Source organism: Cupriavidus basilensis (genome assembly GCF_008801925.2).
Taxonomy (GTDB): domain Bacteria; phylum Pseudomonadota; class Gammaproteobacteria; order Burkholderiales; family Burkholderiaceae; genus Cupriavidus; species Cupriavidus basilensis.
In genome coordinates this window covers 4,129,904-4,360,589 of record NZ_CP062803.1, presented here as the reverse complement: position 1 = coordinate 4,360,589, position 230,686 = coordinate 4,129,904, and the positions used below count along the sequence as shown (strand labels likewise).

At 64.5% G+C, this 230,686-nt stretch carries 193 protein-coding genes, 7 tRNA genes, 3 rRNA genes, 3 pseudogenes and 2 riboswitches (1 of these 208 only partly in view); of the genes and pseudogenes, 126 read left to right on the top strand and 80 right to left on the bottom strand.

All coding sequences use genetic code 11. The annotated features are described in order from the left end of the window. Positions 1-675 carry the 5' portion of a LysR substrate-binding domain-containing protein gene (locus tag F7R26_RS20070; RefSeq protein ID WP_150987524.1) on the bottom strand. The gene continues 270 nt to the left of window position 1, outside the view, so the window shows 675 of its 945 coding nt (coding positions 1-675); its start codon is at positions 673-675; its stop codon lies beyond the left edge, outside the window. 127 nt (positions 676-802) lie between these two features. On the opposite strand from F7R26_RS20070, the gene F7R26_RS20065 reads away from it, so the two are divergent. From F7R26_RS20065 to F7R26_RS19960, 22 genes are all read left to right on the top strand, one after another. Next, entirely contained in the window at positions 803-1,798 is a 996-nt protein-coding gene (locus tag F7R26_RS20065; RefSeq protein ID WP_150987522.1) for a tripartite tricarboxylate transporter substrate binding protein BugE, read from the top strand. 5 nt (positions 1,799-1,803) lie between these two features. After that, positions 1,804-2,664, top strand: coding sequence for an N-formylglutamate amidohydrolase (locus tag F7R26_RS20060; RefSeq protein ID WP_150987520.1), 861 nt, complete (start codon positions 1,804-1,806; stop codon positions 2,662-2,664). A 195-nt stretch (positions 2,665-2,859) separates the two neighbouring features. Further along, positions 2,860-4,800: a tRNA uridine-5-carboxymethylaminomethyl(34) synthesis enzyme MnmG gene (gene mnmG, locus F7R26_RS20055; RefSeq protein ID WP_150987518.1), complete on the top strand. Its 1,941-nt coding sequence runs from the start codon at positions 2,860-2,862 to the stop codon at positions 4,798-4,800. Beyond that, complete coding sequence (rsmG, locus tag F7R26_RS20050) at positions 4,801-5,508, top strand: 16S rRNA (guanine(527)-N(7))-methyltransferase RsmG (RefSeq protein WP_150987516.1); 708 nt, start codon at positions 4,801-4,803, stop codon at positions 5,506-5,508. Positions 5,509-5,576: 68 nt separating this feature from the next. Next, a complete protein-coding gene (locus tag F7R26_RS20045; RefSeq protein WP_150987514.1) occupies positions 5,577-6,350 on the top strand; it encodes a ParA family protein in 774 nt (257 codons plus the stop codon). Positions 6,351-6,402: 52 nt separating this feature from the next. Then, entirely contained in the window at positions 6,403-7,305 is a 903-nt protein-coding gene (locus tag F7R26_RS20040; protein ID WP_043350783.1) for a ParB/RepB/Spo0J family partition protein, read from the top strand. 377 nt (positions 7,306-7,682) lie between these two features. Beyond that, a complete protein-coding gene (locus tag F7R26_RS20035) occupies positions 7,683-8,183 on the top strand; it encodes an ATP synthase subunit I (RefSeq protein ID WP_043350778.1) in 501 nt (166 codons plus the stop codon). A gap of 248 nt (positions 8,184-8,431) precedes the next feature. After that, positions 8,432-9,295: a F0F1 ATP synthase subunit A gene (gene atpB / locus F7R26_RS20030; protein ID WP_150987512.1), complete on the top strand. Its 864-nt coding sequence runs from the start codon at positions 8,432-8,434 to the stop codon at positions 9,293-9,295. Positions 9,296-9,357: 62 nt separating this feature from the next. After that, positions 9,358-9,624, top strand: coding sequence for a F0F1 ATP synthase subunit C (gene atpE, locus F7R26_RS20025; protein ID WP_006157246.1), 267 nt, complete (start codon positions 9,358-9,360; stop codon positions 9,622-9,624). A gap of 99 nt (positions 9,625-9,723) precedes the next feature. Further along, positions 9,724-10,194, top strand: a complete 471-nt coding sequence (locus F7R26_RS20020; RefSeq protein ID WP_043350775.1) for a F0F1 ATP synthase subunit B — start codon at positions 9,724-9,726, stop codon at positions 10,192-10,194. 2 nt (positions 10,195-10,196) lie between these two features. Next, positions 10,197-10,736, top strand: coding sequence for a F0F1 ATP synthase subunit delta (locus F7R26_RS20015; protein WP_006157248.1), 540 nt, complete (start codon positions 10,197-10,199; stop codon positions 10,734-10,736). Between the two features lie 49 nt (positions 10,737-10,785). Continuing rightward, entirely contained in the window at positions 10,786-12,327 is a 1,542-nt protein-coding gene (gene atpA, locus F7R26_RS20010) for a F0F1 ATP synthase subunit alpha (RefSeq protein ID WP_150987510.1), read from the top strand. Between the two features lie 74 nt (positions 12,328-12,401). Then, positions 12,402-13,277 carry a F0F1 ATP synthase subunit gamma gene (gene atpG, locus F7R26_RS20005; protein ID WP_043350766.1) on the top strand — a complete coding sequence of 292 codons (876 nt, stop codon included), beginning with the start codon at positions 12,402-12,404 and terminating at the stop codon, positions 13,275-13,277. A gap of 33 nt (positions 13,278-13,310) precedes the next feature. Continuing rightward, positions 13,311-14,714: a F0F1 ATP synthase subunit beta gene (gene atpD / locus F7R26_RS20000; protein WP_150987508.1), complete on the top strand. Its 1,404-nt coding sequence runs from the start codon at positions 13,311-13,313 to the stop codon at positions 14,712-14,714. 141 nt (positions 14,715-14,855) lie between these two features. Further along, positions 14,856-15,272 carry a F0F1 ATP synthase subunit epsilon gene (locus F7R26_RS19995; RefSeq protein WP_043350759.1) on the top strand — a complete coding sequence of 139 codons (417 nt, stop codon included), beginning with the start codon at positions 14,856-14,858 and terminating at the stop codon, positions 15,270-15,272. A gap of 777 nt (positions 15,273-16,049) precedes the next feature. Next, positions 16,050-17,054, top strand: a complete 1,005-nt coding sequence (locus F7R26_RS19990) for an RsiV family protein (protein WP_241754375.1) — start codon at positions 16,050-16,052, stop codon at positions 17,052-17,054. A gap of 5 nt (positions 17,055-17,059) precedes the next feature. Beyond that, positions 17,060-17,482, top strand: coding sequence for a CoA-binding protein (locus tag F7R26_RS19985; protein WP_150987615.1), 423 nt, complete (start codon positions 17,060-17,062; stop codon positions 17,480-17,482). A 70-nt stretch (positions 17,483-17,552) separates the two neighbouring features. Next, positions 17,553-18,509 (top strand): alpha/beta hydrolase, encoded by a 957-nt coding sequence (locus tag F7R26_RS19980; RefSeq protein ID WP_150987504.1) that lies wholly within the window; start codon positions 17,553-17,555, stop codon positions 18,507-18,509. Between the two features lie 47 nt (positions 18,510-18,556). Next, positions 18,557-19,654 (top strand): uroporphyrinogen decarboxylase, encoded by a 1,098-nt coding sequence (hemE, locus tag F7R26_RS19975; protein ID WP_150987502.1) that lies wholly within the window; start codon positions 18,557-18,559, stop codon positions 19,652-19,654. Between the two features lie 586 nt (positions 19,655-20,240). Continuing rightward, positions 20,241-22,532, top strand: a complete 2,292-nt coding sequence (locus F7R26_RS19970) for a primosomal protein N' (RefSeq protein WP_150987613.1) — start codon at positions 20,241-20,243, stop codon at positions 22,530-22,532. 192 nt (positions 22,533-22,724) lie between these two features. Further along, a complete protein-coding gene (putA, locus tag F7R26_RS19965) occupies positions 22,725-26,726 on the top strand; it encodes a trifunctional transcriptional regulator/proline dehydrogenase/L-glutamate gamma-semialdehyde dehydrogenase (RefSeq protein WP_150987501.1) in 4,002 nt (1,333 codons plus the stop codon). A 145-nt stretch (positions 26,727-26,871) separates the two neighbouring features. Then, a complete protein-coding gene (locus F7R26_RS19960) occupies positions 26,872-28,023 on the top strand; it encodes a branched-chain amino acid ABC transporter substrate-binding protein (RefSeq protein ID WP_043350739.1) in 1,152 nt (383 codons plus the stop codon). Positions 28,024-28,157: 134 nt separating this feature from the next. Here F7R26_RS19960 and F7R26_RS19955 read toward each other — a convergent pair whose 3' ends face one another. After that, positions 28,158-28,580: a hypothetical protein gene (locus tag F7R26_RS19955; protein WP_150987499.1), complete on the bottom strand. Its 423-nt coding sequence runs from the start codon at positions 28,578-28,580 to the stop codon at positions 28,158-28,160. Positions 28,581-29,779: 1,199 nt separating this feature from the next. Between F7R26_RS19955 and F7R26_RS19950 the strand changes: the two genes are divergently transcribed. The 3 genes from F7R26_RS19950 to F7R26_RS19940 all read left to right on the top strand — a co-directional run bounded on the left by F7R26_RS19950 (position 29,780) and on the right by F7R26_RS19940 (position 34,188). Next, positions 29,780-31,693, top strand: coding sequence for a tetratricopeptide repeat protein (locus F7R26_RS19950; protein ID WP_150987497.1), 1,914 nt, complete (start codon positions 29,780-29,782; stop codon positions 31,691-31,693). Between the two features lie 165 nt (positions 31,694-31,858). Further along, on the top strand, positions 31,859-33,073 hold the full coding sequence (locus tag F7R26_RS19945) for a cation:proton antiporter (protein ID WP_150987495.1): 1,215 nt from the start codon (positions 31,859-31,861) through the stop codon (positions 33,071-33,073). Next, positions 33,073-34,188: a YbdK family carboxylate-amine ligase gene (locus tag F7R26_RS19940; RefSeq protein ID WP_150987493.1), complete on the top strand. Its 1,116-nt coding sequence runs from the start codon at positions 33,073-33,075 to the stop codon at positions 34,186-34,188. The genes F7R26_RS19945 and F7R26_RS19940 overlap by 1 nt, the downstream gene beginning before the upstream one ends. Here the strand turns inward: F7R26_RS19940 and F7R26_RS19935 are convergent, their stop codons facing one another. From F7R26_RS19935 to gcvT, 8 genes are all read right to left on the bottom strand, one after another. Then, complete coding sequence (locus F7R26_RS19935) at positions 34,189-34,668, bottom strand: OsmC family protein (RefSeq protein ID WP_150987491.1); 480 nt, start codon at positions 34,666-34,668, stop codon at positions 34,189-34,191. A 91-nt stretch (positions 34,669-34,759) separates the two neighbouring features. Continuing rightward, entirely contained in the window at positions 34,760-35,497 is a 738-nt protein-coding gene (locus F7R26_RS19930) for an MBL fold metallo-hydrolase (RefSeq protein ID WP_043352461.1), read from the bottom strand. 54 nt (positions 35,498-35,551) lie between these two features. Continuing rightward, positions 35,552-35,875, bottom strand: coding sequence for an EthD family reductase (locus tag F7R26_RS19925; protein WP_150987489.1), 324 nt, complete (start codon positions 35,873-35,875; stop codon positions 35,552-35,554). A gap of 95 nt (positions 35,876-35,970) precedes the next feature. Continuing rightward, the gene (locus F7R26_RS19920; protein WP_150987487.1) at positions 35,971-37,347 is read right to left on the bottom strand and encodes an L-serine ammonia-lyase; all 1,377 of its coding nucleotides are present in this window, start codon (positions 37,345-37,347) and stop codon (positions 35,971-35,973) included. 31 nt (positions 37,348-37,378) lie between these two features. Next, a complete protein-coding gene (locus F7R26_RS19915; RefSeq protein WP_150987485.1) occupies positions 37,379-37,921 on the bottom strand; it encodes a DUF421 domain-containing protein in 543 nt (180 codons plus the stop codon). Between the two features lie 113 nt (positions 37,922-38,034). Next, positions 38,035-40,956: an aminomethyl-transferring glycine dehydrogenase gene (gene gcvP, locus F7R26_RS19910; protein ID WP_150987483.1), complete on the bottom strand. Its 2,922-nt coding sequence runs from the start codon at positions 40,954-40,956 to the stop codon at positions 38,035-38,037. Between the two features lie 101 nt (positions 40,957-41,057). After that, positions 41,058-41,438: a glycine cleavage system protein GcvH gene (gene gcvH / locus F7R26_RS19905; RefSeq protein ID WP_150987481.1), complete on the bottom strand. Its 381-nt coding sequence runs from the start codon at positions 41,436-41,438 to the stop codon at positions 41,058-41,060. A gap of 100 nt (positions 41,439-41,538) precedes the next feature. Continuing rightward, the gene (gcvT, locus tag F7R26_RS19900; protein WP_150987479.1) at positions 41,539-42,678 is read right to left on the bottom strand and encodes a glycine cleavage system aminomethyltransferase GcvT; all 1,140 of its coding nucleotides are present in this window, start codon (positions 42,676-42,678) and stop codon (positions 41,539-41,541) included. 98 nt (positions 42,679-42,776) lie between these two features. Next, a riboswitch (glycine riboswitch) is annotated at positions 42,777-42,933 on the bottom strand. A gap of 21 nt (positions 42,934-42,954) precedes the next feature. Further along, positions 42,955-43,042, bottom strand: a riboswitch (glycine riboswitch). Between the two features lie 244 nt (positions 43,043-43,286). Here gcvT and F7R26_RS19895 point away from each other — a divergent pair. Continuing rightward, on the top strand, positions 43,287-45,383 hold the full coding sequence (locus F7R26_RS19895; RefSeq protein WP_150987477.1) for a UvrD-helicase domain-containing protein: 2,097 nt from the start codon (positions 43,287-43,289) through the stop codon (positions 45,381-45,383). 348 nt (positions 45,384-45,731) lie between these two features. Here F7R26_RS19895 and F7R26_RS19890 read toward each other — a convergent pair whose 3' ends face one another. Continuing rightward, on the bottom strand, positions 45,732-46,364 hold the full coding sequence (locus F7R26_RS19890; protein WP_150987475.1) for a hypothetical protein: 633 nt from the start codon (positions 46,362-46,364) through the stop codon (positions 45,732-45,734). A gap of 433 nt (positions 46,365-46,797) precedes the next feature. On the opposite strand from F7R26_RS19890, the gene F7R26_RS19885 reads away from it, so the two are divergent. Together F7R26_RS19885 and F7R26_RS19880 are read left to right on the top strand one after the other, a co-directional pair. Then, positions 46,798-47,529, top strand: coding sequence for a response regulator (locus F7R26_RS19885; RefSeq protein WP_150987473.1), 732 nt, complete (start codon positions 46,798-46,800; stop codon positions 47,527-47,529). Then, positions 47,501-48,640: an ATP-binding protein gene (locus tag F7R26_RS19880; RefSeq protein ID WP_150987471.1), complete on the top strand. Its 1,140-nt coding sequence runs from the start codon at positions 47,501-47,503 to the stop codon at positions 48,638-48,640. Before F7R26_RS19885 ends, F7R26_RS19880 begins: the two co-directional genes overlap by 29 nt. Before the next feature lie 37 nt (positions 48,641-48,677). Here F7R26_RS19880 and F7R26_RS19875 read toward each other — a convergent pair whose 3' ends face one another. Next, on the bottom strand, positions 48,678-49,820 hold the full coding sequence (locus F7R26_RS19875) for an ABC transporter substrate-binding protein (RefSeq protein WP_193692101.1): 1,143 nt from the start codon (positions 49,818-49,820) through the stop codon (positions 48,678-48,680). A gap of 405 nt (positions 49,821-50,225) precedes the next feature. Here F7R26_RS19875 and hemN point away from each other — a divergent pair, with 405 nt between their 5' ends. Continuing rightward, positions 50,226-51,647 (top strand): oxygen-independent coproporphyrinogen III oxidase, encoded by a 1,422-nt coding sequence (gene hemN, locus F7R26_RS19870; protein ID WP_241754551.1) that lies wholly within the window; start codon positions 50,226-50,228, stop codon positions 51,645-51,647. Between the two features lie 64 nt (positions 51,648-51,711). Here hemN and F7R26_RS19865 read toward each other — a convergent pair whose 3' ends face one another. Then, on the bottom strand, positions 51,712-52,569 hold the full coding sequence (locus F7R26_RS19865; RefSeq protein WP_150993240.1) for a c-type cytochrome: 858 nt from the start codon (positions 52,567-52,569) through the stop codon (positions 51,712-51,714). Positions 52,570-52,957: 388 nt separating this feature from the next. On the opposite strand from F7R26_RS19865, the gene F7R26_RS19860 reads away from it, so the two are divergent. Further along, positions 52,958-53,033, top strand: a tRNA-Arg gene (locus tag F7R26_RS19860). A 513-nt stretch (positions 53,034-53,546) separates the two neighbouring features. Here the strand turns inward: F7R26_RS19860 and F7R26_RS41800 are convergent. Continuing rightward, positions 53,547-54,617, bottom strand: a pseudogene (locus tag F7R26_RS41800) (recombinase family protein); the annotation flags it as partial. Between the two features lie 1,064 nt (positions 54,618-55,681). After that, positions 55,682-56,137, bottom strand: a complete 456-nt coding sequence (locus tag F7R26_RS41795; RefSeq protein WP_170302030.1) for a helix-turn-helix domain-containing protein — start codon at positions 56,135-56,137, stop codon at positions 55,682-55,684. A 383-nt stretch (positions 56,138-56,520) separates the two neighbouring features. Between F7R26_RS41795 and F7R26_RS19835 the strand changes: the two genes are divergently transcribed. The 5 genes from F7R26_RS19835 (at position 56,521) to F7R26_RS19815 (ending at position 59,846) form a co-directional block, all read left to right on the top strand. Then, a complete protein-coding gene (locus F7R26_RS19835; RefSeq protein WP_150993238.1) occupies positions 56,521-56,958 on the top strand; it encodes a hypothetical protein in 438 nt (145 codons plus the stop codon). 409 nt (positions 56,959-57,367) lie between these two features. Further along, positions 57,368-57,886 (top strand): HAD domain-containing protein, encoded by a 519-nt coding sequence (locus tag F7R26_RS19830; RefSeq protein ID WP_241754374.1) that lies wholly within the window; start codon positions 57,368-57,370, stop codon positions 57,884-57,886. A 265-nt stretch (positions 57,887-58,151) separates the two neighbouring features. Continuing rightward, positions 58,152-58,631 carry an HAD domain-containing protein gene (locus F7R26_RS19825; RefSeq protein WP_150993234.1) on the top strand — a complete coding sequence of 160 codons (480 nt, stop codon included), beginning with the start codon at positions 58,152-58,154 and terminating at the stop codon, positions 58,629-58,631. 273 nt (positions 58,632-58,904) lie between these two features. Further along, a complete protein-coding gene (locus tag F7R26_RS19820) occupies positions 58,905-59,366 on the top strand; it encodes an HAD domain-containing protein (protein WP_150993232.1) in 462 nt (153 codons plus the stop codon). Between the two features lie 141 nt (positions 59,367-59,507). Then, complete coding sequence (locus tag F7R26_RS19815; protein ID WP_150993230.1) at positions 59,508-59,846, top strand: hypothetical protein; 339 nt, start codon at positions 59,508-59,510, stop codon at positions 59,844-59,846. A 796-nt stretch (positions 59,847-60,642) separates the two neighbouring features. Here F7R26_RS19815 and F7R26_RS19810 read toward each other — a convergent pair. Then, positions 60,643-60,891 carry a hypothetical protein gene (locus tag F7R26_RS19810; RefSeq protein WP_193692100.1) on the bottom strand — a complete coding sequence of 83 codons (249 nt, stop codon included), beginning with the start codon at positions 60,889-60,891 and terminating at the stop codon, positions 60,643-60,645. 392 nt (positions 60,892-61,283) lie between these two features. Between F7R26_RS19810 and F7R26_RS19805 the strand changes: the two genes are divergently transcribed. Further along, a complete protein-coding gene (locus tag F7R26_RS19805; protein WP_150993646.1) occupies positions 61,284-62,726 on the top strand; it encodes an IS5 family transposase in 1,443 nt (480 codons plus the stop codon). A 60-nt stretch (positions 62,727-62,786) separates the two neighbouring features. Here F7R26_RS19805 and F7R26_RS19800 read toward each other — a convergent pair whose 3' ends face one another. Further along, on the bottom strand, positions 62,787-63,272 hold the full coding sequence (locus F7R26_RS19800) for a hypothetical protein (RefSeq protein ID WP_193692099.1): 486 nt from the start codon (positions 63,270-63,272) through the stop codon (positions 62,787-62,789). Between the two features lie 205 nt (positions 63,273-63,477). On the opposite strand from F7R26_RS19800, the gene F7R26_RS19795 reads away from it, so the two are divergent. From F7R26_RS19795 to F7R26_RS19785, 3 genes are all read left to right on the top strand, one after another. After that, positions 63,478-64,647 carry a Shedu anti-phage system protein SduA domain-containing protein gene (locus tag F7R26_RS19795; protein ID WP_150993573.1) on the top strand — a complete coding sequence of 390 codons (1,170 nt, stop codon included), beginning with the start codon at positions 63,478-63,480 and terminating at the stop codon, positions 64,645-64,647. A gap of 232 nt (positions 64,648-64,879) precedes the next feature. Continuing rightward, on the top strand, positions 64,880-65,692 hold the full coding sequence (locus tag F7R26_RS19790) for a DUF1837 domain-containing protein (protein ID WP_150993575.1): 813 nt from the start codon (positions 64,880-64,882) through the stop codon (positions 65,690-65,692). Between the two features lie 46 nt (positions 65,693-65,738). Next, positions 65,739-68,834 carry a DEAD/DEAH box helicase gene (locus F7R26_RS19785; protein ID WP_170302042.1) on the top strand — a complete coding sequence of 1,032 codons (3,096 nt, stop codon included), beginning with the start codon at positions 65,739-65,741 and terminating at the stop codon, positions 68,832-68,834. 631 nt (positions 68,835-69,465) lie between these two features. Here the strand turns inward: F7R26_RS19785 and F7R26_RS19780 are convergent. Further along, positions 69,466-70,907, bottom strand: a pseudogene (locus F7R26_RS19780) (IS5 family transposase). Between the two features lie 298 nt (positions 70,908-71,205). Between F7R26_RS19780 and F7R26_RS19775 the strand changes: the two are divergent. Then, entirely contained in the window at positions 71,206-71,802 is a 597-nt protein-coding gene (locus F7R26_RS19775; protein ID WP_150992837.1) for a DUF4365 domain-containing protein, read from the top strand. A 256-nt stretch (positions 71,803-72,058) separates the two neighbouring features. Further along, entirely contained in the window at positions 72,059-73,234 is a 1,176-nt protein-coding gene (locus F7R26_RS19770; RefSeq protein ID WP_170302020.1) for a hypothetical protein, read from the top strand. Between the two features lie 83 nt (positions 73,235-73,317). On the opposite strand, the gene F7R26_RS19765 is transcribed toward F7R26_RS19770, so the two are convergent. The 7 genes from F7R26_RS19765 to F7R26_RS19735 all read right to left on the bottom strand — a co-directional run bounded on the left by F7R26_RS19765 (position 73,318) and on the right by F7R26_RS19735 (position 85,680). After that, positions 73,318-76,431 (bottom strand): type I restriction endonuclease subunit R, encoded by a 3,114-nt coding sequence (locus F7R26_RS19765; RefSeq protein WP_150992841.1) that lies wholly within the window; start codon positions 76,429-76,431, stop codon positions 73,318-73,320. Between the two features lie 55 nt (positions 76,432-76,486). Beyond that, positions 76,487-77,419 (bottom strand): DUF5655 domain-containing protein, encoded by a 933-nt coding sequence (locus tag F7R26_RS19760; RefSeq protein WP_150992843.1) that lies wholly within the window; start codon positions 77,417-77,419, stop codon positions 76,487-76,489. Then, positions 77,416-78,624, bottom strand: coding sequence for a restriction endonuclease subunit S (locus tag F7R26_RS19755; RefSeq protein ID WP_241754373.1), 1,209 nt, complete (start codon positions 78,622-78,624; stop codon positions 77,416-77,418). Before F7R26_RS19755 ends, F7R26_RS19760 begins: the two co-directional genes overlap by 4 nt. 125 nt (positions 78,625-78,749) lie before the next feature. Beyond that, entirely contained in the window at positions 78,750-80,588 is a 1,839-nt protein-coding gene (locus tag F7R26_RS19750; RefSeq protein ID WP_150992847.1) for a type I restriction-modification system subunit M, read from the bottom strand. Positions 80,589-80,818: 230 nt separating this feature from the next. Beyond that, positions 80,819-81,934: a hypothetical protein gene (locus F7R26_RS19745; protein WP_150992849.1), complete on the bottom strand. Its 1,116-nt coding sequence runs from the start codon at positions 81,932-81,934 to the stop codon at positions 80,819-80,821. A 124-nt stretch (positions 81,935-82,058) separates the two neighbouring features. Then, positions 82,059-84,452 (bottom strand): S8 family peptidase, encoded by a 2,394-nt coding sequence (locus F7R26_RS19740; RefSeq protein ID WP_241754372.1) that lies wholly within the window; start codon positions 84,450-84,452, stop codon positions 82,059-82,061. Between the two features lie 220 nt (positions 84,453-84,672). Further along, complete coding sequence (locus tag F7R26_RS19735; RefSeq protein WP_150992853.1) at positions 84,673-85,680, bottom strand: AAA family ATPase; 1,008 nt, start codon at positions 85,678-85,680, stop codon at positions 84,673-84,675. 96 nt (positions 85,681-85,776) lie between these two features. Here F7R26_RS19735 and F7R26_RS19730 point away from each other — a divergent pair, with 96 nt between their 5' ends. From F7R26_RS19730 to F7R26_RS19720, 3 genes are all read left to right on the top strand, one after another. Then, positions 85,777-86,055: a helix-turn-helix domain-containing protein gene (locus tag F7R26_RS19730; protein ID WP_150992855.1), complete on the top strand. Its 279-nt coding sequence runs from the start codon at positions 85,777-85,779 to the stop codon at positions 86,053-86,055. 411 nt (positions 86,056-86,466) lie between these two features. After that, on the top strand, positions 86,467-87,351 hold the full coding sequence (locus F7R26_RS19725; protein ID WP_150992857.1) for a hypothetical protein: 885 nt from the start codon (positions 86,467-86,469) through the stop codon (positions 87,349-87,351). Between the two features lie 33 nt (positions 87,352-87,384). After that, positions 87,385-88,149, top strand: coding sequence for a DUF6602 domain-containing protein (locus tag F7R26_RS19720; RefSeq protein ID WP_150992859.1), 765 nt, complete (start codon positions 87,385-87,387; stop codon positions 88,147-88,149). Positions 88,150-88,555: 406 nt separating this feature from the next. Here the strand turns inward: F7R26_RS19720 and F7R26_RS19715 are convergent, their stop codons facing one another. Beyond that, positions 88,556-89,014, bottom strand: a complete 459-nt coding sequence (locus tag F7R26_RS19715; RefSeq protein WP_150992861.1) for a GNAT family N-acetyltransferase — start codon at positions 89,012-89,014, stop codon at positions 88,556-88,558. 79 nt (positions 89,015-89,093) lie between these two features. Here F7R26_RS19715 and F7R26_RS19710 point away from each other — a divergent pair, with 79 nt between their 5' ends. From F7R26_RS19710 to arfB, 6 genes are all read left to right on the top strand, one after another. Further along, positions 89,094-89,909 (top strand): AraC family transcriptional regulator, encoded by an 816-nt coding sequence (locus F7R26_RS19710; RefSeq protein WP_150992863.1) that lies wholly within the window; start codon positions 89,094-89,096, stop codon positions 89,907-89,909. Between the two features lie 71 nt (positions 89,910-89,980). Beyond that, positions 89,981-90,889, top strand: a complete 909-nt coding sequence (locus F7R26_RS19705; protein WP_150992865.1) for a DMT family transporter — start codon at positions 89,981-89,983, stop codon at positions 90,887-90,889. A 429-nt stretch (positions 90,890-91,318) separates the two neighbouring features. Next, a complete protein-coding gene (locus tag F7R26_RS19700; RefSeq protein ID WP_150992871.1) occupies positions 91,319-91,684 on the top strand; it encodes a hypothetical protein in 366 nt (121 codons plus the stop codon). A 46-nt stretch (positions 91,685-91,730) separates the two neighbouring features. After that, on the top strand, positions 91,731-92,138 hold the full coding sequence (locus F7R26_RS19695) for a hypothetical protein (RefSeq protein ID WP_193692098.1): 408 nt from the start codon (positions 91,731-91,733) through the stop codon (positions 92,136-92,138). 55 nt (positions 92,139-92,193) lie between these two features. Beyond that, complete coding sequence (locus F7R26_RS19690) at positions 92,194-92,619, top strand: lytic transglycosylase domain-containing protein (protein WP_241754550.1); 426 nt, start codon at positions 92,194-92,196, stop codon at positions 92,617-92,619. Between the two features lie 65 nt (positions 92,620-92,684). After that, a complete protein-coding gene (gene arfB / locus F7R26_RS19685; RefSeq protein WP_150992873.1) occupies positions 92,685-93,089 on the top strand; it encodes an alternative ribosome rescue aminoacyl-tRNA hydrolase ArfB in 405 nt (134 codons plus the stop codon). Between the two features lie 11 nt (positions 93,090-93,100). Here the strand turns inward: arfB and F7R26_RS19680 are convergent, their stop codons facing one another. Next, positions 93,101-93,772, bottom strand: a complete 672-nt coding sequence (locus F7R26_RS19680; RefSeq protein ID WP_150992869.1) for a TetR family transcriptional regulator — start codon at positions 93,770-93,772, stop codon at positions 93,101-93,103. 275 nt (positions 93,773-94,047) lie between these two features. Between F7R26_RS19680 and F7R26_RS19675 the strand changes: the two genes are divergently transcribed. The 3 genes from F7R26_RS19675 (at position 94,048) to F7R26_RS19665 (ending at position 99,786) form a co-directional block, all read left to right on the top strand. After that, the gene (locus F7R26_RS19675) at positions 94,048-97,344 is read left to right on the top strand and encodes a bifunctional cytochrome P450/NADPH--P450 reductase (protein WP_193692097.1); all 3,297 of its coding nucleotides are present in this window, start codon (positions 94,048-94,050) and stop codon (positions 97,342-97,344) included. Between the two features lie 109 nt (positions 97,345-97,453). After that, positions 97,454-98,668, top strand: a complete 1,215-nt coding sequence (locus F7R26_RS19670; protein ID WP_150993371.1) for an MFS transporter — start codon at positions 97,454-97,456, stop codon at positions 98,666-98,668. Positions 98,669-98,745: 77 nt separating this feature from the next. Beyond that, a complete protein-coding gene (locus tag F7R26_RS19665; protein ID WP_150993369.1) occupies positions 98,746-99,786 on the top strand; it encodes a GlxA family transcriptional regulator in 1,041 nt (346 codons plus the stop codon). Here F7R26_RS19665 and htpX read toward each other — a convergent pair. The 4 genes from htpX to F7R26_RS19645 all read right to left on the bottom strand — a co-directional run bounded on the left by htpX (position 99,776) and on the right by F7R26_RS19645 (position 104,553). Beyond that, positions 99,776-100,654 carry a protease HtpX gene (htpX, locus tag F7R26_RS19660; RefSeq protein WP_150993367.1) on the bottom strand — a complete coding sequence of 293 codons (879 nt, stop codon included), beginning with the start codon at positions 100,652-100,654 and terminating at the stop codon, positions 99,776-99,778. The two genes, F7R26_RS19665 and htpX, sit on opposite strands and share 11 nt — an antisense overlap. Positions 100,655-100,817: 163 nt before the next feature. Next, entirely contained in the window at positions 100,818-101,183 is a 366-nt protein-coding gene (locus F7R26_RS19655; RefSeq protein ID WP_241754371.1) for a hypothetical protein, read from the bottom strand. A gap of 112 nt (positions 101,184-101,295) precedes the next feature. After that, positions 101,296-103,014, bottom strand: coding sequence for an FAD-dependent oxidoreductase (locus tag F7R26_RS19650; RefSeq protein WP_150993366.1), 1,719 nt, complete (start codon positions 103,012-103,014; stop codon positions 101,296-101,298). A gap of 27 nt (positions 103,015-103,041) precedes the next feature. Continuing rightward, entirely contained in the window at positions 103,042-104,553 is a 1,512-nt protein-coding gene (locus F7R26_RS19645) for a polyamine aminopropyltransferase (protein WP_150993365.1), read from the bottom strand. A gap of 253 nt (positions 104,554-104,806) precedes the next feature. On the opposite strand from F7R26_RS19645, the gene F7R26_RS19640 reads away from it, so the two are divergent. The 8 genes from F7R26_RS19640 to F7R26_RS19605 all read left to right on the top strand — a co-directional run bounded on the left by F7R26_RS19640 (position 104,807) and on the right by F7R26_RS19605 (position 110,670). Continuing rightward, positions 104,807-105,193, top strand: a complete 387-nt coding sequence (locus tag F7R26_RS19640) for a DUF350 domain-containing protein (protein ID WP_043350632.1) — start codon at positions 104,807-104,809, stop codon at positions 105,191-105,193. A gap of 44 nt (positions 105,194-105,237) precedes the next feature. Continuing rightward, a complete protein-coding gene (locus tag F7R26_RS19635) occupies positions 105,238-106,272 on the top strand; it encodes an SPFH domain-containing protein (protein WP_193692096.1) in 1,035 nt (344 codons plus the stop codon). Positions 106,273-106,292: 20 nt separating this feature from the next. Continuing rightward, complete coding sequence (locus tag F7R26_RS19630; RefSeq protein WP_150992585.1) at positions 106,293-107,813, top strand: DUF4178 domain-containing protein; 1,521 nt, start codon at positions 106,293-106,295, stop codon at positions 107,811-107,813. 6 nt (positions 107,814-107,819) lie between these two features. Next, positions 107,820-107,987, top strand: a complete 168-nt coding sequence (locus tag F7R26_RS19625) for a hypothetical protein (RefSeq protein WP_170302012.1) — start codon at positions 107,820-107,822, stop codon at positions 107,985-107,987. Positions 107,988-107,997: 10 nt separating this feature from the next. After that, positions 107,998-108,375, top strand: coding sequence for an adenosylmethionine decarboxylase (gene speD, locus F7R26_RS19620; protein WP_150992583.1), 378 nt, complete (start codon positions 107,998-108,000; stop codon positions 108,373-108,375). A gap of 100 nt (positions 108,376-108,475) precedes the next feature. Then, positions 108,476-108,916 carry a Cd(II)/Pb(II)-responsive transcriptional regulator gene (locus F7R26_RS19615; protein ID WP_043350620.1) on the top strand — a complete coding sequence of 147 codons (441 nt, stop codon included), beginning with the start codon at positions 108,476-108,478 and terminating at the stop codon, positions 108,914-108,916. Positions 108,917-109,449: 533 nt separating this feature from the next. Next, positions 109,450-109,869 (top strand): nucleoside diphosphate kinase regulator, encoded by a 420-nt coding sequence (gene rnk, locus F7R26_RS19610; protein WP_043350617.1) that lies wholly within the window; start codon positions 109,450-109,452, stop codon positions 109,867-109,869. Between the two features lie 447 nt (positions 109,870-110,316). Then, positions 110,317-110,670 carry a hypothetical protein gene (locus F7R26_RS19605; RefSeq protein ID WP_150992581.1) on the top strand — a complete coding sequence of 118 codons (354 nt, stop codon included), beginning with the start codon at positions 110,317-110,319 and terminating at the stop codon, positions 110,668-110,670. A gap of 240 nt (positions 110,671-110,910) precedes the next feature. Here the strand turns inward: F7R26_RS19605 and F7R26_RS19600 are convergent, their stop codons facing one another. From F7R26_RS19600 to gcl, 8 genes are all read right to left on the bottom strand, one after another. Next, positions 110,911-114,009 carry a multidrug efflux RND transporter permease subunit gene (locus F7R26_RS19600; protein ID WP_150992579.1) on the bottom strand — a complete coding sequence of 1,033 codons (3,099 nt, stop codon included), beginning with the start codon at positions 114,007-114,009 and terminating at the stop codon, positions 110,911-110,913. A gap of 154 nt (positions 114,010-114,163) precedes the next feature. Next, positions 114,164-114,892, bottom strand: a complete 729-nt coding sequence (locus F7R26_RS19595) for a TetR/AcrR family transcriptional regulator (RefSeq protein WP_150992577.1) — start codon at positions 114,890-114,892, stop codon at positions 114,164-114,166. 132 nt (positions 114,893-115,024) lie between these two features. Further along, positions 115,025-115,918: a KPN_02809 family neutral zinc metallopeptidase gene (ypfJ, locus tag F7R26_RS19590; protein ID WP_150992575.1), complete on the bottom strand. Its 894-nt coding sequence runs from the start codon at positions 115,916-115,918 to the stop codon at positions 115,025-115,027. Positions 115,919-116,019: 101 nt separating this feature from the next. After that, on the bottom strand, positions 116,020-117,498 hold the full coding sequence (pyk, locus tag F7R26_RS19585) for a pyruvate kinase (protein ID WP_150992573.1): 1,479 nt from the start codon (positions 117,496-117,498) through the stop codon (positions 116,020-116,022). 65 nt (positions 117,499-117,563) lie between these two features. Then, positions 117,564-118,877 carry a glycerate kinase type-2 family protein gene (locus F7R26_RS19580; RefSeq protein WP_150992571.1) on the bottom strand — a complete coding sequence of 438 codons (1,314 nt, stop codon included), beginning with the start codon at positions 118,875-118,877 and terminating at the stop codon, positions 117,564-117,566. A gap of 88 nt (positions 118,878-118,965) precedes the next feature. After that, positions 118,966-119,913, bottom strand: a complete 948-nt coding sequence (gene glxR, locus F7R26_RS19575) for a 2-hydroxy-3-oxopropionate reductase (RefSeq protein WP_241754549.1) — start codon at positions 119,911-119,913, stop codon at positions 118,966-118,968. A 32-nt stretch (positions 119,914-119,945) separates the two neighbouring features. Further along, complete coding sequence (hyi, locus tag F7R26_RS19570; protein ID WP_150992567.1) at positions 119,946-120,728, bottom strand: hydroxypyruvate isomerase; 783 nt, start codon at positions 120,726-120,728, stop codon at positions 119,946-119,948. Positions 120,729-120,848: 120 nt separating this feature from the next. Further along, a complete protein-coding gene (gene gcl / locus F7R26_RS19565) occupies positions 120,849-122,624 on the bottom strand; it encodes a glyoxylate carboligase (protein ID WP_043350593.1) in 1,776 nt (591 codons plus the stop codon). 364 nt (positions 122,625-122,988) lie between these two features. Here gcl and F7R26_RS19560 point away from each other — a divergent pair, with 364 nt between their 5' ends. Next, entirely contained in the window at positions 122,989-123,936 is a 948-nt protein-coding gene (locus F7R26_RS19560; RefSeq protein WP_150992591.1) for a hypothetical protein, read from the top strand. Here the strand turns inward: F7R26_RS19560 and F7R26_RS19555 are convergent. Both F7R26_RS19555 and F7R26_RS19550 read right to left on the bottom strand, forming a co-directional pair. Next, entirely contained in the window at positions 123,921-125,132 is a 1,212-nt protein-coding gene (locus F7R26_RS19555; RefSeq protein ID WP_150992565.1) for a M20 aminoacylase family protein, read from the bottom strand. The two genes, F7R26_RS19560 and F7R26_RS19555, sit on opposite strands and share 16 nt — an antisense overlap. Positions 125,133-125,196: 64 nt before the next feature. Next, positions 125,197-126,507 carry an MFS transporter gene (locus F7R26_RS19550; protein ID WP_150992563.1) on the bottom strand — a complete coding sequence of 437 codons (1,311 nt, stop codon included), beginning with the start codon at positions 126,505-126,507 and terminating at the stop codon, positions 125,197-125,199. 350 nt (positions 126,508-126,857) lie between these two features. On the opposite strand from F7R26_RS19550, the gene F7R26_RS19545 reads away from it, so the two are divergent. The 3 genes from F7R26_RS19545 (at position 126,858) to F7R26_RS19535 (ending at position 129,228) form a co-directional block, all read left to right on the top strand. Continuing rightward, positions 126,858-127,796: a LysR family transcriptional regulator gene (locus tag F7R26_RS19545; RefSeq protein ID WP_150992561.1), complete on the top strand. Its 939-nt coding sequence runs from the start codon at positions 126,858-126,860 to the stop codon at positions 127,794-127,796. Between the two features lie 134 nt (positions 127,797-127,930). Continuing rightward, a complete protein-coding gene (locus F7R26_RS19540) occupies positions 127,931-128,848 on the top strand; it encodes a LysR family transcriptional regulator (RefSeq protein ID WP_006157327.1) in 918 nt (305 codons plus the stop codon). After that, positions 128,845-129,228: a DUF2784 domain-containing protein gene (locus tag F7R26_RS19535; protein ID WP_150992559.1), complete on the top strand. Its 384-nt coding sequence runs from the start codon at positions 128,845-128,847 to the stop codon at positions 129,226-129,228. The genes F7R26_RS19540 and F7R26_RS19535 overlap by 4 nt, the downstream gene beginning before the upstream one ends. A 63-nt stretch (positions 129,229-129,291) precedes the next feature. Here F7R26_RS19535 and F7R26_RS19530 read toward each other — a convergent pair whose 3' ends face one another. From F7R26_RS19530 to F7R26_RS19505, 7 genes are all read right to left on the bottom strand, one after another. Next, the gene (locus tag F7R26_RS19530; protein WP_150992557.1) at positions 129,292-130,110 is read right to left on the bottom strand and encodes a crotonase/enoyl-CoA hydratase family protein; all 819 of its coding nucleotides are present in this window, start codon (positions 130,108-130,110) and stop codon (positions 129,292-129,294) included. Further along, a complete protein-coding gene (locus F7R26_RS19525) occupies positions 130,107-131,804 on the bottom strand; it encodes a long-chain-fatty-acid--CoA ligase (RefSeq protein WP_150992555.1) in 1,698 nt (565 codons plus the stop codon). Before F7R26_RS19525 ends, F7R26_RS19530 begins: the two co-directional genes overlap by 4 nt. 63 nt (positions 131,805-131,867) lie before the next feature. Further along, positions 131,868-132,644 carry an enoyl-CoA hydratase-related protein gene (locus F7R26_RS19520; RefSeq protein WP_150992553.1) on the bottom strand — a complete coding sequence of 259 codons (777 nt, stop codon included), beginning with the start codon at positions 132,642-132,644 and terminating at the stop codon, positions 131,868-131,870. Between the two features lie 88 nt (positions 132,645-132,732). Further along, a complete protein-coding gene (locus F7R26_RS19515; protein WP_150992551.1) occupies positions 132,733-133,554 on the bottom strand; it encodes an SDR family oxidoreductase in 822 nt (273 codons plus the stop codon). 70 nt (positions 133,555-133,624) lie between these two features. Then, positions 133,625-133,753, bottom strand: coding sequence for a hypothetical protein (locus tag F7R26_RS41480; protein WP_277820350.1), 129 nt, complete (start codon positions 133,751-133,753; stop codon positions 133,625-133,627). A 301-nt stretch (positions 133,754-134,054) separates the two neighbouring features. Beyond that, positions 134,055-134,744 carry a GntR family transcriptional regulator gene (locus F7R26_RS19510; RefSeq protein ID WP_043350559.1) on the bottom strand — a complete coding sequence of 230 codons (690 nt, stop codon included), beginning with the start codon at positions 134,742-134,744 and terminating at the stop codon, positions 134,055-134,057. A 45-nt stretch (positions 134,745-134,789) separates the two neighbouring features. Beyond that, on the bottom strand, positions 134,790-136,202 hold the full coding sequence (locus F7R26_RS19505) for a C4-dicarboxylate transporter DctA (RefSeq protein WP_150992549.1): 1,413 nt from the start codon (positions 136,200-136,202) through the stop codon (positions 134,790-134,792). A gap of 422 nt (positions 136,203-136,624) precedes the next feature. On the opposite strand from F7R26_RS19505, the gene F7R26_RS19500 reads away from it, so the two are divergent. Next, positions 136,625-137,890 carry an allantoate amidohydrolase gene (locus F7R26_RS19500; RefSeq protein ID WP_150992547.1) on the top strand — a complete coding sequence of 422 codons (1,266 nt, stop codon included), beginning with the start codon at positions 136,625-136,627 and terminating at the stop codon, positions 137,888-137,890. A 44-nt stretch (positions 137,891-137,934) separates the two neighbouring features. Continuing rightward, complete coding sequence (locus F7R26_RS19495) at positions 137,935-139,203, top strand: M20/M25/M40 family metallo-hydrolase (protein WP_150992545.1); 1,269 nt, start codon at positions 137,935-137,937, stop codon at positions 139,201-139,203. A gap of 195 nt (positions 139,204-139,398) precedes the next feature. Here F7R26_RS19495 and F7R26_RS19490 read toward each other — a convergent pair whose 3' ends face one another. Beyond that, a complete protein-coding gene (locus F7R26_RS19490) occupies positions 139,399-139,989 on the bottom strand; it encodes a GNAT family N-acetyltransferase (protein ID WP_150992589.1) in 591 nt (196 codons plus the stop codon). Positions 139,990-140,237: 248 nt separating this feature from the next. Between F7R26_RS19490 and F7R26_RS19485 the strand changes: the two genes are divergently transcribed. Together F7R26_RS19485 and arsC are read left to right on the top strand one after the other, a co-directional pair. After that, positions 140,238-141,143 carry a LysR family transcriptional regulator gene (locus F7R26_RS19485; protein WP_193692095.1) on the top strand — a complete coding sequence of 302 codons (906 nt, stop codon included), beginning with the start codon at positions 140,238-140,240 and terminating at the stop codon, positions 141,141-141,143. Positions 141,144-141,246: 103 nt separating this feature from the next. After that, positions 141,247-141,606 (top strand): arsenate reductase (glutaredoxin), encoded by a 360-nt coding sequence (arsC, locus tag F7R26_RS19480; RefSeq protein WP_150993568.1) that lies wholly within the window; start codon positions 141,247-141,249, stop codon positions 141,604-141,606. 97 nt (positions 141,607-141,703) lie between these two features. On the opposite strand, the gene F7R26_RS19475 is transcribed toward arsC, so the two are convergent. The 3 genes from F7R26_RS19475 to F7R26_RS19465 form a co-directional block, all read right to left on the bottom strand. Further along, positions 141,704-141,931, bottom strand: a complete 228-nt coding sequence (locus F7R26_RS19475) for a hypothetical protein (RefSeq protein WP_150993566.1) — start codon at positions 141,929-141,931, stop codon at positions 141,704-141,706. A gap of 175 nt (positions 141,932-142,106) precedes the next feature. Then, positions 142,107-142,754, bottom strand: coding sequence for a 3'-5' exonuclease family protein (locus F7R26_RS19470; RefSeq protein ID WP_150993564.1), 648 nt, complete (start codon positions 142,752-142,754; stop codon positions 142,107-142,109). Between the two features lie 50 nt (positions 142,755-142,804). Further along, positions 142,805-143,455 carry an MBL fold metallo-hydrolase gene (locus tag F7R26_RS19465; RefSeq protein WP_150993562.1) on the bottom strand — a complete coding sequence of 217 codons (651 nt, stop codon included), beginning with the start codon at positions 143,453-143,455 and terminating at the stop codon, positions 142,805-142,807. 326 nt (positions 143,456-143,781) lie between these two features. Between F7R26_RS19465 and F7R26_RS19460 the strand changes: the two genes are divergently transcribed. Next, positions 143,782-144,606 carry a septal ring lytic transglycosylase RlpA family protein gene (locus F7R26_RS19460; RefSeq protein WP_150993560.1) on the top strand — a complete coding sequence of 275 codons (825 nt, stop codon included), beginning with the start codon at positions 143,782-143,784 and terminating at the stop codon, positions 144,604-144,606. Positions 144,607-144,678: 72 nt separating this feature from the next. Here F7R26_RS19460 and rsmI read toward each other — a convergent pair whose 3' ends face one another. Next, complete coding sequence (gene rsmI, locus F7R26_RS19455) at positions 144,679-145,602, bottom strand: 16S rRNA (cytidine(1402)-2'-O)-methyltransferase (protein ID WP_150993558.1); 924 nt, start codon at positions 145,600-145,602, stop codon at positions 144,679-144,681. A 39-nt stretch (positions 145,603-145,641) separates the two neighbouring features. On the opposite strand from rsmI, the gene F7R26_RS19450 reads away from it, so the two are divergent. The 17 genes from F7R26_RS19450 (at position 145,642) to F7R26_RS19370 (ending at position 158,759) form a co-directional block, all read left to right on the top strand. Continuing rightward, the gene (locus F7R26_RS19450) at positions 145,642-146,010 is read left to right on the top strand and encodes a YraN family protein (protein WP_150993570.1); all 369 of its coding nucleotides are present in this window, start codon (positions 145,642-145,644) and stop codon (positions 146,008-146,010) included. Positions 146,011-146,109: 99 nt separating this feature from the next. Further along, complete coding sequence (locus tag F7R26_RS19445; protein ID WP_150993556.1) at positions 146,110-146,697, top strand: phosphoheptose isomerase; 588 nt, start codon at positions 146,110-146,112, stop codon at positions 146,695-146,697. 87 nt (positions 146,698-146,784) lie between these two features. Continuing rightward, the gene (locus tag F7R26_RS19440; protein ID WP_150993554.1) at positions 146,785-147,624 is read left to right on the top strand and encodes a BON domain-containing protein; all 840 of its coding nucleotides are present in this window, start codon (positions 146,785-146,787) and stop codon (positions 147,622-147,624) included. 196 nt (positions 147,625-147,820) lie between these two features. Further along, the gene (locus F7R26_RS19435; RefSeq protein ID WP_193692094.1) at positions 147,821-148,159 is read left to right on the top strand and encodes a c-type cytochrome; all 339 of its coding nucleotides are present in this window, start codon (positions 147,821-147,823) and stop codon (positions 148,157-148,159) included. A gap of 28 nt (positions 148,160-148,187) precedes the next feature. After that, positions 148,188-149,450: an NAD(P)/FAD-dependent oxidoreductase gene (locus F7R26_RS19430; protein ID WP_150991221.1), complete on the top strand. Its 1,263-nt coding sequence runs from the start codon at positions 148,188-148,190 to the stop codon at positions 149,448-149,450. Positions 149,451-149,645: 195 nt separating this feature from the next. Then, a complete protein-coding gene (locus F7R26_RS19425) occupies positions 149,646-150,068 on the top strand; it encodes an ArsR/SmtB family transcription factor (RefSeq protein ID WP_150991219.1) in 423 nt (140 codons plus the stop codon). Positions 150,069-150,158: 90 nt separating this feature from the next. Continuing rightward, the gene (soxC, locus tag F7R26_RS19420) at positions 150,159-151,523 is read left to right on the top strand and encodes a sulfite dehydrogenase (RefSeq protein WP_150991217.1); all 1,365 of its coding nucleotides are present in this window, start codon (positions 150,159-150,161) and stop codon (positions 151,521-151,523) included. 64 nt (positions 151,524-151,587) lie between these two features. Next, the gene (locus tag F7R26_RS19415; protein ID WP_416351339.1) at positions 151,588-152,571 is read left to right on the top strand and encodes a c-type cytochrome; all 984 of its coding nucleotides are present in this window, start codon (positions 151,588-151,590) and stop codon (positions 152,569-152,571) included. A gap of 127 nt (positions 152,572-152,698) precedes the next feature. Beyond that, entirely contained in the window at positions 152,699-153,028 is a 330-nt protein-coding gene (locus F7R26_RS19410) for a c-type cytochrome (protein ID WP_150991213.1), read from the top strand. Positions 153,029-153,198: 170 nt separating this feature from the next. Continuing rightward, positions 153,199-153,654 (top strand): thiosulfate oxidation carrier protein SoxY, encoded by a 456-nt coding sequence (gene soxY, locus F7R26_RS19405; protein WP_043350495.1) that lies wholly within the window; start codon positions 153,199-153,201, stop codon positions 153,652-153,654. A 63-nt stretch (positions 153,655-153,717) separates the two neighbouring features. Next, positions 153,718-154,029, top strand: a complete 312-nt coding sequence (gene soxZ, locus F7R26_RS19400; protein WP_150991211.1) for a thiosulfate oxidation carrier complex protein SoxZ — start codon at positions 153,718-153,720, stop codon at positions 154,027-154,029. Between the two features lie 130 nt (positions 154,030-154,159). Then, positions 154,160-154,615 (top strand): DsrE family protein, encoded by a 456-nt coding sequence (locus F7R26_RS19395; protein WP_150991209.1) that lies wholly within the window; start codon positions 154,160-154,162, stop codon positions 154,613-154,615. Positions 154,616-154,750: 135 nt separating this feature from the next. Next, on the top strand, positions 154,751-155,575 hold the full coding sequence (gene soxA, locus F7R26_RS19390; protein ID WP_150991207.1) for a sulfur oxidation c-type cytochrome SoxA: 825 nt from the start codon (positions 154,751-154,753) through the stop codon (positions 155,573-155,575). Between the two features lie 65 nt (positions 155,576-155,640). Then, positions 155,641-156,285: a sulfur oxidation c-type cytochrome SoxX gene (gene soxX, locus F7R26_RS19385; RefSeq protein ID WP_150991233.1), complete on the top strand. Its 645-nt coding sequence runs from the start codon at positions 155,641-155,643 to the stop codon at positions 156,283-156,285. A 24-nt stretch (positions 156,286-156,309) separates the two neighbouring features. Further along, positions 156,310-156,816 carry a TlpA family protein disulfide reductase gene (locus tag F7R26_RS19380; RefSeq protein ID WP_416351289.1) on the top strand — a complete coding sequence of 169 codons (507 nt, stop codon included), beginning with the start codon at positions 156,310-156,312 and terminating at the stop codon, positions 156,814-156,816. Positions 156,817-156,921: 105 nt separating this feature from the next. Further along, the gene (gene soxB / locus F7R26_RS19375) at positions 156,922-158,643 is read left to right on the top strand and encodes a thiosulfohydrolase SoxB (protein ID WP_150991203.1); all 1,722 of its coding nucleotides are present in this window, start codon (positions 156,922-156,924) and stop codon (positions 158,641-158,643) included. A gap of 40 nt (positions 158,644-158,683) precedes the next feature. After that, a tRNA-Ala gene (locus F7R26_RS19370) sits at positions 158,684-158,759 on the top strand. A 161-nt stretch (positions 158,760-158,920) separates the two neighbouring features. Here F7R26_RS19370 and F7R26_RS41050 read toward each other — a convergent pair. Continuing rightward, positions 158,921-159,298 carry a hypothetical protein gene (locus tag F7R26_RS41050; RefSeq protein WP_241754370.1) on the bottom strand — a complete coding sequence of 126 codons (378 nt, stop codon included), beginning with the start codon at positions 159,296-159,298 and terminating at the stop codon, positions 158,921-158,923. A 656-nt stretch (positions 159,299-159,954) separates the two neighbouring features. Continuing rightward, the gene (locus F7R26_RS19360; protein ID WP_241754369.1) at positions 159,955-160,647 is read right to left on the bottom strand and encodes a DNA-3-methyladenine glycosylase I; all 693 of its coding nucleotides are present in this window, start codon (positions 160,645-160,647) and stop codon (positions 159,955-159,957) included. A 123-nt stretch (positions 160,648-160,770) separates the two neighbouring features. Between F7R26_RS19360 and F7R26_RS19355 the strand changes: the two genes are divergently transcribed. Then, positions 160,771-161,124: a DUF2314 domain-containing protein gene (locus F7R26_RS19355; RefSeq protein WP_150991201.1), complete on the top strand. Its 354-nt coding sequence runs from the start codon at positions 160,771-160,773 to the stop codon at positions 161,122-161,124. A gap of 150 nt (positions 161,125-161,274) precedes the next feature. After that, a complete protein-coding gene (locus F7R26_RS41045; RefSeq protein ID WP_241754368.1) occupies positions 161,275-161,406 on the top strand; it encodes a DUF3999 domain-containing protein in 132 nt (43 codons plus the stop codon). Positions 161,407-161,469: 63 nt separating this feature from the next. Here F7R26_RS41045 and F7R26_RS19350 read toward each other — a convergent pair whose 3' ends face one another. Both F7R26_RS19350 and F7R26_RS19345 read right to left on the bottom strand, forming a co-directional pair. Next, complete coding sequence (locus F7R26_RS19350; RefSeq protein WP_144409859.1) at positions 161,470-162,786, bottom strand: MFS transporter; 1,317 nt, start codon at positions 162,784-162,786, stop codon at positions 161,470-161,472. 218 nt (positions 162,787-163,004) lie between these two features. Then, positions 163,005-163,358 carry a hypothetical protein gene (locus F7R26_RS19345; RefSeq protein WP_150991199.1) on the bottom strand — a complete coding sequence of 118 codons (354 nt, stop codon included), beginning with the start codon at positions 163,356-163,358 and terminating at the stop codon, positions 163,005-163,007. A 311-nt stretch (positions 163,359-163,669) separates the two neighbouring features. Between F7R26_RS19345 and F7R26_RS19340 the strand changes: the two genes are divergently transcribed. Next, positions 163,670-164,563 (top strand): DODA-type extradiol aromatic ring-opening family dioxygenase, encoded by an 894-nt coding sequence (locus tag F7R26_RS19340; protein ID WP_150991197.1) that lies wholly within the window; start codon positions 163,670-163,672, stop codon positions 164,561-164,563. 15 nt (positions 164,564-164,578) lie between these two features. On the opposite strand, the gene F7R26_RS19335 is transcribed toward F7R26_RS19340, so the two are convergent. From F7R26_RS19335 to F7R26_RS19320, 4 genes are all read right to left on the bottom strand, one after another. Then, a complete protein-coding gene (locus F7R26_RS19335; protein ID WP_150991229.1) occupies positions 164,579-165,700 on the bottom strand; it encodes an MFS transporter in 1,122 nt (373 codons plus the stop codon). A gap of 237 nt (positions 165,701-165,937) precedes the next feature. Then, entirely contained in the window at positions 165,938-167,185 is a 1,248-nt protein-coding gene (locus tag F7R26_RS19330) for an MFS transporter (protein ID WP_150991195.1), read from the bottom strand. Between the two features lie 140 nt (positions 167,186-167,325). Next, a complete protein-coding gene (locus F7R26_RS19325) occupies positions 167,326-167,739 on the bottom strand; it encodes a VOC family protein (RefSeq protein WP_150991193.1) in 414 nt (137 codons plus the stop codon). Positions 167,740-167,766: 27 nt separating this feature from the next. Beyond that, positions 167,767-168,186 (bottom strand): GNAT family acetyltransferase, encoded by a 420-nt coding sequence (locus F7R26_RS19320; RefSeq protein ID WP_150991191.1) that lies wholly within the window; start codon positions 168,184-168,186, stop codon positions 167,767-167,769. Positions 168,187-168,336: 150 nt separating this feature from the next. On the opposite strand from F7R26_RS19320, the gene F7R26_RS19315 reads away from it, so the two are divergent. The 8 genes from F7R26_RS19315 (at position 168,337) to F7R26_RS41790 (ending at position 174,131) form a co-directional block, all read left to right on the top strand. Beyond that, on the top strand, positions 168,337-168,951 hold the full coding sequence (locus tag F7R26_RS19315) for an HD domain-containing protein (RefSeq protein ID WP_043350459.1): 615 nt from the start codon (positions 168,337-168,339) through the stop codon (positions 168,949-168,951). Between the two features lie 78 nt (positions 168,952-169,029). After that, positions 169,030-169,578 (top strand): GbsR/MarR family transcriptional regulator, encoded by a 549-nt coding sequence (locus F7R26_RS19310; protein ID WP_150991189.1) that lies wholly within the window; start codon positions 169,030-169,032, stop codon positions 169,576-169,578. Between the two features lie 93 nt (positions 169,579-169,671). Next, entirely contained in the window at positions 169,672-171,183 is a 1,512-nt protein-coding gene (locus F7R26_RS19305) for a TIGR01777 family oxidoreductase (protein WP_150991187.1), read from the top strand. Beyond that, complete coding sequence (locus F7R26_RS19300; RefSeq protein ID WP_150991185.1) at positions 171,180-171,791, top strand: DUF4166 domain-containing protein; 612 nt, start codon at positions 171,180-171,182, stop codon at positions 171,789-171,791. Before F7R26_RS19305 ends, F7R26_RS19300 begins: the two co-directional genes overlap by 4 nt. Continuing rightward, positions 171,788-172,222: a hypothetical protein gene (locus F7R26_RS19295; RefSeq protein WP_206702496.1), complete on the top strand. Its 435-nt coding sequence runs from the start codon at positions 171,788-171,790 to the stop codon at positions 172,220-172,222. The genes F7R26_RS19300 and F7R26_RS19295 overlap by 4 nt, the downstream gene beginning before the upstream one ends. 138 nt (positions 172,223-172,360) lie before the next feature. Next, positions 172,361-173,059, top strand: coding sequence for a hypothetical protein (locus tag F7R26_RS19290; protein WP_150991183.1), 699 nt, complete (start codon positions 172,361-172,363; stop codon positions 173,057-173,059). Between the two features lie 116 nt (positions 173,060-173,175). Further along, positions 173,176-173,943, top strand: coding sequence for a hypothetical protein (locus F7R26_RS19285; RefSeq protein WP_150991181.1), 768 nt, complete (start codon positions 173,176-173,178; stop codon positions 173,941-173,943). Beyond that, positions 173,886-174,131 carry a M35 family metallo-endopeptidase gene (locus F7R26_RS41790; protein ID WP_150991179.1) on the top strand — a complete coding sequence of 82 codons (246 nt, stop codon included), beginning with the start codon at positions 173,886-173,888 and terminating at the stop codon, positions 174,129-174,131. Before F7R26_RS19285 ends, F7R26_RS41790 begins: the two co-directional genes overlap by 58 nt. 612 nt (positions 174,132-174,743) lie before the next feature. Here F7R26_RS41790 and F7R26_RS19275 read toward each other — a convergent pair. After that, complete coding sequence (locus F7R26_RS19275) at positions 174,744-178,337, bottom strand: indolepyruvate ferredoxin oxidoreductase family protein (RefSeq protein ID WP_150991177.1); 3,594 nt, start codon at positions 178,335-178,337, stop codon at positions 174,744-174,746. 327 nt (positions 178,338-178,664) lie between these two features. Here F7R26_RS19275 and F7R26_RS41785 point away from each other — a divergent pair. Next, positions 178,665-179,435: pseudogene (locus F7R26_RS41785) on the top strand (NYN domain-containing protein); the annotation flags it as partial. A 1,209-nt stretch (positions 179,436-180,644) separates the two neighbouring features. Here the strand turns inward: F7R26_RS41785 and gspF are convergent. From gspF to gspG, 11 genes are all read right to left on the bottom strand, one after another. Beyond that, positions 180,645-181,862: a type II secretion system inner membrane protein GspF gene (gene gspF, locus F7R26_RS19265; RefSeq protein ID WP_150991173.1), complete on the bottom strand. Its 1,218-nt coding sequence runs from the start codon at positions 181,860-181,862 to the stop codon at positions 180,645-180,647. Positions 181,863-181,878: 16 nt separating this feature from the next. After that, entirely contained in the window at positions 181,879-183,417 is a 1,539-nt protein-coding gene (gene gspE, locus F7R26_RS19260) for a type II secretion system ATPase GspE (RefSeq protein WP_150991172.1), read from the bottom strand. Positions 183,418-183,425: 8 nt separating this feature from the next. Further along, positions 183,426-185,855 carry a type II secretion system secretin GspD gene (gspD, locus tag F7R26_RS19255; RefSeq protein ID WP_150991170.1) on the bottom strand — a complete coding sequence of 810 codons (2,430 nt, stop codon included), beginning with the start codon at positions 185,853-185,855 and terminating at the stop codon, positions 183,426-183,428. Between the two features lie 53 nt (positions 185,856-185,908). After that, complete coding sequence (locus F7R26_RS19250) at positions 185,909-186,730, bottom strand: type II secretion system protein N (protein ID WP_150991168.1); 822 nt, start codon at positions 186,728-186,730, stop codon at positions 185,909-185,911. After that, positions 186,730-187,347, bottom strand: a complete 618-nt coding sequence (locus F7R26_RS19245; protein WP_150991166.1) for a type II secretion system protein M — start codon at positions 187,345-187,347, stop codon at positions 186,730-186,732. Before F7R26_RS19245 ends, F7R26_RS19250 begins: the two co-directional genes overlap by 1 nt. 23 nt (positions 187,348-187,370) lie before the next feature. Further along, positions 187,371-188,780 (bottom strand): type II secretion system protein GspL, encoded by a 1,410-nt coding sequence (gspL, locus tag F7R26_RS19240; protein ID WP_150991164.1) that lies wholly within the window; start codon positions 188,778-188,780, stop codon positions 187,371-187,373. A gap of 391 nt (positions 188,781-189,171) precedes the next feature. Further along, entirely contained in the window at positions 189,172-190,191 is a 1,020-nt protein-coding gene (gene gspK, locus F7R26_RS19235) for a type II secretion system minor pseudopilin GspK (protein ID WP_150991162.1), read from the bottom strand. Then, a complete protein-coding gene (locus tag F7R26_RS19230) occupies positions 190,188-190,859 on the bottom strand; it encodes a PulJ/GspJ family protein (RefSeq protein ID WP_150991160.1) in 672 nt (223 codons plus the stop codon). Before F7R26_RS19230 ends, gspK begins: the two co-directional genes overlap by 4 nt. Positions 190,860-190,917: 58 nt before the next feature. Beyond that, positions 190,918-191,346: a type II secretion system minor pseudopilin GspI gene (gene gspI, locus F7R26_RS19225; protein ID WP_150991158.1), complete on the bottom strand. Its 429-nt coding sequence runs from the start codon at positions 191,344-191,346 to the stop codon at positions 190,918-190,920. After that, positions 191,343-191,837 (bottom strand): GspH/FimT family pseudopilin, encoded by a 495-nt coding sequence (locus tag F7R26_RS19220; RefSeq protein ID WP_150991156.1) that lies wholly within the window; start codon positions 191,835-191,837, stop codon positions 191,343-191,345. Before F7R26_RS19220 ends, gspI begins: the two co-directional genes overlap by 4 nt. A 36-nt stretch (positions 191,838-191,873) precedes the next feature. Next, positions 191,874-192,341, bottom strand: a complete 468-nt coding sequence (gene gspG, locus F7R26_RS19215) for a type II secretion system major pseudopilin GspG (protein WP_043352406.1) — start codon at positions 192,339-192,341, stop codon at positions 191,874-191,876. 273 nt (positions 192,342-192,614) lie between these two features. On the opposite strand from gspG, the gene F7R26_RS19210 reads away from it, so the two are divergent. From F7R26_RS19210 to F7R26_RS19200, 3 genes are all read left to right on the top strand, one after another. Continuing rightward, positions 192,615-193,226 (top strand): type II secretion system protein N, encoded by a 612-nt coding sequence (locus F7R26_RS19210; RefSeq protein WP_236701937.1) that lies wholly within the window; start codon positions 192,615-192,617, stop codon positions 193,224-193,226. Positions 193,227-193,388: 162 nt separating this feature from the next. Further along, positions 193,389-193,961 (top strand): EF-hand domain-containing protein, encoded by a 573-nt coding sequence (locus F7R26_RS19205; protein WP_150991154.1) that lies wholly within the window; start codon positions 193,389-193,391, stop codon positions 193,959-193,961. A gap of 412 nt (positions 193,962-194,373) precedes the next feature. After that, positions 194,374-194,865 (top strand): Lrp/AsnC family transcriptional regulator, encoded by a 492-nt coding sequence (locus F7R26_RS19200; RefSeq protein WP_043352404.1) that lies wholly within the window; start codon positions 194,374-194,376, stop codon positions 194,863-194,865. An 81-nt stretch (positions 194,866-194,946) separates the two neighbouring features. On the opposite strand, the gene F7R26_RS19195 is transcribed toward F7R26_RS19200, so the two are convergent. Next, the gene (locus F7R26_RS19195) at positions 194,947-195,645 is read right to left on the bottom strand and encodes a GNAT family N-acetyltransferase (RefSeq protein WP_150991152.1); all 699 of its coding nucleotides are present in this window, start codon (positions 195,643-195,645) and stop codon (positions 194,947-194,949) included. A 417-nt stretch (positions 195,646-196,062) separates the two neighbouring features. On the opposite strand from F7R26_RS19195, the gene kefF reads away from it, so the two are divergent. Further along, positions 196,063-196,644 carry a glutathione-regulated potassium-efflux system oxidoreductase KefF gene (gene kefF, locus F7R26_RS19190; RefSeq protein WP_150991150.1) on the top strand — a complete coding sequence of 194 codons (582 nt, stop codon included), beginning with the start codon at positions 196,063-196,065 and terminating at the stop codon, positions 196,642-196,644. Positions 196,645-196,654: 10 nt separating this feature from the next. Further along, positions 196,655-198,469, top strand: a complete 1,815-nt coding sequence (gene kefC / locus F7R26_RS19185) for a glutathione-regulated potassium-efflux system protein KefC (RefSeq protein ID WP_150991148.1) — start codon at positions 196,655-196,657, stop codon at positions 198,467-198,469. Positions 198,470-198,517: 48 nt separating this feature from the next. Here the strand turns inward: kefC and F7R26_RS19180 are convergent, their stop codons facing one another. Together F7R26_RS19180 and F7R26_RS19175 are read right to left on the bottom strand one after the other, a co-directional pair. After that, positions 198,518-199,156: a TetR/AcrR family transcriptional regulator gene (locus F7R26_RS19180; RefSeq protein ID WP_150991146.1), complete on the bottom strand. Its 639-nt coding sequence runs from the start codon at positions 199,154-199,156 to the stop codon at positions 198,518-198,520. Positions 199,157-199,178: 22 nt separating this feature from the next. Then, on the bottom strand, positions 199,179-199,973 hold the full coding sequence (locus F7R26_RS19175; protein WP_043350404.1) for a DUF1835 domain-containing protein: 795 nt from the start codon (positions 199,971-199,973) through the stop codon (positions 199,179-199,181). Between the two features lie 284 nt (positions 199,974-200,257). On the opposite strand from F7R26_RS19175, the gene F7R26_RS19170 reads away from it, so the two are divergent. Both F7R26_RS19170 and F7R26_RS19165 read left to right on the top strand, forming a co-directional pair. Then, positions 200,258-201,100 (top strand): L,D-transpeptidase, encoded by an 843-nt coding sequence (locus F7R26_RS19170; RefSeq protein ID WP_241754366.1) that lies wholly within the window; start codon positions 200,258-200,260, stop codon positions 201,098-201,100. A 66-nt stretch (positions 201,101-201,166) separates the two neighbouring features. After that, entirely contained in the window at positions 201,167-201,637 is a 471-nt protein-coding gene (locus F7R26_RS19165) for a universal stress protein (protein ID WP_150991144.1), read from the top strand. A gap of 4 nt (positions 201,638-201,641) precedes the next feature. Here F7R26_RS19165 and F7R26_RS19160 read toward each other — a convergent pair whose 3' ends face one another. The 3 genes from F7R26_RS19160 to F7R26_RS19150 all read right to left on the bottom strand — a co-directional run bounded on the left by F7R26_RS19160 (position 201,642) and on the right by F7R26_RS19150 (position 205,892). Beyond that, complete coding sequence (locus F7R26_RS19160; protein WP_150991142.1) at positions 201,642-201,920, bottom strand: DUF1488 family protein; 279 nt, start codon at positions 201,918-201,920, stop codon at positions 201,642-201,644. Positions 201,921-202,012: 92 nt separating this feature from the next. Further along, complete coding sequence (locus tag F7R26_RS19155; protein WP_241754365.1) at positions 202,013-204,091, bottom strand: FUSC family protein; 2,079 nt, start codon at positions 204,089-204,091, stop codon at positions 202,013-202,015. A 553-nt stretch (positions 204,092-204,644) separates the two neighbouring features. Next, positions 204,645-205,892: a nucleoside recognition domain-containing protein gene (locus tag F7R26_RS19150; RefSeq protein ID WP_150991138.1), complete on the bottom strand. Its 1,248-nt coding sequence runs from the start codon at positions 205,890-205,892 to the stop codon at positions 204,645-204,647. A 305-nt stretch (positions 205,893-206,197) separates the two neighbouring features. On the opposite strand from F7R26_RS19150, the gene F7R26_RS19145 reads away from it, so the two are divergent. Further along, on the top strand, positions 206,198-206,914 hold the full coding sequence (locus F7R26_RS19145) for a GntR family transcriptional regulator (protein WP_150991136.1): 717 nt from the start codon (positions 206,198-206,200) through the stop codon (positions 206,912-206,914). 220 nt (positions 206,915-207,134) lie between these two features. Further along, a complete protein-coding gene (locus tag F7R26_RS19140; RefSeq protein ID WP_170301980.1) occupies positions 207,135-207,305 on the top strand; it encodes a hypothetical protein in 171 nt (56 codons plus the stop codon). 9 nt (positions 207,306-207,314) lie between these two features. Here the strand turns inward: F7R26_RS19140 and F7R26_RS19135 are convergent, their stop codons facing one another. Then, positions 207,315-207,710, bottom strand: a complete 396-nt coding sequence (locus F7R26_RS19135) for a DUF488 domain-containing protein (protein WP_150991134.1) — start codon at positions 207,708-207,710, stop codon at positions 207,315-207,317. A gap of 645 nt (positions 207,711-208,355) precedes the next feature. On the opposite strand from F7R26_RS19135, the gene F7R26_RS19130 reads away from it, so the two are divergent. From F7R26_RS19130 to recQ, 18 genes are all read left to right on the top strand, one after another. Then, a 16S ribosomal RNA gene (locus tag F7R26_RS19130) occupies positions 208,356-209,886 on the top strand. Between the two features lie 61 nt (positions 209,887-209,947). Then, positions 209,948-210,024 (top strand) — tRNA-Ile (locus tag F7R26_RS19125). 437 nt (positions 210,025-210,461) lie between these two features. Then, positions 210,462-213,339: ribosomal RNA gene (locus F7R26_RS19120) — 23S ribosomal RNA — on the top strand. A gap of 136 nt (positions 213,340-213,475) precedes the next feature. After that, a 5S ribosomal RNA gene (rrf, locus tag F7R26_RS19115) occupies positions 213,476-213,588 on the top strand. Together the 16S, 23S and 5S rRNA genes with 4 tRNA genes alongside form the textbook arrangement of a ribosomal RNA operon. Positions 213,589-213,925: 337 nt before the next feature. Next, positions 213,926-214,011, top strand: a tRNA-Tyr gene (locus tag F7R26_RS19110). Between the two features lie 63 nt (positions 214,012-214,074). Then, a tRNA-Gly gene (locus tag F7R26_RS19105) sits at positions 214,075-214,148 on the top strand. 46 nt (positions 214,149-214,194) lie between these two features. Further along, positions 214,195-214,269 (top strand) — tRNA-Thr (locus tag F7R26_RS19100). A gap of 43 nt (positions 214,270-214,312) precedes the next feature. Continuing rightward, complete coding sequence (tuf, locus tag F7R26_RS19095; RefSeq protein WP_006164373.1) at positions 214,313-215,503, top strand: elongation factor Tu; 1,191 nt, start codon at positions 214,313-214,315, stop codon at positions 215,501-215,503. A gap of 84 nt (positions 215,504-215,587) precedes the next feature. After that, a tRNA-Trp gene (locus F7R26_RS19090) sits at positions 215,588-215,663 on the top strand. Positions 215,664-215,724: 61 nt separating this feature from the next. Continuing rightward, positions 215,725-216,105 (top strand): preprotein translocase subunit SecE, encoded by a 381-nt coding sequence (gene secE, locus F7R26_RS19085; RefSeq protein ID WP_006162342.1) that lies wholly within the window; start codon positions 215,725-215,727, stop codon positions 216,103-216,105. A gap of 10 nt (positions 216,106-216,115) precedes the next feature. Beyond that, positions 216,116-216,697 (top strand): transcription termination/antitermination protein NusG, encoded by a 582-nt coding sequence (gene nusG, locus F7R26_RS19080; protein WP_006162340.1) that lies wholly within the window; start codon positions 216,116-216,118, stop codon positions 216,695-216,697. A gap of 198 nt (positions 216,698-216,895) precedes the next feature. Beyond that, a complete protein-coding gene (gene rplK / locus F7R26_RS19075; RefSeq protein ID WP_006162338.1) occupies positions 216,896-217,327 on the top strand; it encodes a 50S ribosomal protein L11 in 432 nt (143 codons plus the stop codon). Then, complete coding sequence (gene rplA / locus F7R26_RS19070) at positions 217,328-218,023, top strand: 50S ribosomal protein L1 (RefSeq protein WP_006162337.1); 696 nt, start codon at positions 217,328-217,330, stop codon at positions 218,021-218,023. A 429-nt stretch (positions 218,024-218,452) separates the two neighbouring features. Then, complete coding sequence (gene rplJ / locus F7R26_RS19065) at positions 218,453-219,001, top strand: 50S ribosomal protein L10 (RefSeq protein WP_017224513.1); 549 nt, start codon at positions 218,453-218,455, stop codon at positions 218,999-219,001. Positions 219,002-219,077: 76 nt separating this feature from the next. Further along, entirely contained in the window at positions 219,078-219,449 is a 372-nt protein-coding gene (gene rplL, locus F7R26_RS19060) for a 50S ribosomal protein L7/L12 (protein ID WP_043350387.1), read from the top strand. Positions 219,450-219,860: 411 nt separating this feature from the next. Beyond that, positions 219,861-223,967 (top strand): DNA-directed RNA polymerase subunit beta, encoded by a 4,107-nt coding sequence (gene rpoB, locus F7R26_RS19055; protein WP_150985752.1) that lies wholly within the window; start codon positions 219,861-219,863, stop codon positions 223,965-223,967. 133 nt (positions 223,968-224,100) lie between these two features. Then, positions 224,101-228,345 carry a DNA-directed RNA polymerase subunit beta' gene (gene rpoC, locus F7R26_RS19050; RefSeq protein ID WP_150985751.1) on the top strand — a complete coding sequence of 1,415 codons (4,245 nt, stop codon included), beginning with the start codon at positions 224,101-224,103 and terminating at the stop codon, positions 228,343-228,345. A 283-nt stretch (positions 228,346-228,628) separates the two neighbouring features. Next, entirely contained in the window at positions 228,629-230,494 is a 1,866-nt protein-coding gene (gene recQ, locus F7R26_RS19045) for a DNA helicase RecQ (protein ID WP_150985750.1), read from the top strand. The last annotated feature ends 192 nt before the right edge of the window (positions 230,495-230,686 follow it).

Here is a 230,686-nt window from a genome sequence, read left to right as displayed (position 1 = left end):
GAAGCCCGTGGCAAGCGCCGGCGCAGCACTGGGTACGCCTGCCGCGGACAGCCAGTGCTGCCAGTTGGCGGGGGCGGTGGTGTGGTAGAGCAAGGGTTCCTCGAGCAGTTCTGCCGGTCCGGACCATCGTCCAGACTTATGGCGGGCGCTGGCCCGGTCGGGATGGCAGATGGGCACCATCTCGCGGCCGATCACGTAGTCGCATTGCAGGCCTGGCCAGCGGTCCGAGGTGCCGGCGAGGATTGCGGCATCCGGTGCCGGGCCTGAAAAGTCCTCGTTGCGCCGGTAGGGCACGAAGTCCAGGCGGATCTCGGGGTAGCGGCGGTGGAAATCCGGCAGCCTCGGTATCAGCCATACGCTGGCGAGCGTGGGCACGGCGGACAGCGTGAGGTGATGCTGACGGTCGCGAGAGAGCAGGGCGGCGCTGGCGTTCTCGATGACTGCCAGCGGGCCGGCCACCGAGTCGAGCAGCTGACGGCCGGCATCGGTTAGCGTCAGCCGATGCGCGTTGCGCTGGAGCAGGGGTTGGCCAAAGTGGGATTCCAGCCGGGCAATCGCGCGGCTGATCGCGCCCTGGGTCACGCACAGGTCTTCGGCCGCGCGCGTGAAGCTGCCCAGCCGCGCGGCGGCGGCAAAGGCATGGAGTTCGGACATCGAGGGCGAGCGTAGCCGCATGCGGTGGGGGCGGGTGTGCCGAGAATGATCTTTGGTAATGCAACCGTGCAATATAGTCGTTTGTGCGGACTCGGTAAACTCCCGACACTTGGCGAGCCAACTCATAGAAATCCAAGGAGAAGTCCGCATGATCCGAGCCCAACTTCCGCGCCGGCATTTTGTCCTGTCTTGCCTGGCGGCATGTGCCAGCCTGGCCGCAGCCGGTGGCGCGCAAGCGCAGGCCAACTATCCGAACAAGCCGATTCGCCTGATCGTGCCCTTCGCCGCGGGCGGCTCGACCGACCTGTCGGCACGCCTGGTGGCGGAGTTCGGCGGGCGCGAACTGGGCCAGGCCATCGTGGTGGAGAACAAGGGTGGCGCGGGTGGCTCGCTGGGCATGGAGCAGGTTGCCCGCGCGGCGCCGGACGGCTACACCATCGGCATGGCGACGGTCAGCACGCACGGCTCGAACCCGGCTGTCTATCCCAAGCTGAACTACGATCCGATCAAGGATTTCGCGCCAGTCACCAACGTGGTGGCTATCCCGAGCGTGTTCGCTGTGCACCCCAGCGTGCCGGCCAAGACCATGCAGGAGTTCGTCGCGCTTGTCCGTGCCAACCCCGGCAAGTACAGCTTCGCCTCGCCCGGCGCCGGCTCGCTCGGCCATGTGAACATCGAGAACTTCATGATGTTGGCGAAGATCGACATGCTGCACGTGCCGTACAAGGGCGCGGGCCTGGCACTCAACGATGCGGTGGCAGGGCAGGTCAACGCCATTACCGACAACCTTTCGTCCACACTGCCCCACGTGAAATCGGGCCGGCTGCGAGCGCTCGCTGTGCTGGGTTCCGCCCGTTCGCCGCAGCTGCCCAACGTTCCGACCTATGCCGAACTGGGCTATAAGGAGATGGGCGATGGCGGCTGGTTCGGCATCGTCGCACCTGCCGGCACGCCGCCGGCCATCGTCGCCAAGCTCAACGACGCCATCCACAAGGCGATGCTGAATCCGGAGTTCAAGCGCAAGGTGGAGGAGTCCGGCGGCACACTGGTGCCGACCACACCGGACGGCTTCAAGGTGCAGATCCAACAAGCGATGGCGCGCTATGCGCGCGTGGCCAAGGCCGCCAATATCAAGCTGGACTGACGGCGATGAGCGACAACTTCGAGCCTTTCGTCCGCTTCGCGCCCTTGGCCCAGGTGTTGCCACTGGTGTGCGACTCGCCGCATAGCGGCACCCATTACCCGCAGGACTTTCGGGCGGCCATCCCCACGCAGCGATTGCGTGCCGGCGAGGACACGCACATCGACGCGCTTTGGGAATCCGTGCCGCGCGTCGGCGGTACGCTGATCGCGGCTAATTTTCCGCGTGTCTACATCGATCCAAATCGCACGCTCGATGATCTGGACCCCGACCTGCTGGACGGCACGTGGCCCGAGCCGTTGGCGCCAGGCGAGAAGACTCGCCTTGGCTACGGGCTGATCTGGCGCAACATGGATGCGGCCACCCCGATCTACGACCGCAAGCTCTCGCTGCAAGAGGTACGCGACCGGATCGATCGTTACTATCGGCCCTACCATCACGCGCTGTCGGAAGCGGTGGAGGACACCTATCGGCGCTTCGGGGCGGTCTGGCATCTGAACCTGCACTCGATGCCGAACAACGCGTACGAGCGCCTCAAGATTCAGAGTCCGCACCCGCTGGCGGATTTTGTGCTGGGCGACCGCGATGGCACCACCTGCGAGGCTGGCTTTGTCGGGCTGGTGGCGTCTGAACTGCGCGCGCTGGGATATACCGTGGCGCGCAACGACCCGTACAAGGGCGTGCAACTGATCGCACAGATCGGCCGCCCGGCTGAGCGGCGCAACAGCTTGCAGATCGAGATTCGCCGGCCGCTGTACATGGATGAAGTGACGCGCGAGCGGAACGGCGGCTTTGACGAACTCCGGGCAAATCTTGGTCGACTTGTCGAGCGCATCGGCGCTTATCTGGGCGAGCAACGCCGACCGTAAGTGCCTCGGCCTTCCGCTGTGCACAGAAAGCCGGGCCATTGCGCCCGGCTTTTTTGTTTCACGTGGAACACACCCAAGTTCTTCATGGCGCATGTTTCACGTGAAACATGCTGCGGCGCAGGGATGCCAAGGAGATTGCCGCTATAATTCGGCATCCCGATTTATTCCCGCTAGCCTCCCGGAGGAGGTGCCTCCATGCTTTACCCAAAAGAATTCGATGTCATTGTTGTCGGTGGTGGCCACGCCGGCACGGAAGCTGCACTCGCCGCGGCGCGTATGGGTTGCCAGACGCTGCTGCTGAGCCACAATATCGAGACCCTTGGTCAGATGAGCTGCAATCCGTCCATCGGCGGCATCGGCAAGGGCCATCTCGTCAAGGAGGTGGATGCGATGGGCGGCGCCATGGCGGCAGCCACGGATGAGTCGGGCATCCAATTCCGCATCCTGAATTCCAGCAAGGGCCCGGCCGTACGTGCCACGCGCGCTCAGGCGGACCGTGTGCTGTATCGCAAGGCGATTCGCGCGCGGCTGGAGAATCAGCCCAACCTGATGCTGTTCCAGCAGGCCGTGGATGACCTGGTGGTGGAGGGTGATCGTGTTGTCGGCGCCGTTACGCAGGTCGGCATCACCTTCCGCGCACGCGCCGTGGTGCTGACCGCCGGCACCTTCCTCGACGGGAAGATTCACGTGGGGCTGGATAACTACACAGGCGGTCGCGCGGGCGACCCGGCCTCGGTCTCGCTTTCCGCGCGCCTGAAAGAGCTCAAGCTGCCGCAGGGCCGCCTGAAGACCGGTACGCCGCCACGTATCGACGGACGCACCATCGATTTCTCCGTGATGGACGAGCAACCCGGCGATCTCGATCCGGTGCCGGTGTTCTCCTTCCTGGGTCGTGCCGAGCAGCACCCGCAGCAACTACCGTGCTGGATCACGCATACCAACAGCCGGACCCACGACATCATCCGTGGTGGCCTGGATCGCTCGCCGATGTACACCGGCGTGATCGAAGGGGTGGGGCCGCGGTACTGTCCCAGCATCGAGGACAAGATCCACCGCTTTGCCAGCAAGGACAGCCACCAGATCTTCCTGGAACCGGAAGGGCTGACGACCAACGAGTTCTACCCCAACGGTATCTCCACCAGCCTGCCGTTCGACGTGCAACTTGCCCTGGTGCACTCGATCCGCGGCATGGAGAACGCGCACATCCTGCGCCCGGGCTACGCCATCGAGTACGATTACTTCGATCCGCGCGCCCTCAAGGCCTCGCTGGAGTCCAAGGCCATCAGCGGCTTGTTCTTTGCCGGGCAAATCAACGGCACCACCGGCTACGAAGAAGCGGCTGCCCAGGGCCTGCTGGCCGGGATCAATGCCGGCTGCTTCGTACGGGAGCGCGATGCCTGGACTCCCCGTCGGGACCAAGCCTATCTTGGGGTTCTGGTCGACGATCTGATCACCCGTGGGGTCTCAGAACCGTACCGAATGTTCACCAGCCGCGCCGAGTTCCGTTTGAGCCTGCGGGAAGATAATGCCGATATGCGATTGACCGAGGCCGGTCGGGAACTGGGTGTGGTCGATGATGTGCGCTGGGATGCATTTAACCGGAAACGCGATGCTGTTTCACGTGAAACAGAGCGGCTGAAGGGTACTTGGGTCAATCCGGGCATCCTGCCGGAAGCCGATGCCGTTCCGCTGCTGGGCAAAGCGATCGAGCGCGAGTACAACCTCGCCGATCTGCTGCGCCGTCCCGCTGTCACGTACGAAGCGCTGATGGCGTTGCAGAAGGGCAAGTTCGCACCTGCCCAGGCGCTCGATGCCGACCCGTTGCTGGTCGCGCAGATTCGCGAGCAGATCGAGATCGGCATCAAGTATCACGGCTACATCGCCCGGCAAGCCGCAGAGGTGGACAAGCTCGAAGCCAACGAATCCACCCGCCTGCCTGAAGATTTCGATTACACGGAAGTGCGCGGCCTTGGCATCGAGGTGGGCCAGAAGCTGAATCAGCACCGGCCCGAGACCCTCGGCCAGGCATCGCGTATTTCTGGCGTGACGCCGGCCGCGATTTCGCTGCTGCTGGTCCATCTGAAAAAGAAGGGCATGGGGCGTACCAAGTCCGACTCCAGCCAAGAGGCCGCCTGAGTGAGGAACCAACGTTACGCGGCCGTGGATGACGCCGACCAGCGCCGCCGCCTGGAGGCAGGCTTGTCCGCCATCGGCCTGGCGCTCTCTGCGAGCCAGATCGATCAGTTGTTTGCCTATCTGGCACTGCTGCGCAAATGGAACGCCATCTATAACCTGACCGCCATCCGTCATCCCGACGAGATGTTGACCCATCACATGCTCGACTCGCTGGCTGCCGTGCCGGCGCTGGCGCAAGCGGCTCGCGCCGCGGCGGTGGAGGAGGGGGCGCGTGGCCGGGTGCTGGACGTGGGTTCGGGCGGCGGCATGCCTGGTCTGCCGCTGGCCATCACGTGTCCCGACCTGTCGGTGCTGATGGTCGACGTCGTGCAAAAGAAAACCGCCTTCCTGACGCAGTGCCGGGCACAGCTCGGCCTGTCCAACGCGGCTGCCCATTGGGGCCCGGTGGAAAAGCTGGAAGACGGCAAGGGATACGCAGTCATCACGTCTCGCGCGTTTGCCGAGTTGAGCGATTTCGCATCGCTCGCCGGCCACCTGCTGGCGCCGGGCGGCAAGCTGATTGCCATGAAGGGCGTTTATCCTCAGCCCGAACTCGATCGCATGGAAGCGGCCGGCCTGATGGCCGAGTGGCAGGTTGAGGCAATACCACGCCTGACCGTGCCGGAACTGGACGCAGAACGTCACCTGGTGGTGCTGTCGCGCCGCTGACCCGGCCGGTGGTTGTCGCCGGCGCCCACCCCCGGCAGGTAGAAATCAAGCAGGAGCAGCAGGAACATATGGCCAAGGTATTCGTGATCGCAAACCAGAAGGGCGGCGTCGGCAAGACCACCACCACGGTGAACCTTGCCGCCGGCTTGGCGGCACAGGACCAGCGTGTGTTGCTGATCGACCTGGATCCCCAGGGCAATGCCTCGATGGGTTCCGGCATCGACAAGCAGTCGCTCGAGCACAGCGTCTACCAAGTGCTGGTTGGCTTGTCGACGGTGAGCCAGGCGCGCCAGCATTCCGAATCCGGCAAGTACGACGTGCTGCCCGCCAACCGCGAACTGGCCGGCGCGGAAGTGGAACTGGTCGAACTGGACCAGCGCGAGAAACGCCTCAAGAACGCCATTGCCGAGGTCGATGCCGAATACGATTTCGTCTTGATCGACTGCCCGCCGTCGCTGTCGCTGCTGACCCTCAACGGGCTGTGCGCGGCCAACGGCGTGATCGTGCCGATGCAGTGCGAGTACTTCGCGCTGGAAGGGTTGTCCGACCTCGTCAATACCATCAAGCAGGTGCACGCCAACCTCAATCGCGACCTGAAAGTGATTGGCTTGCTTCGTGTGATGTTTGATCCACGTGTCACCTTGCAACAACAAGTGTCGGCCCAGCTTGAGTCGCATTTTGGCGACAAGGTGTTCAAGACCGTCATCCCGCGCAATGTGCGGCTGGCGGAAGCACCATCCTATGGCGTGCCCGGCGTGGCGTTCGATCCGTCGTCCAAGGGGGCCAAGGCCTACCTCGATTTCGGCGCCGAGATGATCGCGCGCGTCAAGCAACTCGACTGAACGCCGGGTTGAGAGTCACCGGGTTGAGAGTCACCGAATACAGGATACCGAGATGAGCACCGCGAAGAAGAAGGGCCTGGGCCGCGGACTGGAAGCCCTGCTGGGTGGGCCAGCCGAGATCGTCGATGCCGTGAAGCAGGAGGGCGCCCCCTCTGTGCTCCGCCTGGACCAGCTCCAGCCCGGCAAGTACCAGCCGCGCACGCGCATGGATGAAGGCGCGCTGCAGGAGCTGGCCGCGAGCATCCGTGCCCAAGGTCTGATGCAGCCGATCCTGGTGCGCCGCGTTGCAGAGCCGGATCGCTACGAGATCATTGCCGGTGAGCGCCGCTTCCGCGCCTCCAGGATCGCCGGGCTTGAAGAGGTGCCGGTGCTGGTCAAGGACGTGGCCGACGAAGCCGCGGCCGCGATGGCGCTCATCGAGAATATCCAGCGTGAAGACCTCAACCCGCTGGAAGAAGCGCAGGGCATCATGCGCCTGGTGCGCGAATTCAATTTCACCCACGAGCAGGCAGCGGAATCGGTAGGGCGCTCGCGCAGCGCGGTGTCCAACCTGCTGCGTCTGCTGAACCTGGCCCAGCCGGTGCAGACCATGCTGATGGCGGGCGACCTCGACATGGGCCACGCCCGTGCGCTGCTCTCCGCCGACGGCGCCAACCAGATCACGCTCGCCAATCAGATCGTTAACAAACGTTTATCGGTGCGCGAGACCGAAAAGCTGGTAGCCTCCACCCTCAAGCCCTTTGACCTCAGGTTGCAGAAGCCGAACAACGGCGCGCCGGCGCGCGACGTGGCCCGCCTTGAGGAAGAACTATCCGACGTGCTTGGCCTGCCGGTACAGATCAAGCTGGGCGTGCGGGGCAAAGGCCAGCTCACCATTCACTTCACCAGCAATGATGCGCTCGACGGTGTGCTGACACGCTTGCGCGAGCCCGGCGAAAGCCAGTCACCCGCCTGAGCGGGATTTCCCAAAAATAGTGCGCGATTAACGGTCGGCGCGGCCGTGCCGCGGCTTGGTGCAATCGGATGCCGGCCGGTTCTGGCTCGGCGCGCGCACCCCTGTGTAAGGTCTGTGCAAGGCCGATAAACGACCATGGTGCGCCGCCAGCCTTGGGCGGCTCAATTACCTGGCGCGTTATTGTTGGGCGTCGGCCGCGCACGCACTATGGGTTCGTGGCGATTGCAAGTGAAATGCGGACTGTTGCAAGGCGTCTGTAAGCAGATTGACTCGCATGGTGCATTCCTCGTAAAATCGTGCGGTTTGAATTCCGGCCGGTCCAGAAAAGTTCCGGGGCGGATTAAACAACTAGCAGCAACGAGCAAAGGCAATAGCAGGTGGTTTCAGATCGTCAGGATGCTGGTCGGAAAACCGACTGGCAGACGCGTGATGCCTGGGAAGACGAGGCAGAACGCGAAGAAGAGGCGGTCGATCCGCTGTCGCGCGTCGAGGCGGAAACGCTGTTCGGCGAGCGCGCGCTGCGCCCTTCGCGCATGACGCCCGGCAGGGTCGTGCTGGCGCAGGTTGCGGTTACTTTGTTGTCGGCCATTGCCTGGCGACTTTTTGCTGGCGGTAACGCCGGCGCGGCGGGTTGGTCGGCACTGTTCGGTGGCACGGTGTGTTTCGTGCCCAGCGGTTTCTTCGCGCTGCGACTCTGGATGGCGCGCGAACGTCCCTCGATCAGCGGACTGGTGGTTGGCGAGGCGATCAAGGTGTTTGCCACCGCCGGGTTGTTCGTCCTGGTAGTGGTGCTGTACAGCGAGTTGCGCTGGGTACCGATGCTGGTCACGTTCCTGCTTGTGCTCAAGACCTATTGGGTCGCGCTGGCGATTCGCTGAGGTTGCGCCCCAGGCTGGTAGGCCGGCCAGGCGCGGTAGGTCGGATAAGTGTGCTTCTCGTCGAAGTGGGGCACGAAAACAGAATATCAAGATGTTTTTGCGTGGCGCGTCACAACAGTGAAGCGCGGCGTGGATAAGGTTCAAACGAGCTTGCCCGCGGTGACCAGCAAAGTGTGCTGAAGGCGGTGCAAGAAGCGTACCGGCAAATTGCCGGCAACTGGTTTCGCAATATTACGGTTCGTTTCGACATGTCAGCTGCTCAAGGCGCCGAACAGGCCCTCACCCCCTCCGGCTATATCGCCGAACACTTGCAGAACCTCAACACGGTTGGCGGCAAGCAAGCCTCCGTCGTTGACTTCAGCGTCCTCAACTACGACACCGTGTTCTGGTCGGTGCTGTGCGGCGCCATCGCCGTGATTTTCCTGTATGCGGCCGCGCGCCGCGCGACCGCTGGTGTGCCGGGCCGCTTCCAGGCTTTCGTGGAAATGATCGTCGAGATGGTCGACGACCAGGCCAAGGGCATCATCCATGGCGATCGTTCCTTCATCGCTCCGCTGGCGCTGATGGTGTTCTGCTGGATCACGGTGATGAATGCCATCGACTTGATTCCGGTCGACTGGGTTACCGGCCTGAACGGCCTGCTGGGCATTTTCCACATCCATCTGCCGCACCACCGCGCGGTTGCCACGGCCGACCTGAACGGTACGCTGGGCATGTCGTGCGCAGTGCTGGTGCTGATGATCTATTACAGCTTCAAGATCAAGGGCGTGGGCGGCTTTGCCCATGAACTGCTGTCGGCCCCGTTCGGCGCCAAGTGGTACCTGGCCCCGTTCAACCTGATCCTGAACCTGATTGAATTCCTGGCCAAGGCGGTTTCGCTGGGCATGCGGTTGTTCGGCAACATGTACGCCGGCGAACTGGTGTTCCTGCTGATCGCGCTGCTGGGTTCCATCTGGACGTTCGGTGCGGACCTCTCCGCGCTGGGCTTCGTCGGTCATGTGCTGGCCGGTACGGTATGGGCGATCTTCCACATCCTGATCGTTCTGCTCCAGGCTTTCATTTTCATGATGCTGACGCTGGTGTACATCGGCCAGGCACACGATCACCACTGATTTAAGTTTTTCGGTTTTTCGGTTTTTTGGTTCTAAGTCTCTTCTCAATTAAAGGAGTAGTCATGCAAGCATATCTCGCCAACATCCAGGGTCTGACCGCCATCGGTATCGGCATCATCATCGGTCTGGGCGCAATCGGCGCCTGCCTGGGTATCGCCCTGATGGGTGGCAAGTACATCGAAGCGTGCGCACGTCAGCCTGAACTGATGAACCCGCTGCAAACCAAGATGTTCCTGCTGGCTGGCCTGATCGACGCGGCATTCCTGATCGGCGTGGGCGTTGCAATGCTGTTCGCATTCGCCAACCCGCTGCTGGCTGTCATCAAGTAATTCTTTTCGGTCTGCATGATGCTGACGGGCGGCGCGGGCCACTTAGCCTGGCCGCCCTTGCGCATTTATCTGTAGTTTGATTACCGAAAGGAACACACCATGAATCTGAACGCAACGTTTTTTGCGCAGATGGTCGTGTTCTTCATCCTGTGGTGGGTAGTTGCCAAATTCATTTGGCCGCCGCTGGTGAAGGCGCTCGACGAACGCGCAAAGAAGATCGCCGATGGCCTCGCCGCCGCTGAAAAAGGCAAGGCTGAGCTCGAACTCGCCAACAAGCGTGTGGACCAGGCCCTGGCCGAAGCCCGCACCGAAGGCGCTCAACGCGTCGCTGACGCCGAGAAGCGCGCTCAGCTGACCGCTGACGAGATCAAGCAAAACGCCCAGGCAGAAGCCGCACGCATCATTGCCCAGGCCAAGGCCGAAGCCGAACAGCAAGTTACCCGCGCGCGCGAGCAATTGCGCGACCAGGTCGCCGTGCTGGCCGTCAAGGGTGCCGAGCAGATCCTCAAGCGCGAAGTGAACGCGCAGGTCCACGCGGATCTGCTCAATCAACTCAAGGCTGAGCTCTAATCATGGCTGAAACCGCAACCATTGCCCGTCCCTACGCCGAGGCGCTGTTCCGCGTCGCGACCGAATCGAGCGGCAATCTGGATGCATGGTCCGAGCTGGTGTCGGAAATGGGGCAAGTTGCCGCCAATCCCGACATGAAGGCGGTGGCTGGCGATCCGAACGTGCACGGCGACAAGCTGAGCGCACTGTTCCTGTCGGCCCTGAAGTCTCCGGTCAACGACGAAGCCAAGCGCTTCGTCAGCCTGCTGGTGGATAACCACCGCCTGTCGGTATTGCCGGAAATCGCCGAGCAGTTCCATGCGCTCAAGAACGACCGTGAAGGGTCGGCTGATGTCGAGATCACGAGTGCCTTCCCCCTTGAGGGCGCAAGCCTGACCGACCTCGTCGCCGCGCTCGAACGCAAGTTCGGCCGCAAGCTGCAGCCCTCGGTTGCGGTGGACCCGTCGCTGATTGGCGGCGTGCGCGTCAAGGTCGGCGACGAAGTGCTCGACACCTCCGTGCGTGCGCGCCTGGCAGCAATGCAAGTGGCGCTGACCGCATGATGCGCGAGAAGCGCACCAGCCGACGGATTGAAGAATTAGGAGCATTGTGATGCAACTGAACCCCTCAGAAATCAGCGAGCTGATCAAGTCCCGCATCTCGGGTCTTGGCGCCGACGCTGAAGTGCGCAACACCGGCACGGTGATTTCCGTGACCGATGGTATCTGCCGCGTGCACGGCCTGTCTGGCGTGATGCAGGGCGAGATGCTGGAATTCCCCGGTAACACGTTCGGTCTGGCACTGAACCTCGAGCGCGACTCTGTCGGCGCCGTGGTGCTGGGCGACTACGAACACATTTCCGAAGGCGACCCGGTCAAGTGCACCGGCCGCATTCTGGAAGTGCCGGTTGGCAAGGAACTGCTGGGCCGCGTGGTCAACACGCTGGGTCAGCCGATCGATGGCAAAGGCCCGATCAACGCCAAAGAAACCGATGTGATCGAAAAGGTTGCCCCTGGCGTGATCGCACGTCAGTCGGTCAGCCAGCCGGTGCAGACCGGCCTGAAGTCGATCGACGCGATGGTGCCGATTGGCCGTGGCCAGCGCGAGCTGATCATTGGCGACCGCCAGACCGGCAAGACCGCCGTTGCTGTCGACGCGATCATCAACCAGAAGGGCAAGGGCGTTTTCTGCGTCTACGTCGCAATCGGTCAGAAGGCTTCGACCGTGAACAACGTGGTGCGCAAGCTCGAAGAACTGGGCGCGATGGAATACACCATCGTCGTTGCTGCTACGGCTTCGGACTCCGCCGCCATGCAGTACCTGGCTGCCTACGCTGGTTGCACGATGGGCGAGTACTTCCGCGACCGCGGCGAAGACGCGCTGATCGTTTATGACGACCTGACCAAGCAAGCCTGGGCCTACCGCCAGGTGTCGCTGCTGCTGCGCCGCCCGCCGGGCCGCGAAGCTTACCCTGGCGACGTGTTCTACCTGCACTCGCGTCTGCTCGAGCGCGCAGCCCGCGTGAACGCCGACTACGTCGAGAAGTTCACCAAGGGCGCAGTGACCGGCAAGACCGGCTCGCTGACCGCGCTGCCCGTGATCGAAACGCAAGCTGGCGACGTGTCCGCTTTCGTGCCGACCAACGTGATCTCGATCACCGACGGCCAGATCTTCCTGGAAACCGACCTGTTCAACGCAGGTGTGCGCCCCGCAATCAACGCCGGTATCTCGGTGTCGCGCGTTGGTGGTGCCGCCCAGACCAAGGTCGTCAAGAAGCTGTCCGGCGGTATCCGTACCGACCTGGCCCAGTACCGTGAACTGGCTGCGTTCGCGCAGTTCGCTTCCGACCTGGACGATGCCACCCGCAAGCAGCTGGAGCGCGGCCGCCGCGTGACGGAACTGCTCAAGCAGGCTCAATACCTGCCGCTGCAGGTGTGGCAGCTGGCCGCGTCGCTGTACGCAGCCAACAACGGCTTCCTCGACAACGTGGAAGTGAAGGACATTCTCCCGTTCGAGAAGGGCCTGCACGACCATCTGAAGACCAAGTACGCCGACCTCGTCAACCGCATCGAAGATTCCAAGGATCTGTCGAAGGAAGACGAAGCCACCCTGCGTGCCGCGATCGAGGATTTCAAGAAGTCCGCCGCGTTCTAACCGCGCAATTCCACGAAACTGCGCCGGCACCGTTGCCATGACGGTGCCGGTGCGGCACGAATGGAGAGGAAGATATGGCCGGAACGAAAGAAATTCGAACCAAGATCAAGAGCGTGCAAAACACGCGCAAGATCACCAAGGCGATGGAGATGGTCGCCGCGTCCAAGATGCGCAAGGCGCAGGAACGGATGCGCAACGCCCGTCCCTATGCTGAGAAAGTGCGCAATATCGCGGCGCACCTGGCTGCGGCCAACCCCGAGTTCAAGCACCCCTTCATGGTGGCACGCGACATCAAGCGCGCCGGCATGATCGTGGTAACGACGGACAAGGGGCTGTGCGGCGGCATGAACACGAACGTGCTGCGTGCGGTAACCAATGAGCTGCGTGAGCTGCAAAGCCGCGGCGTGGAGGTGCAGAGCACCGCCATTGGTTCCAAGGGCTTGCAGTTCATGGGCCGCATCGGCGCCAAGGTGCTCTCGCACGTGGTGCACCTCGGTGACACCCCGCATCTGGAAAAACTGATCGGTGCCATCAAGGTCCAGCTCGACGCCTTCACCAATGGTGAAATCGATGCTGTGTACCTGGCTTACACCAAGTTCATCAATACGATGAAGCAGGAGCCGATGGTGGAGCAGCTGCTGCCGCTCCCCGCCGACAAGTTTGCCCAGACCGAAGATGAAAAGCGCGCCTACTCGTGGGATTACATCTACGAGCCCGACGCACAGACCGTAGTGGAAGAACTGTTGGTCCGCTACGTCGAAGCGCTGGTGTACCAGGCCGTGGCCGAAAACATGGCGTCCGAGCAATCGGCGCGCATGGTGGCCATGAAGGCGGCATCCGACAATGCCAAGAACGTGATCGGCGAACTGCAACTGGTCTACAACAAGACCCGTCAGGCAGCGATTACCAAGGAACTGTCGGAAATCGTCAGCGGTGCCGCAGCCGTCTAAGGCGTCAAGTATTCAAGCTATCGGAGATACGAAATGAGTATCGGAAATATTGTGCAGTGTATTGGCGCCGTGGTGGACATCGAGTTCCCCCGCGACGCGCTGCCTAAGGTCTACGAAGCGCTCGTGCTGGAAGACAGCAACGAAGCCTCGTTCGCCGAGAAGGGCCTGACCTTCGAAGTGCAGCAACAGCTGGGTGACGGCGTGGTGCGTACCATTGCCCTCGGCTCGTCGGACGGCCTGCGCCGCGGCATGGCAGTGAAGGGCACTGGCGCCCCGATCTCGGTGCCCGTTGGTCACGGCACGCTGGGCCGCATCATGGACGTGCTGGGTCGTCCCATCGACGAAGCCGGCCCGATCGCCTCGGACGAGCTGCGCTCGATCCACCAGAAGGCCCCGAAGTTCGACGAACTGTCGCCTTCGGTTGACCTGCTCGAAACTGGCATCAAGGTGATCGACCTGGTGTGCCCGTTCGCAAAGGGCGGCAAGGTGGGTCTGTTCGGTGGCGCCGGCGTCGGCAAGACCGTGAACATGATGGAGCTCATCAACAACATCGCCAAGCAGCACAGCGGTTTGTCGGTGTTCGCCGGCGTGGGCGAGCGTACCCGTGAAGGGAACGACTTCTACCACGAAATGAAGGACTCGAACGTTCTCGACAAGGTGGCCATGGTGTTCGGCCAGATGAACGAGCCGCCGGGCAACCGTCTGCGCGTGGCACTGTCCGGCCTGACCATGGCCGAGAAGTTCCGCGACGAAGGCCGTGACATCCTGTTCTTCGTCGACAACATCTACCGCTACACGCTGGCCGGTACCGAAGTGTCCGCACTGCTGGGCCGTATGCCTTCCGCAGTGGGTTACCAGCCGACGCTGGCCGAGGAAATGGGCAAGCTGCAAGAGCGCATCACCTCGACCAAGACTGGCTCGATCACATCGATCCAGGCCGTGTATGTGCCTGCGGATGACTTGACCGACCCGTCGCCTGCTACCACCTTCCTGCACTTGGACTCGACCGTCGTGCTGTCGCGTGACATCGCCGCGCTGGGTATCTACCCGGCAGTCGATCCGCTCGACTCGACCTCGCGTCAGCTGGACCCGCAAGTCGTGGGTCAAGAGCACTATGACGTGGCCCGTCGCGTGCAGCAAACGCTGCAACGCTACAAGGAACTGCGTGACATTATCGCGATTCTGGGCATGGACGAACTGTCGCCGGAAGACAAGCAGTCGGTGTCGCGCGCTCGTAAGATCCAGCGTTTCCTGTCGCAGCCCTTCCACGTTGCGGAAGTGTTCACGGGTTCGCCGGGCAAGTACGTCACGCTGAAGGAAACCATCCGCGGCTTCAAGATGCTGGTCGACGGCGAGTGCGATCACCTGCCCGAGCAAGCGTTCTACATGGTCGGCTCGATCGACGAAGCCTTCGAGAAGGCCAAGAAGCTCCAGTAAGCGGCGTCTTTCGCTGCCAGCGCCGTAGTGGCGGCCTAGCCACGGACAGCAATGTCCGGGGCGGCCGCGCTCTGCCCGGCAGCGAAATACTTGCTTCCTGGCAACGGGAAGCCGAAGCTTTCAGGGACTAAAGGAATTCACATGGCAACCATTCTTGTAGACGTCGTCAGCGCCGAATCGTCGATCTTCTCCGGTCAGGCGAAGTTCGTGGCACTGCCGGGCGAGTCGGGCGAGTTGGGTATCCTGCCGGGCCATACGCCGCTGATTACGCGTATCCAGCCGGGCGCGGTGCGCATCGAGAAGGAAGACGGTAGCGAAGAGTTCGTGTTCGTGGCCGGCGGGATTCTCGAAGTCCAGCCCAAGCACGTCACCGTGCTGGCAGACACCGCTATCCGCGGCAGCGATCTCGACGAAGCCAAGGCGCAGGAAGCCAAGCGCGCCGCCGAGGAGCTGATGCAGAACCAGAGCAGCGATCTCGACCTGGCACGTGCCCAGAGCGAGCTTGCCGTGGCAGCAGCACAGCTGGCTGCCATCGCGCGCCTGCGCCGGAAACGGTAAGAAAAGCAGGGCCGCCGCAGCTGTTGTTTTTTTGGCGGCGGTGAAAAAAAAGGCAGCTGCGAGGCTGCCTTTTTTTCATGCCAACGACTATTCTGTCGGCTCAGGACAAAAAAAAGCGCGCGGGCCGGGGAGGCTCCGCGCGGACGGGAAAATCCCTTCGAGGGGTCAATTCGAAGGAACGGGTAAGGTCCAGGTCAACCAACAGGCGCCAACCACAATCTTGGTGGTCCAGCACTCGGTCAGGCGGTATTGATCGCATTCAGACGATCCAACCAGCCGGAACCGGCAAGCGCCAACATCATCTCAACCTGGTACACCGATCACAGGCATCGCCTGCGATCCGGTCAATCTGGGTGGGAATGCTTCCTTAGGCTTTCTTCCATGACGCCCTCCCTTTCTGTTTGGGGGAGGGACCGCCTTTCACAAAAACTGATTGTGTTGAAGCATTGTGGGGGAAACTTTTGGGGATGGCAGTAACAAAATGTATCGGTTTGCAAGAAGTTGAAAGCGCGGTAACCAAATAAGCGTCTAAATAGGCATAAATGGGCATGCTAGACCACGTGCCATCGCACTCGCTGTCAGGCGGCGGGAACATCACCACGCGGCGCGGGTCCGATAGCTTTCGCTGATCCTGCCATCCGCCATGCGGTCCGGCGCTCCACTGCCATGCCGCTTTCCTTCTCCTTTTCCCCTTTTTACAGCCTTGCCCAGGCCCCCGCAAATATCGCGAGAGGCCTTGTCCAGCATAGGCTGGCGGCGTTGCTGACCGCGTCTTTCATGGCGGTTGGACACGCTGGCGCGGCTGAGCCGCAAGCCCCCGCCGGTGCGCTCTGGCAAGGCGAGCTCGACGGCCGCATACAGGTATCGCTGACGATATTTCCGCGTGCGGGCACGGGCGGGATCGATGGCACGGCCCGTTACGATTCAATGCTTGCCAGCGCGCCGCGTCAACTCGATGGCCAATTGACATCCGACGGACGGCTGAGCGTGCGCGAGCGCGCCACCGGCCAGGCGCCTGTTGAGTATCCCGAAGCCCGCGATGGTGCACGTTTCGAGGGCACCGTCTCCTCCGATGGGTTGAGTGTCAGTGGGGAATGGATGAATACCGACGGTACCCGCCGCCAGGCATTGACCCTCACGCGCAAGGCAATCTATCGCGAGCGCACCGTGAATGTGGCTGGCGCACGTCTCACCGAACGCTATCCCGAAACCGGCCGCCCGAACGTGGATGCCCTCATTACGTCACTGCGTACCAGCGCCTGCGGCCAAGGCGAACAGGAGTGCCGCAGCGCGATCGAGGTAATGCGGCTGGATGCCGGCAACGTCGGCCTGCTGCGCACCACCTGGCGCTACAGCGGTGGCGCGCATGGCAGCCTCGACTTCGTGAGTGGCACGTGGCGGCGTCATGGCCCGGCGGGTGCGGTGGCATCCGCGCCAACTGCCCAGCCGGTCTATCGCCGGGTCGGGCTGGCCGATCTCTTGCAGCCCGGCGAGGCTTGCCTGCAAAAACTCAATGACGAGCTACAAGCGGCACTGAAGCGGCAGGGCGCAGCCGAGCCCGCACGTGGCTTGCTTGACGCACAAGCGCTGCAGGAATCGCGCGTCCCGTTTACCCTGTACCGCGGTGGCGTGGTGTTGCACTATGCCCCCTACGCGGTCGGCCCATTTGCGCAGGGCGCCTACCAGGTAGCGGTGCCGTTCGCGCGGCTGGGCAGTTGTGCCCGCCCGGTTGGTACTGGCCGCGACAAGTCCCCGGAACCCTTTGAGAAGGAATCGACGTGAGCGAGATGCAGACAGCCATTCGCGGCATGCTGGCGATGAAGACGGTAGCCGTGGCCGGCCTGTCCGGACACCCGGACCGGCCTAGCCATGAAGTGGCCGCCTACCTGCAGCGCCATGGCTATTGCATTGTTCCCGTCAATCCGCGCCATGCGGGCGAGCGCATCCTGGGCGAGACCTGCTACGCCAGCCTGGCCGATGCCGCCGCGGCCTTGGCCAAGTCCGGGCAGCACATTGACTGGGTCGATATCTTCCGGCGCGCCGCCGATGTGCCGCCAGTGGTCGAGGATGCCATCGCGATCGGCGCCCGCGGCGTCTGGCTGCAGCTCGGCATCGTCAATGATGAGGCGTTTGCCCGGGCCACCGCCGCCGGGTTGCTGGCGGTGCAGGACCGCTGCAGCAAGATCGAGCTGATGCGCCAGGCAGCCTGATCCCGCTAAACTAGCCACGCTAGCTCCGAATCCCGTCCTCAATCCCGCCTCAATTCAGTCCCAAGCAGCCATGGCCATCGATCCCCAGCTTCTCGACTACTACCGCCGGCTCTCCGAACGCTACGCCGGGCAGCCCGAGCCGGCCGGTGCCGCCGGCCGTCGCGCGCGCTTCGCCGAGATCGCGGCGACCTCGGTCGTGCCCGACCCGGAAGGCATCAAGTCCACCGACATGGAGCTGGCGCTACCCGGCCGCACGCTGGCGGCGCGATTGTTCCGCCCGGAAGGCGTGGCCGAGCCGCGCCTGATCGTCTATTTCCATGGCGGCGGCTGGGTGGTGGGATCGCATGACACGCATCACAGCGTGGCGGCGCTGCTCGCCGCCGACACCGGCTGCGCGGTGGCCAGCGTCGACTACCGGCTGGCACCGGAGCATCCGTTCCCCGCACCGTGCGACGATGCGCTGCAGGCGGTGCTGTGGTTCGCCGAGCAACGCGCCCGCTTGCGCCTGGACACGGGCTTCCTGGCCGTGGCGGGCGACAGTGCGGGCGGGCACCTGGCCGCGCAGGCCGCGCGCTGGGCCAATGCGCACGGGCGCCCCGGCCTGGTCGACGCTCAGTTGCTGATCTATCCCGTGGCAGCGCCGGTCCTGGCCAGCGAAAGCTATCGCGCCTTTGCGGATGGCCCCGGCCTGACCCGCGACGAAATGGCCTGGTTCTGGACGGAATTCATCGGCGCCGAGCGCCTTGCCGCCGGCGCCGCCATCGAAGACACGCGCATCCACCTGATGGGCGCCGCGCCACAGCACCTGCCCCCGGCCAGCGTGGTGATGGTTGCCGCCCACGACGTGCTGCGCGACGACGGCCTGGCCTACGCCGACTACCTGGTGCGCTACGGCGCGCCGGTGATCACGCTGGAGGCAAGCGGGATGACGCACGGCTTTGCCCGCCTGCAGCCCGATGCCCCGCGCGCGCGCGAATGGATGCGCCGCGCCGCGCAGGCCTTCAAGGAACTGGCGGAGGATATCTAAGCTGCCGGCAGCGGCCGGCCATCCCGTAAAATGGCGGTCTTACGAGGATGACCATGACCGCATTGCAGAACGATACCTTCCTGCGCGCGCTGCGCCGGCAACCGACCGAGTACACCCCGCTGTGGCTGATGCGTCAGGCGGGGCGGTACCTGCCCGAATACAACGCCACGCGTGCTCGCGCCGGCAGCTTCCTCGGCCTGGCCAAGAACCCGGCCTACGCCACGGAAGTTACGCTGCAGCCCCTCGAGCGCTATCCGCTCGACGCGGCCATTCTCTTCTCCGACATCCTGACCGTGCCCGATGCCATGGGCCTCGGGCTGTCGTTTGCGCAAGGCGAGGGTCCGCGCTTTGCCCACCCGTTGCGCACCGAAGGCGACGTCAAGAAGCTGGCGGTGCCGGACATGGCCTCGCTGTCCTACGTGTTCGACGCGGTCAGCGAGATCCGCCGGGCACTGGTGCAGGACGGCCGCCAGCGCGTGCCGCTGATCGGCTTCTCGGGCAGCCCCTGGACGCTGGCCTGCTACATGGTCGAGGGTGCGGGTTCCTCCGATTTCCGCACGGTCAAGGCCATGATGTACAGCCGCCCCGACCTGATGCACCGCATCCTGGAGATCAACGCGCAGGCCGTGTCGGCCTACCTGAATGCGCAGATCGAGGCAGGCGCACAAGCCGTGATGCTGTTCGACACCTGGGGCGGCACGCTGGCCGACGGCATGTACCAGACGTTCTCCCTGGCCTATATGCGCAAGGTGCTGGCCGGATTGAAGCGCGAGCACAACGGCGAGCAGGTGCCGGCCATCGTGTTCACCAAGGGCGGCGGATTGTGGCTGGAGGCGCTCACCGAGATCGGTGCCGATGCGCTCGGCCTGGATTGGACTGTCAACTTGACGCAGGCGCGCCGCCGCACCGGCGGCAAGGTGGCGCTGCAGGGCAATATCGACCCCAATGTGCTGTTTGCGCCGGAAGCCGCGATTCGCGAGCAGGTGCGTGGCGTGCTCGACAGTTATGCGGCCGGCGGCGGCTGCGACGGACACGTCTTCAACCTTGGCCACGGCATTTCCCAGTTCACCCCGCCCGAGAATGTGACGGTGCTGGTGGACGAGGTGCATCGCTACAGCCGGCAGCTGCGTACCGTGGCAAGGTGACAGCTGGTGCACGTCTTCCCTCCCACCCGGGGGTGCCGCCTGTGCGGCGCAGCGAGATGGCCTCGCGCGCCGCAGCCGGGCGGGCGGGTGCCGGGGGAGGCTTGCCCGAAGCGCTGTCAAGTAAACTATTTTGCAATATTTCGCCCTTTCGGTGCTGGTTCGCGCTTGTCAAGGCTTGACTTATGCACATCAATGGGTTTTCCGCAGTGCAAGAGCGGGTTAGTCCCTAACTCATCTGAGGGATATCGCCAAGTCCTTGATTTACAAGGCATTGCATCTGGCCACGCACAAGCTGGAATGCCCGTGGGAGCCTTGTTTTACGGGGCTTGCCGGGAACTCCGGACGAGTTTTCAACAAAGTTATCCACAGGCGCTGCCCGGGGCCGGGAAAACCAGCCATCTATCATCGACTTAGGGGCACATTTGAAGCGTTACTTTAAGTTGATGTTGCAGCGCACACTGAGTTTGTCTGGAAAGCGGCTCAGCCTCGGTCTGCACATGCATTGGGCTTGCTCGCCCCAATCTGGACCGTACCCACCGCTGCGCTGGGCGATCGGCCCGGGAGGCACGGTGTGACGTCACCGGCGATCCCCGAGCAAGCCGCGCTGGCTGCGGAACCGACCGACGGCGCACCGCTTGCCGTCGTGCGGGTGGCACTTGATACGCCGGCTGACGATGTCTTCGATTACCTCGCTGGCCCGGAAGTCCAGCCCGGCGAACTGGTCACGGTGCCGTTCGGCCGCCGTACGCTGGTTGGCGTAGCGGTATCGCGTTGCGCGCACTCCGATGTACCCGCGGACAAGCTGCGTTCTGTCGCACAGCGCCTGGACTGGCTGCCACCGCTTGGCGCCCACTGGATTGCGCTGGCGGGCTTTGCCGCACGCTATTACCACCGCTGCCTTGGCGAAGTCATGCTGCCCGCGCTGCCTCCGGCCCTGCGCGAGGCCGACGGCTGGGCGCGGCTGGCACTGCGTGCCCGCAGCGAACACTACCGCGTGGCCCCGGGGCAGGGCGAGGCGCTGTTGGCGGCGGTGCCGCCGCGCGCCCGCACCGTGCTGGCGCTGGCTCAGGCGCTGGTGGCAGCCGCCGGGGAAGGGCGGGCGGTATCCGCCGCCGAGGCGCGTGTGCTATGCAGCGCGGCGCCCTCGCGCCTGGCGGAGTGGGCCGAGGCCGGCTGGGTGATCTCCGAGCCGACCGACCAGCCCTTGCTGGGCGCGCCCTCGGCTGCCGAGCCGTCCATCGCGCCACCGCTGCACGAAGAGCAGCGTGTGGCCGTGGAAGCCATCGGGCAGGCCAAGGGATTCGCGCCGTTCCTGCTCCACGGCGTCACCGGCAGCGGCAAGACCGAAGTCTACCTGCACGCCATGGCCGAGGTGCTGGCGCGCGATGCGCAGGCGCAGGTGCTGATGCTGGTGCCTGAAATCAATCTCACGCCCCAGCTGCAGGGCCGCATTGCGTCGCGCTTTCCGCATCTGCCGCTGGCGGTGCTGCATAGCGGCCTGGCCGACCAGGAGCGCACGCTGCAATGGCTGGCCGCGCACCGCGGCGAGGCCCGCATCGTGCTGGGCACGCGGCTGGCGGTGCTGGCCTCGCTGCCGCACCTGGCGCTGATCGTGGTCGACGAGGAACACGACACATCCTACAAGCAGCAGGAAGGCCTGCGCTACTCCGCGCGCGACCTGGCCGTATGGCGGGCCAAGCAACTCGGCGCGGCCGTGGTGCTGGGCTCCGCCACGCCGTCCATGGAGTCCTGGTGGCGTGCTGAGCAGGGCACCTACCGCAAGCTGGTGCTGCGTGAGCGGGCCCAGACCGATGCCACGCTGCCCACCGTGCGGCTGATCGACATCAACCAGGAACGCCAGCGCCAGCGAGCCCTCTATGAGGGGCTGTCGGTGCCGTTGCTCAACGCCATCGAGGCCCGCCTGCAGCGCGGCGAGCAGAGCCTGCTGTTCCTGAACCGGCGCGGCTACGCCCCGGTGCTGGCCTGCGATAGCTGCGGCTGGCTCTCCGGATGCCCGCGCTGCTCGGCCTATATGGTGCTACACCGGCCGGAGCGCCGCCTGCGCTGCCACCATTGCGGGCTGGAATCCCCGGTGCCGCACCATTGCCCGGATTGTGGCAACGTGGATGTTGCACCGCTTGGTCGAGGCACCCAGCGCATCGAGGAGGCCTTGGCGGCACGCTTCCCGCAAGCGCGCATCGCCCGCATCGATGCCGACTCCACGCGCCGCAAGGGCAGCGCGCAGGCCATGTTCGATGAGGTCCACGCGGGCGAGGTCGACATCCTGGTGGGCACGCAGATGGTGGCCAAGGGGCACGACTTCCAGCGCGTGACCCTCGTCGGCATCGTCCATCCGGACGCCGCCATGTTCAGCCACGATTTTCGCGCGGCCGAGCATTTGTTTGCCTCCCTGATGCAGGTGGCCGGACGGGCCGGTCGGGCCGGGCTGGCGGGCGAGGTGCTGATCCAGACCCGCTATCCCGATGCATCGGCATTGCAGGCATTGGTACGCCATGACTATGATGGATTCGCGGCTACCCAGTTGCGCGAGCGCCGCCAGGCCGGGTTGCCCCCGTTTGCCTACCAGGTGCTTGTCACGGCCGACCATGCCGAACTGGAGCGTGCGTTGGCCTTCCTCCAGAGCGCGCGGAATCGGGCCGATGCGTGCCGGATGGCGCCGGAGGTGCAACTCCATGACCCGGTGCCGATGTCGATGGTGCGGGTGGCTAACCGGGAGCGTGCGCAAATGCTGGTGGAAAGTACCTCGCGCATTGCACTGCAAAGGTTTATCAGCGAGTGGGTGCAAACTTTTGGCGAGGCGCTAGGGGATGCCAAGGGCGTGCGCTGGCAGTTGGAGATCGATCCCTTGCGCATCTGAGTGGAACCTGAGTGGGGTCCGGTTGCGCCAGGGGCAGTGCAGCACAAGGTACGGTGCAACCACTTTTCCTGATGTATCTGAGTGGTTGTACCTAGTTGCACCTTTGGTTTGCCCGAGAGTATGATCGCGCCAATCTGCCGGTTTCCCCGCAGCCGGGAAACGGGCGTCCGCGTCTTACGGAGAATCAAGCGCATGGCCACCACCACCCTCGGCGTCAAACTCGACGACGCCTCCCGCGAGCGCCTCAAGCGTGTTGCGCAGTCGATCGACCGCACACCGCACTGGCTGATCAAGCAGGCGATCTTCACGTACCTGGAGCAGGTCGAACGGGGCAACATCCCGCATGAGACCAGCGCCGCCGGTACAGGGGGCGAGGGTGCGGCGGATGGTGCCGACGCCTTTGACGGCGCGGCTGGTGACGGCGCGATACAGCCTTTCCTCGAGTTTGCGCAGAGCGTGCAGCCGCAATCGGTGCTGCGCGCGGCCATCACCGCCGGCTATCGCCGCCCGGAGCCCGAGTGTGTGCCGGTGCTGCTTGAGCAGGCTCGCCTGCCACATCAGCAGGCCGAAGCCGCTCTCGCCATGGCCCGAACCCTGGCCACGCGGTTGCGCGAGCGCAAGGTCGGCACCGGACGCGAAGGGCTGGTGCAGGGCCTGATCCAGGAGTTCTCGTTGTCTTCGCAGGAAGGTGTGGCGCTGATGTGCCTGGCCGAGGCACTGCTGCGCATTCCCGACAAGGCCACCCGCGACGCGCTGATCCGCGACAAGATCAGCGGCGCCAACTGGCAGTCGCACCTGGGCCAGAGTCCGTCGGTGTTCGTCAACGCCGCCACCTGGGGCCTGCTGTTCACCGGCAAGCTGGTGGCCACCCATACCGAGGCCGGCCTGTCCAAGGCGCTGACCCGCATCATCGGCAAGGGCGGCGAGCCGCTGATCCGCAAGGGCGTGGACATGGCGATGCGCCTGATGGGCGAGCAGTTCGTCACCGGCGAGACCATTTCCGAGGCGCTGGCCAACGCACGCAAGTACGAGGCCGAGGGCTTCCGCTACTCCTACGACATGCTGGGCGAAGCGGCCATGACCGAGGCCGACGCGCAACGCTACCTGGCCTCCTACGTGCAGGCCATCAACGCCATCGGCCAGGCTTCGCGCGGGCGCGGCATCTATGAAGGCCCCGGCATCTCGATCAAGCTCTCGGCGCTGCATCCGCGCTATAGCCGCGCGCAGCATGAGCGCGTCATCAGCGAGCTGTACGGCCGCCTCAAGTCGCTGACCTTGCTGGCCCGCCAGTACGACATCGGCATCAATATCGACGCCGAGGAAGCCGACCGCCTGGAAATCTCGCTCGACCTGCTGGAGCGCCTGTGCTTCGAGCCCGAGCTGGCCGGCTGGAACGGCATCGGCTTCGTGGTGCAGGGCTACCAGAAGCGCTGCCCGTTCGTGATCGACTACCTGATCGACCTGGCCCGCCGCAGCCGTCACCGCCTGATGATCCGCCTTGTCAAGGGCGCGTACTGGGACAGCGAGATCAAGCGCGCCCAGGTGGACGGGCTGGAGGGCTATCCGGTCTACACGCGCAAGGTCTATACCGACGTGTCCTACGTGGCCTGCGCGCGCAAGTTGCTGTCGGTGCCGGACGTAATCTACCCGCAGTTCGCTACCCACAACGCCCACACGCTGGCGGCCATCTACCAGATCGCTGGCCACAACTACTACCCCGGCCAGTACGAGTTCCAGTGCCTGCACGGCATGGGCGAGCCGCTGTACGACCAGGTGGTCGGCCCGCTGGCTGATGGCAAGTTCAACCGCCCTTGCCGGATCTACGCGCCGGTCGGCACGCATGAGACGCTGCTGGCTTACCTCGTGCGCCGCCTGCTGGAAAACGGAGCCAACACATCTTTCGTCAACCGGATCGCTGACGACACCATCTCGCTGGACGAACTGGTGGCCGACCCGGTGGCCGTGGTCGAGCAGATGCATGCCGATGAGGGCGCGCTTGGCCTGCCGCATCCGCGTATTCCGCAGCCACGCACGCTGTATGGCGAGTCGCGCGCCAATTCTGCCGGCATCGACCTCTCTAACGAGCATCGCCTGGCCTCGCTGTCGTCCGCGCTACTGGCCGGCACGAGCGAGGCGGTCAGCGCCGTGCCGCTGCTAGGCACGGAAACCGCCGGTGGCGACGACGCCAATCGGCCGGCACCCGTGCGCAACCCGTCCGACCTGCGCGACGTGGTCGGCCATGTCACCGAAGCCAGCATGGCCGAGGTGGAAGCCGCGCTGCAGGCCGCAGTGAACGCCGCGCCGATCTGGCAGGCGACCCCGGCCGATGTGCGCGCCGCCGCGCTGGAGCGCGCCGCGGAACTGATGGAAGCGCAGATGCAGTCCCTGATGGGCATCATCGTGCGCGAGGCCGGCAAGACCTTCTCCAATGCCATCGCCGAAGTGCGCGAGGCCGTGGACTTCCTGCGCTATTACGCCGCGCAAGTGCGTGAGACCTTCTCCAACGATACCCATCGTCCGCTCGGGCCGGTGGTCTGCATCAGCCCGTGGAATTTCCCGCTGGCCATCTTCACCGGCCAGGTCGCGGCCGCGCTGGCCGCCGGCAACACCGTGCTGGCCAAGCCCGCCGAGCAGACCCCGCTGATTGCCGCCCAGGCCGTGCGCTTGCTGCGTGAGGCTGGCGTGCCGGCTGGCGCCGTGCAGCTGTTGCCGGGCCGCGGCGAAACCGTGGGTGCCGCGCTGGTAGGCGACGCTCGCGTCAAGGGCGTGATGTTCACCGGCTCCACCGAAGTGGCGCGCCTGCTGCAACGCAGCGTGGCCGGCCGGCTGGACGCGGCTGGCCGCCCGGTGCCGCTGATCGCCGAGACTGGCGGCCAGAATGCGATGATCGTGGACTCCTCCGCGCTGGCCGAGCAGGTGGTTGGCGATGTGGTCAACTCCGCCTTCGACTCGGCCGGCCAGCGCTGTTCCGCGCTGCGCGTGCTGTGCCTGCAGGAAGAAGTGGCCGACCGCGTGCTGGAAATGCTCAAGGGCGCCATGGATGAGCTCACCATGGGCAACCCGGACCGCTTGTCCACCGACGTCGGCCCGGTCATCGACGAAGAGGCGCGCGGCAACATCGTGCGCCATATCGACGCCATGCGCGCCAAGGGCCGCCGCGTCCACCAGGCCGACCCGAACGGCGCGGCCAGCGCGGCCTGCCGCAATGGCACGTTTGTATCGCCAACGCTGATCGAGCTCGACAGCATCGAAGAGCTGCAGCGCGAAGTCTTTGGCCCCGTGCTGCACGTGGTGCGCTACCCGCGAGCCGGCCTCGACACGCTGCTAGCGCAGATCAACGGCACCGGCTATGGCCTGACCATGGGCATTCACACCCGCATCGACGAAACCATCGAGCACATCGTCGAACGCGCGGAAGTGGGCAATCTCTACGTCAACCGCAATATCGTGGGCGCGGTGGTGGGCGTGCAGCCCTTCGGCGGCGAAGGCCTGTCCGGCACTGGCCCCAAGGCGGGCGGCCCACTGTACCTGCACCGCCTGTTGTCGGTCTGCCCGCAGGACGCCGTGGCCCGCGTGGTGCGCGCCTCAGACACCCTCGGCGGCGCCGACGAGACCAGCCCGGTGCGCCGCACGCTGACCGAGGCACTGGCTACGCTCAAGGAATGGGCACAGCACGAGAGCGCGGCGCTGCCCGGGCTGGCGGCGGCGTGCGAGCGTTTTGCCGCGGCCTCGGCGGCCGGCCTGTCGGTCACGCTGCCCGGCCCCACCGGCGAGCGCAACACCTACACGCTGCTGCCACGTGCCGCCGTGCTGTGCCTGGCCCAGCAAGAGACCGACCTGGCCGTGCAACTGGCGGCGGTACTGGCGGCTGGCAGCCAGGCCGTGTGGGTTGAAAGCCCCATGGCCCGGGCCCTGTTTGCGCGCCTGCCCAAGGCAGTACAATCGCGCGTCAGCCTGGTGGCCGACTGGTCGGCCGGCGACACCAGCTTCGACGCCGTTCTTCACCATGGCGACTCGGACCAGCTGCGCGCTGTGTGCGAACAGCTGGCCACGCGCCCCGGCCCGATCATTTCGGTGCAAGGCCTGGCACATGGTGAACCAAATATCGCCATCGAGCGTTTGTTGATCGAGCGTTCGCTGTCCGTCAATACGGCGGCAGCGGGTGGCAATGCGAGTTTGATGACGATCGGCTAACCGCCGGGCGTCGATCGAAGCGACGCGAGGCAGCGGTGATCCCGCAAACCTCGCGTATTTGAAAATCGGGGAGCGTTTCGCGCCACACCCGGACGCGTCCAAAAACGCAGCAAAGGCTATCGAGAATAGCTACCAAGGAGAACAGATGAACTCGACTTTCCACAAGACGGCCCTCACCGTCGCCCTGTCCGTCGCTGGCCTGTGCGCCACCTCGGCCGCCTTCGCCCAGGCGCAGGAAATCAAGCTGGGCTTTGCCGCGCCGATGACCGGCGGCCAGGCGCAATATGGCAAGGACATGCAGAACGGCGTTGTCCTCGCCATCGAGGAAATGAACGCGACCAAGCCCAAGATCGGCGGCAAGGACGTCAAGTTCGTACTGCTCTCTGAAGACGACGCGGCCGACCCCAAGACCGGCTCGGTGGTCGCGCAAAAGCTGGTCGATAACGGCATCCAGGGCATGCTGGGCCACTTCAACTCGGGCACCAGCATCCCGGCGTCGATGGTCTACAACCGCGCGGGCATTCCCCAGATCGCCATGGCAACGGCACCTGAGTACACCCGCCAGGGCTTCAAGACCACCTTCCGCATGATGACTTCCGACACCCAGCAGGGCTCGGTGATCGGTGCCTTCGTGGTGAAGAAGCTGGGTGCCAAGAACATCGCCATCGTCGACGACCGCACGGCCTACGGCCAAGGCCTGGCCGACGAGTTCGAGAAGGCCGCCAAGGCCGCCGGCGGCAAGATCGTGCGCCGCGAGTTCACCAACGACAAGGCGGTGGACTTCAAGGCCGTGCTGACCAACATCAAGCGCAGCAACCCGGACGTGATCTTCTTTGGCGGCGCCGAGACGCAATCCGCGCCGATGGCCAAGCAGGTCAAGGAACTCGGCATGAAGTCGCCGGTGGTGTCAGGCGAAATGTCGAAGACCGACAACTTCCTCAAGCTGGCCGGCCCTGCCGCCGAGGGCACGGTCGTCTCGCTGGCCGGCCTGCCGCTGGAGCAGATGCCCGGTGGCACCGCCTACGAGAAGAAGTACGAGAAGCGCTTCGGCAGCAAGGTACAGACCTACTCGCCGTACGCCTATGACGGCGCCACCGCCTTGATGACCGCCATGATCAAGGCGGGCTCGGCCGATCCGGCGCGCTACCTGCCGGTGCTGGCGGCCACCAACATGCAAGGCGTGACCACCAAGACCCTGGCCTACGACGCGCGCGGCGACCTGAAGGACGGCGGCATCACCGTCTACAAGGTGGTTGGCGGCAAGTGGACCGTGCTGGAGACGGTTGGCGGCAAGTAAGCTATTGCGCCCGCCAAGGCACCATTAGCGTCCTGCATCTGACGCCATCCCAGTGGGATGGCGTTTTTTGTTTTGCGGCAGGCGAATTCGCCATGCGCCGTCAGGCGGCAAGACGTGGGCGACCTGGCGCCAAGTCACGGTCGTCCTTGTGCGATGCGGTTTCGAGCCTCTTCGATCATGCGGAGTGCGGTGATGTCATTGGGCACACCCTGTGCCAGGCCGGCGAGCCGTTGTTGAGCGGCCTCCATCTGTCCGCGCTGTGCCAGGATACGGATCACCTGTTCCGCCAAAGGGGAAGCGACAATCGCGATAAGTCCACGCGGATCTGCATCCTCTCGCATGACAAGCGTGGCAATGTGATCCGCCGCCCCTCCGCCTGAAAGCCTTGCGTCGATCGCGGCGGTGGCGGATAGCCAGTCGTTGTAGCGAGCTAAATCGAGAAAATCAATCGAGCCGGAGTCGTTGGCGAAAGTCGGCTGGCCTTGCGTGAGGAGTTCCTGGAGCGGGCGCAGGGTCTCCAGGTGGAGCGACGAAAGCGCATGCGGCAACAGGACCATAGCGGCAAGATCCTCAGCCAGGAGCCCACTGGGTACACCTGCATGCCCAATGGCCTGCAGTGCCTGACGCGCTGAGCCTTGGGTTCCTGGATCAAGGGCAGGAGGAAACCCAGTTCCTTCGCGTACTCGGCTCGGCTTATGGTGCCGCCTGACAGAGCGGCGTTCAAGATGGGGATGCTATCGGGGAACAAGCCTAGTCGCGCATATTGCATGACCGCCTGATGTGCAATTTCAGTGTCAGATGAGCGGGCCGCCTTTGCGAGCATGGCTGCGACCTGAGGATTAGCCCCGAGGCGAGATTGCTCGGCGGCAGACAAGGCCAGGTCGGTTTCATATTGCGATGCCATCAAGTTGACCAGAGCGCGTTTGACCTGCTCGGCGTGGACGGTCCCGTACAGACTGGCTTCAATCCGCAACGCCGTTCTGGCACTGGGCGGAAGTGGCAACAATCTGATCGTATCCAACAAGTACTGGGCACTTGTCGGGCTAAGATGAGTGGCCTCGAAGTCACGCCAAAGCCAATCGAATTTTTGCTCCGGTGTGAGGCTTGCATCCGAGACAATGCGTTGCGTATAGCGCTGAAGGCTTTCAAGATCGGCCTTCTCGCCAAGGGCGGCCTGATTCGACACCGGCTTCGCGACAGCCATTTGCCGTGGGGGCGTGGCAGGTGCACCCAGCACCGATTGCCGTTCCGTCAAGGTCTGAGTGTTGGGTTGTTCGGACGAGTCTTCAGCGGACAACGCGCGTATTCCGACTAACACCACAATGACGGCAAGTCCGCCCACGGTGAGTCGTATTAATATATTTTTCTGCATTTCCTACTTCTTCTTTAGCTCAACGCCTCTCTGGTGCGGCGGGATCGGTGCCATGCGCACAAAGTAGATGAGTTGCCCGGGTTACCTCAATCGGCACTTTCTGAAATTGGGGCAGGAAATTTCTGCTTGGTGCAGGTGCGGCTTCCAGGCGGCGTGAGGTCGGGTGCCGGCTGGTCTACCTGGTCCGCGACAACGAAAACCCGACAGATATCCTCGTTCTGGCGGCTGGCCGGAAGGTGGCGTTGCCGTTTCTGCATACATTGGGGCAAAGCCGTTGTCCAGCGTTGCGGCTGGGATGGGAATCGCCCCTTTTTCTCACGAGCAGGAGGGGGCCACGATGGCGCATAATCCCGCACTCGCACATCCACCCCGAAGGAGCAGTCCGTGTCCGTGCAGGAAGTCAGCTACGACCACGCCATCGAGCTAGCCAACGCAGAGCGCTACGATGAAGCGCTGGTCATTCTCGACCAGCTTTCGCAGGCGCAGCCTCAAGTGGTGGATTTCGACTGCCTGCGGGCACGCCTGCATTTTGACCGCGGCGACGCGCAGGCCGCCTTTGCCGTGCTCGATGCGGCGCTGGCCAAGCTGCCCGGGCTGCCGCTGCACCCGGCGCACCGCTGGTCCTCGCGCGGCGTGATCGCGCATCGCTACGGCATGCTGCTGATGGGGATGGAGCGCTTGCAGGAGGCGCTGCCCTGGCTGGAAGAGGCCGCGCTGCGCAACGGCTTGTCCTCCGGCGAGTGGAGCGCCCGCCTGCATGCCGGGCTGGTGCATTACCGGCTGGGCAATTTCGCCGCGGCCGGCGCTTATTGGTATGACCTGCTTTATCGCGCGCCGGATCTTGGCGCCGAAGACATCCTGGGCCAGGCGCTGGCCCACGTGAAGGCCGCCGGCGACGAGGCCGAGCCGATGCTGCGCCTGTGCCTGGCGCGGATCGGCCTGGACAACCCTGACCTGCTGGAGCTCGACGAGGCTGCGGGCGATGCGCTGGCCGCCGAGCAGGCCGCCATCGTGCTGGCCAGCCAGCCAGACCACCCGCATGCCCGCCGCATCCGCGCGCCGCTGCGCTACCGCGCGGGCGAGCTCGATGGTGCCTGGGACGATTTCGCCACCTACCAGCGCAAGGCGCCGGACCCCAAGGCGCAGGTGCGCGAGCTCGAATGGCGCCACCAGTCCGGCGAGGCCGAGCCTTGGCTGCGCTTTGCCTTTGTCGAGGGCGCGACGGATGCGACCGGCTACTACAACGCGGGCGTGGCGCTGGCTGAGTTCATGGACGCGGTGCCGGCCGCCGAGGCGGCGTTGATGCCGCACCTGATCAAGGCCTATCGCCTGGGCCTGGCGCGCTTCGAAGCCTACTTCGCCACCGGCGAGGGCGGCTACGACGACGCCGATCCCCATATCTACTCGTTGCTGTGCCACAACCTGGCCACCCGGCTGGAAGGCGAGGGCAACCGCGCGGAGCGCATCGCGCTGCACGAGAAGGGCATCGCGGTCAGCGAATTCATCGAGCACTGGATCGACCTGCTCGAGTGCCTCGAGGCGGCCGGCCAGCACGGCAAAGCCGTGGAAGTCGCGGGCGACGTGCTCAACCGCTATCCGCTGGAGCGCGATCCGGCCAACGTGGGCTGGATCTTCAGCCGGCTGATGAGCACCTGGAAGGCCATTGGCGGCACGGAAGTGACGTCAGCGGCCCGTGATGCGCTGGCGCACATGGATGCGCGCGCCGACGCCTTGCCGGTGGAGGAACGCAGCCAGACCGCGCACGCGCTGGCCCACGCCCGCGCGCACTTCGCGGGGCTGCTGCGCAACGCCATGGACAGCATGGACCAGCACGACCGCACCGACGCGCAGGCCGAGATCGAGGCACTGCAGCGCCGTGCGCTGCTGATCGAGGACGCATGGCTGTGCAACCAGTTCGGCATGGTCTGGCGTGGCCTGGGCGCGCCGGAGCGCGCGCTGCCACTGTTCGAGCAAGCCATCGCGCTGACCGCCGACGATCCTGCGGACCAGGCCTTCCCGCGCCTGCAGCGTGCGCTGATCCGCAACGGCGAGAAGCAATACGCCGAAGCGCTGACGGACTTCGAGGCCGCCTTTGCCGCGCGCAAAGGCTGGGATGGCGAGGCGTATCTTGGCGCCGTCGAGGCCGCGCTGGGCCTGGAGCAGCGCGAGACCGCGCTGGGCTACTTCGACAAGGCCCGCGCGAGCGGCGCCGCGCAGGGCAAGACGCGCTCACTCTATGCCCGCATGGAAACCGGCCTGCGGGCGACGCGTCCGGGGTGGAAGTTCTGGGGCGTGTAGCCGGCGGGGGCCAGCGGCATCACCGGCCCGGTTACGATAAAAAACGCCATCCCTGTAAGATGGCGTTTTTTTACGTGTGAACGCGTCACGTTGACAGCAAATTCCGTGCCTCTGTCGGACAAACTCCGACATGGAATGTCATGTGGCTCCGTTACCATATAGCCCATGAATGGACTGAGCCAATTGTTTCCAAGCCTGCCGCTGGCACCGGGCGGGCTTTTCTGGGTCGGGCTGGCGCTGGTGGGCGCCGGCCTGGCGGGCGAGGTATGCCGCATGTACCTGCGGCTGCCCCGCATCGTCGGTTACGCGGCCACGGGCCTCGCCGCTGGCATGCTCGGCCGCGGCATCGTGGACGAGGACATGATCGCGCAGACCCGCATCCTGATCGACATGGCGCTGGCGCTCGCCCTGTTCGAGCTCGGGCACCGGCTCTCGCTCACCTGGCTGCGGGCCAATCGCTGGCTGCTCTTCACCAGCGCCTTTGAAAGCCTGCTGACCTGGGGCCTGGTCGCCGCCGTGCTGCAATGGATCGGCGTGAGCCCGGCGGTTGCCATCCTGGCCGGCGGCATTGCCGTGAGCACCTCGCCCACCATCGTGCTGCAGCTCAAGAACGAGCTGCGCGCCGAAGGGCAGGTGACCGAGCGGCTGCTCGCCATGGCCGCGCTGAACAGCATCTACGCCGCCGCCATCGTCCAGGTCGCCACCGGCTGGCTGCATTCCGAATACGGCAACCTGGGTGCGGCGCTGCTGCATCCGCTCTATCTGCTGGTGGGTTCCTGCCTGCTGGCCTGGGGCGTTGGCAAGCTGGGCCACGCGATCTATGCGCGCATGGAAACGGACGATCACTACAGCTTCCTGGTGCTGGTGGGGCTGGTGCTGTTCACGCTGGCGCTCACGCGCGTGCTCAAGCTGTCGATGCCACTTACGCTGATGCTGGCCGGTGTGGTGTTCAAGCACCAGGACAGCCAGCCGCGCGTATGGCCGGCGCACTTCGGCAGCGCGGGCAGCTTGCTGATCATCGTGATGGTGGTCTCGCTTGGCCTGCCGCTGACGGCGCACGACTGGGCCATCGGTGGTGGCGCCGCCTGTGTGCTGGTACTGCTGCGTCACATTGCCAAGCTGGCAGGTGTCGTCTCGCTGGGTTCGTTCTCGGGCCTGAGCATGAAGCAGTGCGTGGCCCTCGGGCTTGCGCTGGCACCCATGTCGGGGCTCGCGTACTTGCTGATGAGCGATATCGCGCTGCTGTATCCCGCCACGGGTGAGCCGCTGGCAGCCATCATCCTGTGCACGCTGGCGATGGAGCAGTTGCTTGGGCCTACGCTGGCGGGCTGGGCACTTCGCTATGCGGGCGAGGTCAGACGCAATGGAGGAGGGCGCTGATGTCACTCGAACCGTTCAAGCATTCCGAGGCGCTGACGTTTGGCGTGGAACTGGAACTGCAGCTCGTCAACCGGCATGACTACGACCTCGCGCCGTTCGCGCCGGATTTGCTGCGTGCGCTGAAAGGCGCGCAGCACGCCGGCGACATCAAGCCCGAGATCAGCCCTTCGATGATCGAGATCAGTACCGGCATCTGCAAAAGTTATGCACAGGCGCTGGACGAGCTGGGCACCATGCGCGACCTGATGGTCGACGCCTCGCGCTCGCTCAACCTCGGCATCTGCGGCGGCGGCACGCACCCGTTCCAGCAATGGGCCGACCGCACCATCTCGGATTCGCCGCGCTACCAGTATATTTCCGAGCTCTATGGCTATTTGGCCAAGCAGTTCACGGTGTTCGGCCAGCACGTGCACATCGGCTGCCCAAGCGCCGACGAATCGCTGTTCCTGCTGCACGCTATCGGCCGCTACGTGCCACATTTCATCGCGCTGGCCGCCTCCTCTCCCTATGTGCAAGGGGTGGACACCGGCTTCGCCTCGGCACGCCTGAATTCCGTTGCCGCCTTCCCCATGAGCGGGCGCGCGCCGTACCTGCTCACCTGGGACGCCTTCACCGCGTACTTCAACAAGATGCGCAACACGGGCGTGATCGAGAGCATGAAGGACTTCTACTGGGATATCCGTCCCAAGCCGGAGTTCGGCACCATCGAAGTCCGCGTGATGGACACGCCGCTGACCGTCGGGCGCGCCTGCGATATCGCCGCTTACATCCAGGCGCTCGCGCGCTACCTGCTGCTGTCGCGCCCCTTCATGCCGCAGGAAGACGACTACCTGGTCTACACCTTCAACCGCTTCCAGGCTTGCCGTTTCGGGCTGGAAGGCGAGTACGTGCACCCCAATGAGCTAACCCGGATGCCCATCGCCGACCACATCATCTCGATCTGCGACGCGCTGGTGCCGCATGCCGAAGCGCTGGGCTCGCTCGATGCGCTGGCCAACATCCGCGCGCTGGCGCAAAGCCGGAACGGTGACGCGGAGCGCGTGCGCCAGATCGAAAGCACCACGCGCAGCCTGCGCGAAACGGTACGCCAGACCTGCGACAGCTGGGCTGGCTGACTACGCCTGCGCGCCCACGTACACCGGCTCGCAGCGCAGCTCCGACTTCACCGAGTTGGCAATGAAGCAGGCTTCGTGCGCCGTGTGATGCAGGTGTGCCAGTTCCTCCCGGGTCGGCTGGCGCTCGCCGCTGAAGGTGACCTCCGGCCTGAGCGTGACCACCGTCATGGCCATCCGGCCTTCCGCGTTCTTCGCCATGGTGCCGACCGCGGCATCGAAGTAGCGGTCCACGCAGAACCTGTGCTTGGCGGCGATGGAAAGGAACCACAGCATGTGGCAACTGGAGAGCGAGGCAACGAAGGCTTCTTCGGGATCCACGGCGGCGGCGTCCGACATGGGCAGGGGCACGACATGGGGCGATGAGGATCCGGGTACTTCCACGCCGCCGTCGAAGCGCAGCAGGTGCTTGCGGCTATAGCGATTGCCGAGGAAATCCTGCTCGCCACGTTGCCAGAGGATCTCTGCGGTGTACTGGGCCATGTCTTCTCTCTCCATTCAATTGCCTGCCAAGGCCGGATACCGGTTACCGAAGACCAGATACCGATTGCCTGTCGCTTCTCGCACGCGTGCGTCACGCCCCGTGCGGCACGCTTTCGCCATCCCGCAGCCCGAGCCGCTGGTTGGCGGGGACCGCCACATCGATCAGCTTCGGCTTGGGCAGGTTCAGTTGCCCCATCATCTCGATGAACTGGGTACGCGTGCGCCCGGCCACGCGGCTGTTGTTGGCGCGCTCGAAGCCGATGGTGGATGCGGTGCGGCCCTTGTAGTCGTGCGCGGGGTAGACCACGGTGTCGTCAGGCAGGGCGAAGAGTTTCTGCGTGAGGCTGTCGTACAGCGTGCCGGCGTCGCCGGACTGGAAGTCGGTGCGGCCGCAACCGTCGATCAGCAGCGCGTCGCCGGTGAAGACGCGGCGCACCGGGCCGGCGGGCGTGGGCTCTTCCCACAGGTAGCTCATGCTGCCGGCGGTGTGCCCCGGCGTATGGATGGCGCGCAGCGTCTGCGTGCCAAACTGCAGCGTGTCTGCGTCGATCAGCTGCTTTTGCGCGGGTTGGATGTCGCAGCCCGAGGGGGCTGCGGTACGTGCACCGGTTTGCAGTGCAACATGGCCGGCCGAGGTGATGTGGTCCGCATGGGCATGGGTTTCGACCACCCACGCCAGCGTGGCGCCACAGGCCTGCAGCAGCGCCATGTCGCGTTCCAGCTGGTGGTCCACCGGATCGATCAGCAGCGCCTGGCGCGTGGCGGCATCGATCAGCAAGTAGGTGTAGGTGGACGAGGTTTCGTCAAACAGCTGATGGAAGGTCTGCATGGCCATGCCCGCTAGTGGGGAAACGCTACATGATAGCGCCGCCAGCGTGCGCAATCAGCCGATCGTCAGCACTTCGCTGATCTGCATCACGGGAACCGCATCGGTGTAATTGGGGATGTCGAGCTGCAGCTCGTTGCCGGCTGCCTTGGCGGCAGCCACGAAGTCAGGCACGGACTCGAACAGGAAATGGCACATCACCGTGAAGGCCGGATCGGAACCCGGCGCGCCCGCGCCCAGACCGCGTTCCACCGCCACGCCGCGATAGCCCGGGTGCGCGCCAAACAGCGCGATGGCGCGGGGCATGTGGCGCTGCAGGTAGTAATCCATGTCGAACTTGCCGCCCTTGCTGTGCGGATAGAGAAAGCTGATCTTGATCATGCCGGACTCCAGTTGGATCGGATTGGATTGGATTGGGGTGAATGCCCGGCAAGCGTAGCAGAAAGCGCGCATTCGCTTGCGCTGGCGGGCCGGCCTCAGCACTCCACTATGTTCACCGCCAAGCCGCCACGCGCCGTTTCCTTGTACTTGGTCTTCATGTCGGCGCCGGTCTCGCGCATGGTCTTGATCACGGAGTCGAGCGACACATAGTGCATGCCGTCGCCGCGCAACGCCATGCGCGCCGCGTTCACGGCCTTCACCGAGGCCATGGCGTTGCGCTCGATGCAAGGAATCTGCACCAGCCCGCCGACCGGGTCGCAGGTCAGCCCGAGGTTGTGCTCCATGCCGATCTCGGCCGCGTTTTCCACCTGCTCCGGTGTGCCGCCCATCACGGCGGCCAGCGCGCCGGCGGCCATCGAGCAGGCCACGCCGACCTCGCCCTGGCAGCCGACCTCGGCGCCGGATATCGAGGCGTTGAGCTTGTAGAGCATGCCGATGGCGCCGGCAGTCAGCAGGAAGTCGATCACGCCCTGCGGGTTGGCGCCGGGCACGAAGCGGTCGTAGTAATGCAGCACGGCCGGGATGATGCCGGCGGCGCCGTTGGTGGGTGCGGTGACCACGCGGCCGCCGGCGGCGTTTTCCTCATTGACGGCGATCGCATACAGGTTGACCCAGTCGATCACCGAAAGCGGATCGGCCAACGCGCGCTCGGCGTGCTCGGTGAGGTTGCGGAACAGGTCGTGGGCGCGGCGCTTGACCTTGAACGGCCCGGGCAGCTCGCCGTCGGTGCGGCAGCCGCGCGCCACGCAGGCTTGCATCACGGCCCAGATCTGCAGCAGGCCGGCGTTGACCTCGGCCTCGCTGCGCCACACGCATTCGTTTTCCATCATCAGCCGCGCAATGCTCTTCTTGCTGGCGGCTGCCATCTCCAGCATCGCGCGCCCGCTGCGAAACGGATGCGGCAACTGCTGGTCAGCCTCCAGGATATGCGTATTGGCTGCGCCGGCCGTGATGATGAAGCCGCCGCCCACCGACAGGTAGCGCCCCTCGCGGATGCGCTCGCCGCCAGCATTGAAGGCGTGGAACTTCATGCCGTTGGGATGCTCGGCCATGGCCTCGCGGCGGTAGAAGACGATGTGCTCCTTCTCCACGAAGGGCACGGGATGGGTGCCCAGCAGCGAGAGCGTGCGGCTGGCGCGCAGCGCGGCCAGCCGCAAGTCGATGGTGTCGGGGTCGATGGTGTCGGGCGCTTCGCCCAGCAAGCCGAGGATCACGCCCTTGTCGGTTCCGTGGCCGCGGCCGGTGGCGCCAAGCGAGCCGTACAGTTCCACGCGCACGCTGGCCACCTGCGGCAACAGGCCATCGCGCGCCAGGCCCTGGACGAACATCAGCGCGGCGCGCATCGGACCAACGGTGTGCGAGCTTGATGGGCCGATGCCCACCTTGAACAGATCGAAGACGCTGACAGCCACGGTAGGCTCCTGGGGTTGGCTCGCGCCGGGATCAGACCGGCGCGTCCGTGTCCTGATTGATGGGGGCGCGCCACAGCGAACCCGCCGCATTGGGCGGCGTGGGTGGCGCGTCTTTCTTGACCAGCACGCTGATGGTGCCGTCGTTCTCGAGGATCGCGAAATGCACATCGGCGACACGCTCGCACCCTGCATGGCGCAGTGCCTTGCGCAGGTCGTCGCGGGTCACGAAAGCGCGCTTCATCACGTCACCGAAGACCATGCCGTCGTGGATCAATACCTGCGGGCGCCCCTCGACGACGTTCTCGAAGCGCCGGCTGCGCCAGCTCAGCCACGCCAGTACAAGGTTGGCGCCGACCAGCGTCACCGCCAGAATCAACCCGGCCGTGACCGAGTTGTCCCCGGCGTTCATGGAGTTCTGCACGGCGTTGGACAGTACCAGCAGCAGTACCAGGTCGAGCGAGGTAAGCTGCCCGATCTGGCGCTTGCCAGACAGTCGCAGCAGCACCAGCAGGCTGCCGTAGACGATCAGTCCGCGCAGGACGAATTCCCACCATGGGGCGCTGAGATTCCACATGCGTGCTCCGTGTTCCGGGCACGGCCGGGTGGCCGCGCATCCACACAGAGCATAGCGCGAGGGCGATGCGCCGGGGCCGCCGCAACGCGCAGCCGCCCCGGCCTCATGCCAGCTTACTCTTGCGCGTACTCGCTCATCGGCACGCAGGCGCAGAACAGGTTGCGGTCGCCGTACACGTTGTCCGCACGGCCAACGGGCGGCCAGTACTTCTGCGTGCGCAGCGCGGCCACCGGGTAGGCGGCTTCCTGGCGCGTGTACTTGTGTTCCCACACGTCGGCGGTGATCACCGCGGCGGTGTGCGGTGCATTCTTCAGCGGGTTGTCCTCGCGGTCGAAGGTGCCGTCTTCCACGCGGGCGATCTCGGCGCGGATGGCGATCATCGCGTCGATAAAGCGGTCCAGCTCATGCAGGGCCTCGCTCTCGGTCGGCTCGATCATCAGCGTGCCCGGCACCGGGAAGCTCATGGTGGGGGCGTGGAAGCCGTAGTCCATCAGGCGCTTGGCCACGTCCTCGTTGGAGATGCCGGTGGTCTTCTGCAGCGCGCGTACGTCCAGGATGCACTCGTGCGCCACCAGGCCGTGCTGGCCGGTGTAGAGCACGGGGAAGTGCGGCGACAGGCGGCGCGCCACATAGTTGGCGGCCAGGATGGCGTTCTCGGTGGCGGCGGTCAGGCCGGCCGAGCCCATCATGGCGATGTACATCCACGAGATCGGCAGGATGCTGGCCGAGCCGAACGGCGCGGCGGACACGCCGCCGATGCCCTGGTCGTCGCGGCGATAGCCCACGCTGTCCTGGTTGGGCAGGAAGTCTGCCAGATGCGCGCCGACCGCCACCGGGCCAACGCCCGGGCCGCCACCGCCGTGGGGGATGCAGAAGGTCTTGTGCAGGTTCAGGTGGGACACGTCGCCACCGAACTGGCCCGGCGCGGCGGTGCCGACCATGGCGTTCATGTTGGCTCCGTCCACGTAGACCTGGCCACCGTGCTTGTGCACGATGTCGCAGATCTGCTGCACGCCCTGCTCGAATACGCCGTGCGTGGACGGGTAGGTGATCATGATCGCGGCGAGGTTCTTGCTGTGCTGCTCGGCCTTCTTCGCCAGGTCTTCCAGGTCGACGTTGCCGTTCTCGTCACAGGCCACCACCACCACCTTCATGCCAGCCATCTGTGCCGACGCCGGGTTGGTGCCGTGCGCGGAGGACGGGATCAGGCAGATGTCGCGGTGGCTTTCGCCACGGCTGGCGTGGTACGCATGGATGATCAGCAGGCCGGCGTACTCGCCTTGCGAGCCGGCATTGGGCTGCAGGCTGACCGCGGCGTAGCCGGTGGCGGCGCACAGCATGGCTTCGAGCTGGTCGATCATCTCGCGGTAGCCGACCGTCTGGTCCAGCGGCGCGAACGGGTGGATCTTGCTGAATTCGGGCCACGTCACCGGGATCATTTCGCTGGTGGCGTTGAGCTTCATGGTGCACGAGCCCAGCGGGATCATGGTGCGGTCCAGCGCCAGGTCCTTGTCGGCCAGCATGCGCAGGTAGCGCAGCATTTCGTGCTCGGCGTGGTGCGTGTTGAACACCGGGTGCGTCAGGTAGGCGCTCTGGCGCGCCAGGCCGGCCGGGAACGCGTCTTGCGCGGCGGCTTCGAGTGCATCGAAGCTGGGCACCGGCTTGCCGTGGGCGAAGATTTCCAGCAGGGCGACGACGTCCTCGCGCGAGGCGGTCTCGTCCAGCGAGATGCCGATGCGGGTGGCACCGGCGTGGCGCAGGTTGATGCCCCGCGCGGTGGCCGAAGCGTGCAGGGCTTCGGTGTTGAAGCCGGTTTCCAGCGTCAGCGTATCGAAGAAGGTGGCGTTGGTGCGCGCGTAGCCCAGTTGTTCCAGGCCGCCGGCCAGCGTGGCCGTCAGGCGGTGCACGCGCTGGGCGATGCGCTTGAGGCCTTGCGGGCCGTGGTACACGGCGTACATAGAGGCCATCACGGCCAGCAGCACCTGTGCCGTGCAGATGTTCGACGTCGCTTTCTCGCGGCGGATATGCTGCTCACGCGTTTGCAGGGCGAGGCGATACGCCTTGTTGCCTTGCGCGTCGATGGTCACGCCCACCAGGCGGCCGGGCATGGAGCGCTTGAAGGCATCCTTGACCGCCATGTAGCCGGCGTGCGGGCCGCCAAAGCCGAGCGGCACGCCAAAGCGTTGCGAGTTGCCCACCGCCACGTCGGCGCCCCACTCTCCGGGCGCGGCGATCAGGGTCAGCGCCAGCAGGTCGGCGGCAGCCACCACCAGGCCGCCGGCAGCGTGCACCGCGTCGGCGATGGCGCGGTAGTCGGCCACATCGCCGTTCACGCCGGGGTACTGCAGCAGCACGCCGAAGGCATGGGCGCCGGCCGCTTCGGCGGCGGGGCCAACCTTGACTTCGATGCCCAGCGGCAGCGCGCGGGTGCGTACCACTTCCAGCGTTTGCGGCAGCACGTCGTCCGCGACATAGAAGGTGGTGGAGGCGTGCTTGTTGACGCGCTGCAGCAGCGTCATGGCTTCGGCCGCCGCCGTGCCTTCATCCAGCATCGACGCATTGGCGATGTCCAGGCCGGTCAGGTCGGTCACCATCTGCTGGAAGTTCAGCATGGCTTCCAGGCGGCCCTGGGAGATCTCGGGCTGGTAGGGCGTGTAGGCGGTGTACCAGGCCGGGTTCTCGAAGATATTGCGCAGCACCACGCCCGGTGTCAGCGTGTTGTAGTAGCCCTGGCCGATAAAGCTCTTGAGCACGCGGTTCTTGCTGGCCAGCCCACGCAGCTTGGCCAGCGCGGCTTCCTCGGTCAGCGGCGCGGTGAACTCGCCCAGCGGCATGCCGTCGCGGCGGCGGATGGCAGCGGGGATGACGGCGTCGATCAGCGCGGCGCGGTTGTCATAGCCGAGCACCTTGAGCATGTGCTGTTGCTCGGCGGCATCGGGGCCGATATGGCGGGAGGCGAAGGCGTCGCGCGCCTCCAGTTCGGCCAGCGTGGGCCGGGCAACTTGGGCGGCAGTCATGGGCAGGGGGGCGTTCATGGCAAGAATCTCGTGGAAGCGGTGCGGCGGGTGGTCGGCCCGGTCCGCGTCGCGGCAGTCTTTATCCGTCATTCCCGTGGCGCGGGAATGACGATCTGGCATCAGGCGCCGACGTTGGCCTTATAGGCGTCGGCCGACATCAGGCCGTTCACGTCGTCGCTGTTGGCCGGCTTGAGCTTGAACAGCCAGGCGTCGAAGGCGTCGGCATTGACGCTTTCCGGCGAGGCGGCGGCGGCGTCGTTGATGGCGATCACTTCGCCTGCCACCGGAGCGTAGATGTCGGATGCGGCCTTGACCGACTCCACCACGGCCAGCGCGTCGCCGGCGCCGACCGACTTGCCCACTTCCGGCAGTTCCAGGAAGACGATGTCGCCCAGCGCGTCCTGCGCGTGGTCGGTGATGCCGATGGTCAGCGTGCCGTCGGCTTCGACGCGCACCCACTCATGGGACTCGGTGTATTTCAGGTCGGCGGGGAAATTCATGGGATTGCTCCAGATTCAATTTGTTATTCAGCGCCCGCCGGGGGGTGTCGATGTTCGACGGGGTAACCGCCGGCGGGCGCGCTGTGACCGGTGCGAGCGTTCAGCTCACGAGTGCCTTGCCATTGCGCACAAACGGCAGTTTAACCACAGTCGCGGCGAGTTTGCGGTCGCGGATCTCGACCTGCACCTCGGCGCCGAGCGCAACGTCGAGCGGCAGGCGGGCAAAAGCGATGGATTGGGACAGCGAGGGGCTGAAGGTGCCGCTGGTGATTTCGCCTTCGCCAGCAGGGGTGATGACCTTCTGGTGGGCGCGCAGCACGCCGCCCGCTTTTCCGTTGGCCGGGCGCAGGATCAGCCCGACGAACTGCTGGGTCTTGCCGCCGGCGACCAGGGCCGCCTTGCCGGTGAAGTCGCGTTCGCTTTGCAGGTCCACGGTCCAGCCCAGGCCGGCGTTGAGCGGCGAGGTGTGGATATCCATGTCCTGGCCGTACAGGTTCATGCCGGCCTCCAGGCGCAGCGTGTCGCGCGCGCCCAGGCCCGCCGGGCGCACGCCCTCGGCGATCAGCTTTTCCCACAGGCCGGCCACGTTCTCGGCTGGCACCACCAGCTCGAACCCGTCTTCGCCGGTGTAGCCGGTGCGTGCCACCATGACTTCGCCAAGGGCGGGGTCCTGCACCACGACGGCGTTGAACGGCTTCAGGGCTTCGCTGGGTTGCGTCGAGGGGAAGGCGCTCCACACCTTGGCGCGGGCATTCGGGCCCTGCACCGCAACGATGGCCAGCGGGTCCACGCCGTCGGGCGCATTGTCGTGGCGGCGCGGCGTGATGCGCACGCCGCTATTGGTGGCGGCGTTGCGCGCGGCGATCCATTCGATATCGTTGTTGGCGGTGCCGGCGTTCACCACCAGGCGGAAGTAGTCCTCGGCGAAGAAATAGACGATCAGGTCGTCGATGACGCCACCCTTCTCATCCAGCATGCAGGAGTACAGCGCCTTGCCCGGCGTTTGCAGCTTGTCGACGTTGTTGGCCAGAAGGCCGCGCAGGAAGGGGCGCACATTGGCGCCCTTGAGGTCGACCACGCACATGTGCGAGACGTCGAACATGCCGGCATCGCTGCGCACGGCATGGTGTTCCTCGATCTGGGAGCCGTAGTTGACCGGCATGTCCCAGCCGCCAAAGTCGACCATGCGGGCGCCGAGTGCGCGGTGGATGGCGTTGAGGGGCGTGGCCTGGAGCGTCATGGAATCCTCGGGGGAAGGCAAATCTCGGTTCGAAAACGAAAAAGGGCCATCCGCCGCAGGATTCGGCGCGCCATGGCGCTGCCAGATCCGCTGCGGCGGATGACCCCTCTGTCCTCGATACCTGAGAGATTACAAGGCGGGATTCCAATTGAACTGCCGGAAATCCAAACCTTGCGCGCCCCTTCGGTGGGCACGCTCACCAAGGCTGTCGACGGAATCGATCAGTGGCGGGTGCCGCTCTCCAGAGTACGGCGTGCATCGTGTGCATGTTGCAAGCCGATCCAACCAGTCCATGGTGCCTGAGAGTTTTCGGGTGATACCCCTTCGGCGGCGCAAGATCTGCGCGCTCTCCCGGTCGGATGGCGCGACTCTACAGCCAGCCTCGGGGGCTTGTCAACGCGCTCGCGCGCCAGCCCGGGGGCAGCCGCGGGCCGGCTGGCCGGCGTGTTAACATCTGCGGCTCCGATGGCTTTTGCTGTGCCACAGGCTTCACCCGTGGCCTTGGCCGCGCCCGTGCATGTGCTGCCTTTGCCATGCGCAAAAGCCCGCGCCCGCCTTGCCGGCCATCCCGCCACCCAGCACCACCACCAGCCCTCACCAGCCCTCGCATGACCCACGGACTCAACCCTGCCCAATCCGAAGCCGTTCGCTACCTCGACGGCCCCTGCCTGGTGCTCGCCGGCGCCGGCTCGGGCAAGACTCGGGTGATCACGCAGAAAATCGCCCACCTGATCGAGGACAAGGGCTTCCAGCCCAAGCACATCGCCGCGGTGACCTTCACCAACAAGGCCGCCAAGGAGATGCAGGAGCGGATCGCCAAGCTGATGGAAGGCAAGACCACGCGCGAGGGCAAGCGCATTCCCATCAAGCAGATCACGGTGAGCACCTTCCACTCGCTGGGCGTGCAGATCCTGCGCGCCGAGGCCGAGCACGTGGGCCTGAAGCCGCGCTTTTCCATCATGGACTCGGACGATTGCTTTGGCATGGTGCAGGAGCAACTCGCCTCCACTGACAAGAAGCTGATCCGCAGCGTGCAGAGCACCATCTCGCTGTGGAAGAACGGCATGGTCGATCCCGAGACCGCCATCGCCCAGGCCGACAACCCCGACGATCACCAGGCGGCGCTGATCTACCGCAACTACGTGGCGACGCTGCATGCCTACCAGGCAGTGGACTTCGACGACCTGATCCGCCTGCCGGCGGAGCTGTTCGCGCGCAACGAAGAGGTGCGCCTGCGCTGGCAGAACCGGCTGCGCTACTTCCTGGTGGACGAGTACCAGGACACCAACGCCTGCCAGTACCAGTTGCTCAAGCAGCTCGCCGGTGGCTCGCACCTGCGCGCGCCGGCTTTCACCGCGGTGGGTGACGACGACCAGGCCATCTATGGCTGGCGCGGCGCCACGCTGGACAACCTCAAGCTGCTGCAGACCGATTTCCCTGACCTCAAGGTGGTCAAGCTGGAGCAGAACTACCGCTCCACCGTGCGCATCCTGGAGGCGGCCAACGCGGTCATCTCCAACAATCCCAAGCTGTTCGACAAGAAGCTGTGGAGCGAGCACGGCATGGGCGACCCCATTGCCGTCAACCCGATGAACGATGAGGAGCACGAGGCGGAGTCGGTCGTGTTCCGCCTGTCGGCCCACAAGTTCGAGCGGCGCGCGCAGTTCCGCGACTACGCCATCCTGTACCGCGGCAACCACCAGGCGCGGCTGTTCGAGCAGATCCTGCGCCGCGAGCGCATTCCCTATGTGCTCTCGGGCGGGCAGAGCTTCTTTGACAAGGCCGAGATCAAGGACATCTGCGCCTACCTGCGCCTGATCGCCAACCCGGACGACGATCCCGCCTTCATCCGCGCCATCACCACGCCCAAGCGCGGCGTGGGCAACACCACGCTGGAAGTGCTTGGCACCTTCGCCGGCCAGGCCAAGGTGTCGTTGTTCGAGGCGGCCATGATGGGCGGCATCGAAGGCAAGCTCCAGCCGCGCCAGCTGGAGCCGCTGCGGGTGTTTTGCGAAGCCATGGTGCGCCTGGCCGGGCGCGCGGCCAGCGATCCCGCCACCCAGGTGCTCGACGACATGATGGAAGGCATTCATTACGAGGCCTACCTGTACGACACCTTCGACGAGCGCCAGGCCCAGTCGCGCTGGACCAACACGCTGGAATTCCTCGACTGGCTCAAGCGCAAGGGCACCAAGCCCGAGGCCACGGGCGAGGGCGAGGAGGCCACCGGCTTCGACACTGCCGATGGCTTTGGCGACGAGGGCAAGAACCTGCTGGAGCTGACCCAGACGGTGGCGCTGATGAGCATGCTCGAAGGCCGCGAGGAGGATCCCGACGCGGTGCGCCTGTCGACGCTGCACGCCTCCAAGGGGCTGGAGTACCCGCACGTGTTCCTGGTCGGGGTGGAAGAGGGCATCCTGCCCCACTGCCGCGAAGACGAAGACATGAGCGACGAGAAGATCGAGGAAGAGCGCCGCCTGATGTATGTCGGCATCACACGCGCGCAGCGCAGCCTGCACCTGAGCTGGTGCAAGAAGCGCAAGCGCGCCCGCGACACCTACTCTTGCGAGCCCTCGCGCTTTATCGGCGAGATGAAGCTCGAAGAGGCCCCCGCGATCAAGGACGAAACGCCCACCATGAGCCCCAAGGACCGCCTGGCCGGCCTCAAGGCCTTGCTGGGAACGCCAGGCAAGACCTCGGCATGACCGGCCCCGGCGGGTGTTGCGTGCCCCATCCCGGTGCCAATCGTACAAAGTCGATACATTAGCCTACAAGCGGGACATGACCCCCGCCCGATGTCTGACTAACATCGCCGGTGCCTGGCCCGAGGTTTGGACCAGGCGCCGCGCTGTTCCGTCCCTTCGGATTGGCGTGGCCGGGCAGCACGCCCGACTTCTTCCCTGTTCTGCGCCTCCGCACTTGGGTCCGGGGGCGTTTTTTTTAGGGAATCCGCCAGATCCCGTGGCCGTCAGGCGCGCGCGATGCCCAGTACACCGCCGCGGAAGCGGCAGCGGCCGCCGTTAGCAGTTATCGAGCTCGCGTGGTCGAGGGGCTTACCAGGCATCTGGCGTTCCTTGTTGGTGAGGCCCCGCAGCGCCGGGTACGCCGAATGGGCCGTTCGCGCCGAAGGCGCATGGCATGGGCGCTGGTCCGCGGCCGGGCATCGGGCCTGCCATGCCGCCGGGGAAGGGGTGGGGGCCGGGGCCGAATGCACCCCACGGCGAACCCGCCAATCGGCCCTCCGGCATGTCGCGCAGGCGCTTGCGCTGGCCAGCATCCAGGCTTTCTTCAAATGTGATCCAGCGATCGCGCACGGCGCGGCGATCCTTATCGAGCGCATCGCGCAGGCGGTCTTCCCGCTCCGCGTGGGCGCGCAGCGACGACCCGGGACCCTCCGGCTGACCAGGGCCGCCGCCCTCGCGGATAAAGCGCGCCTGCAGTTCCAGCGCGTGCGCATGCGCTTCCCGCGCCGCGTCCACGGCGGTTTGCCAGAGGGTGGCCTGGGCAGGCGTAAGCGCCAGCGCGTCGCGCAGCGACGTGGGCGCCGCCGGCCGGCCGGGGCCGGCATCCGCCAGCGGGCTGGTCTGCAGCGCGTGCGCCGGCAGCGTCAAGGCGCAGGCGCCGCACAGCACGGCAAGGGACAGCAAGGCGCGGAGGCGGGGCAGCAAGGCTTGGGGCTGGGTCACAAGGATTCTCCATGGAGGTCATGCGGGGAGAGGCCCGGGCTTGCTAACGTGATGCCGATGGCTTCGAGCATAGCGGGGGCGCCGGGCTGCCGTGGCCCGCCGGTCAGGAACTGGCAGGCACAAAAGCGGCGAAATAACGACATGACATCTTAGAAAGGCCGGCCCACTATTGCTTGAGCGCTTGGTCAGCGTGCGGAAGCAATGCCGTACAAAGCGGGCCGCCCGGCGAGCCGCTTTGTATCAAGCCCGGTACAAAGCGGCCACACCCTGCCTATCAGGCGGCCGCGCCGGGCTGGTAGAGTGAATCCCTGGCGGCGGCGGCTTGCCGGGGCCGCCCTGATCCGCCCCACCAATCCGCTGCAATAACGGCCTGCCGGCGCACCAACCTGCCGCGCACGACGCGGCGAACCGCTGCAAAGCACGACGAAACCCGATGGACCATTCTCCCGCCTCGCCCCTTCATTTGCTGATCGTCGACGACGATCCGCAGATCCGCGCCATGCTGGCCGAGTACCTATCCACCTTTGGCATCGAAGCCGACGGCGCCGAGGGCGGCGCCGCCATGCGCGCCGCCATGGCCACGCGCGAGTACGACCTGGTGGTGCTCGACCTCTCTTTGCGCGGCGAAAACGGCCTGACGCTGTGCCGCGAGATCCGCGAGCGCAGCGACCTGCCGGTAATCATGCTCACCGCGCGCACTGAACTGGCCGACCGCGTGGTCGGGCTGGAGGTGGGCGCCGACGACTATGTCACCAAGCCCTTCGAGATGCGCGAGCTGGTGGCGCGCATCCACACCGTGCTGCGCCGTGTCCGGGGCGGCGGCGCGAAACGCCCGGCGGCGGCGGGCGGCCATGAACTGCGCTTCGGCAACTGGCGCCTGAACACCACGCTGCGCCAGCTGGTGGATGGCGAGGAAACCGTGGTGCCGTTGTCCAATGCGGAATTCCGGCTGCTGCTGGCGTTTATCGAGCACCCGAACCGCGTGCTGGATCGCGAGCTGCTGATCAACCAGGCGCGCGGCCGCGATCTCGATGTCTTCGATCGCAGCATCGACCTGCTGGTCTCGCGCCTGCGCCAGAAGCTGCGCGACGATCCGCGCGACCCGACGCTGATCCGTACCGTCCGAGGCGAGGGCTATGTCTTCACCGGTGCCGTCGAAGCCTGAGCGCGCGGGCTGGGTAGCCCGCCACGACTCCATGTTCATCCGGCTGTTCCTGGTGATGGCCGCGATCATGCTGGCCGTGCATCTGCTCGGCGTCACGGTCATCGAGAGCGTGTTCCCGCGCCCGGGGCATACCGGCTTCACCTTCGTCCCCGGCGACGAGATGCCGCCGCCGCCCCCGGATGCCGAGGCGCGCGCGGACAACGGCCAAGGCGGGGCCGGGGCCCCAGTGCCGCCACGCCGCCCGCGCCGCACCCACGGTCTTGGGCCGCCGCGCCTGGGCCAGCTGTTCCAGCTCGCCGCCATTGTGGCCGCGTCCTGGGTGGGCGCACGATTGCTGGCCAGGCCGGTCCAGCGCCTGGCCAGCAGCGCCGGCAGGCTGGCCCAGGACGTGCATGCCCCGCCGCTGGACGAAGACAGCGGCCCGGCCGAGGCCCGCGCCGCAGCCAAGGCCTTCAACCACATGCAGCAGCGCATCCGCACCCAGCTGGCACAGCAATCGCGTTTCCTGGCCGCCGTGTCCCACGACCTGCGCACCCCGCTCACCCGCATGAGCCTGCGCATCGAAGGCGTCGACGACAACCAGGTCCGCTATCGCCTGCGCCAGGACCTGGCGGAGATGAACGGTCTGATCGATGCCACCCTGTATTACCTGCGCGAGCGCGACGGCGCTGCCGCGCCGCGCCAGCGGGTGGACGTGCATGCCTTGCTGCAAGCCGTGGTGGACGATGCCACGGAAGTCGGCCAGGACGTCACCTTGTCTGGCGACGCCGAGCCGCTGCTGGCCTATCCGGCCGAACTGCGCCGGGCCGTGGTCAACCTGGTCGAGAACGCGCACCGCTACGGCGGCAGCGCGTGCATTGAACTGGTGGACAGCCCCGAGCGGGTGGTGATCGATGTGTGCGACAACGGCCCCGGCATTCCGCCGGAGGAAATGGCGCGCGTGCTGGAGCCGTTCTACCGGCTCGAATCCTCGCGCAACCGTGCCACCGGCGGGGTCGGCATGGGCCTGTCGATCGCCGCGGATATCGTCTCGCGCCACGGCGGCGAGCTCAGCCTGGCCAACCGGGCGGAAGGCGGCCTGCGGGTGCGCATCGTGCTGCCGCGCGCCTGAGCCCCGGGCGGCCCGGTGCCAACGCTACCGTTACCGCTCACCGCGCGGTGCCGCCACCCATCGCCGCAAGCTGCACATACTGCGAGCCGCGCGAGCCGCGCGTGAAATCCAGCACGAAATCGCCCACGTCGACGCGGGCCTGCAGCGCGCGCCGCAGGTCCGCCGGGCCGGCCCCGCGCGGCGCGGCCAGCGCCGTGCGCACCAGCCAGGCCGCGCCGATATAGCCGGCCAGCGTGGCCGGCGAGGCGGGTTCGTCCAGGAACTGCTTCATCCGGCCCACGTGCTCCTTGACCACGCGCAGGGTCAGGTCCTGCGGTCCCGGGGCGATCTGCGTCAGCACGATGCCGCCGACGTAGCCGGCGCCAAGAATTTCGCGTGCCGCCAGCGAATTGACCGCCGACAAGCCCACCAGGAAGCCGTACCAGCCGCGCGCCGCCAGCGCGCGGCCGAGATTGCCATAAGCCAGCGTATCGCCCGCCACGATCACCGCGGCCGGGCGCGCGGCGGCGATGCGTTGCGCCACCGCGCCGGTGTCGCCGCCCTTGCCCGTATCCAGCGTGAGTGCCTGCAGTCCCGGTTCCTGCTCGGCCTGGCGCCGCCACGGCGTGCCGCTAGCCAGGCTGCCGGCCGCAAAATCCGGCGCCACGGCCAGCACCAGTTGCTTGAGGCCATAGCTGCGCAACTGCCGGATGGCCGCATCCAGCTCGCTGCGGTAGTCGGCCCGCGTGTACCAGACGTGATCCGCCGCGAGCGACAGCCCCGACAGCGGCGCCACGATCTGCACGCCGCGCCGGGCTAGCTCGGGCGAGGCGGCCAACACCGGCAGCAGCGCATCGCTGGGGCCGAACAGCAATTCCGCCCGCTCCCCGTCGACCAGCGACAGCGCCTGCGCGGTGGCCGCGCGCGGATCGGCGTCGACCTCGCGCACCACATGCACCACGCGCGGCTCGCGCGCGCCGGCGTTGGCCGCATCGAACATCACTTTGGCCCCCGCCAGGTAGTCGCGCGCCAGGTCGGCCTGGGCGCCGCCCCGGTCCACCAGGTGGCCGATCACCAGCGGGCGGCGCGGCGGCACCTGCGCCAGCAAGGAGGCGGGCGCCAGCATGGCGCTGCCAAGCGCGGCCAGGACCCGGCGGCGCGGCGGCCGTGCGGGGTTGGCGATCAGGGAAGAAGCGTGCATGGGAATCCGCGAGGCCAGGTACAGAGCAATTGCATGATTGGGGGAGAGCGCCGCGCAGCCTATCCGGCCCAGGTGACGCTGGCATGACGCCGGGCATGTCATTGGCATGTCGCGGCCGTAACGCGCCGCATGTCATGGGCCGCGGCTTGACCCCGGTCAACGCAGGCACGGGCGGCGCGCCCTACGATGGGCCATCGAATCCACGACAAAGGCCGCCCCATGGCTGCGACTGCCCCCGCCCCGTTTCCCAATGCAATGTCCGTTCCCATTGGCGTTGCCGTCTCGGGCCAGTCCCGCACTTGCTCCGGCAAGTGCGGCGCCGCCTGCACCGGCAAGCCGGCGGGACGCGGCGCAGCCGCGCCGGGCCCGCATGCCTTGTCCGACTTTCGCGCGCTGGCGGGGCGCATGGATATCAACGGCCCGCGCTACACCTCGTACCCGACGGCGGACCGCTTCCACGGCGGCTTCGGCGCGCAGGACTACCAGCAGGCGCTGGCCGATTGCGCTGCCAGCGCCACCCACGCCGCCAGCACGGCCAAAGCCGCCGCGCCGCTCTCGCTGTACGTGCACGTGCCTTTCTGCGAGAACATCTGCTACTACTGCGGCTGCAACAAGATCATCACCAAGGACCACCGCCGCAGCGCCCGCTACGTGGACTACCTGGCGCGCGAGATGGCGCTGGTGGCGCAGCAGCTCGGCACGCGGCGCGAGGTAGTGCAGTCGCACTGGGGCGGCGGCACGCCGACCTTCCTCGATCCCGCCGAGATGCGCCGCGTCATGGACGCGCTGCACCAGCACTTCCGCCTGCTGCCCGAGGGCGAGCACTCGATCGAGATCGACCCGCGCCGCATCGGCGACGCGCAGATGGCGCTGCTGGCGGAACTTGGCTTTAACCGCATCAGCCTGGGCGTGCAGGATTTCGACGCCGAGGTCCAGCGCGCCATCCACCGCGTGCAATCGCTGGCCGAGACGCAGGCGGTCGTCGACGCCGCGCGCCGGCTGGGTTTCCGCTCGGTCAGCATGGACCTGATCTACGGCCTGCCGCACCAGACCACGGCGCGTTTTGCCGCCACCGTGGAACAAGTGCTGGCAATGCGCCCGGACCGGCTCTCGGTGTACAGCTACGCGCACTTGCCGCACGTGTTCAAGCCGCAGCGGCGCATCGACGAACGCGCACTGCCGGCCGCCGCCGAAAAACTCGACATCCTGGTCGCCACGATCGAGCAGCTGACCGCCGCGGGCTACGTCTACATTGGCATGGACCACTTCGCGCTGCCGGACGACGCGCTCGCCGTGGCCCAGCGCGAGGGCCGGCTGCAGCGCAACTTCCAGGGCTATTCCACCCACGCCGGCCATGACCAGCTCGGCTTCGGCGTTTCGTCAATCGGCGCAGTGGCGGGCCGTTACGTGCAGAACGCCCGCACGCTGGATGACTACTACAGTGGCCTCGACGCCGGCGTGCTGCCGGTGATGCGCGGCTTCGCCATGCGTGACGAAGATCGCTTGCGGCGCGATGTGATCGGCGCGCTGATGTGCAATGGCGTGTTGGACATGGCGGCAGTCGAAGCGCGCCACCGCATCGATTTTGCCGGGCACTTCGCGCACGAGCTGGCGGAGCTGGCGCAGCTGGCCGAAGACGGACTGGTGCGCTGTGAGCCAGGCCGCATCGAGGTGACACCGCTGGGGCGTTTGCTGGTGCGCCGCCTGGCCATGGTGTTCGACGGCTTCCTGCGCGAGGATGCCCGGCGCACCGAGCCCGCTGCCATCCGGAGCGCTGATGCGGGTACGCCTTTGCCGATGCCAACGCGCTACTCGCGCGTGGTTTAAGTCACACCGGAAAGCAAAAAGCCCGCGGCATGCCGCGGGCTTTTTTGTTGAGAGCTGCTTGCGCTTACTTCGAAGCGTTGGCCATGTAGTCCACTGCGGCCATCACGTCGGCATCGGGGCCGGCGTAGCCACCCTTCGGCGGCATCACGCCCTTGCCCTTCAGGGCGAAGGCATGCACGGCGTCCATGCCTTCCTTCAGGCGCGGCGCCCAGGCTGCCTTGTCGCCGAACTTCGGCGCACCGGCAACACCGGCCGCGTGGCAGGCGGCGCAGACTTGTTCGTAGACCTTCTTGCCCACTTCGGCGGAAGCCGGTGCGGCGGCTGCAGGTGCCGCTGCGGGAGCGGCCGGAGCAGCGGCTGCGGCAGGCGCAGCGGCGTCCGAGGCAGCAGCCGTAGCCGCAGCGGCGGCGGGCGCAGCCGGTTCCGGGAACTTGGCGCCGCCGGCGTCGGCCATATAGACCACGGCACGGCCGAGTTCGTAATCGGAGTAGTCGTCGGCGGTGGTGCCGGCGCGGGCTTGCATGGCGCCCTTGCCATGCAGCACGGAGTTCAGCAGGCCGTCAAAGCCCTGGCCGATACGCGCAGCCCAGTCACCAGCATTGCTGTACTTGGGCGCGCCGGCAGCACCGGTGGCGTGGCAGGCAGCGCAGACTTCCTTATAGACCTGCTCGCCCGTCTTGTAGACGCGCGGTGCGTTCGGGTCCTTCAGTTCGAGCGAGGCGACCGGCTTGATGCGGTCATTGACAGCTTCCACGGTAGCGGTAGAACCCGCGCCTTCCTTGGCACCGTGTCCGACAAAGTTGACTAGCAGGATGATCACGATGATTGGCACCAGGAAGGCGGCAATCACCACAGCGATCAGCTGCTTGGGGGTCTTGATGGGAGACTCGTGTTCGTCTTGTGCGTTATGGACGTCGCTCATACTCAACTCTCAATTTTGCAGGAAACCTGTGGCCGCTCGCGATCGGCTGCTTATGTGGCCGCTTGCTCGGTGGCCAATTCCCCCTGGCCAATTGCGCGCATCGGACTATTATCCGGTGCCAACTGCCCCGAAACGGGCCAGCCAGCAGGGCGCGGCACCATCATCCCCGGACCTGATGTGGACGTTGCGCAGCCCTTTTTTTACACAAATAACTCGCGATTATAGCCCCAAAGACCTACCGTATGGAGGCAAAAGCGGCTTGCAAGAGACGTCATCTGGCTGCACTTTTCAGCCCGGCGTGGACGTCGTTCGACAAACACGGTATGCTATGCGCCTTTCCGGCAGCGGCACTCGCGCGCTGCCCGCGTTGTACCCCGTCATACCCTGTGCGCCCGTAGCTCAATGGATAGAGTACTGCCCTCCGAAGGCAGGGGTTGCTGGTTCGATCCCAGCCGGGCGCACCAATCTGATAGGTCACTGGGCACTTCTTCTTCGTTGCCTTTCCACCGCGAAATGGTCGAAGCTAGCTGGGCTCGATTGCCCCGAATCCGGCATTTTTTCGCGTCCACACAAATCTCCGTGACCACCGCATGCAGGAATTGTCTTGCAAGAGGGTTTGCCGGGTCACTAAGCGCTGCTTTTGCTGCTGCAACGAAGCTCTTAATCTGGTCTCGTCCGAATTTTCGAAATGGAAGATGCTGGCGTGCGTCGAGCACTCGCAACTCTTCGATGACCGTCGCCCGCGCCTGTTGCTTCGCTCGGATGAAGTCTTGCAACGTTGAATCAAGGTCTAGGCGCTGCTTATCGAGTTCCTCATAGATGCGAGCCAAGGAGGCCTCTAGGGCAGATGCACGGGTCCGCAGTGTGCGCAGATGCCCGGCATCAGGCTTCCTCGCATCTTTCCATATCTCTCCCAGTTCACCCACGAGGCGACTCACGCGTTGCGGGTCTAAAACCCGCTCGACCACGGCCGTGAGTACAACCTTCTCCAAATCAGTTTTTGGAAAATTTGGGCAGGTACACGCGTCAGGGCTGACCTTTTGCTTGGAGAGGCAGCGGTAGTACTTGTACTTGCCCGATTTTCCTGTCACTAGCATCAGCCCTTTTTTGCAGTGATTGCAGATAAGCAGACCCGTTAGCAATGTCGGTACCTGGGATGCTCGATTTTCAGTGTTAGGTGGTTTTCGTTCTGCTAGATTGTGTTGGACGTCGTCGAAAATGGCTTTGTCCAGTATCGGCGGAACGTTCGTGGTAACCCATTTCGAAGGCGGATTATTCGCTCCAGTTCTCGAGTTTCTTCGAAACGTGACTAGCTTTCCGTAATAAACGGAATTTTTGAGTACACCTTCCACATGTCTGATTGTCCACTGTGTGCCTCGATGGAGAGTTCCGTTTGCATTCAGTTCCTCTGCAATTCGCTTCATCCCCATCACCATGGCGTTCTTCCCAAATCGGGCTAGTGCGAAGATTCTGCGGACAGTATCCGCTTCATCTTCGTTGACTACGAGAATCTTCTTTACCCCGCTACGAGCGGGAATGTCTGTCGCTTTTGTTTTGTACCCATATGGAGCCCTTGACCCGTTGAAGTAGCCGGCTTTGGCATTTGCTGCCATGCATTGGGCCACGCGCTTCCCGCTTGCTATGCTCTGAGCTTCATCGACGATTCCAGTGACATTTCGTACAATGAAAGAAGACGTTTCGTCTTCCGGACGAGGCTGGCCAAGTGTTACCACATGGACGCCCTTGCTTTCCAGTTGCCTCTCTAGTAATTCTCTGTCCGCATTTCGCCGGTAAAACCTACTTTGCATGTGGACAACAATGAGGTCAAACGGCTTCGCGTCGGATAGTGCGGCGGCAATCATGCGGTCAAATTCGGGACGCCTTTTTTCGAGCGCAAATGCTGATGCCCCCCGCTCCTGGAAAATCTCCACGATTACGTGTCCTTTTTCCTTGGCCCACGTCTTGCAGGCTGCAATCTGGTCCTCCATCGACATTCCTTGTTCCGCTTGACGGTCGGTGGAGACGCGGACATATAGAACGATTCTCATATCTTTCTCCAATGGCCAGTCTTCGCCACACTGCGGTGCGGGATTCTTTTGGGGTCGTTTATTGGCCGTCGCCGATATTTATCCGTCGTCATTTTGTGCGGCATCACATTGCGCCTTCGCGAGCGAGGTATGTCCTTTTTTCTTAGCCCACCTCCTACAGGCCGCAATCTGGGCTTCATCGACACTTCTTCCATTTGACCGCGTGTGCCGAAGCGGACATATAGGGCGATTTTCATACCTGACTCCAAATGTGGCCTTTCTCTGCGCGGCAACGATGGTTTTTCGGTCGAATATTGGACGTTTCCCCTTTTTGCTCGTCATCATCTTGCACAGTAGCCAGTGAGACTGCGTAGCAGGTTAATAGAGCGATGAGCACCTCACGTTCGCCGGGAAGGAGGTGAGTGTCGCTATAGGCACTTACAAGCCGCACGCGAATTCGTGCCCCTCGGAACGACAAAGTGATTGTTTGCCGCCGGGACATGTTGCTTCGGTACTACTTTGCAGCCGCCTACGGCGCGCGTTTGCAGCAAGCGGGCACGCGCACGCGTCGTCTATGCTCGAAATAACGACTACTTACAGGGAAGGAATAAAGGGCGGACAAGCGGTCCGCTGGCGCAAGGCAAATGCCGGGCATAACAAGCCTCCAAGAGCTCATCATGCCGCAGGGTGCTCGCATTGCCGGCGGATGCATCCAATAAACGAAGTGAGAATCGACCAAAAACCGGTGGTTCACCATACGCCACATGGCGCGCGAGACGACGGGTGCCGGGACCCAGAAAAAACTTCGACTCTCGCGGATGAGTATAGGTAATCCACCCAACCTTTCAATTGGTGCCGAATCACTGGGCGGGCAGGTCGATAGAGCCCAGCGCGTCCCCTTCTGGGGTCACTTCGTCGTAAGCGGTCACACCCGTTAAACGCGAGATGCGAAAGCGGCGGTGCTAGTTTCGGCACCCCAAGACGCCATCAGGTATCGCGCGACGCAGTTGCTCGCGAACGGCGGAAGCCATGGGGTTTCCGAGTGAGCACAGTAGCAACTTTCTAGAAGTTCTCACGCTTTCAAGCTATTTCAGCCCGAGCAAGTCTGCGGCCGATACTCCTAAAGCGGTTGCCACTTTCTCAAAGGTGTCCAAGGCAATATTTGTCGAACCCACCTCGATTCTCGATATGTGATTGCGGTCAAGACCGACCCTATCGCCTAGCTCTCGTTGCGAGATTCCCGCCGACTCTCTGTGGCGGCGAACGGCCGCGCCAACGAGTTGCGGCGTTGGCGATACCCCCCGGGTTGCGGTAGTCCTCGCATCACGGCTTCCCGCGGACAGCAAGCGGCGAGCATCAACCCCCAGGGCCGTCGCCAACAGCGCAACTTTATCAAGCGCAACGTTTGGCGCTAGCCGCTCGATGCGGCTTATAGAGGTCCGGTCCGACTGGATGAGCGCAGCCAGGTCATCCTGTGACCAACCTCGCTCCTCGCGGAGTCTCCTTAGGTTGTGAGCGAAGGTCTGCCGGAGCGACACCATGCCATGGAACCGTCAGTTCTAAAGTGACGATATATCCATGATTACAACGCTGACGTCTATAGCATGGGAGTTGTAGCCATATACGTTGTTGACGTTTACATATACAACGTATATGCCTACAATTGCCGCCGTACTGATGCGATGCAGGTGCTACCTCCCCCCGGAATGGCCGGAGGTGCTGTGCTCCGCAGAGGTCCATCCTTGACTAGCTATATCCCACCAACGCTCCGGCTTGTGCTTTCTAAATTTAGGCGATGGGAGCTCTGCCACTTCGGTGAAGACGCTCACGAATTGTCGGCAATCGAGTTGCCAGGCGAAGTAGATTGGCGCACCGACCTCCTGCGGTGGCGTATGGCTGCGCTCAAATCTTTTCAGGAGACAAGGTGAGAACAGCACGCGCCAGCTATGTTCCTGCAACCACGCGGGCCGCCCTTGCAAGATTCGGCGTTTCGGTGGTGGCCAGCGTCGACGGCACGAAAATTAGCGTGTCGCCATACGAGCTACCCGGTGAAGTCGAGTGGCGTGTTGACATGCTGCACTGGTACATCACTAAGGTTGTGCTCGACCTAATGTGGCTCCCGAGAGAGGAACTCATGGCGTACTTGGAGCGCACAAAACAGGCATTGGTAGCCGAATCCAACCTACATCAGTTAGAGGCGGATTTGGTCGTGGACGCAGCGAGTTCCACGCTTCAACGCCTGGATTGGTCCCCTACCGGCGCCCCGGAAGCCAGGGCACGGCTCGTTGACCATGTGCATTCAACGTGGGACGCGTTGCAAGAACGATATGTGAATATCGTTTCATCCTCCCCCCAAAGATGACACGCTGCAGAGACGGGCAAGACTCTATCGATGCTCTTAAGATAGCTACGTGCGTTGACATAGCGAACGGGCTAGTCATAGTTATCCGCAAGCCGCCCACTCCAGAGCGCGAACCCATCTCGAAGCTAAGCGCATGGGGCATCTATGAGCGCCCAGCGGGTCAATGGCACGTTGTAGGCAGCACTGTCTACTCTCGTGCGCGAATTAGTAGCGCCATTTCCTGGTTCGACCTTGCGTCAATGTCTGGTTGCACGGCCAGTGGACGTCTATACCAACTGGTAGAAGAGCCCGGCGTGTGTGAGGAAGGGGCATGGTTGTGGCGAGAGTGGTGTAAGCGTTACCGAGTCTCGCGGTGGCGAAGCGTCACCCAGGAAGTATGGGATTTGCACGCTTTGGCAGGGTGAAAAACATGTCGTTCGTGCTTTACTTGGACTTCGATGGGGTTCTCCATCCCGAGTGCGTATATCGCACAAGCAAGGGTCCGTGGCTGCAAACACCCGACCACAAATTGTTCGAGAATGAGGGAATTCTCGAGGAAGTTCTGGCGCCTTATCCAGCTGTCCGCATAATTCTCTCCACGGCCTGGTTGCTGTGGCGCGGCGGATATAGTTACGCAAAGCGACAGCTTTCACCCGCATTGCAGCAGCGAGTCATCGGTGCGACTTACCACAAACGCTACACGAGGCGCGACGAGTATGTCGAGACGCCACGAGGTCTGCAAATCTGGACCGATGTTCAGCGTCGCTGTCCGCACGGCTGGCTCGCACTCGATGACGACTATGAGCATTGGCCAGCCTGGTGCAGGGATAGGCTTGTGCGCACGCATCCGGTTTTTGGCATCGCGGAGCCTGGCGTTCTGCTTGAACTTCAGCTCAAGCTCAAGGTGATGCACTGCCATATGCCTGCAGCAAACAAAGCAAACGATTGAGGCTGCTTGAGTCCGCGAGCAGAAAACCAAGGCGAAATAGATGAATACAGTAGAGCAAACAGTTCCCCCCGACTTTCTTAGCGAGACAACGCTCAGCGCAGTGCCAAGTGCACAATCAAAGTTTTTGGCGCGCCTGATTGATGGCAAGTACGTCCTTGGTTCCACAGAGGCCGAAGTGCATGAACGCTATCTAATGTGTCAGGACTTGGCAGAGCAACTCATCGCGTACTGTCAGCACCGGCGCATCTTCGGATGCACAAACTGAATGATGGCGCGCCGCAAGTACTTGTTTCTCGATTTCGATGGCGTGCTACACCCGGTTTCTGCATTGCAGAGTTTTGCTATGCGCATGCCTCGACGCGCCGCGATTCAGCAGGGAAGACTGTTCCGTTGGACCCAGATACTCGAAGAGCTGCTGCACGGCTCAGATGTCCACATTATCGTGCACAGCGCATGGCGTCGACTCGTCGGCGAGCCAGAGCTACTCGAATACCTTGGGCTGCTAGCCGCTCGCTACTGTGGCGTTACAAATTTCGAACTGACGCGGTGGAATGGAATAAGGCATGCGGTAGCGCAATTGAGCCTTAACGAAGGCGAGTGGTGCGTGCTGGACGACCACGCTTCGCAGTTCCCTGACCCACTCCCCTCCGAAGTCGTCTTATGTGACCCCGAACTCGGTATTTGGGACGCCTCGGTTCGAAACCGCATCCGAGCGTGGGCCATTGGCGAGCCACATCAAGGATGACAGAAATGAACTCTAGCAGCAATGTCTCCGCTGGAGACTGGAGGCATACTCTGGGCCCAGAGACCACCGTCCATACACGTACTGTCCGACCTGCACTAGGATTTCGACCCCGTACGCATTTCCATCCGACCTCGAATTCGATATCCTGGTCTCCGGGGGAGATATTGGGCCGCATGAACTGGCTGTTCCGTAGCCGGCTGGGCTCGGAAGGTCCGTCGTTTAACACCGCGGCATCAATTGCGAGCTCTTGGATTCTAGCGACACGTGGTGAGCATGCAGGTAATCTTTTTAGATTTCGACGGCGTTCTCCATCCCTATGGGGAGCAGGCCGTAGATGAAAATTTCCGTCTCATCGGCAATCCAAATCTGTTTGTCTGGCTGCCGATACTCGACTCACTGCTCGCTCCGTACCCTGCGGTCCGGATTGTTGTCAGTTCTGACTGGCGGCGACTTTTTGATGACAAGGCCCTTATTCGCCTGCTAGGACCACTCGGCAGCCGCTTTGAAGGTGTCGTCGAAACATATAGGTCTTCTCGCGCTGACGAAATCATGGCGGAAGCTCACAGGCGAAGGTTGACCCAATGGTTGGCTATTGACGACCATCCTAGTGTGGTCAGCGCGAGCCGAAGAGACGAACGATACATCGCTTGCGAGCCAGAAACCGGTATTGCAGCTGCAGGTCCTCAATCGAAACTGCGCTTCAGGTTGACACGTTTGGTCCGCAGTGACTCATGACTTACGAATGGAGCATTGGGCTAGCAGAAGGACGCCTCGCTTGGGTGCTCAACACGCTCCCGACAGCGCATCAAATCCAATCGATTGGTGAGCCAGAGGCGCTTGATGCCACCTATTTCACATTTGCCAAGGACGTAGGAGATGCTGAGCCTGGACGTTGAACGCGCGTTAGCCGCGCTGACTTCAAAACTGCTTCACGAACCGATTCCCGGTTTCAAGCCGCACCGCGCCGAGCACGACGCCCGGCAGTTCGCCCTGTCAGCAGCAGGCTTAACCGCCGACATCACCCTGCGCGAAGCTCAGGCCAAGTTGCTTGCAACGGCCACCCGGCTAGACGCCGCAGCCGAAACCGCGCTCCACCGGCTTGAGGCGTTTAGCACCCCAACCCCTGCTGCGCTAGCTGAGTTCCACATTGCAGCCAGGCGCGCGCGGGCCGCGTGGAACATGTACTACCAGCTTCCAGTTGTGGACTCGAAGTGACTCACCCGAGGCTTCGAGCCTGAATGAACCCAATGCCCCACGCGCAAACGGTAGCAACTCTGCCGCACTTGCTTCCGTCCTTGTGTGAGGTCGGCAGGTCGAAGCCCCCCTTATAACCGGCGCGTGGAGTGAGGAAAAACTGGTCACTTGTAGAAGCTATAGCGAGGCTGCACCACGCCGCCCTCTGGCACATACTTGAGAACCTTCCCGACTTGATGGGCGACGCGCAATGTGATGGGCACCACGCCGCGCGGAATCAAGAATTAGCATCATGGGAAACAGGCGTCTGGCATCAAGGTGCCATCTTACTTGGACACCTCGAACGTTCCGCCAGCCCCCGGGAGCCAACGGGATTCTCGAGCGCATCCAGGTTCCAATACGCTTCGGCTGCCGTGAACCTCTTGCCGCCCGGTACCTCAACAGCAGCCAGTCACGTGGAAGTAGAGGCCGACGCCGGTCCTGCCGGCAAGGTGCGGTTCTTCCCTGAGAAGAAGCAGGTCAAGCACCACCGGCATTCGCACTATTTCTGGCGGTATACAGAACCGAGCCGGTAAGCGCGGGCGACCCACTCTGAGCGCACTGCTGCCAAGCGATATATTGCATTTGGCTTGCCGCGAGGCGGCAAAATCTGCCAGCTCTTTGAGCTGTCTGTCCTTATGTTTTGAGAAGGAATTCATCAAATCGGAAAGGCGCCCCATGACTCGGGGGTAGGCCACGTCACCCGCTTCTTGCCCGAGGCAACATAGTCTTTCAGCTCCCCAAAGGGTATGAAAGCGACAATCCGAGGCGTTACGCATTACAACACGATTCGACTTCGGCCAGATGCACGGATGCGGATGCCAGTTTGTTGAGCATCCTCCTCGCCTGCAGCAATGATGTCATCAAGAACGGACCTGATATCTGCGGGAGTGTTGAGAAACTTCATACCAAAGAACGTACCTCGGAATGAGGCAGCGCTCACTGCGCGCTGCCGTTGGTATCCGAACAGCAGCGCATCTCCGCTTCCCAGTGCAAACCAGCCGAAGTTTGCAGCAAGCTCACTCATAACGTACAAGCCAAATCCCGAGTTGTCGTAGATGTTTTGCCAACCGCTGTAGCCACTTGTACGAGAGATGCCTGGACGAACCGCGAGCAGCAATGCGTCAGCATCAGATGCAATTCCGTGGAATTCAGAGAGAGTGCGTGCAATACCGATACCCTCGTCGAGAATCGCGATTTCGACTTTCCCGTCATACCAGCGCTGCCCACAGATATAACACTCGTTGGCCTGAGAGTGTTCAAAGACGTTTCGAATGACCTCTCGGATAGAGTACGTAGTCCGTCCTGCAGAATGTTACGAAGCCAAGCGTGGCAAGGCCATGGCGAGAATTGGGGTGATGGAGAACTCCCAGAAGGAATATGAATCTGATCCCCTTTCTGGGAGTTTTCGACTTGCCGATGAGCACGCCCGACTTTTTCCGTAGCCGCCTTGACGCCATGATCGACCTGCGCCATCCGCTGGCGGTTCTGGCCATGCGTATGCCGTGGCCGCAGATCGAGGCGACGTTGGCGCCAGTGTTCGCACGCCAGGCGCGAGACGGACAGTTGGAGGTGGGCGAGGATCTGTTCGGCCCGACCCTGGCGGTGGCGGGTGCCGGTATCAGTGCCGCGGGTCGGCCGCGGTTGCCGATCCGTCTGATGGTCGCACTGCTGTACCTCAAGCATGCATACAACGAGAGTGACGAGTCGGTGTGCGAGCGGTGGGCGCAAGACGTCTACTACCAATATTTCAGCGGCCAGGAATACTTCGAGCCCCGTCTGCCATGTGACCCGACCAATCTGGTGCGCTTCCGGCAGGCATTGGGCGAGGCCGGCGTCGAGGAGTTGCTGGCGACCACGATTGCCGCTGCCGTGCAGATGGGCGCGATCAAGCCGGCTGAGTTCGAGTGTGTGATCGTCGACACCACGGTCCAGGAGAAGGCCATCGCCTATCCGACCGACAGTCGATTGCTGGATGTGGCGCGTGCCAAACTGGTCCGCCTGGCCAAGCGTGCAGGCCTGAACCTCAAGCAGACTTTCGAGCGCGAGGGCAAGAAGCTGCGCCGCAGTGCGGGCGGATACGCGCACGCCAAACAGTTCAAGCGACTGCGTCGAGTGCTCAAACGCCAGCGCACCATTCTCGGCCGGATCCTGCGGGATATCGAGCGCAAGTTGTCCGGGACATCGGACGCCATGCAAGCCACGATGCAGCCATGGATCGAGCGGGCGTGGCGAATCTGTCGGCAACGTCCGAAGGACAAGAACAAGCTCTATGCCTTGCACGCCCCGGAAGTCGAGTGCATCTCGAAGGGCAAGGCGCGCCAGCCGTATGAGTTCGGCGTCAAGGTCAGCCTGGCAGTTACTGCGAGCCAAGGCCTGATCGTCGGTGCACGCAGCTTCCCCGGCAATCCCTACGACGGCCACACACTGCATGCCCAGCTCGAGCAGACCACCATCCTGCTGCAGGAGCTGCCCGGCGCCCCGAAACCCAACACGGCTATCGTCGATCTGGGATATCGCGGCGTGGATGCCGAGGTGGCTCCGGTGAAGATCGTGCATCGCGGGCGAATCAAGACGATGAACCAAGTCCAGCGCAGAATGCTCAAGCGGCGCCAGGCTGTCGAACCCGTTATCGGGCACGTCAAGGCGGATCACGGACTACGGCGCAACTGGCTCAAGGGCGAAGCTGGTGACGCACTGCATCCGATCCTTTGTGCTGCTGGCTTCAATCTGCGCTGGCTGCTGCGGGCCATCGTCCGCCTGGGACTGTCGGCGGTATTTTTTGTTTTCCTGCTGCTGCGCTTGCTTGGCCGAACCGTTGTGCCCGTCGGCCAGCTCGCCCTGCCGAAGCTGCGGGACTGAAACTGCCGGTGCCGCCCTTTATCACCTCTTTTGCAGCTCAAGCCAATTTTGCAGGACCGACTACGTATACGTCCTGAGCGGCTGCGAATCGTCGAAGGAACCTGCAAGCACGCCGGCAATCCGCCTCGCTTCAGCTTCGATTGCCGTGTACCAGTCCTCCACGCCTTGGCGACCAACATCGACGTCTGGACGACCTATGCGCGTAATAGGTACATAGCTCCGGGACCCTCGAGCCTCGCCAACGTCCTTGCCGGCATCCATGCCGATGAAATGGAAAAATCCCATATGCATCAGGTACGAATGCGCTTGCTTCCCTTCGTCGATTCCGTTCGCATACGAAGTGAAGCCCTTCTCCCTCCGGTAATCAACCCACTGCCGCAACTTGGAACCCAGAGCGAGCATGCCGGTCGGCATGGAGAACCGTAGAGGTGCGAAGTCCACTGAGACTTCGTCCTGGTCCCGCGCTGCGTCAAGCTCGGCAAAAAGCCTTGGCAATCGGTCCCGGTCAAGCGTTACAGGAAATCTAACAATCATCGTATTGAACATCTAGGAATGCGAATAGAATTTGTTTGGCGCCGGCTTTCGCTAACGCAGACTAGCTTTGGCCGAGTCTTCATCGGAGCACTCCTTCTGCAACTGTTTGGCGGCTACTAAGCATGGCATAATTTTATGAACTGTGACAGGCTCTCAAGGGTCGCCGTTACAATACACTCATCCTCATGGAATTCTAATCATTAATTGGAAGAATATTGTGACAGAAGGCGATTTTAAGACATTCGTACAAGAGATGGCTGGTAACTTGGATGAGCATGTATTCGGGGAGATTTACGACGTACTCCAGAAATTCCCGGGTAGACGTGAGACCTTGAACCCGGCATTCCCGTACCCGAAGATATTGCGTATTGGCGCATTGAAGACGCATCTTGTGGTTGAGTATGTCGGCCCGCAAGAGAGCGATAAGGACAATTATGAGGTGCAGGCGGAATTTTCTCCGAACAAGACTATATTCGATTTTCTTGGGATTGAAGTAACCCCTTCCACGCCTATGCTCCAGGTTCCGAGTAATATCGAGAACATGCAGTTCTTCGTTGGAGACGCAATGACCATTTTGGGCGACTATTTGTATGATGTTGTTGCGAATCCTAACGATATCGCGCTCAATACGCTGTTCGATGTCAGTACAGCCACTGAGCCAACTTTCATGTCGAATGTTACAATCTTCTGGTCGGACTCTGAAGGGGCGATTAGAACCCGACGAATAGATTTCGCGGAGATAATGCCGATTCACGAAGATGGATATGCTTATCATACGGACGACAGTCTTAAACACTTCGGAAATTTCCTCGCAAATTATCAAGTTCCGAGATACAAGCTCAAGCTCCACGAGGTTTTGAATGAATTCATCTCTCTGGTGGGCTCGGGGGCGTCTTCGGAAACAGAAATTACCCGATATCTGGCCAAGCACCCACAAATTCTTCAGCTCGCGTTCGGGGCTAACGATATCAATCCCGAGAAAGAGTTGGTGTGGCAGTATGAAGCAGGAAAGGCCAATTTGAGGCCGGATTTCCTTATCGTTAAAATGGACGGCTACGCGGATATTGTGGAATTTAAGCTGCCCCGTATTTCGGGTGCTCCAATGGTCGGCACAGATACCCGGCACAAGCCAAGTGCGGTAATCGAATCTGCCTTGGCTCAAGTAGATGAATATGATGAGTGGTGTAATCAAGAAGTTAACCGAAGCTGGCTAGAGAAGACCCACGATATAAAGGTTCATACTCCGCAGACATATTTGATTGTTGGCCATCGCGATGACTTCTCTAGCGAAGACCGGCAGAAGCTGAGGCGTCGTCGTAATGCCGTTATCTTCACGTACGACGAATTCATCGATTTGGCCCGATGCCAGTTATATCGCATGAGGTAATCTATCGCCGGTCAAGCCAGATACGAACGACGCTGAGTTCGCCGGGAGCGGAACACCTGCGAAAGTTCCATTCTCGACGGTCGCCCCTACCTCCGGAGGTTGAGTCGGCGTAGCATGTGGAGCGTCTCTGCCAATCGCAGAAGTTCGACTAGTAGCAAGTCCTTCCCTAGGACATTCCCGACTCTATCGCTGCAAAGTATGAGTTTTAGTAAAGCTTTTCACAGGGGCAGGCATGCCTGCCCCTGACCATCTCAATTGGCTTCAAGAATGTGAGGCGGTCACCACTGATGAGGGCAAACAGGTGGTCGTCTACGAGTTCTTGCATCAGCCGGAAGCTGCCGTGCTGTCTGCGTGGGCGCGCCACCTGCGGCAGCATTACTGCGAAGACGGCATGCTGGACATGCTTCGTTCAGGAACGGGCCTGACGAGGGCTCAGTACCTCACAAACATGCTTTTCCCGAGCGCAACGCAAAAGCCCGGCCCCTCTGTGCGCGCTGGAGACTTTGCCGAGATTCTCGTGGCAGATTTCCTCGAGTATGTCTTGAACCATTGGGTCCCCAGATGGAGGTATCTGGACAAGGCGACGCCCAACGACTCTGTAAAGGGAACCGACGTCATCGGCCTGCAGATTGCAAAAGACGGAATTGCAGCTCACGATACGCTGACTACGTTTGAAATAAAGGCGAAGTTGACGGACGGCTTTGCCACGAAGCCCCGGCTACAACACGCGGTAGATGATGCTGCGAAGGATAGCTTGCGCCAAGCCTTTACATTGAACTCGATGAAGAGGCGCGCGGCCGAAAAAGGTGACGGCGAGCGAGTGCAGATGGTTGAGCGCTTTCAATGTAAGCCAGACAGGCCATTCAGGGAACAAATCGGCGCGGCGGCAGTGCTGCACGACGGGGCCTTTGATGTTGACGAGATTAAGGCGACTCTCACGGCCGTCCATGGCGACGACGACTTGCTTCTTCTATTGGTCATTAGAGGCCAGGACCTAATGACGTTGGCCCACAACTTATATGAGCTAGCCGCGAATGAGGCCTGAATCAAACTCACGCCGCATATTCAGCATTACTCGCTCAAAGGCGAGAATGTATGAGTACTCGGTCCCGGAGGCTGAGCACATTAGAATTCCTCCAGGGACAAAGCCCTCCGACCTGCTTCTGCTAACGGTAGGAATTCTTGGCGACGAGGCGGCGAACCTCTGTAACCAGTACCTTGAGAGAGGAACGCTGTACACGCGGATTTCGGTGGCAGACCGTCAGGGTCTGCAGTTTGCCGCTTCGTTCTTCTATGCATACGTGGAGTCTAAGTTTGACTCCGAAATCGATGATGAGCTTCTGACCCTGGCTGCCGCGTCGTTCTATCTAGGAGAGACACCCGGAAGCACCTTGGTCATTAGCAGGATGCTTGATAGCCGACAGCTAGACAACTCTGGTTCGCTTGCTGCGGTCGTTCGCCGCGTGCTATCAGAAAGATGGCGAGATTGGATGCCGGAGGCCGGTGACCGTTTTGCTACTGCTATTGGCTTTGTTCTTCGCTCAGCCGGCATCTTCTTATCGACAGAGGGTGTTGATGAACGTCTCGTCCTTCGGCATTGTGCGGCCTTGCGCAAGGAAGTCTACGCTCGTGGTTCTGCTCATGAACTTGCATACGCAGACCTATTGGTTGCCATAGTACTTCGGAAGCTCGCCAACTCCAGCAGACGCACGTTGCCAGCGTACTCAAGGCTGGACGAGGAACAGTGGGCACATGTACTCCGGAAGAAGAACTTCGTAGGCGAATTATGGCCTGCTCAGCACTTGTTAGGCCAGGAAGGCCTATATGCGGGAGCCTCGGCCGTCATTCAAATGCCAACCAGTGCCGGCAAGAGTCGCGCGATTGAGTTGATTATCCGTAGTGCTTTCATTTCTCGTCGCGCAAAGGCCGCGGTCGTGGTAGCACCGTTCAGAGCGTTGTGCCAGGAGATTTCCAACTCGCTTCGTGCTGCGTTCACCGGCGAAATGGTCTCGGTCAGCGAACTCACTGACGTTCTGCAACAGGACTTCCGCGACGTGCTGGGTGGACTGTTCGGCAACCCGTTCGGATATTCTTCATCGGTCCTGGTTGTCACCCCAGAGAAATTGCTGTACGTCCTCAGGCAACAACCCGAACTAGCGGATGCAATCGGGCTGGTCGTCTATGATGAGGGCCATCAGTTCGACTCCGGTAGTCGCGGCGCGACTTACGAGTTGTTGTTGACTACCCTGAAGCAGCTGATTCCGCAGCATGCACAGGTCGTGCTTATATCTGCGGTCATTGCAAACGGACGTGCGGTCGCAGACTGGCTTATTGGCAAGCATGCTCGCGTTGTCGCCGGCAACAGTCTTGTACCGATGTTGCGTTCGGTCGTATTTGCTAGCTGGCGGCGGGCTCTAGGTACATTGGAATTTGATGTACTCGGTGGACCTAATGACCCCCCGTATTTCGTGCCTCGGGTTATTGAACCTATACGACTCACAAAGTTCAAGCGTGAGCGGCTTGACAGAGACTTTCCTAAAAAAGATGACCCACTAAGCATTGCTTTATATCTTGGGCTGAAACTTGCTGCTCAAGGTAGCGTCGCTATATTTTGCGGACTGAAAGGCAGCGTTTCGACCCTTGTGAAAATGGCCGCAGACTGCTATCGACGCGATTTGCCTTATGCTTCACCAGCTCAATTCGCTGACCCGGCCGAACTAGGTAAGCTCGTTACTCTACATACGAAACACTTCGGCGTCGATTCCTTTGCGTCTGGAGCGGCTCGTCTCGGTATGCTAATGCACCACGGGAATATTCCACAAGGTATTCGCACCTGTGTCGAGCATGCTATGAGGGAGGAGCTTATTCCGCTCGTAATTTGCACCTCCACTCTAGCACAGGGCGTAAATCTGCCGTTGCGATATCTCGTAGTGCCGACGACGCTCCAAGCTGGGGAGCGTATCAAGGTTCGTGATTTTCAGAATCTCATGGGACGGACCGGCCGTGCGGGCATGCATATTGAAGGGTCCGTCATATTCGCTGACCCTCGACTTTATGACGGACGAGCCGGCAGCGACGGTTGGAAATGGAGGGGAGTACAGCATCTCCTTGACGCTGAAAACATGGAGCCGAGTGGCAGTTCGCTTTTTGAGTTGCTAGAGCCGATTGTGAACGACGACAGGACGATGAAAATCTGTGATACGTCCGTAATAATTGGTGCCCTTGTCGAAGGGAAAACTCAAGCGTTCGATTTGGTAACAGAAATAATCTCCCGAGCCCCTGGCCTCGGGATGACGACAAGTGCTAAACGCCAAGTGGATTTGAAGTGGCGGCTGGTCACCGCAGTCGCGAGCTTCCTGCAAGCCAATAGAGGGGAAAAATCGTTCGACGATTTTATGTTAACTGTGACGACGCTGGCACAGTCAACTCTTGCTTACGCCCTTGGAAATGTAGGTCAGCGAATTTCCCTCATTGGATTGTTCAATATAATTGCTGAGGAAGTGGATAACCGTGTTCCGGATTCCGAAGCTCAACATAGAAATTCCCGCACACTTTTAAGCATTGGCGTCCTCGAAGGGATTTACACCTGGTGTCAAAATAATTTTGAGAAAGTAGTTATTTCTTCTCGGGATTCCGAATCCGCATTATTGGACACCATCTGGCCGTTACTTGACACTATCGGCGATAGCGAAATCTTTGCGCGTTGTATTAGACGCGAGCGCCTACTCTTAATTGCACAGCTATGGATTTCTGGAGCATCATATCGTCACACCGAGGAAGCCATACATCAAGAGAAAATCGCTAAACAGCATGGTGAACAGTCGCGAAAGTTCACCACGGATGACGTGGTTGAACTATGTGACAACTGTTTCGGTTATGAATTCTCTCTATATTTCACAGCGCTTGTCACTTACTTTGAGACGGCCAATGAAGAACTGGTCGTAGAGCGGCTTAAGCTGCTCCAAAGCGAGCTGAAATATGGCCTCCCAGACCGGCTAAGTATCGCAATACATGAGGCTGGATTTACGGACCGCATGTTGGCTCAGGACTTGAAGCCAATCTGCGCCGGCATACCTGCGACGAAGGGCGACGTTTTAGAGCATGCTCGCAATTCCCCACAGCAGTTCGATACAGTGCTGGCAGCGTACCCTTCCTATTTTTCCTCAGTACTACAGTCGCTGCGTTGAGGGCGGCGGCCTAACTAGTCGGGCTCTGACACGTCCGCATCGACACCGGACGAAGCGAGGACATCCCAGGCATTAGCCGTGCGTGCAGTACGGCGCGCCACATCATGCATCATCTGGGAACCGTCGTTGAGTCTGTCACTCACGGCACGGCTGATGCCGGGCAGTACCAGAGGAACAACAGGTTCGCCCAAGTGCGAAAGAGAACAATCAATGGCGTCGTCGAAACGTTCAAATGCATGGCGTGAGATTGCCAAGGACGATGTGGACGAAGCATATTCCGCAGCTGAACGGCAACATGTCGAATCGGCTATTGCTGCTTATTACCTGAGGTCGGACGGTCCATTCGGTGCGGGCGCACTTCGGTACATCGACGCGTCGCCAAGCCACCTGGCAACGGCTTTGAGTATTGATGAGAGCTGCAACCCGGGGAAAGAGCTTGGCCGCGCCTGCGGGGGGCGCAGGCGATGTCGCGCATGCTTGCGCACGGCGCGGTCTCTCTAACCCAAACCGCCGCATGGAAGGTGGAAATCGACGCAACTGCTCAAGGCGTCGCGAGGCGAACCTTACGTGGTCGGTCCTGCAAAATTGGCTTGAGCTGCAAAAGAGGTGATAAAGGGCGGCACCGGCAGTTTCAGTCCCGCAGCTTCGGCAGGGCGAGCTGGCCGACGGGCACAACGGTTCGGCCAAGCAAGCGCAGCAGCAGGAAAACAAAAAATACCGCCGACAGTCCCAGGCGGACGATGGCCCGCAGCAGCCAGCGCAGATTGAAGCCAGCAGCACAAAGGATCGGATGCAGTGCGTCACCAGCTTCGCCCTTGAGCCAGTTGCGCCGTAGTCCGTGATCCGCCTTGACGTGCCCGATAACGGGTTCGACAGCCTGGCGCCGCTTGAGCATTCTGCGCTGGACTTGGTTCATCGTCTTGATTCGCCCGCGATGCACGATCTTCACCGGAGCCACCTCGGCATCCACGCCGCGATATCCCAGATCGACGATAGCCGTGTTGGGTTTCGGGGCGCCGGGCAGCTCCTGCAGCAGGATGGTGGTCTGCTCGAGCTGGGCATGCAGTGTGTGGCCGTCGTAGGGATTGCCGGGGAAGCTGCGTGCACCGACGATCAGGCCTTGGCTCGCAGTAACTGCCAGGCTGACCTTGACGCCGAACTCATACGGCTGGCGCGCCTTGCCCTTCGAGATGCACTCGACTTCCGGGGCGTGCAAGGCATAGAGCTTGTTCTTGTCCTTCGGACGTTGCCGACAGATTCGCCACGCCCGCTCGATCCATGGCTGCATCGTGGCTTGCATGGCGTCCGATGTCCCGGACAACTTGCGCTCGATATCCCGCAGGATCCGGCCGAGAATGGTGCGCTGGCGTTTGAGCACTCGACGCAGTCGCTTGAACTGTTTGGCGTGCGCGTATCCGCCCGCACTGCGGCGCAGCTTCTTGCCCTCGCGCTCGAAAGTCTGCTTGAGGTTCAGGCCTGCACGCTTGGCCAGGCGGACCAGTTTGGCACGCGCCACATCCAGCAATCGACTGTCGGTCGGATAGGCGATGGCCTTCTCCTGACCGTGGTGTCGACGATCACACACTCGAACTCAGCCGGCTTGATCGCGCCCATCTGCACGGCAGCGGCAATCGTGGTCGCCAGCAACTCCTCGACGCCGGCCTCGCCCAATGCCTGCCGGAAGCGCACCAGATTGGTCGGGTCACATGGCAGACGGGGCTCGAAGTATTCCTGGCCGCTGAAATATTGGTAGTAGACGTCTTGCGCCCACCGCTCGCACACCGACTCGTCACTCTCGTTGTATGCATGCTTGAGGTACAGCAGTGCGACCATCAGACGGATCGGCAACCGCGGCCGACCCGCGGCACTGATACCGGCACCCGCCACCGCCAGGGTCGGGCCGAACAGATCCTCGCCCACCTCCAACTGTCCGTCTCGCGCCTGGCGTGCGAACACTGGCGCCAACGTCGCCTCGATCTGCGGCCACGGCATACGCATGGCCAGAACCGCCAGCGGATGGCGCAGGTCGATCATGGCGTCAAGGCGGCTACGGAAAAAGTCGGGCGTGCTCATCGGCAAGTCGAAAACTCCCAGAAAGGGGATCAGATTCATATTCCTTCTGGGAGTTCTCCATCACCCCAATTCTCGCCATGGCCTTGCCACGCTTGGCTTCGTAACATTCTGCAGGACGGACTACGTGCTGAATTCCGCCAGCCCTAGCAGGCAATTCACCTCCTCTACCAGCGAGCGAAGGCGAGAAGCAAACCTTACAGCCGACGTCGGCAAGATACTCCCAACAGATGACCGTCGATAGCGCGGCCGTCGATGCTTAAAGTGACATTTGGCGGCCCCGCTTGGCAAGCACACCAGAATGACCGGACAATGGGCGAAGTTTCATTACAACCTGCGACTCATGCCCTTGTCCTCCACACAAATTGGTGCCATCGGGGAGAACCTGCTCGTCAATGCAGTCATGAAGGCGAGCGATGGCCGGCTTTCACCTTTTCAACCGCTCGCAGATGACGACGGCATTGACGTCTTGTTCTTCGATAAGGAGACTGGCAACGCTGTCGCCATTCAGCTGAAGTGTCGGACCGTCACGCTATACAAGGCGGGTACCAAGGAGCGTGGGAACCTGGTTCACTTCGAACTCAGGCAGACCACGTTCAACGAGGCTCGTCGCGCATACTTGGTTGCCGCACTATGCGATGAAGCCCTGGCGGGCTTTGAGGTGACCTGGCTCATCCCGATGTCTCAGATACCGGTTCTCGCGCGGGACATCTCCGGGAAGTGGGTCATCCGAGCAAGCAAGGCGGATAACAGCGCAGACCGGTACTCGTCGTACCGCTGCGCGTCGGCAGACGACCTGGCGAACCGCATCATCGAGGTTTGCGAGGCGCATGGGCCAGCACCCATGCCGGCGCTTGCGACCGAAGACGCGGTGCCGGAGCCTGGTTTCACAACATGAAGGAGGCCTACCGTTGAGCGCTCAGGCGGGACCATGCCGCGGCGTCCGGACGCTCGCCGGCGAGCCGTCAAGAGCGAGTTGCTCGGTCAGGTTCGGATGAGAAACCCAGAAGCGCCACGCGATACTGGAAGCCTTGAGGCTAGGCCCCGTGCAGACTGCGGGGCAATCAAGTTAGTTCTCTTCTATGAAAGCTAAACCTCAGCAGCCAACATCCGTAGACCGAACTGCACTATATGAGGATGTATGGGCGACGCCGATGAGTCGGCTTGAGCCCAAATATGGGATACCCGGCGCGGCAATTCGGAAGCTGTGCGACAAGCTGCAGGTGCCCGTGCCGCCCAGGGGGCATTGGATGCAGCTGGAATCGGGATATTCCGTAACTCAACCGCCACTGCTTGAGATGGTGGAGCGCGAAACACGGGCAAAGAAGGTGGGACGCCCACGCAAAGTCCCGCCGAATCTTGATGATGGGGCACAACTGCCGGAGCGGCCGAGCGAGCCGCAGCCGGCCTTCGTCGAGCTTCCTGAGCCTAAGCACTGGCATGCCGTACTGAGCAAGGTGCGGTCTGAGTTAGAGGCCGAAGCAAAGAATGCCGCTCAACTAAAGACGAAGCACGATTGGGAGCAAGCGCATCCTGGCAGGCAATATCCGTCGCGCGAGCGGATTTGGGGAGGCTGGGAGTATTTTTGCGATGCCGGGCAACTGCTAGGCGGACGCCACCGTAAGTCTCCCGTTCGCCTCTCCCTCAAGCACTACCGGCGTGGACTCGCCATCCTGAACATGCTCTGTGAGCGCGCGGAAAAGGAAGGCTACGAAGTGCGGACAAGCGATGACGGTTCCCGAATTCAGTTCGCTAAAGCGCAGGCACATATAGCAGTTCGGGTCAGCGAGAAGTTCGAGGTTGGCTCCCGTTCGGAGGTGAACAGTTGGGACAAATCGACTAGGCAGATTAGGCGGCTACTGCCCACCGGTCGCCTCGCCGTTTTTGTCGAGCAACAAGGTCTCGGACATACAGAAGTTGTTGACCGGCCTGGCCAGCCGCTGCAAGACCGAATGGAAGAGATTGCTCGAGCCATGGCGCGCCGTTACGAGTGTTCACAGGCGGCTATCGCAAGGTGGGCAGAACAGAAACGAGTGTATGCCGAACAGCAGGCGTGTCGTGAAGAGGAAGAGAAAAAGCGGAAGGAGGTGGAGCGCCTTGCTGAGGAGGAACGCGCTCGGCGCGTGGCTCTTGTTGCAGAAGCTGAGAACTGGCAGAGAGCTGACTTGCTGCGGCGATACGTGGCATCGCTTGATGCACGGGTCGAATCGGGAGGGCAACTGGCAAACGCAGACGAATACGAGCGTTGGCGCGCTTGGGCGCTTCAAGTTGCCCAAGAGATGGACGCGAGCCTAGCTAGAGTAGGCTCCCCTATAAGGCCGGATTCCTGAGAAAGGCTTCAGTAGGCAGAATTGCCGCCCGAAATAGATGGTTGCGAGAAACAAGGCAGTTCTGCGACCAGTTCCACTTAGATTTACATAGCGCTTGGGCGATTCGCGGTCGAGCGCTGCCTTAGGGCTTCGTAAAGCTGGGCTGGTCCAAGCAGAATCTCTTTGAGCCCTTCGCGCACTCGTTCCGAACCCAGCGCCTGTGTGCTCATCGTATTGTGGGCGTCGAGCGCGTCCATGATGGCATGCATAAGCGCGTCCTTCAGGTCGGGTGAGTTGGCGAACTGCTCCTTGCTGTTGCTCATGGCCTGCTGCATGAGCGTCTCGTTCTCCAGCAACTTGCCTTTGAGCACGCCGTTCACATATACGAGCTGGTCGTCATCGGTCAGGTCGCCCTCGAAGAGGCCATTGACCTTCTGGATGATTTCCTCAAGGAAGGCCTTCTGCTTGTCCTGCACGGCTCCGCTGCCGACGGCGTCCATCGGCGGCAGCTTGGGGGCTTCGCCATGATTCAGTCTCAACGGCTGGCGCCCGGTGTTCCTCAGGCTGTGGTGGGTCAGCACCACCTTGGACAGGTCGACGGTATCGCGGTCGCGGCCGAACTCCAGCAGCGGAATGAGGCGCTTGTAGAACAGGAAGCGCCTTTCGATATCGGTATTGCCGTAGTCGAAAATCTGCGATAGGAACGCGTAGAGGCGCACAAACGCACCCATGTCGTTCTTGAACAGGACCAGCGCATCGAGCGTGTCCTTGGCCGCCTGGGCAGCCCTGTCATCGCGCTGCGCCTCGGCAGTAACCTTGTCCTGTTGTGCAGCCTTGTAGCGCTTGAGCAAGCGGTCGGCCACTGGCGCGATGGCAGTACTTAGCTGCGCCTGCGTTCCCTTCGGGTCTAGTTCGACCTTTGTCACGCGGTCCACCTCGAAGTCGTCGTAGTGGCCGGTGGCATCGAGCTTGGCGCGCAGGTCGTAGACGTGATGCGGGTCGGTCGTGGCCTCCAGTTGGGCGGTCTCGTAGTAGGTCTTGAACACCTTGAGGATTTCGCCGGCGTCGTTGACGAAGTCGAGGATGTAGGTGGTGTCCTTACCAGGGTGGGCGCGATTCAAGCGCGACAGCGTCTGTACGGCTTGGATGCCGCCGAGCATCTTGTCCACGTACATGCCGCACAGCAAGGGCTGGTCAAAGCCAGTTTGGAACTTGTTGGCGACGAGCAGCAGGTGATACTCGGGCTCGGCGAACGCATCGCGGATGTCGCGCCCCTTTAGGCCGGGATTCAGTTCCTTGCTGGTCTCGGTCACCGGCGCCGGATAGCTCTCAGGGTCGTCGATTTCGCCAGAGAACGCCACCAGCACGCCCAGCGGATAGTTCTGCTTTCCGATATAGGCGCGAATGGCCTTTTGCCAGCGCACCGCCTCCTTGCGGCTGGCCACGACGACCATGGCTTTCGCTTTGCCCTCCAAGAGTGGCTGTACGTTCTCGCGGTAGTGCTCGACGACGATTTGTACCTTCTGCGCGATGTTGTACGGGTGCAGCCGGACCCACTGCATGATGCCCTTCATCGCGGTACTGCGCTCGACCTGCTTTTCGTCGTATTCTTGGCCGTCGTGGGCCAGCCTAAACGCGAGCTTATAGGTCGTGTAGTTCTTCAGCACATCGAGGATGAAGCCTTCCTCGATGGCCTGGCGCATCGAATACACATGGAAGGGCTGCGGTAGCCCGTCGGGGCCGGGCCGGCCGAACAACTCCAACGTCTTCAGCTTGGGCGTGGCCGTGAAAGCCACGTAGGTCAGACCCTTGGCGCCGGTGCGCGCCTCCATTTGGGCGGCCAACAGGACCTCGGTGTCGATTTCACCGCCATCCTGCAGCTCGGCCCATTCTTCGGCCGACAGCAATTGCTTGAGCTTGGCCGCCGCCTCGCCGGTCTGCGAGCTGTGGGCTTCATCGGCGATGACGGCGAAGCGCTTGCCCTCGGTCGCCGCCAGCTCCTGCACCGCCTGCAAGGCGAACGGAAAGGTCTGGATGGTGCAGACGATGATTTTCTTGCCATCCTTGAGCGCTTGGCCCAGTTGCGCGCTCTTGCTGCCGTGCTCGTTGGTGATGGTGGCCACCACGCCGGTGGTACGCTCGAAATCGAAGATGGCTTCCTGCAGCTGCGCGTCCAGCACTGTGCGGTCCGACACCACCAGCACGCTGTCGAACATCTTCTGGTGTTCGGCGTTGTGCAGGTCGGCGAGGAAGTGTGCCGTCCAGGCAATTGAATTGGTCTTGCCCGAGCCCGCCGAATGCTGAATCAGGTAACGCTGGCCAGGGCCTTGCGCCAGTACATCGGCCACTAGCTTGCGTGTCGCATCGAGCTGGTGATAACGCGGGAAGATGACGGTCTTTGGCTGCTTCTTCTCGTCGCGCTTGCCAATCAGGTAGCGGTGCAGGATGTCGAGCCAGCTCTCACGCGCCCACACCTCGTCCCACAGGTAGGCAGTGGTGAAGCCATTGGGGTTCGGGGCATTGCCCGCCGCGCCTGCGTTGCCTCGGTTGAACGGCAGGAAATGTGTGGCCGGACCAGCCAGACGGGTGGTCATCGTGACCTCAGTCTGGCTCACGGCGAAGTGCACCAGCGCCCCGCCTGGGAAGCTCAGCACCGGCTCTGCTTGCCCGCCCTTGGGCTGGGGATGCCGGTCGAAGCGGTATTGGTCCACAGCATCCTGCACGCTTTGCGTGAAGTCCGACTTCAGCTCGGCAGTGGCGACCGGAATGCCGTTGACGAACAGCACCAGGTCCAGCGCGTCTTGCGGATGGTTCAGCGAGTGCCGTACTTGACGCACCACTCGCAGCCGGTTGGCGGTGTAGTGCTGCTGGATGACCGGGTTGATGGCCAGGGCGGGCTTGAACTGCACCAGCGATAGTGGCGCCTTCAGCCCCAGCATTTCGACGCCACGGCGGAGCACATCCAGCGTCCCGCGCTCGTTCAGGCTCTTACGTACCCGCTCAGCCAGGCGTTCCTTGAGGGCCGGCCCATGGGTCTTAGTCAGGCGTTGCCAGGTGTCGGGCTGGGTCGCCTCAATCCAAGCTAGCAGGTCGGGTAGGAAAAGTGCGTTGGCGCGGTCATAGTAAGCCGCATCGCCTTCAGCATAGAACCAACCGCTAGCTGCCAGGGACTGGCAGATTTCTGCTTCGAAGTGGTGTTCCTGGTGCAGGTTGCTCATGCTTGACCCGTATGCATTCGATATTATTTTTGGATGGGCAGGCGAGGGGCGCCTCTTAGCCTTCTGCGTAACTGCGCTCTATCAGCGGTTTGGCTCGTTCGAGGTCCGCCAGTCTATGGAGGGTCAACTCGAGGTCGCCGGTGCCCCAGTGGCCGACCTGGCTGACATCGCGACTGAAGCCTTCCTCAAGCGCAACCGAGGCCGGGTCGAGCTTGAGCGTGATGAGTAGGCGATTCGGGTAGGCAATCACGCAGGCGAAGTTCTTCAGGCGCCGGAAGGCGGTATAGAGTTTCAGGCGCTTTTCCTGCACGTCGTCACCCAGCGCAGTCAGGAAGCTGGTCGTTTGCGAGTACAACTCGCGAATCTCCGGTGTGGCCAGCGCAAGCTGCTCTTCCAGAGACTTGTCTTTGCTTGCCGGTTTTGGTTTTTCAGGCTCGGTGGATGCTTCGGCTGGCGCCGGCTTGACCACCGTAGCGTCGGGGACGCTCTGGGCGTTCACCAGTTCCAGCAACAGCAGGTCGTCGCCGAACAGCTTGTAGCGAATCAGCTCGATATTGCGCGGAATCTGCTGCACGGCGTGCTGGTCGTAGCGCGTGAAGTCGGCGGCGATGCACAGCAGGCGCGTGCCCGCCCACTCGATTTGCTCGGCCACGTCCTTGCCAAGCTTTTCCATCACCAACCAGCGGAACTCCGCCTGATGGTCCAGCAGCCAATCCAAATAGAACAGTCCCTGGTTGATGACATTCTCGTTGCTGTGGCGCTTGTACTCGATGATGACCGGGCAGCCGTTCTCATCCAGACCCAGCGAATCGATACGGCCCTTGTGGGTCTTGCCTGTCGCGTATTCGCTGGCCAGGAAGCGCACGCCGAGGAAGGTCGGCATTTGCGCTTCGATGAGGCCTTGCAAGTGGCGCTCCAACGTGGCGGCGCGGCTGGGCAGCTCGCTCGCGCTGCCATTGGACAGCCGGAACAATTGGATGTCGCTCATGCGGCCAACTCCTCCGGCACTGCCTCGCGCACATCGATTTTGCCGGTGACGGCGGCTGCAATCAAGGCGCTGCGGCGCTCCTTGAGCAACTCGATGGTGTGTATGGCTGCGGCTTTAAGATTGTCGAGTTTGGCGGTTTCGGCGTCGATGAACGTCAATATGGTCCCCTGCTCTTCGGGAGGGGGGATTAGCACGGGCAGTTCCATGATGTTTGACGACGATATGGAAGCCAAGTTGGTACTCTGTTTGGAGCGCCCCATGAAATAGAACTGCGCGTACTGTGAGCTTGTGATTTGATTGAGCCAGCGCGCGTCCACACCGTGAGGACGAACGGCAAAAACATGATTCTGGTGAATGCAGTCGTGAATTTCACCATACCAGATAGCGCCACGCCCCAATTTGTCGAAGTCGCCGCCCTCATTCATTAGCACGTCTCCAGGTAGTAGCCGATACCTCTCCAATTGTTCTGGCTCGATGTCTATCATGGCGATGTCGTCCAATGCCAGGAATCCATCCTGAACATTGGCCACGCGGAGATAAGGCACAGTGATGGTTGCCTTGCCTGTCGTGTCCTTGCCCTTCGCAATCCCAGTTTGAACTGACGCGACAAACTTGAGCCGTGTGACCTCCCAATGTGCCGGTACCTCACCCAGCCACGCCACGCCGGAATCCTTCATCGTCACGTTGGGATTCAGGCCCCGCGTGACCACATGGGAGATGGTCGCCTGGCGCTTTTCTGCCAGCAGGGCGAGGAGCATTTCCTGCTCGGCAATCAGCGAGTCAATCTTGTCGGTTTCGCGGCCAAGGAAGGAGGCGATAGCTAATTGCTCTGCCAGAGGAGGCAGGGCTATCTGGAGACCTTTAAAGTCCTCCCAGTACAGACGAAGGCGAAAGTCCGTAATTCCTCGCGAATACCTCCTTATTTCCGATATAGCCATCGGTGTTCGCAGGAGCATTTCGATGTGGGACGTCAGGAAGTCCCGCATCGGACGAGCGACGACATAGGCCGGACTCACCATCCCGTATACGGTGACCGTGCCGAATCCGCCCTGCCATGCCCTCATCATGTTGTAGGTGAGGTCTCCCGGAGCTACAGCTTTGTATTTTGCGCGGTCATCACTCCTCGTAACCTTCCTTTCCAGCTCATTTTCGTCAAGCTCTCTATCAGAGACTCCATCGTGAATAGAAACGCTCAGGACAGGCATGTCATCATTCCCAGGCTCGTTCACCTCACGGAAAAGCGTGGCGAGACGGACGCACACCCAATGCGCCGGCACCTCCCCTAGCCACTCGAACCTGCTGTCCTTGTACTTCGGATATCTCGGCAAGCTCATTCCGACAACTCCTCGAGCATCCTCATGATGTTGGCCGACACGGCTTTCAGCTCTTCATCGATGGTGTGCAAGTCGCGCGGCGGCTCAAACACGTAGAAGTGCCGATTGAACGGAATCTCGTAGCCAACCTTGCTCTTTTCTTCGTCTATCCAGGAATCCGGTGCGTGCGGCAGCACCTCGCGCTTGAAGTAGGCGGCGATGTTATCGGTGAGCGACACATTCTCAGTATCGCGCAATGCGCTATCCGCCTGCGGCTTGCCCTTTTGTTTGCCTTTGACACCCAGCAACACCTGGCCCTGCTCGTCTCGCAGCGGGCGTTCGACAGTGATGGTGGTATAGCCGAAGTCTGCGTTCTTGAAGATGCGAGAGATAGGCACCAGTTTGACCTGGCCGCCAGCAGGTGCATCAGGCGTGTTTGCTGTGGCGGCCACTACATAACGACCGACTTCCTTGCCTTCAGCGTCCAGTACTGTGGCGAGCTCCGCCTCAAGGAAACCGCCAAAAAGCCGAGTCACCATGTCGATATGCTCGTCGCTCATTTCCTTGCGCTTGCTACCCAGGCTCTTGCGCATCTTCTGCCAGAAGCTCGAGGCGTCGATGAGCTGGACGTAGCCCTTGCGGTCATCCGGCTTCTTGTTCGACAGAATCCACACGTAGGTGGAAATTCCCGTGTTGTAGAACATATCGGTCGGCAGACCGATAATGGCTTCAACCAGGTCGTTCTCCAGCACGTAGCGGCGGATTTCGCTCTCGCCGCTGCCAGCTCCGCCGGTGAACAGCGGGGAGCCATTCAGCACGATGCCGAAGCGGCTGCCACCTTCCTGGGCGGGACGCATCTTCGAAAGCAGGTGCATGAGGAACAGCATTGAGCCATCGGACACGCGTGGCAGGCCGGGCCCAAAGCGCCCGTCGAAGCCTTTCTGCTCATGCTCTTGGCGCACCGCTTTCTCGACCTTCTTCCACTCGACACCAAATGGGGGATTGGAGAGCATGTAGTCGAACTTGCTGCCGCCGTGGCCATCCTCCGACAGCGTGTTGCCCGCGACGATGTTGGCGACGTCCTGGCCCTTGATGAGCATGTCCGCCTTGCAGATGGCGTAGGACTCGTCGTTGAGTTCCTGGCCAAACATGGTCAGGCGGGCGGCCGGGTTGTGCTCCAGCAGGTATTCGCCCGCCACCGACAACATGCCGCCGGTGCCTGCCGTGGGGTCGTAGATGGTACGCACCACGGCATTGCCTGTCGTGAGCACATCGTCATCCTCGATGAACAGCAGGTTGACCATCAACCGGATGACCTCGCGCGGGGTGAAGTGCTCCCCGGCGGTCTCGTTCGAGATTTCGGCGAACTTGCGAATCAGCTCTTCGAAGACCAGTCCCATCTGGGCGTTGTCCACCGTGGTGGGGTGCAGGTCGATATTGGCGAACTTCTCGGTGACCAGATAGAGCAGGTTGGCCTTGGCGAGCCGCTCGACCTGGGTGTGGAAATCGAAGCGCTCGAAGATATCGCGCGCGGCTGGCGAGAAGGCCTGGATGTAGGCGTACAGGTTCTGCCGGATGTGGTCCTGGTCCCCCAGCAGCTTGACCAGGTCCAGCGGGGAGGTGTTGTAGAACGACTGCCCAGCCTTACGGGTGAGAAAGGGGGCCGGATTCAGGCCAGCCTTGGTCTTGGCGTCGAATTCAGCCAAGACCGCCATTTTTGTGGATTCAAGCACGCAGTCCAATCGGCGGAGCACCGTGAAAGGCAGAATGACACGGCCATACTCGGATTGCTTGTAGTCGCCGCGCAGCAGGTCGGCGACGGACCAGATGAAAGAAGATAGCGCTTGGTGATTCATTGATTCGGGGCCTATGCCTCTTACTCGTTCTACGATGGCCGCCGCTCGGAAGTTGTGCTTTTGCGCACGGCTTCCGGCGACGGTACAGAAGGTGTTCAGATTCTACATTGTGGGCGGCGGTATTCCCGGGTCTGGCAGCCCACCCGTCCGGTATGTCGATGCGGCGGGAACACCGAGAAACGCGAATGCAGTTACGTGCGAGTCGATTTGGTGGAATCCGTCGCGAACAGTCACGAGGGAAAAATGGATAGCAAAGCCTTGGCCAGCTTCTCAGCCTCTTTCCGCAAGTCACCTCTGGACGCGCCATGGAATATCTTCGTCATTGACATATACGGGAGGAATGGCTCTGCAAATGTCGTGACAACGGTTCCGTCGACTAGGTTTTCTTCGGCTGAGGCACCGAGCCATTCGCTAGGCAAGGGGTGCAAGGCATTGGGATTTCGAAGCAAGACCGTACCTTCGGCCCACGTTTCTGGCTCTCTATCGGGGGAACCTACTTCGTATACGAAAGGTTTTGGCATCGTCGCATTAGGGTCGTGGCGGTAACACGTTCCACAACGGAGCATACGTACACCTTTAGTTTGGTACTTCCCTTGGTGCCCCATCCTGTTGAACTTAGGGATGGTTCCACTGTTGCAGAACAGTACCGCTGATATGTACTCTGCGTCCGGTTGGAAAAAAAATCCAGAGGGTATCTTTTTTGTACCTAGCTGGTGCTCAACCAGTTCGTATCCTTCAATGACGAGTTTCCCACTTGCGTCGTGCCACCATTGGTGTCCGAGTCCGTACAGGTAGCGCATCAGAGGAGCACTAGAGGACATTAGGGACCCCGCCGTGTGAAAGTCCTGGATTGCCAAAACTAATGGGCGACCAGCCACGTGGGGGAGTAACCAGTACTGCTTCTTCAACTTTGAAAATAGCGGGCTGCCAAGACGGATGGGTACCGTGTTTTCAAAATGTTGAACTACTTCATCAGGTGATAAGTCTTTCACGAGTGCGGAGTACGGCTGTATGCCTTTCCCAGGGGGCGGGTTGGCAGTCACAGCCTCTACTGCCGCCGTAACTCCGTTCTTGCTGATGAGAAAGTCGGGCCTGTCAACGCTACGGTCAATTTCGTGTCCTATCGCCTTAAACATTGCGGCTAGGTAGAACTCAAAGGTTCTTGCATCAAACGCGAAAGTTTGAAACTGTTCGACAAAGTTTCCGTCCGCGTCAACAAAGTGCTCCTGCAGTTCTCGAATCAATCCTCTAGCGGGCGCATAGCCAGGGAGGTCCCTGAGGGCTACGAACTGTGGATGCAACTCAGAGTTCGGCCGACCGAGGTCTGCAAACAGGTCAATAGGCATTGGTCACTCGGAAAAATTGCCTGGAATGGAGTGAATAGATGGCATCCCGCCTCGCGCACAGTAGTAGGCAAATCGTGCACCGACTGAACGCAATTGCTTTGCAGGCTATTTGAAGCGTTCGTCGCTACGCAAGGTCTGCGTCTGTAGAGCCGACATCAACATCAACAGCAATCACGGCCTCCTGCTCGACGATGGCGGCGATTGGTGCATAGATGTCCGTGTCTATGTCGTCGCTGGCCCGTAGAGATACAATTAGGGAGTACCTCGCTTCGGAGTCGTACTGCTTCGCCTCCTTCCAGTCCTTCCACCATCCGCCGACCGGAAACACTGCTATCTTGGATTTTGAGCCAAGCTGCGCGGCAGTTCCAGTCCAAATGTCCGAGTGCAGCGAACCGCGGGCACGCAGCTGAGCACCATACCTCCACTGCCCGACGTCCGGGTCGTTGAACGCGGCGTCTTCCTCGGGAACGCGTTCCAGCTTGTTAATTCGGCGCTTGAACTGGTCGTCATCTTCCGTCGCCGCTTTGACAGCGAAGCGCAGCGCATAAGACTGGTAGCGAAATTTGCTCTGCCAGCCACGCGAACTCGGATTCGGCTCGACGAAGTAGGAGAGTGTGATACGGAGTTCGACTTGTGCAGCCCCCAGTCGCTGCAGTTCTTCGACCGGCCATGGCAGGTCGTGAAGCTGCATTTCACCGAGTACGATGCTGCCATTCTCCTTCTGATGATACGGGTTGAACTGCCGTTGTATAACCAACGTCGGTCTGTGCGCAGTCGAGTATTCCGACTGTGCAGCGTTTACCATTCCGTAACCGAAGGTGCGAAGCAGTTGCTCCTTGTCCGCACGTTTAGTTTCATCCGGTAAGGTGGCGCGCATGGCCTCGGTATGGTCTGCCCCGTGAACGATGAGGCCCCGAATCGTTTCCGGCCAGTATTGTGGATACCTTGCCCGGAGGTACGCGCAAATTCTTGCCACTTCCGCTGCCGCCGCGCTGGTGTCACCCGACGCTGCAAATGGTTCGCCCGTCGGGTCGCTCGAGGTGGTCAATACTCGAAGCGACTCCGGACCGACGGTGACATGGATGCCGCCATCGAGCGAACCGTTGCCACCCTCTGCGACGACATCGGGCTTAAACGGCCACGCTGAACGCGTCCAGAGCACTGACGTTGTTGACGCTGGCGACAAGTGACCTGAAGCAGCAATGGCAGTAAGTGTCCCATACTTCTTCGTATCGATTTGGGTCAGCGTAGTGGCAGCGCCTACCGTAAGGGCGTTCCACGACTGGCCTGGATTCTGGACCGGACTTCGGGCGTTCGTTTCCGGATATTCATTCCAGTACTGCCATTCGACATTGCCGGCCGATAGGACAAAAAGGCGGGAAACCCATGGAGCGTCGTCGTCATCGCTATCAAGGTCAGTAATATCAACGGGAGCGCGCCCAAAGGCTAGCTGGTCAATTGTCGCAGACCACTCCGAAGGTGCTCCGAGGAGATGACCGACGGATGTCGTCATCATTGCAAACACTCGTGGCCGGTCGGCTGCTTCAACCTCAACCCGCCCAACCGACTCTGCAGTGATGGCGCCCCAAAGCCTCGGCGGTGTTTGACCCTCTGGCGGCAGAATTTTGACGGACTCGAGGCGGTGGGGAATTTCGAGTTCTTCCTGTGTATTCAGCGCAACAGTGAGGTCACCGTATAGTGCTATCCCAGCCATTTCGCTTCCATGACCAGCATGGTCGTCCTTATGCCAAGCCGGGTCGTACGTATGGGTGTCCGTTACGTCCAGAGCAGGACCGAGCAACGGGTGCCCACGGTTAATGCCAGTATCGAGAATGCAGACATGGGGCACGTCGTCACCGACGGTGAACGTCGTGCGGTCCAGCAAATCCTGAATCCAGTCAGCCTGCTCAGCAGGCGTCAGTTCGCTAAGGAAGAATTCCGCATTGGGCTCAATGAGTCTGATTTCTGCCACAAGGTCGAGCAGTTCAGCTGCATGCTCGAGAGCAGCCCTAGTTCCCAGTGCGGCGACGACCACACGGCCTGGAAAACTTACATAACCTGGCTCAACCTGGATTTCGACCTTCACCGCCTGTTCGCGGAATTGGTCAACCACCTCGGCAGTGGAGCCGCTTGTGTGCCGCAGCCAAATCTGAAACCAATGGGGCTGTATGTCGTCGGGTGGTTCGGCTGTGTCAGTCCAAAGCTCGGCGAATGCGGCGCGCCGAATGTTGTCAATTGCATTAACAAGTGACGCATTCTTGGGCGCAGTGCCTTTCGGGTTGTTGAGTTCGATGTACTCGGTGACCCGTTTGACGAAGGCAGAGAGCTTGCCATCCGGTACATGCAAGACTGCCACGTCTGAGTTGACGTGCGCAAGGACCGTCAGCAATTCGATGCCATCACGTTTCCATTCAACGGAACCGTAGTCGAATGCCCCTCGAGGGCTAAATTCGACGGCAATTGACATTCCGCGGCGCTCGGGCAGGCCTAAAGCTTCCCGCGCCTCCTCAAAGGCCACGATGCTATCAGTCAGCTCCTGGAGCTGACCGAGCAGTCGTCGGCCATGCGCCCCCCTGTCTCTTTGCGGCACCGCATCACGTTGTACCGATAGCGGCGACCGGAAGGCAAGCGTTGAAACGTGCCCGTCGATGGACAGGTGACTTCGAAGTTCGTCTGCCATTCTCTCAAGCCCTTGATTTATTTTTATAGGCTTGGAGTCTACAGCAAGATTTTAGGTGCTATGGATGCAGCTTGCGTCCGAGCGAGCGCTCTTCCAAGTGTCGCGCGACGCTTGATTCGCTTATCTTTTCCTGCCCCTCCATGACCGCGTCTTTGAGCGCGTCGAGGCAAGCTTTGACGATGTCGGCGTGTGACTCGCCCATGCCGATAAGCGCAAGACGCTGAAAGTCGATGTCGGGCGCGACAAACGTTCCCAAGCTGTTTCTCAATAGTGCTTCAATCTGCAGTTCGTCCGGCGATTCATATTTCACGACGTCATCAAAACGACGGAACAACGCTGCATCTAGGTCCTTGCCGTGGTTCGTGGCGGCGATAATCAAGCTTTCTGATGTGTCCTGCTCAATCAGTTGCAGGAACATATTTAAGGTCCGGCGCATTTCGGCGACGTCGTGCTGGCTTCCTCGTTGCAGACCCAACGAATCAAATTCGTCGAAGAAGTACACGCCCCGCGTCATCTTTAGCGCGTCGAAAACGAGGCGCAGCTTCGATGCGCTCTCGCCCATGAACTTGGTGATGAGACTGTCGAACCGCGCCGTAAACAGCGGAAGTCGCAACTCGCCAGCGAGAACCGCAGCGGTCATCGTCTTACCTGTACCTGGAGGCCCGACGAGTAAGAGTTTGCGACGCGGACTCAGTCCGTACGTGCGCAGTTGCTCGTGATGCCGCTGCTCGCGCAAAACGCGGTTGAGCTTGTTTCGGACCGCATCCGGTAACACCATGTGTTGCAGGTGCTCGTGCGGATACTGGACGCTCAACAGTTCCGACAGCTCGCCCTTCGGCTGCGCGAGGGGAATTGGGCGCTGACTAACTTTGCTGCGGGCCGCCCCGCCCGCCGAGACCCTGCCAGCCTTCGCCGCGTCGACTAGGTCGCGCAGCTCAGCAGCGAGCTTGGTGTGTCCACGATGTGCTTCGTCCGCGGCCATTTGCATGGCAACCGCGAAGAAATGCTCGTGATTGTCACCAGCGTATGCGCGCAGCAGTGCCTTCACTTGGTCGGAACGGGCCATCAGGAACCTCTAAAAGTCTCGAGACGAAGTATAGGCGACATGCTCGTCCGAAGATGCTATTATAGCATCTTAATGTCATTGTAGCATCAACGTTGAATGTTTCCTCCCGAAACTCAGGGCGAACTTATTCGCTGGGCGCGCGGCAAGAGCACGCAAGCAGAATTCGCAGCCTCCCTGCGCATCAACAAGTCCTGCCTTTCCAGATACGAGTCCGGAAAGCTCGGCGCGCCAACTCACCTCATCAATTACTGCCTCCGCCAACTGGCAGAAGCGGTGCACGGTCGACATCATGCGGAGGTTGGGCTTGAGGGTGCGCTGGAGAATGCAAGACGCACTGTCTCGCTGCTAGAGAAGCTTATTGAACCGAGCGGCTAACAGCGCCACACAATTGAGTGTGGGCCCTATTGGGCACTTCGAAGGCCGACCGGTTTGTACCTGTCGAACGAGTAGACATGCTCGGCGGGGTGTTCCTCACACCCGCCGACAAGCCTTCCGGGGAATTCTTTCCGGCCGTCGTGTATGTACATCGATTCGCCGCATATTGGGTCGCGCTAAGAGAAACGAACTGCCGAATTACCCTGGCCGGCTCCTCGTTGATTGTTGCTTCCCGTGCCGCATCGAGCTGAGCGCTCGTCCCAGGACTTTATACCAGGACATCTGACGCCAAAATTCAGGACTGAGGCCGCCACCAGGGTGGTGCATTGCGCCCGCGCGGTGGAATTGATATTCTGCGAGTCGACCTTAAGTCACACTAACATCATGGCCTACTCAGTTTCGCTTACCCAGATGAGTCGTTACCTGCTTGCGCTTGCACTGACTTGTTTATCCTTGGCGGGGCATGCAGCTGCTAGCAACACGACCAAGGAAGCGTTGGACCAAATCAGAGAATTTGCCAACGCGATGTGTGACGAGGTTCCCCTTAAGGGCTCACAACAGTCTTGGGAGATGTCCGGGGAAGTGAAAGCGAAGCTCGCTGGCGCAATCAAGGCTGCGGCCGATGCGGGCTTCGGTGGAGCTGCAACGTATCGGAGCGAGGACTACGCCGGCCTACTACAGAAAGACCTTCTTGCCGCTCAGCAAAGCAGAAACGCTTGCCGGAAGGCCATCTTTGACAGTCTCAAGGATAAACTGTTGAATTCGGACAATCGCAACATACGCTCCGCTCCCGCGAGCACGCACGACGTATCTCTGACTTTCCACGATTTCAAGTTTGAGCGCGAATCGGATAATCTGTTGATTAGCGGAGTATTCAATAACGCACGCTCAAATCCGGTGACTATTACATCGCTATCGTTTTTGGCATCGCACGGTGAACATGAGGCCGGCTTTATTATTGGCGAGACCCAATGGTCCCCCCTGCCTCTGCCACCCCGCGCGGCAACCCCTTGCTCGCTTACGATTTACCTTGGCGGTCGGAGCGGGTTGGCAATTGACCAACGCTCGAATCTGCCTTTAATGCTCTTCGCTCTTGTGCGAGCGGTAGATTCTAACGGTCGTGTGAGCATCACAACCAAACACTTCATGACGCTCACGATTCCTCCGGAGTCAACTTCGGTCTTTGCAACGCTGTTCGCAATGCCGCTCGCCATCCTTCGAGAAACGACGCCAATCTATAAACCGGAGAAGGATGTTTTTATCGTTGCAAAACCTGTAACGCGAGCCATCGATTAAGCCAGATAAATAGCGTGGGAATTGGAGGGTCGCATGCCTATCGACATTACGTCCTATTTGCAGTCGATTACAGAAGAGTGCAATGCTCTTAAAAATAGAGTAAGACACCTTATAGAAGACCGCCACTGGGCAACGGATGGCGCCTGGAAGGAGTCCGTTTTGCGTGCGCTAATTTCGCGAACCTTGCCATCAAATTATTCGGTGGCGTCAGGATTTGTGGTCACGGACAGCGGGCCATCTACGCAAATTGATGTGCTGATTTATGACAATACGCTTCCCGTACTCTACAAGGGCGGCGACCTCGTTTTCGTTCCGCCGGCGGCATGTGTGGGAATAATCGAAGTGAAATCGAGTTTGAACTCAACGGGATTTCGACAGGCAACTGTCAAACTTGCCGATAATTGTGGTTTGGTTCGCCGGTACGAGACAGAGAAGCGACTCTTCTCAGGTATTTTCGCATTCGAAGGTAATGGGACTCCCGGCACGTTGCTAGAACACATAGACGCAGCAGCACAGGGGCAAGAGAGTCGTATTGTCAATCACGTCTCGATTGGTCCATCAACGTTCATAAAATACTGGCCGACACATCCTGAATCTGGGCAAGCCCACTACCGGCATTGGCACCATTATGAGGTCGAGCAGATGGCGCCTGGATATTTTGTACACAACCTCATGTCTTTCCTCGCTGGCGAGAATTTAGTGCGGGGAAACAACATCTGGTTTCCGCGAGAAGGTAAGGAGGGCCGAAGGGTGCATGCGCGCCGTTTTACGGAGCGCCCAGCTGATATCGCAGCATAGACATCGCCAGGGTGGCGGACGCTGCGCGCACTAGTGGTGGCCGTTATCAAGTCACTTTAGAGCCAGGACTCGGACAGGCCGCGCGAGCCTCGGGACCATGACTGATTGCAGCCTAAAGTGACGATGCATCCATGATTACAACGTAAAAATCGACAGCATCTGCGTTGTAGGCGCATGATATGTAATCGTTACATATACATGCGCCTGTGCATGCGACCTGCGTCTAGTAGTTTTAGGCCACCCGCGTATTCCACTACGAACGCCCTTTCTTGTTCGGCGCCGGCCAAAGCACAATTTCCTCCCAGTGCCCAGCCACGTCCTGTATGGCGCACCAAGATTTTCCTTGGCAGTTCTTGCCACATCACCCCCAACATCCCCGTTTTCCTGCCTCCCGTTTTTGGCCGGCCTAGAGGATCAGCTTGTAGCCTTCGTGGCTGGCAACAAAGCCAAGCCTTTCGTAGAACCGGTGCGCATCCGCACGGCCCTTGTCGGTGGTGAGTTGCACGATGGCGCATCCGCGGGACCGGCATTCCGAGATCGCCCAGTCGAACATTTCCCGGCCGAACCCTGCGCTGCGAAACGGCGCCGCGATGCGAACCGCTTCGATTTGCCCGCGCCATGCACCTGCGCGGGCGATGCCGGGTATGAACGACAATTGCAGCGTGCCGATGACCGTGTCGCCATCCACGGCGACCACGAGACGCTGATTCGGGTCCGCGGCGATGGCGTGGAAGGCGGTAACGTACTTTTCGTCCACGGGCGTGCTGACAATCTCTCGCCGGCTGCCAAGCGCATCGTCCGCCAGCAATGCCACGATGGCGGGAAGATCGGCCAAGACTGCAGACCGGAAGTGGATGTGTTCCATGTCAGAACCGGGGGGTAGCGCAAAGCTGAAGGGTGAGTATATCGTCGCGCAAAAGAGAGAACGGAATGGGAAGCACGGAATGCGCTCAGGACAGTTCAGGATCCTTCGCTGCGCGATGCCTGGCGTGGAGGCCGTCGAGGCGAGCACGCGCCACACCTTTGCGCGGCATACCCACGAGCAATTTGGCATCGGCGTGATCTGGCAGGGTGCGCACAGGTCGCACAGCGGGCGCGGCATGGTCGAAGCGGGCCCGGGCGACATGATCATGGTCAACCCGGGCGAGGTGCACGATGGCATGCCCATCGGCGACGCCGGGCGTTCGTGGCGGATGCTTTACTTCGATCCCGCATGCATCGCGCTGGCGAGCCTGGACCTGAGCGAAGGCAGGACGAGGCAGTGCGAATTCCCCAACCCGGTCGTCAGCGATGCGGCGGTGGCGGCCTGCTTCCAGCAGCTCTATCTGCTCGCTACGGCCGGCGCTGGCTCGGATCTGCAGCGCGAAGCGATGCTGCTCGCCCTGCTGGCGCGGGTGGCGGAGCCCGGCCTTGTGCGCAGCGCAGGCGCGCAGGCGGGGGCACAGGCGGGGGCGATCGATCGGGCGCGCAGCCTGATCGACGATGATCCGGCCGCACCCGTCTCGCTGGCCGAACTAGCCGAGGTTGCCGGGCTGAGCCGGTTCCAGTTGCTGCGTGCGTTTTCCAAGGCAACCGGGCTGACGCCGCACGCGTACCTCTTGCAGCGACGCATCCATCTGGCTCGCGCGCTGATTGCGCAGGGCAAGGCCCTGGCCGATGCGGCAGCCGCCAGCGGCTTTGCCGACCAGAGCCACATGACGCGGATGTTCGTGCGCCAGTACGGCGTGTCGCCGCGCGCCTATGCGGCCGTGGTGGGCTGAGCTGCAATTTCGTTCAAGACCCGATGTGCCGGCCCGGCTAGCCTGCTGCTTTTCCATGGCGGGGGCTGCGCATGCCGGGCAAGCGGGGAAGCTATCTGGGGTATTTCTATCTGACCCTTGCGATGGTGCTGGTTGGCAGCACCGTGATTGCCAGCAAAGTCATTGCGTCCGGCCTGCCGCCGTTCACGGCCACCGCGCTGCGGTTCGCGATTGCCTTGCCTTGCTTGCTGGGCGCAATGCGACTGACCGGTGCATCTTGGCCCAGGCCGCGCGGGCGTGACCGGATCACGCTGGTGGTGCAGGCGGCGGCGGGCAGCGTGGGTTATACGACGCTGCTGATCTCCGGTCTGCGGCTGACCTCCGCCGCGGATGCGGGCGTCATCATTGGTACGCTGCCCGTGGTATCGGCGGTGATCGCGATCCTGCTGCTTGGCGAGCGGCCCCATCGTTTCCTCATGCTCGCGATCGGGCTGGCCACGGCAGGGATTGTCATGGTTGCCTTCCCTTCCGGCGCCGGCAGCGGGCATTCCTTGCTCGGCAACGCGCTCGTCCTGGGAGCCGTCGTGTGCGAGGGGCTGTTCATCCTGCTCAACCGGCGGCTGGACCAGGCGATTGCGCCACTCGCGCTATCGGCGCTCATGTGCGGCATCGGGCTGGTCGCATCCGCGCTGTTCGCTGTGTTCGAGGCGCCGTGGACTTTGGTGTTTTCCACGCAGGCGGCGGCTGCGGTGATCTACTACGCAATCGTGCCGACGGTCGGCGGATTCCTGCTGTGGTACGCGGGCTCGGCGCGCACGAGCGGCAGCGAGGCGGCGCTGTTTACGGCGCTTGCGCCAGTGTCGGCGGTCGTCCTGGCGGTGGTGTTGCTGGGCGAGCGGGTCAGCGTGGCTCAGGTGACTGGGGTCGGTTGCGTGCTCCTGGCTGTGGCAAGCCTGCTACTGGTGCGGCCGGCAAGCCAGGGCGCGGTGCGGGGGCCTTGAGCGCAATCATGGTGATGCGCGCGTTGTGCCGTTGATACAGCTGCGCGCGCCTTGGCAGGATTTGGGCAGCGGTGGAACCGCCGCGGGCGATTTCCGGGGGCGCTCGCTGTATGGCGCGTGGGGCATTTCGGTTTAGCACCGCGCGTCTTGTCGAGCACGTGTCTTTCCGGAAAGTGCCATGACCGGCGCGTGGCCGCACCTGAGCGCGCAACGGCTGTCCAGTGGGAGGCACTGTCAATCCGCAAACAGAAGCAATTTCTCCCCTTAATTGCGCCTTTTCGCCCGATCGGGCCAATGCGTAAATGGCCCGCATCAAACGCCTCGGGAAGTCATTCCATGTGCAATATCGCAGACAAAGTGCCTCGCGAACGGACGCGCCGGGCCGTCGCTCACTCTCGGCTGCAGGGCGCGTGGGCAAAGCGCCTGGCGATGCCGCTGGCCGCCTCGGCAGCCTTGCTCGCGCTGGCGGGTTGTGCCCAACTGCCAGCCTCTGCGACGGCGGACGCGCCGGCGCCGCAGAGCACGATTGCTAGCTTCGTGATCCCGCCGGACGCGCTTGGTGCGCGCGATGCGCAACTCGCGGCCGTGCTTGCCAAGGCCGGCGCGCTGGCGGCCCGGCAGAAGCAGCCGGCGACCATCGTTGTCACCGCGCTCGGCCAGGACCTGCCCTACCTCAACCAGGCGATCTGGAAAGGTGTACCGGCACACCGCACCACTGCCGTTCACCTCGAGAACCTGACGGCCGGCACGAGCCAGCCATACAGCGTCACCGTCAAGACGGCGCAATCGCAATAACGCCGCAATAGCACCGCAATCACACCGCAACTAGGAGCCGCAGCCGATGCACCGCCTCATCCTGTTTGCCGCCAGCCTGGCGCTGGCCATGCCGGTCCTTGCCACCGAGCCTGGCGCCGATGTCCGTCCTGCCTTGCCAGCCGCCGCACCGGCGGCGGACAAGGTTTATCCACCGCTGCCAACCCTGGCCATGTTGCCGCCCGCGAGCGGCGGTGACGAGCTCAGCGCGCCGCGCGTGGGCCACACCGCAAGGGCCAGGACCAAAGCGCTGCCCGCGCCGGAACGCAAGAGCCTGGCGCCGGTAGTGCGGCTGGTGGTTTCGGACACCTCGCGTGTGTACCTGGACACGATCGGACGTCAGCTCGACCTGGCCCTGCAGCAGTCGGCTCCGCCCGGGCTGGCTGAAGATCATCGCCAACGTCTGGCAAGCGAGGGCATCAATCGTGTCCGCTAACGCCCATCCGAAGGCAGCCGGCCTGCGCGGGCATGCCGGCACGCTCGCCGGCAGCTTGCTGGTGGCTTCGCTATTGCTGTTCCATGGCGCGGCCCGCGCGCAGGATTGCTTCGAGCAGGCGGGCACCTACCAAGGCGTCAACCCCTCGGTGCTGCGTGCCATCGCGTGGTTCGAGTCGAAGGGCGATCCCGCCGCGGTGAACCGCAATGCGAACGGGTCGATCGACGTCGGGCAGTTGCAGATCAACTCGGTGCATTTCAATGACCTGGCCCGCCACGGGGTGCCGAGCCGCGCGCTGACCGACTCGTGCGTCAACGTCTTTGTCGCCGCCTGGCTGCTAAAGCAAAAGATGGTGAGGCATGGCAACACCTGGCGCGCCATCGGCGCCTACCACTCCGAATCGCCGGGGCAGCGCGACGCGTACGCGCGCAGCATCCAGCGGATCCTGGTGGCCTGGGGCGAGCTGCCGTCTGCCCGCTAGCGCATGGGCAGCACACGGGTAGCGCATGGGAGCGGGCCGCATCGGCCCTTGCTATCATGCGTGCCATGCAGCCCGACATCACCATCCTCCACACCGAATACGAGATCACCGCGATCCGCGCGCAAGGCGCGGGTGGGCAAAACATCAACAAGGTGTCCAACGCGGTCCACCTGCGTTTCGATGTCCGCGCCTCGTCGCTGGAGGAAGGGCACAAGGCGCGGCTGCTGCAGTTGCATGACCACCGCATCACGCGCGATGGCGTGGTGGTGATCAAGGCGCAGCAACACCGCAGCCTGGAGATGAATCGGGAGGAGGCCGTGCAGCGCCTGCACGACCTGGTGCGCAGCGTGGCCACGCCGCCGCGCACGCGCCGCCCCACGCGGCCTACCTTTGGCTCCAAGATGCGGCGCCTCGAAGGCAAGAGCCAGCGCAGCCAGGTCAAGGCGCAGCGCGGCAAGGTGGTGGACTAAGGGCGGCGCGCTCAGTGCGGCCGGCGCTCCGCCGGCTTGCGTTTGCGCGCAGGCGCGGGTACGGGCGCCGGCTGATCCTGCGCCCGCTGCTGTTCGGCGGCGCCGCGCAGCAGCCAGCTGATCAGCTGCTTGGATTGCTGGATGCGCGAGCGGCGTCCCTTGGCGTTATCTTCGAGATAGTCCGACGACAGGTGGAACAGGTAGGACACCACGTAGCCGCAGAGGTCGTCGACGATGGGGCGCGACAGGCCCGGGCAGAGCGCCAGCCTCTCGATGTCTTCCGCCATCTCGCCGGCGATATCCGCCAGCACCTGGCGCACGGCCTCGCGCAGAGCCGGCTGCGGGCCGGTACTGCCGCACACGCCGACAAAGAAGGCGTCGGGGTGGGCATCGGCGTAGGCGAAGAAGGCGTCGCAGGCGCGGGTGGCGACCTCGCCGGGGTTGTCCTGCGCCACCGCCCAGCGCACCGCGCGCAGCATGGGCCGCAATTCGTTGCCGACCTCGGCCACGGCGGTCAGCGCCAGGTCTTCCATGTCGCGGAAGTGGCGATAGAAGGTATTGGGGTTCAGCCCCGCTTCGCGCGCCAGCTCGCGCAGGCCGAGGCCGGCGAAGCTGCGCCTGGCTGCGGCCAGGCGCAGCGCCGCGTCGATCAGTTTGCGTTTGCCGCCGGCAATGTCTTCCATGGTGTCAGGCAAAAAAAGTTAAGGCCGGGATACACCGGCTTGAATACGCCGGATTGAGCGAATCCGGTTTGGAATTGACACTCGGTCTACATTCGTCTACTTTGCTGCAAAAGTAGACGGTTGTCTACGTCAACTTGCAGGGATAGCCATGTACGTCATGTACGCCATGCACCCGGCAGAAAACAGAAAGACGGACAAGAGACACAAGGCGGCGCCTGAGCCCCTTGGCCCAACCCCGGCGTGACACCCGCCGACTACCTTCTGGTGACCTGAACATGCAGCGCGCCTCCACTCCTGCCTCCGCCGCTCCGGCCGCAACCTCCGCAACCATTCCAGCGGCGCAGCCCGCACGCTCGCTCGAACCCATCCCGCGCGACCCGGGCTGGCCGCTGGTCGGCAACCTGTTGCAGGTCACCCCGGGCAAGGTCGGGCAGCACCTGCTGGCGCGCAGCCGTGCCTTCGATGGCATTTTCGAACTCGATTTCGCCGGGCGCCGGGTGGCGTTCGTGAGCGACGCCGCGCTGGTGGGCGAGCTGTCGGACGGGCGGCACTTTCGCAAGACCGTCGGGCCGCCGCTGTCTTACCTGCGCGACCTGGCTGGCGACGGCTTGTTCACCGCGCACGCCGAGGAGGGGAACTGGGGCCGTGCGCACCGCATCCTGATGCCCGCCTTCAGCCAGCGCGCGATGAAGGGCTACTTCGACGTGATGCTGCGCGTGGCCAACCGGCTGGTCGACAAGTGGGACCGCCAGGGCGCCGACACCGACATCCCGATCGCCGACGACATGACCCGGCTCACGCTGGACACCATCGCGCTGTCAGGCTTCGGCTACGACTTCGATTCGTTCTCGCGCGAGCAGCTCCATCCCTTTATCGACGCCATGGTCGGCGCGCTCGAGGAGGCCATGGGCAAGCTCACGCGCTTTGCGCTGCAGGACAAGTTCATGCACAAGGCGCACCGCAAGTTCGCCGACGATATCCGGTACATGCGAGAGCTGGTGGATGACGTGGTGCGGCAGCGCCGCGCCGCGGCCGGCAAGAACGCCGGCCAGCCGCCCGCGCACGACCTGCTCAGCCTGATGCTGGAGGCGCGCGACCCCGACACCGACCAGCGCCTGGACGACGTGAACATCCGCAACCAGGTCATCACCTTCCTGATCGCGGGGCACGAGACCACCAGCGGCCTGCTTACGTTCGCGCTGTATGAGCTGCTGCGCCATCCCGGCGTGCTGGCGCAAGCCTATGCCGAGGTGGACGCGGTGCTGCCGGGTGACGCGCCGCCGGTCTATGCCGACCTCGCGAAGCTGCAGGTGATTGACCGCGTGCTCAAGGAAACGCTGCGCCTGTGGCCCACGGCGCCCGCCTTTGCGGTGGCGCCATTCGAAGACACGGTGATCGGCGGGCGCTACCTGATCCGCAAGGATCGGCGCATCTCGGTGGTGCTCACCGCGCTGCACCGCGACCCGAAAGTGTGGGCCGATCCGGAGACCTTCGACATCGACCGCTTCCTGCCCGAGAACGAGGCCAGGATCCATCCCCACGCCTACAAGCCGTTCGGCAATGGCGAGCGCGCCTGCATCGGGCGCCAGTTCGCGCTGACCGAAGCCAAGCTCGCGCTGGCCCTGATGCTGCGCAACTTCCAGTTCAGCGATCCGCACGATTACCAGTTCCGCATCAAGGAGACGCTGACCCTGAAGCCGGATGCGTTCACGCTGCGCGCGCGGCGGCGCCGTGCGCACGAGCGCATCGCCGCCGCAGCTGCGCCCGGCGCGGCCAGCGCGCAGTCGCAACCCCCGGCGGTGCGCGGCAACGGCCAGCCCCTTGCCGTGCTGTGCGGCTCCAGCCTCGGCACCGCGCGCGAGCTGGCCGAGCAGATCCACGCCGGCGCGCTGGCGGCCGGCTTTGCTGCCACGCTGCGCGACCTGGACGAAGCCGTGGGCGCGTTGCCCACCGATGGGCTCGCCGTGATCGTGGCGGCGACCTACAACGGGCGCGCACCCGATTCAGCGCGACGCTTCGAAGCCATGCTCGATAGCGGCGATGCCGGCGGCTACCGCGCGGAAGGCCTGCGCTTTGCGTTGCTAGGCTGCGGCAATTCGCAATGGGCCACGTACCAGGCATTCCCCAAGCGGCTGCACGACTTCTTCAGCGCGGCCGGCGCGGCGCCTTTGCTCGCGCGCGGCGAGGCGGATGGCAATGGCGACTTCGACCAGGCGGCGGAGTCATGGCTCACCGCGTTGTGGCAATCGCTGCAGGCGCTGCGCGTGGAGCAGGGCGCGGCGCCAGATGCAGCGGGCGCCAGCCAGATCGAGGTGCGGCTGCGCGATATCGCCGCCATCCGTGCCACCACGTTGCCGCCGTCGACGCAGGCCTTCACGGTGCTGGCCAACACGGAGCTGGTGAACGATCCGGCGGGCCTGTGGGACTTCGCGCTGGAAGCGCCGCGCACCTCCACGCGCGACATCCGGCTGCGCCTGCCGGAAGGCGCAAGCTACGCGACCGGCGATCATCTTGCGGTGTATCCACAGAACCATCCCGCCACCGTGCGGGACCTGTGCGAGCGGCTCGATCTCGATCCCGACGCCATGGTGACGCTGTCCGCCGCGCCTGGCTACGCCGCGCGTGGGCTGCCCCTGGACGAGGCATTGCCCTTGCGCGAACTGCTGACGCATTTCATCGAGCTGCAAGATGTGGTGTCGCGCCAGACGCTGCGCACGCTGCTGCAATACACGCGTTGCCCGTTCACGCGCGCGGCGCTGGAGCGGCTCGGCTCGGACCACGCGCAAGAGGGCTACGCGGCGCGCGTGGCTTCGCATCGGCTGGGGCTGGTGGATGTGCTGGTCAGCCACCCCGCCATCGCGCTCACGCTGCCGGGCCTGCTGGCTTGCACGGCGCCGATGCGGCCGCGCTTCTATTCCATCGCGTCGTCGCCGCTGGTCTCACCGGACGTGGCGACGATCACGGTCGGCACCGTGTGGTCGCCCGCGCTCTCGGGGCGCGGCATGTTCCGTGGCGTGGCATCCACCTGGCTGCAAGGACTCGCGCCGGGCGCGGTGGTGGCGGCCGCGATCCGCACGCCCAACCCGGCCTTCGCGCCCGATCCCGATCCGGCGCGGCCGATGATCCTGGTCGGGCCCGGCACGGGCATCGCGCCGTTCCGCGGCTTCCTGGAAGAGCGCGCGGCGCAGAAGGCCGCCGGACAGGCGGTAGCCGCCAGCCAGTTCTATTACGGCTGCCGCCATCCCGGGCACGACTGGCTGTACCGCGATGATGTGGCCCGCTGGCAGGCCGAGGGCGTGGTGCAGGCGCATGCGGCTCACTCCACTACTGCCGCTGCGGACCAGCGCTATGTGCAGCATCTGCTATGGCGTGATCGGCAGGCCATTTGGGCGATGCTGCGGGACGGCGCCACGATTTATGTGTGCGGCGACGGCCGGCAGATGGCGCCGGCGGTGCGGCGCACGCTGATCGAGATCGCGGCGCAGCAGGGCGGCATGAGCGAGGCGGCGGCCTCCGACTGGCTGGCGGGCATGGTGGCGCAGGGTCGTTACCGCCAGGACGTGTTCAACTAGCCCAGCCAGGCGCGAGTTGGCAGGATTCTGCGGATCATTGTCAGCCGCCACGCTCGCGCTTTTCGTACGCTCGGTGCCATCCCCGCCACTTCCTCACCGGAGCGCTCCGATGGCACGTCCCGCGATGTCCCAAGCCCGGGTCCTGGCAATCTGCCAGGCCCTGTTCACTTCGGCGCTGTCGGTCGACCTGACCCTGACCGGGCTGGTCGGCTACACGCTCGCGCCCGACAAGGCGCTAGCCACGCTGCCGTTCGCGCTGATCACGGTGGCGTCGGCGCTCACCGCCATCGCGGCCGCTTTCCTGATCGAGCGGCTGGGACGCCGCATCGCTTTTTCGCTCGGCGGGCTCGCGTGCTGCGCGGGCGGGCTGGTGTCGGTGTGGGCCATCTCGCACCATGACTTCGTGGCGTTCTGCGTGGGCACGGCGCTGGTCGGTGTGTTCCAGGCGTTCGCGCGCTTTTACCGGCTGGCCGCGGCGGACGCCGCCGCGCCTGTGGATAAGCCGCGCGCCATTTCCACCGTGCTCACCGGCGGCGTGGTGGCTGCCGTGTGCGGGCCCGCCATCGCCGCGTGGAGCAGCGATCTGATGGTGGCGCAGCCCTTCGCCGGATCGTATGCGGTGGTCGCGGTGTTCGGCATGGCCACGGTCTTGCTGCTGGCGCTTGGCTACCGCGAGCCAAGGGCGCACGCAGGCGCGGCGGCGGCCGATCAACGCGCCGCGGCGTTGCCCGCGCGTCCGCTCGCCGAGATCGCGCGCCAGCCGGTGTTCCTGGCAGCGTTTGCCAACAACGGCATCGGCAACGCGGTGATGATGTTCGTGATGACCGCCACGCCGATTGCCGCGGTGGCGTGCAGCCATACCATCACGCAGGGCGCGCAGATCATCGAGTGGCATCTGGTGGGCATGTACGCGCCGTCCTTTTTCTCCGGCTGGCTGCTGCAGCGCTTCGGGCGCGGGCCGATGCTGATGTGCGGCATCGGGCTCGCTGCAATGGGTTCGCTCGTGGCCCTGGCCTCGACGGCGTTGCCAGCCTTTTATGTCGCCTTGTTGTGCCTGGGCATTGGCTGGAATTTCATGTTTGTCGGCGGCACCACGCTGCTGGCGGAAAGCTACCGGCCCGCCGAGCGCGCGCGGACCCAGGCGCTGGCCGAATTCTCCGCCGCGGCGCTGACCGCGCTGGCCACGCTCGCTGCCGGGCAGGTGCTGTACCGCTATGGCTGGCAGGCGGTCAACCTTGCCGTGCTGCCGGCGCTGGCGGTGGCGCTGCTGGTCACGCTAGGCTGGCGGCGCGCCGCGCCGCGCGCGGCGGTGCTGGCCGGATAAGCGCCGGCGCCGGTATGATCGGCGGCAACCACACTCGCGCCCTCGCGCACGCACACTCTCGCCCTGGGTCACCGTCCATGCCTGCCAGCCATCCCTTGCCGAATGATCCGCCGCGCATCGTCGTGCTCGTCGCGCCGGACCCGGCGCAGGAACTCGACGTGACCGGGCCCAGCGCCGTCTTCGGCCATGCCAACCGGCTCCCTGGCCGGGCCTCGCCGGCCTACGACATCCGCATTGCCAGCGTGCGCGACGACGGCCTGGTGTGCACCGAAAGCGGGGTCCGGCTGCTGGCCGACGCGCCGTATCATCGCATCGGCGACATGCTGCCCGGGCCGATCGATACCTTGCTGATCGCCGGCGGCTCAGGCCACGCCGCGGCAGCCAACGACGCGCGCCTGATCGACTGGGTCCGTGCGCAGGCACCGCACGTGCGCCGCCTTGGCGCGGTCTGCACCGGCGCGTTCGTGCTGGCGCGCACCGGGCTGCTGGACCGCCATCGCGCCACCACGCACTGGCGACACGCCGCACGGCTGGCGCAGTGCCATCCGCTGGTGCAGGTGGACCCGGACCCAATCTGGATCCGCGCGGGTGATCTGTACACCTCGGCCGGCGTGACCGCCGGCATGGACCTGGCGCTGGCCTTGGTGGAGGACGACCTCGGCCATGCCGCCTCGCTGGCCGTGGCGCGCGAACTGGTGCTGTTCCTGCGCCGTCCCGGCAGCCAGGCGCAGTTCTCCACGCTGCTGCAGGCGCAGAGCGCGCAAAGCCTGGAGTTGCGTGAATTGCAGGCCTGGATGGCGGAGCACCTGGCGCGCGACCTGTCGGTGCAGGTGCTGGCCGAGCGCGTGGCGATGAGCCCGCGCAACTTCGCGCGCGTGTTCGCGCGGCAGGTCGGCGAGACGCCGGCGCGCTACGTGGAACGGCTACGTGTGGAAGCGGTGCGCAGGATGCTGGAGGAAGACGGGCGACGCCTGGATGGCATCGCCCGCGCGACTGGATTTGCCAATGCCGACGTGATGCGGCAGGCGTTCCAGCGGCATGTGCAGACCACGCCGGAACGCTATCGGGCAGCGTTCCGGGCGAGCCCAGAGGAGCCCGGCAAGGGCCTCAGGCCTTAGCTTGCAACGCGGCAATGCGCTGCTCGATCGGCGGGTGGCTGGAGAACAGCGCGAGCCACGACTTGCCACCGGCAATGCCCATCGCCTGCATGTTCTGCGGCAGGCCTTCGGAGTCCAGGCCGCCCAGCCGGCGCAGCGCCGCCACCATCGGCGTGGGGCTGCCCATCAGCTTGGCCGCGCCGGCATCGGCACGGTATTCGCGATGGCGCGAGAAGGTGGCCACGATGATGCTGGCCAGGATGCCGAACACGATCTCGCACACCACCACCGTGATCATGTAGCCGATGCCGGGGCCGCTCGATTCCTCATCGTTCTTGCGCAGCATCGAATCCACGAAGTAGCCCACCACGCGCGCAAGGAAGATCACGAAGGTGTTGACCACCCCCTGGATCAGCGTGAGCGTGACCATATCGCCATTGGCGATGTGGGCAACTTCGTGCGCGAGCACGGCCTCCACTTCGTCGTGCGACATGGTCTGCAGCAAGCCGGTGGAAACGGCTACCAGCGAGCTTTTCTTGGTGGCGCCGGTGGCAAACGCATTGGCTTCGCCTTCATAGATGGCGACTTCAGGCATCGGCAGGCCGGCGCGGTCGGCCAGCTTCTGCACGGTCTGCACCAGCCAGACTTCGGTGCTGTTGCTGGGCTGGGTGATGACTTGCGCGCCGGTCGACCACTTGGCGATGGTCTTGGACATCAGCAGCGAGATGAAGGAACCACCGAAGCCCATCAGCGCGGCGAATGCCAGCAGCATGCCGAGGTTGAGGCCGTTGCCGGTGAGGAAGCGGTTCACGCCCAGCAAGCTGGCGGTGAAGCTGAGGACAAGCATGACGGCGAGGTTGGTCGCCAGGAAGAGCAGGACGCGTTTCATTTTTTGTGTGAGGAAGTGATCAATGCCATGGTGAAAACAGGGGCGCGCATCGCAAGCACGCACGGCGCCAAGGCCAGGCGCGCCGCGTGCAGGAGACTAACGACAGGAAAACCGGGAACCTGACTACGAGCGCACGCAAGGCCAGCGCACGCGCGGAGGAGACTCAGGCGCTGGGAGGGCGCTGCTGAAGGGGGAGGTCGGGGTCGGGCATGACGCCCGCGCGGTGCGCGGGCGCTGCGCTGCGGGCAAGCCCTGCGGTAAAGCGCGGGGGCGAGGCCGGCAACAGGGATTCGGCGAGGTCGGCGCCGGGCTGCGACGGATCCTTGGCGTCGCCGGGGGCGCCGCTGGCATCGATGGCGGCGGCATGCGCCGCATCGTCTGCCGTGGCGACAGCGGCGTCTTGTGCCAAGGTGCCGCACGCATCCGCCTGCACCGCGTTGCCCACTGCGCACGTGCCTGCGCCTGCCCAGCTTTGGAAGGGCATGACGGCAAGCATCAGGAGCAGCAGCAGGAAGCGGATGGCGCGCACGAAAAATTTGGGTTGGGATCGCGTGTCAGGGGGTTCGACACGAAATCGAGCAAAGAATTCTACAGGATGCGGCGCCGCGGCATGTTATGGCGAAAGCATCACTCCACAGCACTCAGCCGAGGATATTCCGCGCGGCACGCGTACCCCACCACGCCGCTTCCTCGAACACCGACAGGCCGGACAGGTCCGCATGAGCAAACAGGATGCGGCCATCGGCCGCGCGCAGGGCCGCGGCGCCGGCATTGCCCAGAAAGCCCGTGCGCGGCGAGGCCATGGCGTGCCCGCGCACCGTGATTTCCACCGCATCCGCGTGGCGCCAGAAGGCGCGCCCGTAGACCTGGCGCAGATCGGTGGTGGCATAGTCCATCAGCTCGGCGGGGCTGGCCTCGGCCAGCCAGCGGCGGGTGTCGGCGAGCGAGCGCGGCGCCGCGCCGGGGCTGGCCGCAAAGTCCAGTGGACAGTACGCGGTAAAGACCGTGGCTGCCGGCTTTGCCTGCCGGATCAGTTGATGGGTACTCACCACATAGCCCAGCCCGCGTCCGCCGTGCACCACGTTGTCCCACGCCAGCGGCACGCCAGGCGCCTCCGGCGGGAAGCCCTGCAGGCGGAAGCTGGACACCATCCAGGACGCGGTAGGCGGCAGGTGGCGCGCCGGGTCGAAGCCGAATTCGCGCAGCGGCGCCACGCGGGCGGCCACATGCAGGGGCATGGCGCAGATCACGCGGCGCGCGCGGATGCGGTAGAGGCGCGGCGGCCGGGCGCCAACGCCATTCGGCCACCAGGCGCACAGCACCGACACCCCACGGCCCTGCTCCTGCACTTGCAGCGCCATGCCGGGACGGCGCCAGGGCTGGGCGCCTGGTTTGGCGCCGCGGTGCGCATCAATGCGCGCCGAGAGCCGCGTCACCAGCGCGTGCAAACCATCCGGCCAGGTCAGCACGGCGCCGTCGGCCGCATCGCTTGCATGGCCCGCGCGGCTGGCGAAGTAGTACAGGCCGGCCCAGGCCGAGATCAGCTCGTGCCCCGCGCCGTAGTCGTCGCGGCAACAGTAGTCCACATAGGTGTGCAGGGTGGGCGCGGTAAAGCCTTCGGCCAGCATCCACTGCCGCATGCTTTGCTGGTCAAGCCGGGTCCAGGCCGGATCTTGCGAGGCCAGCGCCAGCGGGATGGCAAAGGCCTTGCGGCCGTCGCTGCCGCGCGCGCTCTTGAGCTGCTCGACGCGCGCGAGAAAGCGCGCGTGCTGCGCCGCTTCCTGCTCTGGCGCAGCGTCGCCAGGCAGCAGGCCGTCGTGCCACTTGCCATCGAAGAACAGGCGCTCGTCCGGCGCATGCACCAGCGCGCGCTCGTCGAACTCGGGCCGCGCGGCGAACGGGTCGCGCTGGATCACGCCGGTGTCGGCCAGCATCTCGCGGATGTGCGTGGATTCGGGCGAGGGCAGCGGCAGATAGTGCGCGCCGCGCGGGAAGGCCAGGTCGCCGCCGAAACTTCCGGCCGCCGCGTTGCCGCCGAATTCCGGGCCCTCCACCAGCAGGAAATCCTTCAGGCCGCCGCGCGCCAGCTGCCACGCGGCGCTGAGCCCGGCCACGCCACCGCCGAGGATGGCAACGTCGGTCACGATTTCGTCCTGCGCGGAAACAGTCGACGGCCAGCTGGCGGCATCGCGCAGCGCGTGGCCCTCGGCCATGCCGGGGCGCACCACCACAGGCATGGGCTCGCGCAGGCCCACGCCGGCCAGGAAGCGGCTGGCATCGTCGCCCAGGCGATCGCAGCCGGACAGCAAGCCCAGGCCGCCCGCGCCAGCGCCGGCGATCAGGAAGCGGCGGCGGTCCATGCCAGCTCCGATTGCGGGGGATGCGGATCAGCGAATGACATTGCGCCAGTCCTGCTCAAAGTCATGCACCAGCGACTGCTCGTTGAGCCGGTTGGCACGCGCCTCGCGCGGCGCCATGTCGGCGGGGAAGCGGAACATCAGCGCGGTGCTGTCGGCGTCGAGGAACTTGAGCGGCACGGTGTAGTGCGTGGGCGGCGTGTAGTCGTCGCGCTTGCCCGCAAGGATAAAGCCCCACTCGCCGAATGACGGCACATAGGCGTGGTAGGGCCAGGTATGCAGGCCCGCCTCGCGCAACGTGGCGTCGATATCCCAGAACGAGCGCGGCGCGAAGTACGGCGAGGTGGACTGCACCACCGCATAGCCCTTCTCCGCGAGATGGTGCGACATCAGCTTGTACATCGGCACCGAGTACAGCTTGCCCAGGCCGAAGTTGGATGGGTCGGGCAGGTCGACGATGATGGCGTCGAACATCTCGTTGTGCTGCTCCATCCATTGCGCGGCATCCGCATTGACCACCTGCACGCGCGCATCCTTGAGCGAGCCCTGATTCAGCGCCACCAGCGGCTCGCTGCGCGAGAACAGGGTGGTCATGGCGGGGTCGAGGTCGACCAGCGTCACGTGCTCGATGTTCTTGTGCTTCAGGATCTCGCGCACGGCCAGCCCGTCGCCGCCGCCGATCACCAGCACGCGGCGCGCCCACGGCAGCGCCTGCAGCACGGGATGCACCAGCGCCTCGTGGTAGCGGTGCTCGTCGCGCGAGGAGAACTGCAGGTTGCCGTTGATATAGAGGCGCATGTCGTCCTTCCAGCGCGTGATCACCAGGCGCTGGTACGGCGTGCTTTCGCTATGGATGATCTCGTCGCCGAACATGCCGCGCTCAGCCCAGTGGGTCAGCCGCCCCGAGGCCAGGAAGCCACCCGCCAGCAGCACCAGCACCAGCGAGGCGCGCAGCATGCGCGACATCACCGGCTTGAGCTCGTCGCGGAAGATATGGATGGTGACGAGCGCCACGCCCGCATTGAGCATGCCGAACAAAAAGCCGGTGCGCGACAGCCCCAGGCGCGGCGCCAGCACCAGCGGGAACACCAGCGAGACAGCCAGCGCGCCAAGGTAGTCGAACGTCAGCACGCGGCTGACCAGCTCGCTAAAGGCGGTGCGGCGCGTGTTGAGCACGCGCATGACCAGCGGGATCTCCATGCCCACCAGCACGCCGAGCACGAACACCATGGCGTAGAGCGCGGTGCGAAAGGGTGCGGACAGCCAGGCAAACACCACGAACAGGAGCGCCGCGGAGATGCCGCCGAGCAGGCCGATCAGGATCTCGATATCGATGAAGCGCGCCAGCACGTCCTCGTCCTTCACATAGCGTGACAGCCAGGAGCCCACGCCCATGGCGAACAGGTAGCAGCCGATGATGGAGGAGAACTGGAGGATGGAGTCGCCCAGCAGGTAGCTGGACAGGGCACCGGCGATCAGCTCGTAGCCGAGCCCGCAGGACGCCACGATCAACACCGAAAGAACAAGGGTACGGTCGCGCATCGGGGCTAGGGAATCGGGGGGTCGGAGAGGAAGCCGGGAGGGGCTGGCGTGACGCTCAGGCGAGCCGCCGCGCGATGCGCGCACGCCTGGCAAACTGCAAAAAAGTTGTGATGAACCGAAATGGACAACGGATATACTTGGGCGCCAACTGCCAACAATGCTGATATCGCCAATATGGCTTCACGATTCACGGCTCGCTGACTGTTGCGGCAGCCCGGAACACCGTCGTGGAACCAGCCGGAGAACAACCAAGATGCAAGCCATCTACGCCTACGTGCTGCACCTGCTGGCCGGCCTTGCCCTGCTGGCGGTGTTCGTCGGAGTCTACACCAGGATCACGCCGTTTCGCGAGTTCGCGCTGATCCGCCAGGGCAACCTCGCGGCGGCGCTTTCGCTGTCGGGGGCGATGATCGGTTTTTGCTTTACGCTGTCGTCCAGCATCCAGCACAACGACACCTTCCTGATGTTCCTGGTGTGGTCGGTGGGGGCGATGCTGGTACAGGCGCTGGCCTACGCGGGCCTGGCGCGCGCGCTGCCCGACATGGATGCAGCGATCGAATCGAACAATATCGGCATGGGCGGCCTGATGGGCGCTATTTCAGTGACGGTCGGCTTGATCAATGCCGCCTGCCTGTCCTGACTTCCTGAACATGCTGGAACAACGCTGAGAACCTGGGGATTGCCATGAGCATCGGATCGTTCATCAAGAAGCAGTTTATCGACATCCTCCAGTGGACGGAGGACACGGACGGCGTACTGGCCTGGCGCTATCCGATGGAGGATATGGAAATCCAGTACGGTGGCAGCCTGACCGTGCGCGAGTCGCAGATGGCGGTGTTCGTCAACGAAGGCAAGATCGCCGACGTGTTCGGGCCCGGCATGCACAAGCTCACCACGCAAACGCTGCCGGTGCTGACCTACCTGAAGAACTGGGACAAGCTGTTCGAGTCGCCCTTCAAGTCGGATGTGTACTTCTTCAGCACGCGCCTGCAGATCGGCCGCAAGTGGGGCACCGCCCAGCCGATTACCATCCGCGACGCCGATTTCGGCATGGTGCGGCTGCGCGCCTTCGGCTTGTATTCGTACAAGGTGGCCGACGCCGCCAGGTTCTATACCGAGATCAGCGGCACGCGCGCCGAATACACCCGCGACGAGGTGGAAGAACAGCTGCGCAACCTGCTGATCGCCACCATGACCGCCACGCTGGGCGGCGCCTCGGTACCCTTCCTGGACATGGCCGCCAACCAGGCGCTGATGTCGCAGACCATCCGCGACAGGCTGGCGCCGGAGTTCGAGCGCTATGGCGTGGCGCTGGATAACTTCGCGGTGACCAATGTGTCGCTGCCGGAAGAACTGCAAAAGGCCATCGACACCCGTGTCTCCATGGGCATGATGGGCGATATGGCGAAGTTCACGCAGTATCAGGTCGCCACCTCGCTCCCGCTGGCCGCGCAGAACGAGGGCGGCGTGGCCGGCCTTGGCGCCAGCCTGGCGGCGGGCGCGGTGATGGGCCAGGCGATGGCGGGCGGGCTTGGCGCCGCCGCCGGCGTCCAGCCTGCCGCACCCGCTGCGGCAGCGGCGCCGGCCGCAGTGGCCGCGCCCGCCGACGATCCCGCCGCACGCCTGCAAAAGCTCAAGGACCTGCTCGACAAGAGCCTGATCTCCCAGGCGGAGTTCGACGCTGCCAAGGCCGAGATCCTCAAGAAACTGATCGGCTGAGCGCGCCCTATCCCTTAAGCATGCAAGAAATCAACTGCCCAAGCTGCGGCGCGCCGGCGGCCTTCCGCTCGTCTGCCGCGGCGATGGTGGTGTGCGAGTTTTGCCACAGCACGCTGCTCAAGGACGCCGACACGGTCAAGGACATCGGCAAGATGTCCACCGTGCTGGAGGACTACACGCCGCTGCAGATCCACACCACGGGCCAGTGGGACGGGCAGGGCTTCACCCTGGTCGGCCGCATCCAGCTGCGCTACGACTCCGGCCTGTGGAACGAGTGGTACCTGCTGTTCGACGACGGCAGCGACGGCTGGCTGGCGGATGCTTCCGGCCAGTACATGCTGACCCGGCGCGTCACGGCCGAGCAATCCGCCGCGCAGATTAACGGCGTGGCGCTGCCGCGCTATGACCAGCTCACGCCCGGCACGCCCCTGTACTTCGACAAGCATCGCTACCTGGCCAGCGACGTGCGCAGCGCGCGCTGCACCGGCGGGCAGGGCGAGCTGCCGTTCACGGTGGGCGCCGGCTGGACCGCGCAGGTTGCGGACTTCCGCGACGAAGGCCGTTTCCTCACGCTCGACTACGCCGATGGCGATCCGCCCGCCATCTATACCGGCCAGGCGGTCACGCTCGACCAGCTCAAATGCCAGTTGCTGCGCGAGGCCGACCAGATCGCCGGCACCGCCGACCGCTATCGCGGCAAGGCCGTGCCGCTGGCCTGCCCGGGCTGCGGCGGCCCGATCGCCTACCGCGCGGGCGTGGCCAGCTTCGTGGTCTGCCCGAGTTGCCACAGCGAGATCGACTGCTCCACCTCCACGGCGCTCGTGCTGGAAAAGCAGCATGAGCTCGATGCGCTCAAGACCAGCCTGGCGCCGGGCGACATCGGCAACATCGACGGCAAGCCGTACACGGTGCTGGGCCTGATGCAGTGCACCGACAACGACGAGGAAGAAGCCTCCACCTGGGTCGAGTATCTGCTGTTCAACGAGCAGCGTGGCCTGATGTGGCTGGTGGAGCAGGACAGCGGCTGGGACCGGGTCGAGGTGCTGGATACCTGGCCGCGCATGGTCTCCGGCACGGCCGCAAGCTACCAGGGCCAGACGTTCCAGCAAGGCTACGACTACGAGAGCGAGGTGCTGTACGCAGCCGGCACCTTCAACTGGCGCGTCAAGGTGGGCGACACCACGCGCCTGACCGAATTCGGCAAGCCGGCGCGCCGGCTCACGCGCGAGACCTCCGACACGGAAATTGTCTGGACTTTGTCCACCACCGTGGCGCGCGCGCAGCTCGCGCAGTGGTTCAAGTCCAGCCCGGGGCTGGCCGAAGCCGCCCGCGCGCCGCAGGCAGCGCGCGCATCGGCTGCGGGCAATAGCGCCGACCTCGCCTTTTGCCGCAAGAGCGCCAAGGTCTACGCCATCCTCCTCGCCATCCTCAATGTCCCGGTGGCGCTCGTCACCGATCGGGGCTGGTTCACTATCGTCGTCGGCTTCCTGCTGCTTTGGGCGCCGATCTGGCTGGTCCAGCGCTGGGCCGGAAAGGATTGAGTCAGCGTGCGCCTGCTTTATCTTGTCTACGGCATCATCGTGCTGTTCGGCACGACCTTCTTCAACATCGGCGAATCCACCGGTTCCGGCGCCTCCGGATACGCGAGCTCGCGTGGCTGGAGCGGCGGTTCCTCCGGCTCCAGCGGCTGGTCCTCCGGCGGCGGCCACAAATGAGCCGGCGGCCATGAACGCCCCGGCCCTGCCTTGCCCGGCGGTGCTCGGCCACCACCTGCTTGCCGACCTGCAAGGCGTGGCGAGCGACCTGCTGGCCGATGCCGCACTGGTCGAGCGCGTGCTTTACCAGGCGGCGCAGGCCGCCGGCGCCACCGTGGTCGATGCGCGCTTCCGGCACTTCGGGCCGGGGCTGGGCGTAACCGGGGTGCTGCTGCTCAAGGAGTCGCACATCAGCATCCATACCTGGCCCGAGTACGGCTTTGCCGCCGTGGATGTGTTCATGTGCGGCGCCGCCCGGCCAGAGCTGGCGGTGGAGGTGATGCGCGCGGCCTTCGTGCCGCGCACGCTCACGCTGCGCGACCAGGCGCGGGGCCCGGCGCCGGGCTGAGCACGAAGCTGGCAAGGCTTGCCGCGATGGTCTACACTGCCAGGTAACCCCGTAATTACTACAGGGTATTGAGTGCAATCGGAAGTGACCTGGAGTCCGCATGCGTATCGGTGAGCTTGCAAAACACAGCAGTTGCGACGTGGAAACCATCCGCTATTACGAGCGCGAAGGCCTGCTCGACGCGCCCCAGCGCGAGGACAACGGCTATCGCCGCTACGGCGACGGCCATCTGCTGCAGCTGAACTTCGTGCGGCACTGCCGCTCCCTCGGCATGAGCCTGTCCGACGTGCGCCGGCTGCGCGACTTCGAGCGCGATCCGACACTGGCCTGCGACGATATCAACAGCCTGCTGGATCGCCAGATCGAGCAGATCCACGCCCAGCGCGTGGCGCTGGAGGCGCTGGAAGGGCAGTTGCGGGCACTTCGCCATACTTGCGACCAGCCCCATCCGGCCAGCGAATGCGGCATCCTGCAGAACCTGCAGCAAGCTGCCGCCGGCGCCGCCTGCGAGTGCCATCCGCATCCTGAGAGCCACGCGTAAGGGTTGCGCCCCGGTGCCTGAACGGTGCCGGCTATGCTACGATCCCTTTACCTGCCGCGCACCAAGCTGGTGAAAAAGCGGCGGGCCGAGCCCGCGACGAAGCCTTTGAGTGAGCCATTGCTCTCGTCAGTTTCGCCGCATGGCGCGCTTTCCCGATTTTCCATTCCAATTGCTGCCGCACCCAATGACGCCTTGCTGCCTGTCGCCGATTGCTGTCGAGCTTGCCCCTATCGGGCAGGCTCGCGCGACCGCGCGCGCAGTCCAGGCGCCGCGCGCGCAAGCCAAACAGGCGATCGCCTGCCGCCGGATCAGCGCACCGCTTGATCCTGCCCGGTTCCCAGCCTGACGTTCCCCCCAACGCAGGCAGACGCTGAACCGGGCCGAGTCACCCCCAGTTCGCGGTTTTCCCGCCGGTACTGACCGCCGGTAACAGCTCACCTTATTTCATGACCTGGCAACGCCAGGAGCCGATCCCCGACGGATCGCTCCAGCCTGTTCCGGGTCGCCGCATCGCCACTTAGCGAGGATTCATCATGACGGCATCGTCCAAACAACAACCGACCCTTTACCTGACCGAGCTCGACGTCACCCGTCTGGAGCGCATCGCGGGCCGCGCCGGCGCTGCGCCGCTGGCCGAAATGCTCGACAGCATCCTCGAGCGCGCGGCCATCGTGCCGGCCGAGGCAATTCCCAAGGATGTGGTCACCATGAACTCCAGCCTGCTGTGCGCGCTGGAGGGCGAGGCCACGCCGCGCCGCTGGACGCTGGTCTATCCGGACACCGCCGATTTCGAGGAAGGCCGCCTGTCGGTACTGTCGCCGATCGGCCGTGTGCTGCTGGGCGCGCGCGCGGGGCAGACCGTGAGCTACCGTCTGCCGGACGGACGTGAGCAAAGCGTCACCGTGGTGGAGCTGTCTTTCCAGCCTGAGGCCAACGGCCAGTACACCGTCTAAGGCCTGGTCAAAAGCTTATCCCGCACTTTTTGGGGACTTTCAGGCCGACTCAGGGCTGATTCCAGGCTGATTCCGGGCGCCGGTCGTGGCGCCCCGGCGCGCGCTCATCGGCGCCGCCCATCCCGCAAAACGCCAGCCCGCGCGCAAGCTGTTCGCCCGCGGACCGGCCTCCTGCCTGGGCTGGCGGGCCATCAGGCATCGCTTTAGCCACCCGCCGCGCCCCCTCGCAAGCCCTCCCGCCACGCCATTGGGCAGCCAATCCACGCCGTTCGTCCGACTTTCCAGCGTTTCACGACTCGCAACGCACCATTCGTCGCAGTGGGATTTCTCCTTGCCCGCCAAGCCACTAATCTTCAGTCCGTGCCTGCAGCGCAACATAGATTTGCCGGGGCAGCTTGTACAGCAAATTAAAAGCAAGAACGACACAATCAGTTGAAGGAGTCCCAAATGAATGCCAAACGCATCCTTGGCAGCGCTCTCGCCGTGCTGATGGTGGCCTCGTCGGCCGCGGTACTGGCAGCGCCCGCCAACAGCAAGGTCGGCAAGTTCGACGTGTACGCCGACGCGTTGCGCGCCGGCAAGTTCGATACGTTCACCGATGGCGCGAAGGCCGGCAAGTTCGATACGTTCACCGACGGCGCGAAGGCCGGCAAGTTCGACACGTTCACCGACGGCGCCAAGGCTGGCAAGTTCGACACGTTCACCGATGGTGCCCGCGGCGCTTTCAGTGGCGAGATCGCAGCCAGCTCGCTGGACAACTCGCGCAGCGGCGACGGCTCGCTGTACGGCTACCGGGTCTGATACCGACCCCGTGTTACCCGGCGGCCATTCTGGTGGCCGCTTGGGTATCACTGTTGCTCCCCGTTTTATCTCCCACCTGCCCGGCTGACCTCCTCCTCCTTCTCTCTCCCGCCGGGTGGGTGATTTTTGCCCGCCGCCCCCCGCACTCCCTGCCTTTCGTTTTTCCTCCGGCAGCCTCGTAAGTTCCCCGCCCCGACTAATCCGAACTACCCCGAACGCCATTGGCCGCCACGCGCCTTGTCATTGCCGTTCGCGCCCGGCACGCCTGTGCCCGATCAAGACATAGAGCAGCGGCACCGCCAGCGAGCCGATCACGGTGGCGCCCAGCATGCCGCCCAGCACCCCGGTGCCGACCGCGCGCTGCGCGGCCGCACCCGGGCCGGTGCTGATTGCCAGCGGCACCACGCCCAGGATAAAGGCCAGCGAGGTCATCACCACCGGGCGCAGCCGCTGGCGGGCGGCCTGGCCGGCGGCTTCCAGCAGGTCCATGCCGCCGCGGCGCAACTGCTCGGCGTATTCCACCACCAGGATGGCGTTCTTGGCCGCCAGCCCCATGATCACCACGCCGCCCACCTTGAAGTAGACGTCGTTCGGCATGCCGCGCAGCCAGATCGCCACCAGCGCGCCAACGAGGCCCGCCGGCACGATCAGCAGCACTGCCAGCGGCAAGGTCCAGTTTTCATAGAGCGCCACCAGGCACAAGAAGATGAACAACATCGACAAGGCAAACAGCCACGGCGCCTGCGTGCCGCTTTGCTGCTGCTCGAAGGCGCGCCCGGTCCAGCGCACGTCGTAGGCGCCGCCCAGCTCGCGCACCTTGGCCGTCAGGCGTTCCATGGCTGTGCCGGTGCTGTGGTCCGGCGCCACTTCGGCGTTGATGCGCACCGAGGTGAGCCCGTTGAACCGCTCCAGCGTCGCTTCGCCCTTGCCCCAGGCCAGTTCGGCGAAGGCACCCAGCGACACCATGCCGCCGCTGGCATTGCGCACATGCACGCGCGACAGCTTGGCCGGGTCCATGCGGTAAGGCGCATCCGCTTGCAGGATCACCCGGCGGATACGGCCTTCGCGCGCGACTTCGTCGATATAGCGCGAGCCCAGCGTGGCCGACAGCGCATGGTGGATGGCATCCGGCTCCACGCCAAAGCTGCGCGCGCGCTCATAGTCGATGTGCAGGTCCAGCGCCGGCGCCGGCTGGCCGGTGGTGGCGCGCACCTCGCCCAGCGATGGCTCGTCCTTGACGGCGGCAAGCAGCTTGTCGCGCGCGGCAAACAGCGCTTCGCGCCCGGCGCCGGCCTGCGCCACCAGCCGCATGTCGAGCCCGCCGGTGCTGCCCAGCTCGGGCAGGGCAGCACCGTTATACGCGTACAGCTGCGCCTGTCCCCGCCCGGGCCACGCTTCCAGCCCGGCCTGGAGCCTGGCCAGCACGGCGTGCGCGCGTTCGTCGGCGCCGCGCTCCGACCAGTCCCGCAGCGCCAGGTACATGCTGGCGCGCTGCTCGCCGTTGCCGGAATTGCTCCAGCCCAGCACGGCAAAGGTCGAGCGCACGGGATACTTGCCGGCTTTCAGCCACGCCTCCAGCGCCGCCACGGTGGCGCGTGTCTGCTCCTGCGTGGCGCCCGCGGGCAGTTCCATATCGATCACCAGTTCGCCGGTGTCTTCCTCCGGCAGGAAGCCCGCGGGGATCTGCCACATCAGCACGCCGCCGGCCACCGCCAGCGCCAGGTAGATGCCCAGCCAGCGCAGGCGGCGCCGCTGCAGCGCCAGTATCCAGCCGGCATAGCGCGCGGTGAGCGCCGAGAAGCCGCGCTCGAACCAGGCCAGCGGGCCGCGCTGCGGATGCGGGGCATGGCGCAGCAGGCTGGCGCACATGGCCGGCGCCAGCGAAAGCGCGAAGAACAGCGAGAAGGCGATGGAGATCGCCAGCGTGATGGCGAAGTGCCGGTAGATCACGCCCACCGCGCTGCCCAGGAACGCCATCGGCACGAACACCGCGCACAGCACCAGCGTGACACCCACCAGCGCGCCGGACACTTCGCGCATCGAGCGGGCCGCCGCCTCCATGGCGTCCACGCCTTCTTCGCGCATGATCCGCTCGACGTTCTCCACCACCACGATGGCGTCGTCGACCAGGATGCCGATCGCCAGCACCACGCCAAACAGCGTGATCACGTTCAGAGACAGGCCGAACGCGTACAGGCAGGCGACCGTGCCAAGCAACGAAACCGGCACCACGATCACCGGGATCAGCGTGGCGCGCAGGTTGCCGAGGAACAGGTAGAGGATCAGGAAGACCAGCGCCGTGGCTTCGCCCAGCGTGGTCAGCACGCGCCAGATCGAGCGTTCGACGAACTGCGCGCTGTCGGATGAGATCTCGTAGCGCATGCCTGCAGGGAAGCCGCGCGCGGCTTCGTCGAGCGCGGCGCGCACCGCGCGCGAGGTGGCCAGTACATTGGCGCCGTCTGCCAGCTTGAGGCCGATCGAGGCTGCCACCTGGCCATCGTGGCGCGAGCTGTAGCGGTAGTCGCTGGCGCCCAGCTCCACCCGCGCCACGTCGCGCAGCCGTACCAGCGAGGCGTCGCCGCCGGCGCGCACCACGATCTGGCCGAAGGCCTCCGGCTCGGCGAGCGGCCGGGGCGGGCGCACCAGCGCCTGGTAGGGCTGGCCCGGCACCGCTGGCGCACCGCCGAGCTGGCCCGGGGTGACGTCGCCATTGCGCGCCTTGATGGCCTGCTCGACATCCGCGGCCGTAAGGCCGTAGGCATTGAGCTTGTCGGGATCGAACCAGATGCGCAGAGCGTACTCGGCCCCGTAGGGCTCCGCCTTGCCGATGCCAGGCAGGCGGCGCAGCATCGGCAGCACCGAAGCGGCGGCAAAGTCGCCGAGCGCGGTTTCGTCGAGCTGGCTGTTCTGCGACACCAGCGAGACATACATGAAGGGGCTGCTGCCGGCCTGGTCCACGAAGATGCCGCCGCGGCGCACCGCCTCCGGCAACAGCGGCTCGGCTTGCATCACGCGGTTGCGCACGTTGACCTGCGCCAACTGCGCATCGGTGCCCTGGCGAAAGCCCAGCGTGATGGTGGCGGCGCCGCCCTCGCTGCTGGCATCCAGGTAGAGCAGCCCGGGAATGCCGTGCATCTGCTGCTCCAGCACTGCGGTCACCGCATCCTCCACGGTACGCGCGGACGCGCCGGCATAGTCCGCGTAGACGATCACGGTGGGCGGCGCCACCGCCGGATACTGGGCGATGGGAATGCGGGTGAGGGCGATCAGGCCCGCCACCATGGTGAGGATGGCAATAACCCACGCGAACGCGGGCCGGCGAAGAAAAAAGGACGCCATGGCACATTGGATTGTTTTGCGTCGGCGCGGCAGCTAGCCGCCGCGACCGCGCGGTGGAACGGATCCGGCGCGCGGGCACCGCGAGATGCAAGCGGTGAAACGCGCCGGGCAGCGTGGCACAAACGCTGTGGGGGAAGTGTGTCTGGCCGTCGCTCTAGCGGGACGGTCGGGAGAAGCCGCGCAGCAGCGCCGCGAGCAGCACCTGCTGCCTGCGCGCCAGCGGCTGCCAGTCCTCGTGGGGCAGGTGCTCGAACGTGATTTCGAGCGCGGCCAGCCCGTGCACGGCAGTCCACAGCGCGTTGGTGACATCGCCGGGGTCGTACATGGAATCGATCAGCGCGGTGGCTTGCTGGTCATGCACGCAAGCCAACAGCACCGCGTTCACCGGGTCTTCCGGGAAACGCTCGCCCCAGCGCAGATCGATCGCGCGCTCGGCGTCGGCCGGCAGGCCCATCATCATCATCAGGTGATAGCTGTGGCGGTTGGCCAGGGCCCACGCCACATAGGCATCGAGCACGGCCGGCAACGCCAGCGCAGGCGTGCCCGCGGCGGCGCGCGCGTCGGCCAGCGCCGCCGCGAGGCGTACCCAGTCCTGCGCGCACAGCTCGAACAGCAGTGCGGTCTTGTCTTCGAAATGGCGGTAGATGGCGGCCGCGCTATAGCCGCAGCGCTCGCCGATGCGGCGCAGCGTGACGCCGCTGAAGCCCGCCTCGGCAAACAATGCGCGGGCAGCATTGAAAAAGGCTTCGCGCACACTTTCGCGCCGCAGCTCCGCACCGCTGGCCCGCGCAACGGGCGCACCGGCACGCGCGGCAACCGGCGTGGCGGGTACGTTTGCGGGCGGGGCCGACGGGCTGGATTGTGCTGGGCGGATGGCGGACATGGCCGCGATTATAAACACCGCTCACTTTGTAAACAACGTTTACATGGCGAATTCAGCACAAACGAGTGCCCCACCAGCGAGGGGGCGCTGCCCCCGGGGGAGGGGCGCCGCGCAGTCATCCGTATGCGTGGCTCAGAGTTGCTTGGCCGCGAAGGTGTCGCACTTGCGGATGTCGCCGCTGGTCAGGCCCTGGCGCAGCCAGCGCGTGCGCTGCTCGCTGGTGCCGTGGGTGAACGCCTCCGGCACGACATAGCCCTGGGCCTGCTTTTGCAGGCGGTCGTCGCCAATGGCGGCGGCGGCCTTGAGGCCTTCCTCGATATCGCCGGGCTCCAGCAACTGCTGGTTCAAGCGCTCTGCGGTGGCGGCCCATACGCCGGCCAGGCAATCGGCCTGCAGCTCCACGCGCACCGACAACTGGTTGGCCTGCGCCTCGCCCATGCGGCGGCGCGCGGCGTCGACCTTGCCCGACACGCCGAGCAGGTTCTGCACATGATGGCCGACCTCGTGGGCAATCACGTAGGCCTGGGCAAAATCGCCACCGGCCCCGAAGCGCTGGCGCAATTCATCGTAAAAAGCCAGGTCGATATAGACCTTCTGGTCGCCCGGGCAATAGAACGGCCCCATGGCCGACTGGCCCGTGCCGCAGGCGGTAGGCGTGGCGCCCGAGAAGATCACCAGCGTGGGCGGCGCATAGCGGCGGTTGAGATCGGTCTCGAAGATATGCGACCAGGTGCGCTCGGTGTTACCGAGCACCTTGCGCACGAAGACCGTCATCTGGTCCCGGGCGGGGGGATGGCTGGGCACATGCTGCTGTTGCGGCGCTTGCTGCTGCGAGCCCTGCAGCACCGAGGCGCCCTGCATGATCACGGAAGGGTCGATGCCAAAGAAATAAGACGCCGCCAGCGCCACCAGGATGGTGCCGATGCCGAGCGTCTTGGGCCCCGCGCCAAAGCCGCCGAAACCGCCGGAGCCTTCACCCCGGCGGTCTTCTACATTCTGGCTTTCGGCTTCGTCGTCGAGACGCATGGTGGCTCCGCATTACTGGTTGATCGCCGCGGCAAAAAGGTGGCCGCAGCGTGTCGATCAGTATAGCAACGGCAATGCCGCCAACGCATGCGTGTGGTGTATCAGGCGGTAACCGCTGGTGCCGCGCTGGCAGCCGCTTGCCCCTGCGCCTTGCCCGGCTCCGCGCCGCCGATTTCGGCCACGCGCAGCAGGTTGGTGGTGCCGCCCTGGCCAAACGGCATGCCTGCCGCGATGGTGATCTGGTCGCCGGGTTCGGCATAGCCTTCCGCCAGCGCCGCGCGGGTTGCCGCATTCACCATCTCGTCCACGCTTTGCACGTCCGGGCTGACGGTGGAATGCACGCCCCACGCAATCGCCAGCCGCCGCGCGATTTCCAGGTTCGGCGTGATGCTGACAATGGGCGCGCACGGCCGCTCGCGTGCGGCGCGCAGCGCGGTGGAGCCCGACGAGGTGTAGGTGACGGTAGCCACCGCGCCGATGATCTGCGTGACCTCGCGCAGCGCCGCGCAGATCGCATCCTGGCGGGTGGACAGCGGCGCCTCATGCCCCGCGTCCAGCAGGTTGCGGTACAGCGGATCGCGCTCCACCTCGGTGATGATGCGGTTCATGATGGCCACCGCCGGCACCGGGTGGCGGCCGTTGGCCGACTCGGCCGACAGCATCACCGCATCGGCGCCGTCATAGATGGCGCTGGCCACATCGGAGGCTTCGGCGCGCGTGGGCACCGGCGAATCGATCATCGATTCCAGCATCTGCGTGGCGATCACGATGGGTTTGCCGTGCTGGCGGCAGATGCGCAAGATGCGCTTCTGCACACCCGGCACGCGTTCCGGCGGCAGTTCCACGCCCAGGTCTCCACGCGCCACCATCACCGCATCGGACACGCGCACGATTTCTTCGAGCTGCTGCAGCGCGGCGGGCTTCTCGATCTTGGACAGCACGCCGGCACGGGTGCCGATGATCTCGCGCGCTTCCACGATGTCGGCCGGGCGCTGCACGAACGACAGCGCGATCCAGTCGGCGCCCAGCGCCAGCGCGAAGGCGAGGTCCTTGCGGTCCTTCTCGGTCAGGGCGGGGATCGGGATCACGGCGTCGGGCACGTTCACGCCCTTGCGGTCGGACAGCGTGCCGTGGTTGACCACGCGCGTGGCGATGCTGCCACTGGCCACCGCCTCGATCTTCAACTGCACCTTGCCGTCGTCGATCAGCAGCGACTGGCCCGGCGCGGCCACCCGGAACAGTTCCGGATGCGGCAGGTGCACGCGCGTGGCGTCGCCCGGGCTGGGGTCGCTGTCGAGCACGAAGGCGTCGCCGGCCTTGACCGCCACCTTGCCCGCGGCGAAGGTGCCGATGCGCAGCTTGGGGCCTTGCAGGTCAGCCAGCACGGCGATGGGGCGGCCGGTCTCGGCCTCGACCTGGCGCACGGCGTCGTAGCGGCGCTTGTGGTCGTCGTGCGAGCCGTGGCTGAAGTTCAGGCGGAAGACATCCGCCCCGGCTTCGAACAACTGACGGATCACCTCGATGTCGGTGCTGGCCGGTCCGAGCGTGGCAACGATCTTGGCTTTGCGCTGGCGTCTCATTTTGTCTCCTCTTCCAATCTCGGGCGGCGCGCCGCGATGGGCGCGCCGTTGTTCAAATTCAGGGCTTACACAATCAGGATGGCGCGGAAATCATTCACATTGGTACGGGTCGGGCCGGTAACGATCAGGTCGTCCAGGCCGGCGAAGAAACCGTAGCCGTCGTTGTTGCCGAGGTGCGCGCGCGCGGACAGTCCGCGTGCCTCGGCACGGGTCAGCGTATCGGGGGCGAGCAACGCACCGGCGTTGTCTTCCGAACCATCGATGCCGTCGGTGTCGCAGGCAATGGCATGCACGCCAGGCAGGCCGTCCAGTGCGACCGCCAGCGCCAGCAGGAATTCGGCATTGCGCCCGCCGCGGCCGTTGCCGCGCACCGTCACCGTGGTCTCGCCGCCGGACAGGATCACGCAGGGCTTGCGAAACGGCTGGCCATGCTGCGCAACCTGCCGCGCGATGGCGGCATGCACCAGCGCCACATCGCGGGATTCGCCCTCGATGCTGTCGGACAGGATGTGGGCTTCCAAGCCCAGCTCGCGCGCGCGCGCCGCCGCGGCTTCCAGCGATTGCTGCGCGGTGGCGAGCGTGACGCTGCGATGGCCGTCGAAGCGCGCATCGCCGGGCTTGGGCGTTTCGCCCGCTGCGCTCTCCAGGTGGGCGCGCACATTGGCGGGCACTTCGATGCCGTACTTGGCGATCACCGCCAGCGCGTCGGCGCAGGTGGTGGCGTCGGGCAGGGTGGGGCCGCTGGCGATCAACGTGGGATCGTCACCGGGAATATCGGAAATCAACAGGGTCTCGACGCGTGCGGGCGCGCAGTGCAACGCCAGCCGGCCGCCCTTGAGCGCCGACAGGTGCTTGCGCACGCAGTTCATCTCGCCGATATTGGCGCCGCTCTTTAGCAGCGCGCGGTTCACGGCTTGCTTGTCGGCGAGCGTGATGCCGTCGGCCGGTGCGGCCAGCAGCGCGGAGCCGCCGCCGGAGATCAGGCACAGCACCAGGTCGTCGGCGGTCAGGCCTTTGACCAGCGCCACCATGCGCTGCGCGGCGCGTTGGCCGGCTTCGTCGGGCACCGGGTGCGCGGCTTCCACCACCTCGATACGCTGGCACGGCGCGCCATGCCCGTAGCGCGTCACAACCAGTCCGGAAATCTCGCCTTGCCAGTGCGCCTCGACAGCTTGCGCCATGGCGGCGGCGGCCTTGCCGGCACCGATCACCACCGTGCGGCCCTTGGGCGGCGTGGGCAGTTGCGGCGGCAGGCAATGGCTGGCGCTGACGGCGGCAACCGCGGTATCGAACAGGTCGCGCAGCAGGGCGCGCGGATCGGTGGGTCCGGCAGGGCGCTGGGGCGCCTGCAGGGTAGGGTAGGAATCGGTGGCGAGCATGACGGGATCCGGAAGTGCTGCGTTCCCGGCCGCGAGCGGCCAGGAGTGATGCTGGCCTGCCTCGGCAGGCCGTGATGGCGCTGCTGGCTTACTTGGCGCTGCCCTTGGCGATCTCATGGTTGGACATGATCTCGATGGCGCGGCACAGTGCCGAGTGGTCCTGCTTGCCCAGACCGTTGGCGGCGCAGGTGTTGAACAGCTCTTGCGCGGTGGCGGTGTTGGGCAGTGCCACGCCCAGCGCCTTCGCGCCTTGCAGCGCGAGGTTCAGGTCCTTCTGGTGCAGCTCGATGCGGAAGCCCGGATCGAAGGTGCGCTTGACCATGCGCTCGCCATGCACTTCCAGGATGCGCGAAGCTGCGAAGCCGCCCATCAGCGCCTGGCGCACGCGCGCCGGATCGGCGCCCGCCTTGGAGGCGAACAGCAGTGCTTCGGACACGGCCTGGATGTTCAGCGCCACGATGATCTGGTTGGCCACCTTGGTGGTCTGGCCGTCGCCGTTGCCGCCGACCAGCGTCACGTTCTTGCCCAACAGGTCGAACAGCGGCTTGACCTCGTCGAACGATTCTTGCGGGCCACCGACCATGATGGTCAGCGATGCGGCCTTCGCGCCCACTTCGCCGCCGGACACCGGTGCATCCAGGTAGGCAGCGCCGAGCTTGTTGACGCGCGCGGCGAAATCCTTGGTGGCGATCGGCGAGATCGAGCTCATGTCGACCACGATCTTGCCGTGCGCGGCTTCCTTGCCGGCGGCCTTGAGCGCGGCGGCCACGCCCTTCTCGGCGAACAGCACGGCTTCCACGTGCGGGGTGTCCGGCACCATGATCACGATGATGTCCGCGCGCTTGGCCACTTCCTCGGCGCTGGTGCAGACCGTGACGCCGGCATCGACCAGCGCTTGCGGTGCGGTGTTCACGTCATGGACGAACAGCGTGTGGCCGGCCGCGCGCAGGTGGCCCGCCATCGGTGCGCCCATGATGCCCAGGCCGATAAAGCCGACGTTGCGTTGGTTTGCCATGTGATGTCTCCTTGATGGGATCGTTGAATGTTTGGGGATTTGCTTGTTCCGGCTTACTGCACGCCGTGTGCCGCGCGCCAGCCCAGGCCTTCCACCGTGGTCGTGCGCGGCTTGTACTCGCAGCCGACCCAGCCGCCGTAGCCGATCTCATCGAGCCACTTGAACAGGAAGTGGTAGTTCAGCTCGCCGGTGCCCGGCTCGTTGCGCCCCGGGTTGTCGGCCAGCTGCACGTGCTTGATCTTCGGCAGGTTGGCTTTGAGCGTGGCGGCGATTTCGCCTTCCATGCGCTGCATGTGATAGATGTCGTACTGCACGTAGAGGTTGGGCGCGTTGACCTGTGCGATCAGGTCCAGCGCCTGCTGCGTGCGCGACAGGAAGAAGCCGGGGATGTCGAAGGTGTTGATCGGCTCGACCAGCAGGTCGATCTGCTCGGCGCCGAGCGCCTGCGACGCGAAGCGCAGGTTTTCCACCAGCGTTTCCTGAGCCTGATCCTGCTTGACGTTCTGCGGCTGGATGCCGACCAGGCAGTTCAGCTGGCGCACGCCCAGCACCTTGGCGTACTTGATTGCCTCGCCCACGCCGTCCTGGAATTCGCTCACGCGGTCCGGGTGGCAGGCAATGCCGCGCTCGCCCGCTTCCCACTTGCCCGCCGGCAGGTTGTGCAGCACCAGGTCGAGCTGGAAGCGGTTGAGCCGGTCGGCGATCTGGTCGGCGTGAAAGGCGTAGGGGAAGAGGAACTCCACGCCGCGGAAGCCCGCGCGCGCGGCGGCTTCAAAGCGGTCGAGGAAGGCCACTTCGTTGAACAGCATGGTCAGGTTGGCGGCAAGTTTTGGCATGGATGTCTCCGGATGACTTGTCTTGTGATTCCGCTCGCGCGGATGCGGTGATTGGGGGGCGCATCAAGGGATGCAGCGCTGCGCGCGGGCTCGTGGCCCGCGCTTGTCAGCCTGCCGTGCTTACGCCGTTTCCACTTCTTCCTTGAGGATGGCTTCCTCGATGTCTTCGATCGGCTCGAACTCGTTGATGTTGTCGATCTCGGTGCCCATCGCGATATTGGTCACGCGCTCCAGGATCACTTCCACCACCACCGGCACCGAGAATTCGGCCATCAGGTCGCGCGCTTCGGCAAAGGCCGGCGCGATGTCTTCCGGCTTGAACACGCGGATCGCCTTGCAGCCCAGGCCTTCCACCACCTTCACGTGGTCCACGCCGTAGCCGTTGAGCTCAGGCGAGTTGACGTTGTCGAAGGCCAGCTGCACGCAGTAGTCCATCTCGAAATTGCGCTGCGCCTGGCGGATCAGGCCGAGGTAGGAGTTGTTCACCACCAGGTGGATGTACGGCACCTTGAACTGCGCGGCCACGGCCAGTTCTTCGATCATGAACTGGAAGTCGTAGTCGCCCGAGATGGCTACCACATCCGATTCCGGCGAGGCCACCTTCACGCCGATCGCGGCGGGAATGGTCCAGCCCAGCGGGCCGGCCTGGCCGCAGTTGATCCAGTGGCGCGGCTCGTTGACCGACAGGAACTGCGCGGCGGCGATCTGCGACAGGCCGATGGTGGAGACGTAACGCACATCGCGCGGGAAGTACTGGTTCATCTCGCGGTACACGCGTTGCGGCTTGACCGGCACGTTGTCGAAATCGCTCTTGCGCTGCATGGTGCGGCGGCGCTTTTGCACATCCGCCACCCAGCTCTTGCGGCACGGCAGGCGGCCGGCCATCTTCATCTCGCGCGCCACTTCCACGAACTGCTCCAGCGCGGCCTTGGCGTCGGAGACGATGCCCAGGTCCGGGCCAAACACGCGGCCGATCTGGGTAGGCTCGATATCCACATGCACGAACTTGCGGCCCTTGGTGTAGACCTCGACGCTGCCGGTGTGGCGGTTGGCCCAGCGATTGCCGATGCCGAGCACGAAGTCCGATGCCAGCATCGTGGCGTTGCCGTAGCGGTGCGACGTCTGCAGGCCAACCATGCCGGCTTGCAGCGGGTGGTCGTCGGCCAGCACGCCCCAGCCCATCAGCGTGGGAACCACCGGCACGTTGACCAGCTCGGCGAATTCCACCAGGAGCTCGGCCGCGTCGGCGTTGATCACGCCGCCACCGCACACGATCAGCGGGCGCTCGGCCGCGTTGAGCATGGCGATGGCCTTCTCGATCTGCGCTCGCGAGGCAACCGGCTTGTACGGGGCGAGCGGCTGATAGGTTTCCGGATCGAACTCGATCTCGGCAACCTGCACGTCGAACGGCAGGTCGATCAGCACCGGGCCCGGGCGGCCCGAGCGCATCAGGTGGAAGGCTTGCTGGAACACTTGCGGCACCAGCGCCGGCTCGCGCACGGTCACGGCCCACTTGGTCACCGGCTTGGCGATCGACTCGATGTCGACGGCCTGGAAGTCTTCCTTGTACAGGCGCGCACGCGGCGCCTGGCCGGTGATGCAGAGAATGGGGATGGAGTCAGCCCAGGCCGAGTACAGGCCGGTGATCATGTCGGTGCCGGCCGGGCCCGAGGTGCCGATGCACACACCGATATTGCCGGCTTCGGCGCGGGTGTAGCCTTCGGCCATGTGCGAGGCGCCTTCCACGTGGCGCGCCAGGAAATGGTCGATGGTGCCGGCCCGGCGCATGGCCGAGTAGAACGGGTTGATGGCGGCGCCGGGCACGCCGAACGCGGTGGTGATACCTTCTTTTTCCAGCACGGCGATGGCCGCGTCAACTGCTCTCATCTTCGGCATGTCTGTCTCCAATCGTGGATGCGATGTTTTGTGAATGGCTATGGATGGCTGCGAATCACTGTTGGAGTCCATGCTATTCCCGCAAGCGGGTTGGGATAAAGGGAAGGGAGATCAGTTGATTCGATACCCGTGATATCGAATGAGGCCGATCGAGGCAGAAAACGCGGTCACCCGGCACGGCCTGGCGCGTGTCATGGAACTACGTTGTGTGACGGCAACGATACGTAGGAAATTGCGGGAAAAGCCCGCCCGTCGGTCCCGGCGCACACCCTGCGGCCCGCCAAATGGCGACAATGTGCGGGTATCGCGCCAGTACCTGTGCCAGGGCACGGCGCAGGAACCACCTATTGCCAACCTGACCGCCATGCATACCAGGCTCCCTCCCACCCGCGAACTGCTTGACGCGCTCAAGCACAAGACGCCCGCCGTATCCGATACCGCCGGTTCGCCCACGGCCGCCATGAAGCTGATGCGGCTGCAGAGGGGCCTGCTGGTGCTGTTCTGGGCTTGTTCGGTGGCGGCGCTGCTGGTGACCGGCGCCGTGCTGTACACCAGGTACCAGATCAAGCAGACGCCGGCGCCATGGCTGGCGCGCCTGGTCTATAGCCTGCTGGGCGGCAGCGTGGCGGGGCTGGCGGCGCTGCTGCTCACGCACCTGCCGGCGCTCGCGCGCAAGCTGCGCGATCCGCTCGGGGCATTGGCCGACCAGGTCGACCGGCACGATGAGGCGGAGAGCGCGCTGCTGCGCTCGCTGGCGCGCGTCCCCGCCCAGGCGCTGCGCGCCAGGGCACGGCGGGTGGAGGTGCAGTTACGGATGTGGGAGGGCATGGCGAGGACGATTGGTTTGCTGATCGCGGTCAGCCCGGCCGCGCTGGTGCTGGTCACGGGCCTGTTCGAGTTGCCGCGCAAAGGCGGCAGCTTGCTGCCGCTGCTGTCGCTCTACGGCCTTGTCTTCGTGTCGGGCGCGGCGCTGGCGGTCTTCCTGCAATTGCAGGTCAGCCGCCCGTTGCGCCGGCTTGCCTACGTGCTTGGCGAAGCGGCACAGATCAGCGCGCAGTTGGAAAGAGCGCCGACGCCGCCCGCGGCGGCATCGGCAGTGGTCGCCGCCGTACCCGTTGCAGCGCCCATTGCAGCGCCCGCATTCGCGGTCCCATCTCCGGCGCCGGTACCGCCCGAAGTCCTCCAGGCAAGCGCGCTCGGGGATGCTGCCGCGGCCTCGCCGGAGGAGGATGCCGCGGCGCACGCGGACCACGCGGACCACGCAGCAGCGGCTCCGCCCACGCTGCCTGCGCTGCCTCAACCCGCCAGGTAGGTCTGGGCCAGCCGGACCCAGCAAGCCGCGCCCAGCGGCAGCACCTGGTCGTTGAAGTCGTAGCCCGGGTTGTGCACCATGCAGCCGCCGAACTCGCCTTCGCCATTGCCGAGGATCAGGTAGCAGCCCGGCACCTCGTTGAGCATCCACGCAAAGTCCTCGCTGCCGTTCAGGCCCTTGGGCGCTTGCGTGACGACTTTGTCTGCGCCGACGAGTTCGGCGCAGACCTGCTGCGCCAGCGTTGTTTCCGCCTCCGTGTTGACCATCGGCGGCGTCAGCTGGCGATAGTCGATGTGCGCTTCCACGCCGTGCGCCTGCGCGGTCAGGCTGACGATCTCGCGGATGCGCTGCTCCACCAGCGCACGCGTCTCCGGGCGCGCCGCGCGCACGTTCAGGCCCAGCGTGACCGATTCCGGAATCACGTTATGCGTGGCGCCGCCACGGATAAAGCCCACCGACAGCACGGCCGTATCGTCCGGCGCCACATTGCGCGCCACCACCGTTTGCAGCGCGGTGACGATGGCCGCGCACGCCGCGATCGGATCGCGCGCGCGGTGCGGCATGGCGCCATGCCCGCCCACGCCCTTGATGGTCACGTCGGCCACGTCGGACGACAAGCTCACCGGGCCGGGCAGCACGCGGAAGGTGCCGGCGGCCACGCCCGGCATATTGTGCAAGGCGAACACGGCATCGCACGGGAAACGCTCGAACAGGCCATCCTCAATCATCGCGCGCGCGCCGCAGAGGTTCTCCTCGTCGGGCTGGAAGATCAGGTTGAGGGTGCCATCGAAATCGCGGCTATCGGCCAGCGCCTTGGCGGCGGCCAGCAGGATGGCAGTGTGGCCGTCGTGGCCGCACGCGTGCATCTTGCCCGGGATCTTGCTGGCATACGGCAGGCCCGTGGCCTCGACGACCGGCAACGCATCCATGTCGGCGCGAATGCCCAGGCGGCGCTTGCCGTTGCCCAGCTTCAACTGCCCCACCACGCCGCTCTTGCCGATGCCCGTGTGCACCGCGTAGCCCCAGCTCTCCAGCAAGGTGGCCACCAGCTTGCTGGTGGCGCCAACCTCGAAGCCGAGCTCAGGCTGGGCGTGGATCTGGCGGCGGATGCCGATAAAGGTCTCGGCATCGATCTGGATCGCCGGCAGCAGGTGCGGCAGCAACTGGAAGGGCGTCAGGGTCGGTTCGCGGGTCATGTGTTTATCCTTTGCTGCAAGTTGGCCAGCCTGGCCGGGTAGAGGAGGAGAGGGAGGAGAGCGCTCAATGCGCTTGAGCGTTTTCGCGGATCGTAAGCACCGCGAGGATGGTCACCGCGCCACAGGCCATCATGTAGAAGGCGGGCGCCATCGGGTTGCCGGTCTTGGCCAGCATCCAGGTGACGATGAACTGGCAGGAACCGCCGAACACCGTCACGCCAACCGCGTAGATCACCGACAGGCCGCTGGCGCGCACATGGGCCGGCAGGAGCTCCATCATCATCAGCAGCATCGGCGTGGAGCCCAGGTAGACGCTGGCGGTCAGCAACGCGGACAGCGACAGCACCAGCGGCACGCTCGGGTAGTGGGTCATCAGCCAGAACGCGGGATAGAGGCACACCAGCGTGAAGGCCATCGAACCCAGCACCAGCGGCTTGCGGTGCGGCAAGCGGTCGGCCAGCGTGCCGGCCACCAGCGACATCACCAAGCACACCACACCTGTCACGCAACCCGACAGCAGCGACAGCGATGGCGGCAGATGCAGTTCGCGGATCATGTAGGTGGGCATGAAATACACCACTAGGTAGGTGGCGACCGTGCCGCCGATGATGGTCAGGATGCCCTTGACCACCGTGCCGCCATGCTCGCGGAACAGCGTGCCGAGCGGGCTAGGCGCGTGCGCCTCGGCCGTGTGCGTCTCGTCCAGGTGAGCGCGGATATACAGCCCCACAGGCGCAATCAGCAGGCCCAGCACGAAGGGCACGCGCCAGCCCCAGCTTTCCAGCGAAGCTTGCGGCAGCACGCCATAAAGAATGGCGGCCGTGAGCGCGCCCAGCGTCGCAGCGATGCCCTGGCTGCCGAGTTGCCAGCTGACGCGAAAGCCGCGGCCCTTGACGCCGCCGGACTCCATCAGCATGGCAGTGGAGGCGCCAATCTCGCCGCCCAGCGAAAAGCCCTGCAGCAGGCGTCCGGCCACGATCATCACCGGCCCGAACAAGCCAGCGAACGCGTAGGTCGGGGCGAAGGCCAGGCACATCGTGCCAATCACCATCAGCCCGATGGTCAGCGTCATTGCCGCCTTGCGGCCGTGGCGGTCCGCGTAGTTGCCGATCACGAAGCCGCCCAGCGGCCGCATCACGAAGCCGATGCCGAAGGTCGCCACCGCCAGCAGCAACGAGCCGTATGCGCTGTCGGACGGAAAAAACAGCTTGCCGATCAGCAGCGCGAAGAAGCTGTAGACGGTGAAGTCGTACATCTCCAGCGCATTGCCGATCGAGCAGGCGGCAATCAGGCGGGACTGGCTCTGGCGCGCCGGGCTCGCGGGCTTGGGCTGGGAAGGGGCCAGCGAGGGCGCAGGCAGGGTGGCATCGTTCATGTCGGTGTCTCCACGAACTGGTTGAGGGGGTGGCGGGGTGAGGGCCGTGGAGGCCGGCGCTTGCCGGCCATCCATCGCGGGAGTGTGGGGACTCCCTGGCGATGAAGTATTGAGGCAAACACGGCAAGCCAAAAATCATATATTTTCATCCTGATAACCAAATGGCATCGCCGTCATAACCACCGCTGCGCCGCTATCGGTACAAGTACCGAGAAGCCTTGTGCCGTGGGCATTCGCGGCGCAGCACCGGGTCCGCGCCATAGTGCCGCCAACGGCGCCCGGGCCCGGCGCCGGGGCGGCGCGCACCGTTGCGGGGCGCCTGGAAGAACATAAAAAGAGGAGAAGCCAAGATGAAGCTGCAGCAACTACGCATCCTGCTGGCGGTGGCCCAGCACGGCAGCATCCACGAAGCCTCGCGCAGCCTCCATGTGTCGCAGCCGGCGCTGTCCAAGGCCATCGCCGAACTGGAACGCGAACTCGGCGTCACCCTGATGTCGCGCTCCGTGCGCGGCGTCAGCCTGACCGCCTATGGCGTGGCGCTGGTCAAGCGCGCCAGCCTGGTGGAGCAGGAATTGCGGCATGCGCTGGAAGACATCGAAGCCATCCGCGGCCACGCCGACGCGCAGCTCAACATCGGCTTCACCGCGGTGGCCTCCAGCGGCCCGCTGCCCGACGCCATGGCCGCGTTCCGCAAGCGCTTTCCCAACGTCGCCCTGCGCGGCTTCGAGCTGCGCCCGCAACAGATCCTCGAAGGCCTGCGCGAAGGCCGGCTCGACCTCGGCCTGATCTCAACCAACAGCGGCCCCGGCACGGGCGCCTTCCAGTGGGAACCGCTGTTTTCCATCGGAATGTCGCTGGCCGTGCGCGCCGGCCATCCGCTGCGGCGGGTACGCCGGCTGCGGCCGCTGCTCGACGCCGACTGGCTCGTACTCGACCCGCTCGACGACCCCGGCAGCCCGCTCGCCAGCGTGATGCGGCTGCACCGCCTCGACATGCCCAAGCGCGTGGTGCAGAGCGCCTCCAACCTGCTCGGCCTGCAACTGGCCACGCGCACCGACCTGATCAGCATGTGGTCCGACTTCGTCTTCGACGGCACCGGCCCGCTGCGGCTCGATGCTTCGTCATTGATCCGCCTGCCGATCAGCGACGAACTACCCGAGTTCCGCGTGTTCCTCGTCTACCGCTCGGAAGACCTGATGACCCAGGCCTGCGCCGGGTTCAGCAAGGAGGTGCGGCACTGCGCGCAAACGATGCCGCGCGGGCGGCCCGCGGTGCGTGCGGGCAGGTGAGTGCCGTGACACATCGTCCGGGCGCCCGAGTACCCCCACCCTAATCGCCCCCATAGGCCACATAGCCCACATAGCCCCCAGCACATGCCCGCCGCCTGCAAATGCGCCACAATGACGCCCAGGAGACACACCGCATGGACAAGCTAAAACAGATCGAAGCCTTTATCGCCGTCGTCGAACACGGCAGCATGGCCGCCGCCGCGCTGACGCAGGGCGTGACGCCGGTGATGATCGGGCGCCGCATCAATGCGCTGGAGGCGCGCATTGGCGTGAAGCTGCTGCACCGCTCAACGCGGCGCATCGTGGTGACGGAGCAGGGCGCGGCGTTCATGGAGCAGTGCAAGAAGGCCCTCGCGGACCTGGACCGGGCCGAGATGCTGATCGCCGAGGGCAAGCACAAGGCGACCGGCCACCTGATCGTGTCGGCCCCGGCGGCGTTCGGGCGCAAGCATGTGGCGCCGCATGCGCCGGCATTCCTGGCGGCGAACCCCGAGGTGCAGATTTCCTTCAACCTGACCGACCGCGTGGTGGACCTCGTGCGCGAGGGCTATGACGTGGGCATCCGCATCGGCGGGGCCATCGATCCAAACTTTGTCGCGATCAAGCTGGCGACCAACAAGCGCGTGGTGTGCGGCACGCCGGCCTACTTCGCGCGCAACGGCGTGCCGCAGACGCTGGACGACCTGGCGCAGCACAACTGCCTGGCGTTCAACCTGCAGGGAGGCCAGCAGCGCGGCTGGTATTTCCAGCAGGACGGCAAGACGGTGACGGTGCGCGTCAATGGCAACCTGGATTGCAACGACGGCGAGTTGCTGCATCGCTGGACCGGCGAGAGCCTGGGGCTGGGCTGGCGCTCCACCTGGGAAATCCTGCCGCAACTGGAGAGCGGGGAGCTGATCACGGTGCTGGACGAGTACGCGCTGCCGGATTACGACATCCTGGCGGTGTACCCGCAGCAGCGTCCGGTGCCGGCAAAGATCCGCTTTTTTATCGAGCACCTGAAGGCGGCGTTCGCGGTGCCGGGGTACTGGACCGGGCGGCAAGGACGATGATGGCGGCGTGGCTCGCGGACGCGGTCGTCCTGTTTCACCTCGCCTTTATCGTCTTCGTCATGCTGGGCGGTTTGCTGGTGCTGCGCTGGCCGCGCATGGCCTGGCTGCATCTGCCGGCGGCGGCCTGGGGCGTGGTGGTGGAGTGGAGCGGATGGATCTGCCCGCTCACGCCGCTGGAGAATGCGCTGCGCCAGCGCGCGGGGCAGCCAGCCTATGGCGGGGATTTCGTGCAGCACTACGTGCTGGCGCTGATCTATCCCGAGGGCCTCACGCGCGAGATCCAGATGGGGCTTGGCGCCGTGGTGCTGGCGCTCAACCTGGCGGTCTACGTGGCGCTCTGTCGCCGGATGCGGCGCCAGCGAACGCGTCGGCACGCCTGAGCGCGCACGACGCAAATCGCAAAAACGCGGAGCGCCAAGCACCTCGGCCGGCGCCACGCCACACTACGACGCCGGCTTGAACGCCGCTGCCCGCTTTTCCATATTGGCGATCACCGCCTCGCGCTGGTTGGCGCCGCCAATCAGCCGGTCCTGCTCGACCGATTCGGCCAGCAGGATGGCGGCGCCGTCGCCGTCCTCGCTCACCTGCATCAAGCGCTTGGCGGCGCGGATTGCGTCCGGGCTGCGGTTGGCAATGTCGCGCGCGGTGGCTAGCGCGGCGGCGCGCGGGTCGTCCACCACGGCGGTGGCCAGGCCCAGCGCGCAGGCTTCTTCGCCGGTGACGATGCGGCCGCTGTAGATCAGCTCGCGCAGGCGGTCGGGGCGCACCAGGCCGCGCATCAGCAGCATGCCGGCCATGTCGGGCACCAGCCCCCACTTGATCTCCATCACCGACATGCGCGTGTCCGCGGTGACATAGCGCAGGTCGGCGCCGAGCGCGACCTGCAAGCCGCCGCCGAACGCCACGCCGTGCACAGCGGCGATCACCGGCACCGGCAGTTCGCGCCACACCATACAGGCGAACTGCGGGCGGTTGGAGATGCCATGGCTGCGCGCCGCGAGGCGCCCCGCGGCGATGGCGTCGCCCTGGCCATCGCCCAGCCCGGCCATGCTCTGCATATCGAGCCCGGCGCAAAATGCGCGGCCTGCGCCCGACAGCACAACGGCGCGCAAGTCCGGTTCGCGCGCGAGACGCTGGCCGGTCTCGATCAGCGCGTCGAACATGGCGGGGTCGAGCGCGTTCATCTTGTCGGGCCGGTTGAGCCTGACCTCGGCCACGCCCTCTTCGAGGGTCAGGATGATGCGTTCGCTGCTGGTGTTCATCTTGCATGGCTCCTTGCTGGAATCGGGTCCTGCGCGGTGGGCAGGACATAGTCTTTGAATTGTTCGCGCAGCTTCACCTTAAGCAGCTTGCCCGTGGCGGTGTGGGGCAGTGAGTCGACAAAGGCGACGTCGTCGGGCACCCACCATTTGGCGACGCGCGCGGCGAGAAACGCGAGCAGTTCGGCGGCGCTCACGTCCTTGCCCGCGCGGCGCACCACCACCAGCAGCGGGCGCTCTTGCCACTTGGGATGTGGCACGCCCACGACGGCGGCTTCGGCCACGGCGGGATGGCCCATGGTGGCATTCTCCAGGTCGATGGAAGAAATCCACTCGCCGCCTGACTTGATCACGTCCTTGGCGCGATCCACCAGCTGCACATAGCCGTCGGCATCGATATTGGCAACGTCGCCGGTGTCGAACCAGCCGTCGGCGTCGAGCGCGTCGTGCTCTGCCTTGAAGTATGCCGAGGCGATCCACGGCCCGCGCACCTTGAGCCGGCCAAAGGCCTGGCCGTCGTGCGGCAGCGCGTTGCCCTGGTCGTCCTCGATGCGCAGGTCCACGCCCCACAGCGCGCGGCCTTGCTTGAGCTTGATCTTCAATTGCTCCTGCGTGCCCAGCGCATGATGCTTGGGCAAGAGCGTGCTGATCACGCCGATCGGGCTGGTCTCCGTCATGCCCCAGCCCTGGACAAAGCGCGCGCCGAACTGCTGCTCGAAGCGCTCGATCATCGCCGCCGGCGCTGCGGAGCCGCCCACACCGGCCAGCTTCAGCCCGAGCGAGCGCGGATCGATCTCGGGATGCGCATCCAGGTACTGGAACAGCATCAGCCACACCGTGGGCACCGCGGTGGAAAAGGTCACGCGTTCGTCGCGCAGCATGCGGTAGACGTTCTCGCCGTCCAGGTGCTGGGCGGGCAGCACCATCTTGGCCCCCGTCATGGCGCATGCGTAGGGCATGCCCCAGGCGTTGGCGTGGAACAGCGGCACGACCAGCAGGATCGCGCTGTCCGCGCTCACGCCAAAGGTGTCGAACGCACAAGCCTTGAGGCTGTGCAGCACGGTGGAGCGATGCGAATACAGCACGCCTTTCGGGTTGCCGGTGGTGCCCGATGTGTAGCAAAGCGACGACGCGGTGCGCTCGTCGAACTGCGGCCACGCATAGTCCTCGCTGCCGGCCTCGACCAGGTCTTCATAGCACAGCAGGCTGGGCAGCTTGCCGGCGAGGCCGAGCGCGTCGGTGCCGGCGCGATCGGTCATTGCCACGTAGTGCTCGACACTGGACAGGCGCGGCGCGAGTTGCGCCACCAGCGGCGCGAAGCACGGGTCGAAGAAGAGCACGCGGTCTTCCGCGTGATTGATGATGTAGTCGATCTGCTCGGGGAACAGGCGGGGATTGACGGTATGCAGCACCACGCCCGCGCCCGACACGCCAAAGTACAGCTCCAGGTGGCGATGCGTGTTCCACGCCAGCGTGCCGACGCGGTCGCCTTGCTTAACGTCAAGTCCGCCCAGGCCGCCGGGGCCGACGAGCGCACTGGCGACCCGCTTTGCGCGGCGGTGCACCTGCGCGTAGTTGGAACGCACCGTGCCGCCATCGATCGTGCGCGACACGATCTCCTGCAGCGGGTGGTACTGCGCGGCGTACTCGATCAGTGAGGAAATCAACAACGGACGGTCTTGCATGAGGCCTAGCATGGTGCGCGTCTCCTGGTTTCGCATGGATGTCGACTTGGTGGTGCGATGCGTAGCCAGCGGTGGTCAGCGGCCCTTGAATGCGGGCTTGCGCTTTTCCAGGAACGCCGCCACGCCTTCCTTGAAGTCCTCGCTCTTCGATGCGCGCGACTGCAGCGTGGCTTCGCGTTCGAGCTGCGCCGGCAGGTCGCTCTCCAGGCTGGCGTTGAGCGCTTCCTTGATCAGGCCGTAGGCAAAGGTGGGCATCTGCGCCAGGTGGGCGGCCAGCTTGGCGGTCTCGGCCGGCAGGGCTTCGTCCTCATGCACCTTCCACACCAGGCCGATGCGATGGGCTTCTTCGGCATCGATTTTCTCGGCCAGGATGGCCAGCGCGCGGGCGCGCATCTCGCCCGCGTAGCGGGGCAGGAAGTAGGTGCTTCCCGCATCGGGCACCAGGCCGATTTTCGAGAACGCCTGCAGGAACGACGCGGAGCGGCCAGCCAGCACCACGTCGCCGGCCAGCGCCAGGCTCATGCCGGCACCGGCCGCTACGCCGTTGACCGAGGTGATGACGGGCTTGGGCATATTGCGCAGCGCCAGGATGATCGGGTGGTAGCGCTCGCGCAGCAGCGTGCCCGAATCCTGCAGCCCGGGCTCACGCCCGGCCAGGTCGGCGCCCGCGCAAAAGCCGCGGCCATTGGCGGTCAGCACCACCGCGCGCACGGCCTCGTCCTGCGCGGCGCGCTCGACGGCGGCGCGCAGATCGAGCATCAGCGCGCTGTTGAGCGCGTTGAGCACGTCGGGGCGGTTCAGGGTGATGGTGGCCACGCCCTCGGCGGCGTGATAGAGCACGGGTGATGTCATAGGTGTCTCCTTGTCGTAGGTGTTCTGATGCACAAATGCACGAAGGCGCAAATGCACGGTGGCTTGAGTGTGTGTAGCGCCGCGCGGCTCAGGCCGCCTTGCCCGGTGCCTTGGGCGGATGCAGTGCATCGGCCGACGCGTCGCCCAGCTTGCTGCCGCCATCGCAGTCGACGATGGTGCCGGTGATATAGCGGGCGTTGTCGGTTGACAGGAACAGCGCCGTATTGGCGATATCGTCCTTGTCGCCGTAGTCGCGCAGCGCCAGGCGTGCCTTGAAGCGCGCCTCCATTTCCGGCGTGGGCGCGAGCCGCGCCATGCCCTCGGTGCCGGCGATGGGGCCGGGCGAGATGGCGTTGACGCGCACGCCGGCCGGGCCCCATTCCATGGCCAGGCATTTCACCAGCATGTTGATGCCGGCCTTGGCGGCGCAGACGTGGGCCTGGAACATCATGGCGTTGACCGCCTGCGGCGCGGTGATGGCGATCAGCGAGGCGCCCGGCGCATTGAGAAAGGCAAAGCAGGCGCGAAAGACGTTGAAGGTGCCGATCAGGTCGATATCCACCACGGTCTTGAAGCCGTTGGCGGACATGCCCAGCGCCGGCGCCACGAAATTGCCGGCCGCGCCCGAGATCACGATATCGATCGGGCCAAGCTCGTCGCGCGTGCGCGTGAGCGCCGCCTCCACCGCGGCGTAGTCGCGCACATCGGCCGCCATGCCGATGGCGCTGCCGCCGGCGTCGTTGATGCTGGCCGCCGCCGCGGCGATGCGCTCGGGGTCGCGGCTGACCAGCGCCAGCCTGGCGCCCGCCTTGGCAAAATGCCGGGCGATGCCCAGGTTGATGCCGGACGAAGCGCCGGCGATAAACACGACCTTGCCGGCCAGGACGTCATCTTTGAACGCGTTGGACATGGGTTTCCCTCACCAGGATGGGTTGGATGATGAAAGCGGATGGCCCGGCACGGAAGGTCGGGCGGGAAGATCAGCCGCGCACGCGGCGCGGGCGCACGGACGGCGGGGCCGCCAGGGGCGGCAAATCGGGGAGCAGGATGGCGCGGGCTGGTGCTGGCGATGCCTCGAACATCGCCACCGGACGGCTGGAACGGGTCATGTCTGTCTCCTGGCTTTTATCTTTTGCCATTGATCTTCACTGATCTTTTAAGCGGCCTCTGACTTGGGCCTCCGACATCCTACTCCGAAGCCGTGATTCGATCACGTGCGGATCTGGCAATGGCAGCGCGCGCGGCGCGCAAAAGAAAAAGCCCGCACCCAAGCCGGCGTGCGGGCTGCCGTCCGCGATGGACGGGCCAGTGTGTCATGAAGCGCGCCCCCGCAGCTTCATGACGAGGTCGATGATGATGCAAAGGCGCGTGGCGCGCCTTGACCTGGGTCAAGCGGGCAGCATGCCGGGTTCAGGCCAGCAGCGCCGTCACCAGGTCCTTGCTGCGGGCGGCGGGCACCTGCTCGAAATGCAGCGCCGCCTCGACGTGGTTCAGGTGCTCCACCATCAGGGTCACCGCGCGCTCGGTGTCGCCGGCGCGGGCGGCCTCGATGAAGTCGCGATGCTCGTCCGAGGAGCAGGCGGCGTCGCGGCGGGACTGGTAGAGCATGGTGATCACCGCGCTGCGCAACGACAACTCCTGCAGCATGCCCGTCAGCACGCCATTGCCCACCACGTCCGCCAGCATGATGTGGAAATCGCTGAGCAGGCGGGTGCGCACATGCGCATCGCTGCCGCCCAGCGCTTTCTTCTCGGCGACGAGGTGCCGGTCGATGCGCTTGTAGTCGGCGGCGGTGGCGCGCGCCACGAATTCACGCGCCAGGGCCGCCTCCAGGATGCGGCGCACGGCAAACACTTCGCGCGCCTCCTCGGCGCTGGGCTTGGCCACGAAGGCGCCCTTGTCCGGCACGATCTGGATGAGCTTGTCCTTGGACAGCATCAGCAGCGCGGCGCGCACCTTGGTGCGGCTGACGCGGTAGACGCTGGCCAGGGCCTCTTCGCGCAGCTTGGTGCCGGGCGGCAGGCGGTGCGAGACGATCGCCGCGACGATGTCTTCGGCGATCGCTTCGGCGGTCATGGCAGGGTCGATATGCTCAGGCATGGTCGCGCACTTGCGCAGCGTCTCGGTAGGAGGAATCCCGAGATTCTAGCGCCCCGCGGCCGCGCCGGGCAGCGGGGATGCCCCGGGGGTAGGCAGGGCGGCCTCGTGCGGCGCCGGGGCAAAGCCCGCTTCAAGGTCGCTGGCGTCGATCCTGCCGTTGAGCACGTCGTGGGCGCGTGCCCGGTCGATATCCTTTTCCCAGGCGGCGACCACGACGGTGGCCACGCAGTTGCCGATCAGGTTGCCGACCGCGCGGGCAATGCCGATGAACCAGTCCACCGACAGCACCAGCACCAGCCCGATGGCGGGAATGGCCGGGTGCGCCGACAGCGTGGCCGCCAGGATCACGATGGCCGAGCCGGGGATGCCGTGCGCGCCCTTGGAAGTGACCAGCGCCACCGCCAGGATGCCGAGCAGGTCGCCCAGCGCCAGCGGCGTATTGGTGGCCTGGGCGATAAACACCGCGGCCAGCGTCAGGTAGATCGAAAAGGCATCCAGGTTGAAGGAGTAGCCCGTGGGGATCACCAGGCCCACCACCGATTTCTTGATGCCGAGGAACTCCAGCTTCTTCATCACCTGGGGCAGCACGCTGTCGGATGATGCGGTGCCCAGCACCACCAGCAGCTCGGCGCGCAGGTAGCGGATCAGCTTGAAGACGGAGAAGCCGCACAGGCGCATCACCGTGCCCAGCACCACCATCACGAACAAGGCCACCGCGCCGTAGAACACCAGCACCAGGTAGCCCAGCTGCTTGAGCGAGCCGATGCCGTGCTTGCCCACGGTGAAAGCCACCGCGCCCAGCACGCCCAGCGGCGCCAGCTTGATGATGAAGCCCATCATCTTGAACAGCGTGTGCGAGAAAGTATCGATGATCGTCACCAGCGGCTGGCCGCGCTCACCCACCAGCGACAGCGCGCAACCGAACAGGATCGATACCAGCAGCACCTGCAGCACGTCGCCGCTGGCGAACGCACCCATCACCGTGCTGGGGATCAGCTTGAGCAGGAAGTCCACCATGCCCGCACTCTTGACCTTCTCGGCGGTATCCACATAGGCGGACATGGCCGAGGCGTCGAGCGAGGCCGGGTTCACGTTCATGCCGGTGCCGGGATGGAAGATGTAGGCCAGCGCGATGCCCAGCGCCAGCGCGATGGTGGTGACCACCTCAAAGTAGAGCACGGCCTTGATGCCGACCCGGCCCACCTTCTTGAGCTCGCCGGCGCCGCAGATGCCTGCCACCACCACGCAGAACACGATCGGGCCGATCAGCATCTTGATCAGCTTGATAAAGGCATCGCCGAGCGGCTTGAGCTTGGCGGCAATTTCGGGGAAAAGCAGCCCGAGCGCAGTCCCGAGCACCAGGGCGACAAGGACCTGGCCAAACAGGGATCGGAAGAAGCGCGAAAAGGCGGCTTGCGGGCGGCCGGAAGCCGGCCGTTGCTGGACTGCTGGGTGCATCGTTGTCTCCATGCGGACGCGTCCTAGACGTTGGCTGGCGCATCCTGTCGTGCTGTGGAATTGCCGGTTGCCCGCGTGGCGGACAGCCGGCCTGACGTCCCGCGCGCGCTGCCGGGTGAGGGCTGCGCCGCATCGTGGATTCGCCCTCTTGTCGGCGCGTAATCCACGCAACTCGCTGTCCGGAGCGGATTGTCCGCAGCGAATTGTCGGAACGTGGAAGCCAATATAGTGCATATCATTTTTGTATGCAATTTTTGAATTCACTGTGCTACCATGAATCGCACAAAATAGAGCTCTCGCACGAGAGTCAGGGCGCACCGGGATGGTCCGGCGGCGCCGGCCCGGCACCCGAGGCACCGCTGGCGCGGGGCTTGCATGATCCGGCGCCACCCGCATTCGCGCACTTCCAGCAGGAGACACGCATGGCAGCAACCCTCACGCCCACTACCGAAACCGGGGCGCGCATCATGGCCTGGGCCGATACCCTGGCCGTCCACACCGAGCAGCCCGGCATGCTCACCCGCACCTATCTCACCGAGGCTCACCACGGCGCCGCCGCGCAGCTCACCGAGTGGATGCAGGCTGCCGGCATGACGGTGCGCCGCGACGCGGCCGGCAACGTGATCGGCCGCTACGAGGGCACCGCGCCCAATGCGCCCGCGCTGCTCACCGGCTCGCATTTCGACACCGTGCGCGATGGCGGCCGCTATGACGGCAACCTCGGCGTGATCCTCCCGATCGCCTGTGTGGCGCAGTGGAACCGCCAGGGCAAGCGCTTCCCGTTCGCCATCGAGGTGGTCGGCTTTGCCGAGGAAGAGGGCGTGCGCTTCAAGGCCACGCTGCTGGGCAGCCGCGCCATTGCCGGCACCTTCGACACCAATGTGCTCGACAACGTGGACGACTCGGGCAAGACCATGCGCGAAGTGATGCGCGCGGCAGGTTACGATCCCGCTGGCCTGCCCGCCGCCGCGCATGCGCGCGAGCAGGTGCTGGCGTTCGTGGAAGTCCATATCGAGCAAGGCCCGGTGCTGCTCAACGAAGGGCTGTCACTGGGTGTCGTGACCGCGATCTCCGGCGCCACCCGCTTTATCGTGGAACTTGAAGGGCTTGCCGGCCACGCCGGCACCGTGCCGATGGACATGCGCCGCGATGCCGCCATGGCCGGCGCCGAGATCGGCCTGTTTATCGAGCGCCGTTGCAGTGGCCTGCCTGGCCTGGTCGGCACGATCGGGCAGTTCAACGTGCCTAACGGCGCCGCCAATGTGGTGCCGGGCCGCGCGGTCTTCTCCATCGACATCCGTGCCGGCGAAGACGCCGTGCGCCAGGCTGCCGTGAATGACGTGCTGGCGGAAATCGAGCGCGTGTGCGCCCGGCGCAATGTGCGCGTGCAGATCCGCAAGACCCATGAGGCCGTCAGCGTGCCGTGCGCACCCTGGCTGCAACAGCAATGGGCGGATGCCATCGCCCGCCAGGGGCTGCCGGTGCGCCACCTGCCTTCCGGCGCCGGCCACGACGCCATGGCCATCGCGGCCATTGCCGATGTTGCGATGCTGTTTGTGCGCTGCGGCAACGGTGGCATCAGCCATCACCCCACCGAGATCATGACCGCGGAGGACGCCGCCAGCGCGGCTGCCGTGTTCAGCGATTTCGTCGAGCATTTCGACAAGCATTCCGCGCGGCAGCAGTAAAGCGCCCGCATCCGCCATCCTGAAAGACTTTTTCGAGAATCAACATGACCGCAAGAGACAACGTGAACCCGCTGCAGACCACGCTCACCAACTACATCGACGCCCAGCGTCCCGCGCAGGAAGCCTTCCTCGCCGAACTGGTCAAGGTGCCGTCGGATAACCCGCCGGGCGATTGCGACGCGCACGGCGCGCGCGCCAAGGTGCTGCTCGAAGGCCTGGGCTTCAAGGTCGAAGCGCACAAGGTGCCGGACGAGCTGGTCAAGGCCGCTGGCATGATCAGCGCCACCAACCTGCTGGTGCGCAAGACCTTCGGCACCGGCGGCCCCACCATCGCCATGAACGCCCACGGCGACGTGGTGCCTCCGGGCCTGGGCTGGACCAAGGACCCGTACGGCGGCGAGATCGCCGACAGCGAGCACGGCCCGGTCATGTACGGCCGCGGCGTGGCCGTGTCCAAGTCGGACTTCGCCACCTACACGTACGCCGTGCTGGCGCTGATGGAAGCCGAAAAGCAAGGCGCCAAGCTCAACGGCACGCTGGAACTGCAATTCACGTATGACGAGGAAACCGGCGGCGACATCGGTCCCAAGTTCCTGCTCGACCAGGGCCTGAGCAAGCCCGACTACGCCATCTCGGCCGGCTTCTCCTACGGCATCACCTCGGCCCACAACGGCTGCCTGCACGTGGAAGTGACGGTCAAGGGCAAGCAAGGCCACGCCGCCATGCCGCACACCGGCGTGGACGCGATCGAAGCCGCCACCCACATCCTGCAAGCCATCTACGGCCTGCGTGCCGAGCTGGCCACGCGCAAGTCGAAGACGCTGGGCATCGATACCGCCACGCTGAACGTCGGCCTGATCAAGGGCGGCATCAACACCAACGTGGTGCCGGACCTGGTGACCTTCCGCGTCGACCGCCGCATGATCCCCGAGGAAATCGGCTTCGACGCTGAGGGTGAACTGCGCGCCGTGGTCGAGAAGGCCGCCAAGGACCGTCCGGGCATCGAGGTCAAGGTCGAGCGCATCATCCTGGCCGAGCCGCTGTCGGAACTGCCGGGCGTGGAAAAGCTGATCGGCGCCCTGAAGGGCCGTGCCGAGGAAGTGTTCGGCGTGGAGATCCCGGTGCAAGGCGTGCCGCTCTACACCGATGCCCGCCACTACACCAAGTACGGCATCCCCACCGTGCTGTACGGCGCCGGCCCGCGCACGCTGATGGAAGCGCGCGGCCACAACTCGGACGAGAACCTGCGCCTGAACGACCTGAACCGTGCCACCAAGGTGGTGGCGCTGGCGCTGTCGGATCTGATCGGTTGATCCGTCATGGTCCCAGGGCTGGTATCCGCCTTGGGACTAGAAGAGGGGGCAGGCGCTCGCCGCGCCCTCTCGTCAGCCTTGATCGCAAGATCATGCGCATGACGAATATATTTAACTATCAAGATCCACTTTAAATTCCTCACTGGAATTAACTCCAGTGGATCGGCTGTCTGCCGGCTTGGGGCCGGCCAAGTCTTACGGCCTGGCCGAGCGCTCCACCGGCGGCGTTTCGTCCCCATCTCCCAGCGACCGCTGCATCAGCACCGTATCGATCCACTGCCCGTGCTTGAACCCGACGGACTGCAGCCGGCCGATGGTGCGAAAGCCCACCCGCTCGTGCAAGGCCAGCGAGCCAGCGCCTTCGCCGCTGGCGGTGCAGGCCACTACCGCCACCATCTGCCGCCACGGGCCGCTCTCGCAGCGTGACACCAGCGCGGCAAGCAGCGCCAGGCCAAGGCCCTGGCCCCGGTAGCGCTCGTCGATATAGACCGAATCCTCAATGGCAAAGCGGTAAGCACTACGCGTGCGGTAGGCGCTGGCGTAGGCATAGCCCAGCACCTCGCCGCCGCGCTCGGCCACCAGGTAGGGCAGGCCCTGGCGTTTCACCTCGGCGTGACGCAGGCGGATGTCGTCCACGCCTGGCTCGACTTCCTCGAACGATGCGCGGCCGTGACGCACATGGTGCGCGTAGATGGCCTGGATGGCGGGGATGTCGGCAGCGGTGGCGTCGCGGATCGACGGGCTGGCGCAGGCCTGGACTGCGGCGGTGGCATTGGCCACGGCCATCGGCGTGGCAGAGGCGGCGCTGAGTGTGGCGAGAGGGGCTTTCATGATGCTGGCGCGGCGAGCGGTCTGGGCAGGTGAGCCGGTTCGAGCGTAGTCGATGCCGGAGGAAAGGCGATACGTGGATGAAAGCCGCGTTGCGGCAAGCTGCCCCGCGGTGGCAAGGGCCGGGGCACGCTGCAACCTTAACTTGCGCCGGTGCTATAAAGGAAGCTTCGCTGACTTATGCAGCGCATAAGAAATTCTTTGGCATGCGGCATCTCAATCCCGACTTCCTGCAGGCTTTTTCGCTGGTTTGCGATCTTGGCAGCTTTTCGGCGGCGGCCGAGCGCCTCGGCTTGAGCCAGCCGGCGGTCAGCCTGCAGGTGCGCCAGCTGGAGCAGCGTTATGGCCTGCGCCTGCTCGAGCGGGTAGGGCGCCATGTGCTGCCCACCCCCGCTGGCGAGGACTTGCTGGCGCACGCGCGCGGCGTGGCCGGTGCGCTGGCCGCCGCCGACGACAGCATGGCGCGCCACGCCGGTGGGGTGGTCGGCCGGGTGCGGCTGGGCACGGGCGCCACCGCCTGCATCTACCTGCTGCCTGCGGTGCTGCGCGACCTGCGCCGCGCCATGCCCGCGCTGGAGATCGTGGTCAGCACGGAAAACACCGGCGAGGCGCTCAAGGCGGTGGAAGACAACGCCCTGGACCTGGCCTTCGTGACGCTGCCGGCCTCTGGCCGGATGTTCGACATCACGCCTGTGCTGGAAGACCCGTTCGTGGCCATCGGCCCCGCCGACGACGAGCCGTTGCCCGCTACCGTGGCGCCCGCCGACCTGGCTGGCCGGCCGCTGGTGCTGTTCTCGCCCGGCGGCAATACGCGCCGGCTGGTGGACGAATGGTTCCTGCGCGCCGGCATCAGCGCACGCCCGGTGATGGAGCTCGACAGCGTCGAGGCGATCAAGGAACTGGTGGGCGCCGGGCTGGGCTATTCGGTGCTGCCGGGCATGGCGCTGCCGCCGGGCCAGCCGCGCGCGCGGATCGCCGTGCGCCCGCTGGCCCCGCCGCTGGCGCGCACGCTGGCGCTGGTGTTGCGCCACGACAAGCCGCTGCGCGCCGGGCTGCGCGCCACCGTGGCGGCCCTGCTGCGGCTGGCGCCGGAAAGGCAAGGCCCGGCCTGAGCCGGTATGCCACCTCTCGGGGGCATGCGGGCGGGCAACGCCGCTTGTATAGTGCGGGTTTCAGCCCCGGCGCCGGGGCCTCGGTCGAACCAGGAGTGCCGCCATGATTACCATCTATCACAACCCCCGTTGCTCGAAGTCGCGCGAAACCCTTGCGCTGGTCGAGGCAGCCGCTGGCCGGCTGGGCGAGCCCGTGGAGATCGTGGAATACCTGAAGACGCCGCCCACGTTGTCCACGCTCAAGCAGCTCCACACCATGCTGGGCGTGCCGGTGCGCGAGATGGTGCGCGACAACGAAGCGCCCTACAAGGAGCTGGGCCTGGCCGATCCGGGCCTGACCGATGCCGAGGTGCTGGGCGCGGTGGCCGACCACCCCATCCTGCTGCAACGCCCGCTGGTGGTGCGCAACCGCCGCGCCGCCATCGGCCGCCCGCCCGAGAACGTCGCCCCCTTGCTGGCCTGAGCCGGCGCCGGCAAACCTTGGCCCCGAAATAAAACCGGCCCCCACCTAGGTGAGGGCCGGCCCGGTCAGGGAGGCTGGACTGCTTCAGGCGGGTCGTCTAATGAACACCCAGCCAGTGCATGGCCTCCTGGCCGAAAGCGATTGCCGCCAGGACCACCAGCAGGATCACCAGCGTCACCGCGCTCACGTAGACCGTGGCCTTGGCGACTTCGGCATCGTCCTCCAGGGAGTGCGGACGGGTGGACTCGCGCGAGGATGGGGTCACGTGCGGCCAATGCAACCGGCCGGCCATCTGGCGCAAGTGCAGGTTGGGATGGAAACGCATGGGCGACACCTCCTGGGCGTGGCTCGCGAGGCCGTGCAAGCCGTATATGGCGTGGCGCCGCGGCAGCCCTGAGAGACGGAGTGGGTTCGGATGCCATATACGTCTTAACTATAGCTGGCGTGGCCCAGGATGCGAGGCCGGCGCAAGGCCCGCGGCACCCCGCAGGCCAGCCTGCTCAGGCCGTGGGAGCTGGCGGCGCGCCGTCGCCTTCGGCCAAAGCTTGCGCGGCGGCCAGCGTGGCCTCCCGCGCGCGCAGCTCGGCGAGCATGTTGCAGAACAGCGCACCTTGCTCCAGCGCATCGTCCAGCGCCACATGGGTGTGCGGCAGCGGGTCTTTCCACTCGGCCGGCAGCGCCGGCTTGACGGTCTTGCGGTAGGGCAGCCCGGTCATGGCAAACCCGAGCGTCTTGATGTCGAGCGCGGCCCAGCCAAACGGCGAGCGGCCGGCAAAACGCATCATGTACCAGAACATCCAGGTGAAGTCGAAGCCAGCCGGAAAGGCCACGAAGACCGGCTTGCCGGGCAGGCTTTCCACCCACTCCACGTAGCGCACCATGGCCCGCTCGGGCGGCTCCAGGTCCCGCCGGCAGGCGGCCCAGGCTTCCGGCTGGGTTTGCCACCACTGCATCTGCGCCGGATGTCCGGCCGCGCCCGGCAGCGTTTCCAGGTTGGCCGAGAAGGTGCTCAGCACGGTCTTGTCCGCCAGCATCGCGGCGGAGGCGAACGACAGCATGGAGTGCGGCCCGGGGATGGGGCCGTCGGCCTCCACGTCGGTGCTGACATAGATTTCGGGACGGGTGTCAGGTGCCTGTCGCTTGGCCATGGCCTGCCTTGGAAATGAGGTTCGGGAAGCGCGGTGGCGGGTTTAGCCCGCTAGGCCACATCGATCAGGTGGTCCGCCACGTACGGGTTGTTCCTGCGCTCCTCGCCAAAGGTGGAGACGGGCCCATGGCCGGGCACGAAGGTGACGTCTTCGCCCAGCGGCCACAGATGGGTGCGGATCGAGCGGATCAGGTCGGCGTGGTTGCCGCGCGGAAAGTCGGTGCGGCCGATCGAGCCGGCGAACAGCACATCGCCCACGATGGCAAGCCGGTTGGCGCGCGAGAAAAACACCACGTGGCCGGGCGTGTGGCCCGGGCAGTGGTAGACCTCCAGCGTCTCGCTGCCGAACTGCACGGTGTCGCCCGTGTCCAGCCAGCGCTGCGGCTCGAAGATCTCGGCATGGCCAAAGCCGAAGCGGCGCGTCTGCTCGGGCAGTTGCTCGATCCAGAAGCGCTCGTCCTCGTGCGGCCCCTCGATCGGGATCCCAAGCTCGCGCGCGAGCGACGCGGCGCCCGCGCAATGGTCCACATGGCCGTGGGTGAGGAAGATCTTCTCCAGCGTCACGCCGTGCTCTTTGACCGCCGCATGGATGCGGTCAAGGTCGCCGCCGGGATCGGTCACCGCGGCGCGGCCGGTGGTCTCGTCGATCAGCAGCGCGCAGTTCTGCTGGAAGGGCGTCACGGGAATCAATAGCACTTGCATGGAGCGGAATTCAGGAGGGGGAACGCGGGAGATCGCGCAAGCCGCGGAAACCGCGGGCGCCTGATGCGCCACAACGGGCGCAACCGCCGGGACGGCCCGCGATTGGAATCGTCCTCGCATTGTAGCGTCGGGCACACTGGAACGTGCTGCGCCCGGCAGCGCGGCCAGGACATGATGCCATGCGGGCATCACACCGCGAAAGCCTTGCCAGGACTGGCATTGCGCCCGGCCGCCGCCGAATCGGGTACGGTTTTTGCCGCGTGTTACAGACAATTCGTAACATAATCAAGGCCATAGGTGTAACTGCGTGATGCTAGACTCCCGCGATGTCTTGGTTACCCCCCTATTTTTCCCGCCCCGGGCGGATCGTCCGCCTGTGCCTGCACGCCACGTGCGCGCTGGCGCTGGCCGCCTGCGCGATCCCGCCGGCGGATGAAGGGCAGGAGGGCATGCCCACTGCCGCCACCCCGGGAAGTGCCAAGGCTGCCAAGCCGGGCAAGACGGCAAAGGGCGACAAGAACGGTGGCAAGAACGGCAAGGCCGATGATGCCGCCAGGGGCGAGGCGACCGATCATGCCCAGAAAGACAACGGTAACGGCTGGGGCCTGTTCCGCTGGGGCGGCGGCAACGATGCGCTGGGCGAGGGCGTCGGCCAGGGCTCGCTGGAAGGCTTGCGGCCCGATCTGGGCTCCTTCGAGCAGCGTGGCCTGGCATCCTGGTATGGCAAGGGCTTCCATGGCCGCAAGACCGCCAATGGCGAGCGCTTCGACATGCGCGCGATGACCGCCGCGCATCCCTCGCTGCCGCTCGACAGCTGGGTGCTGGTGCGCAACCTGCGCAACGGCAAGGTCGCGGTGGTCCGCATCAACGATCGCGGGCCGTATCACAGCAACCGCGTCCTCGATGTCTCCTACGGCGCCGCCAGGCGCCTCGGCTTCACGGACCACGGCTCGACGCAGGTGGAGATCCGGCGCCTGTCGCGCTCCGAGGTGGCGGCGCTGGGGCCACAGATCACGCCGGGCGACGACGATGCGGGCGATGGCGGCGACGATGCCTCCACCGTTTCCGAGATGGCCGACAATCCCGCCAGGCCGGCGCGCACGGCCCGCAAGGCGCGCAAGCCTGCCACCACCAAGCGCAAGAGCCGCTGAGCCGGGGCGCGGACCATGCAGCCCTGCCAGGTCCGCGAGGCCGACGGCGCCAGCCTCGCGCTTGTCTCCGGCTTACTCCCTGGCTTCGTCGTCCGCGCCACCCTCGGCGCGCTGCGCCAGCGCCAGCCGGTACAGCGCATCCGTTGGCGCGCCGGTAATGGCGGCGGCAAGCTTGGCGGCCCGCTTGGCCGGCAACTCGGCCAGCAGCAGGCCCAGCACCTGCTGGGCGCGGGCGTCGGGCAGGCCGGCATCCGCCGCCGCGGGCGCGGCCCCTTCCACCACCAGCACGAACTCGCCCTTAGCGCGCGACGGATCGGCTGCCAGCCAGGCCGGCGCCTCGCTCACGGGCAGCACCTTGATTTCCTCGAACAGCTTGGTCAGCTCACGGCCAATCAGCAGCCGCCTGCCGGCCGGCAGCGCGGCGGCCAGCGCCGCCAGCGTGTCGGCGATGCGGTGCGGCGCCTCATACACCACCCAGGCATGGTCCAGCGTGGCCAGCCCGGCGATGGCGTCGGCGCGCGCACGCGCCTTGGGCGGCAGGAAACCGGCAAAGGTGAAGCGGCCGTCACCGCTGTCGAGCATCGCACCCGCCACCGACAACGCGGCTACCGTCGCGCTCGGGCCGGGCAGCGGCACCACCGCGTGGCCCGCGGCGCGCGCCGCTTCCACCAGCCGCGCGCCCGGATCCGAGATGCCGGGCGTGCCCGCATCGGACACATAGGCGATGCGCTCGCCGGCCGCCAGCCGCGCGTTGATGCGCTCGGCCGCTTCGCGCTCGTTATGCTCGTGCACCGCCAGCAAAGGGCGATGCAGCCCCACGCGCGTGAGCAGTTGCCCGGTGTTGCGGGTGTCCTCGCAGGCCACGGCATCGACCAGGCCGAGCACATGCAGCGCCCGCAGCGAGAGATCGGCCAGGTTGCCGATCGGGGTGGCCACCACATACAGGGTGCCGGACGGGTAGGACTGGCCGGCCGCCAGGGAGATCCAGTCAGTCATGCTTGAGAACTTCCGTTGAAACCATCATTCAAATCCACGATGTCGCCAACGCAGGCGCGGGGAGCCCGGGCCGAGTCGCGCGCGCTGGACTACCTGCAAAGGCAGGGCCTGGCGCTCGTGGTTCGCAATTATCGCTGCAAAGGCGGCGAGATCGACCTGATCATGCGCGAGGCCGACGGCACGCTGGTGTTTGTCGAGGTGCGCCAGCGCGCCAGCCGTGCTTATGGCGGTGCGGCGGCCAGCGTCACGCCCGCCAAGCAGCGGCGCATCCTGCTGGCGGCGGCGCATTACCTGGCCGCGCAGGCAGGACAGGGCTTCGAGCCGCGCTGCCGGCTGGATGTGGTCGCGCTGGAGCCGGGCCGCCTCGAATGGATCCGCGATGCGTTCGATGCTGGCGCGGCGCAATGAAGCGGCAGGCAGCCCAGGCGCCTGCGTCATAATGCAGCGGTATCTTGCGGCGCATGCCGTATTTGAAAAGCGTTTGAAAACAAGAAGGCCGATCGAGCCATGCATATCGATAGCATCCAGCAGCATTTCTTCGACAGCGCGGAGACCAAGCGCCAGGCCGCCACGGTGATGGCGCCGCACATCGCCGCGGCGATCGAGCGCCTGGTTGGCGCGCTCACCAGCGGCAACAAGATCCTGGCCTGCGGCAACGGTGGTTCCGCCGCCGATGCCCAGCATTTCGCGGCCGACCTGATCGGCCGCTTCGAGCGCGAGCGCCCGGGCCTGGCGGCGATTGCGCTGATCACCGACAGTTCCATCCTCACCGCCATCGGCAATGACTACGATTTCAGCGTGGTGTTCTCCAAGCAGGTGGAGGCGCTCGGCCAGCCGGGCGACGTGCTGCTCGCCATGTCCGCCTCCGGCAACGCCGCCAACGTGATCGCCGCGGTGCTGGCCGCCAAGCAGCGCGACATGAGCGTGGTGGCGCTGACCGGCCAGGGCGGGGGCGAGCTTGCCGGCCTGCTCGACGAATTCGACGTCCACCTGTGCGTGCCCAGCGAGCGCGCGGCGCGCATCCAGGAAGTGCACCTGTTGACCCTGCATTGCCTGTGCGACGGCATCGACGAAGCGTTGCTGGGCGAGGGGTAAGGCCTGCGCCCGCCCAAGCCCGCCGCGCGGCGCTGCCGCCTTTTGCCAACACCGTTTTTTTGCCTCACCGCTTTCAGCAAGGACCGCATGACGACTCTGCCCAACCCGCGTGAATCCCGCGCCGCCCGGCTGACCGGGCACCTGCCACGCCTGGCCCGCACCGCCGCCATGATGGCGGCCCTGACCGTCGCGGCCACGCAGCTCGCCGGCTGCTTTCCGGTCATCGCTGCCGGCATGGCCAGCGGCGTGACCATGGCCACCGACCGCCGGCCCACCGCTACCCAGACCATCGACCGCGGCCTGCAGCTCGAAGCCGAGAACACCTTGAACTCGCGCTACAACGGCCAGGCCCGCGTGAGCGTGACGGTCTTCAACCGCAAGGTGCTGCTGACCGGCGAAGCCAAGGACAACACGGTCAAGCAGCAGATCGAGCAATACGTAAAGGGCCTGTCCAATGCGCGCGAGGTGGTCAACGAGCTCGAGATCGTCCCGTCGCCGTCGTTTGCCACCCAAAGCCAGGACACCTTTATCACCAGCAAGGTCAAGACCATGCTGGTCACTGCCGATGGCGTGCCCTCGAACTCGATCAAGATCGTCACCGAGAAGGGCGTCGTCTACCTGCTCGGCGTGGTCACGCCGCCCGAGGGCGAGCGCGCCACCGATGTGGCGCGCAATGCCAGCGGCGTGGTCAAGGTGGTCAAGGCCTTCGACTATGTGACCGAAGCCGAGGCGGCCAGGCTCGACGCTGCCGCCACCGGGCGGACCGCGCCGGCAGACACGGCGCCCGCCACGCCGGGTACGCCAGCACCGGCACAGTCGGCGCCCGCCCAAGCCGCGCCCGACGCGGCCAGCGGCGCCACGACCAGCCCGGTGGCATCGCCCGTTGCCTCGCCGGTGGCGTTGCCGCCCGGCCGTAACCTGCCCTGAACGGCCGGGCGCGAAAGGCGGCCCGCCAGGCTCCCGCCTTTCGCGCAGCGCCCGCCGACTCTGCCGGCTGCTGCCGGCCGCCGCCCGCGCCTGACAGCAGCCGGCGCAGATCGATCTGCGGATTTCGCATCACATGCGCGCGCTGCGCTGTGCTAGGGTTGGCACGCCCTCGCGGCGCGACCCCGGAGCGAACACCATGAACCAGACCCCCACACCCGCTGCCCTGACGGCGGCGCTAGTTGCGCTGACGCTGCTGGCCTTGCCAGCCTGCGCGCGCGCGCAGGCCCCCGACGCCACCGCGCTGCAGGCGCGCAACTGGGCCGCCGCCTGCGCCGGCTGCCACGGCCCGGCCGGCCGCGCGCCTGCGGGCAGCGTGGTGCCCGCACTCGCCGGGCGCAGCCAATCCGAGCTGGTCCGCCAGTTGCAGGACTTCAAGCAAGGCAAGCGTGAAGCCACCGTGATGCAGCAGATCGCCAAGGGCTACAGCGACCAGCAGATCGAGGCTATCGCGGGCTGGTTCGCCGCCGTGCGCTAACCCTGCAACCCGGCAAGGAGATTTCCAGATGCAACGACGTGAGTTTCTCGGCGCGCTGGCCGGCACGGCCATGTTCGGCACGCTCGGCGCGCGGGCCGCGACCCGCAAGGCAAAGGTGGTGGTGGTGGGCGGCGGTTATGGCGGCGCCACTGCCGCGCGCTACCTGCGCGAATGGAGCGCCCAGGGCATCGAGGTCACACTGGTCGAGCCCAACGCCAGCTTCGTGTCCTGCCCGCTGTCCAACCTGGTGCTTGCCGGCGCAAAGCGCATCGACGACATCACCTTGTCCTACGATGCGCTGGCAAAGCGCCACGGCGTCAAGGTCGTGCGCGACCATGTCAGCGCGATCGACGCCGCGCGCCGCGAGGTACGCCTGGCGGGCGGCGGCACGCTCGCTTACGATAAGCTGGTGCTCTCGCCCGGCGTGGACGTGCTCTCCGGCGAGATCCCGGGCCTTGCCCAGCCCGGCGGCGACCAGATCCTGCACGCCTGGAAGGCCGGCCCGCAAACGGTGGGCCTGCGCCACCAGCTGGAGGCCATGCGCGACGGCGGCACCTTCGTCATCGGCATTCCGCTGGCGCCCTATCGCTGCCCGCCCGGCCCCTATGAGCGCGCCTGCCTGGTCGCGGACTATTTCACCCGGGCCAAGCCGCGCAGCAAGGTGCTGATCCTTGACGCCAATCCCGACGTCACCTCCAAGGCAGCGCTGTTCAAGCAGGTCTGGGCCACGCGCTACCAGGGCATGGTCGAGTACCGGCCGCAGTACAACGCCGTCGATGTGGACCCCGTCACCCGCACGCTCAAGTTCGAGGTGCAGGACGACGAGCGCGCCGATGTGCTCAACCTGCTGCCGCCGCAGCGGGCCGGGGCCATCGCCGTTGCAAGCGGGCTGGCCACTGCCAACGGCCGCTGGTGCGAGGTCGATTTCCTCACCTTCGAATCCAAGGCCGCGCCCAATATCCACGTGCTGGGCGATGCCATCCAGATTGCGCCGCTGATGCCCAAGTCGGGCCATATGGCCAACCAGCATGGCAAGGTGGCGGCCGCCGCCATCGTGTCGCTGCTAGCCGGCCACGCGCCCAACCCCGAGCCGCTGTACAACAACACCTGCTACAGCTTCACCTCCGAGCGCGAAGCCATCCATGTCGCCAGCGTGCATCGCTACGATGCCGCGCAGAAGACCATGGTCACGGTGCCCGGGTCGGGCGGGCTGTCGGCGGCGCCGAACGCGCTGGAAGGCACCTATGCGCAGGCATGGGCGGATGCCATCTGGGCCGACATGCTGAGCTGAAAGGTAGTCTGCGGCAGTCACGATCTGCGTGGTCGTGCTGGAAAACACCACGGGCCTCGCTTCAAGTGGTTCCTGGCTAAGCCACCCCTCTCCCCGGCCCTCTCCCCCTGAGGGGAGAGGGAGAGACAGCCTTCGCCATGGCGCGCGGCTATGGCCCGTTCAGCGGCTTCGGCTATGCGAAGGGGTAAACACTATATGCGCAATTACGCATATACGAATATATTGAACGGCATGGATGAGATGGATCGCGTGTTCGAGAAAGTGTCGGGGTATTTCAGCCTGCTGGCAGAGCCCACCAGGCTGAAGATCCTGCACGCCCTGTGCGATGGCGAGAAGCCGGTGGGCACCGTGGTGGAGACGGTGGGATCGTCGCAGACCAATGTGTCGCGCCATCTCACCGCGATGTACCGCGCGGGCGTGCTGTCGCGCCGCAAGGAGGCCAACCTCGTGTTCTACGCCATCGAGGACGAGAGCGTGATCGAGCTGTGCCGCACGGTCTGCGTGCAGGTCGCCAGCCGGCTGGAAGACAACGCTTTGCCAGCCAGCATGGTCGATCGCTTCATGCCGCAGGCCACCCCGGCACCGCGCCGGCGCAGCAACGCTCGCACCAAGGTTTGACGGCAGCCGTGCGCTTGCGCGGGCGCTGACCCATAACAGGTTCGCCGACGGTGCCGCTGGCGCCGCACGCGCGAGCCGGAGGAGACCGCAGTGCCGGAACAGAACCGCCCCGGGCGCATCGTGCGTGCGCCGGAGCATTTCGTCAGCGCCTCGCTGCAGCAGGACATCACGCAGCATGGCGTAGGCGCGTCCGACAGCCCTCGCCGCGACTTCCTGCGCAAGAGCTTCCTGGGCGCCGCAGCCGCGCTGGCCGCCGGCGTTGCCGGCCGGGCCCGCGCAGCGGATGGCGCTGCCGGCGACGACGCCATCCTCACCCCGCAGCCCTGGGCCACCACGCTCGGCCAGCCGGTTGCCGCGCATCCCTACGGCCAGCCGTCACCGTTCGAGAAAAACCTGGTGCGCCGCGAGTCGCCAGGCCTGACGCGGGTATCGGCGGCCTCGGTATCCTTTGCCCCGCTGCAAGGCTTCTTCGGCATCATCACGCCCAACGGCCTGCATTTCGAGCGGCATCATCAAGGCTGGCAAGACATCGATCCGGCCCGCCACCGCCTGATGATCAACGGCCTGGTGAAGGCGCCACGCGTCTACACCATGGACGACCTGATGCGCCTGCCCGCGGTGTCGCGCATGCACTTCATCGAGTGCGGGGCCAATACCGGCATGGAGTGGGGCAACGTGGCGGTGCCCACGGTGCAATACACCCACGGCATGCTGTCGTGCTGCGAGTTCACCGGCGTGCCGCTCAAAGTCCTGCTCGACGATGCCGGCGCGGACTTCAAGCGCGGGCACTATCTGCTGGCCGAGGGCGGCGACGGTTCAGGCATGACCCGCACCATCCCGATGGCGCTGGCCGACGAGATCATCGTCGCCTGGGGCATGAACGGCGAGATGCTGCGCCCCGAAAACGGCTACCCGCTGCGGCTGGTGGTGCCCGGCGTGCAGGGCGTGTCGTGGGTCAAGTGGCTGCGCCGGCTGGAGCTCGGCGACCAGCCGTGGAACACCAAGGACGAAACCGTGCACTACGTGGACATGATGCCCGACGGCATGCTGCGCCAGTACACCTCGATCCAGGAGTGCAAGTCCGTCATCACCACGCCCTCCGGCGGGCAACAGCTGGTGGGGCGCGGCTTCTACAACATCAGCGGGCTGGCGTGGTCCGGGCGTGGGCGCGTGAAACGCGTCGACGTGTCCGTCGACGGCGGGCGCAACTGGCGCACCGCAAGGCTGGAAACGCCTGTGCTGTCCAAATGCCTGACGCGCTTCAACCTGGACTGGGTGTGGGACGGCTCCCCCGCCATCCTGCAGAGCCGCGCCATCGACGAGACCGGCTACGTGCAGCCCCGCCTGGCGCAACTGCGCGCGGTGCGGGGTGCGCGCTCGATCTATCACAACAACGCCATCCAGAGCTGGCAGGTGGCCGATGGCGGCGAGGTCTCCAATGTCCACGTTGACTAACTTGCCCGATGCCGGGCGCGCGGCAATACTCGCCTGTGCCGCCGCGCTATGCGCGCAGGTGGCGATGGCCGCCGCTCCGGCTGACAGTGCGCGTGCGGCGCTCGGACGCACTGCCACTCCGGCCGAGGTCAAGGCCTGGGATATCGATGTGCGCCCCGACTTCCGGGGCCTGCCCAAGGGCAGCGGCACGGTGTCGCAGGGACAAACAATCTGGGACGGCAAATGCGCCTCGTGCCATGGCGACTTCGGTGAGTCCAACGAGGTGTTCTCACCCATCGTCGGCGGCACCAGCGCCGAGGATATCCGGCGTGGCCGGGTGGCCTCGCTGACCGGCAACCAGCCATACCGCACCACGCTGATGAAGGTCAGCACGGTCAGCACCCTGTGGGACTACATCCACCGTGCGATGCCGTGGAACGCGCCCCGGAGCTTGTCCGCCGACGACGTCTATGCCGTCACGGCCTACCTGCTCAACCTGGGCGATATCGTGCCGGCGGACTTCACGCTGTCGGATGGCAATATCGCCGAGGTGCAGAAAAAAATGCCGAACCGCAATGGCATGACCCTGCAGCACGGCCTGTGGCCCGGGCGAGGCCAGGCGGATACGCGCAATACGGCGTGCATGAAGGATTGCACGCCCACGGTCAAGATCGTGTCGACCATGCCGGCCTATGCCCGCGATGCCCACGGCGACCTGGCGGCGCAACAACGCACCGTAGGGCCCACACGCGGCTGGGCTGCCGGCGGTGGCGCCAGCGCTCCCGCCGCCGCCCCGGCAACCCCGGCCACCCCCGGCGAGACGGCGGGTGCGAAGCTGGCCAGCCAGTACCAGTGCATGGCCTGCCACGCCACCGATCGCAAGCTGGTCGGCCCGAGCTTTGCCGAGGTCGCGCGCAAGTACAAGGGGCAGGATGCGCAGGACGCGCTCGCCCACAAGATCCGGGCGGGCGGGCAGGGCGCCTGGGGCAGCATGCCGATGCCGCCTCAGGCGCAGATTCCCGATTCCGACCTGCGCACCGTGGTGGGATGGATTCTTGAGGCAAAATAGCGGACTGGCCGCCCCATGCCCCGTGGCGCGGCCAGCGCGCCGCCGCGCCGGCCGTGCCGACAGGCAACACTGGCAGCGAGCGGGCTTTTCGCCGTCCCCACGGCTCTTCAAAGTTCGGAGCATATCCATGAAGCAGTTTGTCATCGCAACGCTGATGCTGGCTTGCGCCGCCTCGGCCAACGCTGCAGTCGATGCCGCCAAGGCCCAGGAAATCGCCAACAAGAACGCCTGCATGGGCTGCCACCAGGTCGACAAGAAGCTGGTTGGCCCGGCCTACAAGGACGTGGCGGCCAAGTACAAGGGCGACAAGAACGCGCTGGCAACGCTGACCAAGAAGGTCAAGAGTGGTGGTGCTGGCGTCTGGGGCCCCGTGCCGATGCCCGCCAATGCCGCATTGAGCGACGCCGACCTGAAGACGGTCGTGGAGTGGGTGCTGGCAGGCGCCCCGGCCAAGTAAGCACAGCCAGGGCAAGCCCTGCCCGGACCGGTTACGGCTTCGGGACCAAAGGGGCGCCGCAGGCGCCCCTGTGCGAGGGCGGCAATGCACCGCCCGCTGCGGCGCGAAAAAGGCGCGGCAGGCCAACAGAAAACCAAGCCGGAACGGAAAACGCAGGAGAAGAGGAAACAATGCATTCAAAACGACGAGACGTATTGCGGGTCACCTCCGTGCTCGCACTGATGGCCGCCACCGGCCTGATCAGCAAGGCGCAGGCGGCGGAGTGGAACAAGACCGCCTTCGACGGCAAGAGCGTGGCCGACGTCATCAAGGCGTTTGGCGGCAGCGGTACCGAGAAGAGCACCGCCATTGTCTTTACCGCCCCCGACATCGCCGAGAACGGCGCCGTGGTGCCGGTCGCCGTGACCAGCAACATCCCTGGCACCGAGCAGATCGCCATCCTGGTGGAAAAAAACCCCAACACGCTGGCTGCGGATTTCATCATCCCGGCCGGCACCGAGCCCTTCGTCTCCACGCGGGTGAAGATGGGCCAGACCTCGATGGTGTACGCCGCCGTCAAGGCCGGCGGCAAATGGTACGTGGCGTCCAAGGAAATCAAGGTGACGCTGGGTGGCTGCGGCGGCTGAGGCCTCGCTCCCATCCACCCAAGCGGATTTCCCGCCCCACCATTACCTGAAAGAGGAAAGAACATGGCAGACCCGATGCGCGTACGTGCCGCCGAGAGCGGCGGTGTGGTCGACGTCAAGATCCTGATGAAGCACGACATGGAAACCGGCCAGCGCAAGGACGCGTCCGGCAAGATCATTCCCGCCTGGCATATCCAGAGCGTGACGGCGCAGTGCAAAGGCAAGGACGTATTCCAGGCCCAGTTCGGCCCGGCGGTATCCAAGGATCCCTTCCTGAACTTCAAGTTCAAGGGCGGCGCCAAGGGCGACAAGGTCACGGTGACCTGGGTCGACAACCGCGGCGACAAGCGGACCGACGAAGCGACCATTTCCTGATCGGACCGGGTACGGGTCAGTACCGGCCTGGCCGAGCGGGCAACGGCATCCTCTGCTATGGTTCAGGTCGAATGTCGGGCCCGGGCCGGCGCATGGTGCGCGCGGGGGCGCGACCGGAAGGATGGCAATCATGCGGCGAGCATTTATTCGAGCAACGGCGGCGCTGGCGGCGATCGGCTTGACTGCCAAGGCGGCGGCGCAAGCGGCGCCGGTGGCTGCCGGCAAGGGCGGGCGCGTCAAGGTGGTCTACCAGTTGTCCGAAGGCACGGACCAGGCGGTGCGCGCCATGGCTAACCTGCGCAACCACCTGAACGCCGCGCCGGATACCAAGATCGTGGTAGTGGCGTTTGGCTACGGCGTGGACTTCATCGTGGAAGGCGCGCGTGACGCACGCGGCAATACCTTCGAGGCGGCGGTCGGCGCGCTGGCCAGTTCCGGCGTCGAGTTCCGCGTTTGCCGCAATACGCTCATGGCGCGCAAGATTCCCGAGTCCAGCCTGCTGATGGAAGCCAAGGTGGTACAGGCTGGCGTGGTGGAAGTGGCCAAACTGCAGTTCGATGAAGGCTTTGCCTATATCAAGCCGTAAATACAGGTTGTAAGCAGCACCCGCGCAAGAGCCGGCCCGCACCGGGCGCCGATAACGGGAAGACAAGCCATAAGATGGGCCCGCGCGGCCTGGCGCCACACGGCGGCAGGCTCCGAGGCCCCGAGGAGAAGCCCCATGAAAACGATCAGACGCCGCCACACCGGCGCCGCGCTGGCGCTGGCCGGCACCGTGGCGCTTGCCGCCGCGGCGGTGCACGCCCAGGGCAGCACCGCCGAGGAAATCGCCAAGTACCGGCAGATGCTCGCCGAGGGCAACCCCGCAGAACTGTGGGAAGCCGCCGGCGAGGAACTCTGGAAAAAGCCTGCCGGCCCCAAGAACGCCTCGCTCGAGCAATGCGACCTGGGCAAAGGCCCCGGCGTGACCAAGGGCGCCTACGCCGAGTTGCCGCGCCTGTTCAAGGACACCGGGCGCGTGATGGACCTGGAGCAACGCCTGGCCTACTGCCGCGTGACGCTGCAGGGCCTGACCCAGGAAGAGGCGCTGAAGAATCCCTTCGCCTCCACCGGCAAGCCCTCCGACATCGAGCGCCTGGTGGCCTTCGTGGCCGGCGAGTCGCGCGGCATCAAGATGAACGTGGAGCTGAACCATCCCGAAGAAAAACGCGTGTACGCCCTCGGCCAGAAGATGTTCTTCTACCGTGGCGGCGCCTACGACTTCGCCTGCGCCACCTGCCACGCCGTGGACGGCCAGCGCATCCGCCTGCAAGAACTGCCCAACCTGCTGACCAAGCAAGGCGCGCAAGCCGCCTACACCACGTGGCCCGCCTATCGTGTCTCGCAGGGCGAGGTACGCTCGATGCAGCACCGCCTCTATGACTGCCTGCGCCAGCAGCGCTTTCCCGAACCCGCCTATGGCTCCGACGTGATCACCGCGCTGAGCCTGTTCCTCGCCAGGAACGCAAACGGCGGCACGTACGACGGTCCGGCCATGAAGCGCTGAGGCAAGGGAGAGCAGAGATGAAACAAGCGCATAAATACGCACAAGGCACGCTGGCCACGTTCGCCATGCTGGCCTGCATGGGTGGCATGGCTCACGCGGAAGACAGCGCCAAGCCGGCCAAGGCCACAAAGCCTGCGAACGCCAGCGCCAAGGTCGCCGCCGTCAGCGACGCCGACATGAAGAAGCTGATCGAAAGCTCCTTCACCTCCAAGGGCCCGGCCACGGTCGAAGGCGTGCTCGATCGCGACGCCATGCAGAAGGCTTGCAGCGATTACCCCGACCGCTCCAAGGTGCCGGCCGCGGTGGCGAAGAAGATCGAGGCCGCCGAGTTCAAGCAGATCAAGTACCCCGCCGACAAGCAATGGCTGGGCGACTGGAAGGAAGGCGAGAAGACCGCCCAGAACGGGCGCGGCATGCAGTTCTCCGACGCGGTCGGCAGCCCCAACGGCGCCAACTGCTATGCCTGCCACCAGATGACCAAGGCCGAGATCTCGTTTGGCAATATCGGCCCGTCGCTGTACCAGTACGGCAAGCTGCGCGGCGACTCCGAGGCGGTGCTCAAGTACACCTGGGGCAAGATCTGGGATTCCAGCGCGTTCGCGGCCTGCTCCAACATGCCGCGCTTCGGGCACAAGGGCATCCTCACCGAGCAGCAGATCCGCGACGTGATGGCGCTGCTGCTGGACCCGGCCTCGCCGGTCAACCAGTAAGGCTGCGCGATGACACCCAGCCGCATGGCAGGCTCCCTCCGGCGCGCGCGCGTGCTGCTGCTTGCCTTACTGGCCTGGAGCGGCGCTGCCGCCGCGCTGGAGGTAGGCGACACCGTGCGCCTGCCGCCAGTGCAGTTGCTCGACGGCCGGGTCCTGACACCCGCCGACCTGGCCGGCAGGCCGCTGGTGGTGGAAGTCTGGGCATCGTGGTGCCCCTTCTGCGCGCTGCAGAACCCGCGCCTGCAAAAACTCTTTGACAGCACCGGCGGCGCACGCGGCGGGCTGCAAGTGCTTGCGGTCAGCATCGACAAGGACCCCCGCGACGCCACCGCCTACATCGCGAAGCACAGCTACACCTTCCCGGCCGCGATGGACACGCCGGCGCTGCGCGCCGCGCTCGGCAAGCGCCGCGGCCTGCCCGAGCTGTATGTGATCGACGCCCACGGCAAGGTCGTGCAGAAGGAGGTCGGCGAGATGCTGGAAGAGGAAGTCGCGGCGCTGGCCAGGTACGCCACGCCAACGCAGAAGTAGCCGTATCGGCCGTATCGGCCGCATCAACCACATCGGCCACATTGGCCACAAGATGCCGGGTCGCAAGAGCCAGACACCGGCACATGACATGCACAGGACGAGACAATGAACCGACGCGAGTTCCTGCAGGTGCTGGCTATCGCCGGCGCCGGCGGCATGGCCTTTCCCGCCACCGACGCGCAAGCCGCGCAGGCCGCCGGCAAGCTCTATGACGTGCCGCGCTTCGGCAATGTGCACCTGCTGCATTTCACCGATTGCCACGCACAGCTGCGCCCGCTGCATTTCCGCGAGCCCAACGTCAACCTCGGCGTGGGCGACTACGCGGGCAAGCCGCCGCACCTCGTCGGGCAGGCCTTCCTGCGCCACTACGGCATCGCCCCGGGCAGCGCGCAGGCCCACGCCTTCACCTATCTCGATTTCACCGAAGCCGCGCGCCGCTACGGCAAGGTTGGCGGCTTCGCCCACCTCGCCACGCTGGTCAAGCAGCTCAAGGCCGGGCGGCCCGGCGCGCTGCTGCTCGACGGCGGCGACACCTGGCAGGGTTCCGCCACCGCGCTGTGGACGCGCGGGCAGGACATGGTCGACGCCGCGCTGGCGCTGGGCGTGGACGTGATGACCCCGCACTGGGAGATGACGCTCGGCGCCGAGCGCGTCACCGAGATCGTCGAGCGCGACTTCAAGGGCAAGGTCGCCTTCCTCGCGCAGAACATCAAGACCAACGACTTCGGCGATCCCGTCTTCGACCCCTACGTGATCCGCGAGATGAACGGCGTGCCGGTGGCCATCATCGGCCAGGCATTCCCCTACACGCCGATCGCCAACCCGCGCTACTTCACGCCCGACTGGACCTTCGGCATCCAGGAAGAAAACCTGCAGCAGGTCATCGACCAGGCGCGCGGCAAGGGCGCACAGGTGGTCGTGCTGCTGTCGCACAACGGCATGGACGTGGACCTCAAGCTCGCCTCGCGCGTGCGCGGGCTCGACGCTATCCTCGGCGGCCACACGCACGACGGCATGCCCGCGCCGGTGCCAGTCGGCAACGCCGGGGGCACCACGCTGGTCACCAACGCCGGCTCCAACGGCAAGTTCCTCGGCGTGCTCGACTTCGACGTCAGGGGCGGCAAGGTCAGCGGCTTTCGCTACCGCCTGCTGCCGGTCTTCGCCAACTACCTCGCCGCCGATCCCGCCATGGACGCGCTGATCGCCAAGGTGCGCGCACCTTACGAGAAGCAACTCGGCGAAGTGCTGGCGCGCAACAGCGGCCTGCTATATCGCCGCGGCAACTTCAACGGCACGTTCGACCAGTTGATCCTGGACGGCCTGATGGACGTGCAGGGCGCCGAAATCGCCTTCTCGCCGGGCTTTCGCTGGGGCACCACGCTGCTGCCGGGGCAGGCCATCACCATGGAACACCTGATGGACCAGACCGCCATCACGTATCCCCACACCACCGTCACCGCGATGAGCGGCGAGACCATCAAGACCATCCTCGAAGACGTGGCCGACAATCTGTTCAACCCCGACCCCTACTACCAGCAAGGCGGCGACATGGTGCGCGTGGGCGGCCTGCAATACACCATCGACCCCACCGCTTCGATGGGAAAGCGCATCACCGAAATGCGTCTCAAGGGCCAGCCCATCGACGCGGCCAAGACCTACAAGGTAGCCGGCTGGGCACCCGTCTCCGAAGACGCCCGCCAGAGCGGCAGCCCGCCGATCTGGGACCTGATGGCCCAGTGGCTGCGCGCCTCCGGCGAGGTCACCGCCCGCCCGTTGAACCTGCCGACCGTGCGCGGCATGACCGGCAACGCAGGCATGGCAACGTGATTGAACAGCCGCGAAAAACTGAGCTACAATCGTCCGTCACGGGCCGATAGCTCAGCTGGGAGAGCGCTGCGTTCGCAATGCAGAGGTCGGGAGTTCGATCCTCCTTCGGTCCACCAGGATTCGCAGTACGAGACAACGCACTACGTTTAACGACGTAGTGCGTTTTTTGTTTTGGAGTACGGCTTTCCCTGATACGCATGCAGACGCTGCGGCGGGCTGACGGCGTGATGGCGCAATGCGCCCACAGGGCGCACGTCGTTTTCACCGCTCACCGCGGTTACTCGCGGCGCGTCTTCTGCGAAACCGGGACCACCGATGGATTTGCGGCCGTGGGTGCCGGTGTGGACGGCGCCGGGGACGGCCTGATCTGCGTGGTAGGCGAATGCGGCAACCGCACAGGTGCGATGCCCTCGGATCCCAGCAGCGCCTGGCCGTTGTCATAGCCAGTGGAGACGGCCTCGAGGTAACCCTGCGCAAACGTCTGCTCTGGCGTGACCAATGACTGGGGTGGTGCGGGGGGTTGGGCATAGGCGATGCTGTTCGCACATAGCGCGAACACGCGCATCAACAGGACACCTCGGCGCAGGGTTCGCCTCGCTGCCTGCATGCGCGAGCAGGGCTGGCTCTCTCGTTGTTCATGGCGGTTGATCTTCATGACGGTTCTCCAAAGGAGCGATGGCTCCGGGTGGGACGGTGGGAACGTGGAAGGAAACGAGCATCGGCGCCGCGCTCTGAATCCTTAACCGCATGGACCATGCCACCCGCATGGCGGCGCCAATAGCGCCGGCGTCGCCACTTTTTCGGGTAAACCTGTTGGAGAACGACAGACACGCAGGCTAGCCGCGGTTGGGCGGGACACAACATGCGATCAATGAAAGCGGGAGGCGTTTACCCCGGCCGGGCTGTGGATAACCTGGCAAAAACCTGGGGATAAGCAGGCAGGAAAGCTGTGCCCCGGCTGGGGGTGGGTTGTGGGGCGTATACGAACAACTTCGAGGCGGTTTTTTCTCGCCACGTATACGTCCGGTAGATATCCCGCGAGATCAGGGTATTCCCTAGGGCTTATCCCATCCGCAAGTCATTGAGCGGAAAGGGAAAAACCGGCTTATCCACGGAAAAACGGGCCGTTTACCTACTACTACTATATTGGTATACGTAAACAATAAAGAAAGACATAAGGCAACCATTGCGCCGGACGTATACGTTGCCCGCATTTGTTGCAGCGCTTGGCACGTATACCTGAGCGGGCATCCTTGCCAGCAGGTATACGTGCTGCAGTCGCATGCTGCCATCGCCTGCCCGACGTTTACCTCACCTTCCCGGCACCTTGAACGCTTGCCTTGCGAGCAAGGCTTCCTCTCGCGTTGCACAGCCTTCCCGGTGATCGTTGACCAGGCCCATGGCCTGCATCAGCGCGTACATCGTGGTGGGGCCGACAAAGCGCCAGCCGCGTTTCTTCAGGTCCTTGGACAGCGCGGTGGATTCCGGCGAAATGGCCATGGTGCGCAGCACTTCCGGCGTCAGCAGCTTGGGGCGGCTGGCCGGATCGGGCTCGAAGCGCCAGAAGTACGCGGCCAGCGACGGCTCCGTTTCCAGCAGTTCCAGGGCGCGCTGCGCGTTGTTGATCGCCGCCTCGATCTTGCCGCGGTGCCGCACGATGCCGGCGTCGCCCAGCAGCCGCTGGATATCGCGTTCGCCAAAGCGAGCCACCTTTTCAATCTCGAAGTTGGCGAAGGCGCGGCGAAACGCCTCGCGCTTGCGCAGGATGGTGAGCCAGCTCAGGCCTGCCTGGAAACCTTCCAGACATAGCTTCTCGAACAGGCGCCGGTCGTCGTCGACGGGAAAGCCCCATTCGTTGTCGTGGTAGTGGCAGTAGTCTTCCAGCGTGCCGCACCAGCTGCAGCGCTGGCGCTCCGTGTCCGCCACGATGTTTGTCGCCGGTGGCGCCGCTTTCTTCGCTGCTTTCGGTGCCGCTTTTTTTGTCACGTCGCTATCTGCTGCCATGGGTGCGTTCTCCTTCGATTTGCCATCTTAAAGCGACTCGCGCTGCATGTCGCGCCCGCGCGGCCTCGGGGCGCATTTGCTACGATGCCGCCCGTAAAGGACGAATTGATTAAGAGGACTGACATGGAAAAACGACTGGCGACCATCGAAGAAGACGGCTGGCAGCTCGACGACGGCGAGGTCATTGGCGAGGCGCACCCCGAGACGTTCTGGGTGCCGGCACTGGCAGAGCGCCAGGCCTTGCAGGCCGGCCAGCTGGTGAAGCTGATCTTTCGCATCGTCACCGCCGACGAGCAGGACCGCGAGGAGCAGCACGTGGAACGCATGTGGGTGATCGTGACCGGGCGCGAAGGCGATCTCTACAGCGGCGAGCTGGACAACCAGCCCTATTGCACGGAGGAAATGGCGCCCGGCATGCCGCTCTGGTTCGAGGCGCGGCATGTGATCAATATCCATAAAGAGGGCGAAGAAGAATAACCCCCGGTCAAGCGCCCAGCCGGCGCATATCGACTGGAAGCGCCCGGAAGCGCCTGGAATCGCCTGGAAATGTCGCCCTGGCGTTGCACTGGACACGCATGGTGCAGGCGGTTACGGGTGCCGGCAAACGCAGTATCCGCACCAACGGCCGTGCCTTTGGACACCCAGCGCAACCGGCGCTTTATCCTGTGGGGTGCGCTGCTGCAGGCGGTCGGCGTGCTGCGCTTGATGGCCTGGCGGCTGCTGCGGGTACTGGGCGCGCAGCAGCCGCCGCCGGACTGAGCGCAAAGAAAAAGGCCAACCTTGCGGCTGGCCTTTTTCATTCCAATGCGACGTCTGGCGGTATTACTGCAGGGGCTTGCCGGTACGGTCGTGCATGAACAGCAGCGCGACAAAGCTGATCGCGGCCGCGGCAATCACGTAGTAGGCCGGCGCCAGCTTGCTGCCGCTCGATGCGATCAGCCAGGTCACGATCAGCGGGGCAAAGCCGCCGAAGATGGTCACGGCGAAGTTGTAGGCCAGCGACAGGCCGGTGGAGCGCACCTCGGTGGGGAACTGCTCGGCCAGCACGGCCGGCGCCGGGCCGGTGAAGGCCGCCAGCAGGATGCCCAGGATCACCTGGACCATCAGCAGGGTCTGGGTGGTCGGCGAGACGTTGAGCCAGTGGAACAGCGGATAGGCCAGCACGCCGATGATCAGCGCCACGGTGCCCAGCATGCGCTTGCGGCCCACGCGGTCGGACAGCATGCCCATCAGCGGGCATAGCACCAGGATGATGGCGCCGCATAGTGCGGTCGACTGGAAGGTGGCGCCCAGGGGCAGGCCGAGCTGCTGCTTGGCGTACGACGGCATGTAGAACACCAGCACATAGGTGCAGACCGTCCACAGGATGGTCACGCCCAGGCCGGCCAGCACTTCGCGCGGATGGTCGCGCAGCACCTGCGTGAGCGGCGAGAACTTGACCTTGCTGGCAGCGCGTTCGGCGCGGCGGGCTTCAAAGGCGGGCGGCTCCTCCAGGTGCGAGCGGATATACATCCCGACCGGGCCGATCAGCAGGCCGAACAGGAACGGGATGCGCCAGCCCCAGGCATCGATCTGCTCCGGCTCCAGGCCGTTGATCACCAGCGCGCCCATGGCAGCGCCCAGCATGAAGGAAATGCCCTGGCTGGCCTGCTGCCAGCTCGCGTAGGCGCCGCGCTCCTCGTCGGGCGCGTGCTCGATCAGGAAGGCGGTGGCGCCGCCAACCTCGCCGCCGGCCGAGAAGCCCTGGATCAGCCGGGCCAGCACGATCAGCGCCGGTGCCCACAGGCCGATCGACGAATAGGTGGGCGCCAGGCCGATGATGGCGGTGCCGAGTGCCATCATCAGGATGGTCAGGGTCAGCGCTGCCTTGCGGCCGACGCGGTCGGCGTAGACGCCGAGCACGATGGCGCCGACCGGGCGCATGAAAAAGCCCACGCCGAAGGTGGCGACGGTCAGCAGGAAAGACGTGAGGTCATTGCCGGTGGGGAAGAACAGCTTGGCAATGATCAGCGCAAAGAAGCTGTAGACAGTGAAGTCGAACCACTCCAGGCCGTTGCCGATGGTGGCGGCGAGGATGGCCTTTCGTCGTTGGGCTTTGGATATTTCGTGGACTTGAGGTATTGCAGCGTTGGCTTGCATGTGGCGTTTGATGCGGTGAGAAATCGGCGGGAGGCCTGCCCCGAAACCGGGCATGCACTCTGAAAGGCAGAATAGTAAGCGATTCTTTAATTAGCCAGCAGGATGGCAGCGTGTGGAGTCAGGTCCGCATGGCCGGCTGTGTGGCCAGCGCCCCGTGGAATGTTCCACGTGAAGCACGCATGCGCATGCCCGGCGCCCAGGGCGCGCGACGACCGGATTCAGGGCCGGCTGGCGTGATGCTGGCGCGCGCTGCGGGCGTCGGGCGCCTCGCCCGGGCCGGCGTCTTGTTGCGGCTCCGGCGCATCCGGCCGCTGGCGCGTGAGCCACAGCCACAGGGCGCTGCCGACCCACCCGGCCACGAACACGGAATCGCCCACATGGTTGAGCAGCGCCGGGGCGCCAGGCGCGTTGAATACATCGACCAGCAAGGGGGCGGGAAGGCGGGCGGCGATCCAGAGGAGCACAGCCGGTCCGCTTGCATACACGCCTGGCTGCCACCAGTTCGCATGGGGCAGCAAGGGCCTGTGGGCTGTGCGCTTGACCACGGTGTTCTCCAACCTGACACGCTTCATGGCGCGTCGTATCCAGTCATGCGGGGTTTGACCGGACCCGCGCGGACGACGCGTTGCGCCGCGCAAAGCTGGACCGGACCCCGTGCTGGAATCATAAGCCGATTGCCCGCTGCGTGTCCGAATCTTTAAAGCGTTGTGTGGTGCACCCCACGCTTGCAGGGTGGGCAGGGTGTGCGTGCGGTGGTGGAAAGTGCGGTAGCGCCGCGTGAATTCAAGTTTTTTGATGGAGGTGTCCGCAAATGGGTGGCGCAGGGGCAGGGCAGTTTTGTCAAACTGAACACTGCTATCAAAAGGACTTGAAGGCCGTCATCATGCTTCCCGCCATCTACATCTCCCACGGTTCGCCCATGCTTGCCCTCGAGCCAGGCCCGAGCGGCGCCGCCTTCGACGCCCTCGGCCAAGTGCTGAGGGCACGCAAGCCGCGCGCCGTGCTGGTCGTCTCGGCGCACTGGATCTACAGCACCCTGGTGGTCGGCACTCGCGAGCGGCAGGAGGCGTGGCACGACTTCGGCGGCTTTCCGCGCGCGCTGTACGAACTGCGCTACGACGCCCCGGGCTCGCCGGCGCTGGCCGCTCGCGTCAAGGCGCTGGTCGAGGCCGCGCAGGTCCCCGGCGCCGCGGTAGTGCTACAAGACGATGAGCGCCCGCTGGACCACGGCGCCTGGATGCCGATGCGGCATTTCTTCCCGGATGCCGACATCCCGGTGGTGCAGCTGGCCCTGAACCCCTATCTCCACCCCGCAGCCCAGATCGAGATCGGCCGCGCGCTGGCACCGCTGCGCGACGAGGGCGTGCTGGTGCTGGGCTCGGGCAGCTTTACCCACAACCTGCAGGAAGTCTTCGGTGCTGGGGGCCGGCGCGAGCAGCACGGCTCGCCCGTCGAGCCCTATGTGGAGGCATTCCGCGGCTGGATGATCCAGGCGCTGGACGATGCGCTGGCTACCGGCGACACCACGCGCATTGCGGACTATCGCGCGCAGGCGCCGTATGCGCGCCGCGCCCATCCCGCCGACGAGCATTTGCTGCCGTTCTTCGTGGCGCTGGGCGCGGCGCTGGGCCCGCACGAAGGCGTGCCCGCCGAGCAGGCGCCAGTCGGCGTGGCACGCGTGGCCGATGAGGTCACTTATGGCGTGCTGGCGATGGACACCTTCGTGTTCGAAGGAGCCGGCACGCGCCATGTTCCGGCGTTGAGCGAGGCGGCCTGAGCCAGCCCCCGGGCATCACGCCTTGCGCGCCAAAAGGTAAGGGCGCGCCAGGCGCGCGCCCGCCAAGGCGATCCAGCCCATGGTGAGAGCAACCACCCCCAGGCCGTATTGCAGGCTGGTGACATGGGCCACGCCGCCAATCATCACCGGCCCCATCAGCAGGCCGATATAGGCAAAGCGCGCCACGCGCGAAATGGCTTCGGCCGGCGCCACGCCCGGCAGGCGCGACGCCGCCACGAAGAAAATCGGCACCATGTTGGCCGCGCCCAGGCCCATCAGCGCGAAGCCGACCAGGGTCGCCGCCGGCGCGGGCCACAACAGCGCCAGCAGGATCCCCACGAATGCCACCCAGGCGCTGGCGCCGAGCGTGCGCGCGTCCGACCAGCGCGCGCGCAGGCGGTCGCCGCCAAAGCGGCCGCAGGCCATGCCACCGGAGAAGGCGGCATAGCCGGCGCTGATCCAGGCGTCCGGCGCCAGCGCCACTTCGCGCATGTAGACGCTGGACCAGTCATACATCGCACCCTCGCCAACCAGGCCCAGGAACGCCATCAGGCCCAGCAGCCAGAGCGCGCGCACCGCGTGCGCGCGGTGATGCGCGGAAGGTGGCGGCACGGGATGGTCGTCCAGCAGCCAGGGTGCCACGCCCGCCGTGACCGCCGCGGTCAGCACCGCCATGCCGAGGGCGTGCGCCAGCGGCGGCACGCCCAGGCCCAGCAGCACGCCGCCAACCGCCGCGCCCGCCATGCCGCCCAGGCTGAACATGCCGTGCAGCGCGGACATGATGGGCCGCGCGCGGCTGGCCTCCACCGTGGCGGCCTGCGCGTTCATGCCCACGTCGAAGGCCGCGTTGGCCATGCCGAAGGCGATCAGCGCCAGGATCAGCAACGCAAACTCCGGCATGGCCAGGATGGCCACGGTAGCCAGGGCGTAGACCAGCCCGCTGCGCCGGCAAGCGGCTGCGCTGCCCACGCGCCCCACCCAGCGCCCCACCGGCCCCATCGCCGCGATGGCGCCCCCGGCCACGGCCAGCATGGCCAGCGACAGCACCGCATCCGACAAGCCGAAGCGTGCCTTGATGGTGGGGATGTGCACGCCCCAGGTGGCAAAGGTGGCGCCGTTGACAAAGAACAGGGCCATGGTGGCGCGCGCGGCATGTTCCACGCGCCGCGCGCTGACCGGCGCGGCGGCGGGTGTTGCGCAGGAGGGGGAGGGCGGCTGGGTCAGGTTGGGGGAAGCGGAATCGGGCATATGGGCGGCAGGCACGGCCGGCCGCGCCGGACGGCGCGGGAGGTGGCCTGGCGGGCGCGGCAGGGTAATCGAGCCCTGCATCGTCGCACATCGGTGCGTCGGGCGCATGACCGGCGGCGTGGCCGGCTACGCCGCCGCAGTGTGGCTGGCCGTGCGCAGCAGCCCGCGCCGGTGCAGGGCAAAGCCGAAAGCCGCCAGCGCCATCAGCGCCAGCGCCACCATTACCCACAGCATCAGCCAGTAGCCGCCCGCGGCGCGCCACAGCAATGCGCCCAGCCAGGGCGCGGCGGCTTGCATCAGCAGCACCGGCGTCATCATCAGGCCGTTGAGGGTGGCGTAATGGTGGCGCGAAATCAGTTCCGGCATGGCCATGGCGCGCAGCATGGTGTTGATGCCGTTGGCGCAGCCGTACAGCACCGCCGCCACCATCAGCCATTTGCCATAGCCGAGCGCAAAGCACAGCAGGCCCAGGCACATCACCAGATAGACCGGCAGCGACAGCCGCAGCGGGTGGCGCACGGGAAAACGCATCATCACCAGGCGGCCGAGCACCTGCGCCGGGCCGATCAGCGCCGCAACCACCAGTTGCTCGCCCAGCGGCAAGCCCTTTTCGGTCAGCATCGGGATCAGGTGGGCACCCAGCAGCGAGGCAATCACCGCCAGCGCGGTGAAGGCCAGCACCACCGCCCAGAACACCGGCTGGCGCAGTGCGATCCCGGCGATGCCCGGTTGCGCGGCATCCGCCAGTGGCGCCGGCGCCGGCGCGGCCGCGTAGGTGGCATGCGCCGCATAGCGCAGGCGGGCGTGCAAGGGCGCGCAGACGAAGAGGTTGAGCCCGGCGAAGCACAGCAGCGTCTCGCGCCAGCCCAGGTGCAGCACCAGCCATTGCGCCAGCGGCACGAAGATGGTGCTGGCAAAGCCCGCCATCAGCGTCACGGTGACGATGGACTTCTGGTAGCCATCGCCAAAGGCCTGGCGCAGCACGACGAAGGCGGGCTCGTACAGCGTGGTCGCCATGGCCAGCCCGATCGGTATCCACATCAGCAGGAAGGCCGCCTGGTTCGGGCTCCACGCCCACAGCAGCAGGCCGCTGCCGGCCAGCACGGAGCCCGTGCACATCACGGCGCGCGCCGGCACGCGGTCGAGCAGGCGGCCCACCGCGAACGAGCACATCGCCCAGACCAGCAGCCCGAGCGAATAGCCGCCGGCAAGGAAGGGCTTGGAGTAGCCCAGCGTCGCGCTCATCGGCCCGATGAACACGGTGAAGGCGAAATACAGCGTGCCCCAGGAAATCGTTTCGGTGATGCCAAGGGTCCAGACCAGCTGGCGTGGCGAGATGGCGCGTGGGCCGGGTGAGGCGTCTTGTCGTGTCATGGCGCGCCTGGACGCGGTATGTACCACCGCGCGATGGCCGCCGTGAGGAGGCGGATGGCGCGCTGGGCAGCGAGGGGGTGAACGGGAATTGTAGCGGGCATCCAGGCGGAATGCCCACCTTGCGTCACATGACCTGGCGGCTATTGTTGACCCGTAGGCGGCCCTTTGAGCTCCACCATATTGCCGTCCGGGTCGTGCACGTAGATCGACGGGCCTTTGCCTTCTGCGCCGAAGCGCATCGCCACGGGACCCGGCTCCACGCCGTGCGCGCGCAAGTGGGCGCCGATCGCATCGGCATCGAACGGATCGAGGCGCAGGCAGAAATGGTCGAGGTTGCGGCCCTCCCTGCCCGGCCCGGCGCCGCCGGCACGGCCCAGCGGGCCGTCCAACGCGACCAGGTCGATCAGCCCGCCGCCCGCGCGTAACTGGATCAGGCCGAACTCCGCCTGCACACGTTCGACGCTGCAGCCAAGCACGTCCACATAGAAGCGCATGAGCGCCGTCACGTTGCCGGTACGCAGGACAAGGTGATCGATGCCGAGGATGCGGAACATGGCCAATACTCCCTGCGCTCCCAGCGCTCAGATATCCGGAATCAGCCGCTTGCCCAGGCTGACCGCCTCGTCCTGCGCGTACCCGAGGCTGCGGTAGAAGTCGATGACCTTGCTGTTGCCAGTGCGCACCAGCAGGTTGATCTTGGGGCAGCCGCGCTCGATCAGCAACTGCTCGGCGTGCGCCATCAGGCGGCGGCCGTAGTCGCGGCGCTGGTGATCCGGGTGCACCGCCAGGTAGTAGACCCAGCCGCGATGGCCGTCAAAGCCGACCATGGCCGATGCCACCGGGCGGCCCTCCACTTCGCCCACCAGGAACAGCTCGGGCTGCTCGGTCAGCTTGCGGGCAATGTCCTTCTTCGGGTCGTTCCACGGCCGGGTCAGGCCGCAGGCTTGCCAGAGGTCGATGATGGCGGCTTCGTCGGCGGCCAGGTAAGGGCGGATCTGCATGCGGATTGATGCGCCGCGGCATGCGGCGGCAATGTTAAGTTCTTGACAGTGTAGCCGCCAAACCTGTGCCAGAATCGTTGCTCAATGTTTGTTCAATCGTTGTTCATCACAAGCAAAACAAGCAGGATCACCCTGCACGGAGACCCCACAATGAGCGAAACGACCACGCACGCCCGCGCCACCTTCAGCCACATGGAACAAGGCACGCGCGAGGACTGGGCAGCGATATCCGCCGAGTTCATGCCCTTTGCGCAGGCGCTGGCCGACCGCGTGCTCGATCACCTGCGGCTGCTCGACGGCGACTGCGGCGGCTTTCCCATCGACCGCCTGACCCACTGCCTGCAGACCGCCACGCTGGCCCATCGCGACGGGCGCGACGAGGAGTACGTGGTATGCGCGCTGCTGCACGATATCGGCGACACGCTTGGCAGCTTCAACCATCCCGACATCGCCGCCGCCATCCTCAAGCCCTTCGTCAGCCCGGAGAACCTGTGGATGGTGGAGAAGCACGGCGTGTTCCAGGGCTACTACTTCTTCCATCACCTGGGCCTGGACCGCAACCTGCGCGAGCAATTCCGCGACCAGCCGGCGCTGTTCGAGCGCACCGCGGAGTTCTGCGCCAAGTACGACGGCGCGGCCTTCATGCAGGACTACGACACGCTGCCGCTGTCGTTTTTCGAGCCGATGGTGCGGCGCGTGTTCGCGCGTCCGCGCAACTCGATGTACGTGAAGGAGAACGAGAGCACGCTGGCGCAGCCGGCCTGAACCTGGCCGCCACAGGTTGACTGCAGGAAGTTGAATTTCTGTCTTGACGGAAATTTCCGAACAGATAAACTGTCAGGCATGGAACTTCAACCAGTCGCACAACGCTTCGTCCTGCACTGGGGCGAAATGGGCTCAAAGTGGGGCGTCAATCGCACCGTCGCGCAGATTCACGCCCTGCTGTTCCTTGCCGAGCATCCGCTGCCGGCCGAGGAAATCGCCGACACGCTCAACGTCGCACGCTCCAACGTCAGCAACAGCCTGAAGGAGCTGCAGAACTGGAAGCTGATCCGCACCGTGCACATGATGGGCGACCGGCGCGATCACTTCGAGACCATCACGGATGTTTGGGACCTGTTCCGCACCGTGGTACGCGAGCGCAAGCAGCGCGAGTTCGATCCCACTATCGATGCCTTGCACGAATGCGTGAACAATCCCGCGTTCGCCAAGGAGAGCAAGGAAGTGCAAAAGCGCATCATCGCCACCTTGCAGCTGATGGAGACGCTGGGCAGCTGGGGCGACGAAATGCTGCGCCTGTCACCCGATACCCTGGTCAAGGTGATGAAGCTCGGCGCGCGCATCCAGAAGCTGGTACGTGGCGACCAGCGCGCCCGCGAAGCCGGCAAGTAGCACAGGCATGAAAAGCAGGCCGCCGCGGTGGCCGCTTTTTTTGACCATATATTTCTCTTAAGACAGAAATTAATGTAAATAAGGATGCTTGAGATGGACCCCACCAGCGGCACGCTCTACACCGTCATCCTCAACCTGCTGATCGCGCAGGGATTGATGGGTGCCTTCGATACCGTCTGGCATCACGAACTGCGTTGTGCCTTGCCGCAGCAGCACAACGCCGCGCCGGAGCTGCGCCTGCACGCGATCCGGGCGGTGCTGTACGGCGTGCTGTTTGGCGGCCTGGCCTGGTTTGCCTGGGGCGGCGCCTGGCTGGTGCCGCTATGGACCATCGTTGCCATCGAGATCCTGCTCACGCTGCGCGACTTCGTGGTGGAGGACCAGACCCGCAGCCTGCCACCGAGCGAGCGGGTGACGCATACCGTGCTGGCCATCAACGGCGGCGTGATCTTTGGCCTGCTGGCCTGGCATTCGCAAGCCTGGTGGGAACTGCCATCCGGCCTGCACTTCCATCCGCAAGGCTGGCAAAGCTGGGTGCTGAGCGTATTCGCGCTCGGCGTGGCCGCCTCCGGCGTGCGCGATGCGTTCGCAAGCCGCTCGCTGGCGGCCCGCGCCGGTGCTGCGCCGGCGTTCGATTTCGCTGGCGCCGATCCCTCCCGGCGCGCGCAATCGTTCCTGCTGACCGGCGGCACCGGCTTTATCGGGCAGGCGCTGGTGCGCTCGCTGCTGGCCGATGGCCATCGGGTGACGATCTGGGCGCGCAACCCGCGCGTGGCCGCACAGTTATTCGACGGCCGCGCCGCATGCGTCGGCTCGCTGGCGCAGATCGATCCGGCCGTGCGCTTCGATGTGGTGATCAACCTTGCCGGCGCGCCGATCCTCGGCCCGCGCTGGAGCGCCGCACGCAAGCGCAGCCTGGTGGAAAGCCGCGTGGGCACCACGCGCGCGCTGGCAGCGTGGCTGGCCGCCGCAGCGTACCGGCCGCGCCTGATGATCAATGGCTCGGCGGTGGGCTTCTACGGCATCCAGGGTGACGACGACCTGAGCCAGCGTACGGAGGCCAGCGCGCCGCAGGAGATCTTTGCCTCGCAGTTGTGCCAGCAGTGGGAGGACGCGGCCCGCGCCGTGACGCCGCTGGGCATCCCGCTAGCCATCCTGCGCCTCGGCGTGGTCTATGGCCATCAAGGCGCGCTGCCCGCCATGCTGATGCCGGTGTGGCTCGGCTTTGGCGGCCCGATGGGCAGCGGCCGGCAAGCGCAGAGCTGGGTACATATCCACGACGTGCTCGGCGTGATCGCCTGGCTCTGCCGGGGCGACGCCGCGCAAGCCGCCCCGGCGGCTGTCGCCACTTATAACGTGGTTGCGCCGGATACCCCGAGCCAGGCCGGGTTTGTGCGCACGGCGGCTGCGCTGCTGCGCCGGCCCGCCTTCATGCCCACGCCCGCATGGCCGATGCGCCTGGCGTTGGGCGAGCAGGCCACGCTGCTGCTCGACGGGCTGCGCGTGGCGCCGGCGTGCCTGCAGCAGGAGGGCTATGCCTTCCGCTTCCCGACCCTGCAACTGGCGCTGGAGGACCTGCTCGGCAACGGGCGGGCACGTCGATGAACACGTTAGCCGCGCATGGCACGCACGCGGGCCCGCAAAGCCTGTACGGGACCATGCTGGGTGCCGCCCTTGCCAGCCTGCCGCCGGTGCTGCAGCGCGTGCATCGTGCCGAAGGCGTGCACCTGCGCGGCACGCTGCGCGTGCGCTGGAGCGCGCGGCGCTGGCTGCGCGCGCTGATGCGGCTGTCGGCGCTGCCCCGGCCCACGGCGGCGGCGCCGACCCTTGTGACCATCTCGCCGGAGCCCGCCGGCGAGCGCTGGCACCGCAGCATCGGCGGGCACATCGTGGCGAGCCGCATGCGGCTCGCGCGGGCCGGGCAGGTGACGGAACGCATGGGGCCGCTGGCAATCGTGCTGGCCACGCGTGTCGATGGCACCGGCCGGCTGTGGCAGGCCAGCCGCGGCGTCAGCCTGTTCGGCCTGACCGTGCCGTGGCTGCACGTGCTGGCCAGCGAACGCGCACGGGATGCGCACAGCTATCGCTGCGACGTGCGCATATGGGCGCCACGCCTGGGCTACCTGCTGCGCTATGACGGCGTGCTGACCATCCGCGAACCTGAACCTGAACCTGAATCTGAACCCGAGACTTACCTGGAGAATGTGGCATGAAGTCCAACCCAACCATCGGGCGCCATGCGTCCGCCAGCCTGCCCCGCGTACCCGCGTGGATGCCCGCTGTACTGCGGCTGGCAGCTGTCTATAACCTGCTCTATGCGATTGCGCTGAGCCTGTGGCCGTCGCAGATCTTCGACTGGCTGGGCATGCCGGCCACGCCCGATGCCATGATCCGCTGCATTGGCATGATGGTGGGCGTCTACGCGCTGGGCTACTGGATCGCGGCGCAGGACATGCTGCGCTACTGGCCGCTGGTGGTGGTGGGTCTGCTGGGCAAGACGCTGGGGCCGCTGGGCTTCTTGCATGGCGCGCTGACCGGCGTCTTCGAATGGCGCAGCGGCTTGTTCGTGCTGTGCAGCGACCTGATCTGGTGGGTGCCGTTCTGGGGGATGACGCTGTTCGCGTTGAAGCATCGGGACCGCTGATATTGCTGCGTCAGCCATATCTTTAACCCTGCTTTTGCGCAATCCCCAGGCAAAAGCAGAAATTTCCTACTCTTTTATCGCACCGTGTTGGGTATAGATTGAGGCACCCCGAATGTAACCTATAGGAGGTGCACTTTTATGGCGCTGCCCAACACGCCCTTTCGCCCATGCGGGCACGTTCTGCATACCCGGCCAGCACTGTTCGTGCTGATCAACTACGCGCCGGGGGAAGGCCAGCCGGACTGGTGCAACGCCTCATGCGAATTCGTGGAGGAGGGCAATGCCGATGCCGGCTCGGCACTGGCCGTCCATATCTCGCCCTTTGACGCTCTGCTGAACGCGGCGTTCGTGTCCAGCCCGGGCAAGCCCTATCACGTCGTGCCTGCGGCGGCTTTCGATCCCCGGACGCTGATCCGGGATGGCGGCGGAAAGCTCCATATCAACCTGCACTGCGGCTGGGCTGCGAGCGATGGGCGCATCGTGGTCCGGCGCAAAGGCGCGCTCGCCAGCGTTTGCATGGTGCAGACCGAAGAGATCCCCCCAGCGCGGCGCGATGCCATCGACCTCGAGATCGACCAGCAAGGCATTGCCAGGTACGAGCGCCTGCGCGAACACGCCGGACTCTTCGCGCACGCGGATGCGCATTGCCTGCTGGACGCCTGGACGGAACAGCAACGGCATCAGGCCGTGGCGCTGGCCATACAGCGCATGCCGGGAACGGTCCCCGCGGGCGCGCAGATCAATCAGGTTGCCCTCTACGACCCCGAAGCCGCGCAATGGCACTTCTTGCCCATCGAGGTGTTCTTCGACGAGCCGGATCGCAAAACGAATGCCTGAACGGTTGGCTTCAGGCCGGTAATCGAGTTTCAGCAAGAACACGCTATCAGAGAGGTCTTCCTATGATGAATTTGCGATGTGCGCTTCGCGACGGGGATCGCACCAGTAACAACGGCATGCTGATGGGCACCGGGGAGATGACGCACCACGGCGCGCGGGTTGGCGTCGAAGGGGATTTCGCCACGTGCCCGGTGTGCAAGAGCGGCGGCACCGTCACCAATGACTGCTACCCCGCGTTCAGCCTGATGGACAAGCAGATCCTGGTGGAAGGCGCCCGCGTCAACTGCAAATGTGCCGTCAAGCCAATTGTCATTGCCTCGCAGAACACCTTCACCATTCAGGTGACCCGTGGCGGTCACACGCATTTGCCGGCGGATAGCGCTGCCGCCGCGCCGGTGGAGGCATCGAACAAACTGGTGGCGGGGGTGCCCAGGGAAACGTCCGAAAACGATCCCACGCTGATCTGCCAGAACATGAGCAACGCGGAGTTCTACGCCACGATGAACCGGCTGCGCGACAAGGCTGTGCGCCTGATGGGTGATCGACTGGTCGAGCTGGACCGGTGGAATCGGGCGGATCAGGACAAGGTCAGGCTCTGGTTTGGCAATGCGAGGGAGGATACGCGCGAGACATTGCGTGACGGGTTGGCCCGGATGCGGGAGATCATGCGTGGGCTGACTGACAGGAACTATGAGCGCCAAACAAAGGAAGCGCTCGCCAGGGCTGGGTGCGTGCCGCGCGCGAAGGATGGGGAGATTCCAGCGGCCGCCTCCATCTGCAAGTCGGACGGACGTATTCAATTTTTATTGGACACCTTTTCTGCACGATGCCGGATGAGGCTAATCGAAATAATGTTACTCCATCGGCCAATGATTCCAAACTAACGACTTTGATTCATGAGGTTTCGCATTTTCCAGCAGCAATGAATACGGAGGATTCATGGAGCAATATCAAGTGGGCACAAAAGCAGGCTGCTCGTGATAAGTTCTGCCTGAACAATGCGGATAGTATCGCTGCCTACGTTGCAAACATTCCAAATTGGGATGGATTGACGCCGGTGTGGAGGCCATAGTGAAACAGCTACTCGTTGCGACCGTATTCTTGTTTTCACTTCCCACAATGGGGTGCACCTTGGGGTATGTTGACTACGAGCCCGTGTTTTCAAATGGTCGATCTGATCTATCGGCAAGTGAGGTCATGCGTCTCGCAAGTTGGCGGGCACAACTTAGACTATGGCTCCCGAGTGGAGGGAAGTATCTGGTCTATGTTCGCCAGAATGCGCGCGTAGGTGTGTCAGCCAAGCTGGCGGAGCAGAGGCGAAAAAACCTGTTGTCTACGCTTTCGAATATGGGTATCGACAAGGTGGACATTGAGGAATCCGCAGTCCGTAGATTTAGCGACGGCCTGAGGCCAGGTCCGGAACTGCGACACCTCACCAATGTTGCGGAGATTTCAATCATCCCGCGCTGTCCGCACGCCTGCTGCCCGGGGCCGCAGCCACTGGAGACGTAAGCGGAACACAGGTCCTCTGCCTCCGTTTCGTCGGACTCAACCGCCAGCCCGGGCGAAATTGTGATGCCGGGCAGGTCGCGACGGAAACAAAAAACCCCACATTTCAGAAAAATGTGGGGTCCGTCCGCAACCGGAGCGCCGCTTCGCGGCGGCGCTCCGTTCAACCTGAAACTCAAGCTACCCGCTGCGCCGTCTCCGGATGCCGGAACTGCTCAAGCAGCGCCGTCCAGCGCGTACGCACCTTCGCCAGGTTGTCGTCCTTGACGTGCCCGAAGCCGCGAATGTCGTCCGGCAGGCTGGCCAGCGTGATCGCGGTTGCATGGTTGGCCGCGCTCAGGCCGCTCGTCAGTTCCTCCAGCAACGCACGATACTCGCCGATCAGGGCGCGTTCGGTGCGGCGCTCGGCGGTCTTGCCGAACACATCGAACACGCCGCCGCGCAGGCCTTTGAGCTTGGCCAGCACGCCGAAGAGCTTCATGGTGGAGGGGCCGAAGCGGCGCTTTACAAGATGCCCCTTCTCGTCGCGCTTGGCCATCAGCGGCGGCGCCAGCCAGAAATTGAGCTGGTAGTCGCGACCGGGCTCGCCTTCGAACTGGTTGCGCAGCTTGTCGAGGAAGACCGGATCGGTATATAGGCGCGCGACTTCGTACTCGTCCTTGTAGGCCATCAGCTTGGACAAGTTGCGTACCGCCGCTTCGGTCAGCGGCAGCGGCTTGCCACTGCCAACCAGCGCGCTTTCCGCCGTGCGCACACGGTTCACCGCGTCGCGGAAGGCCTGCGCGTATGCGGCATCCTGATAGGCAGTCAGGTGCTCGGCGCGGTGCGCGATCAGCTTTTCCAGCAGGGCGCCGGACGAGGTGGGCAGCTTGACCACTTCCGCGCCTTCGGCGGTGTTGCGCAGCTTGCCGGTGAGCGACAGCACATGCTCGGGGTCGTGCGCCATGTGGCGGCCCCAGTCGAAGGCGGCCTTGTTCTTTTCCACCGCTGTGCCGTTGAGCTCGATGGCGCGCACCAGCGCGTCCAGCGATAGCGGCAGCCAGCCCTTTTGCCAGGCGTAGCCGAGCACCAGCGGGTTGGTGAAGATGGCGTCGCCGATCAGCGCCACGGCCAGGCCGCTGGCGTTGATGAAGTCGCAAGCCTCGCCCACCGCGTTGCGCACATCCTGTTCCGCCGACAGGCCGGGGAACTGCCACTTGGGATTCTTGATGAACTCGGCGGTGGGCGTCTGTGCCGTGTTGACGATGGCGCGCGTGCGTCCTACCTGGGTCTTGGAGATGACATCGTCGGTGGCGCTGACGATGGCATCGCAGCCAATCACCAGGTCCGCTTCGCCCATGGCGATGCGGGTGGCGTGGAGCTGGTCCGGGTGCGCGGCAATCTGCACGTGCGAGAGCACCGCGCCGCCCTTTTGCGCCAGGCCGGCCATGTCGAGCACGGTTACGCCCTTGTTTTCCAGGTGCGCGGCCATGCCGAGCAAGCCGCCGATGGTGACCACGCCGGTGCCGCCCACGCCCGTGACCAGCACGCCGTAAGGATGCTCAAGGCCGGGCAGCGCCGGTTGCGGCAAGGCCGGCAGGTTGTCCATCGACACGCCGTGGCGCTCGGGTTTCTTCACCTGTGCGCCTTCTGCCGTGACGAAGCTCGGGCAGAAGCCGTTGACGCACGAGAAGTCCTTGTTGCAGGACGACTGGTTGATCTGCCGCTTGGTGCCAAGCTCCGTTTCCAGCGGCTCCACCGACAGGCAGTTCGACTTCACCGAGCAGTCGCCGCAGCCTTCGCAGACCGCGTCGTTGATGAAGGCGCGCTTGGCCGGATCGGGGTAGGTGCCGCGCTTGCGGCGCCGGCGCTTTTCGGTGGCGCAGGTCTGGTCGTAGATCAGGATGGTGGCGCCGGGCACCTCGCGCAGTTCGCGCTGGATCTTGTCGAGCTCGTCGCGGTGGTGCACTTCCACGCCTTGCGGCAGCTTGATGGCGGCGCTGTATTTTTCAGGCTCGTCGGTGACGACGACGATCTTCTTCGCGCCCTCGGCCGCCACCTGGAAGGCCACATCCTGCACCGACAGCTTGCCGTCGATCGGCTGGCCGCCGGTCATGGCGACGGCGTCGTTGTAGAGGATCTTGTAGGTGATGTTGACGCCTGCCGCGATCGATGCGCGAATCGCCAGCAGGCCGGAGTGGAAGTAGGTGCCGTCGCCCAGGTTGGCGAACACATGCTTGTCGCCGGCGAAGGGCGCTTGCCCGATCCATGCCACGCCTTCGCCGCCCATCTGGCTGAAGGTGCTGGTGCTGCGGTCCATCCACACCGTCATGTAGTGGCAGCCGATGCCGGCCAGCGCGCGCGAGCCTTCGGGCACGTTGGTGGAGGTGTTGTGCGGGCAGCCCGAACAGAACCAGGGCTTGCGCTCGGCCGCCACGCGCGGCACGGCCATGGCTTTTTCCTTGGTCTCGATCACTGCGATGCGCGCGGCAATGCGCGCGCGCACGTCGGCGGGCAGCTCGAACTTGTCGAGCCGCGTGGCGATGGCGCGGGCGATGATGGCGGGCGACAGTTCATAGTGCGCCGGCAGCAGCCAGTTGCTCTGCGGGATCGACCATTCGCCGCCTGCGTTGTCTTTTTCGTCGAACTTGCCGTAGACCTTGGGGCGCACATCGTCGCGCCAGTTGTAGAGCTCTTCCTTGAGCGCGTATTCCATGATCTGGCGCTTTTCCTCGACCACCAGGATTTCCTGCAGGCCTTCGGCAAAGGCGCGTGCGCCATGCGCTTCCAGCGGCCACACGCAGCCCACCTTGTACAGGCGGATGCCGATGCGCGCGCAGGTCTCATCGTCCAGGCCCAGGTTGGCCAGCGCCTGGCGTGTGTCGAGATACGCCTTGCCGCCGGTCATGATGCCGAAGCGCGCATGCGGCGAATCGATCTCGATGCGGTCGATCTTGTTGGCGCGCACATAGGCCAGGCCGGCGTACCACTTGTAGTCGAGCAGGCGCGCTTCCTGTTCCAGCGGCGGATCGGGCCAGCGGATATTGAGGCCGCCCGGCGGCAGGATGAAATCCTGCGGCAGCACGATTTCCACGCGATGCGGATCCAGCTCCACCGATGCCGATGACTCCACCACATCGGTCACGCATTTCATCGACACCCACAGGCCGGAGTAGCGGCTCATGGCCCAGGCATGCAGGCCGTAGTCGAGATACTCCTGCACGTTCGAGGGATAGAGCACCGGCAGGCCGCAGGCCTTGAAGATGTGCTCGGACTGGTGCGCCAGCGTGGACGATTTGGCGGCGTGATCGTCGCCCGCCAGCACCAGCACGCCGCCGTGCCTGGAGGAGCCGGCAGAGTTGGCGTGCTTGAAGACGTCGCTCGTGCGGTCCACGCCCGGGCCCTTGCCGTACCACATGCCAAACACGCCTTCGAACTTGGCGTCGGGATACATATTCACCTGCTGCGAGCCCCATACCGAGGTGGCAGCCAGGTCTTCATTCAATCCCGCCTGGAACACGATGTCGTGCGCGGCCAGATGCTGCTTGGCCTTCCATAGCGACTGGTCCAGCGCGCCTAGCGGGGAGCCACGGTAACCAGAGATAAAGCCAGCCGTGTTCAGGCCGGCGGCGCGGTCGCGCTCGCGCTGCAGCATCGGCAGGCGTACCAGCGCCTGCGTGCCGCTGATATATACGCGGCCACGCTCCAGCGTGTATTTGTCTTCCAGGGAAACGTTTGCGAGCGCGCGGCGGATGGCGTCGCTGACCGGAGGGGTCAGGGGGGCATTCATAGGTGCTCCTCTATGGGGCATGCAGTCGGGATCACCGACTTACTTCAGTTGTGGGCGACCGTACGCCGCCTCTTGTGAAGGCGGAAAACGACCGTGTCTCGTTGCAGCATGGTAGCACCGCCCCCAAGGGGGCGGCACCTTGCGACGCAGCAAAAAGCGCGCCCGACACAGGCGTGCTTTCCCGAATGGACACGCTTCGCGTGTACACTGCGTTGCAAACAGGTTTACGCAACAAACGGGCAGATGCGGACCGTGCGCCATATCTTCAGGGATTGTGCCCCGGTGCAACCCGCCCCATCCGAGGCCGACCGGCCTCCAGGACCCAACATGACTATTTCCTCCCGCCAGGGCACTGCGACCCTGGCCGTGCTGATCGACGCCGACAATGCGGCGCCCGCCATCGTCGAAGGCCTGCTGGCCGAAGTCGCCAAGTACGGCGTAGCCGCCGTCAAGCGCATCTACGGCGACTGGACCAAGCCCAACCTGGCCGGCTGGAAGGAGCGCCTTCTGTCGCACTCCATCCAGCCGATCCAGCAGTTCCGCTACACGGTCGGCAAGAACGCCACCGACAGCGCGATGATCATCGACGCGATGGACCTGCTGTACACGGGCCGCTTCGACGGCTTCTGCATCGTCTCCAGCGACAGCGATTTCACCCGCCTGGCCTCGCGCATCCGCGAGCAGGGCCTGACCGTGTACGGCTTTGGCGAACGCAAGACGCCCAAGCCCTTCGTCACGGCCTGCGACAAGTTCATCTTTGCCGACGTGCTGCGCAGCGACGCGGACGCCGACACCGATACGGAAGCCGACGGCGCCGCCGCGCCCGCGCGCAAGCGCAACAGCGGCGAACTGCGCCAGGATTCGCGCCTGGTGCGCCTGCTGCAAAGCGCCTCGCAAGCGGTCTCCGACGAAGACGGCTGGGCCACGCTTGGCGGCATGGGTAACCACATCGCCAAGCAGGCACCCGAGTTCGACTCGCGCAACTACGGCTACGGCAAGCTCTCCGAACTGGTCGCTGCCACGGGCTTGTTCGAGGTCGAGACCCGCAACGGCAACAACAACAAGACGCTGTGGGTGCGCCTGAAGCGCCGTTCCAAGACCGGCGAAGCCGAGCCCCGCCAGGGCGACGAGCGCCAGGCTGAGAACCGCCAGGCTGAGAACCGCCAAGGCGAGAACCGCCAAGGCGAGAACCGCCAAGGCGAGAACCGTCAGAGCGAGAACCGTCAGAGCGAGAACCGCCAGCCCGAGAGCCGCCAGGGAGAGAACCGTCAAGGCGAGAACCGTCAAGGCGAGAACCGCCAGGGCGAGAACCGCCAGCCCGAGAGCCGCCAGCCCGAGAGCCGCCAGGGCGAGAACCGCCAGGGCGAGAACGTCCAGGCAGAAAGCCCTCAGGCTGAGAACCGCGAGAACCGTGACAACCGCGAGCGGCGCGAGAATCGCCGCAACAAGCGGCGTGGTGGCGATCGCCAGCCTTTCCCGCAGCAACAAGGCTCACGGCCGGAGCGTGCGCAGCAGGCTGCACTGCCTTTGCAGCCTGCGCCGGTGCCCGAATTTGCAGCTTCCGCCCCCGCTCCCGTTAGCGAAACCGCCCCGTCGTTCGTGGTCGATCCGATGGACGTGCTGGAGCGCGCGGAGCAGGCTTACAACGGCGCCGAGTCCGAGGACGAGCAGGACGACGCCGATGCTGGCGAAAACGGCGACTCGAACGGTGGCCGCCGCCGCAAGCCGCCCAAGCCCGAGGTCACGCTGAGCGAGATCCCGTGGCCGATCGACAGCTCGATCTTCGTGGCACCGTCGTCCACCGTGGTGGCGGCGGTTGTCGAAGCCGCTGAGGTCATCGAGATTGTCGAGGTGGCGCCGGTTGTGGAAGCGGTCGAGGTCGTCGAAGTCGTCGAAGTTGCTCCGGTTGTGGAAGCCGCCGAGGTGGTCGAGGTTGCCGAGCCGGTCGAGCCCGTGGTTGAGGTCAAGGCGAAAGCCAAGGCCCCGGCCCGCGCGAAGAAGACGGCTGCACCCGCCAAGAAGGCTGCGGCACCGGCCAAAAAGGCAGACGCACCCGCCAAGAAAGCGGAAGCACCCGCCAAAAAGACCGCTGTAGCCGCCAAGAAGGCTGCTGCGCCGGCCAAGAAGGCTGCCGCTCCCGCCAAAAAGGCTGCGCCTGCAGCCAAGAAGGCAGCCGCTGCCGCGCCGGCCAAGCGCGCACCGAAGAAGACGGCGAAGGCTGCTGAATAAACCACACTTGTCAGAACGCAAAACGGCGCCGCAAGGCGCCGTTTTGCATTTCGGCGGCTTGCGCCGCCAGCCGCGTGACTACCGTACCAACTGGTTGATCTCGATGATCGGCATCAGCACCGCCAGCACGATCAGCAGCACCACCACGCCCATGCTGAGGATCAGCAGCGGCTCGAGCAGGCTGGTGAGGAACAGCGTGCGGCGCTCCAGTTCCGCGCCTTCGCCCTGCGCCGCGCGCTCCAGCATGATCGGCAGGTTGCCGGTGGCTTCGCCGGAGCGGATCAAATGCACCAGCACGGAAGGAAACTGGTTCTGTGCGGCCAGCGCACGGGCCAGCGATGCGCCTTCGCGCACCCGCGTGGTGGCGTCATCCACATTGGCCTTGAGCGCCTCGTTGGTCAGCGTTTCCCCGGCTGCCTGCAGGCTGCGCAGGATGGGCACGCCAGCGGATACCAGGATGGCGAGCGTGCTGGCGAAGCGTGCGGTGTTATAGCCGCGGATCAGCTTGCCGACCAGCGGCGCGGTCAGCAGCCAGCGGTGCCACTCCAGGCGCACACCGGGCTGGCGCAGCAGGCTGCGTATGCCCAGGCTCACCGCCACGATGAACGCCAGCGCGGCCCACCACCAGTTGCGTACGAAATCCGACAGCGCCAGCATGATGATGGTCAGCGTCGGCAGCTTCTGCTTGGTGTTGGCGAAGACGCTCACCACCTGCGGCACCACATAGGACAACAGGAAGATCACGATGGCGAACGCCACCACGGTGACGATGGCGGGGTAGGTAAAGGCCAGCCGGATCTTGGCGGTGAGCGAGTTGCGCGTCTCGATATAGTCCGCCAGCTTTTCCAGCACCAGGCCGAGGTGGCCCGAGTGCTCGCCGGCGGAAACCAGCGCGCGGTAGATATCCGGAAAATCGCGCGGATGGTGCAACAGCGCCACCGAGAGCGAGCTGCCGCCGACCACGTCCGCGCGGATGCCGGCCAGCAGCTCGTGCACATAGCGGCGCTCGGCCTGGTCGGCCAGCGCCGCCAGTGCTTCGTCCAGCGGCAGGCCAGCCACGATCAGGCTGGCGAGCTGGCGCGTGAACAGCGCCTGCTCTTGCGTGGAGAGCCGGCGCACGAAGGCAGCGGTGCTGCTTTTCTGCACGCCGCCGACGCCGGCCAGCGGATCCACATTGAGCGGTGTCAGGCCGCGCGCGCGCAACTGGCCGCGGGCCTGCTTGGGGCTGTCGGCTTCGATGACGCCGCGATCGGTCTTGCCGGCAGCGTCGACGGCCTCGTAACGATAGGCTGGCATGTCTCTGGGCTCGCCCTTAGTCGCGCGTGACGCGCAAGACTTCCTCCAGCGCGGTCGCGCCCGAGTCGATCCAGCGCTGCGCATCGCGGCGCATGGTGTGCATGCCGCGCTCCAGGGCCACCTTCTTGATCTCGGATTCGGCCGACTGGCGGTGGATCATGGTGCGGATCTCGTCATCCACGCTGAGCAGCTCGTACACGCCCATGCGCCCCTGGTAGCCCGAGTGGCCGCATTTGTCGCAGCCCACCGCATGCCACACGCGTTGCAGTGGTTTGCCTTGCGCCAGCAGCACGTCGGTTTCATCGGGTGTGACTTCGATCACTTCCTCGCGCTTGCAGTGCTGGCACAGCCGGCGTACCAGCCGCTGCGCCAGCACGCCGAGCAGCGACGACGACAGCAGGAAGGGCTCGATGCCCATGTCGACCAGCCGCGTCACCGCCGAAGCCGAGTCGTTGGTGTGCAGCGTGGCCAGCACCAGGTGGCCCGTCAGCGAGGCCTGCACCGCGATCTGCGCGGTTTCCAGGTCGCGGATTTCGCCGATCATCACCACGTCCGGATCCTGGCGCAGGATGGCCCGCAGCGCCTTGCCGAAGGTCATGTCGATGCGCGGGTTGACCTGGGTCTGGCCAATGCCGTCGAGGTCGTACTCGATCGGGTCTTCCACCGTCATGATGTTGGTGGTGCGCGAATCGAGCCGCGACAGCGCGGCGTACAGCGTGGTGGTCTTGCCCGAGCCGGTCGGCCCGGTCACCAGCACGATGCCGTGCGGCTGGCGGATCAGGTGATCGAAGCCGCCCAGCGTGCCCGGCGCCATGCCGAGCTTGGCGAGATCGAGGCGGCCGGCTTCCTTGTCGAGCAGACGCAGCACCGCGCGCTCGCCGTGGCCGGTGGGCAGCGTGGAGACGCGCACGTCCACGGGACGCCCACCCACGCGCAGCGTGATGCGGCCGTCCTGCGGCAGGCGTTTTTCCGCGATGTCGAGCTGCGCCATGATCTTGATGCGCGAGATCAGCGCGCCGTGCAGCGCCTTCTTCGGGCGCACCACGTCGCGCAGCGTGCCATCCACGCGAAAGCGCACCACCGAGGATGACTCGAACGGCTCGATGTGGATATCGGAGGCGCCTTCGCGCGCGGCCTGGGTGAGCAGCGCGTTGATCATGCGGATGATGGGGGCGTCGTCCTCGGACTCCAGCAGGTCTTCCACGGCGGGAATGTCCTGCATCAGCCGCGACAGGTCGACTTCGCCCTCCACCTCGCCAACCACCTGGGCGGCGCTGCCGCTGTCCTGGCGGTTGTAGGCCTCGGACATGGCGAGCTCCAGCGCATCGGGCTCCAGCACGCGCAGGCGCAGCGGCCCGTGCACGCGTGCCACTTCGGCCAGCGCTGCGGGCGAGGTGGCGCGGCTGACCCACACCTCCAGGCCGTCGGCGCGCTGGTGCGCGATCAGCAGGCGGGCTTCGCGCGCGAAGCCGTAGGTGACCAGGCGCGCGGCGATGGTCGACGGCGGCTCCAGCGGCTCGTCGGGCATGGTGGCGGGGGCGATGCTTGTGGCCATGGCGCGTCTCAGTTCACCGGGCGGACGGCGTCCACCGTGGCGTTGCCGAGATTGACGCCCGGCGGCAGCGGCGTGCCGTTGGCCGCGGGCGCCTGGGCTTGCGGCTGCCTTTGCTGCTGCTGCTGCTGCTGCTGCTGCTGCGATTGCGGCAGCGTCTGCTCCAGCGGCAGCGGACCCGGCACCGGCCCGCGCGAGCGCGGGTCGACGAACGGTGCCATGGGCGCGTCCGCCGGTGGCAGGATCGGCGTATTGCCGTCGCGCACCATGATGTTGGGCGAGGCGAAGCCCTGCTGCAGGCCACGCATATAGTCGTAGCGGTCCTGCGTCAGGCGGTCGGTGGCGCCGGCGGTGCGCATCACGTACGGGCGCAGGAACACCAGCAGGTTGGTCTTGCCGCGGTTCTTGTTTTCATAGCGGAACAGCCCGCCGATCCACGGCAGGTCGCCCAGGCCCGGCACCTTCTGCACGCCGTCGCCGTAAGTGTCCTCGATCAGGCCGCCCAGCACGATGATCTGGCCGTCGTCCACCAGCACGTTGGTCTCGATCGAGCGCACATTGGTGGTCGGGCCCTGGGTGAGGGCGGCAGTGCCCTGCACCACGGACGACGATTCCTGGTAGATCTGCATCTTCACCAGGCCGCCATCGGTGATCTGCGGCTTGACCCGCAGCGTGATGCCGACGTCCTTGCGGTCGAAGGTCTGGAATGGCGTGACTGACGCGGAACTGCCGGTCTGCGCGTAGGAGCCGGTGGTGACCGGGATATTCTGCCCGATCAGGATCTTGGCTTCCTCGTTCTCGAGCGTGATCAGGTTGGGCGTGGACAGCAGGTTGACGCTGCCGTCGGCGCCAAGCGCGTGCAGCAGCGCGCCCAGGCCCATTGCCCGGTTGACGATGCCCAGGTTCAGGCCGGCCAGATCGGGCACCAGTCCCGAGACGGACGGAATGGCAGCGGCGCCGTTCGCGTTGATTGCGGCGGCGGCACCCGTCAGGTTGATGATGTTCTGGCCGCCCGTGCCGAAGTTCGTGCCGGCAAAGACGTTGGTGTTGCTGTTGCGCGAGTTGAGCAGGCCCTGCCACTGGATGCCCAGCTGGCCGGTCTGGGTGGAGGAGACTTCCACGATCATCGACTCGATATAGACCTGCGCGCGGCGGGCGTCCAGATCTTCGATCACCGCGCGCAGGTTGCGGTAGACGGGCTCGCTGGCCGTGATGATCAGCGAGTTGGTGGCCGGGTCGGCCTGGATGATGCCGCCGGTGGTCGGCAACGTGTTGGTGGCGAACGAGTTCGCGAAGGCCGAGCTGCCGCCACCGGATCCCGAGCCGCTGCGCGAGCTGCCGGTGCTGCCACCCGTGTATTGGCCGGTGTTGGGCGTCGAGGTGTTGAGCAGGCCGGTGCCGCCGGCGATGCCTGCCGCGCCGGTTGCGCCCTGCGTGCCGGACTGGCTGGTGTTGAAGGAGCTGTCGGCCGCGACGATGGCGCGCAGCGTTTGTGCCAGCTTGGTGGCTTCCGCGTTCTTCAGGGGCACCACCCAGATATTGCCGGGGCGCGCATAGGGCTGGTCGAGCTTGTCGATCAACTGGCGCGCTTGCTGCAGCCGTGCCCGGCTGGAGGCACGGATCATCAGCGAATTGCTGCGCGGCTCCGCCACCACCGAGGTGCGCAGGCTGGCGTCGGCGCCTGCCACGGCCCCGCCAGCAGCACCGGCGGAACCCGGGTCCAGCAGTTTTTGCAGCACCAGCGCGGTATCGCTGGCGATGGCATTCTTGAGCGGCACGAGCTCGACCTCGCCCGAGGCCGGCGCGTCGATGGCGGCGATGATGCGGCCCAGGCGCTGCAGGTTCTCGGCGTAGTCGGTAATGACCAGCGTGTTGTTGGCCGGGTAGGCGGTGATGGTGTTGTTCGGCGCGATCATCGGGCGCAGCACCGGCACCAGGTTGTTGGCCGACTCATAGTTGAGGCGGAACACCTGGGTCACCACCTGGTCGCCGCGAGACCTGCCGCTGCCGACCACGATGGGCGAGCCCTGCAGCTTGGCGTCGGCTTCCGGCACCACCTTGGTGAAGCCGTTGCTCTCGACCATCGCATAGCCTTGCATGCGCAGCACCGAGCCCAGCGTTTCCAGCGCCTGCGAGCGCGACACCGGCTGCTCGGTCACCAGGTTCACCGAGCCTTTCACACGCGGGTCGATGACGAAGTTCTTGCCGGTCGCCTGCCCCACCGCCTTCACCACCGATTCCAGGTCGGCATTGACGAAGTTGAGCACCACCTGGTCGCGGTTGCGCGGGGTCAGGTCGGGCGGCTGGCCTGGCTGGGCCGCCGGCTGGCTCGGTTGCTGGGCCCACAGCGGCGCAGGTGCCAGCAGGGAGAGGCCGCATAGCAGCGCGGTGGCGCGGGCGCAGCGGGTCTTGAGCGAAGGTCGAAGGGCTTGGGTTTTCATATTCGGTTCCGGGCTGCGGGCATCGGCGCGAAGGTTTCGCGCCGATGCCGGGGTCAGAAGCGCAGCCGTGTCACATTGTCCTCACGTCGTCCCAGCAGGCTCAACAGGCCCACCAATTGCGTGGCGGCGTCGGGGTCGGCATCGGCCGTGCCCTCGAAGCGCGCCTGGCGGCCCAGTGTGCCGCTGCCCTGCAGGTGCAGTGGCCCGGCGAGGGTAGTCAGTTGCAGCTTGCCGTCGGCGCCCGACCAGTCGATCTCGGCGCGGTAGCTGCCAAGCGGGCGCACCCGGCTGACGGCCGATGATACTTGGTCAAGGCGTATGGTCAGGTGGCCGGTCATGCCGCCCGGCTCGCTGGCACGGGCAAAGAACCGGCCTTGAAGGCCGGACCAGTCAATGCGCATCAGCCCGTCGGGGCGCAGGGTATTGAACGGGGCGCCGACGCCTTCGAGCAGCGCTGCCGGCATGCGGATGGCGCCGGCCTGGGCGGTCCAGCCGAGCGGGGTCACCGCCACGGCGACCGGGCCGCTCATGGCCTCGGTATGGCTGACCACCACGCGCAGCGTGCCGGTCAGCAAAGGCCAGAAGGCTACCGACCATTGCAGCCGCCCGGGCAGCACCGTGGCGGTCTCGCTGCCAGCGCCGGCCGACAGGGCCAGGGTGGCGCTGCCGTTCCACAGCGAGCCATCGGCATCGGCCAGCAACACGCGGCGCTGGCTCTGGCTGGCGATGCTATCGGCGATCCATGCCGCGGGAAATGCCGCCAGCACGGTCAGCGCGACGGTGATGCAGCCAAGCGCCAGCCAGCCCGCGCGTTGCCAGCCACGGGGGCTGGCAACGCGGCGGCGGGCGAGCCTCAGGGCTTCCAGGCGCGCCATCAGCCGCGCCCGCCCGGATTTGCCGCGGGGCCTTGCAGGGTGGCGGTGACGTTCACCAAGGCGGTGGCGCCCACGTAGACGATGCGGGCATCGATCACCTTGAGGCGCTGTTGCTGGCGCACGTCCTGCAGCCAGCTCGCCACGGAGCCGAAGGGCACCTTGTCGAGCTGCACCTGCACGCTGTTGTCGCCGGTGCCATTGAGGCGGGTGGCCTTGAGGCCGTGCTGGGCAAGGCTCTCCTGCAAGGCCTGGTTGAGCGCCTCGCCGCGCAGCGACGGGGCCGGGCTGGCTGCCAGGCCGCGCGCTTCCTGCGCCAGCGTTTCCATCTCCGCCGAGTCGCTGCGCAGTTGCGGCAGGCTGCGCAGCAGCTTGTCACGCCCGTCGGCGGCGGGTTCCCAGAGGACGGTGTAGCCGATCACGAGCGCCAGCACGGCGCTGCCGCCGGCCAGGATGGCTTGCTCACGCGGGTTGCGCGCCGACCAGAAGGCGTCGAATTGTTCCTGCCAGCGCTGCGGCACGCGCGGGCGCAGGCGCGCCAGCCGGTCCGCGGCGCGCGCGCGGCCAGCCGGGCTGCGCTGGGTGGCGCGGGGGCCGGGCTTGGATGCGGTGTCTTTCATCGGGTTCACTTGGCGGTCCGCGCTCACAGGCTGGGCTTGATCGACCAGCGCGTGCCGGCCGGTGCGTTGGCGCGCGCGGCGTCGGGCGGGCTATTGTCGGCTTCCATGGCCAGCCCGGACTGGCGCGCCGCGCTGCGCAGCGCGTTGGTGTCGGTGCCAGGCTTGAGGGTGGCGAACAAGGTGTGCCCGCGGTATTCGAGCGCCAGCAGCGCGTCTGGCGCAAGCTGGCGCGCGGCCTGGCCGAAGCGGTCGGCCAGCGGCAGGAAATCGTCGGGCGTGCTGCGCCCGCTCGCCAGGCGCAGCTGGTCGACCTGGCGGCGCATCTGCAGCGGCGGATCGATGACCACGGGGATCTGCGGAAAGGCGCTGCGCAAGGTCTGTTCCTGGCCGGCCGCAAGGCGCTGCGCCTCCTGGCGCAGCAGCAGCCAATGCACGTTCATACCGATCAACTGGACCAGCACCAAGCCGGCAGCCAACGCCAGCGGCAGGCGCCAGGCCTTGAGGTTCCAGCGGTCGGCACGGCCCTGGGCGAATTCGAACTGGGCCAGGTCGAGCGCGGGCTCGCGCAGGCTGGCCTGCGCCCCTTCGATCCATACCCCCCAGTCCAGCGCTTGCGCGCCCGGCGGCGCTACCTGCGCCAAGGCGTCCTTTGATGCGTACCAGTCACCGGCGGGCGCGAGTCCCTGCCAGGCGGCGAGCGCCTCGGAGCCTAGCAGCAGCCCATAGCCGGCGTACTCACTGCTGCGCACGGTTAGCTGCCAGTAGCGCGAAAGTTCGGCTGGCGCGGCTACGCCCTCGGTTTCAAACAAGGGCGACGCGCTGGTCAGCGAGGCGGCTTCGAGCGCCAGCGTGGCCGGTGCCGCGCCGGCCGCGAAGGGGTGGCCGACGGAATCCGCGCCGGGCTCGGCGGGCTGTGCCACGGGCTGCTGCGGCAGGCACAACTGCGCTGGCAGCACGTGGCGGCGGCGGTGGCGATGCTCGGCAAAGGCGTCCAGCACGGCGCGCAGCCAGGCGCGGTCCGTCACCATCAGCAAGCGCCGGCGCGAGCCGCCGGCCGCCTTGCTCTTGCCCTGCAGCGCGTCGAGGGTCGGGCCCACGGCGATATGGCAAGGCTGGGCGTCGGTGGCCAGCACCTCCTCGACCAGGTTCGGCAGCGCCAGCTTGAGCCGCGCCGGCGCGAGCGGCGGCACCGTGGCGCCGGTAAGCAGCACATCGCTGGCCGCCATGATCAGGACCAGGCGCTCGGCGGCAGGCAGTTCGGCGATGGCGGCGTGGCCTTCGCGCAACAACTGCCCTGCCGCCTGGGGGCCTTGCCGGTGGCTACGGTCGGCGGCGGCCGTGCGGACCAGGGCAAACGGCAAGGCACCGAAGTGCCAGGGTTGCGGCTGGTCGTGCGGCCGATGCGGCAGGCGGACGTACAGGGTGGTGCTCAAGATTTCCTTGCTACAGCGCCAATGGTGGCGTCAATGAACGATAGCGGGGGGCATGCGGCCCATGCAGCGGACGGCGCTGCTTGCATGGCTGATGCCGGCTGCGATACTGCCGGCGGCACAGGACAGGCGGGCGCCAGGAGCCGTGACTACCGCTTCCGCCGGGCCGGAGCATACCTTGCCTGTGTGACGAATTGGCGTCAATACGTATCTGTCTGATACCGCGGGACAAACGCCCGGGAATGGCGCCGGCAGGCGTTTCGCGGGGCGCCCGGGAACCCCGGGGTTGCCCCTTGTGGTCACCTACAGTAACCCTTTTCGCCCCGCGTGATCCGACAGCATGATCCCAAAATCCGCCAGCCGCGACGGCCACACGGACGAGGGGTTGCACGCATCAGCGCTGCTCCGGCATCCGGTCGATATCGCGCACCCAGACTACCCGGGTGGTGTTGGCATTGCCCAGCACTTCGCCGCGGTAGACCAGCGAAACCTGCATGCGGCTGGCGCGCTCGTGGCGGATCAGCCCGTAGATCAGGAAATAGTGCGTGCGTACGTCGAGCGTGCTGGTGGCGGTGTTGGGGTCGGCCTGCGGCGCCAGTGTGCGCAATTGCGTCTGCAGGTCGCCAATATTGTTGAAATAGGCGCGGTCGCGCTGGCGCACCACTTCGCGGGCGCGGTCAAGTGGCAGCTTGTCGATCACGGCGGCTAGCACTTCGGCCTCGGCGGTATTGGCATTGACGAGCGTGCGCTCGGGCAGCACGTCGACGAATGGCGCCAGCACGGCCACGATCTCCGGTGTGTAGCCCGGAATGGCGAGCAGATCGTTGACGTCGTCGGGCGCGCGCTGCCCGCGCTGGCTGTCGCTGCTGCCGCCGGCGGCGCTTACCAGGTAGCGGGCGGTCGGTTCGGCCAGCGAGGCGTTCAGGCCCAGTGTCTGCAGCAGGCGGCGATAGATCGCCAGGCTGGGGGCGTCGATGGTGGCGATCCGGCCTTGGGACTCGCTGGCGGTCCACAGCACGAGGTTGGAGAGGTTGAAGCGGGCCTGGGCGTCGAGGATGCGGCCCGACAGGAAGGAGGTTTCGCCTTCCTGGTCGGTGCGCAGGCCGGCGCCGAGGAAGTCCGACAGGCGGGTCTCGGCGATCGGCACTGCCCAGGGCTCGCCGAGCTGGTCCACGCTGGTGCGGCGCTGGTCGTCACGCAGGATCAGGCGGGCCCAGTCGACGGCCGCGCGCTCGATCCAGCTGGCCTGGGCCAGCAGGCGCTGGTTCTCGATGGAGCGGATCTGCACCTGCTGGCGCCAGAGCATGCCGGATACCACCACGACCGCCAGCGTGACCACCAGCAGGGCTGTGACCACGGCGGCGCCGCGCTGGCGGCGGCCGGCCGGCACGAGGGGGGCGATGCGCTTGCTCATAGGCCGGTCATGCAGATTTTCTGGAAGCGCCGCGGCGTGTCGCCGTCGCCCATGCGCGCCGTGAGGTTGAGCTCGATCGCACGCACTGCCGTGGTGGCTACGCCCAGGCTGGCGCTCACGCCGGAGGCGGCCACCGCGCTGGCGCTGGCGTTGCCGCTGAGCAGCGCGGCGGCGATGCGGCCATTCTCGGCCTGCCAGCCACCGGGTTCGACCCAGACGCGCGCCGACAGGCTGTCGGCATCGCCGACCAGCGGCCGCGCCAGGTTTGCGCCGCCGCCCGCCTGGCGCAGCGTGATCATCGCGGCCTGCACCGCGCTGCGGTTGTCCGCCGGCGGGCTGGCAGCGCGCACCACGGTGTTGCCGTTGAGGCGATAGGCGACGACTTGCCACTGGCTGGGGCGACCCTCGTCGCGGCGGTCGCGCACCATCAGCAACAGGCCGTTGCCGAGCTCTACCGGGCTGCCCTGCAGCAGGGTCGGGCTGGTCAGGTGCTCGCAGTCGGACTGGAACTGGCCGTAAAGCAGCTTAAGCGTATTGAGGCGGTTGTCGTGGTCGGTCAGGCGCTCGCGGCCGCGCGTCATCGCGTCCAGGCCGCGCCAGGCGATCACGGCGATCACCGCCAGCAAGGTGATCGCCACCAGCATTTCCAGCAGCGTGAAGCCGCGCATGGCCACGGCCGGGCGCGGCCGCCCAAGGCACTGAAGGCACTTAGAGCGCTTAACGCGCTTAGAGCAGGTTGCGCGTTTCATTGGGAACGATGGTGACCAGCCAGGCCAGGCGCACGGATTTGTCGGCGCCGGACGGGTAGACCGCGATCTCGACGCGGCGGAAAGAGGGGTTGGGCGTGCCCGAGATGGTTTCTTCGCAGTACAGTTCCACACCGCCTTGCGGGCAGGCGTAGCCGCGCGTGCCGGGCTCGGGCCAGGTCTTGGACAGGCGCAGGGTGGCGAGGTGGTTCTCGGCGCTCCACTCGGCCAGCATGCGGGTCTGCAAGGCGGAGCCGGCCTCGATCATCGATCCCATCGCACGCATGGCGGCAGTCAGCGCCACGGCCAGGATGGTCAGGGCGACCAGCACTTCGATCAGGGTGAAGCCGCACATCGGCACGCGGCGGGCGCTGCGTGCACGGGGAGGGGATTTGGGGTGGCGCGTCATGGCGTGCTGGCGAAGTAGCGGCCGGCGCCGTCGCTGGCCACGTCGACGCGGATGCCGCCGCGCACCAGCACGACATGCTGGGGACCTTCGATCAGCTCGCGCCCGAACACCAGGCGCGCGCCGCCGTTGCCGCGCCCGCCTTCGGTGACGGCCACGCCGTCAAGCTGCAGGCGCCATTTGGTCGGCGCGAACACGTCCCCGGACAGCGGGGCCCATCCGGCTGGCGTGGCTTGCAGGAAACGCCAGCCGACCGTATCGGCCTCCCAGGCGATCGGCCGGGCGCGCAGCTGGGCTTCTTCCTGGGCGAGCTCGAACAGCCGCGCAATGCGCTGTCCGTCGTCGAGCACGCGGCCGCGCTCATTGGGCGCGGCATTGACGGCTACCAGCGAGATCACGATGCCGGCGATGACCATCACCACCAGCAGCTCCAGCAAGGTGAAGCCGCGGCCGCGATGGCCGTGAAGCCGCCCTGCCTGTGGCCAGGTGCTCATGGCTGCGCGCCTGGCCCGGATCATGGCAGTGGTTCCTTATTCCCAGTTGCCGATATCGGCGTCGTTGCCACTGCCGCCGGCCTGGCCGTCGGCGCCGAAGCTGAAGACGTCGATCTCGCCGCGCACGCCCGGGTTCAGGTACTGGTACGGATGGCCCCAGGGATCCTTGGGCAGCTTTTCCAGGTAGCCGCCACCCTTCCAGTTGTTGGGCACGGGCTCGGTGGTGGGCTTGGCCACCAGTGCCGCAAGGCCTTGCTCGGTGGTGGGATAGCGGCTGTTGTCCAGGCGGTACAGCTTGAGCGCTTGCATGATCGAGGAAATGTCCTGGCGCGCGGCGACGATACGGGCTTCGTCGGGGCGGCTCATGATCTTCGGGACCACCAGAGCGGCCAGCACGCCGAGGATCACGATCACGACCATGATCTCGATCAGGGTAAAGCCGCGGGCACGGCGGCGGCCGAGGCGGGGTGAAGAGTCGGGAAGGGTGGCAACGTTCCTGCGCATCATGGTTAGCCTTATGGAATATCTGGCGGAGCGCCTGCTTACATCCGCGTTGCATCCGCGTGGCGGCGATCCAGTGGTCGAACAGTATAACCGCCACTTCATGACGATTTTGCGAGCGAGTGCTTGCAGGTTCACTCGCGGCAAAACGGCGCGGGATGCGCGAAATGCACCGTCTTGCCTTGGCGTGCCGATGCGTTGCGGGCCTGACGGAGGCAGACAGCTGTCATGCGGCTCTGGTAGGCTTGGCGTTTTGATGCCTACCAGCCCACTTCCGTGCAACTCTCCTTGCGGCCCGCCCTTCGCTTCAACCCCTCCAGCCTCTGGCTGCCGCGACTGGCCGCGCTCGTGCTGTTCGTCGCGCTATGCGCCCTGGCTACCCGCTGGGCGCTGACCTTCAGCGCGATGCAGACCATTGCCGTGCCGAACGCGGCCCGCGTGGCGCAGACCGAGGCGGTGGAGACCGGCGCGGCGGGCACGCTGTTTGGCGGCAACGCGCAGTCCGGCGTGCGCGATGTGCAGTTGATCGGGGTGGTAGCCGACATTGGCAGCGGCGCCGGGGCGGCCATTGTCTCGCTGGATGGCGGCCCGGCCAAGGCGGTGCGCGCGGGCACCGCGCTGTCCCCGCAGATCCGGCTGACGGAAGTCCGTGATCGCGGGGTTGTGATCGAGCGCAATGGCGTGCGCCAGGAAATCGCGCTGCCGGTCCCGGCCATCGTCACGCGTGGCCCCGCGGCGGCCACGCAGCCGGCTTTGCCGGCAGGCGCGGCGGCGCCGCTATCCACGCCGATGCCGGTGCCCGCCACGCCCATCCCCGCACCGCCGCCGCAATCCTTGCCGCAGCAGCAGTCCCAGGGCGGCAACGAGCCTATCTCTGCGAAAGACTGATTTGTAACAGCGCTGCGCTCACTTGTTTACGTTACCTTCGGCGGTTTACGCTGGCGGTGCTTAACTGTGAGCCGCGTAACAACGTATTAGGTGGACCAACTTTCCTGCCTGGCGTGCGCTCTAATCCTTACCAGTCCACCGAGACGAAAAAGGAGCAAAGACATGCAAGGCAATCTCAAGGCACGTTCGATCCGGAATTTCATGGCCGCTTCGGCGGTGTTCCTGGCGATGGGCGGCGCAGCTTTCGCCCAGACCACCGCCCCCGCCGCGCCGGGCCCGGGACCCCAGGCGGGTATGCACCACCATATGGAGCATGGCGGCGGCATTTGGTTCAAATCGGTCGATACCGACGGGGATGGCACGATTTCCAAGGCGGAGGCCGACGCGCTGTTCAACAAGATCGACACCAATCACGACGGCAAGCTCGACAAGAGCGAACTGGCTGCCTATCGCAAGACGATGATGGAGCAGCGCCGTGCCGAGATGCGGGCCGAGTTCGATGCCCGCTTCAAGGCGGCCGACAAGAATGGCGACGGTGCGCTGACCAAGGCAGAGGTGCAAGCCGGGATGCCTCACCTGGCCAAGTACTTCGACCAGCTCGACACCAACCACGATGGCAAGCTGACGCTGGACGAGATCCACGCTGGCATGCAGAAGATGCACGAGCAGCGGATGCAGCGGATGCCCCGCGGTAGTCAGCCCAACCCGGCAGCGCCGTCGAGCAGCGGTGGCTGATCACGGTGACTGATTGAGGCAGGATCCACGGCGCGCCGCGCCGTGGGCAGATGAAAGAAGCGCGACCGTTGCCGGCCGCGCTTTTTTTTTGCTCCGTGGCTGGCGGCACTGGCCAGTGTTGGCACCATCCTTGCCTTCAAAACGCTCGACCTGCCGGATCAGCGGATAGTCCACGCCCCTGAAGGCCGGAACGTCCGGGGCGATCCGGTCGCATTTGCCATGGCAGTCTCTGACGCCCTGTTCCCGTGCATGGGCTGTACGCCGCGGCGGCATCTTGCACCCGGAAGGCGATCGCGCAGGGCGAAATGAAGCCGGAGGAGACCGGTCACCATAAAAAATTGCGTACTTGTGCACGGTTTGCTAAATTTGCGCAAAAAAATTGCCGACAAACATATTGCGGAGCAACAATATCGTGAGCAAGGTGGAGCTGGACAAGATCGACAGGAAGATCCTGGAGGTGCTGCAGACCAACGGGAGGCTGACTAACCTGGAAGTGGCCGAGCGCGTGAACCTGTCGCCCAGCCCGTGCCTGCGGCGCATCCGCCGGCTGGAGGAGGTTGGCGTGATTCGCCAGTACGCGGCACTGCTGGAACCCGGCCGGATCGGGCTGGGGCTGCTGGCCTATATCAACGTACGGCTCGAGAAGCACGGCGGCGCGCCCAAGGGCAAGGCGCCGCTGGACTTATTCCGCGCCGCCATCGAGATCTGGCCGGAAGTGGCCGCCTGCCACGCCATGACCGGGGAGATGGACTTGCTGCTCAAGGTCTACGTGGAAGACATGGAGCATTTCGCACGCTTCATGAAGGACCACTTGCTGGCCCATCCCGCGGTCATCGACGTACGATCGAGCTTCGCCCTCGAATGCATCAAGGACACCACGGCCTTGCCGGTGCCAGGGGGCTGAAGGCCTCGCGGTTATCCCCGACACCAAAGAAAATGGCGCGCCGGGCGGGCGCGCCATGGGTACGATGCCCGCAGGCTTCGCTCAGGCGGTGTGTTTTTGCGGCACCATCGAGCGCCAGAAGCGCAGGCCGAAACGGCGTGCATCGCGCAGGTTGCGGCGCAGCATGTAGTCGAGATCGGCAACCTGTTCGTCGAGCGCCTCGGTCAGGCGGCTGACGGTATCGGCAGGCGGCAGCTCAAGGTAGGCATCGGCCTCGCCGTACGCATACTGCACCTTCATGCCGGCCTTTTTGGCAATGTGCATCATGGCGGCATTGCGCGACAGGCAGTGCATGTACAGGGTGCGCACATTGCTGTTGCGGCCGTGCATGGCCGCACGCTCGAACAGCGAGCTGCCAATGCCGCGGCCACGTGCGCTCTGCGACACGGAGACGCCGAACTCGGCAACGCGTCCCTGCGTGTTGTCGCGCAGGTTGGCAAAGTGGCCCACGCCAATCAGTTCCAGGTGCTCGTCGTACACGCCGAACACGGTGTCGTGGTCGAAATCGATGCTGTCGACGTAGGCTTCGATCACATGATCGCCAACCGACTGGCCAAAACGGAGCAGGCGATCCTCCTCGCCCAGGGCGAGGAAATGCTTCAGCAGGCGCGAGCGATGATGCGCAGCCAGCTCGCGCACCAGGGTGGTGGGGCGATGCGAGGCTTGCGCTGCTGCGGCTGCACGGCGGAGATCTTCGTCGGATACGGCCCCGACGGCCTTGCTCAGTTCGAGCGGATTCACTTTGTTTTCCTTGCGACGTAATCAGGTATAAAAATAGCACTCAGCGGGTGTTCGTCCATGCACTTTCGACAAATTGGCCGGGGTACGAGGGCAAACACTATCTTGCTGCAATGCAAAAAGTATTGTAGTGGATTTGTCAGTTCCACGTAAGGTGAGCATCGCTCCAACCTTGTTTGATTTTGTAAATTCCAACTAAATCTATATAAATCAATAATTTGCGTGGTGCTTGAAGAGCGCTTTTCGCCTGGTGGTGTGGGTTTGCTGCAACGCCGCATATCGGTTTTCGCCGGGCTGGGGCACGGGATTGACCCTGCTTCGCGGTGACGCAGCCCCCGTCATCCATATATATAAGTGCATTAAAAACATCTTTTCTGGCCTAGCGGCTACGGTTGCGCAGCCGATTTCTCAGGATTTTTCGTGGACCCCAAGGCCGAGCCCCCGATTCTCGTTATCTACGCCCACCCCAGGCCGCACCTGTCGCGCGTCAATCGTCCGCTGGCGGCGGCACTGGAAACCCTGCCCGGCGTCACCGTGCACGATCTCTACACCAGCTATACCGACTACGACATCGACGTGGTAGCTGAGCAGCGCGCGCTTGCGCGCGCCGGCACACTGGTGCTGCAGTTCCCGGTGCAGTGGTACAGCATGCCGGCGCTGCTCAAGCTGTGGGTGGACGATGTGCTGGAGAGCGGCTGGGCTTACGGCCCCGGCGGTACGGCGCTGCGTGGCAAGTCCATGCTGGTGGTGGCCAGCACCGGCGGCCACGCCGACTCCTACGGGCCAGACGGCACGCATGGCCACAGCATCGAGGAATACATGCTGCCGCTGGAGCAGACCGCCGTGTTGTGCGGCATGAGCTGGCTGTCGCCGCTGGTGCTGCACGATGCCAACCAGGCCGACGCCCAGGCGCTGGCCGACCATATCGGCCGGGTCACCGGCGTGCTGAGCGGCATTGCTGACGGCGCCCGTGGCGTTGCCTCCAACGCCGCCGCAAGCTGAGGAGCACGCCATGGAACAACATGATTTCCTGGTGGCCCTGGTGGTCTTTCTGGTTGCCGCGGTAGTGGCTGTGCCGGTGGCGCGCCGCTTTGGCCTGGGCGCGGTGCTCGGCTACCTGCTGGCCGGCGTGGCGATCGGCCCGTGGGCCCTGCGGCTGGTGACCAACGTCGAATCCATCCTGCATTTTTCCGAATTCGGCGTGGTGCTGATGATGTTCGTGATCGGCCTGGAACTCGAGCCCAAGAAGCTGTGGGCGCTGCGCCGCGTGATCTTCGGCTATGGCGGCGCCCAGATGGCGGCCTGCGCGATCCTGCTCGGCGGCGTCGCCGCGCTGGTCGGGGCATCGTGGCAGGTCGCGCTGGTGGCGGGCCTGGGGCTGGCGCTGTCGTCCACCGCGATCGCGCTGGCCACGCTGACCGAGCGCAATCTCTTTGGCACGCCGGCGGGCGCCGCCAGCTTCGGCATCTTGCTGTTCCAGGACATCGCCGCAATCCCGATGATCGCGCTGTTGCCGCTGCTGGCTGCCGGTGGCGCAGACGCCGGCGCGTCCGGCGCGGGGGGCTGGCTCGGGGCGGCAAAGGCGGTCGGCGTGATCGGCGCCGTGGTGGTGGGCGGGCGCTATCTGGTCCGCCCGGCGCTGCGCTTTATCGCGCGCACCGACATGCGCGAGATGTTTACCGCCTTCGCGCTGCTGCTCGTGGTGGGCATCGCGCTGATGATGGACGCGGTGGGATTGTCGATGGCGCTGGGCACCTTCCTGGCTGGCGTGCTGCTGGCGGACTCGGAGTACCGCCATGCGCTGGAAGCCGACCTTGAGCCTTTCAAGGGCCTGCTGCTGGGCTTGTTCTTCATGGCGGTAGGCATGTCGATCGACTTCGGCGTGCTGATGCATGCGCCGCTGCAGGTGGCGGCCCTGGTGGTTGGCTTCGTGCTGCTCAAGACGCTGGTGCTGGCCCTGCTGGCGCCGCGCTTTGGCATCGCGCGCGGCCAGTGGTTATTGTTTGCGCTGCTGATCTCACAGGGCGGCGAGTTCGCCTTCGTGGTGTTTGGCGTGGCGGGCGGCGCCGGCTTGCTGCCGGCGCGCATCGAGGCGCTGCTGGTGCTGGTGGTGGCGCTGTCGATGGTGGCCACGCCACTGCTCCTGCTGGCCTTCGACCGGCTGGTGGCGCCACGGCTGGCCCGCCTGGCGCGCCGCCCGGACGACGTGATCGCGCCGCAGGACAACCCCGTGCTGATCGCCGGCTTTGGCCGCTTTGGCCAGATCATCGGCCGCCTGCTCTATGCGCAAGGGATCGGCGTGACCGTGCTGGACCATGATCCCGACCAGATCGAGTTTCTGCGCCAGTACGATTTCAAGGTGTTCTACGGGGACGCCACGCGCATGGACCTGCTTGAATCCGCGGGCGCGGAGCGGGCCCGCATCCTGGTGGTGGCGATCGATGGCATGGAGGACAGCCTCGCGCTGATCGACAGTGTGCGGGCGCGTTTCCCGCACCTGCAGATCTACGCGCGGGCGCGCCATGTGTCGCATGTCTACCAGCTCAAGGACCGCGGTGTGCATCTGTTCGAGCGCGAAGTGTTCGAGGGCTCGCTGTTGCTGGGCCGTCGCGTGCTGGAGGGGCTGGGCTACGATCCCGTGCAGGCACGCTCGGTCGCGCTGCGCTTTCGCCGGCATAACATCGCGGCGATCGAGCGCTTCTACCCGCATTACACGGATCAGAAGAAGCTGGTCTCGCTGGCGCGCCAGGCGCGCGACGAGCTGGAGGAAATGTTCCGCCAGGACCGCGATCAGCGCCGCCAGCGGGAAGAGGAGGACTGGTCCTGAGGTGCCGTGCCGGCGCTGCAATGGCGCCGGCATTGCCTATGCAATATGTTACTCGACACCGCGCAGCCGCGCCGCGGGTTCTGTGCGGGCGCCGGGCAACCCGCCCGCCAGCAGGTCGATCACCATCTCGGCGAACTCCGCGTACGACAGCTTGCCGCCCGGCTTGAGCCAGGTGAAGGTCCAGTTGATCATGCCGAACACCGTCATCGTCAGCGCGGCCTGGTTGTCGCGGGTAACGCGCTCGGGATAGGCCCGGCGCAACTGGCGTGAGAAGGCGGCCACCACGTCGCGCTCGCGCTTGAGGATCTGGTCGCGCTGCTCCTCGGCGAGGAACTTGACGTCGTTGATCAGGGCGACATGCCGGGTCTGCGAGGTCTCGTACTCGGCCAGGAAGGCCCGGATCAGGTTGGAGAAGCTATCCAGCTCGCTGCGCCCCTGGCGTTCCGCCTCCGCCTCGACCTCGGTCACGATCAGCATCAGCCGGCGCGTGTAGCGGTCGAGCAGGTCGAACAGGATTGCCTCCTTGCTCTCGTAATAGTGGTACAGCCGGGCCTTGGAGGTGCCGCAGGCGGCAGCCAGGTCGGCCATCGAGGTGCTGGGGTAGCTGCTCGCGGCAAAGGCGGCGGCGGCCAGGTCCAGGATCTGCTCGCGCTGCGCCTCGAAATCGGGTGCCTTGGTACGGGCCATGGAGACCTTCGCTTTTTTCTTTTTACTCGCCGCCGGCGGACAGGTTGCGGCGCAGCTCGCAGGTCTGCAGGGATTCGGCGTTGCCGCGCAGCACCAGCTGGCCGGCGCCAATCAGCTCGCGGCAGCGCCAGAACACGAACCAGTCGCTGGCCAGCAGGCCTTCGATGGCGCCCATCACGCCGCCCACCACTTGCGCGGCCGGCGCCCATTCCAGCGGGGCGCGCTCCAGGATCACTTCATCGACCGTGTGGTAAGCCGCGGGCACGAGCGTATTGCCCTTCCACAGGCGCACGTCGGCGTTTTCCTTGACGTTCTGCTGCCACTCGTAGCCCAGCCGGCCAAGGCGCAGCACCGAGACCGGGGCGATGGTGGAGAAGCGCCGCGCCAGCCGGGCCGCGGGATACATGCCGATAGCGGCCAGGTTGCCGCGCGCGGGCGCTTCCAGCTCGCGCAGGTCCATGGCGACTTCATTGATGCGCTGGGGCGACTGGTAGAGGTGGAACACCACCCGGCGCAGCATCAGCTGGTCGGAAGCGCTCTGGCCATGCCAGATGGCAACTTCCAGCTCGTCCTTGCGCAGGCCATGCAGCTGGTCAAGCGCCTGATGCATTTCGGCGGCGAAGTCGATGTCGCTGTGCGGCGCCACGCGCTGCCAGAAACCGGAGCGGATCAGCCCGCTGCTATCGACATCGGCCAACGGCCCGACGGCGAGATCGTCGCGGAGCACGACGACCGGGTCGGGCCTGGCGGCCTGGGCGAGGGCTTGCCGTAGCGTGTTGCCCGCTACGTCGCCGTTGACGACATGGATGTATTGCATGGGCGTGATTGTATATGGATGCGACCTGCGCAAGGCACGAAACGCGGCGGCTGAGACGCAACGCTCGGTACGCTGGCGATCCTTCGTCCCCGGAAAGCGGCGTTCGGCATACACAACGGAAATAGTCGTTGCCTTCGCGGTCTATATAGGCAGACCGTCCACCCGTTTCGGGACGGTGGCGTCGGGGCGCTTCCGTGCATGGAGCTTGATCCTGCACAAGGCGCCGCGCCGCGTAAACGTCAACCATGGCGTTTAGCCGCAACGCCTGTCTAAAGGAGGCAATCATGCCGTGTGCTCGCCTCGGGCGGGCCCGCGTCAAGGGTTTTCGGCGCTGGCTCGCTCGCTTTGGACGTCTGGCGCCATTGGCGCTAGCCGCGCTGGTAGCGTTCCAGCCAACACTTGCCGACGCCAATGAGCTCAGCATGGTCCGGCAGGCATTCGCGCAGCAGGTGTCCCGCCATCTCAGCTTCCCGGCGGCCGTCGCCGTGCGGTATGCCGGCTTGCTGACGTCCGCGCTACAGGCGGACGGGCGGGAGGCCGATGCGGGTGACTGGGCTGTGCTGATCGATCGCAACCCGCGCGTCCAGGCCGCCATGCTGTTCGCGCGGCCCGCCGACGATGCGCCCTGGCAGTGGGTGGGCGCCGCGCCCGTCTCGACAGGCAAGCCAGGCACTTTCGATCATTTCATCACCCCGACCGGTGTATTCAGCCACAGCATGGACAACATGGATTTCCGCGCCGAGGGCACTTACAACGAAAACGGCATCCGCGGCTACGGCGTCAGCGGGATGCGCATCTATGACTTTGGCTGGGTCGATGCCCAACGTGGCTGGGGCAAGGGCGGGGAGAGCCAGATGCGCTTGCAGATGCATGCCACCGATCCGGACCGGCTTGAATCTCGGCTGGGCCACCCGGCCTCCAAGGGATGCGTGCGGATTCCCGCCGCCCTGAATCGCCTCCTTGACCACTATGGGCTGCTGGATGCCGACTACCTGGCGGCTGTGCAGCGCGGCGACTCGCTTTGGGTCCTGGCGCCGGGCCGGGCACCGGTGGCCCGGCCCGGGCGCTATCTGGTGATTGTGGACTCGGGCGCGCACGGAACGTCCGCGTCGCGCGGGGGCGAGTAGTATCGAATCCGGCGGAATGCGATGTCGCATCCGCCACTATCCGTTGTTCTTCTGGAGAAAATGGCAATGACGAATGCGGCTTATAAGAAGATTGTGGTGGCAGTGGACGGCAGTGCAACTTCCGACCTGGCGCTTGCCGAGGCAATCCGGATCGCGGGCGCCGGGGGCGCGCAGGTCCTCGCCTTGTATGTCGTGGACAACGGCCAGCTTATGTTCGATGTTGCTTATTACGACCCGACGCCCGTGCTGCAAGCGTTGGCTGACAGTGGCGAACGTGCGCTGGCGGCCGCTGCGCAACGCCTGAGCGCGCAGGGCGTGCGCCATGAAACGCGGCTCGTCAGCCAGCAGGCCGTGGGGGCCGACATTGCCAGCGCAGTAAACGATGCCGCCGCCGAGTGGGGTGCAGACCTCATCGTGATCGGCACCCACGGCCGGCGTGGCGTGCGCAGGCTGGTCCTGGGCAGCGTGGCCGAGTCCGTGATCCGGCAGGCCAGCGTGCCGGTGCTCCTGGTGCGCGGCCAAGCGGCGGAAGGCTGAGCCTTCAGCCTGCGAATCGGATGTGCCCGCTGCGCAACAGGATTTCCCGTGCCTGAGTGAGTTCGAACAGGCCCTCGGCAATGTGTTCGATGCGTTGCCGATGGCTGGTAAACGCCCGCACCAGGTCCTCCTCGCGTGGGGAGCGGGCGCCGAAATGGGTCTCGAGCGCTTCGGCCGTGATCGAATACAAGGTGGGTTGCCCGTTGACAGTGGCGGGGCAGGAGAGGGTCAGGCTAGCCGCACAGTAGGTGGGGACGCTGCGGGGAAAGGAAATTTCGGGCATGGCGTGCCTCACACCGGTCACTGAGGAATGGAACCATTCTAGGAGATGGTTCCGATCCGTGATGTACGCAGAGTGCTGGGCTTTGACTGCCATCAACCCGGATAGGGCAAATGCGGCTCATTAGGCTTGGGCTGGCCGCCAGCCAGCCGGTGCACGGCGGCTACGGCTGTGTGGGTGGCGTTGATCTGGGCCCAAGCGTAGCCGGCCTGTTCAACCAGAAACCGGTCCAGCGGCGCAGCGGAATCGGGCAGGAACCCGCTGGTAAGCGTAGTCACGCCTGCGCCGGGGTTGACTGCCAGGTCGGACAGCTGTGCGGCGAGACCTTGCAGGATGGCCTGCGTGGCCGGTTCCGGCTGGCTTTTGCCCGCTTCGGCCTCTAGCCCGGCGCGCACCAGGCCAGCCAGCGCTGCCATGCGCCGCAAGGCCAGGTGCAGCTGGCTGTACTCGCGGGCCAGTTCTGGAGCGAGTTCTGCCAAGCCCTGTTGCAAGGTTTGATCCGCCCGGCTGGAGGTGCGCCCGGCCGCCATGCGCAAGGCTTCCAGCCGTGTCTGCGTCGGCGCGGGCGAGCGGGTGGGCGAGGTCGTGAACGCGCTGGCGCCGGCAAATGCTGCCCGCAGGTACGCCGTGTTAGCCGCCAGGGCGTCGAGGCTATGGCGATAAACCCGCGACAGCTCGGCCCGCGGCGCAAGCACATAGTAAGTGGCCAGGGCGATCAGGCAGCCCAGCGCCGTGTCGATGCCCCGCAGCGCGGCAAAGTGGCTGCTGTCCGCCGCTGGGGCCCCGACCCACGAGAACAGGATCACCGCGGGCGTCAGGCACATCGCGAAGGCACCGGGGCTGCCGGCGAGCCGGCACGTGTAGGCGGCAGCCAGGCAGCCCGCGCTGATTGCCAGGGCCACCGGCGCCGGCGGGTGAGCCAGGCCGATGGCACAGGCCAATAGCGCGCCGGCCAGGGAACCCGCGAAGCGCAGGAACGAAATTCTGCGGGTGGTTTGCAACTGAGGGCTAAGTACCATGATGACGGTGACCGCTACCCAGTATCCATGGTCGACTTTCCAGAACTGCGCCGGCATCAGGCTCAGGCCGCCAGCCAGCGCCAGCCGCACCGCATGGCGGGCCACGCGGGCATCGCGAGCGGTGTGCTCCGCAACCACGGCGCGCCAACGTTGCCATGTCCGGCGCATGGCGCGCCGCGGCCAACGGTACTCGCGGCGCCAGTCGCCAAAGGCCGGATAGCGGGCCAGTGCACTCAGCGCAGCCTGGTACAAGGGCGGCGCCCCGGCATTGGCCAGCGGTGCATGCAGCCGGCGCAGTTCGCCAGCCAGCGCCGCGCATAGCGACGGCAGGTCAGGCGCGTGATGGGCCAGACCTTCGCAGACCTGCGCCCGGACATCGGTGACGCAGCGCAGCAAGTGGCGCAGCGGCAGGTGCTCTGCGCTGCCCGCGTCATCGGCCCGGCTGCGCAGTTCGGCGGCAACGATCAGCAGGGCGAACATAGCATCAGCCAGGCTCACCACATAGGCATAGTGCATCAGTCCAAGCGGGTCCCGCAGGCTGCGCCGCATGTTGATCGCCTGATGTGCAGCCTCGATACGCTCGCGGATGTCGCGCTTGATGGCCGTCGCATCGCCCACGGGCGCATCGGCCGCCAGATCGGAGGCAAAACGCAGCAACGCATCGAACACCGCCAGTATCTCGGCGCGCGGCCGCGTGTCGCGAGCGGACCGGATCAGGGCCAGGCTGACGACGCAGGCGAAGATTCCACCGAGCAGGAATTCCTGGCTGCGTGCCAGCACACGCACGGCCAGTTTGGCCTCGCCCGCTGGCTGCAGGCAGGAGGCGATCAGCACCACATAGAGCAGCTTGGCCGACAGCGCGGGCACGGGGCCGCGGGTCTCGGCCAGCCCGGCGGCCAGCCCGGCGAAAAGCACCACGGCGAGCGCCGTCCATGGCGTCACCGCCGCAGCGGTGCCCATGGCGCATGCGGCCGCGCCGCCCATGCCGACGGAGCCCAGCGCCGCGAGCCGTTCGGCGGGGGTGCCGCGGCGGTCGGCCAGGCAGGTCCAGATCGAAGCCGTGGCTGCCCACAGATAGCCGGCTTCCCCGGTGAGCCATCCCGTGCCGGCCAGGACCAGGAAGGAGAAGGCGTAGACCAGGCCTCTTTGCAACATCGAGGCATCGGGGCGGGGCAGGCGCAGCGCGGAAATCATGTCAGCAAGGAGGGTGGGCGCTGCGAGGCGGAGATCCGCCCTGCCAGGCGCAAGGGACAGGCTGACTCTACGGGATCGAATGTTGCGTCGCAACATTTCACGCGAAATTCGGGCTTTTACACCGGGGCGGTGCGGATTGGCCTTCTCATGGTGCAGCGCCTGGGCCGCTTTGGTGCGCCGGGCGGGATCGACTGCTGGCTTTGCCGTGAGCCGCCCCAGCAAGGGCAAACCATGCGGACTGGCAAAATGCGGACAAAAAAAACCCGCGCAGTTTCGTGCGCGGGCTGGAATCCACCGAGGTGGTGGAGGAGACAGACTCCACTATACATGATTTGTTGCGTCGCACCAAGCGGCATGCAGGCCAAGCGTGTCTGGCTTCACAAACATGTTGCATGCAAGCAACAAAATGGCGGTGCAACAGATTGAAAACTGGTTTTCTCTCTCTTTTTGCCCTGTTTTCATCGAGGGTTTGTTGACGATTCGCCGGCTTTTATCGCGGCACGGTGTGCCCACTTCAGCGGAAGAACAGGTAGGCGATACCGACCGCGGCGCACAATCCCACAAGATCGGCAAACAAGGCACATGCAAGCGCATGCCGCGTGTTGCGGATGTTGACGCTGCCGAAGTACACGGCGAGCACATAGAAGGTGGTTTCGGTCGAGCCCTGGATGATCGCGGCGAGCTTGCCCTGGAAGGAGTCGACGCCATAGGTGCTCATGACGTCGATCATCAGCCCGCGGGCGCCCGCGCCAGACAGGATTTTCATCAACCCGACTGGCAGCGCGGGGACGAAGGCGGTGTCGAGGCCCAGCCAGGCAAAAGCGGCGCTCAGGCCACGCATCAGGACATCCATGCAGCCGGTCACCCGAAACAACCCGATTGCCACCAGGATCGCCACCAGATAGGGAATGATCTGCACAGCGACGCCGAAGCCTTCCTTGGCGCCGTCGATGAAGGCCTCGTAGACGTTTATGCCGCGTACGGCGCCGCAAATCAGGAAGACCACAATCAACGTCAGGATGAAGCCGCTGCCAGCCAGCGCGGTGGCGGTGCTCACCTGTTCCGGGGGCGCGTGCCGCAGCCAGAGGAAGAGCCCGCCGACAGCCGCCGCCAGCAGCCCGAAGGCGGCCAGCACGGCTGGTTTGAGCACGTTGAGCCGCTGCACCCAGGCCACTGCCAGCAAGCCGGCAACGCAGGACACGCAGGTGGCGAGCAGGGTAGGAAGGAAGATATCCGCTGCATTGAACCCGACCAGGCCTTGCTTGACGGCAATCGCTTGCCGCATGGCGATCACCGAGGTCGGGATCAGCGTCAAGCCGGCCGTGTTCAGCACGATGAACATGATCTGCGCGTTGCTGGCTGTGTCAGCGCGCGGATTGAGTGACTGCAGCTCCCGCATGGCATTGAGGCCGAGCGGCGTCGCCGCATTGTCGAGCCCCAGCATATTGGCCGACACATTCATCATCATCGCGCCCTGGGCTGGGTGGCCCTGCGGAACACCGGGGAAGAAGTGGCGCAAAAGCGGGTTGACCGCGCGCGCAAAGGCGTCGACTACGCCGGCGCGTTCGCCAATGCGCATGATGCCCAGCCACAAGCTCATGACGCCTGCCAGGCCAAGCGAAATCTCGAACGCGGTGCGTGCGTTGTCGAACAGGCTGGCGAGCATCGCCGGAAACACCGCGGTATCGCCTGTCGCCACACGAATGCAGGCGACGATGAAGGCGAGCAGGAAGAAGGAGAGCCAGACCAGGTTAAGAGCCATCGGCGAATCGCAGGCGGGGTTTGGGAGAGGCTTCGCATCATAGCCTGCCGCATTCGTGCCAACGGCGCATGGGCAGCGGCTCACGCCAGGGCCGGCGCGCCCTGGCGTGAGCTGGCGCCGGCAATATGTGTTGCGCAAAAACCGTAGTGCGCCGGTATACAATGCGGACAATGCCGCCGCGGTCGCATTGCCCCTCAGTCTTCCGGGCCAGCACCGCGGTCCCTGATCCCTTTGACACTCGTCCGCGATGGCTCGCCTGTGCGCCGCACCCGAGGACAGTGTCTCGCCGACCCAAGCCAGAATCTATGTCCGACGCCCATGGTACCGAACACGCACTTCCTGGTTCGGATTCCGCAGGCGCCAGTCTTGGCGCCCAGCACTCCCCATTGTTTGCCCTGGTGACCGACACGTTGCGTGAGCGCATCCTTGGCGGGCAGTACAACCAAGGCGAGCGCCTGGTCGAGAACAAGCTTTCCACTGAGCTTGGCGTGTCGCGCATCCCCGTGCGGGAAGCGCTGCGCGCGCTTGCTGCCGAAGGCCTGGTGCGCATCGAGCCCCGCCGGGGCGCCTCGGTGGCGACGCTGTCGCCGAATATCGCCAAGGAAATGGTCGAGGTGCGGGCCACCCTGGAGGGGCTTAACGCCAAGCTGGCTGCCCAGCGCCGTGATCCTGCCCTGATCGCCGAGCTCAGCGAAGTGCTGCGCCAGGGCACCGAGGCCGCCGCGAGCGGACGCTCGGAGCGTTTCATCGAATTGAACACCCGGTTCCATGAGGTGCTGGGCAATATCGCGGCCAATAGTGTGCTGCAGGATATGGTGCGTACGCTTAGAGAGCGCACGGGCCTGCTGTTCGCGCCGGCCAACGTGACGCGTGCCCGGCAGAACTGGGAAGAGCATGCGCAGATCCTGCAGGCCGTCATTGCCGGCGATGCGGATCTTGCGGCGCTGTTGGCGACGCGGCACGTCTATAGCGCCGCCAAGGCGGCCGAAGAGGCGGCAGAGGCCGGCACCACAGGTTCCTGATCGCTGGTAGATAGTATTCGATATACGCAAACGATCCCGCACCAGGTCAAGTCAGTCCCGCCGCCGCCATGGCGCCGCTTTTCGTTGATTTCATTGGCTTTAGCGGCGTTCCGGCAGCAAACCAATGCCCCGGAATGGGGCGTTCGCAAGCCTCAATATGACGCGGCGCACCAAAATTCGGTATACTGTCAATCCTGATGAACCACAATAGGGATTGACCATGGACTACCCGACGCCCGCCTATTTCCGGCAGTCGGTTGGCGAGCAGCTGCTGGCCCACTATGCCGGGCGCGATGCTGTGCGCCATCGCACCCCGCTCCTGCCTATCCGCTGGCCAAGCCTGCGTCCCTTGTTCCGCCGTCTGTGCGTGCGCGACCAAAAGGCGGTCTGAGTGCCGCGCCTAAGATAGCGCGGCCCCGCGTGCCGCTAGCAAGGCGCGCAATATAGAGCGGTGGCATCTTTCCTCGTGTTCGCAATAACAGCCAATCGAGAAATTCGTTTGCTGTGACATCGCGGCCAGCAGATCCAGCGTCCTGCTGGCTTCCGGGCGTGCCATTTCCGCACGAAAGTGCCGCTCGAATGCCCGCCATGCCTTTTCATCCCCTCCGGCCTGTATGTCCAGGGCCTGTGCAACCAGTTCGGCGGAGGGCGACAGGTTCGGAAACCACACATCGTAATAGTCCCGCGTGGCGAACTCGGCTTTCGGCACACCTCGGGGCGGCCTGCGCACGGTGCCGATGCGGATTCCCTCGTCGGGCTCCCGAGGCGAGCCGAGTTTCACGATACGAATGGCCATGCAAGTTCCTCCTTCTATATAGATAGAGTGACCCGCGGGCGTAGCGGACTTCGTCGTGTGCCGCCCGGGGCTGTCCCGCGGCCATAGTTTGCCGCAGCCAGGTGGTTGCCGGCTAGCGCCGCGGCTCGAGGACGCCAACCAGTCCCTACAAACCTTTTGCGGCACTTTTCTGTTGATGCCAGAATCCATTTCAGAAAACGCTTGCCAAGGCCGAGGGGGTCCCCTATGATTCGCCCCCTCGCAACACGAAACACCGCTGCAAAGCAGACGGGACAAGGGTTGCGGGGTTTGCAGGGATGGTTGGCGGCGCAAACGGCGCGGCGAGCTGAAGAAAAAACCTGTTGACGAAACGATGATCACGCTTCATAATCTCGTTTCTCTGCTGCAGCAAACGCAGCGACGCGGTAAGCAAAGCGAACCGCGACCAGTTCTTTAACAAACAAACAACCGATAAGTGTGGGCGCTTGATAGCGGATGCGGAAGACTTCGGTCTTTTAGCTTACAAGTTATAAAGTGCTCGCACAGTAAAACATGTTGGTTATGTCCGGGGTGCAAATCGCGGACGTAGCCAGTCAGTTTTCTGAGAGTGAGCGACCGCTCGAAAGAGCGAGATCCATAGGGAAACCGAAGGATCACACAGGTATTAAACTGAAGAGTTTGATCCTGGCTCAGATTGAACGCTGGCGGCATGCCTTACACATGCAAGTCGAACGGCAGCACGGGAGCAATCCTGGTGGCGAGTGGCGAACGGGTGAGTAATACATCGGAACGTGCCCTGTCGTGGGGGATAACTAGTCGAAAGATTAGCTAATACCGCATACGACCTGAGGGTGAAAGCGGGGGACCGTAAGGCCTCGCGCGATAGGAGCGGCCGATGTCTGATTAGCTAGTTGGTGGGGTAAAGGCCCACCAAGGCGACGATCAGTAGCTGGTCTGAGAGGACGATCAGCCACACTGGGACTGAGACACGGCCCAGACTCCTACGGGAGGCAGCAGTGGGGAATTTTGGACAATGGGGGCAACCCTGATCCAGCAATGCCGCGTGTGTGAAGAAGGCCTTCGGGTTGTAAAGCACTTTTGTCCGGAAAGAAATCCCTTGCCCTAATACGGCGGGGGGATGACGGTACCGGAAGAATAAGCACCGGCTAACTACGTGCCAGCAGCCGCGGTAATACGTAGGGTGCGAGCGTTAATCGGAATTACTGGGCGTAAAGCGTGCGCAGGCGGTTTTGTAAGACAGGCGTGAAATCCCCGAGCTCAACTTGGGAATGGCGCTTGTGACTGCAAGGCTAGAGTATGTCAGAGGGGGGTAGAATTCCACGTGTAGCAGTGAAATGCGTAGAGATGTGGAGGAATACCGATGGCGAAGGCAGCCCCCTGGGACGTCACTGACGCTCATGCACGAAAGCGTGGGGAGCAAACAGGATTAGATACCCTGGTAGTCCACGCCCTAAACGATGTCAACTAGTTGTTGGGGATTCATTTCTTCAGTAACGTAGCTAACGCGTGAAGTTGACCGCCTGGGGAGTACGGTCGCAAGATTAAAACTCAAAGGAATTGACGGGGACCCGCACAAGCGGTGGATGATGTGGATTAATTCGATGCAACGCGAAAACCTTACCTACCCTTGACATGCCACTAACGAAGCAGAGATGCATCAGGTGCCCGAAAGGGAAAGTGGACACAGGTGCTGCATGGCTGTCGTCAGCTCGTGTCGTGAGATGTTGGGTTAAGTCCCGCAACGAGCGCAACCCTTGTCTTTAGTTGCTACGCAAGAGCACTCTAGAGAGACTGCCGGTGACAAACCGGAGGAAGGTGGGGATGACGTCAAGTCCTCATGGCCCTTATGGGTAGGGCTTCACACGTCATACAATGGTGCGTACAGAGGGTTGCCAACCCGCGAGGGGGAGCTAATCCCAGAAAACGCATCGTAGTCCGGATCGTAGTCTGCAACTCGACTACGTGAAGCTGGAATCGCTAGTAATCGCGGATCAGCATGCCGCGGTGAATACGTTCCCGGGTCTTGTACACACCGCCCGTCACACCATGGGAGTGGGTTTTGCCAGAAGTAGTTAGCCTAACCGCAAGGAGGGCGATTACCACGGCAGGGTTCATGACTGGGGTGAAGTCGTAACAAGGTAGCCGTATCGGAAGGTGCGGCTGGATCACCTCCTTTCAAGAGCGTGCATCTTAAGTCGAGCGTTCACACTTATCGGTTTGTTTGCTGTTACAGCCAAGGGTCTGTAGCTCAGGTGGTTAGAGCACCGTCTTGATAAGGCGGGGGTCGTAGGTTCAAGTCCTACCAGACCCACCAAGTTACGGATGGTGGTTCGAAGCCGAACCTCCGGACAGAAGTAAATTGGGGATTAGCTCAGCTGGGAGAGCACCTGCTTTGCAAGCAGGGGGTCGTCGGTTCGATCCCGTCATCCTCCACCAATTACCTCGCACTTCGGTGTGCTCCTTGGATTGGTCGTCAAAGGCAAGCGCTTAGGATTGAGCGTTTGCCTTTGGCCTTGGCCAAGACGTTGCGAGACGCAGTTTCGCACGGCTGTTCTTTAACAATATGGGATGTAGTAAAGGTGTCGTGAGCGTTGATGAGACGCTGCAGTAAAAACACGATACCGGGTTGTGATTGTATCAACCAAAATGTATTTAAGTGATCGAAAGATGACTTGGAATACGGCACAAATGCGAGAACTCATCCTGTAGCGAGCACGGCTTGAACGCAAGTTTGAGACACACTCGTTATAGGGTCAAGCGAACAAGTGCATGTGGTGGATGCCTTGGCGATCACAGGCGATGAAGGACGCGGTAGCCTGCGAAAAGCTTCGGGGAGCTGGCAAACAAGCTTTGATCCGGAGATGTCCGAATGGGGAAACCCGGCCCGAATGGGTCATCCCTGACTGAATACATAGGTCAGGGAAGCGAACGCGGCGAACTGAAACATCTAAGTAGCTGCAGGAACAGAAATCAACCGAGATTCCCAGAGTAGTGGCGAACGAAATGGGAAGAGCCTTGTACTCTTTAGCAGCATTGTTAGCAGAACGGGATGGAAAGCCCGGCCATAGCAGGTGATAGCCCTGTATGCGAAAACAGCGTTGTGGAACTAGGTGTACGACAAGTAGGGCGGGACACGTGAAATCCTGTCTGAAGATGGGGGGACCATCCTCCAAGGCTAAATACTCGTGATCGACCGATAGTGAACCAGTACCGTGAGGGAAAGGCGAAAAGAACCCCGGGAGGGGAGTGAAATAGATCCTGAAACCGCATGCATACAAACAGTCGGAGCCTGGAAACGGGTGACGGCGTACCTTTTGTATAATGGGTCAGCGACTTACATTCAGTGGCAAGCTTAACCGATTAGGGAAGGCGTAGCGAAAGCGAGTCCGAATAGGGCGTTCAGTCGCTGGGTGTAGACCCGAAACCAGACGATCTATCCATGGCCAGGTTGAAGGTGCGGTAACACGTACTGGAGGACCGAACCCACTAACGTTGAAAAGTTAGGGGATGAGCTGTGGATAGGGGTGAAAGGCTAAACAAGTCTGGAAATAGCTGGTTCTCTCCGAAAACTATTTAGGTAGTGCCTCGTGTCTCACCTTCGGGGGTAGAGCACTGTCATGGTTGGGGGGTCTATTGCTGATTACCCCGCCATAGCAAACTCCGAATACCGAAGAGTGCAATCACGGGAGACAGACATCGGGTGCTAACGTCCGGTGTCAAGAGGGAAACAACCCAGACCGCCAGCTAAGGTCCCTAAGATTGGCTAAGTGGGAAACGAAGTGGGAAGGCTAAAACAGTCAGGAGGTTGGCTTAGAAGCAGCCATCCTTTAAAGAAAGCGTAATAGCTCACTGATCGAGTCGTCCTGCGCGGAAGATGTAACGGGGCTAAGCCAGTCACCGAAGCTGCGGATGCACGTAAGTGCATGGTAGGAGAGCGTTCTGTAAGCCTGTGAAGGTGTCTTGTAAAGGATGCTGGAGGTATCAGAAGTGCGAATGCTGACATGAGTAGCGATAAAGGGGGTGAAAAGCCCCCTCGCCGTAAGCCCAAGGTTTCCTACGCAACGTTCATCGGCGTAGGGTGAGTCGGCCCCTAAGGCGAGGCAGAGATGCGTAGCTGATGGGAAGCAGGTTAATATTCCTGCACCGTCGTATGATGCGATGGGGGGACGGATCGCGGAAGGTTGTCCGGGTGTTGGAAGTCCCGGTCCCTGCATTGGAGAAGGCGCTTAGGCAAATCCGGGCGCGGAATTCAAGGATGCGGGGCGAGCGGCCTAGTGCTGCGAAGCAATTGGAAGTGGTTCCAAGAAAAGCCTCTAAGCTTCAGTCATACGAGACCGTACCGCAAACCGACACAGGTGGGCGAGATGAGTATTCTAAGGCGCTTGAGAGAACTCGGGAGAAGGAACTCGGCAAATTGGTACCGTAACTTCGGGATAAGGTACGCCCTTGTAGCTTGACTGGCCTGCGCCAGGAGGGTGAAGGGTTGCAATAAAATGGTGGCTGCGACTGTTTAATAAAAACACAGCACTCTGCAAACACGAAAGTGGACGTATAGGGTGTGACGCCTGCCCGGTGCCGGAAGATTAAATGATGGGGTGCAAGCTCTTGATTGAAGTCCCGGTAAACGGCGGCCGTAACTATAACGGTCCTAAGGTAGCGAAATTCCTTGTCGGGTAAGTTCCGACCTGCACGAATGGCGTAACGATGGCCACACTGTCTCCTCCCGAGACTCAGCGAAGTTGAAGTGTTTGTGATGATGCAATCTCCCCGCGGCTAGACGGAAAGACCCCATGAACCTTTACTGTAGCTTTGCATTGGACTTTGAACCGATCTGTGTAGGATAGGTGGGAGGCTTTGAAGCGTGGACGCTAGTCTGCGTGGAGCCGTCCTTGAAATACCACCCTGGTTTGTTTGAGGTTCTAACCTTGGCCCGTGAATCCGGGTCGGGGACAGTGCATGGTAGGCAGTTTGACTGGGGCGGTCTCCTCCCAAAGTGTAACGGAGGAGTTCGAAGGTACGCTTGGTACGGTCGGACATCGTACCTAAAGTGCAATGGCAAAAGCGTGCTTAACTGCGAGACCGACAAGTCGAGCAGGTGCGAAAGCAGGACATAGTGATCCGGTGGTTCTGAATGGAAGGGCCATCGCTCAACGGATAAAAGGTACTCTGGGGATAACAGGCTGATACCGCCCAAGAGTTCATATCGACGGCGGTGTTTGGCACCTCGATGTCGGCTCATCTCATCCTGGGGCTGTAGCCGGTCCCAAGGGTATGGCTGTTCGCCATTTAAAGAGGTACGTGAGCTGGGTTTAAAACGTCGTGAGACAGTTTGGTCCCTATCTGCCGTGGGCGTTGGAATCTTGACGGGGGCTGCTCCTAGTACGAGAGGACCGGAGTGGACGTACCGCTGGTGTACCTGTTGTCTCGCCAGAGGCATCGCAGGGTAGCTATGTACGGAAGAGATAACCGCTGAAAGCATCTAAGCGGGAAACTCGCCTGAAGATGAGGATTCCCTGGAGCCTTGAGCTCCTTGAAGGGTCGTTCGAGACCAGGACGTTGATAGGCTGGGTGTGGAAGCGCAGTAATGCGTTAAGCTAACCAGTACTAATTGCCCGTAAGGCTTGATCCTATAACCAGTGTGTTTCTACCTGGTGTGAGTGTCGCGTGCCGCTGCCGCAGTAACAAGCAGCTTGGCCGATACGCACAACCCCTACTACATCCCTATTCGCTGCGTTGAGCACACCTCAACGCGGCCACCGTTTATGCCTGGTGACCATAGCGAGTTGGAACCACCCCTTCCCATCCCGAACAGGACCGTGAAACGACTCCACGCCGATGATAGTGCGGATACCCGTGTGAAAGTAGGTAATCGCCAGGCTCTCCCTTGAAACCCCCCAGTACGAAAGTACTGGGGGGTTTTGCTTTTGTGGCGGCGATTTTGCTCGATCAGGCTCCGGCGGCCGCCAGGCCCGCCAGCCCGGTGGCCAGCCACCGGTCAAAGCGAGGCCCGAGAGGCCGCCAGAAGCCGTTCTAGAGCCTCTGGCGAGCCCCTATAGGGTGAAGGTGTTCTTTATCGAATGCCGACGATGATGGTGCGATCGGGCAGCCTAGCTGGTGCCAGGTCAACGTTCCAAGGCCTGTCCTTCCCTACTCTGCATAGTACGGAAAGTGCTTGACAGCCAAGGAAAGTTACACCATAATCAGAAGTTCACTGCGGAGAGGTGCCCGAGTGGCTAAAGGGGGCAGACTGTAAATCTGTTGGCTTACGCCTACGTTGGTTCGAATCCAACCCTCTCCACCAAGAATTGCAAAGCAGTAGTGAGTACCCGGCAGGTGTCGGTGAAGCAGAAAGCGTGGTAACCCGGCGGGTGTAGCTCAATGGTAGAGCAGAAGCCTTCCAAGCTTACGACGAGGGTTCGATTCCCTTCACCCGCTCCAGATTGCCCGGGTTCTTGCAGTTCTAAAAAAGCAGCATTCAAGTTTCGCCCATGTGGCTCAGTGGTAGAGCACTCCCTTGGTAAGGGAGAGGTCGGCAGTTCGATCCTGCCCATGGGCACCAAATACCGCACTAGCAATATCGCTACCGACACAGGAGTCGCGAAATGGCAAAGGAAAAGTTCTCGCGGACTAAACCGCACGTGAACGTTGGTACGATCGGTCACGTTGACCATGGTAAGACCACCCTGACGGCAGCAATTGCTACGGTGCTGGCAGCCAAGTTTGGCGGTTCGGCCAAGAAGTACGACGAAATCGACGCAGCGCCGGAAGAAAAGGCACGCGGTATTACCATCAACACCGCACACGTCGAGTACGAAACGGCTAACCGCCACTACGCACACGTTGACTGCCCGGGCCACGCTGACTATGTGAAGAACATGATCACGGGCGCCGCACAGATGGACGGCGCGATCCTGGTGTGCTCGGCTGCTGACGGCCCCATGCCCCAGACCCGCGAACACATCCTGCTGGCCCGCCAGGTTGGCGTGCCTTACATCATCGTGTTCCTGAACAAGTGCGACATGGTCGACGACGCCGAGCTGCTCGAGCTGGTCGAAATGGAAGTGCGCGAGCTCCTGTCCAAGTACGAATTCCCCGGCGACGACACCCCGATCATCAAGGGTTCGGCCAAGCTGGCACTGGAAGGCGACAAGGGCGAACTGGGCGAGCAAGCCATTCTGGCCCTGGCCGAACAGCTGGACAGCTACATCCCGACGCCGGAACGTGCCATCGACGGTACCTTCCTGATGCCGGTGGAAGACGTGTTCTCGATCTCGGGCCGTGGCACGGTTGTGACCGGTCGTATCGAGCGCGGCATCATCAAGGTTGGTGAAGAAATCGAAATCGTTGGTATCAAGCCGACGGTCAAGACCATCTGCACCGGCGTGGAAATGTTCCGCAAGCTGCTGGACCAAGGTCAAGCTGGCGACAACGTGGGTCTGCTGCTGCGCGGCACGAAGCGCGAAGACGTCGAGCGCGGCCAAGTGCTGTGCAAGCCGGGTTCGATCAAGCCGCACACGCACTTCACCGGCGAGGTCTACATCTTGTCGAAGGACGAAGGCGGCCGCCACACCCCGTTCTTCAACAACTACCGCCCGCAGTTCTACTTCCGTACGACCGACGTGACCGGCTCGATCGAGCTGCCGAAGGACAAGGAAATGGTCATGCCGGGTGACAACGTGTCGATCACGGTCAAGCTGATTGCCCCGATCGCCATGGAAGAAGGCCTGCGTTTCGCTATCCGTGAAGGCGGTCGTACCGTCGGCGCCGGCGTCGTGGCAAAGATCCTCGACTGATAAAGTCGAACAGCGAATACGGCACCAACCGGCCGTATTCGTTGCCAGAGGGGTTGGCCTCATCGCCGACCCCAAAGTTGTTTTAGGGGTATAGCTCAACTGGCAGAGCGTCGGTCTCCAAAACCGAAGGTTGGGGGTTCGATTCCCTCTGCCCCTGCCAATTCAATCAGCCGCGTCGCGATAGAGAGTATCGTGACGCGGCTTAGTCTCGTTTGCGAAACATGGCCAATCCCAACGTCGAAACCGTCAACGCCGCCAGTGGTAAGTGGTTGCTTGGCGCCGCGGTGCTACTGGTGGTTGCCGGCGTCATCGGTTTCTATGCCCTGGCACAGCAACCCTCCTACGTGCGTGGCGCTGCGCTGTTCGGCGGCATTGCGCTGGGCGTGGTGGTCGCGCTGGTATCGGCGCCAGGCAAGGACTTCATCGGTTTCTCCAAGGAATCGTATCGCGAAGTCCGCAAGGTCGTTTGGCCCACCCGCAAGGAAGCCGGGCAGATGACGGGCCTGGTGTTTGTCTTTGTCGTGATCATGGCCGTGTTCCTGTGGTCTGCGGACAAGCTCATCGAGTGGGTCATCTTTTCGCTCGTGCTGGGCTGGAAATGAAGGATAGAACATGACGGATAACGCACAACAGGAAGTCCCCGCAGCTGAATCGCCTTCGTCGAAGAAGCGCTGGTATGTGGTGCACGCCTATTCCGGCATGGAAAAGAGTGTGCAGCGCGCGCTGCAGGAGCGCATCGAGCGCGCCGAAATGCAGGACAAGTTTGGCCGCATCCTGGTCCCGTCCGAAGAAGTCGTTGAAATCAAGGGTGGGCAGAAGTCTGTCACCGAGCGTCGCTTCTTCCCGGGGTACGTGCTGGTCGAGATGGAAATGACCGATGAGACCTGGCACCTGGTGAAGAACACCAGCAAGGTCACTGGCTTCGTCGGCGGTGCGCGCAATCGCCCGAGCCCGATTTCCCAGAAGGAAGTCGACAAGATCATGACCCAGATGCAGGAAGGGGTCGAGAAGCCGCGTCCCAAGACGCTCTTCGAAGTGGGCGAAATGGTTCGCGTCAAGGACGGCCCTTTCACCGACTTCAACGGCAATGTCGAGGAAGTGAACTACGAGAAATCGCGCTTGCGCGTCTCGGTCACTATCTTCGGGCGCGCCACGCCGGTCGAGCTCGAGTTCGGCCAGGTCGAGAAGGTCTAAGTGGTTTAAGCGGTTCAGGTTTTCGCGTTTTATGCTGGCCGCAAGGTCGGCGAAAAATGCAGCGGCCAGTCTCGAAAGGGGCTGGCCACAAGAGGAGCGTGAGGCTGGCTGGGGTGGATGAACCATCCCTGCGGCGATAGCGCGCTACGACTCAACAGGATCGCATTCCGTCAGGAAGCGGTCCGGATTGGAGTAAATATGGCCAAGAAGATCATTGGCTTTATCAAGCTGCAAATTCCGGCTGGTAAGGCAAATCCCTCCCCGCCCGTGGGCCCCGCACTGGGTCAACGCGGTCTGAACATCATGGAGTTCTGCAAGGCGTTCAACGCGCAGACCCAAGGCATGGAACCCGGCCTGCCGGTGCCGGTGGTGATTACCGCCTTCGCCGACAAGAGCTTCACCTTCGTGATGAAGTCGCCCCCGGCGACCGTTCTGATCAAGAAGGCAGCTGGCCTGACCAAGGGTTCGGCCAAGCCGCACACCGACAAGGTTGGCAAGATCACGCGTGCCCAGGCTGAAGAAATCGCCAAGGCAAAGAACGCTGACCTGACCGCTGCCGATCTGGACGCTGCTGTCCGTACGATCGCCGGTTCGGCTCGCTCGATGGGCATCACCGTGGAGGGTCTGTAAATGGCTAAGGTTTCCAAGCGCACCGCCGCGAACAAGGCGAAGATCGAGCGCACCAAGTTCTACCCGATCGACGAGGCCCTGGGCCTGGTGAAGGGTTGCGCATCGGCCAAGTTCGACGAATCCATCGACGTTGCCGTGCAACTCGGCATCGATGCGAAGAAGTCGGACCAGGTGGTTCGTGGCTCCGTCGTGCTGCCTGCCGGTACCGGCAAGTCGGTTCGCGTGGCTGTGTTCGCCCAAGGTGAAAAGGCTGAAGCCGCCAAGGCAGCTGGCGCCGAGATCGTCGGTATGGAAGACCTGGCTGAACAAGTCAAGGCCGGCAACCTGAACTTCGACGTCGTGATCGCTTCGCCGGACACGATGCGTATCGTTGGTACGCTGGGCCAGATCCTGGGCCCGCGCGGCCTGATGCCGAACCCGAAGGTTGGTACGGTTACCCCCGACGTTGCCCAGGCTGTGAAGAACGCCAAGGCCGGTCAGGTGCAATACCGTGTCGACAAGGCCGGTATCATCCACGCCACCATTGGCCGCCGTTCGTTCCAGGACGCCGATCTGAAGCGCAACCTGAGCGCGCTGATCGAAGCCCTGGTGAAGTCGAAGCCGGCTACCAGCAAGGGCGTGTACCTGCGCAAGATCGCTGTTTCGTCCACCATGGGCGTTGGCGTTCGCGTGGAACAGGCTTCGCTGTCGGCCTAAGGCTGGCGGCAACCGCAGGGCGGACCCGATAACGTCGCCCAGCGTAAAGAATTGAGGATCCTGGCCCAGGCCGGGATCGTCTCCCGAATCAGGCGGTGCCCGGTAGGACACCGCAGGATGAAGGAGCAAGGCTTTGGGCAGTGGTGCCCGCCGGCGCGCAAGCGCGGCAGGCACCGCTGGTTATCAAAGACCGCTGGTGGCGGGTGCGGCCGTAGGTTGGCTGCCTCGCCTTAATCGGACGGAACGTACGCAGCGTGGCTTCGGCCTGCCGCGACGCCTCCCGGCCCACCAGCGCAGATGGCGCACCCGAGGGATTGAAGAATCCGGGCAATGACCCGGGTGATTCGGGCCAAATCGGACGCCGTTCGTTTGGACTGATGTGCGTGCCCCGGACGATCCGGGGGACAAGCATCGTTTTGGAGCTTAACCGTGCCACTTAATATTGAAGATAAGAAGGCCGTCGTTGCTGAGGTTTCGGCGCAAGTCGCTAAAGCCCAGACCATCGTCGTAGCCGAATATCGCGGCATTGCGGTTGGCGATCTGACCAAGCTGCGCGCCAAGGCCCGCGAGCAAGGCGTGTACCTGCGTGTTCTGAAGAACACGCTGGCACGCCGCGCCGTGGAAGGCACGCCGTTTGCCGGCCTCGCAGAGCAAATGACCGGTCCGCTGATCTACGGTATTTCCGAAGATGCAGTGTCGTCGGCCAAGGTTCTGAACGACTTTGCCAAGACCAACGACAAGTTGGTTCTGCGCGCAGCGTCGTACGATGGCAATGTGCTCGATGCTGCTGCCGTCAAGGCACTGGCCTCGATCCCGAGCCGTGACGAACTGATTGCTCAGCTGCTTGGCGTGATGCAGGCACCGGTGTCGGGCTTCGCCCGTCTGCTGGCTGCACTGGCCGCCAAGAAGAGCGAAGGCGCCCCTGCCGAAGGCGAAGGCGCTGCCGCCGCCGCCGAGAGCGAAGGCGCAGCTGCTTAAGGCGTAAGCCTTTCGCAGCCTGGCTCATCAAGATCGCATTACCGATACCGAATCACATTTAGCAGGAGTATTCCAAATGGCAATCAGCAAAGACGACATCCTCGAAGCCGTAGGCTCGATGTCCGTGATGGAACTGAACGACCTGGTCAAGGCGTTCGAAGAAAAGTTTGGCGTGTCCGCCGCTTCGATGGCCGTGGCTGCTGCCCCGGGCGCAGGCGCTGCTGCCGCTGAAGAGCAAACCGAGTTCAACGTTATCCTGTCGGAAATCGGCGCAAACAAGGTTGGCGTGATTAAGGCTGTTCGCGAAATCACCGGCCTGGGCCTGAAGGAAGCCAAGGATCTGGTTGACGGCGCACCGAAGGCTGTCAAGGAAGGCGTGGACAAGGCTGCTGCAGCTGACGCCAAGAAGAAGCTGGAAGAAGCCGGCGCGAAGGTCGAAGTCAAGTAAGCTGTACTCGCGTGCCTTTTGGCACGCGAATGGGGCTGGCAAAGGGAGATTCCCGGCGCCAGCCTTTTTGCGCTTCTGCGATGTGTGTTTTACTGTGCACTCGAAAGCGTGGAAAAGTGGCGCAAACGATGCTTGAAAGCAGGGCGTATGCCTAAGCTTGAGCAGAGGCCAAACATCAGTGGCACACTAGGTGGTTGCTGATGTTTGTCTTCTGAACCGACTGCAGAAGACAAGTTTGGTCGGGTGTCCCCCGGGCCGGTATGACGCATTGCGTCGTTTCTGCCGGCTCGCAGCGTGCGGACACCGTCAGCCAGAGGTTGGTAGCGGCCAACCGCCAAATCCCCTCCCAGTCGCTGAACACCTCAGGTGCTGCGCCAGGTCCAGCCAGCCCTGCGATGATTCGGAGATCCCATGGCGTACAGCTTCACCGAAAAGAAGCGCATTCGCAAAAGTTTTGCGAAGCGCGCGACGGTTCATCAGGTTCCTTTCCTGCTTGCCACCCAGATTGAATCCTACGCTCAGTTTCTGCAAGAGGGTGCGCCACCCTCACGTCGCAAAACCGAGGGCCTGCAAGCGGCTTTCAGTGCAATCTTCCCGATTGTGTCGCACAACGGGCTCGCCCGTATGGAGTTCGTCTCCTACCACCTCTCCAACCCGCCGTTCGACGTCAAGGAATGTCAACAGCGTGGCCTGACCTTCCACTCGGCTTTGCGTGCCAAGGTACGCCTGATCATCAACGATCGGGAAAATCCGGGCAAGGTCAAGGAAGTCAAGGAACAGGAAGTCTACATGGGCGAAATTCCGCTCATGACGTCGACCGGCTCTTTTGTCATCAACGGTACCGAGCGTGTGATTGTTTCGCAGCTCCACCGTTCGCCTGGCGTATTCTTCGAACACGACAAGGGCAAGACCCACAGCTCGGGCAAGCTGCTGTTCTCGGCACGGATTATTCCTTACCGCGGCTCTTGGCTCGACTTCGAGTTCGACCCGAAGGACATCCTGTACTTCCGCGTTGACCGTCGCCGCAAGATGCCGGTCACGATCCTGCTGAAGTCGATTGGCCTGACGCCCGAGCAAATCCTCGCGCACTTCTTCGTGTTCGACAATTTCACCCTGCAGTCGGAAGGCGCGCAGATGGAATTCGTGCCCGAGCGTCTGCGCGGCGAAGTCGCGCGCTTCGACATCGCCGACAAGGACGGCCGTGTCGTCGTGGAGAAGGACAAGCGGATCAACGCAAAGCACATCCGCGACCTGGATTCCGCCGGTACCAAGCTGATCAGCGTGCCGGAAGACTACCTGCTCGGCCGCGTGCTGGCGAAGAACATCATCGACCCGGATACCGGTGAGGTGATTGCCAACGCTAATGACGAGCTGACCGAAACCGTGCTGGAAAACCTGCGCGAAGCCGGTGTCAAGCAGATCCAGACCCTGTACACCAACGATCTGGACCAAGGTCCGTACATGTCGCAGACGCTGCGCGTGGACGACACCGCCGACCAGACCGCTGCGCGTATCGCGATCTACCGCATGATGCGTCCCGGCGAGCCGCCGACCGAAGACGCGGTGGAAGCCCTGTTCCAGCGCCTGTTCTACAGCGAAGAGTCGTACGACCTGTCGCGCGTTGGCCGCATGAAGGTCAACAGCCGCCTGGGCCGCCCGAGCGGTGAAGGCAGCATGGTGCTGCAGGACGAGGACATCCTCGAGACCATCAAGATCCTGGTCAACCTGCGCAACGGCAAGGGTGAGGTCGATGACATCGATCACCTGGGCAATCGTCGCGTCCGCTGCGTTGGCGAACTGGCCGAAAACCAGTTCCGTGCCGGCTTGTCGCGCGTCGAGCGCGCCGTGAAGGAACGTCTTGGCCAGGCCGAGACCGAGAACCTGATGCCGCATGACCTGATCAACTCGAAGCCGATTTCGTCGGCCATCCGCGAGTTCTTCGGTTCGTCGCAGCTGTCGCAGTTTATGGACCAGACCAACCCGCTGTCCGAGATCACGCACAAGCGTCGTGTCTCCGCACTGGGCCCGGGCGGTTTGACCCGTGAGCGCGCAGGCTTTGAAGTGCGTGACGTGCACCCGACCCACTACGGCCGCGTGTGCCCGATCGAGACGCCGGAAGGCCCGAACATTGGCCTGATCAACTCGCTGGCACTGTATGCGCGCCTGAACGAGTACGGCTTCCTGGAAACGCCGTACCGCAAGGTGGTCGACAGCAAGCTGACCGACCAGGTCGACTACCTGTCCGCCATTGAAGAAGGCAAGTACGTGGTGGCGCAGGCCAACGCGACGGTTGACGCCGACGGTACCCTGATCGACGAACTGGTGTCGTCGCGTGAAGGTAGCGAGCGGGAAACCCGTATGGTCACGCCGGACCGCGTCCAGTACATCGACGTGGCGCCTTCGCAGATCGTCTCGGCCGCGGCATCGCTGGTGCCGTTCCTCGAGCACGATGATGCGAACCGTGCACTGATGGGCGCCAACATGCAGCGTCAGGCCGTGCCTTGCCTGCGTCCGGACAAGCCGCTGGTGGGTACCGGCATCGAGCGTACCGTTGCGGTCGACTCGGGTACTGCCGTCCAGGCAACCCGTGGCGGCGTGGTGGACTACGTCGATGCCATGCGTATCGTGATCCGTGTGAACGACGATGAAGCCGTTGCAGGCGAAGTCGGCGTGGACATCTACAACCTGATCAAGTACACGCGCTCGAACCAGAACACCAACATCAACCAGCGTCCGATGGTCAAGGTTGGGGATTTCGTCGCCCGTGGCGACGTGATCGCCGACGGCGCATCGACCGACCTGGGTGAGCTCGCGCTCGGCCAGAACATGCTGGTGGCGTTCATGCCGTGGAACGGCTACAACTTCGAAGACTCGATCCTGATCTCCGAACGCGTGGTTGCCGAAGACCGCTACACCTCGATCCACATCGAGGAACTGTCGGTCGTCGCACGTGACACCAAGCTGGGACCGGAAGAAATCACCCGCGACATTTCCAACCTCGCCGAAGCGCAGCTCGCGCGTCTGGACGAGTCCGGCATCACCTACATCGGTGCCGAAGTGGAAGCCGGCGACGTGCTGGTCGGCAAGGTCACGCCCAAGGGCGAGACCCAGCTGACCCCGGAAGAAAAGCTGCTGCGCGCGATCTTCGGCGAGAAGGCTTCGGACGTGAAGGACACCTCGCTGCGCGTCCCCTCGGGGATGAGCGGTATCGTGATCGACGTCCAGGTCTTCACCCGCGAAGGCGTGACCCGCGACAAGCGTGCCCAGTCCATCATCGACGATGAACTCAAGCGCTACCGCCTGGACCTGAACGACCAGCTGCGTATCGTGGAAGGCGATGCCTTCCAGCGTCTGGAACGCCTGCTGCTCGACAAGACCGTCAATGGCGGTCCGAAGAAGCTGTCCAAGGGCGCCAAGCTGACCCGCGAGTACCTGGCCGATCTGGACAAGTACCACTGGTTCGACATCCGCCCGGCCGACGAAGAAGTGGCTGCCCAGCTGGAAGCCGTCAAGGAAGCTATCGAGCAAAAGCGTCACGAGTTCGACCTGGCCTTTGAAGAAAAGCGCAAGAAGCTCACGCAAGGCGACGAACTGCCGCCGGGCGTGATCAAGATGGTCAAGGTGTACCTGGCCGTCAAGCGCCGCCTGCAGCCTGGCGACAAGATGGCAGGCCGTCACGGCAACAAGGGTGTCGTGTCCAAGATCGTCCCGATCGAAGACATGCCCTACATGGCCGACGGCACGCCCGCCGACATCGTGCTGAACCCGCTCGGCGTGCCGTCGCGGATGAACGTGGGCCAGATTCTGGAAACCCACCTGGGCTGGGCCGCGCGCGGCCTGGGCCAGCGTATCGGCTCCATGCTCAAGGCACAGGCGAAGGCGCAGGAACTGCGCCCGCTGCTCGCTCAGATCTACAACGAGAGCGGCAAGCCGGAAGACCTCGACAGCCTGTCGGACGCTGAAGTGCTGGAACTGGCGAACAACCTGAAGAAGGGTGTCCCGTTCGCCACGCCGGTGTTCGACGGTGCGCATGAAGACGAGATCCGCCGCATGCTGGACCTGGCGTACCCGGAAGAGATCGCCCGCGACATGGGCCTGACCGCTTCCAAGCAACAGGTCACGCTGCACGACGGCCGCACCGGCGAAGCGTTCGAGCGTCCGGTTACGCTCGGCGTGATGCACATGCTGAAGCTGCACCACTTGGTCGACGACAAGATGCACGCGCGTTCGACCGGCCCGTACTCGCTGGTGACCCAGCAGCCGCTGGGTGGTAAGGCGCAGTTCGGTGGCCAGCGTTTCGGTGAAATGGAAGTGTGGGCGCTGGAAGCATATGGCGCCTCCTACGTGCTGCAGGAAATGCTGACGGTCAAGTCCGATGACGTGAACGGCCGGACCAAGGTCTACGAGAACATCGTCAAGGGCGAGCACTCGATCGATGCCGGCATGCCGGAATCGTTCAACGTGCTGGTGAAGGAAATCCGTTCGCTGGGTATCGACATCGACCTCGATCGCTATTGATTTGGATCGAGAGTGCGCGGTAGGCCGGCCGTGAATGGCCCGCCTACCGCCGAATGCCCGCTACGGTTTTCCCACAGGATGAATGCCGCGGGCCCGACATGCTGTCGGGCTGGCGGCGAAACAAGGAGTTGCAATGAAAGCATTGCTCGATCTCTTTAAGCAGGTTCAGCAGGAAGAGCAGTTCGACGCGATCAAGATCGGCCTGGCATCGCCAGAGAAGATCCGTTCGTGGTCGTACGGTGAAGTGAAGAAGCCGGAAACCATCAACTATCGGACGTTCAAGCCCGAGCGCGATGGCCTGTTCTGCGCCAAGATCTTTGGCCCGATCAAGGACTACGAATGCCTGTGCGGCAAGTACAAGCGCCTGAAGCATCGTGGCGTGATCTGCGAGAAGTGCGGCGTTGAAGTGACGCTGGCCAAGGTGCGCCGCGAGCGCATGGGCCACATCGAACTGGCTGCGCCGACCGCGCACATCTGGTTCCTGAAATCGCTGCCGTCGCGTCTGGGCATGGTGCTCGACATGACGCTGCGCGATATCGAACGCGTCCTGTACTTCGAAGCATTCGTGGTGCTCGAACCCGGCATGACCCCGCTCAAGAAGAGCCAGATCATGTCCGAGGACGACTACATCGCCAAGTGCGAAGAGTATGGCGAAGGCGAGTTCGTGGCCATGATGGGTGCCGAAGGCATCCGTGAACTGCTGCGCGGCATCGACATCGAAAAGCAGATCGAAACGATCCGCGCCGAGCTGCAGACCACCGGCTCCGAAGCCAAGATCAAGAAGTTCGCCAAGCGCCTGAAGGTGCTCGAGGCGTTCCAGCGTTCGGGCATCAAGCCGGAATGGATGATCCTGGAAGTGCTGCCGGTGCTGCCGCCTGAACTGCGTCCGCTGGTTCCGCTGGATGGTGGCCGTTTCGCCACCTCGGACCTGAACGACCTGTATCGCCGCGTCATCAACCGTAACAACCGCCTGAAGCGCCTGCTCGAACTGAAGGCGCCTGAAATCATCGTGCGCAACGAAAAGCGCATGCTGCAGGAAGCGGTTGACTCGCTGCTGGACAACGGTCGTCGCGGCAAGGCCATGACGGGCGCCAACAAGCGTCCGCTGAAGTCGCTGGCCGAAATGATCAAGGGCAAGGGCGGCCGTTTCCGCCAGAACTTGCTGGGCAAGCGCGTCGACTACTCCGGCCGTTCGGTCATTGTGGTGGGCCCGACCCTGAAGCTGCATCAGTGCGGCCTGCCCAAGTTGATGGCGCTCGAGCTGTTCAAGCCTTTCATTTTCCACAAGCTGGAAACGATGGGCATCGCCACCACCATCAAGGCGGCGAAGAAGGAAGTGGAAAGCCAGACCGCGGTGGTGTGGGACATCCTCGAAGAGGTGATCCGCGAGCATCCGGTCATGCTGAACCGCGCGCCGACGCTGCACCGCCTGGGTATCCAGGCGTTCGAGCCGGTGCTGATCGAAGGCAAGGCCATCCAGCTGCACCCGCTGGTCTGCGCGGCGTTCAACGCCGACTTCGACGGCGACCAGATGGCTGTTCACGTCCCGCTGTCGCTGGAAGCGCAGATGGAAGCCCGCACGCTGATGCTGGCCTCCAACAACGTGCTGTTCCCGGCCAACGGCGATCCGTCGATCGTCCCGTCGCAAGACGTGGTGCTGGGTCTGTACTACACGACCCGCGACAAGATCAACGGCAAGGGCGAAGGCCTGACGTTCGCCGACATCAGCGAAGTGATCCGCGCCTACGAGAACAAGGAAGTCGAACTGGCTTCGCGCGTGAACGTGCGTATCACCGAGTATGAACTGGTCGACAAGGACGCAGTGGGCGACGCCCGCTTTGCGCCCAAGATCACGCTGCAGGCCACCACGGTCGGCCGCGCGATCATGTCCGAGATCCTGCCGAAGGGCCTGCCTTTCTCGGTGCTGAACAAGCCGCTGAAGAAGAAGGAAATCTCGCGCCTGATCAACACCGCGTTCCGTAAGTGCGGCCTGCGCGAGACCGTGATCTTCGCTGACAAGCTGCTGCAGTCGGGCTTCCGCCTGGCAACGCGCGCTGGTATTTCGATCGCCATCGACGACATGCTGGTGCCGCCGCAAAAGGAAAAGATCATTTCCGACGCGGCTGCCAAGGTGAAGGAATACGACAAGCAGTACATGTCGGGTCTGGTGACCGACCAGGAACGCTACAACAACGTCGTGGACATCTGGGGCGCCGCCGGCGACCAGGTGGGCAAGGCGATGATGGAGCAGCTCCAGCACGAAGACGTGGTCGACCGTCACGGCAACACCGTGAAGCAAGACTCCTTCAACTCGATTTACATGATGGCCGACTCGGGCGCGCGCGGTTCCGCTGCGCAGATCCGTCAGCTGGCCGGCATGCGTGGCCTGATGGCCAAGCCGGATGGCTCGATCATTGAAACGCCGATTACGGCGAACTTCCGTGAAGGCCTGAACGTTCTGCAGTACTTCATCTCCACCCACGGCGCGCGTAAGGGCCTGGCGGATACGGCACTGAAGACCGCGAACTCGGGTTACCTGACTCGTCGTCTGGTCGACGTGACGCAGGATCTGGTGGTGGTGGAAGACGATTGCGGCACGACCAACGGCGTGGCCATGAAGGCCCTGGTCGAAGGCGGTGAAGTGATCGAAGCCCTGCGCGACCGGATTCTCGGCCGTGTGACGGTGTCCGACGTGGTGAACCCTGAAACCCAGGAAACCGCGATCGAGGCCGGCACCCTGCTGGACGAAGACCTGGTCGACATGATCGACGCCATCGGCGTGGACGAAGTGAAGGTGCGCACGCCGCTGTCGTGCGACACGCGCTACGGCCTGTGCGGCATGTGCTATGGCCGCGACCTCGGCCGCGGCGTGCTGGTGAACTCCGGCGAAGCGGTTGGCGTGATCGCCGCTCAGTCGATTGGCGAGCCGGGCACCCAGCTGACCATGCGTACGTTCCACATCGGCGGCGCGGCATCGCGTTCGGCCGTGGCATCGAGCGTGGAAGCGAAGGCAACCGGTACCGTGCGTTTCACGGCGACCATGCGTTACGTCACCAATGCGAAGGGCGAGCTGATCGTCATCTCGCGTTCGGGCGAAGCGCTGATCACCGACGACCACGGCCGTGAGCGTGAGCGCCACAAGATCCCGTACGGCGCCACGCTGCTGGTGCAGGACGGCCAGGCCATCAAGGCTGGCACGCAGCTCGCCACGTGGGACGCGCTGACGCGCCCGATCGTGTCGGAGTACACCGGTACGACCAAGTTCGAGAACGTCGAAGAAGGTGTGACCGTCGCCAAGCAGATGGACGAGGTCACCGGCCTGTCGACCCTCGTGGTGATTGATGCAAAGCGCCGTACGGCTGCCACCAAGGGCCTGCGCCCGCAGGTGAAGCTGCTCGACGCCAACGGCCAGGAAGTGAAGATCCCGGGCACGGACCACTCCGTGACCATCGGCTTCCAGGTCGGCGCGCTGATCACCGTGAAGGACGGCCAGCAGGTGCACGTGGGCGAAGTGCTTGCACGTATCCCGACCGAATCGCAAAAGACCCGCGACATTACCGGGGGTCTGCCGCGTGTGGCCGAGCTGTTCGAAGCGCGTTCGCCGAAGGATGCCGCCGTGCTGGCGGAAGTCACCGGCACCACGTCGTTCGGCAAGGACACCAAGGGCAAGCAACGCCTGGTGATTACGGACCTGGACGGCAACGCCCATGAGTTCCTGATCACCAAGGAAAAGCAAGTCCTGGTGCACGATGGCCAGGTGGTGAACAAGGGCGAAATGATCGTGGAAGGTCCGGCGGACCCGCACGACATCCTGCGCCTGAAGGGCATCGAGGAGCTGGCGCACTACATCGTCGACGAAGTGCAGGACGTGTACCGTCTGCAGGGCGTGAAGATCAACGACAAGCACATCGAAGTGATCGTGCGCCAGATGCTGCGCCGCGTGCAGATCGCGGATGTGGGCGACACCAAGTTCATCCCGGGTGAACAGGTGGAGCGCTCGGAACTGCTTGACGAGAACGATCGCGTGATCGCCGAAGGCAAGCGTCCGGCCACGTACGAGAACCTGCTGCTCGGTATCACCAAGGCGTCGCTGTCCACCGACAGCTTCATCTCGGCGGCATCGTTCCAGGAAACCACCCGCGTGCTGACGGAAGCCGCGATCATGGGCAAGACCGACGACCTGCGTGGTCTGAAGGAAAACGTGATCGTTGGCCGACTGATCCCCGCTGGTACGGGTCTGGCCTACCACCGTGCCCGCAAGGCGCGCGAGGCGGCCGAGCGCGAACGTGCCCAGGCGATCTCCGACGAGGAGCAGTCGCTCTTCATCGAGCCGCCTGTGGTGCAGGCGACGACCGAAGGCGAGGGCGACGCGGTCTAAGACTGCCAGCCTGAGCCTGCAAGCAAGCAGCATGAAGAAGCCCGGCCCTGGTGGCCGGGTTTTTTTTGCCTGTAGCTATATCGCCAGTTTTATTTATCTCGGTGTTTATCGGTCATTTTTATTCGTTGTGTTTATGTGTTGCCGCAGGGGGACGGACCCGTGCTCCATGCGCCGCCAGACGAAAGAAATCCGGGAACATTCGTTACAGGCCGAAGTAGTTAGCCGCGCCCTTGGTGGTATGGTTACGCCTTTCGCGGTCCCACCCCTTTTTTAAGCTGTTGCTATGTCGCGCGCCCTGGCGATTCTCAAGGATGTTTTTGGCTACCACGCCTTCCGCGGCCGGCAGGGGGAGATCATCGACCATGTGGCCGATGGCGGTGATTGCCTGGTCCTGATGCCGACCGGCGGCGGCAAGTCGTTGTGCTACCAGATTCCCGCGCTGCTGCGGCAGCGGGCCGGGCAGGGCACCGGCATCGTGGTGTCGCCCTTGATCGCGCTGATGCAGGACCAGGTCGCGGCGCTGTCCGAGGCGGGCGTGCGCGCGGCAGTGCTGAACTCGACGCTCAGCGGGGCCGAGGCCTCCGCGGTGGAGCGTGATCTGCTCGCCGGCCGGCTGGAAATCCTCTATGTGGCGCCCGAGCGGCTGATGACGCCGCGCTTCCAGGACCTGCTCCAGCGTACCCGTATCGGCGTGTTCGCCATCGACGAGGCGCATTGCGTCTCGCAGTGGGGCCATGACTTCCGACCCGAGTACATCCAGCTATCGGTACTGCACGAGCGCTTCCCGGATGTGCCGCGCATTGCCCTGACGGCCACCGCGGATTCCGTCACGCGCGAGGAAATCGTGGAGCGCCTCGCGCTGCACGACGCCCGCGTCTTCGTCTCCAGCTTCGACCGCCCCAATATCCGTTATCGCATCGTCGAGAAGGACAATGCGCGCCAGCAGTTGCTGGCCTTTATCAAGGCCGAGCACCTGGCCGCGGACGGCACGCACGACAGCGGCATCGTCTATTGCTTGTCGCGCAAGAAGGTGGAGGACACCGCCAGCTACCTCAGCGCCCAGGGCCTCAACGCGCTGGCGTACCACGCCGGTATGGATGCGGGCGTGCGCCAGCACCACCAGGCCCGTTTCCGCGAGGAAGAGGGCGTGATCATGGTGGCCACCATCGCTTTTGGCATGGGCATCGACAAGCCGGACGTGCGCTTTGTGGCGCACCTGGACTTGCCCAAGAGCATGGAAGGCTACTATCAGGAAACCGGCCGCGCCGGCCGCGACGGGCTGCCGGCCAACGCCTGGATGGCCTACGGCCTCGGCGACGTGGTCCAGCAAAAGCGCATGATCGACGAGTCCGAGGCGGACGATGCGCACAAGCGCGTCTCGTCCGCCAAGCTCGATGCACTGCTCGGGCTGTGCGAGACGGCCGGCTGCCGCCGCGTGCGCATCCTTGGCTATTTCGACGAAGCCAGCGAACCCTGCGGTAACTGCGACACCTGCCTGGAGCCGCCCGCTACCTGGGATGGCACACGTGAAGCGCAGATGGCGCTGTCATGTGTCTACCGTACGGCGCAGGCCAGCCGCGTTCATTTCGGCGCGACCCATATGGTCGACGTGCTGCGCGGCAACGCGTCGGAAAAAATCCGTCAATGGGGCCACGACAAGGTCTCCACGTTTGGCATCGGCGCGGACCGTTCGGTCTCTGAGTGGCACGCCATCTTCCGTCAGTTGATCGCCCACGGCCTGCTGGTGATCGACCATGGCGGCCACGGCGCCTTGCTGCTGGGCGACGCTGCCCGCGCAGTGCTCAAGGGCGAGATGCCGATCACCCTGCGCCGCCAGGCCAGCAAGCCAGCCAAGAGCGGCGAGCGTGGCACGCGCGGCTCCGCCGGCACACGTACCGACCATACCGCCGGCATGGACGCCGAGGCATTGGCCAACTGGGAGGCGCTGCGCAAGTGGCGCACCGAGACGGCACGCGAGCACGGTGTGCCGGCCTATGTGATCTTCCATGACGCCACGCTGGCCGAACTGGCACGCAGCGCGCCGGATTCGTTGACGGCAATGGCTGAAGTCCCCGGCATCGGCGCCGCCAAGCTGGAGCGCTACGGCGATGCCATCCTGGAAGCGCTGGGCGCCGTGGAGGACTTTTGAGGCACTGCGCGGACCCAAGCCGAGCAGCATGCTTCTGTCAGAAGCTGCTTGACGGTTTACGTAGTCGCTGCTAGCATGTCAGATTCGAGTTTTTGGCTTTGGATTTCGCTCGCCTGTCGCAATTGTGGCCCTCGGTTCGCAATCGGCAAGCCCGCCAGGGGATCGTGTGATGCTCTGGTGGTGTGGTCGCAG

Excerpts from the sequence above, each read along its gene's own strand:
- F7R26_RS19360 (WP_241754369.1), bottom strand. The coding sequence starts at position 160,647 with ATGGCAGCAGATAGCGACGTGACAAAAAAAGCGGCACCGAAAGCAGCG.
- F7R26_RS19510 (WP_043350559.1), bottom strand. The coding sequence starts at position 134,744 with ATGCCTGAGCATATCGACCCTGCCATGACCGCCGAAGCGATCGCCGAA.
- F7R26_RS19915 (WP_150987485.1), bottom strand. The coding sequence starts at position 37,921 with ATGTGGAATCTCAGCGCCCCATGGTGGGAATTCGTCCTGCGCGGACTG.
- F7R26_RS19735 (WP_150992853.1), bottom strand. The coding sequence starts at position 85,680 with ATGGCCCGTTCCGACCAAGTGAAGGCACTGCTGCGCGCATACGCTGGT.
- gspE (WP_150991172.1), bottom strand. The coding sequence starts at position 183,417 with ATGGCCACAAGCATCGCCCCCGCCACCATGCCCGACGAGCCGCTGGAG.
- F7R26_RS19930 (WP_043352461.1), bottom strand. The coding sequence starts at position 35,497 with ATGCAGACCTTCCATCAGCTGTTTGACGAAACCTCGTCCACCTACACC.
- F7R26_RS19490 (WP_150992589.1), bottom strand. The coding sequence starts at position 139,989 with ATGGCCGTGGCCAATGCCACCGCCGCAGTCCAGGCCTGCGCCAGCCCG.
- F7R26_RS19165 (WP_150991144.1), top strand. The coding sequence starts at position 201,167 with ATGACGAATGCGGCTTATAAGAAGATTGTGGTGGCAGTGGACGGCAGT.
- F7R26_RS19380 (WP_416351289.1), top strand. The coding sequence starts at position 156,310 with ATGGCAGGCTCCCTCCGGCGCGCGCGCGTGCTGCTGCTTGCCTTACTG.
- F7R26_RS19515 (WP_150992551.1), bottom strand. The coding sequence starts at position 133,554 with ATGTCCAACGCGTTCAAAGATGACGTCCTGGCCGGCAAGGTCGTGTTT.
- speD (WP_150992583.1), top strand. The coding sequence starts at position 107,998 with ATGAACGCCCCGGCCCTGCCTTGCCCGGCGGTGCTCGGCCACCACCTG.
- F7R26_RS19600 (WP_150992579.1), bottom strand. The coding sequence starts at position 114,009 with ATGGCGTCCTTTTTTCTTCGCCGGCCCGCGTTCGCGTGGGTTATTGCC.
- gspK (WP_150991162.1), bottom strand. The coding sequence starts at position 190,191 with ATGAGCAAGCGCATCGCCCCCCTCGTGCCGGCCGGCCGCCGCCAGCGC.
- hyi (WP_150992567.1), bottom strand. The coding sequence starts at position 120,728 with ATGCCAAAACTTGCCGCCAACCTGACCATGCTGTTCAACGAAGTGGCC.
- F7R26_RS19470 (WP_150993564.1), bottom strand. The coding sequence starts at position 142,754 with ATGGCCAAGCGACAGGCACCTGACACCCGTCCCGAAATCTATGTCAGC.
- F7R26_RS19875 (WP_193692101.1), bottom strand. The coding sequence starts at position 49,820 with ATGCACGCTTCTTCCCTGATCGCCAACCCCGCACGGCCGCCGCGCCGC.
- F7R26_RS19310 (WP_150991189.1), top strand. The coding sequence starts at position 169,030 with ATGGAACTTCAACCAGTCGCACAACGCTTCGTCCTGCACTGGGGCGAA.
- F7R26_RS19770 (WP_170302020.1), top strand. The coding sequence starts at position 72,059 with ATGAGTCGGCTTGAGCCCAAATATGGGATACCCGGCGCGGCAATTCGG.
- F7R26_RS19445 (WP_150993556.1), top strand. The coding sequence starts at position 146,110 with ATGCATATCGATAGCATCCAGCAGCATTTCTTCGACAGCGCGGAGACC.
- nusG (WP_006162340.1), top strand. The coding sequence starts at position 216,116 with ATGACGGATAACGCACAACAGGAAGTCCCCGCAGCTGAATCGCCTTCG.
- F7R26_RS19150 (WP_150991138.1), bottom strand. The coding sequence starts at position 205,892 with ATGGCTCTTAACCTGGTCTGGCTCTCCTTCTTCCTGCTCGCCTTCATC.
- F7R26_RS19825 (WP_150993234.1), top strand. The coding sequence starts at position 58,152 with ATGATGGCGCGCCGCAAGTACTTGTTTCTCGATTTCGATGGCGTGCTA.
- F7R26_RS19715 (WP_150992861.1), bottom strand. The coding sequence starts at position 89,014 with ATGGAACACATCCACTTCCGGTCTGCAGTCTTGGCCGATCTTCCCGCC.
- F7R26_RS19300 (WP_150991185.1), top strand. The coding sequence starts at position 171,180 with ATGAACACGTTAGCCGCGCATGGCACGCACGCGGGCCCGCAAAGCCTG.
- F7R26_RS19290 (WP_150991183.1), top strand. The coding sequence starts at position 172,361 with ATGGCGCTGCCCAACACGCCCTTTCGCCCATGCGGGCACGTTCTGCAT.
- F7R26_RS19465 (WP_150993562.1), bottom strand. The coding sequence starts at position 143,455 with ATGCAAGTGCTATTGATTCCCGTGACGCCCTTCCAGCAGAACTGCGCG.
- atpB (WP_150987512.1), top strand. The coding sequence starts at position 8,432 with ATGTCAGCTGCTCAAGGCGCCGAACAGGCCCTCACCCCCTCCGGCTAT.
- F7R26_RS19350 (WP_144409859.1), bottom strand. The coding sequence starts at position 162,786 with ATGCAAGCCAACGCTGCAATACCTCAAGTCCACGAAATATCCAAAGCC.
- atpG (WP_043350766.1), top strand. The coding sequence starts at position 12,402 with ATGGCCGGAACGAAAGAAATTCGAACCAAGATCAAGAGCGTGCAAAAC.
- F7R26_RS19245 (WP_150991166.1), bottom strand. The coding sequence starts at position 187,347 with ATGAAAGACACCGCATCCAAGCCCGGCCCCCGCGCCACCCAGCGCAGC.
- F7R26_RS19540 (WP_006157327.1), top strand. The coding sequence starts at position 127,931 with ATGGACAAGCTAAAACAGATCGAAGCCTTTATCGCCGTCGTCGAACAC.
- F7R26_RS19525 (WP_150992555.1), bottom strand. The coding sequence starts at position 131,804 with ATGCTAGGCCTCATGCAAGACCGTCCGTTGTTGATTTCCTCACTGATC.
- soxA (WP_150991207.1), top strand. The coding sequence starts at position 154,751 with ATGAAAACGATCAGACGCCGCCACACCGGCGCCGCGCTGGCGCTGGCC.
- F7R26_RS19325 (WP_150991193.1), bottom strand. The coding sequence starts at position 167,739 with ATGTTCCGCATCCTCGGCATCGATCACCTTGTCCTGCGTACCGGCAAC.
- F7R26_RS19755 (WP_241754373.1), bottom strand. The coding sequence starts at position 78,624 with ATGCCTGTCCTGAGCGTTTCTATTCACGATGGAGTCTCTGATAGAGAG.
- gcvP (WP_150987483.1), bottom strand. The coding sequence starts at position 40,956 with ATGAACGCCCCCCTGCCCATGACTGCCGCCCAAGTTGCCCGGCCCACG.
- F7R26_RS19725 (WP_150992857.1), top strand. The coding sequence starts at position 86,467 with ATGAGTCGTTACCTGCTTGCGCTTGCACTGACTTGTTTATCCTTGGCG.
- arfB (WP_150992873.1), top strand. The coding sequence starts at position 92,685 with ATGCAGCCCGACATCACCATCCTCCACACCGAATACGAGATCACCGCG.
- F7R26_RS20060 (WP_150987520.1), top strand. The coding sequence starts at position 1,804 with ATGAGCGACAACTTCGAGCCTTTCGTCCGCTTCGCGCCCTTGGCCCAG.
- F7R26_RS19335 (WP_150991229.1), bottom strand. The coding sequence starts at position 165,700 with ATGGCCCTGTTCTTTGTCAACGGCGCCACCTTTGCCACCTGGGGCGTG.
- F7R26_RS19205 (WP_150991154.1), top strand. The coding sequence starts at position 193,389 with ATGCAAGGCAATCTCAAGGCACGTTCGATCCGGAATTTCATGGCCGCT.
- F7R26_RS19675 (WP_193692097.1), top strand. The coding sequence starts at position 94,048 with ATGCAGCGCGCCTCCACTCCTGCCTCCGCCGCTCCGGCCGCAACCTCC.
- F7R26_RS19500 (WP_150992547.1), top strand. The coding sequence starts at position 136,625 with ATGGCAGCAACCCTCACGCCCACTACCGAAACCGGGGCGCGCATCATG.
- F7R26_RS19650 (WP_150993366.1), bottom strand. The coding sequence starts at position 103,014 with ATGGACCGCCGCCGCTTCCTGATCGCCGGCGCTGGCGCGGGCGGCCTG.
- F7R26_RS19135 (WP_150991134.1), bottom strand. The coding sequence starts at position 207,710 with ATGGCCATTCGTATCGTGAAACTCGGCTCGCCTCGGGAGCCCGACGAG.
- gspI (WP_150991158.1), bottom strand. The coding sequence starts at position 191,346 with ATGACGCGCCACCCCAAATCCCCTCCCCGTGCACGCAGCGCCCGCCGC.
- F7R26_RS19985 (WP_150987615.1), top strand. The coding sequence starts at position 17,060 with ATGCAGACAGCCATTCGCGGCATGCTGGCGATGAAGACGGTAGCCGTG.
- F7R26_RS19175 (WP_043350404.1), bottom strand. The coding sequence starts at position 199,973 with ATGCAATACATCCATGTCGTCAACGGCGACGTAGCGGGCAACACGCTA.
- atpE (WP_006157246.1), top strand. The coding sequence starts at position 9,358 with ATGCAAGCATATCTCGCCAACATCCAGGGTCTGACCGCCATCGGTATC.
- F7R26_RS19170 (WP_241754366.1), top strand. The coding sequence starts at position 200,258 with ATGCCGTGTGCTCGCCTCGGGCGGGCCCGCGTCAAGGGTTTTCGGCGC.
- F7R26_RS41480 (WP_277820350.1), bottom strand. The coding sequence starts at position 133,753 with ATGACCCGTTCCAGCCGTCCGGTGGCGATGTTCGAGGCATCGCCAGCA.
- F7R26_RS19250 (WP_150991168.1), bottom strand. The coding sequence starts at position 186,730 with ATGGCGCGCCTGGAAGCCCTGAGGCTCGCCCGCCGCCGCGTTGCCAGC.
- F7R26_RS19550 (WP_150992563.1), bottom strand. The coding sequence starts at position 126,507 with ATGAACGATGCCACCCTGCCTGCGCCCTCGCTGGCCCCTTCCCAGCCC.
- F7R26_RS19435 (WP_193692094.1), top strand. The coding sequence starts at position 147,821 with ATGAACCAGACCCCCACACCCGCTGCCCTGACGGCGGCGCTAGTTGCG.
- F7R26_RS19315 (WP_043350459.1), top strand. The coding sequence starts at position 168,337 with ATGAGCGAAACGACCACGCACGCCCGCGCCACCTTCAGCCACATGGAA.
- rpoC (WP_150985751.1), top strand. The coding sequence starts at position 224,101 with ATGAAAGCATTGCTCGATCTCTTTAAGCAGGTTCAGCAGGAAGAGCAG.
- F7R26_RS19670 (WP_150993371.1), top strand. The coding sequence starts at position 97,454 with ATGGCACGTCCCGCGATGTCCCAAGCCCGGGTCCTGGCAATCTGCCAG.
- F7R26_RS19330 (WP_150991195.1), bottom strand. The coding sequence starts at position 167,185 with ATGACACGACAAGACGCCTCACCCGGCCCACGCGCCATCTCGCCACGC.
- F7R26_RS20040 (WP_043350783.1), top strand. The coding sequence starts at position 6,403 with ATGAGCACCGCGAAGAAGAAGGGCCTGGGCCGCGGACTGGAAGCCCTG.
- gspG (WP_043352406.1), bottom strand. The coding sequence starts at position 192,341 with ATGCGCAGGAACGTTGCCACCCTTCCCGACTCTTCACCCCGCCTCGGC.
- soxY (WP_043350495.1), top strand. The coding sequence starts at position 153,199 with ATGCATTCAAAACGACGAGACGTATTGCGGGTCACCTCCGTGCTCGCA.
- F7R26_RS19720 (WP_150992859.1), top strand. The coding sequence starts at position 87,385 with ATGCCTATCGACATTACGTCCTATTTGCAGTCGATTACAGAAGAGTGC.
- F7R26_RS19805 (WP_150993646.1), top strand. The coding sequence starts at position 61,284 with ATGAGCACGCCCGACTTTTTCCGTAGCCGCCTTGACGCCATGATCGAC.
- hemN (WP_241754551.1), top strand. The coding sequence starts at position 50,226 with ATGGATATCAACGGCCCGCGCTACACCTCGTACCCGACGGCGGACCGC.
- rpoB (WP_150985752.1), top strand. The coding sequence starts at position 219,861 with ATGGCGTACAGCTTCACCGAAAAGAAGCGCATTCGCAAAAGTTTTGCG.
- soxZ (WP_150991211.1), top strand. The coding sequence starts at position 153,718 with ATGGCAGACCCGATGCGCGTACGTGCCGCCGAGAGCGGCGGTGTGGTC.
- F7R26_RS19750 (WP_150992847.1), bottom strand. The coding sequence starts at position 80,588 with ATGAATCACCAAGCGCTATCTTCTTTCATCTGGTCCGTCGCCGACCTG.
- F7R26_RS19815 (WP_150993230.1), top strand. The coding sequence starts at position 59,508 with ATGCTGAGCCTGGACGTTGAACGCGCGTTAGCCGCGCTGACTTCAAAA.
- F7R26_RS19155 (WP_241754365.1), bottom strand. The coding sequence starts at position 204,091 with ATGTTGCAAAGAGGCCTGGTCTACGCCTTCTCCTTCCTGGTCCTGGCC.
- F7R26_RS19430 (WP_150991221.1), top strand. The coding sequence starts at position 148,188 with ATGCAACGACGTGAGTTTCTCGGCGCGCTGGCCGGCACGGCCATGTTC.
- F7R26_RS19775 (WP_150992837.1), top strand. The coding sequence starts at position 71,206 with ATGACCGGACAATGGGCGAAGTTTCATTACAACCTGCGACTCATGCCC.
- F7R26_RS41790 (WP_150991179.1), top strand. The coding sequence starts at position 173,886 with ATGCCGGATGAGGCTAATCGAAATAATGTTACTCCATCGGCCAATGAT.
- F7R26_RS19695 (WP_193692098.1), top strand. The coding sequence starts at position 91,731 with ATGCACCGCCTCATCCTGTTTGCCGCCAGCCTGGCGCTGGCCATGCCG.
- F7R26_RS19320 (WP_150991191.1), bottom strand. The coding sequence starts at position 168,186 with ATGCAGATCCGCCCTTACCTGGCCGCCGACGAAGCCGCCATCATCGAC.
- rplK (WP_006162338.1), top strand. The coding sequence starts at position 216,896 with ATGGCCAAGAAGATCATTGGCTTTATCAAGCTGCAAATTCCGGCTGGT.
- pyk (WP_150992573.1), bottom strand. The coding sequence starts at position 117,498 with ATGAGACGCCAGCGCAAAGCCAAGATCGTTGCCACGCTCGGACCGGCC.
- F7R26_RS19415 (WP_416351339.1), top strand. The coding sequence starts at position 151,588 with ATGGCCGCCGCTCCGGCTGACAGTGCGCGTGCGGCGCTCGGACGCACT.
- F7R26_RS19460 (WP_150993560.1), top strand. The coding sequence starts at position 143,782 with ATGTCTTGGTTACCCCCCTATTTTTCCCGCCCCGGGCGGATCGTCCGC.
- F7R26_RS19630 (WP_150992585.1), top strand. The coding sequence starts at position 106,293 with ATGCAAGAAATCAACTGCCCAAGCTGCGGCGCGCCGGCGGCCTTCCGC.
- F7R26_RS19745 (WP_150992849.1), bottom strand. The coding sequence starts at position 81,934 with ATGCCTATTGACCTGTTTGCAGACCTCGGTCGGCCGAACTCTGAGTTG.
- F7R26_RS20020 (WP_043350775.1), top strand. The coding sequence starts at position 9,724 with ATGAATCTGAACGCAACGTTTTTTGCGCAGATGGTCGTGTTCTTCATC.
- F7R26_RS20065 (WP_150987522.1), top strand. The coding sequence starts at position 803 with ATGATCCGAGCCCAACTTCCGCGCCGGCATTTTGTCCTGTCTTGCCTG.
- F7R26_RS19605 (WP_150992581.1), top strand. The coding sequence starts at position 110,317 with ATGAATGCCAAACGCATCCTTGGCAGCGCTCTCGCCGTGCTGATGGTG.
- htpX (WP_150993367.1), bottom strand. The coding sequence starts at position 100,654 with ATGAAACGCGTCCTGCTCTTCCTGGCGACCAACCTCGCCGTCATGCTT.
- hemE (WP_150987502.1), top strand. The coding sequence starts at position 18,557 with ATGACCATGACCGCATTGCAGAACGATACCTTCCTGCGCGCGCTGCGC.
- secE (WP_006162342.1), top strand. The coding sequence starts at position 215,725 with ATGGCCAATCCCAACGTCGAAACCGTCAACGCCGCCAGTGGTAAGTGG.
- mnmG (WP_150987518.1), top strand. The coding sequence starts at position 2,860 with ATGCTTTACCCAAAAGAATTCGATGTCATTGTTGTCGGTGGTGGCCAC.
- F7R26_RS19700 (WP_150992871.1), top strand. The coding sequence starts at position 91,319 with ATGCCGCTGGCCGCCTCGGCAGCCTTGCTCGCGCTGGCGGGTTGTGCC.
- gcvT (WP_150987479.1), bottom strand. The coding sequence starts at position 42,678 with ATGACGCTCCAGGCCACGCCCCTCAACGCCATCCACCGCGCACTCGGC.
- F7R26_RS19220 (WP_150991156.1), bottom strand. The coding sequence starts at position 191,837 with ATGAGCACCTGGCCACAGGCAGGGCGGCTTCACGGCCATCGCGGCCGC.
- F7R26_RS19800 (WP_193692099.1), bottom strand. The coding sequence starts at position 63,272 with ATGTTCAATACGATGATTGTTAGATTTCCTGTAACGCTTGACCGGGAC.
- F7R26_RS19495 (WP_150992545.1), top strand. The coding sequence starts at position 137,935 with ATGACCGCAAGAGACAACGTGAACCCGCTGCAGACCACGCTCACCAAC.
- F7R26_RS19555 (WP_150992565.1), bottom strand. The coding sequence starts at position 125,132 with ATGACCCGCGAACCGACCCTGACGCCCTTCCAGTTGCTGCCGCACCTG.
- F7R26_RS19520 (WP_150992553.1), bottom strand. The coding sequence starts at position 132,644 with ATGACATCACCCGTGCTCTATCACGCCGCCGAGGGCGTGGCCACCATC.
- F7R26_RS19230 (WP_150991160.1), bottom strand. The coding sequence starts at position 190,859 with ATGCGCGGCTTCACGCTGCTGGAAATGCTGGTGGCGATCACCTTGCTG.
- F7R26_RS19425 (WP_150991219.1), top strand. The coding sequence starts at position 149,646 with ATGCGCAATTACGCATATACGAATATATTGAACGGCATGGATGAGATG.
- F7R26_RS41050 (WP_241754370.1), bottom strand. The coding sequence starts at position 159,298 with ATGAAGATCAACCGCCATGAACAACGAGAGAGCCAGCCCTGCTCGCGC.
- F7R26_RS19285 (WP_150991181.1), top strand. The coding sequence starts at position 173,176 with ATGCTGATGGGCACCGGGGAGATGACGCACCACGGCGCGCGGGTTGGC.
- F7R26_RS20015 (WP_006157248.1), top strand. The coding sequence starts at position 10,197 with ATGGCTGAAACCGCAACCATTGCCCGTCCCTACGCCGAGGCGCTGTTC.
- F7R26_RS20045 (WP_150987514.1), top strand. The coding sequence starts at position 5,577 with ATGGCCAAGGTATTCGTGATCGCAAACCAGAAGGGCGGCGTCGGCAAG.
- F7R26_RS19935 (WP_150987491.1), bottom strand. The coding sequence starts at position 34,668 with ATGGCCCAGTACACCGCAGAGATCCTCTGGCAACGTGGCGAGCAGGAT.
- F7R26_RS19705 (WP_150992865.1), top strand. The coding sequence starts at position 89,981 with ATGCCGGGCAAGCGGGGAAGCTATCTGGGGTATTTCTATCTGACCCTT.
- F7R26_RS19940 (WP_150987493.1), top strand. The coding sequence starts at position 33,073 with ATGTCACTCGAACCGTTCAAGCATTCCGAGGCGCTGACGTTTGGCGTG.
- rnk (WP_043350617.1), top strand. The coding sequence starts at position 109,450 with ATGACGGCATCGTCCAAACAACAACCGACCCTTTACCTGACCGAGCTC.
- F7R26_RS19995 (WP_043350759.1), top strand. The coding sequence starts at position 14,856 with ATGGCAACCATTCTTGTAGACGTCGTCAGCGCCGAATCGTCGATCTTC.
- F7R26_RS19295 (WP_206702496.1), top strand. The coding sequence starts at position 171,788 with ATGAAGTCCAACCCAACCATCGGGCGCCATGCGTCCGCCAGCCTGCCC.
- F7R26_RS19450 (WP_150993570.1), top strand. The coding sequence starts at position 145,642 with ATGTCGCCAACGCAGGCGCGGGGAGCCCGGGCCGAGTCGCGCGCGCTG.
- arsC (WP_150993568.1), top strand. The coding sequence starts at position 141,247 with ATGATTACCATCTATCACAACCCCCGTTGCTCGAAGTCGCGCGAAACC.
- F7R26_RS19545 (WP_150992561.1), top strand. The coding sequence starts at position 126,858 with ATGAAGCTGCAGCAACTACGCATCCTGCTGGCGGTGGCCCAGCACGGC.
- F7R26_RS19710 (WP_150992863.1), top strand. The coding sequence starts at position 89,094 with ATGCGCTCAGGACAGTTCAGGATCCTTCGCTGCGCGATGCCTGGCGTG.
- F7R26_RS19980 (WP_150987504.1), top strand. The coding sequence starts at position 17,553 with ATGGCCATCGATCCCCAGCTTCTCGACTACTACCGCCGGCTCTCCGAA.
- F7R26_RS19640 (WP_043350632.1), top strand. The coding sequence starts at position 104,807 with ATGCAAGCCATCTACGCCTACGTGCTGCACCTGCTGGCCGGCCTTGCC.
- F7R26_RS19305 (WP_150991187.1), top strand. The coding sequence starts at position 169,672 with ATGGACCCCACCAGCGGCACGCTCTACACCGTCATCCTCAACCTGCTG.
- F7R26_RS19180 (WP_150991146.1), bottom strand. The coding sequence starts at position 199,156 with ATGGCCCGTACCAAGGCACCCGATTTCGAGGCGCAGCGCGAGCAGATC.
- F7R26_RS19895 (WP_150987477.1), top strand. The coding sequence starts at position 43,287 with ATGACCCACGGACTCAACCCTGCCCAATCCGAAGCCGTTCGCTACCTC.
- F7R26_RS19880 (WP_150987471.1), top strand. The coding sequence starts at position 47,501 with ATGTCTTCACCGGTGCCGTCGAAGCCTGAGCGCGCGGGCTGGGTAGCC.
- F7R26_RS41795 (WP_170302030.1), bottom strand. The coding sequence starts at position 56,137 with ATGGTGTCGCTCCGGCAGACCTTCGCTCACAACCTAAGGAGACTCCGC.
- F7R26_RS19505 (WP_150992549.1), bottom strand. The coding sequence starts at position 136,202 with ATGCACCCAGCAGTCCAGCAACGGCCGGCTTCCGGCCGCCCGCAAGCC.
- tuf (WP_006164373.1), top strand. The coding sequence starts at position 214,313 with ATGGCAAAGGAAAAGTTCTCGCGGACTAAACCGCACGTGAACGTTGGT.
- soxB (WP_150991203.1), top strand. The coding sequence starts at position 156,922 with ATGAACCGACGCGAGTTCCTGCAGGTGCTGGCTATCGCCGGCGCCGGC.
- F7R26_RS19410 (WP_150991213.1), top strand. The coding sequence starts at position 152,699 with ATGAAGCAGTTTGTCATCGCAACGCTGATGCTGGCTTGCGCCGCCTCG.
- F7R26_RS19960 (WP_043350739.1), top strand. The coding sequence starts at position 26,872 with ATGAACTCGACTTTCCACAAGACGGCCCTCACCGTCGCCCTGTCCGTC.
- F7R26_RS19560 (WP_150992591.1), top strand. The coding sequence starts at position 122,989 with ATGCATACCAGGCTCCCTCCCACCCGCGAACTGCTTGACGCGCTCAAG.
- F7R26_RS19810 (WP_193692100.1), bottom strand. The coding sequence starts at position 60,891 with ATGAGTGAGCTTGCTGCAAACTTCGGCTGGTTTGCACTGGGAAGCGGA.
- gspD (WP_150991170.1), bottom strand. The coding sequence starts at position 185,855 with ATGAAAACCCAAGCCCTTCGACCTTCGCTCAAGACCCGCTGCGCCCGC.
- F7R26_RS19680 (WP_150992869.1), bottom strand. The coding sequence starts at position 93,772 with ATGGAAGACATTGCCGGCGGCAAACGCAAACTGATCGACGCGGCGCTG.
- F7R26_RS19355 (WP_150991201.1), top strand. The coding sequence starts at position 160,771 with ATGGAAAAACGACTGGCGACCATCGAAGAAGACGGCTGGCAGCTCGAC.
- gspF (WP_150991173.1), bottom strand. The coding sequence starts at position 181,862 with ATGCCAGCCTATCGTTACGAGGCCGTCGACGCTGCCGGCAAGACCGAT.
- F7R26_RS19645 (WP_150993365.1), bottom strand. The coding sequence starts at position 104,553 with ATGCGCGACCGTACCCTTGTTCTTTCGGTGTTGATCGTGGCGTCCTGC.
- F7R26_RS19580 (WP_150992571.1), bottom strand. The coding sequence starts at position 118,877 with ATGCTCGCCACCGATTCCTACCCTACCCTGCAGGCGCCCCAGCGCCCT.
- F7R26_RS19635 (WP_193692096.1), top strand. The coding sequence starts at position 105,238 with ATGAGCATCGGATCGTTCATCAAGAAGCAGTTTATCGACATCCTCCAG.
- F7R26_RS19395 (WP_150991209.1), top strand. The coding sequence starts at position 154,160 with ATGCGGCGAGCATTTATTCGAGCAACGGCGGCGCTGGCGGCGATCGGC.
- recQ (WP_150985750.1), top strand. The coding sequence starts at position 228,629 with ATGTCGCGCGCCCTGGCGATTCTCAAGGATGTTTTTGGCTACCACGCC.
- F7R26_RS19665 (WP_150993369.1), top strand. The coding sequence starts at position 98,746 with ATGCCTGCCAGCCATCCCTTGCCGAATGATCCGCCGCGCATCGTCGTG.
- F7R26_RS19340 (WP_150991197.1), top strand. The coding sequence starts at position 163,670 with ATGCTTCCCGCCATCTACATCTCCCACGGTTCGCCCATGCTTGCCCTC.
- F7R26_RS19925 (WP_150987489.1), bottom strand. The coding sequence starts at position 35,875 with ATGATCAAGATCAGCTTTCTCTATCCGCACAGCAAGGGCGGCAAGTTC.
- rplL (WP_043350387.1), top strand. The coding sequence starts at position 219,078 with ATGGCAATCAGCAAAGACGACATCCTCGAAGCCGTAGGCTCGATGTCC.
- F7R26_RS19160 (WP_150991142.1), bottom strand. The coding sequence starts at position 201,920 with ATGCCCGAAATTTCCTTTCCCCGCAGCGTCCCCACCTACTGTGCGGCT.
- F7R26_RS19885 (WP_150987473.1), top strand. The coding sequence starts at position 46,798 with ATGGACCATTCTCCCGCCTCGCCCCTTCATTTGCTGATCGTCGACGAC.
- rsmI (WP_150993558.1), bottom strand. The coding sequence starts at position 145,602 with ATGACTGACTGGATCTCCCTGGCGGCCGGCCAGTCCTACCCGTCCGGC.
- F7R26_RS19830 (WP_241754374.1), top strand. The coding sequence starts at position 57,368 with ATGTCGTTCGTGCTTTACTTGGACTTCGATGGGGTTCTCCATCCCGAG.
- F7R26_RS19275 (WP_150991177.1), bottom strand. The coding sequence starts at position 178,337 with ATGAATGCCCCCCTGACCCCTCCGGTCAGCGACGCCATCCGCCGCGCG.
- atpD (WP_150987508.1), top strand. The coding sequence starts at position 13,311 with ATGAGTATCGGAAATATTGTGCAGTGTATTGGCGCCGTGGTGGACATC.
- F7R26_RS19345 (WP_150991199.1), bottom strand. The coding sequence starts at position 163,358 with ATGAAGCGTGTCAGGTTGGAGAACACCGTGGTCAAGCGCACAGCCCAC.
- kefC (WP_150991148.1), top strand. The coding sequence starts at position 196,655 with ATGGAACAACATGATTTCCTGGTGGCCCTGGTGGTCTTTCTGGTTGCC.
- F7R26_RS19990 (WP_241754375.1), top strand. The coding sequence starts at position 16,050 with ATGGCGGTTGGACACGCTGGCGCGGCTGAGCCGCAAGCCCCCGCCGGT.
- F7R26_RS19945 (WP_150987495.1), top strand. The coding sequence starts at position 31,859 with ATGAATGGACTGAGCCAATTGTTTCCAAGCCTGCCGCTGGCACCGGGC.
- F7R26_RS19595 (WP_150992577.1), bottom strand. The coding sequence starts at position 114,892 with ATGTCCGCCATCCGCCCAGCACAATCCAGCCCGTCGGCCCCGCCCGCA.
- F7R26_RS19790 (WP_150993575.1), top strand. The coding sequence starts at position 64,880 with ATGCCTGCCCCTGACCATCTCAATTGGCTTCAAGAATGTGAGGCGGTC.
- F7R26_RS19820 (WP_150993232.1), top strand. The coding sequence starts at position 58,905 with ATGCAGGTAATCTTTTTAGATTTCGACGGCGTTCTCCATCCCTATGGG.
- F7R26_RS19485 (WP_193692095.1), top strand. The coding sequence starts at position 140,238 with ATGCGGCATCTCAATCCCGACTTCCTGCAGGCTTTTTCGCTGGTTTGC.
- gcvH (WP_150987481.1), bottom strand. The coding sequence starts at position 41,438 with ATGAATTTCCCCGCCGACCTGAAATACACCGAGTCCCATGAGTGGGTG.
- F7R26_RS19615 (WP_043350620.1), top strand. The coding sequence starts at position 108,476 with ATGCGTATCGGTGAGCTTGCAAAACACAGCAGTTGCGACGTGGAAACC.
- F7R26_RS19730 (WP_150992855.1), top strand. The coding sequence starts at position 85,777 with ATGTTTCCTCCCGAAACTCAGGGCGAACTTATTCGCTGGGCGCGCGGC.
- ypfJ (WP_150992575.1), bottom strand. The coding sequence starts at position 115,918 with ATGCGTCTCGACGACGAAGCCGAAAGCCAGAATGTAGAAGACCGCCGG.
- F7R26_RS19140 (WP_170301980.1), top strand. The coding sequence starts at position 207,135 with ATGGACTACCCGACGCCCGCCTATTTCCGGCAGTCGGTTGGCGAGCAG.
- putA (WP_150987501.1), top strand. The coding sequence starts at position 22,725 with ATGGCCACCACCACCCTCGGCGTCAAACTCGACGACGCCTCCCGCGAG.
- F7R26_RS19955 (WP_150987499.1), bottom strand. The coding sequence starts at position 28,580 with ATGGTCCTGTTGCCGCATGCGCTTTCGTCGCTCCACCTGGAGACCCTG.
- gcl (WP_043350593.1), bottom strand. The coding sequence starts at position 122,624 with ATGCCGAAGATGAGAGCAGTTGACGCGGCCATCGCCGTGCTGGAAAAA.
- soxX (WP_150991233.1), top strand. The coding sequence starts at position 155,641 with ATGCTGGCCTGCATGGGTGGCATGGCTCACGCGGAAGACAGCGCCAAG.
- atpA (WP_150987510.1), top strand. The coding sequence starts at position 10,786 with ATGCAACTGAACCCCTCAGAAATCAGCGAGCTGATCAAGTCCCGCATC.
- rplA (WP_006162337.1), top strand. The coding sequence starts at position 217,328 with ATGGCTAAGGTTTCCAAGCGCACCGCCGCGAACAAGGCGAAGATCGAG.
- F7R26_RS19530 (WP_150992557.1), bottom strand. The coding sequence starts at position 130,110 with ATGAACACCAGCAGCGAACGCATCATCCTGACCCTCGAAGAGGGCGTG.
- F7R26_RS19865 (WP_150993240.1), bottom strand. The coding sequence starts at position 52,569 with ATGAGCGACGTCCATAACGCACAAGACGAACACGAGTCTCCCATCAAG.
- F7R26_RS19440 (WP_150993554.1), top strand. The coding sequence starts at position 146,785 with ATGACGACTCTGCCCAACCCGCGTGAATCCCGCGCCGCCCGGCTGACC.
- F7R26_RS19785 (WP_170302042.1), top strand. The coding sequence starts at position 65,739 with ATGTATGAGTACTCGGTCCCGGAGGCTGAGCACATTAGAATTCCTCCA.
- F7R26_RS19145 (WP_150991136.1), top strand. The coding sequence starts at position 206,198 with ATGTCCGACGCCCATGGTACCGAACACGCACTTCCTGGTTCGGATTCC.
- F7R26_RS19475 (WP_150993566.1), bottom strand. The coding sequence starts at position 141,931 with ATGCGTTTCCATCCCAACCTGCACTTGCGCCAGATGGCCGGCCGGTTG.
- F7R26_RS19760 (WP_150992843.1), bottom strand. The coding sequence starts at position 77,419 with ATGAGCGACATCCAATTGTTCCGGCTGTCCAATGGCAGCGCGAGCGAG.
- F7R26_RS19535 (WP_150992559.1), top strand. The coding sequence starts at position 128,845 with ATGATGGCGGCGTGGCTCGCGGACGCGGTCGTCCTGTTTCACCTCGCC.
- F7R26_RS19765 (WP_150992841.1), bottom strand. The coding sequence starts at position 76,431 with ATGAGCAACCTGCACCAGGAACACCACTTCGAAGCAGAAATCTGCCAG.